At 73.0% G+C, this 229,406-nt stretch carries 191 protein-coding genes, 5 tRNA genes and 1 pseudogene (2 of these 197 cut by a window edge); 77 read left to right on the top strand and 120 right to left on the bottom strand.

Going from position 1 to position 229,406, the window contains the following annotated elements; translation table 11 throughout:
- A protein-coding gene (locus ACZ5NJ_RS06055) for a class F sortase (protein ID WP_468763871.1) crosses the window boundary here: on the top strand, positions 1-76 show its end. The gene continues 554 nt to the left of window position 1, outside the view; only the last 76 of its 630 coding nucleotides appear in the window; its start codon lies off the left edge, out of view; the stop codon is at positions 74-76.
- A gap of 43 nt (positions 77-119) precedes the next feature.
- Complete coding sequence (locus ACZ5NJ_RS06060) at positions 120-719, top strand: GNAT family N-acetyltransferase (RefSeq protein ID WP_468763256.1); 600 nt, start codon at positions 120-122, stop codon at positions 717-719.
- Positions 720-786: 67 nt separating this feature from the next.
- On the opposite strand, the gene ACZ5NJ_RS06065 is transcribed toward ACZ5NJ_RS06060, so the two are convergent.
- Positions 787-1,563: a sulfite exporter TauE/SafE family protein gene (locus ACZ5NJ_RS06065; protein WP_468763258.1), complete on the bottom strand. Its 777-nt coding sequence runs from the start codon at positions 1,561-1,563 to the stop codon at positions 787-789.
- Between the two features lie 195 nt (positions 1,564-1,758).
- Here ACZ5NJ_RS06065 and ACZ5NJ_RS06070 point away from each other — a divergent pair, with 195 nt between their 5' ends.
- The 3 genes from ACZ5NJ_RS06070 to nirD are packed head-to-tail and all read left to right on the top strand — an operon-like array spanning position 1,759 to position 5,871.
- Positions 1,759-3,015, top strand: coding sequence for an NAD(P)/FAD-dependent oxidoreductase (locus ACZ5NJ_RS06070; RefSeq protein WP_468763261.1), 1,257 nt, complete (start codon positions 1,759-1,761; stop codon positions 3,013-3,015).
- Between the two features lies 1 nt (position 3,016).
- On the top strand, positions 3,017-5,542 hold the full coding sequence (nirB, locus tag ACZ5NJ_RS06075) for a nitrite reductase large subunit NirB (protein WP_468763263.1): 2,526 nt from the start codon (positions 3,017-3,019) through the stop codon (positions 5,540-5,542).
- Complete coding sequence (gene nirD, locus ACZ5NJ_RS06080) at positions 5,539-5,871, top strand: nitrite reductase small subunit NirD (RefSeq protein WP_468763265.1); 333 nt, start codon at positions 5,539-5,541, stop codon at positions 5,869-5,871. Before nirB ends, nirD begins: the two co-directional genes overlap by 4 nt.
- Before the next feature lie 8 nt (positions 5,872-5,879).
- Here the strand turns inward: nirD and ACZ5NJ_RS06085 are convergent, their stop codons facing one another.
- The 4 genes from ACZ5NJ_RS06085 to dusB form a co-directional block, all read right to left on the bottom strand.
- On the bottom strand, positions 5,880-6,287 hold the full coding sequence (locus ACZ5NJ_RS06085; protein ID WP_468763267.1) for a VOC family protein: 408 nt from the start codon (positions 6,285-6,287) through the stop codon (positions 5,880-5,882).
- Positions 6,288-6,443: 156 nt separating this feature from the next.
- A complete protein-coding gene (locus ACZ5NJ_RS06090) occupies positions 6,444-7,469 on the bottom strand; it encodes an ArsR/SmtB family transcription factor (protein ID WP_468763270.1) in 1,026 nt (341 codons plus the stop codon).
- 412 nt (positions 7,470-7,881) lie between these two features.
- Positions 7,882-10,590 (bottom strand): pyruvate, phosphate dikinase, encoded by a 2,709-nt coding sequence (gene ppdK, locus ACZ5NJ_RS06095; protein WP_468763272.1) that lies wholly within the window; start codon positions 10,588-10,590, stop codon positions 7,882-7,884.
- Positions 10,591-10,956: 366 nt separating this feature from the next.
- Positions 10,957-12,099: a tRNA dihydrouridine synthase DusB gene (gene dusB, locus ACZ5NJ_RS06100; RefSeq protein ID WP_468763275.1), complete on the bottom strand. Its 1,143-nt coding sequence runs from the start codon at positions 12,097-12,099 to the stop codon at positions 10,957-10,959.
- Between the two features lie 51 nt (positions 12,100-12,150).
- Here dusB and ACZ5NJ_RS06105 point away from each other — a divergent pair, with 51 nt between their 5' ends.
- The 4 genes from ACZ5NJ_RS06105 to ACZ5NJ_RS06120 all read left to right on the top strand — a co-directional run bounded on the left by ACZ5NJ_RS06105 (position 12,151) and on the right by ACZ5NJ_RS06120 (position 16,357).
- Positions 12,151-13,698: an MFS transporter gene (locus ACZ5NJ_RS06105; RefSeq protein WP_468763277.1), complete on the top strand. Its 1,548-nt coding sequence runs from the start codon at positions 12,151-12,153 to the stop codon at positions 13,696-13,698.
- Between the two features lie 104 nt (positions 13,699-13,802).
- On the top strand, positions 13,803-14,876 hold the full coding sequence (locus tag ACZ5NJ_RS06110) for an aldo/keto reductase (protein WP_468763280.1): 1,074 nt from the start codon (positions 13,803-13,805) through the stop codon (positions 14,874-14,876).
- A 21-nt stretch (positions 14,877-14,897) separates the two neighbouring features.
- Positions 14,898-15,491 carry a TetR/AcrR family transcriptional regulator gene (locus tag ACZ5NJ_RS06115; protein WP_468763282.1) on the top strand — a complete coding sequence of 198 codons (594 nt, stop codon included), beginning with the start codon at positions 14,898-14,900 and terminating at the stop codon, positions 15,489-15,491.
- Positions 15,492-15,637: 146 nt separating this feature from the next.
- A complete protein-coding gene (locus tag ACZ5NJ_RS06120) occupies positions 15,638-16,357 on the top strand; it encodes a VC0807 family protein (RefSeq protein ID WP_468763284.1) in 720 nt (239 codons plus the stop codon).
- Between the two features lie 75 nt (positions 16,358-16,432).
- On the opposite strand, the gene ACZ5NJ_RS06125 is transcribed toward ACZ5NJ_RS06120, so the two are convergent.
- Positions 16,433-17,815 carry a glycine--tRNA ligase gene (locus ACZ5NJ_RS06125; RefSeq protein ID WP_468763286.1) on the bottom strand — a complete coding sequence of 461 codons (1,383 nt, stop codon included), beginning with the start codon at positions 17,813-17,815 and terminating at the stop codon, positions 16,433-16,435.
- 155 nt (positions 17,816-17,970) lie between these two features.
- On the opposite strand from ACZ5NJ_RS06125, the gene ACZ5NJ_RS06130 reads away from it, so the two are divergent.
- From ACZ5NJ_RS06130 to ACZ5NJ_RS06145, 4 genes are read left to right on the top strand one after another with little or no spacing between them, the layout of a single operon-like run.
- The gene (locus ACZ5NJ_RS06130) at positions 17,971-18,942 is read left to right on the top strand and encodes a metal ABC transporter substrate-binding protein (RefSeq protein ID WP_468763288.1); all 972 of its coding nucleotides are present in this window, start codon (positions 17,971-17,973) and stop codon (positions 18,940-18,942) included.
- A gap of 26 nt (positions 18,943-18,968) precedes the next feature.
- On the top strand, positions 18,969-19,763 hold the full coding sequence (locus tag ACZ5NJ_RS06135) for a metal ABC transporter ATP-binding protein (protein ID WP_468763290.1): 795 nt from the start codon (positions 18,969-18,971) through the stop codon (positions 19,761-19,763).
- Entirely contained in the window at positions 19,763-20,632 is an 870-nt protein-coding gene (locus ACZ5NJ_RS06140) for a metal ABC transporter permease (RefSeq protein WP_468763292.1), read from the top strand. Before ACZ5NJ_RS06135 ends, ACZ5NJ_RS06140 begins: the two co-directional genes overlap by 1 nt.
- A gap of 48 nt (positions 20,633-20,680) precedes the next feature.
- A complete protein-coding gene (locus tag ACZ5NJ_RS06145) occupies positions 20,681-21,109 on the top strand; it encodes a Fur family transcriptional regulator (protein WP_468763294.1) in 429 nt (142 codons plus the stop codon).
- Positions 21,110-21,167: 58 nt separating this feature from the next.
- On the opposite strand, the gene ACZ5NJ_RS06150 is transcribed toward ACZ5NJ_RS06145, so the two are convergent.
- The 6 genes from ACZ5NJ_RS06150 to leuA all read right to left on the bottom strand — a co-directional run bounded on the left by ACZ5NJ_RS06150 (position 21,168) and on the right by leuA (position 28,237).
- Entirely contained in the window at positions 21,168-21,692 is a 525-nt protein-coding gene (locus ACZ5NJ_RS06150; protein WP_468763297.1) for a YcxB family protein, read from the bottom strand.
- Positions 21,693-21,715: 23 nt separating this feature from the next.
- Positions 21,716-22,537, bottom strand: coding sequence for an isoprenyl transferase (locus tag ACZ5NJ_RS06155; protein WP_468763299.1), 822 nt, complete (start codon positions 22,535-22,537; stop codon positions 21,716-21,718).
- 23 nt (positions 22,538-22,560) lie between these two features.
- Complete coding sequence (gene recO, locus ACZ5NJ_RS06160; protein WP_468763302.1) at positions 22,561-23,307, bottom strand: DNA repair protein RecO; 747 nt, start codon at positions 23,305-23,307, stop codon at positions 22,561-22,563.
- Positions 23,308-23,412: 105 nt separating this feature from the next.
- The gene (locus ACZ5NJ_RS06165) at positions 23,413-25,005 is read right to left on the bottom strand and encodes a nucleobase:cation symporter-2 family protein (protein WP_468763304.1); all 1,593 of its coding nucleotides are present in this window, start codon (positions 25,003-25,005) and stop codon (positions 23,413-23,415) included.
- Between the two features lie 560 nt (positions 25,006-25,565).
- Positions 25,566-26,261 (bottom strand): tellurite resistance TerB family protein, encoded by a 696-nt coding sequence (locus ACZ5NJ_RS06170; RefSeq protein WP_468763306.1) that lies wholly within the window; start codon positions 26,259-26,261, stop codon positions 25,566-25,568.
- 212 nt (positions 26,262-26,473) lie between these two features.
- On the bottom strand, positions 26,474-28,237 hold the full coding sequence (gene leuA, locus ACZ5NJ_RS06175; RefSeq protein ID WP_468763309.1) for a 2-isopropylmalate synthase: 1,764 nt from the start codon (positions 28,235-28,237) through the stop codon (positions 26,474-26,476).
- A 365-nt stretch (positions 28,238-28,602) separates the two neighbouring features.
- Here leuA and ACZ5NJ_RS06180 point away from each other — a divergent pair, with 365 nt between their 5' ends.
- From ACZ5NJ_RS06180 to ACZ5NJ_RS06195, 4 genes are all read left to right on the top strand, one after another.
- Positions 28,603-29,682: a M4 family metallopeptidase gene (locus ACZ5NJ_RS06180; protein ID WP_468763311.1), complete on the top strand. Its 1,080-nt coding sequence runs from the start codon at positions 28,603-28,605 to the stop codon at positions 29,680-29,682.
- Positions 29,683-29,692: 10 nt separating this feature from the next.
- Positions 29,693-29,965, top strand: a complete 273-nt coding sequence (locus tag ACZ5NJ_RS06185) for a protealysin inhibitor emfourin (RefSeq protein ID WP_468763313.1) — start codon at positions 29,693-29,695, stop codon at positions 29,963-29,965.
- A 91-nt stretch (positions 29,966-30,056) separates the two neighbouring features.
- A complete protein-coding gene (locus tag ACZ5NJ_RS06190) occupies positions 30,057-30,866 on the top strand; it encodes a GNAT family N-acetyltransferase (RefSeq protein WP_468763315.1) in 810 nt (269 codons plus the stop codon).
- 110 nt (positions 30,867-30,976) lie between these two features.
- On the top strand, positions 30,977-31,645 hold the full coding sequence (locus ACZ5NJ_RS06195) for an SAM-dependent methyltransferase (protein WP_468763318.1): 669 nt from the start codon (positions 30,977-30,979) through the stop codon (positions 31,643-31,645).
- A gap of 18 nt (positions 31,646-31,663) precedes the next feature.
- Here ACZ5NJ_RS06195 and era read toward each other — a convergent pair whose 3' ends face one another.
- From era to ACZ5NJ_RS06210, 3 genes are all read right to left on the bottom strand, one after another.
- Positions 31,664-32,614: a GTPase Era gene (gene era, locus ACZ5NJ_RS06200; RefSeq protein WP_385529032.1), complete on the bottom strand. Its 951-nt coding sequence runs from the start codon at positions 32,612-32,614 to the stop codon at positions 31,664-31,666.
- 112 nt (positions 32,615-32,726) lie between these two features.
- Entirely contained in the window at positions 32,727-33,902 is a 1,176-nt protein-coding gene (locus ACZ5NJ_RS06205; protein WP_468763320.1) for a WxL domain-containing protein, read from the bottom strand.
- 112 nt (positions 33,903-34,014) lie between these two features.
- Positions 34,015-35,019, bottom strand: coding sequence for a GlxA family transcriptional regulator (locus tag ACZ5NJ_RS06210; RefSeq protein WP_468763322.1), 1,005 nt, complete (start codon positions 35,017-35,019; stop codon positions 34,015-34,017).
- Between the two features lie 71 nt (positions 35,020-35,090).
- Here ACZ5NJ_RS06210 and ACZ5NJ_RS06215 point away from each other — a divergent pair, with 71 nt between their 5' ends.
- Positions 35,091-36,401 carry an MFS transporter gene (locus ACZ5NJ_RS06215; RefSeq protein WP_468763325.1) on the top strand — a complete coding sequence of 437 codons (1,311 nt, stop codon included), beginning with the start codon at positions 35,091-35,093 and terminating at the stop codon, positions 36,399-36,401.
- 64 nt (positions 36,402-36,465) lie between these two features.
- On the opposite strand, the gene ACZ5NJ_RS06220 is transcribed toward ACZ5NJ_RS06215, so the two are convergent.
- From ACZ5NJ_RS06220 to hrcA, 12 genes are all read right to left on the bottom strand, one after another.
- The gene (locus ACZ5NJ_RS06220; RefSeq protein WP_079426830.1) at positions 36,466-36,831 is read right to left on the bottom strand and encodes a cytidine deaminase; all 366 of its coding nucleotides are present in this window, start codon (positions 36,829-36,831) and stop codon (positions 36,466-36,468) included.
- A gap of 187 nt (positions 36,832-37,018) precedes the next feature.
- Positions 37,019-37,372, bottom strand: coding sequence for an MmcQ/YjbR family DNA-binding protein (locus tag ACZ5NJ_RS06225; RefSeq protein ID WP_468763327.1), 354 nt, complete (start codon positions 37,370-37,372; stop codon positions 37,019-37,021).
- The gene (locus ACZ5NJ_RS06230) at positions 37,369-38,676 is read right to left on the bottom strand and encodes a hemolysin family protein (RefSeq protein WP_468763329.1); all 1,308 of its coding nucleotides are present in this window, start codon (positions 38,674-38,676) and stop codon (positions 37,369-37,371) included. Before ACZ5NJ_RS06230 ends, ACZ5NJ_RS06225 begins: the two co-directional genes overlap by 4 nt.
- Positions 38,673-39,170, bottom strand: a complete 498-nt coding sequence (gene ybeY, locus ACZ5NJ_RS06235; RefSeq protein WP_468763331.1) for an rRNA maturation RNase YbeY — start codon at positions 39,168-39,170, stop codon at positions 38,673-38,675. The genes ACZ5NJ_RS06230 and ybeY overlap by 4 nt, the downstream gene beginning before the upstream one ends.
- 13 nt (positions 39,171-39,183) lie before the next feature.
- Complete coding sequence (locus ACZ5NJ_RS06240; RefSeq protein WP_468763333.1) at positions 39,184-40,245, bottom strand: PhoH family protein; 1,062 nt, start codon at positions 40,243-40,245, stop codon at positions 39,184-39,186.
- A gap of 130 nt (positions 40,246-40,375) precedes the next feature.
- Entirely contained in the window at positions 40,376-41,470 is a 1,095-nt protein-coding gene (locus ACZ5NJ_RS06245) for a carbohydrate kinase family protein (RefSeq protein ID WP_468763335.1), read from the bottom strand.
- A gap of 164 nt (positions 41,471-41,634) precedes the next feature.
- The gene (locus ACZ5NJ_RS06250) at positions 41,635-42,537 is read right to left on the bottom strand and encodes a ribonuclease Z (RefSeq protein ID WP_468763337.1); all 903 of its coding nucleotides are present in this window, start codon (positions 42,535-42,537) and stop codon (positions 41,635-41,637) included.
- Between the two features lie 6 nt (positions 42,538-42,543).
- Positions 42,544-42,903 carry a histidine triad nucleotide-binding protein gene (locus tag ACZ5NJ_RS06255; RefSeq protein ID WP_468763339.1) on the bottom strand — a complete coding sequence of 120 codons (360 nt, stop codon included), beginning with the start codon at positions 42,901-42,903 and terminating at the stop codon, positions 42,544-42,546.
- A gap of 135 nt (positions 42,904-43,038) precedes the next feature.
- Positions 43,039-43,785, bottom strand: coding sequence for a 16S rRNA (uracil(1498)-N(3))-methyltransferase (locus ACZ5NJ_RS06260; protein ID WP_468763341.1), 747 nt, complete (start codon positions 43,783-43,785; stop codon positions 43,039-43,041).
- Entirely contained in the window at positions 43,782-44,873 is a 1,092-nt protein-coding gene (locus ACZ5NJ_RS06265; RefSeq protein ID WP_468763343.1) for a nitronate monooxygenase, read from the bottom strand. Before ACZ5NJ_RS06265 ends, ACZ5NJ_RS06260 begins: the two co-directional genes overlap by 4 nt.
- Before the next feature lie 145 nt (positions 44,874-45,018).
- Positions 45,019-46,158: a molecular chaperone DnaJ gene (gene dnaJ, locus ACZ5NJ_RS06270; protein ID WP_468763345.1), complete on the bottom strand. Its 1,140-nt coding sequence runs from the start codon at positions 46,156-46,158 to the stop codon at positions 45,019-45,021.
- Positions 46,159-47,175, bottom strand: a complete 1,017-nt coding sequence (gene hrcA / locus ACZ5NJ_RS06275; protein ID WP_468763348.1) for a heat-inducible transcriptional repressor HrcA — start codon at positions 47,173-47,175, stop codon at positions 46,159-46,161.
- Between the two features lie 147 nt (positions 47,176-47,322).
- Here hrcA and ACZ5NJ_RS06280 point away from each other — a divergent pair, with 147 nt between their 5' ends.
- Positions 47,323-48,054, top strand: a complete 732-nt coding sequence (locus tag ACZ5NJ_RS06280) for an MBL fold metallo-hydrolase (protein ID WP_468763350.1) — start codon at positions 47,323-47,325, stop codon at positions 48,052-48,054.
- A 28-nt stretch (positions 48,055-48,082) separates the two neighbouring features.
- The gene (locus ACZ5NJ_RS06285) at positions 48,083-48,892 is read left to right on the top strand and encodes a DUF3097 domain-containing protein (RefSeq protein ID WP_468763353.1); all 810 of its coding nucleotides are present in this window, start codon (positions 48,083-48,085) and stop codon (positions 48,890-48,892) included.
- On the opposite strand, the gene ACZ5NJ_RS06290 is transcribed toward ACZ5NJ_RS06285, so the two are convergent.
- From ACZ5NJ_RS06290 to lepA, 4 genes are all read right to left on the bottom strand, one after another.
- The gene (locus ACZ5NJ_RS06290) at positions 48,870-49,448 is read right to left on the bottom strand and encodes a Uma2 family endonuclease (protein WP_403351205.1); all 579 of its coding nucleotides are present in this window, start codon (positions 49,446-49,448) and stop codon (positions 48,870-48,872) included. The two genes, ACZ5NJ_RS06285 and ACZ5NJ_RS06290, sit on opposite strands and share 23 nt — an antisense overlap.
- A gap of 100 nt (positions 49,449-49,548) precedes the next feature.
- Positions 49,549-50,781, bottom strand: coding sequence for a radical SAM family heme chaperone HemW (gene hemW / locus ACZ5NJ_RS06295; RefSeq protein WP_468763356.1), 1,233 nt, complete (start codon positions 50,779-50,781; stop codon positions 49,549-49,551).
- Between the two features lie 57 nt (positions 50,782-50,838).
- Positions 50,839-52,731, bottom strand: a complete 1,893-nt coding sequence (locus ACZ5NJ_RS06300; RefSeq protein WP_468763358.1) for an AMP-dependent synthetase/ligase — start codon at positions 52,729-52,731, stop codon at positions 50,839-50,841.
- 253 nt (positions 52,732-52,984) lie between these two features.
- A complete protein-coding gene (gene lepA / locus ACZ5NJ_RS06305) occupies positions 52,985-54,850 on the bottom strand; it encodes a translation elongation factor 4 (RefSeq protein WP_468763361.1) in 1,866 nt (621 codons plus the stop codon).
- Positions 54,851-55,048: 198 nt separating this feature from the next.
- Here lepA and rpsT point away from each other — a divergent pair, with 198 nt between their 5' ends.
- On the top strand, positions 55,049-55,309 hold the full coding sequence (gene rpsT, locus ACZ5NJ_RS06310) for a 30S ribosomal protein S20 (protein WP_030030523.1): 261 nt from the start codon (positions 55,049-55,051) through the stop codon (positions 55,307-55,309).
- Positions 55,310-55,526: 217 nt separating this feature from the next.
- On the opposite strand, the gene holA is transcribed toward rpsT, so the two are convergent.
- On the bottom strand, positions 55,527-56,519 hold the full coding sequence (holA, locus tag ACZ5NJ_RS06315; RefSeq protein ID WP_468763364.1) for a DNA polymerase III subunit delta: 993 nt from the start codon (positions 56,517-56,519) through the stop codon (positions 55,527-55,529).
- Between the two features lie 61 nt (positions 56,520-56,580).
- Between holA and ACZ5NJ_RS06320 the strand changes: the two genes are divergently transcribed.
- On the top strand, positions 56,581-56,823 hold the full coding sequence (locus ACZ5NJ_RS06320) for a hypothetical protein (RefSeq protein WP_468763367.1): 243 nt from the start codon (positions 56,581-56,583) through the stop codon (positions 56,821-56,823).
- 20 nt (positions 56,824-56,843) lie between these two features.
- Here ACZ5NJ_RS06320 and ACZ5NJ_RS06325 read toward each other — a convergent pair whose 3' ends face one another.
- From ACZ5NJ_RS06325 to ACZ5NJ_RS06390, 14 genes and pseudogenes are all read right to left on the bottom strand, one after another.
- On the bottom strand, positions 56,844-57,725 hold the full coding sequence (locus ACZ5NJ_RS06325) for a YceI family protein (RefSeq protein WP_468763369.1): 882 nt from the start codon (positions 57,723-57,725) through the stop codon (positions 56,844-56,846).
- A 121-nt stretch (positions 57,726-57,846) separates the two neighbouring features.
- Positions 57,847-60,312 (bottom strand): annotated as a pseudogene (locus ACZ5NJ_RS06330) (ComEC/Rec2 family competence protein); the annotation flags it as partial.
- Positions 60,309-60,953 (bottom strand): ComEA family DNA-binding protein, encoded by a 645-nt coding sequence (locus ACZ5NJ_RS06335; protein WP_468763372.1) that lies wholly within the window; start codon positions 60,951-60,953, stop codon positions 60,309-60,311. The gene ACZ5NJ_RS06335 and the pseudogene ACZ5NJ_RS06330, both read right to left, overlap by 4 nt.
- Positions 60,954-61,517: 564 nt before the next feature.
- Positions 61,518-62,363, bottom strand: coding sequence for a DegV family protein (locus ACZ5NJ_RS06340; RefSeq protein WP_468763374.1), 846 nt, complete (start codon positions 62,361-62,363; stop codon positions 61,518-61,520).
- Positions 62,364-62,468: 105 nt separating this feature from the next.
- Positions 62,469-63,290, bottom strand: a complete 822-nt coding sequence (locus ACZ5NJ_RS06345; protein ID WP_468763376.1) for a hypothetical protein — start codon at positions 63,288-63,290, stop codon at positions 62,469-62,471.
- Between the two features lie 121 nt (positions 63,291-63,411).
- Positions 63,412-66,282 carry a leucine--tRNA ligase gene (gene leuS / locus ACZ5NJ_RS06350; protein ID WP_468763378.1) on the bottom strand — a complete coding sequence of 957 codons (2,871 nt, stop codon included), beginning with the start codon at positions 66,280-66,282 and terminating at the stop codon, positions 63,412-63,414.
- A gap of 245 nt (positions 66,283-66,527) precedes the next feature.
- Positions 66,528-66,600: transfer RNA gene (locus tag ACZ5NJ_RS06355), tRNA-Ala, on the bottom strand.
- A gap of 157 nt (positions 66,601-66,757) precedes the next feature.
- The gene (locus ACZ5NJ_RS06360) at positions 66,758-66,991 is read right to left on the bottom strand and encodes a hypothetical protein (RefSeq protein ID WP_007264019.1); all 234 of its coding nucleotides are present in this window, start codon (positions 66,989-66,991) and stop codon (positions 66,758-66,760) included.
- A gap of 143 nt (positions 66,992-67,134) precedes the next feature.
- A tRNA-Ala gene (locus ACZ5NJ_RS06365) sits at positions 67,135-67,207 on the bottom strand.
- A 112-nt stretch (positions 67,208-67,319) separates the two neighbouring features.
- Positions 67,320-67,997, bottom strand: a complete 678-nt coding sequence (locus tag ACZ5NJ_RS06370) for a histidine phosphatase family protein (RefSeq protein WP_468763872.1) — start codon at positions 67,995-67,997, stop codon at positions 67,320-67,322.
- The gene (gene rsfS / locus ACZ5NJ_RS06375; RefSeq protein WP_042815634.1) at positions 67,994-68,440 is read right to left on the bottom strand and encodes a ribosome silencing factor; all 447 of its coding nucleotides are present in this window, start codon (positions 68,438-68,440) and stop codon (positions 67,994-67,996) included. Before rsfS ends, ACZ5NJ_RS06370 begins: the two co-directional genes overlap by 4 nt.
- Positions 68,441-68,506: 66 nt before the next feature.
- Positions 68,507-70,090 carry an LCP family protein gene (locus tag ACZ5NJ_RS06380; protein ID WP_468763381.1) on the bottom strand — a complete coding sequence of 528 codons (1,584 nt, stop codon included), beginning with the start codon at positions 70,088-70,090 and terminating at the stop codon, positions 68,507-68,509.
- 26 nt (positions 70,091-70,116) lie between these two features.
- Entirely contained in the window at positions 70,117-70,734 is a 618-nt protein-coding gene (gene nadD / locus ACZ5NJ_RS06385) for a nicotinate-nucleotide adenylyltransferase (RefSeq protein ID WP_468763383.1), read from the bottom strand.
- A 59-nt stretch (positions 70,735-70,793) separates the two neighbouring features.
- Positions 70,794-70,961 carry a hypothetical protein gene (locus ACZ5NJ_RS06390; RefSeq protein WP_100863660.1) on the bottom strand — a complete coding sequence of 56 codons (168 nt, stop codon included), beginning with the start codon at positions 70,959-70,961 and terminating at the stop codon, positions 70,794-70,796.
- Between the two features lie 139 nt (positions 70,962-71,100).
- On the opposite strand from ACZ5NJ_RS06390, the gene ACZ5NJ_RS06395 reads away from it, so the two are divergent.
- Positions 71,101-72,180 (top strand): M48 family metallopeptidase, encoded by a 1,080-nt coding sequence (locus tag ACZ5NJ_RS06395; protein WP_468763385.1) that lies wholly within the window; start codon positions 71,101-71,103, stop codon positions 72,178-72,180.
- Here the strand turns inward: ACZ5NJ_RS06395 and ACZ5NJ_RS06400 are convergent.
- The 7 genes from ACZ5NJ_RS06400 to ACZ5NJ_RS06430 all read right to left on the bottom strand — a co-directional run bounded on the left by ACZ5NJ_RS06400 (position 72,164) and on the right by ACZ5NJ_RS06430 (position 78,743).
- Positions 72,164-73,420 (bottom strand): SCO2583 family membrane protein, encoded by a 1,257-nt coding sequence (locus ACZ5NJ_RS06400; protein WP_468763387.1) that lies wholly within the window; start codon positions 73,418-73,420, stop codon positions 72,164-72,166. The two genes, ACZ5NJ_RS06395 and ACZ5NJ_RS06400, sit on opposite strands and share 17 nt — an antisense overlap.
- 67 nt (positions 73,421-73,487) lie before the next feature.
- Entirely contained in the window at positions 73,488-74,021 is a 534-nt protein-coding gene (locus tag ACZ5NJ_RS06405; protein ID WP_468763388.1) for an SCO2584 family spore wall biosynthesis protein, read from the bottom strand.
- A gap of 77 nt (positions 74,022-74,098) precedes the next feature.
- Positions 74,099-75,382, bottom strand: a complete 1,284-nt coding sequence (locus ACZ5NJ_RS06410) for a glutamate-5-semialdehyde dehydrogenase (RefSeq protein ID WP_468763390.1) — start codon at positions 75,380-75,382, stop codon at positions 74,099-74,101.
- Between the two features lie 238 nt (positions 75,383-75,620).
- Positions 75,621-76,031 carry a hypothetical protein gene (locus ACZ5NJ_RS06415; protein ID WP_468763873.1) on the bottom strand — a complete coding sequence of 137 codons (411 nt, stop codon included), beginning with the start codon at positions 76,029-76,031 and terminating at the stop codon, positions 75,621-75,623.
- A gap of 81 nt (positions 76,032-76,112) precedes the next feature.
- Entirely contained in the window at positions 76,113-77,240 is a 1,128-nt protein-coding gene (gene proB / locus ACZ5NJ_RS06420; RefSeq protein WP_468763392.1) for a glutamate 5-kinase, read from the bottom strand.
- Positions 77,241-77,322: 82 nt separating this feature from the next.
- Positions 77,323-77,769 carry a GtrA family protein gene (locus ACZ5NJ_RS06425; protein WP_468763395.1) on the bottom strand — a complete coding sequence of 149 codons (447 nt, stop codon included), beginning with the start codon at positions 77,767-77,769 and terminating at the stop codon, positions 77,323-77,325.
- On the bottom strand, positions 77,766-78,743 hold the full coding sequence (locus tag ACZ5NJ_RS06430) for a glycosyltransferase family 2 protein (RefSeq protein ID WP_468763397.1): 978 nt from the start codon (positions 78,741-78,743) through the stop codon (positions 77,766-77,768). The genes ACZ5NJ_RS06425 and ACZ5NJ_RS06430 overlap by 4 nt, the downstream gene beginning before the upstream one ends.
- Before the next feature lie 159 nt (positions 78,744-78,902).
- Between ACZ5NJ_RS06430 and ACZ5NJ_RS06435 the strand changes: the two genes are divergently transcribed.
- On the top strand, positions 78,903-81,773 hold the full coding sequence (locus ACZ5NJ_RS06435) for a bifunctional glycosyltransferase/CDP-glycerol:glycerophosphate glycerophosphotransferase (protein ID WP_468763399.1): 2,871 nt from the start codon (positions 78,903-78,905) through the stop codon (positions 81,771-81,773).
- Positions 81,770-82,918 carry a glycosyltransferase gene (locus ACZ5NJ_RS06440; protein ID WP_468763401.1) on the top strand — a complete coding sequence of 383 codons (1,149 nt, stop codon included), beginning with the start codon at positions 81,770-81,772 and terminating at the stop codon, positions 82,916-82,918. The genes ACZ5NJ_RS06435 and ACZ5NJ_RS06440 overlap by 4 nt, the downstream gene beginning before the upstream one ends.
- 70 nt (positions 82,919-82,988) lie before the next feature.
- Here ACZ5NJ_RS06440 and galE read toward each other — a convergent pair whose 3' ends face one another.
- The 18 genes from galE to folC form a co-directional block, all read right to left on the bottom strand.
- Positions 82,989-84,005 (bottom strand): UDP-glucose 4-epimerase GalE, encoded by a 1,017-nt coding sequence (galE, locus tag ACZ5NJ_RS06445; protein WP_468763403.1) that lies wholly within the window; start codon positions 84,003-84,005, stop codon positions 82,989-82,991.
- Between the two features lie 17 nt (positions 84,006-84,022).
- On the bottom strand, positions 84,023-85,654 hold the full coding sequence (locus ACZ5NJ_RS06450; protein WP_468763405.1) for a glycosyltransferase family 2 protein: 1,632 nt from the start codon (positions 85,652-85,654) through the stop codon (positions 84,023-84,025).
- Between the two features lie 69 nt (positions 85,655-85,723).
- On the bottom strand, positions 85,724-87,169 hold the full coding sequence (gene obgE, locus ACZ5NJ_RS06455; RefSeq protein ID WP_468763407.1) for a GTPase ObgE: 1,446 nt from the start codon (positions 87,167-87,169) through the stop codon (positions 85,724-85,726).
- Between the two features lie 170 nt (positions 87,170-87,339).
- Positions 87,340-87,594 carry a 50S ribosomal protein L27 gene (gene rpmA / locus ACZ5NJ_RS06460; RefSeq protein ID WP_007264038.1) on the bottom strand — a complete coding sequence of 85 codons (255 nt, stop codon included), beginning with the start codon at positions 87,592-87,594 and terminating at the stop codon, positions 87,340-87,342.
- A 13-nt stretch (positions 87,595-87,607) separates the two neighbouring features.
- Positions 87,608-87,928, bottom strand: coding sequence for a 50S ribosomal protein L21 (gene rplU / locus ACZ5NJ_RS06465; RefSeq protein WP_042812502.1), 321 nt, complete (start codon positions 87,926-87,928; stop codon positions 87,608-87,610).
- 282 nt (positions 87,929-88,210) lie between these two features.
- Positions 88,211-92,275 (bottom strand): Rne/Rng family ribonuclease, encoded by a 4,065-nt coding sequence (locus ACZ5NJ_RS06470; RefSeq protein ID WP_468763410.1) that lies wholly within the window; start codon positions 92,273-92,275, stop codon positions 88,211-88,213.
- A gap of 234 nt (positions 92,276-92,509) precedes the next feature.
- Positions 92,510-93,289: a TIGR03936 family radical SAM-associated protein gene (locus ACZ5NJ_RS06475; protein ID WP_468763412.1), complete on the bottom strand. Its 780-nt coding sequence runs from the start codon at positions 93,287-93,289 to the stop codon at positions 92,510-92,512.
- Positions 93,290-93,398: 109 nt separating this feature from the next.
- Positions 93,399-94,340, bottom strand: a complete 942-nt coding sequence (locus ACZ5NJ_RS06480) for a hypothetical protein (RefSeq protein WP_468763414.1) — start codon at positions 94,338-94,340, stop codon at positions 93,399-93,401.
- A gap of 117 nt (positions 94,341-94,457) precedes the next feature.
- Positions 94,458-96,383, bottom strand: coding sequence for a TIGR03960 family B12-binding radical SAM protein (locus ACZ5NJ_RS06485; protein WP_468763416.1), 1,926 nt, complete (start codon positions 96,381-96,383; stop codon positions 94,458-94,460).
- Between the two features lie 72 nt (positions 96,384-96,455).
- The gene (locus tag ACZ5NJ_RS06490) at positions 96,456-98,051 is read right to left on the bottom strand and encodes a CYTH and CHAD domain-containing protein (RefSeq protein WP_468763418.1); all 1,596 of its coding nucleotides are present in this window, start codon (positions 98,049-98,051) and stop codon (positions 96,456-96,458) included.
- Positions 98,052-98,130: 79 nt separating this feature from the next.
- Positions 98,131-99,330: a rod shape-determining protein RodA gene (gene rodA, locus ACZ5NJ_RS06495; RefSeq protein WP_468763420.1), complete on the bottom strand. Its 1,200-nt coding sequence runs from the start codon at positions 99,328-99,330 to the stop codon at positions 98,131-98,133.
- A gap of 6 nt (positions 99,331-99,336) precedes the next feature.
- Complete coding sequence (mrdA, locus tag ACZ5NJ_RS06500; protein ID WP_468763422.1) at positions 99,337-101,511, bottom strand: penicillin-binding protein 2; 2,175 nt, start codon at positions 101,509-101,511, stop codon at positions 99,337-99,339.
- 13 nt (positions 101,512-101,524) lie between these two features.
- A complete protein-coding gene (mreD, locus tag ACZ5NJ_RS06505; protein WP_468763424.1) occupies positions 101,525-102,229 on the bottom strand; it encodes a rod shape-determining protein MreD in 705 nt (234 codons plus the stop codon).
- Positions 102,230-102,241: 12 nt separating this feature from the next.
- Positions 102,242-103,189: a rod shape-determining protein MreC gene (mreC, locus tag ACZ5NJ_RS06510; RefSeq protein ID WP_468763426.1), complete on the bottom strand. Its 948-nt coding sequence runs from the start codon at positions 103,187-103,189 to the stop codon at positions 102,242-102,244.
- A gap of 165 nt (positions 103,190-103,354) precedes the next feature.
- Positions 103,355-104,374, bottom strand: coding sequence for a rod shape-determining protein (locus ACZ5NJ_RS06515; protein ID WP_008738981.1), 1,020 nt, complete (start codon positions 104,372-104,374; stop codon positions 103,355-103,357).
- A gap of 306 nt (positions 104,375-104,680) precedes the next feature.
- Positions 104,681-105,091, bottom strand: coding sequence for a nucleoside-diphosphate kinase (gene ndk, locus ACZ5NJ_RS06520; RefSeq protein ID WP_361136923.1), 411 nt, complete (start codon positions 105,089-105,091; stop codon positions 104,681-104,683).
- A 64-nt stretch (positions 105,092-105,155) separates the two neighbouring features.
- A complete protein-coding gene (locus tag ACZ5NJ_RS06525; protein WP_468763429.1) occupies positions 105,156-105,506 on the bottom strand; it encodes a DUF4233 domain-containing protein in 351 nt (116 codons plus the stop codon).
- 6 nt (positions 105,507-105,512) lie between these two features.
- On the bottom strand, positions 105,513-107,039 hold the full coding sequence (folC, locus tag ACZ5NJ_RS06530) for a bifunctional tetrahydrofolate synthase/dihydrofolate synthase (protein WP_468763431.1): 1,527 nt from the start codon (positions 107,037-107,039) through the stop codon (positions 105,513-105,515).
- A gap of 118 nt (positions 107,040-107,157) precedes the next feature.
- Here folC and ACZ5NJ_RS06535 point away from each other — a divergent pair, with 118 nt between their 5' ends.
- Positions 107,158-108,207: a rod shape-determining protein gene (locus ACZ5NJ_RS06535; protein WP_468763433.1), complete on the top strand. Its 1,050-nt coding sequence runs from the start codon at positions 107,158-107,160 to the stop codon at positions 108,205-108,207.
- A 20-nt stretch (positions 108,208-108,227) separates the two neighbouring features.
- Here ACZ5NJ_RS06535 and ACZ5NJ_RS06540 read toward each other — a convergent pair whose 3' ends face one another.
- Together ACZ5NJ_RS06540 and ACZ5NJ_RS06545 are read right to left on the bottom strand one after the other, a co-directional pair.
- Entirely contained in the window at positions 108,228-109,376 is a 1,149-nt protein-coding gene (locus ACZ5NJ_RS06540) for a sensor histidine kinase (RefSeq protein WP_468763435.1), read from the bottom strand.
- Between the two features lie 157 nt (positions 109,377-109,533).
- On the bottom strand, positions 109,534-112,155 hold the full coding sequence (locus ACZ5NJ_RS06545; RefSeq protein ID WP_468763438.1) for a valine--tRNA ligase: 2,622 nt from the start codon (positions 112,153-112,155) through the stop codon (positions 109,534-109,536).
- 98 nt (positions 112,156-112,253) lie between these two features.
- On the opposite strand from ACZ5NJ_RS06545, the gene ACZ5NJ_RS06550 reads away from it, so the two are divergent.
- A complete protein-coding gene (locus ACZ5NJ_RS06550) occupies positions 112,254-112,880 on the top strand; it encodes a hypothetical protein (protein ID WP_468763441.1) in 627 nt (208 codons plus the stop codon).
- Positions 112,881-112,972: 92 nt separating this feature from the next.
- Positions 112,973-113,902 carry a hypothetical protein gene (locus ACZ5NJ_RS06555; protein ID WP_468763444.1) on the top strand — a complete coding sequence of 310 codons (930 nt, stop codon included), beginning with the start codon at positions 112,973-112,975 and terminating at the stop codon, positions 113,900-113,902.
- A 72-nt stretch (positions 113,903-113,974) separates the two neighbouring features.
- Here ACZ5NJ_RS06555 and clpX read toward each other — a convergent pair whose 3' ends face one another.
- The 5 genes from clpX to ACZ5NJ_RS06580 form a co-directional block, all read right to left on the bottom strand.
- The gene (gene clpX / locus ACZ5NJ_RS06560; RefSeq protein WP_395508898.1) at positions 113,975-115,261 is read right to left on the bottom strand and encodes an ATP-dependent Clp protease ATP-binding subunit ClpX; all 1,287 of its coding nucleotides are present in this window, start codon (positions 115,259-115,261) and stop codon (positions 113,975-113,977) included.
- A gap of 153 nt (positions 115,262-115,414) precedes the next feature.
- A complete protein-coding gene (locus tag ACZ5NJ_RS06565; protein WP_358892916.1) occupies positions 115,415-116,083 on the bottom strand; it encodes an ATP-dependent Clp protease proteolytic subunit in 669 nt (222 codons plus the stop codon).
- A gap of 77 nt (positions 116,084-116,160) precedes the next feature.
- Positions 116,161-116,778 carry an ATP-dependent Clp protease proteolytic subunit gene (locus ACZ5NJ_RS06570; RefSeq protein ID WP_365145081.1) on the bottom strand — a complete coding sequence of 206 codons (618 nt, stop codon included), beginning with the start codon at positions 116,776-116,778 and terminating at the stop codon, positions 116,161-116,163.
- A gap of 276 nt (positions 116,779-117,054) precedes the next feature.
- The gene (tig, locus tag ACZ5NJ_RS06575) at positions 117,055-118,440 is read right to left on the bottom strand and encodes a trigger factor (protein WP_468763449.1); all 1,386 of its coding nucleotides are present in this window, start codon (positions 118,438-118,440) and stop codon (positions 117,055-117,057) included.
- A gap of 165 nt (positions 118,441-118,605) precedes the next feature.
- A tRNA-Pro gene (locus ACZ5NJ_RS06580) sits at positions 118,606-118,682 on the bottom strand.
- 178 nt (positions 118,683-118,860) lie between these two features.
- Here ACZ5NJ_RS06580 and ACZ5NJ_RS06585 point away from each other — a divergent pair.
- Positions 118,861-118,931 (top strand) — tRNA-Gly (locus ACZ5NJ_RS06585).
- Positions 118,932-118,998: 67 nt separating this feature from the next.
- On the opposite strand, the gene ACZ5NJ_RS06590 is transcribed toward ACZ5NJ_RS06585, so the two are convergent.
- The 4 genes from ACZ5NJ_RS06590 to ACZ5NJ_RS06605 all read right to left on the bottom strand — a co-directional run bounded on the left by ACZ5NJ_RS06590 (position 118,999) and on the right by ACZ5NJ_RS06605 (position 122,515).
- Positions 118,999-119,193, bottom strand: a complete 195-nt coding sequence (locus ACZ5NJ_RS06590; RefSeq protein ID WP_079426944.1) for a hypothetical protein — start codon at positions 119,191-119,193, stop codon at positions 118,999-119,001.
- Positions 119,194-119,381: 188 nt separating this feature from the next.
- Entirely contained in the window at positions 119,382-119,843 is a 462-nt protein-coding gene (locus tag ACZ5NJ_RS06595; protein ID WP_468763452.1) for an HD domain-containing protein, read from the bottom strand.
- Positions 119,840-121,228 carry a pyridoxal phosphate-dependent decarboxylase family protein gene (locus ACZ5NJ_RS06600; protein WP_468763455.1) on the bottom strand — a complete coding sequence of 463 codons (1,389 nt, stop codon included), beginning with the start codon at positions 121,226-121,228 and terminating at the stop codon, positions 119,840-119,842. The genes ACZ5NJ_RS06595 and ACZ5NJ_RS06600 overlap by 4 nt, the downstream gene beginning before the upstream one ends.
- 141 nt (positions 121,229-121,369) lie before the next feature.
- A complete protein-coding gene (locus ACZ5NJ_RS06605; protein ID WP_468763457.1) occupies positions 121,370-122,515 on the bottom strand; it encodes a SpoIIE family protein phosphatase in 1,146 nt (381 codons plus the stop codon).
- 116 nt (positions 122,516-122,631) lie between these two features.
- Between ACZ5NJ_RS06605 and ACZ5NJ_RS06610 the strand changes: the two genes are divergently transcribed.
- Positions 122,632-123,870, top strand: coding sequence for a GNAT family N-acetyltransferase (locus ACZ5NJ_RS06610; RefSeq protein WP_468763460.1), 1,239 nt, complete (start codon positions 122,632-122,634; stop codon positions 123,868-123,870).
- Between the two features lie 21 nt (positions 123,871-123,891).
- On the opposite strand, the gene ACZ5NJ_RS06615 is transcribed toward ACZ5NJ_RS06610, so the two are convergent.
- Positions 123,892-124,698, bottom strand: a complete 807-nt coding sequence (locus ACZ5NJ_RS06615) for an Fpg/Nei family DNA glycosylase (protein ID WP_468763462.1) — start codon at positions 124,696-124,698, stop codon at positions 123,892-123,894.
- A 76-nt stretch (positions 124,699-124,774) separates the two neighbouring features.
- Entirely contained in the window at positions 124,775-125,263 is a 489-nt protein-coding gene (locus ACZ5NJ_RS06620) for a ribose-5-phosphate isomerase (RefSeq protein WP_468763465.1), read from the bottom strand.
- Between the two features lie 219 nt (positions 125,264-125,482).
- Between ACZ5NJ_RS06620 and ACZ5NJ_RS06625 the strand changes: the two genes are divergently transcribed.
- Entirely contained in the window at positions 125,483-126,946 is a 1,464-nt protein-coding gene (locus tag ACZ5NJ_RS06625) for an amino acid permease (protein ID WP_468763468.1), read from the top strand.
- 88 nt (positions 126,947-127,034) lie between these two features.
- Here ACZ5NJ_RS06625 and ACZ5NJ_RS06630 read toward each other — a convergent pair whose 3' ends face one another.
- Complete coding sequence (locus ACZ5NJ_RS06630; protein ID WP_468763470.1) at positions 127,035-127,619, bottom strand: biotin transporter BioY; 585 nt, start codon at positions 127,617-127,619, stop codon at positions 127,035-127,037.
- Between the two features lie 283 nt (positions 127,620-127,902).
- Between ACZ5NJ_RS06630 and ACZ5NJ_RS06635 the strand changes: the two genes are divergently transcribed.
- The 3 genes from ACZ5NJ_RS06635 to ACZ5NJ_RS06645 all read left to right on the top strand — a co-directional run bounded on the left by ACZ5NJ_RS06635 (position 127,903) and on the right by ACZ5NJ_RS06645 (position 131,686).
- Positions 127,903-129,300 carry an amino acid permease gene (locus tag ACZ5NJ_RS06635; RefSeq protein ID WP_468763473.1) on the top strand — a complete coding sequence of 466 codons (1,398 nt, stop codon included), beginning with the start codon at positions 127,903-127,905 and terminating at the stop codon, positions 129,298-129,300.
- A gap of 155 nt (positions 129,301-129,455) precedes the next feature.
- Complete coding sequence (locus ACZ5NJ_RS06640) at positions 129,456-130,856, top strand: amino acid permease (protein WP_468763475.1); 1,401 nt, start codon at positions 129,456-129,458, stop codon at positions 130,854-130,856.
- Between the two features lie 173 nt (positions 130,857-131,029).
- On the top strand, positions 131,030-131,686 hold the full coding sequence (locus ACZ5NJ_RS06645; protein WP_468763477.1) for a superoxide dismutase: 657 nt from the start codon (positions 131,030-131,032) through the stop codon (positions 131,684-131,686).
- 122 nt (positions 131,687-131,808) lie between these two features.
- On the opposite strand, the gene ACZ5NJ_RS06650 is transcribed toward ACZ5NJ_RS06645, so the two are convergent.
- Complete coding sequence (locus ACZ5NJ_RS06650) at positions 131,809-132,456, bottom strand: mycothiol-dependent nitroreductase Rv2466c family protein (protein WP_468763480.1); 648 nt, start codon at positions 132,454-132,456, stop codon at positions 131,809-131,811.
- A 127-nt stretch (positions 132,457-132,583) separates the two neighbouring features.
- Here ACZ5NJ_RS06650 and pepN (ACZ5NJ_RS06655) point away from each other — a divergent pair, with 127 nt between their 5' ends.
- Positions 132,584-135,130: an aminopeptidase N gene (gene pepN / locus ACZ5NJ_RS06655; protein WP_468763482.1), complete on the top strand. Its 2,547-nt coding sequence runs from the start codon at positions 132,584-132,586 to the stop codon at positions 135,128-135,130.
- A gap of 174 nt (positions 135,131-135,304) precedes the next feature.
- Positions 135,305-136,267 carry a hypothetical protein gene (locus tag ACZ5NJ_RS06660; RefSeq protein WP_468763484.1) on the top strand — a complete coding sequence of 321 codons (963 nt, stop codon included), beginning with the start codon at positions 135,305-135,307 and terminating at the stop codon, positions 136,265-136,267.
- On the opposite strand, the gene ACZ5NJ_RS06665 is transcribed toward ACZ5NJ_RS06660, so the two are convergent.
- Together ACZ5NJ_RS06665 and ACZ5NJ_RS06670 are read right to left on the bottom strand one after the other, a co-directional pair.
- Positions 136,243-137,172: a pyridoxamine 5'-phosphate oxidase family protein gene (locus ACZ5NJ_RS06665; RefSeq protein ID WP_468763487.1), complete on the bottom strand. Its 930-nt coding sequence runs from the start codon at positions 137,170-137,172 to the stop codon at positions 136,243-136,245. The genes ACZ5NJ_RS06660 and ACZ5NJ_RS06665 overlap by 25 nt on opposite strands.
- A gap of 23 nt (positions 137,173-137,195) precedes the next feature.
- Positions 137,196-137,654 carry a VOC family protein gene (locus tag ACZ5NJ_RS06670; RefSeq protein ID WP_468763489.1) on the bottom strand — a complete coding sequence of 153 codons (459 nt, stop codon included), beginning with the start codon at positions 137,652-137,654 and terminating at the stop codon, positions 137,196-137,198.
- Between the two features lie 123 nt (positions 137,655-137,777).
- Here ACZ5NJ_RS06670 and ACZ5NJ_RS06675 point away from each other — a divergent pair, with 123 nt between their 5' ends.
- Positions 137,778-138,347, top strand: a complete 570-nt coding sequence (locus tag ACZ5NJ_RS06675; RefSeq protein ID WP_468763492.1) for a CGNR zinc finger domain-containing protein — start codon at positions 137,778-137,780, stop codon at positions 138,345-138,347.
- A 273-nt stretch (positions 138,348-138,620) separates the two neighbouring features.
- Positions 138,621-141,956 (top strand): S8 family serine peptidase, encoded by a 3,336-nt coding sequence (locus tag ACZ5NJ_RS06680; RefSeq protein WP_468763494.1) that lies wholly within the window; start codon positions 138,621-138,623, stop codon positions 141,954-141,956.
- A gap of 82 nt (positions 141,957-142,038) precedes the next feature.
- On the opposite strand, the gene ACZ5NJ_RS06685 is transcribed toward ACZ5NJ_RS06680, so the two are convergent.
- Positions 142,039-143,517: a M28 family metallopeptidase gene (locus ACZ5NJ_RS06685; protein ID WP_468763496.1), complete on the bottom strand. Its 1,479-nt coding sequence runs from the start codon at positions 143,515-143,517 to the stop codon at positions 142,039-142,041.
- A 260-nt stretch (positions 143,518-143,777) separates the two neighbouring features.
- Here ACZ5NJ_RS06685 and ACZ5NJ_RS06690 point away from each other — a divergent pair, with 260 nt between their 5' ends.
- Positions 143,778-144,806 (top strand): aspartate-semialdehyde dehydrogenase, encoded by a 1,029-nt coding sequence (locus ACZ5NJ_RS06690; protein WP_468763498.1) that lies wholly within the window; start codon positions 143,778-143,780, stop codon positions 144,804-144,806.
- 162 nt (positions 144,807-144,968) lie between these two features.
- Positions 144,969-147,536, top strand: a complete 2,568-nt coding sequence (pepN, locus tag ACZ5NJ_RS06695; protein ID WP_468763501.1) for an aminopeptidase N — start codon at positions 144,969-144,971, stop codon at positions 147,534-147,536.
- A 49-nt stretch (positions 147,537-147,585) separates the two neighbouring features.
- On the opposite strand, the gene ACZ5NJ_RS06700 is transcribed toward pepN (ACZ5NJ_RS06695), so the two are convergent.
- The 4 genes from ACZ5NJ_RS06700 to ACZ5NJ_RS06715 all read right to left on the bottom strand — a co-directional run bounded on the left by ACZ5NJ_RS06700 (position 147,586) and on the right by ACZ5NJ_RS06715 (position 151,719).
- The gene (locus ACZ5NJ_RS06700) at positions 147,586-148,677 is read right to left on the bottom strand and encodes a DNA polymerase III subunit beta family protein (RefSeq protein WP_468763504.1); all 1,092 of its coding nucleotides are present in this window, start codon (positions 148,675-148,677) and stop codon (positions 147,586-147,588) included.
- A 58-nt stretch (positions 148,678-148,735) separates the two neighbouring features.
- On the bottom strand, positions 148,736-149,650 hold the full coding sequence (locus ACZ5NJ_RS06705) for a LysR family transcriptional regulator (RefSeq protein WP_468763506.1): 915 nt from the start codon (positions 149,648-149,650) through the stop codon (positions 148,736-148,738).
- A gap of 9 nt (positions 149,651-149,659) precedes the next feature.
- On the bottom strand, positions 149,660-150,601 hold the full coding sequence (locus ACZ5NJ_RS06710) for a DMT family transporter (RefSeq protein ID WP_468763509.1): 942 nt from the start codon (positions 150,599-150,601) through the stop codon (positions 149,660-149,662).
- A gap of 167 nt (positions 150,602-150,768) precedes the next feature.
- Complete coding sequence (locus ACZ5NJ_RS06715; RefSeq protein ID WP_468763511.1) at positions 150,769-151,719, bottom strand: EamA family transporter; 951 nt, start codon at positions 151,717-151,719, stop codon at positions 150,769-150,771.
- Between the two features lie 171 nt (positions 151,720-151,890).
- Here ACZ5NJ_RS06715 and ACZ5NJ_RS06720 point away from each other — a divergent pair, with 171 nt between their 5' ends.
- Positions 151,891-152,400 (top strand): MarR family winged helix-turn-helix transcriptional regulator, encoded by a 510-nt coding sequence (locus ACZ5NJ_RS06720; RefSeq protein ID WP_468763514.1) that lies wholly within the window; start codon positions 151,891-151,893, stop codon positions 152,398-152,400.
- A 155-nt stretch (positions 152,401-152,555) separates the two neighbouring features.
- On the opposite strand, the gene ACZ5NJ_RS06725 is transcribed toward ACZ5NJ_RS06720, so the two are convergent.
- Genes ACZ5NJ_RS06725 through ACZ5NJ_RS06735 form a run of 3 tightly spaced genes read right to left on the bottom strand, consistent with a single transcriptional unit; the run spans position 152,556 to position 155,064 of the window.
- Positions 152,556-152,795, bottom strand: coding sequence for a hypothetical protein (locus ACZ5NJ_RS06725; RefSeq protein WP_468763516.1), 240 nt, complete (start codon positions 152,793-152,795; stop codon positions 152,556-152,558).
- Between the two features lie 20 nt (positions 152,796-152,815).
- Entirely contained in the window at positions 152,816-154,816 is a 2,001-nt protein-coding gene (locus ACZ5NJ_RS06730) for a 4-alpha-glucanotransferase (RefSeq protein ID WP_468763518.1), read from the bottom strand.
- 17 nt (positions 154,817-154,833) lie between these two features.
- On the bottom strand, positions 154,834-155,064 hold the full coding sequence (locus tag ACZ5NJ_RS06735; protein ID WP_468763521.1) for a hypothetical protein: 231 nt from the start codon (positions 155,062-155,064) through the stop codon (positions 154,834-154,836).
- A gap of 228 nt (positions 155,065-155,292) precedes the next feature.
- On the opposite strand from ACZ5NJ_RS06735, the gene ACZ5NJ_RS06740 reads away from it, so the two are divergent.
- Positions 155,293-158,295 (top strand): beta-N-acetylglucosaminidase domain-containing protein, encoded by a 3,003-nt coding sequence (locus ACZ5NJ_RS06740; protein WP_468763523.1) that lies wholly within the window; start codon positions 155,293-155,295, stop codon positions 158,293-158,295.
- A 66-nt stretch (positions 158,296-158,361) separates the two neighbouring features.
- Here ACZ5NJ_RS06740 and ACZ5NJ_RS06745 read toward each other — a convergent pair whose 3' ends face one another.
- Entirely contained in the window at positions 158,362-158,910 is a 549-nt protein-coding gene (locus tag ACZ5NJ_RS06745; protein ID WP_468763525.1) for an HNH endonuclease, read from the bottom strand.
- Positions 158,911-159,175: 265 nt separating this feature from the next.
- On the opposite strand from ACZ5NJ_RS06745, the gene ACZ5NJ_RS06750 reads away from it, so the two are divergent.
- The 14 genes from ACZ5NJ_RS06750 to ACZ5NJ_RS06815 all read left to right on the top strand — a co-directional run bounded on the left by ACZ5NJ_RS06750 (position 159,176) and on the right by ACZ5NJ_RS06815 (position 178,030).
- Positions 159,176-160,237, top strand: coding sequence for a mechanosensitive ion channel family protein (locus tag ACZ5NJ_RS06750; protein ID WP_468763528.1), 1,062 nt, complete (start codon positions 159,176-159,178; stop codon positions 160,235-160,237).
- 119 nt (positions 160,238-160,356) lie between these two features.
- Positions 160,357-161,559, top strand: a complete 1,203-nt coding sequence (locus tag ACZ5NJ_RS06755; protein ID WP_468763530.1) for an ROK family transcriptional regulator — start codon at positions 160,357-160,359, stop codon at positions 161,557-161,559.
- Between the two features lie 83 nt (positions 161,560-161,642).
- Complete coding sequence (locus tag ACZ5NJ_RS06760) at positions 161,643-162,989, top strand: ABC transporter substrate-binding protein (protein ID WP_468763532.1); 1,347 nt, start codon at positions 161,643-161,645, stop codon at positions 162,987-162,989.
- Positions 162,990-162,993: 4 nt separating this feature from the next.
- Entirely contained in the window at positions 162,994-163,935 is a 942-nt protein-coding gene (locus tag ACZ5NJ_RS06765) for a carbohydrate ABC transporter permease (protein ID WP_468763534.1), read from the top strand.
- Positions 163,842-164,768 (top strand): carbohydrate ABC transporter permease, encoded by a 927-nt coding sequence (locus ACZ5NJ_RS06770; RefSeq protein ID WP_468763874.1) that lies wholly within the window; start codon positions 163,842-163,844, stop codon positions 164,766-164,768. The genes ACZ5NJ_RS06765 and ACZ5NJ_RS06770 overlap by 94 nt, the downstream gene beginning before the upstream one ends.
- Before the next feature lie 5 nt (positions 164,769-164,773).
- Entirely contained in the window at positions 164,774-166,039 is a 1,266-nt protein-coding gene (locus ACZ5NJ_RS06775) for a 6-phospho-beta-glucosidase (RefSeq protein ID WP_468763536.1), read from the top strand.
- Positions 166,030-167,019 (top strand): N-acetylglucosamine kinase, encoded by a 990-nt coding sequence (locus ACZ5NJ_RS06780; RefSeq protein WP_468763538.1) that lies wholly within the window; start codon positions 166,030-166,032, stop codon positions 167,017-167,019. The genes ACZ5NJ_RS06775 and ACZ5NJ_RS06780 overlap by 10 nt, the downstream gene beginning before the upstream one ends.
- Before the next feature lie 202 nt (positions 167,020-167,221).
- Complete coding sequence (locus ACZ5NJ_RS06785; RefSeq protein ID WP_468763540.1) at positions 167,222-168,607, top strand: hypothetical protein; 1,386 nt, start codon at positions 167,222-167,224, stop codon at positions 168,605-168,607.
- A gap of 44 nt (positions 168,608-168,651) precedes the next feature.
- Complete coding sequence (locus tag ACZ5NJ_RS06790) at positions 168,652-169,638, top strand: glutamate ABC transporter substrate-binding protein (protein WP_468763875.1); 987 nt, start codon at positions 168,652-168,654, stop codon at positions 169,636-169,638.
- A 68-nt stretch (positions 169,639-169,706) separates the two neighbouring features.
- Positions 169,707-170,969 carry a hypothetical protein gene (locus ACZ5NJ_RS06795; protein WP_468763876.1) on the top strand — a complete coding sequence of 421 codons (1,263 nt, stop codon included), beginning with the start codon at positions 169,707-169,709 and terminating at the stop codon, positions 170,967-170,969.
- A 5-nt stretch (positions 170,970-170,974) separates the two neighbouring features.
- Positions 170,975-173,815 carry a serine/threonine-protein kinase gene (locus ACZ5NJ_RS06800; protein ID WP_468763877.1) on the top strand — a complete coding sequence of 947 codons (2,841 nt, stop codon included), beginning with the start codon at positions 170,975-170,977 and terminating at the stop codon, positions 173,813-173,815.
- Between the two features lie 3 nt (positions 173,816-173,818).
- Complete coding sequence (locus tag ACZ5NJ_RS06805; RefSeq protein WP_468763542.1) at positions 173,819-175,552, top strand: protein phosphatase 2C domain-containing protein; 1,734 nt, start codon at positions 173,819-173,821, stop codon at positions 175,550-175,552.
- A 62-nt stretch (positions 175,553-175,614) separates the two neighbouring features.
- Positions 175,615-176,940 carry a vWA domain-containing protein gene (locus tag ACZ5NJ_RS06810; RefSeq protein ID WP_468763544.1) on the top strand — a complete coding sequence of 442 codons (1,326 nt, stop codon included), beginning with the start codon at positions 175,615-175,617 and terminating at the stop codon, positions 176,938-176,940.
- Between the two features lie 16 nt (positions 176,941-176,956).
- The gene (locus tag ACZ5NJ_RS06815; protein ID WP_468763546.1) at positions 176,957-178,030 is read left to right on the top strand and encodes an FHA domain-containing protein; all 1,074 of its coding nucleotides are present in this window, start codon (positions 176,957-176,959) and stop codon (positions 178,028-178,030) included.
- Between the two features lie 2 nt (positions 178,031-178,032).
- On the opposite strand, the gene ACZ5NJ_RS06820 is transcribed toward ACZ5NJ_RS06815, so the two are convergent.
- A complete protein-coding gene (locus ACZ5NJ_RS06820; RefSeq protein WP_468763548.1) occupies positions 178,033-179,061 on the bottom strand; it encodes a methyltransferase domain-containing protein in 1,029 nt (342 codons plus the stop codon).
- 108 nt (positions 179,062-179,169) lie between these two features.
- Here ACZ5NJ_RS06820 and ACZ5NJ_RS06825 point away from each other — a divergent pair, with 108 nt between their 5' ends.
- Positions 179,170-179,574, top strand: coding sequence for a globin (locus tag ACZ5NJ_RS06825; RefSeq protein WP_042818584.1), 405 nt, complete (start codon positions 179,170-179,172; stop codon positions 179,572-179,574).
- Positions 179,575-179,634: 60 nt separating this feature from the next.
- Here the strand turns inward: ACZ5NJ_RS06825 and ACZ5NJ_RS06830 are convergent, their stop codons facing one another.
- The 3 genes from ACZ5NJ_RS06830 to ettA are packed head-to-tail and all read right to left on the bottom strand — an operon-like array spanning position 179,635 to position 182,522.
- Positions 179,635-180,372 (bottom strand): DUF8010 domain-containing protein, encoded by a 738-nt coding sequence (locus tag ACZ5NJ_RS06830; protein ID WP_468763551.1) that lies wholly within the window; start codon positions 180,370-180,372, stop codon positions 179,635-179,637.
- Positions 180,369-180,848 carry an acyl-CoA thioesterase gene (locus ACZ5NJ_RS06835; RefSeq protein ID WP_468763553.1) on the bottom strand — a complete coding sequence of 160 codons (480 nt, stop codon included), beginning with the start codon at positions 180,846-180,848 and terminating at the stop codon, positions 180,369-180,371. The genes ACZ5NJ_RS06830 and ACZ5NJ_RS06835 overlap by 4 nt, the downstream gene beginning before the upstream one ends.
- Before the next feature lie 9 nt (positions 180,849-180,857).
- Positions 180,858-182,522: an energy-dependent translational throttle protein EttA gene (gene ettA, locus ACZ5NJ_RS06840; protein ID WP_468763555.1), complete on the bottom strand. Its 1,665-nt coding sequence runs from the start codon at positions 182,520-182,522 to the stop codon at positions 180,858-180,860.
- A gap of 204 nt (positions 182,523-182,726) precedes the next feature.
- Between ettA and ACZ5NJ_RS06845 the strand changes: the two genes are divergently transcribed.
- Entirely contained in the window at positions 182,727-183,287 is a 561-nt protein-coding gene (locus ACZ5NJ_RS06845; RefSeq protein ID WP_468763557.1) for a hypothetical protein, read from the top strand.
- A 19-nt stretch (positions 183,288-183,306) separates the two neighbouring features.
- Here the strand turns inward: ACZ5NJ_RS06845 and ACZ5NJ_RS06850 are convergent, their stop codons facing one another.
- The 5 genes from ACZ5NJ_RS06850 to ACZ5NJ_RS06870 all read right to left on the bottom strand — a co-directional run bounded on the left by ACZ5NJ_RS06850 (position 183,307) and on the right by ACZ5NJ_RS06870 (position 190,591).
- Positions 183,307-184,863: a phosphatase PAP2 family protein gene (locus ACZ5NJ_RS06850; RefSeq protein WP_468763560.1), complete on the bottom strand. Its 1,557-nt coding sequence runs from the start codon at positions 184,861-184,863 to the stop codon at positions 183,307-183,309.
- A gap of 49 nt (positions 184,864-184,912) precedes the next feature.
- A complete protein-coding gene (locus tag ACZ5NJ_RS06855; protein ID WP_468763562.1) occupies positions 184,913-186,073 on the bottom strand; it encodes a TQXA domain-containing protein in 1,161 nt (386 codons plus the stop codon).
- A 326-nt stretch (positions 186,074-186,399) separates the two neighbouring features.
- Entirely contained in the window at positions 186,400-186,807 is a 408-nt protein-coding gene (locus tag ACZ5NJ_RS06860; protein ID WP_468763564.1) for a single-stranded DNA-binding protein, read from the bottom strand.
- Between the two features lie 102 nt (positions 186,808-186,909).
- Positions 186,910-188,973, bottom strand: a complete 2,064-nt coding sequence (locus ACZ5NJ_RS06865; protein ID WP_468763566.1) for a GTPase — start codon at positions 188,971-188,973, stop codon at positions 186,910-186,912.
- A 4-nt stretch (positions 188,974-188,977) separates the two neighbouring features.
- Entirely contained in the window at positions 188,978-190,591 is a 1,614-nt protein-coding gene (locus ACZ5NJ_RS06870) for a dynamin family protein (RefSeq protein ID WP_468763878.1), read from the bottom strand.
- A 331-nt stretch (positions 190,592-190,922) separates the two neighbouring features.
- On the opposite strand from ACZ5NJ_RS06870, the gene ACZ5NJ_RS06875 reads away from it, so the two are divergent.
- A tRNA-Arg gene (locus ACZ5NJ_RS06875) sits at positions 190,923-190,995 on the top strand.
- Between the two features lie 127 nt (positions 190,996-191,122).
- Here ACZ5NJ_RS06875 and ACZ5NJ_RS06880 read toward each other — a convergent pair.
- On the bottom strand, positions 191,123-191,557 hold the full coding sequence (locus tag ACZ5NJ_RS06880; RefSeq protein ID WP_468763879.1) for a phospholipase: 435 nt from the start codon (positions 191,555-191,557) through the stop codon (positions 191,123-191,125).
- Between the two features lie 304 nt (positions 191,558-191,861).
- On the opposite strand from ACZ5NJ_RS06880, the gene ACZ5NJ_RS06885 reads away from it, so the two are divergent.
- From ACZ5NJ_RS06885 to ACZ5NJ_RS06905, 5 genes are all read left to right on the top strand, one after another.
- Entirely contained in the window at positions 191,862-192,404 is a 543-nt protein-coding gene (locus tag ACZ5NJ_RS06885) for a hypothetical protein (RefSeq protein WP_468763568.1), read from the top strand.
- A gap of 119 nt (positions 192,405-192,523) precedes the next feature.
- The gene (locus tag ACZ5NJ_RS06890) at positions 192,524-193,225 is read left to right on the top strand and encodes a 4'-phosphopantetheinyl transferase family protein (protein WP_468763570.1); all 702 of its coding nucleotides are present in this window, start codon (positions 192,524-192,526) and stop codon (positions 193,223-193,225) included.
- 98 nt (positions 193,226-193,323) lie between these two features.
- Entirely contained in the window at positions 193,324-194,973 is a 1,650-nt protein-coding gene (locus ACZ5NJ_RS06895; protein ID WP_468763573.1) for a S8 family peptidase, read from the top strand.
- Positions 194,974-195,181: 208 nt separating this feature from the next.
- Complete coding sequence (locus ACZ5NJ_RS06900; RefSeq protein WP_468763575.1) at positions 195,182-196,477, top strand: hypothetical protein; 1,296 nt, start codon at positions 195,182-195,184, stop codon at positions 196,475-196,477.
- A 224-nt stretch (positions 196,478-196,701) separates the two neighbouring features.
- Positions 196,702-197,592, top strand: a complete 891-nt coding sequence (locus ACZ5NJ_RS06905; RefSeq protein ID WP_468763577.1) for a WxL protein peptidoglycan domain-containing protein — start codon at positions 196,702-196,704, stop codon at positions 197,590-197,592.
- Between the two features lie 118 nt (positions 197,593-197,710).
- Here ACZ5NJ_RS06905 and ACZ5NJ_RS06910 read toward each other — a convergent pair whose 3' ends face one another.
- Genes ACZ5NJ_RS06910 through iolC form a run of 4 tightly spaced genes read right to left on the bottom strand, consistent with a single transcriptional unit; the run spans position 197,711 to position 202,908 of the window.
- On the bottom strand, positions 197,711-199,210 hold the full coding sequence (locus ACZ5NJ_RS06910; RefSeq protein ID WP_468763579.1) for a CoA-acylating methylmalonate-semialdehyde dehydrogenase: 1,500 nt from the start codon (positions 199,208-199,210) through the stop codon (positions 197,711-197,713).
- A 10-nt stretch (positions 199,211-199,220) separates the two neighbouring features.
- Positions 199,221-201,107 carry a 3D-(3,5/4)-trihydroxycyclohexane-1,2-dione acylhydrolase (decyclizing) gene (gene iolD, locus ACZ5NJ_RS06915; protein WP_468763581.1) on the bottom strand — a complete coding sequence of 629 codons (1,887 nt, stop codon included), beginning with the start codon at positions 201,105-201,107 and terminating at the stop codon, positions 199,221-199,223.
- Complete coding sequence (gene iolB, locus ACZ5NJ_RS06920; RefSeq protein ID WP_468763880.1) at positions 201,104-201,973, bottom strand: 5-deoxy-glucuronate isomerase; 870 nt, start codon at positions 201,971-201,973, stop codon at positions 201,104-201,106. The genes iolD and iolB overlap by 4 nt, the downstream gene beginning before the upstream one ends.
- A gap of 14 nt (positions 201,974-201,987) precedes the next feature.
- Positions 201,988-202,908, bottom strand: coding sequence for a 5-dehydro-2-deoxygluconokinase (iolC, locus tag ACZ5NJ_RS06925; RefSeq protein WP_468763881.1), 921 nt, complete (start codon positions 202,906-202,908; stop codon positions 201,988-201,990).
- Between the two features lie 129 nt (positions 202,909-203,037).
- Between iolC and ACZ5NJ_RS06930 the strand changes: the two genes are divergently transcribed.
- From ACZ5NJ_RS06930 to ACZ5NJ_RS06950, 5 genes are all read left to right on the top strand, one after another.
- On the top strand, positions 203,038-203,952 hold the full coding sequence (locus tag ACZ5NJ_RS06930; protein WP_468763583.1) for a sugar phosphate isomerase/epimerase family protein: 915 nt from the start codon (positions 203,038-203,040) through the stop codon (positions 203,950-203,952).
- A gap of 29 nt (positions 203,953-203,981) precedes the next feature.
- Positions 203,982-204,992: a Gfo/Idh/MocA family protein gene (locus ACZ5NJ_RS06935; protein WP_468763586.1), complete on the top strand. Its 1,011-nt coding sequence runs from the start codon at positions 203,982-203,984 to the stop codon at positions 204,990-204,992.
- Between the two features lie 319 nt (positions 204,993-205,311).
- Positions 205,312-205,512: a helix-turn-helix transcriptional regulator gene (locus ACZ5NJ_RS06940; protein WP_344156417.1), complete on the top strand. Its 201-nt coding sequence runs from the start codon at positions 205,312-205,314 to the stop codon at positions 205,510-205,512.
- Positions 205,513-205,648: 136 nt separating this feature from the next.
- Complete coding sequence (locus tag ACZ5NJ_RS06945) at positions 205,649-205,870, top strand: heavy-metal-associated domain-containing protein (RefSeq protein ID WP_468763589.1); 222 nt, start codon at positions 205,649-205,651, stop codon at positions 205,868-205,870.
- A 90-nt stretch (positions 205,871-205,960) separates the two neighbouring features.
- Positions 205,961-208,228, top strand: a complete 2,268-nt coding sequence (locus tag ACZ5NJ_RS06950) for a heavy metal translocating P-type ATPase (RefSeq protein WP_468763591.1) — start codon at positions 205,961-205,963, stop codon at positions 208,226-208,228.
- A gap of 358 nt (positions 208,229-208,586) precedes the next feature.
- Here the strand turns inward: ACZ5NJ_RS06950 and ACZ5NJ_RS06955 are convergent, their stop codons facing one another.
- Positions 208,587-209,876: a citrate synthase gene (locus ACZ5NJ_RS06955; RefSeq protein WP_468763593.1), complete on the bottom strand. Its 1,290-nt coding sequence runs from the start codon at positions 209,874-209,876 to the stop codon at positions 208,587-208,589.
- A 182-nt stretch (positions 209,877-210,058) separates the two neighbouring features.
- A complete protein-coding gene (gene recD2 / locus ACZ5NJ_RS06960; RefSeq protein WP_468763595.1) occupies positions 210,059-212,305 on the bottom strand; it encodes an SF1B family DNA helicase RecD2 in 2,247 nt (748 codons plus the stop codon).
- A gap of 276 nt (positions 212,306-212,581) precedes the next feature.
- Between recD2 and ACZ5NJ_RS06965 the strand changes: the two genes are divergently transcribed.
- Positions 212,582-213,091 (top strand): DUF937 domain-containing protein, encoded by a 510-nt coding sequence (locus ACZ5NJ_RS06965; RefSeq protein ID WP_468763597.1) that lies wholly within the window; start codon positions 212,582-212,584, stop codon positions 213,089-213,091.
- A 69-nt stretch (positions 213,092-213,160) separates the two neighbouring features.
- On the opposite strand, the gene ACZ5NJ_RS06970 is transcribed toward ACZ5NJ_RS06965, so the two are convergent.
- On the bottom strand, positions 213,161-214,075 hold the full coding sequence (locus tag ACZ5NJ_RS06970; RefSeq protein WP_468763599.1) for an EamA family transporter: 915 nt from the start codon (positions 214,073-214,075) through the stop codon (positions 213,161-213,163).
- A 106-nt stretch (positions 214,076-214,181) separates the two neighbouring features.
- On the opposite strand from ACZ5NJ_RS06970, the gene ACZ5NJ_RS06975 reads away from it, so the two are divergent.
- Entirely contained in the window at positions 214,182-215,141 is a 960-nt protein-coding gene (locus tag ACZ5NJ_RS06975; protein WP_468763601.1) for a LysR substrate-binding domain-containing protein, read from the top strand.
- 55 nt (positions 215,142-215,196) lie between these two features.
- Positions 215,197-216,960, top strand: a complete 1,764-nt coding sequence (locus ACZ5NJ_RS06980) for a glycoside hydrolase family 3 protein (RefSeq protein ID WP_468763882.1) — start codon at positions 215,197-215,199, stop codon at positions 216,958-216,960.
- Between the two features lie 54 nt (positions 216,961-217,014).
- On the opposite strand, the gene ACZ5NJ_RS06985 is transcribed toward ACZ5NJ_RS06980, so the two are convergent.
- A complete protein-coding gene (locus ACZ5NJ_RS06985) occupies positions 217,015-218,490 on the bottom strand; it encodes a S28 family serine protease (protein ID WP_468763604.1) in 1,476 nt (491 codons plus the stop codon).
- A gap of 87 nt (positions 218,491-218,577) precedes the next feature.
- Positions 218,578-218,988: a hypothetical protein gene (locus tag ACZ5NJ_RS06990; protein WP_468763606.1), complete on the bottom strand. Its 411-nt coding sequence runs from the start codon at positions 218,986-218,988 to the stop codon at positions 218,578-218,580.
- Positions 218,989-219,114: 126 nt separating this feature from the next.
- Here ACZ5NJ_RS06990 and ACZ5NJ_RS06995 point away from each other — a divergent pair, with 126 nt between their 5' ends.
- Entirely contained in the window at positions 219,115-219,669 is a 555-nt protein-coding gene (locus tag ACZ5NJ_RS06995; RefSeq protein ID WP_468763609.1) for an EF-hand domain-containing protein, read from the top strand.
- Positions 219,670-219,697: 28 nt separating this feature from the next.
- Here ACZ5NJ_RS06995 and ACZ5NJ_RS07000 read toward each other — a convergent pair whose 3' ends face one another.
- Positions 219,698-223,471, bottom strand: a complete 3,774-nt coding sequence (locus ACZ5NJ_RS07000; RefSeq protein ID WP_468763611.1) for an ABC transporter ATP-binding protein — start codon at positions 223,469-223,471, stop codon at positions 219,698-219,700.
- A gap of 233 nt (positions 223,472-223,704) precedes the next feature.
- On the opposite strand from ACZ5NJ_RS07000, the gene ACZ5NJ_RS07005 reads away from it, so the two are divergent.
- The gene (locus ACZ5NJ_RS07005; RefSeq protein ID WP_468763614.1) at positions 223,705-224,073 is read left to right on the top strand and encodes a type II toxin-antitoxin system RelE/ParE family toxin; all 369 of its coding nucleotides are present in this window, start codon (positions 223,705-223,707) and stop codon (positions 224,071-224,073) included.
- 14 nt (positions 224,074-224,087) lie between these two features.
- The gene (locus ACZ5NJ_RS07010; RefSeq protein WP_468763616.1) at positions 224,088-224,432 is read left to right on the top strand and encodes a helix-turn-helix domain-containing protein; all 345 of its coding nucleotides are present in this window, start codon (positions 224,088-224,090) and stop codon (positions 224,430-224,432) included.
- Between the two features lie 7 nt (positions 224,433-224,439).
- Here the strand turns inward: ACZ5NJ_RS07010 and ACZ5NJ_RS07015 are convergent, their stop codons facing one another.
- Positions 224,440-226,128 (bottom strand): thiamine pyrophosphate-binding protein, encoded by a 1,689-nt coding sequence (locus ACZ5NJ_RS07015; RefSeq protein WP_468763618.1) that lies wholly within the window; start codon positions 226,126-226,128, stop codon positions 224,440-224,442.
- A 76-nt stretch (positions 226,129-226,204) separates the two neighbouring features.
- Entirely contained in the window at positions 226,205-227,173 is a 969-nt protein-coding gene (speB, locus tag ACZ5NJ_RS07020) for an agmatinase (protein ID WP_365153775.1), read from the bottom strand.
- 122 nt (positions 227,174-227,295) lie between these two features.
- Between speB and ACZ5NJ_RS07025 the strand changes: the two genes are divergently transcribed.
- Complete coding sequence (locus tag ACZ5NJ_RS07025; protein ID WP_468763620.1) at positions 227,296-228,747, top strand: PucR family transcriptional regulator; 1,452 nt, start codon at positions 227,296-227,298, stop codon at positions 228,745-228,747.
- Here ACZ5NJ_RS07025 and ACZ5NJ_RS07030 read toward each other — a convergent pair.
- Entirely contained in the window at positions 228,707-228,997 is a 291-nt protein-coding gene (locus tag ACZ5NJ_RS07030) for a hypothetical protein (protein WP_468763622.1), read from the bottom strand. The two genes, ACZ5NJ_RS07025 and ACZ5NJ_RS07030, sit on opposite strands and share 41 nt — an antisense overlap.
- A 108-nt stretch (positions 228,998-229,105) precedes the next feature.
- Between ACZ5NJ_RS07030 and ACZ5NJ_RS07035 the strand changes: the two genes are divergently transcribed.
- On the top strand, positions 229,106-229,406 hold the 5' portion of the coding sequence (locus ACZ5NJ_RS07035; protein ID WP_468763625.1) for a helix-turn-helix domain-containing protein. It continues 494 nt past the right edge of the window; the window shows 301 of its 795 coding nt (coding positions 1-301); the start codon lies at positions 229,106-229,108; the stop codon falls past the right edge of the window.

Raw genomic sequence — 229,406 nt, forward strand, 5'->3', positions numbered from 1 at the left:
TGGCGGCGGGTTCTCCCCGCGCACGGGATACCAGGGCAACGTGGTCGTCTTCGCCCATCTCACCGGGACCTACTGACATCGGGCACCCCGCCGCCCGACCAAGATCATCGGGTTGCAGAATGACCCGTATGTCGATAACGAACACGCCCAGGCCGGCCACGCTCGACGACGCCGCCGACATCAGCCGCGGTCTGGCCCGCGCCTTCGCGGACGACCCGATGATGTGCTGGTTCTTCCCCGACGGGGCCACGCGCGAGGAGGGCATGGTCCGGTACTTCGCGACGCTCCTCACCCGGCACTACGGCCGCCACGGCGTGTGCGAGCGCACGGACCTGGCCGCTTCCTTCTGGGTGGCGCCGCAGGGCCGCGCCCTTCCCGACGACGAGACCCTCGACGAGCTCGCCACCGTGCTCGGCGACCGGGCGGGGGTGTTCCGGGAGGGCATCGCGGCGGCCGCCGAGCACACGCCCCCGGAGGACCACTGGTACCTCGCGGTACTGGGCGCCGACCCGGCCGGCCAGGGGCAGGGGCACGGCGCCGCGCTCCTGCGGTCGGGCCTGGCCCGGGCCGACGCGGCGGGCCTGCCCGTCTACCTGGAATCCTCCAAGGAGTCCAACGTGCCCTTCTACGAGCACTTCGGCTTCACCGTGCTCGGCGAGGCGCAGCTGCCCGGCGGCGGGCCGACCCTCTGGGTGATGCGCCGCGCCCCGCGGGCCTGACGCACGGCGGGCGCGCGGCCCAGGCCCCGCGCCCGCTCAGCCGCTCAGCCGCTCAGCGCTCAGCTACTCAGCCCCACTGCTCCAGGCCGAGTTTGACGACCAGCGCGCCGACCACGGTCAGCAGCACGCCCCGGACGAAGCCGCTGCCCTTCTTGAGGGCCATCCGGGCCCCGACCATGCCGCCGGCGAGGTTGAACACCGCCATCAGGGCGGCCAGCTGCCAGAACACCATCCCCTGGTAGGCGAACATCGCCAGGGCCCCGGCGTTGGTGCAGCAGTTGACGATCTTCGCGGTGGCGGAGGCGGTGACCAGGTCGAGGTGGAGCAGGGCGGTGAGGGCCAGCACCAGGAAGGTGCCGGTACCGGGCCCGATGAGGCCGTCGTAGAAGCCGATGCCGAGGCCGGCGAGGGCGATGGTGAGCAGGACCCGCTGCCGGGAGGCGGGCGCGGTGGAGGGGGCGGCGCCGAAGCCGGGCTTGAAGATCACGACGGCGGCGACCACGACGAGCACGCCCATGATCAGCGGCCGCATGGTGTCCTTGCTGATCCCGCCGGCCAGGGCGGCCCCGCCCATCGAGCCGGCGAGCGCGGCCAGCCCGATCCGTACGGCGAGCTTCACGTCCACCGGGGTCTTGCGCACGTAGGTGACGGCCGCGCCGGCCGTTCCGACGATGGCCACCGCCTTGTTGGTCCCGAGGACGGCGGCGGGCTGCGCGTGCGGGAGGCCGAGCAGCAGGGCGGGCAGGAGCAGCAGTCCGCCGCCGCCCACCACCGCGTCGATCCAGCCGGCCGCCGCGGCGGCGACGCACAGCACGATGATCATGGTCGTTGATATGTCAGGCACGGACCCGACCCTAGGGAGCGGATCCGTGCAGGTCCCACCGACCCCCGAAAAGTTGCGCGAAGCTTGAGGTTCACGCCCTGCGCGTCCCGGCCGCCGGAAGCCTCACCGGGCGTCCGCTCGGGCGCTGAGGGCGGCGTTCCGTCCGGGAAACAGGAGCGATCCGACGGGGAAACAGCCGGCCCGCACGCTCGTTCCATGACCTCGAAGCAGCGTGTGGTGGTGATCGGCGGCGGCCTGGCCGGCCTGCGGCTCGCCGCGCGGCTGGCACCGGCCGCCGCGGTGACCGTCCTCGGCGAGGAGTCCCACGCCCCCTACAACCGGGTACTGCTGGCGGAGGTGCTGGCCGGCCGGTACGCCCCCGAGGTGGCCGCGCTGCCGGCCCCCGGCCCGGAGCTGCGGCGGGGGGTGCGGGCGGTGCGGATCGACCGTGACGTCCGCCGGGTGCACTGCGACGACGGCACGGCCCCCGAGTACGACGCCCTCGTGCTGGCCACCGGCTCGAACCCGGTCCTGCCGGCGCTGCGCGGCCTGTTCCCGTCGGGCGGCGGGGAACTCCCGGAAGGGGTGCACCCGTTCCGCACCATGGACGACTGCCTCGCCCTGGACGCGGCCGTACGGCCGGGCGTGCGGGCGGTGGTGATCGGCGGCGGCCTCCTCGGCGTCTCCGCGGCGCGTGCGCTGGCCGCGCGTGGGGCGCACGTGGTCGTGGCCCAGCAGGGCGAGCGGCTGATGGAGCGCCAGCTGGACGCCGACGCCTCGGCGCTGCTGCGGGAGCACCTCGCGGGGCTGGGGGTGGAGATCCACACCGAGTGCCGCGTGCGGGGCCTGACCACGACGGACACACCGCTGCGCGCGGCTTCCTCCCCGCCCGGCCAGGGCCGCCGCGTCACGGGGGTCGAGCTCGCGGACGGCTACCGCCTGGCGGCCGATCTCGTCGTCCTCGCCTGCGGCGTGCGCCCCCGCACCGGACTCGCCCGGGCGGCCGGGCTGGAGGTCCGCAGGGGCATCGTGGTCGACGACCGCCTCCGCACCGGCGACCCCCACGTCCACGCCATCGGCGACTGCGCCGAGCACGCCGGCCGGCTCTACGGCCTGGCCGGCCCCGCCCTGGAGCAGGCCGACGCCCTCGCCGCCACCCTCTCCGGCTCCCCCACCGACTACACCGGCACCCGCGCCCTGACCCGGCTCACCCTCGGCGGCGCCGACCGCCCCCTCGACCTCGCCGCCTTCGGCGACCCCACCCCGCTCCGCGGCGACGACGTGGTCCGCCTCGCCGACGCCACCCGCCGCACCTACCGCAAGGTCGTCCTGCGCGGCGACCGGCTGGTCGGCGGGGTCCTGCTCGGCGAGCTCTCCACCGTGGGGGCCCTGGCCCGCAGCTGGGAGGGCGACGAGTCCCTGGACGCATCGCACGGCCTGTTCCACCTGCTCACCGACGACGGAGGCCACTGACATGACCGAGCCCCTGCCCGCGATCGTGCTCATCGGGCACGGCATGGTCGGCCAGCGCTACCTGGAGGCGCTCGCCGAACGCGGGGCCACCGCCACGCACCGCGTCACGGTGCTCTGCGAGGAGCCCCGGCCCGCCTACGACCGGGTGCACCTCACCTCGTACTTCTCCGGCAGCAGCCCCGAGGAACTCTCCCTGACCCCGGACGGCTTCATGGCGGAGCACGGGATCGCGCTGCACCTGGGCGACCCCGCCGAGAGCGTCGACCGGGAGGCCCGCACGGTCACCTCCCGCTCCGGGCGCGTCTTCCCGTACGACGTGCTGGTCCTGGCGACCGGCAGCCACCCCTTCGTCCCGCCCGTGCCCGGCAAGGACGCCCCCGGCTGCTTCGTCTACCGCACCATCGAGGACCTCCTCGCGATCGAGGAGTACGCCAGGACCGGCACCACCGGCGCCGTCGTCGGCGGCGGCCTGCTCGGGCTGGAGGCGGCCGGCGCCCTCCGGGGCCTCGGGCTCACCACCCGCGTCGTGGAGTTCGCGCCCCGGCTGATGCCCGTCCAGGTGGACGAGGGCGGCGGCGCGGCCCTGCTGCGCACCATCGAGTCCATGGGCCTGACCGTGCACACCGGCGTCGGCACCCAGGCGGTGCTGACCGGCGAGGACGGCTCCGTCACCGGGATGCGCCTCTCCGACGGGTCCACGGTCGACACCGACCTCGTCGTCTTCTCCGCCGGGGTCCGCCCCCGCGACCAGCTCGCCCGGGACTGCGGCCTGGCCGTCGGCGAGCGCGGGGGGATCCGCGTCGACGCCCGCTGCCGCACCTCCGACCCCCGCGTGTACGCCATCGGCGAGTGCGCGCAGGCCGTCGACGGCCGGGTCTACGGCCTGGTCGCGCCCGGCTACGAGATGGCAGAGACCGCCGCCGAGGACCTCCTGGGCCGCGAACGGGAGTTCACCGGCGCCGACCTGTCCACCAAGCTCAAGCTGCTCGGCGTGGACGTGGCCTCCTTCGGCGACGCCCACGGCACGGCCGAGGGCAGCCTGGACGTCGTCTGGTCCGACTCCCGCTCCGGGATCTACAAGAAGCTCGTCATGTCCCCCGAAGGGGTCCTGCTCGGCGGGGTCCTGGTCGGCGACGCCGACGCGTACGGGCTGCTGCGCCCGCTCACCGGCAGCGTCCCGCCGGTCGCCCCCGAGCAGCTGGTCCTGCCCGCCGGGCTGGGCCCCGCCACACAGCTGGGCCCGTCCGCCCTGCCCGACACGGCGGTGATCTGCTCCTGCCACAACGTCACCAAGAAGGCGATCACCGCCTGTTCGACCCTGCCCGAGGTCAAGAAGTGCACCAAGGCCGGGACGGGCTGCGGCGGCTGCCTCAAGGTGATCGGGCAGCTGCTGCCACCCCCCGCCGATCCGGGGCTGTGCGGCTGCTTCGCGTACACCCGGGCGGAGCTGTACGAGATCGTCCGCACCCGGCGCCTGGCCTCCTACCGGGAGCTCCTGGACGGGCACGGGCGGCCGGAGGCGCGCGGCGGAGAGGGCTGCGAGGTCTGCAAGCCCGCCGTCGGCTCGATCATCGCCTCCCTGGCCCCCGCCGTGGGCGCCAGCGGCTACGTCCTCGACGGGGAGCAGGCCGCCCTCCAGGACACCAACGACCACTTCCTGGCGAACCTCCAGCGCAACGGCTCGTACTCGGTCGTCCCGCGCATCCCGGGCGGCGAGATCACCCCGGAGAAACTGATCGTGATCGGCGAGGTGGCCCGCGACTTCGGCCTCTACACGAAGATCACCGGCGGCCAGCGCATCGACCTGTTCGGCGCGAGCGTGGACCAGCTGCCCGCGATCTGGGCCCGGCTGGTCGACGCCGGCTTCGAGTCCGGGCACGCGTACGGGAAGGCCCTGCGGACGGTGAAGTCCTGCGTGGGGCAGACCTGGTGCCGCTACGGGGTCCAGGACAGCGTGCGGATGGCCATCGACCTGGAGCTGCGCTACCGGGGGCTGCGCGCCCCCCACAAGCTGAAGTCGGCGGTGTCCGGGTGCACCCGCGAGTGCGCGGAGGCGCAGAGCAAGGACTTCGGGGTGATCGCGACGGCCCACGGCTGGAACCTCTACGTCGGCGGCAACGGCGGGGCCGTCCCGCGCCACGCCGACCTCCTCGCCCAGGACCTGTCGGACGCCGAACTGGTGCGGCTCATCGACCGGTTCCTGATGTTCTACATCCGCACCGCCGACCGGCTGGAGCGCACCTCCACCTGGCTGGAGCGGCTGGAGGGGGGCCTGGACCACCTGCGGGACGTGGTGGTGCACGACTCGCTCGGGCTGTGCGCGGAGCTGGAGTCGCTGATGGCCGAGCACGTGGCGCACTACCGCGACGAGTGGGCCGAGACCCTCCGGGACCCGGACCGGCTGAGGCGGTTCGTGTCCTTCGTGAACGCGCCCGGCACCCCCGACCCGACCGTGAGGTTCGTCCCCGAGCGCGGCCAGGTCAAGCCCGACCTGGCCGTCCTGACCCTGGGAGGTCCTGTCCGATGACCGTCGAACTGCGTTTGGCCGAAGGCTGGCTGACGGTGTGCGAGCTGTCCTCGCTCACCCCCGGACGCGGGGTGGCCGCCCTGCTCCCGGACGGGACCCAGGCCGCGGTGTTCGTCGACCGCGAGGGGCGCCCCTACGCGATCGGCAACCAGGACCCCTTCACCGGCGCGCACGTGCTGTCGCGCGGGCTGGTCGGCTGGTCGGCGGGGCGTGCGTTCGTGGCCTCGCCGCTGCTGAAGCAGCGCTTCGACCTGGAGTCGGGGCGCTGCCTGGACGACGAGGAGGTGGCGGTCCGGACGTACCCGGTGCGGACCGCCGCGACCTCGTAGGCGGACGGTCAGCCCTGGACCATGGCCGGGTCCATCCACATGATCTCCCAGGTGTGGCCGTCGAGGTCGTCGAAGGCCCGGCCGTACATGACGCCGTGGTCCTGGGCGGGTCGGGGCTCGGTGGCCCCGGCCGCCAGGGCCCCGTCGACGAGCTCGTCGACGGCGGCGCGGCTCTCGGCGCTGAGGCACAGGAGCACCTCGGAGGTGGTGCGGGCGTCCGCGATGGCCTTGTGGGTGAAGTCCTTGTAGCGCGCCTGGGTCAGGAACATCGCGACGATGGTGTCGGTGATGGGCATGGAGGCGCAGTTCTCGTCGGTGAACTGGGCGTTGAAGGAGTAGCCCAGCTTGCCCCAGAACGCCTTCGTGGCCTCCAGGTCGCTGACGGGCAGGTTGACGAAGATCATGGTGGCGGACATCCCGGTGCCTCTTCTCTCTGGCGGCGCACGTCCCGTGCGGTGCTTTCGAGGGGTAGACCGGGGGCGCCCCGAGAACTCATCGCTCCCCGCCGAAGTTTCTTCCCCGGGGCGGGCGGCGGCCCTTCCGGACCGCCGCCCCCCTGGTGAACCGATCCTTCAGGAGACCACCGCGCCGCCCTTGAGGAGGGCCGCGCCCAGCGGGGTCACCGTGTGCAGGACGGCGTTGCCGTGGCGCAGGGTGGTCACCAGGCCCGCCTCGCGCATCACGCAGGCGTGCTGGCTCGCCGAGGCCAGGGAGACCCCGGCGCGGCGGGCCAGTTCGCTGGTGGTGGCCCCGTCGCCGATGGCCCGCAGCACCACCGAGCGGGTGTGGCCCACCAGCTTGCCCAGGGTGCGCTGGCGCTGCTCCTCCGGCCGGGCGGACTCCCCGCCGGCGCCGGCGGAGGCCAGCTGGGCGGCGGCCGGGTACACCAGCACGGGCGGCAGCTCCGGGTCGTGGAGGGTCACCGCGGTGCGCCGGCAGAAGAACGACGGCTGGAGCAGCAGCCCGCGCCCCCGCAGCCGTACGTCCCGGTCCACCGGGTACTCGCACTCCAGCACCGGCGCCCGCCAGCGCAGCATCGGCGGCAGCGAGGCCAGCAGCTCGTCCGCGCCCCCGTCGAGGAGGGCACGGCCGCGTGCGGCCCGCTCGGCCTCGATCTGGGCCTGGATGTGGGTCCAGTACGGTTCCACGGCCGCGCGGTGGTAGCCGCGCAGCTCGGCCAGCAGCCGGGGCAGGTGCCTGGTGCCGCCGTCCATGAACTCCCGCAGCCGGGTCGGCGGCGGGGTCCCGAAGGCCGCGCCGAAGCCCGCGGCGGCGCCCGCGCCCACGAGGGAGAGCTCGTGGCGCAGCCGGTCCGCGGGGAGCCCGCGCAGGGCGTCGAGGCCGACGTCCCACCCGTACTGACCCTCGGAGGGGGTCAGGAAATCGGGGAAATAGCCGCGAGCCGGTATGAGGGCGCTCAGCAGCCTTGTTTCACCATTCAACCGGCTCCGGGCTTCCGTACGCCATTCGCCGAACAGCCGGGCGTCACGCCGGTCTCTTAAGCGATGAAAACTAAGAATCGTTTCCCACAACGCATCGGGACGCCCTGCCATCCGTACGCGTGCCAGGTCCACTCCAGTGAAATGGATACGCAGCACCGAACCCCCACCTGTGCAACCGCAATCCCCCCGCCCCATGAGTATGCACGCCGTCACACGTGGTCACCACGCCCTTTCGGCCACAGTTGAAACCCCTTTCGGCGGGGGCGTGACAAGCGAAATCCTGTACTCCGCCAGGCACACTCCGGCGCGACCGAAACGCTCCGTGAAGGCCGTGGGGGGCTTTGCGGGGCCTGGCGGTCGGTCGCACCGGGAAGCGCCGACGTGCCTGGCGGATAGGCGGCAGGCGGCGGACGGGTGGGGATCCGTCCGCCGCCTGGCGCCGTAATGACTTCGTTGAATATTTCGCGAAACCCGGCCGGGCGAGGCACGGGGGTCTTCCGAATAGATGGAAGCGCCCGCCCCCGGCAGTCAGGGAACCGGGGGCGGGCGCTGTCGGGGGGAGCCGGGCTCAGCGGCTGTCGGAGCCCTTGGCCTCGGCGGCGGCACGGCCGGCCTCCAGGCGCGCCACCGGGATCCGGAACGGCGAGCAGGAGACGTAGTCGAGGCCGACCTCGTGGAAGAAGTGCACCGACTCGGGGTCGCCGCCGTGCTCGCCGCAGACGCCGAGCTTGAGGTCGGGGCGGGTGGCCCGGCCCTGCTCGACCGCGTGGCGGACGAGGGAGCCGACGCCCTCCTTGTCGATGGTCTCGAAGGGCGAGACCCCGAAGATGCCCTTCTCCAGGTAGGCGGTGAAGAAGCTGGCCTCGACGTCGTCGCGGGAGAAGCCCCACACCGTCTGGGTCAGGTCGTTCGTGCCGAAGGAGAAGAACTGCGCGGCCTCGGCGATCTGGGCGGCGGTCAGCGCGGCGCGCGGCAGCTCGATCATCGTGCCGATGGTCAGCTTGAGGCTGGTGCCGGTGGCGGCCTCGACCTCGGCGATGATCGCGTCGGCCTCCTCGCGGACGATCTCCAGCTCCTGGACGGTGCCCACGAGCGGGACCATGATCTCGGCGCGCGGGTCGCCCTTGGCGTTCTTGCGCTCGGCGGCGGCCTCGGCGATGGCCCGGACCTGCATGGCGAACAGGCCGGGGATGACCAGGCCGAGGCGGACGCCGCGCAGACCCAGCATCGGGTTCTGCTCGTGCAGCTTGTGCACGGCCTGGAGCAGGCGCAGGTCGTTCTCGTTGGCGTCCTGGCGGGACTCGGCGAGGGCGACGCGCACCGACAGCTCGGTGATGTCGGGCAGGAACTCGTGCAGCGGCGGGTCCAGGAGGCGGACGGTGACGGGCAGGCCGTCCATCGCCTCGAACAGCTCGACGAAGTCCTTCTTCTGCAGCGGCAGGAGGGCACTGAGTGCCTCGTCGCGCTCCGAGTCGGTGTCCGCGAGGATCAGGCGCTCGACCATCTCGCGGCGCTCGCCGAGGAACATGTGCTCGGTGCGGCACAGGCCGATGCCCTGGGCGCCGAAGCGGCGGGCGCGCAGCGCGTCCTCGGCGTTGTCGGCGTTGGCGCGCACCCGCAGGCGGCGGACGCGGTCGGCGTAGGCCATGATCCGGTGCACGGCGCCGACCAGCTCGTCGGCGTCGTCGGCGCCGGCGTGCATGCGGCCCTCGAAGTACTCGACGACCGGGGACGGTACGACGGGTACCTCACCGAGGTAGACCTTGCCGGTGGAGCCGTCGATGGAGACGACGTCGCCCTCTTCGATGACCTGCCCGCCGACCGTCATCCGGCGGCGCTTGGTGTCGACGTCGAGGTCCTCGGCGCCGCAGACGCAGGTCTTGCCCATGCCGCGGGCGACGACGGCGGCGTGCGAGGTCTTGCCGCCGCGCGAGGTCAGGATGCCCTCGGAGGCGATCATGCCGTCCAGGTCGTCGGGGTTGGTCTCGCGGCGGATCAGGATGACCTTCTCGCCGGAACGGGACCACTTGACGGCCGTGTACGAGTCGAAGACGGCCTTGCCGACGGCCGCGCCCGGGGAGGCGGCGATGCCGCGGCCGAGCAGGGTGGTCTTGGCGCCCTCGTCGAAGCGGGGGAACATCAGCTGCGCCAGCTGGGCGCCGCTGACCCGCTGGAGGGCCTCGGCCTCGTCGATCAGGCCCTGGTCCACGAGCTGGGTGGCGATGCGGAAGGCGGCGCCGGCGGTGCGCTTGCCGACGCGGGTCTGGAGCATCCACAGCTGGCCGCGCTCGATGGTGAACTCGATGTCGCAGAGATCCTTGTAGTGGTTCTCCAGCTTCGTCATGATCGCCATGAGCTGGTCGTACGAGGCCTTGTCGATGGCCTCCAGGTCCGCGAGCGGGACGGTGTTGCGGATGCCCGCGACGACGTCCTCGCCCTGCGCGTTCTGCAGGTAGTCGCCGTAGACGCCGGCGTGGCCGCTGGCGGGGTCGCGGGTGAAGGCGACGCCGGTGCCCGAGTCGGGGCCGAGGTTGCCGAAGACCATGGAGCAGATGTTGACGGCGGTGCCCAGGTCGCCGGGGATGCGCTCCTGGCGGCGGTAGAGCTTGGCGCGGTCGGTGTTCCAGGAGTTGAAGACGGCCTCGACGGCGAGGTCGAGCTGCTCGCGGGCGTCCTGCGGGAACTCGCGGCCGGCCTCCTTCGCGACGATCTTCTTGAAGGCCTTGACCAGCTTCTTGAGGTCGGCGGCGTCGAGGTCGGTGTCGACGGCGACCTTCTTGGCGGCCTTGGCCTGGTCGAGGGCGTCCTCGAAGAGCTCGCCCTCGACGCCCAGGACGGTCTTGCCGAACATCTGGATCAGACGGCGGTAGGAGTCCCAGGCGAAGCGCTCGTTGTCCGCCTGGGCGGCGAGGCCGGCCACGGACTCGTCGGAGAGGCCGATGTTGAGGACCGTGTCCATCATGCCCGGCATGGAGAACTTGGCGCCGGAGCGCACGGAGACCAGGAGCGGGTCGTCCGACTGGCCGAGCTTCTTGCCCATCTTCGTTTCGAGGGCTTCGAGGTGCGCGCTGACCTCGTCGCGCAGCGCGGCCGGGGCCGTGCCGCTCTCCAGGTAGACCTTGCAGGCCTCGGTGGTGATGGTGAAGCCGGGAGGGACCGGGAGACCGAGGTTGGTCATCTCGGCGAGGTTCGCTCCCTTGCCGCCCAGGAGGTCCTTGAGGTCCCGGTTGCCCTCGGTGAAGTCGTAGACGAACTTCTGCTCTTTGTTTTCCGACACGGGTCTCGACTCCTCGACGACTCGGGTGGCTGCCCTGACGGCCAGGAACATACCCAGATCGAAGGCTTATCGGTACGTCCACTTGGCGGTCATGAGGCCGTAACCACCCGTGCGCCACCGTATCGAAAGTAACCGGTCGGTAATGAGAACCTCCGAACAGCGTTCACATCCCGAAGGGGGAGGTGCCGAGAACCGCTTGATCGCGCTCGGACGAGCGATCATCGATACATTTGCGTTCAACTCTTGAACGAACAAAGGGTGGCACCCAGTGCCACCCTTTGGAAGTCTTACCCGTGACGTTCGCGCTCATCTGAGCGAAACCTCTCCCATGCGTGGCGTATATCACGCACCACGCAGGGCGATTTGTCAGCCTCCGGACGTGTCCAGCTCCGCGTCCTCGCTCACACCGGCGCAGTCGTACGGATCCTTCAGCCAGCCGTCCGGCAGGACAACCCGGTTGTTTCCGGACGTCCGGCCGCGCGGGCCGTCCGCGCTCTCCGGCCATGCCTGGTCCAGGTCCAGCTCGCTCAGATGAGCATCCAGTTCGGCCAGGGAGGAGACGACGGCCAGCTTCCCGCGCATCTCGGAGCCGACGGAGAACCCCTTGAGGTACCAGGCGACGTGCTTACGGAAGTCGATCACCCCGCGCGCCTCGTCCCCGATCCACTCCCCCAGCAGCTGCGCGTGGCGCAGCATGGCGGCCTTGACCTCGCGCAGCGTGGGCTTGTGGAAGTCCTCCGGGCGGCCCTCGAAGGCGGCGACCAGGTCGTTGAAGAGCCACGGGCGGCCCAGGCAGCCGCGTCCGACGACCACGCCGTCGCAGCCGGTCTCACGGACCATGCGCAGGGCGTCCTCGGCGCACCAGATGTCGCCGTTGCCGAGCACCGGGATCTCCGGGACGTGCTCCTTGAGGCGGGCGATGGCCTCCCAGTCGGCGGTGCCGCCGTAGTGCTGGGCGGTGGTGCGGCCGTGCAGGGCGATGGCGGTGACCCCCTCCTCGACGGCGATCCGGCCGGCGTCGAGGTAGGTGAGGTGGTCGTCGTCGATGCCCTTGCGCATCTTCATGGTGACCGGGAGGTCGCCGGCGCCCGCGACGGCCTCGCGGAGGATGGCGCGCAGCAGGTGGCGCTTGTAGGGGAGGGCCGAGCCGCCGCCCTTGCGCGTGACCTTGGGGACCGGGCAGCCGAAGTTGAGGTCGATGTGGTCGGCGCGGTCCTCCTCGACGATCATGCGGACCGCCTTGCCGACCGTCACGGGGTCAACCCCGTACAGCTGAATCGACCGGGGCTTTTCGGTCTCGTCGAAGTGGATCAGCTGCATGGTCTTCTCGTTGCGCTCGACCAGGGCGCGGGTCGTGATCATCTCGCTCACGAACAGGCCCTTGCCGCCCGAGAACTCGCGGCAGAGGGTCCGGAAGGGGGCGTTGGTGATGCCGGCCATCGGCGCGAGCACCACCGGGGGCTGCACGGTGTGCGGGCCGATCGCGAGGGGGGCGGGAAGCGTGGTCATCCCCCCATTGTCCCGCAGCGCCGTTCCCTACTTATTCGTACGCTCGGCGGTATGCATCACATGAGTGGCGTGGATCACGGGAGTCGTCGGCACCGTCTGCTGGTCCTGGGGATCTGCTGCATGAGCCTGCTGATCGTCAGTCTGGACAACACCGTCCTGAACGTGGCCCTGCCCGCGATGCGACGCGAGTTCGACGCGTCGGTCTCGGGGATGCAGTGGACCATCGACGCGTACACCCTGGTCATCGCCTCGCTGCTGATACTGGCCGGGTCGACGGCGGACCGGATCGGGCGCCGGAAGGTCTTCGCCTGGGGGCTGGCGCTCTTCACGGCGGGGTCGGTGCTGTGCTCCCTGGCGCCCGGTCTGCACTGGCTGATCGTCTTCCGGATGGTCCAGGCCGTGGGCGGGGCCATGCTCAACCCCGTCGCCATGTCGATCATCACCAACACCTTCACCGACCCCAAGGAGCGCGCCCGCGCGATCGGGGTCTGGGGTGCGGTGGTCGGGATCTCGATGGCCGCCGGACCGCTGGTCGGGGGGCTGCTGGTGGACTCGGTGGGCTGGCGGTCCATCTTCTGGGTCAACCTGCCCGTCGGGCTGGCCGCCCTGGCCCTCACCCTGCGCTTCGTCCCGGAGTCCCGCTCCGAGCGCCCGCGGCGGCCGGACCCGGTGGGGCAGGTGCTGGTCGTGGCGCTGCTGGGCGGGGTGACGTACGCGATCATCGAGGCGCCGGCGCAGGGGTGGCGCTCCCCGCCGATCCTGGCGTGCGCGCTGGGCGCGGTGGCCGCGCTGGGCGGACTGCTGTTCTACGAGTCCCGGCGGACGGACCCGCTGATCGACCCGCGCTTCTTCCGCAGCGCCCCCTTCAGCGGGGCGACCGTGATCGCGGTGAGCACCTTCGCCTCGCTGTCCGGGTTCCTCTTCCTGACCACCCTCTACCTCCAGGAGGTGCGGGGGCTGAACGCCTTGGACGCGGGGCTGCACATGCTGCCGATGGCCGCGTTCGCCTTCGTCTGCGCGCCGGTCTCGGGGCGGCTGGTCGCCAACCACGGGCCGCGGCCGTCGCTGCTGGTGTCGGGGGTGGCCATGGGGGCGAGCGGGCTGCTGTTCGCGGCGTTCTCAGCGGAGTCCTCCACCCCGTTGATGTTCACCGGCTACGTGCTGTTCGGCATCGGCTTCGGCCTGGTCAACGCTCCGATCACCAATACGGCGCTGTCGGGGATGCCGCGCTCGCAGGCAGGGGTGGCGGCCGCGGTGGCCTCCACCAGCCGGCAGACCGGCGGGGCGCTGGGCGTGGCGGTGATAGGGGCGGTGCTGGCGTCCGGGACGGCGGGCGGTGCGGACTTCGCCACGGCGACCCGGCCCGCCTGGTGGATCATCACCGGCTGTGCGTTCGTGGTCCTGGTCGTGGGGGCCGTCACGACCGGGCCATGGGCGCATGCCACCGCCCTGCGGACGGCCCGGGCGCTGGAGCCGTCGCAGCCGTCCGCGCCTCCCGGTCCCCCGCCCGGTCCTTCCGCTCCGCCGCCGGGGCAGGCTCCCGGGCCGCGCATGGACGGCGGGCTGCCGCCGGCTCCCGGGCCGGCTCCGGCGGGCTGAGGCCGCCGCGGCGAGCGCCGCTCCCGAAGTGCCGCTCCGCACCACCGCCGACATGACGGCTGACAGATATTGAAATCTGTCAGCCGTCATGCCATTCTCTTCTCATGAGTACGCACGAGAACACCACCGCGCCCGCCACCTCCGCGACCCCCGCCGCCCGCCGCCTCGGCGCCACCGGCCCGGCCGTCTTCCCCCTGGGGCTGGGCTGCATGGGCATGTCCGCCCTCTACGGCGGGGCCGACCGGGCCGATTCCCTCGCCACCCTCCACGCCTTCCTGGAAGCGGCGCCCGAGGGCATGCACGCGCTCCTGGACACCGGCGACTTCTACGGCATGGGCCACAACGAGCTGCTGATCAACGAGGCCCTGCGCACCGCCCCGGCGGCGGCCCGCGAGCGGGCGCTGACCAGCGTCAAGTTCGGCGCCCTGCGGACCGTCGAGGGCGGTTTCACCGGGTACGACGGGCGGCCCGAGGCCGTGAAGAACTTCCTGGCCTACTCCCTCCAGCGGCTCGGCCGCGACCACATCGACGTCTACCGGATCGCCCGCGTCGACCCGGACGTCCCGATCGAGGAGACCGTCGGCGCCATCGCCGAGGCCGTCCAGGCGGGCCACGTCCGGCACATCGGCCTCTCGGAGGTCGGCGCGGACACCCTGCGCCGGGCCGCGGCGGTCGCCCCGATCTCGGACCTCCAGATCGAGTACTCGCTGCTCTCGCGCGGCATCGAGGACCGGATCCTGCCGACCGCCCGCGAGCTCGGCATCGGCGTCACCGCGTACGGGGTGCTGTCCCGGGGCCTGATCAGCGGGCACTTCAGCCGGGACCGCGCGCTGGCCCCCGGCGACTTCCGCGGGATGAGCCCCCGCTTCCAGGGCGACAACCTCGGCCGCAACCTCGACCTGGTCGAGGCCCTGCGCAAGGTCGCCGGCGAGAAGGGCGTGACCGTGGCACAGATCGCCATCGCCTGGGTGCTCGCCCAGGGCCCGCTGCGCGGCGCCGACATCGTGCCGCTGGTGGGCGCCCGCCGCCGGGACCGGCTGACCGAGGCCCTCGGCGCGCTGCGGGTCGAGCTGACCGAGGCCGACCTGGCCGCCGTCGAAGCGGCGGTCCCGGCCGGCGCGGCGTCCGGCGACCGGTATCCGGCGGCGCAGATGGCCCACCTCGACAGCGAGCACTGAGCTGGCGGTACGGTCGTACCCATGCCCTCCGCTGCCGCCGAACCCCTGACCCCCGAGCGCATCCTCGAAACCACCGAGGAGGTGCTGCGCCGCTTCGGCCCCACCAAGGCGACCGTGGTGGACGTGGCGCGCGCCCTGGGCGTCAGCCACGGCAGCGTCTACCGGCACTTCCCCTCGAAGGCGGCGCTGCGCGAGGCCGTCACGGACCGCTGGCTCGCCAAGAGCGTGGTCATGCTGGAGGGGATCGCCTCGGCGCCGGGCGAGCCCGCCCCCTCGAAGCTGGAGTCCTGGCTGGAGGCCCTCTTCGAGGCCAAGCGCCACAAGGCGGGGGACGACCCGGAGCTGTTCGCGACGTACACGGTGCTGCTCGGCGAGAACAGCGGGGTGGTCGACGCCCACCTGACGGAGCTGATCGACCAGCTGACCCGGATCATCGCCGAGGGTGTCGCCGCCGGCACCCTGGCCGCGCCCGACGTACCGGCCGCCGCGCGCGCCGTCTTCGACGCCACCGGCCGGTTCCATGACCCCCAGTACGTGGCGGAGTGGCTCTCGCCCACGATCACCGCGGAGTTCGAGGCCGTCGTCGGGCTCGTCGTCAGGGGCCTGCGCGCCTGAACCGCCGCGGCTGCGCCTCCCGTTGCGCGGAAGGAGACACTCCGCACGGTTTGGCGATCATTTTGAGCCGTGTCGACTTGTACATGTCAGTGACAGTTCCTTACGGTCCCCCTACCGCACTACTCAGGCACGTTCCAGGGGGAACCTTGTCCACGGCAGCAGTACAGCCCTCACCTCCCGCACGCTCCGGCGGCGCCGCCGCCATCGGTCTCGTCCTGACCATCGCGCTCAGCGTGGTCGCGCCGATCGTCACCTACAACACGCTCGTCGACGACCACGGCTGGAGCGAGGCCTCGGCCCTGCTGGTCAGTGGCGCCTGGCCGGTCCTCGACAGCGCCGTCATGGTGGCCTGGCGGCGCAAGCTGGACGAGTTCGCCATCGTCACCCTGGTGTTCCTGGCGATCACCGCCGCCGTGTCCCTCGTCGGCGCCAACTCGACCCGGGCCCTGCTGGTCAAGGACTCCGCCGTCACCGGGCTGTTCGGGCTCCTGTGCCTGGCCACGCTGCTCGCGCCGCGCCCGCTGATGTTCTACTTCGGCCGGAAGTTCGGCACGGACGGCACCCCGGCGGGCGTGGCGTACTACAACGGCCTGTGGCAGTACGAGGGCTTCCGCAACGCCCAGCGCCGCATGACCCTGGTCTGGGGCGTGGTCTACCTCATCGAGGCCGCGGTCCGGATCGCCCTGTCGTACGTCCTGGACACCTCCACCATGGTGACCATCAGCCCGTTCATGATCTACGGGACGCTCGGCGGTCTGGCCCTGTGGACGGTCCGCTTCGTCAAGCGCACCAAGGCGGAGGGCGAGAAGCGGGCCGCGGCCGCGGCGGCCGCCGCGGCCGAGCAGGCCGGCGCCTCCGCGGCCTGACCAGCGCGGAAGGGAAAAGACCGGTGGCCCGGTGCGCGATCCGCGCACCGGGCCACCGGTCTTTGGCTTCCGGACCTAGCAGCCCAGCAGACGGCTGCCGAGGTAGCCCTGGATCTGGTCCAGGGACACGCGCTCCTGCTTCATGGTGTCGCGCTCGCGCACGGTCACCGCGTTGTCGTCCAGGGTGTCGAAGTCGACGGTGACGCAGAACGGCGTACCGATCTCGTCCTGGCGGCGGTAGCGGCGGCCGATGGCGCCCGCGTCGTCGAACTCGATGTTCCAGTTCTTGCGCAGGTCGGCGGCCAGGCCCTTGGCCTTCGGCGACAGCTGCGCGTTGCGGGACAGCGGCAGGACGGCGACCTTGATCGGGGCCAGGCGCGGGTCGAAGCGCATCACGGTGCGCTTCTCCATGACGCCCTTGGCGTTCGGGGCCTCGTCCTCGATGTACGCGTCGAGCATGAAGGCGAGCATGGCGCGGTTGACGCCGGCCGCCGGCTCGATGACGTACGGGGTGTAGCGCTCGCCGGCCTCCTGGTCGAAGTACGTGAGGTCCTGGCCGGAGGCGGCGGCGTGGGCCTTGAGGTCGTAGTCCGTGCGGTTGGCGACGCCCTCCAGCTCGGAGAACTCACTGCCGCCGAAGTTGAAGCGGTACTCGATGTCGGCGGTGCGCTTCGAGTAGTGGGACAGCTTCTCCTTCGGGTGCTCGTACCAGCGCATGTTCTCCTCGCGCATGCCCAGGCCGCGGTACCAGTTCCAGCGCTCCTGCATCCAGAACTCCTGCCACTCCTCGTCCTCGCCCGGCTTGACGAAGAACTCCATCTCCATCTGCTCGAACTCGCGCGTGCGGAAGATGAAGTTGCCCGGCGTGATCTCGTTGCGGAAGGACTTGCCCATCTGCGCGATGCCGAACGGGGGCTTCTTGCGCGAGGCGGTCTGGACGTGGGCGAAGTTCGTGAAGATGCCCTGGGCGGTCTCGGGGCGCAGGTACGCCTTCGAGCCGGTGTCCTGGGTGGGGCCGAGGTGGGTCTCCAGCATGCCGGAGAACTGCTTCGGCTCGGTGAACTGGCCCTTCACACCACAGTTGGGGCAGTTGATGTCGGCGAGGCCGTTGGCGGGGACGCGGCCGTGCTTGGCCTCGTAGGCCTCTTCCAGGTGGTCGGCACGGTGACGCTTGTGACAGGAGGTGCACTCGGTCAGCGGGTCCGAGAAGGTCGCGACGTGGCCGGAGGCCACCCAGACCTCGGGGGCCAGGATGACGGAGGAGTCGAGGCCGACGATGTCCTCGCGCCCGGTGACCATCGCCTTCCACCACTGGCGCTTGATGTTCTCCTTGAGCTCGACACCCAGCGGACCGTAGTCCCAGGCAGCCCTGGAACCGCCGTAGATGTCACTGCAAGGGAAAACGAAGCCACGGCGCTTGCTCAGGCTGACGATGGTTTCGATCTTGTCGGCGGCCACGGTGCTCTCTTCATTACGAGGACGAACGGCGAAGGCTTTAGGTTACCGGCGCCCGCACCCTCCACTTCAAGTCGGTATCCCCTTCCAGCATGCCCCCGCGGGCCCCCCACCTGCCTTTTTGACAACGGTTTCCATCTTTGATGAAAATGGATGTCATGAACGTACGACGCCTCATACCCACCGCCGCGCTCGCCGGAGCCGTCGCCCTCGCGGCCACGGCCCTCACCGCCTGCTCCGGGGCCGGTGCCGCGGGCGCGGACAAGGACGGCAGACTCGGCGTGACGGCGTCGTTCTACCCCCTGCAGTTCCTCGCCGAGCGGGTCGGCGGGGACCACGTGAAGGTCACCACCCTCACCAAGCCGGGCGTCGAACCGCACGACCTGGACATCACCCCCCGGCAGACCGGACAGCTGGGCGACTCCGACGTGGTCCTGTACCTCAAGGGCCTCCAGCCCGCCGTCGACAAGGCCATAGCCCAGTCCGGCGTGAAGAACACCGTGGACGCGGCCACCCTCACGAAGCTGGAGGTGCACGGCACCTCCGGCGAGGAGGACCACGACCACGCCGCCGAGGGGGACGACCACGGCCACGACCACGGGGAGGCGGGCGAGGACCCGCACGTCTGGCTCGACCCGGTCAAGTACGCGGAGATCGCCAAGGGCTTCGGCGCCGCACTGGAGAAGGCCGACCCCGGGCACGCGGCCGACTACCGGAAGAACACCGACCGACTGGTGGCCGAACTGGCCACGCTGGACAAGGAATTCGCCGAAGGCCTGAAGAACACGGCCTCCAGGACCTTCATCACCACGCATTCCGCTTTCGGCTACCTCGCCGAGCGCTACGGCCTCGACCAGGAGGGCATCTCCGGCGTCGACCCCGAGGCCGAGCCCAGCCCGGCCCGGATGAAGGAACTCCAGGCCGTCGCGAAGAAGGACAATGTGACGACCGTGTTCTTCGAGGCCCTGGCCAGCGACAAGACGGCCAAGACCCTGGCCCGGGACACGGGCCTGCGGACCGACGTCCTCGACCCCCTGGAGGGGATCACCGACAGGTCCCAGGGCGCCGACTACTTCGAGGTCATGCGGTCCAACCTGAAGAACCTCCAGAAGGCCCTCGGAACCAAGTGATCACAGCAGCAACGGAGGCGCGAGCCATGCAGTCAACGCCCCGACCGGCGAACGACGACCAGACCGTCATATCCCTGCGCGGGGCCACGGCCTCGCTCGGCTCCCGCCCCGTGCTGCGCGGGGTCGACCTCACCGTCCGCCGGGGCGAGGTCGTCGCCCTGCTCGGCGCCAACGGCTCCGGCAAGTCCACGGCCGTGCGCGCCGTGGTCGGCCAGGTACCGCTCACCGGCGGCTCCCTGTCCCTCTTCGGCACCGACTTCAAGCGCTTCCGCCAGTGGCCGCGCATCGGCTACGTCCCCCAGCGCACCACCGCCGCCAGCGGCGTCCCGGCCACCGTCCGGGAGGTCGTCTCCTCCGGCCGCCTCGCCCGCAGCCGCTTCGGGATCCTGCGCAAGGCCGACAGGGCGGCGGTCGAGCGGGCCCTGGCCCTCGTCGACATGGACGGCCACGCCGACGCCTCGGTCAACGCCCTCTCCGGGGGTCAGCACCAGCGCGTGCTCATAGCCCGGGCGCTGGCCGTCGAACCCGAGCTGCTGATCATGGACGAGCCGATGGCCGGCGTGGACCTGGCCAACCAGGAGGTCCTCGCGAGCGCCCTGCGCCAGCAGGTCGCCGCCGGGACCACCGTCCTCCTCGTCCTGCACGAGCTGGGCCCCCTGGAGCCCCTCATCGGCCGGGCCGTCGTCCTGCGCGACGGCTGCGTCGTCCACGACGGGCCGCCGCCCGAGGCCGTCGGGCAGCACGCCCTCCCCGGCCACGACCACGTACACCCCCACGCGGCGCACGACGCCGAGCCCCTGCGGACGGGACTGCTGAGCTGATGGACATCCTGCACCAAGCCTTCATGCAGCGGGCACTGATCGCCGCCGCGCTGGTCGGCATCACCGCGCCCGCGATCGGCACGTACCTCGTCCAGCGCCGCCAGGCGGTCATGGGCGACGGCATCGGCCACGTGGCCATGACCGGCGTCGCCCTGGGCTTCCTGCTCAACACCAGCCCGGTCTGGATGGCCACCCTCGTCGCGGTCGTCGGCGCCGTCGGCATGGAGCTGATCCGCTCCCGCGGCAAGACCAGCGGGGACATCGCGCTCGCCATGCTCTTCTACGGCGGCCTGGCCGGCGGCGTGATGATCATCAACCTGGCCCCGGGCGGCTCCACCGCCAACCTGAGCAGCTACCTCTTCGGCTCGATCAGCTTCGTCTCCCCCGAGGACGTCACCGCCGTGGTGATCCTCGCCGCCTTCGTCATCGCCGTGACCATCGGGCTGCGCCGCCAGCTGTTCGCGATCAGCCAGGACGAGGAGTTCGCCCGCGTCACCGGCCTGCCGGTGCGCGCGCTGAACCTGCTGATGGCCGTCACGGCCGCCGTCACCGTCACCGTGGCCATGCGGATCGTGGGCCTGCTGCTGGTCAGCGCCATGATGGTGATCCCCGTCGCGGCCGCCCAGCGGGTCGCCCGCGGCTTCGCCGCGACCCTGTCGCTGGCCATGGGGATCGGCGTGGTGGTCTCGCTGAGCGGTACGGCCGCCACGTACTACATGGACGCGCCGTCCGGCGCCACGATCGTGCTGCTGGCCATCGCCGTCTTCGTGGCCACGACGGCCCTGTCCACGCCCGTGGCCCGGCGCCGCGCGAAGGCCGCCCGGGCCGCCGAGGAGGTCTGCACCCGGGACGACGTGAAGGTCCAGTAGGACCGGCCGCCTGGCACAATGAGGCGAGGCCGAAACGAGGAGGAACCGGTGGCGACTGCGCCTGGCGAGACGAATGCCGCGCCAGTACGAGGGCGATCCACCCGGCAGCGGGCCGCCGTGGCGGCGGCGCTGGACGAGGTGGACGAGTTCCGCAGCGCCCAGGAGCTGCACGACATGCTCAAGCACCGCGGCGACTCCGTCGGCCTGACCACCGTCTACCGCACCCTGCAGTCCCTGGCGGACGCCGGCGAGGTGGACGTGCTGCGCACCAGCGACGGCGAGTCCGTCTACCGCCGCTGCTCCACGGGCGACCACCACCACCACCTGGTCTGCCGCAAGTGCGGCAAGGCGGTCGAGGTGGAGGGCCCGGCGGTGGAGAAGTGGGCGGAGTCCATCGCGTCCGAGCACGGCTTCGTGAACGTGGCCCACACCGTCGAGATCTTCGGCACCTGCGCGGACTGCGCCGCCGCCGGCTAGTCCGAAAGGGTCGGATTCCGGTCGAACACCGGTCGGAATCCGGTCGGAATCCGACCGCTCAGAGCCGCGGCAGGTGCGCCGTCAGGAGCTCCCGCACCCGGTCGACGTCCCCGGGAGCCAGGACGGCCCGCTTCGGGAGCCAGCCCAGCCCTCCCCGGCCCGCGTCCAGGACGAACAGGTTCCGCGTCTCGCTCCAGTGCCGGTAATCCGTCCACGCCATGGCCACCGCCGGCCCGTCGGGCCGGGGCCGGCGCAGCCCCGACGCGGTGAGCGTGCAGCGGTACTCGGGGTACTCCGAGGCGCAGCGGCGCAGCCGGCGCGCCATGCCCGACCAGCTGAGGGCGAGCCCGGCGAGGCCGGCGCACACCGCCATGCCCGTGACGAGGGCCAGTGCCACCAGGTCGACCTCGACGCCGTGCCGGAGCACGATGGACGCGGGCGCCAGCAGGGGCAGCACGACCAGCCACATCAGCAGGCGCAGCCGTCCCGCCGAGGTCCTGGTGGTGTACCAGCGCAGCACTTCCGCCACGTCCCCGCGCTCCGGACGGTAGGCGAGCTCCACCGCCTGATCAGTCATGTTCATGGCGGCAGAGCCTAGCCGTCCGGTCAGCTCTCGGAGCCCTCGGGCTGGTTGGGGACCGCGCCGCCGAAGCGGCGGTCGCGCTGGGCGTACTCCAGGCAGGCGTCCCACAGGTGGATCCGGTCGAAGTCCGGCCACAGGACGTCCTGGAAGACCATCTCGGCGTAGGCGCTCTGCCAGATCAGGTAGTTGGACGTGCGCTGCTCGCCGCTGGGGCGCAGGAACAGGTCCACGTCCGGCATGTCCGGGTAGTAGAGGTACTTGGCGAGGGTCTTCTCATTGACCTTCGAGGGGTCCAGCCGGCCGGCCTTCACGTCCTCGGCGAGGGCCTGGGCGGCGTCGGCGATCTCGGCGCGGCCGCCGTAGTTCATGCAGAAGTACAGCGTCAGCCTGTCGTTGCCCTTGGTCTGCTCCTGGGCGACCTGGAGCTCCTTGGCCACGGACTTCCACAGCTTGGGCATGCGGCCCACCCAGCGCACCCGGATGCCGAGCGCGTCGAGCTGGTCGCGGGTCTTGCGGATGAAGTCCCGGTTGAAGTTCATCAGGAAGCGCACCTCGTCGGGCGAGCGCTTCCAGTTCTCCGTGGAGAAGGCGTACAGGGAGATGTTCTTGACGCCCATCTCGATCGCGCCCTGGAGCACGTCGAGGACGCGCTCCGCGCCGACCTTGTGTCCCTCGGTGCGCGGCAGGCCCCGCTCCTTGGCCCAGCGGCCGTTGCCGTCCATCACGATCGCGACGTGCTCCGGGACCAGTTCGCCCGGGATCTTCGGCGGGCGGGCGCCGGTCGGGTGCGGTTCGGGGAGCGTGTAGTCCCGTCGGGAGAGTCCCAGGAATCCGCGTACTGCCATGGCGCTTCGGTCTCCGATCTCGGTCACTTCTCTACGTAACGCAAGGAACGCAGCCCGCGTTCCAGATGCCAGTGCAGATAGGCGGAGACGAGTCCGCTCCCCTCGCGCACGTGCCGCGGCTCGGCCGCGTCGGCCGTCAGCCAGTCCCCCGTCAGCAGGGCGCTGAGCAGCCCGATGGCCTCAGCAGATGGTACGACGCTTCCGGGGACCCGGCAGTCGCCGCATATGACCCCGCCCGCGGCGACGGAGAAGTGCCGGTTGGGGCCGTGGATGCCGCACTTCGCGCAGTCCTCGAAGCTGGGCGCGTAGCCGTTGACCGCCAGGGAGCGCAGCAGGAAGGCGTCGAGGACCAGGTGCGGTTCGTGTTCGCCGCGCGCGAGCGTGCGCAGGGCGCCGACCAGCAGCAGGTACTGCTGTACGGCGGGCTCGCCCTCGTTCTCGGTGAAGCGTTCGGCGGTCTCCAGCATCGCGGTGCCGGCGGTGTAGCGAGCGTAGTCGGTGACGATGCCGTTGCCGTAGGGGGCGATGATCTCGGTCTGGGTGCACAGCGGCAGGCTGCGGCCGATCAGCTCGCTGCCCCGGGCGAAGAACTGCACGTCGGCATGGGAGAAAGGTTCCAGCCGGGCGCCGAACTTGGACTTCGTGCGCCGTACTCCGCGGGCGACGGCCCGGACGCGGCCGTGGCCGCGGGTGAGCAGCGTGATGATGCGGTCCGCCTCACCCAGCTTCTGGGTGCGCAGCACGATGCCGTCGTCGCGGAACAGACTCATGCGTCCCATTGTCCCCCGGGCACGGACAGCACCGGCCCCCGTCCGGAGCTGGTGTCCGGACGGGGGCGGCACCCCTTGGGAGGATCAGGGGGGAGGCGGAGGCGGTCAGGCGGCGGGCGCCCCCGCCTCGTCGGCCTCCTCGGCTCCGGCCTGCGCGGCGTCGGCCTTCGGGGCGTCGGCCTTCGGGGCGTCGGCCTTGGTGACGTCCGCCTTCGGAGCGTCGGCCTTCTCGGCGGACGCCGGGGCGGCGGAGGGCTGGGCGGGCACCTCGGCGTGGCCGGTCAGGGCCTCGGCCAGCGTCTCGGCGAGGGCCTCGGCCGGCGCGGCCGTCCGCGCGTCGTCCGCGGCCAGGCCGTTGAAGACCAGGTTGAGGATGATGGCGGCGCTGGCACCGAGGGTCACACCGCTGTTGAGCAGCGAGGACAGGTCCGGGCTCATGTGCTTGTCGAAGTAGGCCGGGACCGTGGCGGGGAAGAGCGCGAAGGCCAGCGAGACGCCGACGATCAGGGCGTTCTTCTCCTCCTTGAGGTCCACCTTCGCCAGGGTCTGGATACCGGCGAGGGCGACCATGCCGAACATCACGGTGGCGGCGCCGCCGAGCACGCCGGGCGGGACGGAGGCGACGATCGCGGCGGCCTTGGGGATCAGGCCGAGGACGATCATGAAGACGCCGGCGGCCACGACCACGAAGCGGCTCTTGACCTTCGTCATCCGCACCAGGCCGACGTTCTCGGCGAAGGCGACGTACGGGAAGGAGTTCAGGATGCCGCCGAGGGCGGTGGCGGCGCCGTCGGCGCGCAGGGCGCGGGCGACGGTCTCGCTGTCGACCTCCTTGCCGACGATGTCGCCGACGGCGTAGGTGTCACCGGTCGTCTCGACCATGGTGATCAGCATGACGATCAGCATGAGGAGGATCGGGAACCACTCGAACTTCGGGACGCCGAAGTGGAAGGGGGTGGTGACGCCGATCCAGTCGGACCTGCCGACGTCACCGAACTTGGCGTCGCCGAGGAGGAAGGCGGCGGCCGTGCCGCCGACCAGGCCGAGCAGGATGCCGATGCTGCGCAGGAACGGTCCGCCGAACTTCATCAGGACGAGGATGAAGAGCATGGTGCCGCCGGCGTAGGCCAGCTGCGTGGGGACGCCGCCGTCGGCCACGGTGGGGGCGCCGCCCGCGGCGTCCTTCAGGCCGACCGGGATCAGGACGATGCCGAGGACCGTGATCACCGTGCCGGTGACGACCGGCGGGAACAGCCGCATGACCGCGCGGAAGGCCTTGGCGGGCAGCCAGGCGAAGGCGAAGGTCGCGATGCCGGCGGTGATGACGGCGCCGTAGATGACCAGCAGGGCGGCCGTACCGCCGCCCGCGCCGAGGCCGATGGCGATCATCGGGGAGACCGCGGTGAAGGTCACGCCCTGGATCAGCGGCAGCCGGGCGCCGACGCGGCCGACGCCGAAGGCCTGGATGATCGAGGCGATACCGCAGGTGAAGAGGTCCGCGTTGATCAGGTAGACCAGCTGTTCAGGGCTCAGCTTCAGCGCACTGCCGACGATGATCGGAACGATCACCGCGCCGGCGTAGAAGGCGAGTACGTGCTGGAAGCCGTACAGCGCGAGCTTGGGGAGGGGGAGCACCTCGTCGACCGGGTGCGAGCTCTGCTCTCCGCTTTCGGAAAGCCGGGCGGCGACACGTGCCATCTCTGCCTTGCCCTTCAAAGGAGGTAGGTAATTGAGAGGAAGCTGGTTATCCCCTGGCCGGAGTGGGTCGCTAACCCGTTGGTCCGCCGGGGTTGTCAGTGGGAACACGCAGATCTCGTCGTGTGACCGGAATTGAACGCCTGTGGAAGTGCTCACAGATATCGGAGACTCCGACAAAGTGTCGGCCTTCCGGGGCACTCTCTCTGGAGGTTCCTCCCATGGCGGTCGCCCGCGCGCAGGAGTATGGGAACCCGGCCCACGGCGGCCCCCTTCCCCCTGCACACCTGCGAAGTTCCCGGCGCTGACACGGGATTTACGGGCTCGCATGGATTCGGCCACGCAAATCAGAGGGGCCGATTCAGGGCGTCCGGAATGCGGAACATTTGTACGGAAGCGGGAACTCCGTGCGTTCCGGAGACTCCGGGCAGCTCCCTTTCCGGCCGGTACGGCCGAATCGTTACCTCCCGGACGCCCACATGTCGGGATTCCGCCTCCCGAACGCGTCGGGGCCCGGCGGAAAAACTCCGCCGGGCCCGCTTCGGCGTGCGCGCCGTGAGCCGCTAGGGCGCGCGCACCGCGGACAGGAGGCCGTCCACCTCGTCCGAACCCATGCGCAGCGCCGCGCCCACGGTGGCGAGCACCGCGCGCTCGGCGGGGATGTAGGGCCCGTCCGCCAGGGCGATCCGCGCGCCCGTCAGCAGGATCGATTCGCGGCCGGGGCCGGCCAGGTGCGCGGCGAGGGGCTCCAGCGCCTCGTGGAGCTCGATCGACAGGGCCGCCCCGCAGCACTCGGGCCCGTCGTAGAGCCCCAGCCGGCCCTCCTCGGCGGCCAGCGCCTCCACGAGGGATTCCAGCTGCTCCTCGGTGCAGTCCTGGAAGCCGGCCGCCCGTACGGCCGACACGGCGGTCTCCAGCGCGCTGCGCGAGGCGGTCCCGCCCGCGGCGAGCACGGCCAGCGCCACGGTGTGCACGGCGTCGCGCAGCAGCGCGGAGAAGCGGGTGGTGGTGAGGTGGTCCAGCACCTCGGTGCCGAAGCGCCGGCGGCAGGCCTGGCACTCGACGACGGGTCCGGCCTGGCCGCGCGGCAGCAGCGGCAGGCCGAGCACGGTGAACCGGCGGCGCCCGGTGCGCCGGCGGTAGTTGCGGTCACCGCCGCAGCCGGGGCAGAAGAACTCCCCGTCGCCCACGGTGTTCCAGCTGGTACGGATGCCCCAGAGCGTCAGCTTCCGGCCGTCCCCACCCCGAACTGGCAGCACGTCGCACCTCCGTAACCGCCCGGCAACGACGCCGGGTTGGCGTGATGTTAGCCACATCGGTGAGTGTGCGTCAGTCGTGCGACAAGACAACATGGTCCCGGGGGCGCACTTGGCCGATCTGCGCCCCCGGAACACGGCCCTGGAACACGGCCCCGGAAGACGACGGAGCCCCGCCCCTCCGGCCGGAGGGGCGGGGCTGCGTCAGGGGTGGTTCAGCGGCCCGCGCGGTTGACGGCGGAGATGACCGCCTTCAGGGAGGCGCGGGTGGTGTTGGCGTCGATGCCGATGCCCCACAGGACCCGGCCGTCGATGGCGCACTCGATGTACGAGGCGGCCACGGCGGAGGCGCCCTCGCTCATCGTGTGCTCGGTGTAGTCCAGCAGGCGGGCGTCCACGCCGATGCCGGCCAGCGCGTCGAAGAAGGCCGAGATCGGACCGTTGCCGGTGCCGTTCAGGACCGTCTCCACGCCGTCCACGACCGCCTCGACGGTCAGCGTGTCCGTGCCGTCCTTGTCGGTGGTGGTGGAACCGGAGCGCAGCTGGATGCGTCCCCACGGGTTCTGGGGGTTGGGCAGGTACTCGTCCGAGAAGGCCTCCCAGATCGCCTTCGGCGTGACCTCGCCGCCCTCGGCGTCGGTCTTGGCCTGGATGATCCGCGAGAACTCGATCTGCATGCGGCGCGGCAGGTCCAGCTTGTGGTCGTTCTTCAGGACGTAGGCGATGCCGCCCTTGCCGGACTGGGAGTTGACCCGGATGACCGCCTCGTAGGAGCGGCCGACGTCCTTCGGGTCGATGGGCAGGTACGGGACGGCCCACTCGATCTCGTCGACGGTCTTGCCCTGGGCGGCCGCGTCGGCCTCCATGGCGTCGAAGCCCTTCTTGATGGCGTCCTGGTGGGAGCCGGAGAAGGCGGTGTAGACCAGGTCGCCCGCGTAGGGGTGGCGCGGGTGGACCTCCATCTGGTTGCAGTACTCGCTGGTGCGGCGGATCTCGTCGATCTGCGAGAAGTCGATCTGCGGGTCGATGCCCTGGGAGAACAGGTTCATGCCCAGGGTGATCAGGTCGACGTTGCCGGTGCGCTCGCCCTGCCCGAACAGACAGCCCTCGATGCGGTCGGCGCCGGCCATCAGGGCCAGCTCCGCGGCGGCCACGGCGGTGCCGCGGTCGTTGTGCGGGTGCACGGAGATGCAGATGTGCTCGCGGCGGGTCAGGTTGCGGGCCATCCACTCGAAGCGGTCCGCGTGGGTGGAGGGCGTCGAGCGCTCCACGGTGGCGGGCAGGTTCAGGATGATCTCGCGGCCCTCGCCCGGCTGCCAGACGTCGCAGACGGCCTCGCAGACCTCCAGGGCGAAGTCCAGCTCGGTGTCGGTGAAGATCTCGGGGCTGTACTGGTAGCCGAAGACGGTCTCGGGGCCCAGCAGCTTCTCCGCGTACTCCATGACCAGGCGGGTGCCGTCGACGGCGATCTGCTTGATCTGCTCCTTGGAGCCGCGGAAGACCACCCGGCGGAAGGTCGGGGCGGTCGCGTTGTACAGGTGGACCGTGGCGCGCTTGGCGCCGACCAGCGATTCGACGGTCCGCTCGATCAGGTCCTCGCGGGCCTGGGTCAGTACGGAGATGGTGACGTCGTCCGGGATCGCGCCCTCTTCGATGATCGAGCGCACGAAGGCGAAGTCGGTCTCGCCGGAGGAGGGGAAGCCGACCTCGATCTCCTTGTAGCCCATGCGCACCAGCAGGTCGAACATCTCGCGCTTGCGGGCGGGGGTCATCGGGTCGATCAGCGACTGGTTGCCGTCGCGCAGGTCGGTGGAGAGCCAGCGGGGGGCCTGGGTGACGCGGGCGTCCGGCCAGGTACGGTCCGGGATGTCCACCTGCTCGTACATGCCGTACTTGTGGATCGGCATCCCAGAGGGCTTCTGGGTGTGCGTCGCGTTGGTGATGGGCGTGGGGCGACCGACAAAAGGCTGCTGGCTCATGGCGTTGGGCTCCTCGCGTGTCCGCGGTAGTTCGCTGGGACGGCCGACGGCGGTAGTGAAAACCGCAACACCAAACTCCGCGGGGAGGGGGCCGGCCTACGACTACAGACCCTCGCCGCGGCAGCTAAGGAGAAGCAGCCCGAAACGCATGATGGGCCGAGCCTAACCGAGCCGCGCCGTGTCGCGAGGACCTGTTTCAGTATGCAAGACCGGGGCGCCCGATTTATACCCTTTGTGACTCAGGACGCCTTTCCTCCGCCAAGGTCCGGCGGATCCGTCAACACGGCGCGACGTCTTTGAGACAACCGAATGAATCATGCTCGCTGCTAGTGACACCGACATCACCCACTGCCACATTTCCGGGCATGGATGCCTTCCTTTCCCACGGACACGCCCCCCACCACCCCGTCTTCTGCACCGTGGTGCCGCCGCACCTGCTGGACAAGGCCGCCCGCTCCGCCGACTCCACCCGGGCCGACGCCGCCCAGCGCACCCTGGAGACGGACGCCCTCCTGCGCACCCGGCGCCGGATCAGCACCGTCCGCGGGATCGTCCCGGCCGACGCGGACCCCGCCGCCCCCGAGGGGCCGCGCCGCACGATCTACGACGCCCAGCACCACACGCGCCTGCCGGGGAGGAAGGTCCGCGCGGAGGGGGCCGACGCCTCGAAGGACGCCACCGTCAACCGCGCGTACGCCGGGCTCGGCGCCACGTACGAGCTCTTCCTCAAGGGGTACGGCCGCCGCTCGATCGACGGCTCCGGCCTGCCGCTGGACGCGAGCGTCCACTACGGCGAGGCCTACAACAACGCCTTCTGGGACGGGGAGCAGATGGTCTTCGGCGACGGGGACGGGGACCTGTTCCTCGACTTCACCGTGTCGGTGGACGTCATCGGCCACGAGCTGACCCACGGCGTCACCCAGTACACGGCCAACCTCGACTACCACGGCCAGTCCGGCGCCCTGAACGAGTCGATGTCGGACGTGTTCGGCTCGCTGATCAAGCAGTACTCGCTCGGGCAGACCGCCGACCAGGCGGACTGGCTGATCGGCGCCGGGCTCCTCGGCCCGAACGTCACCGGGGTCGCGCTGCGCTCGATGAAGGCGCCGGGGACGGCGTACGACGACGACGAGCTCGGCAAGGACCCGCAGCCGGCGACGATGGACGGCTACGTGACCACCTCGCGGGACAACGGGGGCGTCCACATCAACTCCGGCATCCCCAACCACGCCTTCTACATCGTGGCGACCGAGCTGGGCGGCAAGGCCTGGGAGCGGGCCGGGCAGATCTGGTACGACACCCTCACCGGCGGGCAGCTGGAGTCGCGGGCGGACTTCAAGGACTTCGCCCGGCTGTCGACGGCGGCGGCCGTCACCCGGTTCGGGGAGGGCGGCGCGGAGCACCAGGCCCTCCAGAAGGCCTGGGCGGCCGTCGGCCTGGGGTAGGAATGCGGGCATGAAGATCGAAGTGGTGCGGACGGGCGGATTCGCGGGGATCGAGCGCCGGGCCGAGGTGGACACCTCGGGCCGGCCCGACGAGCAGGAGTGGCGGGACCTGGCCGAGCTGGCCCTGCACCCCCACCCCAGGGCCGCCGAGGGGCCGGGCGGGGTCCGGGACGGGTTCGCCTACAGCATCACGGTGGACGGGCGGACGGTGTCCTGCGAGGACCCGCACCTCACGGACGCCCAGCGCGGCCTGATCACCCGGGTGCTGAAGGAAGGCGCGTAGCAGCGGCCCGCCGCCGCGGCCCCGGCCCCGGCCCCGGCCCCGGCCCACAAAGGAGATGCCCCGGGCCGGGCGGTCCTGCTTGGATGGCCGGATGACCGAGACGATCTTGAACACCCTGGAGCAGTACTACGACACCGTGCCCCGCCGGGGTGGTGCCCGGGGTGAGGATTTCGGGCCGCTGACCCTGTTCGTCCAGGAGGGGAACGGCTGGCAGTACTACGCGCGCCCCTCGCTCGGGGGCCCCGAGGCCACCGTCGCCGACGTACGAAAGGTGCTGGAGAGACAGCGGGAGCTGAAGGTGCCCGAGGCCTTCGAATGGGTGGCCGAAAACAGCCCCTCGCTCCGTGCCGCCGTGGAAGCGGCGGGGCTCCACGTCCACGCCCACCCGCTGATGGTGCTGGACGCCGGCGCCGAGCCGCTCGCCCCGCACCCGGAGGTGCGCGTACTCGGCCCCGGGGACCCGCTGCTCGCGGCCGCCGTCACCGTGACCGGGCTGGCCTTCCGCGAGCCGGGCACCGCTCCGGGGCAGGCCGGACCGGCGGAACTGGCGGCGGCCGTGGCCGACCCGTCGGTGGAGGAGCGCCGGGCGCGGGTGTCGGGGAGGCTCGCGGACGGGCGTACGGGGATGGCGGCGGCGGTCCGCGACGGGGTGGTGCTCTGCTCGGGCCAGTACAACCCGGTCGGGCAGGTCGCCGAGATCGTCGGGGTCGGTACGCTGCCCGCGGCCCGGCGGCAGGGGCTGGCCCTCGGGGTGACGTCGGCGCTGCTGGCCGATGCCCTCGGGCGCGGGGTGACGACGGTGTTCCTGTCGGCCGGTGACGAGGACGTGGCCCGGATCTACGCCCGCGCGGGCTTCCGCCGCGTCGGCACGGCCCTGATCGCGGAGCCCCCGGCGGCGTAGGCCGGAGCCGTTTTTGCGGAAACGGCAAGAACGTTTGCCCCGCTTCGGGGCGGGGGCGGAGCATCGGCGGTGTCCGTACAGGCGCTCACCGCACCCACCGAGGAGACCGCGTGCCCACCCCCTCCCCCACCCACCACGAGCACGGTCACGGCCGGCGCACCGAGGCCGCCGGCCAGGAGTTCTGGGACTCCCGCTACCGCGAGAGCGAGCGGATCTGGAGCGGCCGCCCCAATTCCGTCCTGGTCCGGGAGGTCGCGGACCTCGCCCCCGGCCGGGCCCTGGACCTCGGCTGCGGCGAGGGCGCCGACGCGGTCTGGCTGGCCGGACGGGGCTGGACGGTGACCGGCACCGACATCTCCCCCGTGGCACTGGACCGGGCGACGGGGCACGCCGCGGAGGCGGGCCTGGCCGACCGGATCGCCTTCGAACGCCACGACCTCGGGGAATCCTTCCCCGCCGGGGAGTTCGACCTCGTCGCCGCCTGCTTCCTGCACAGCCCGGGCGAGATGCCCCGCGAGCGGATCCTGCGCACGGCCGCCGCGGCCGTCGCCCCGGGCGGGGTCCTGCTGGTGGCCGGGCACGGCGGCCCGGCCCCGGGCGCCGAGAACCCGCACCCGGACCTGCACTTCCCCACCCCCGAGGAGGTGCTGGCGGCCCTGGAGCTGCCCGAGGACGGCTGGGAGGTGCTGGTCTGCGCCGAGCACGAACGGGTCGGCGCGGAAGCCGACCGGCCCGGACACGGCTACGACAACACCCTCAAAGTCCGGCGCCTGGCCTGAGCCCGGGCCCCGGCGGGATCAGAAGCCGAGCTTGCGCAGCTGCTTGGGGTCCCGCTGCCAGTCCTTGGCGACCTTCACGTGCAGGTCGAGGAAGACCGGCGTGCCGAGCAGCGCCTCGATGTGCTTGCGCGACTTCATGCCGACCTCCTTCAGGCGGGAGCCCTTGGGGCCGATGATGATGCCCTTCTGGCTGGGCCGCTCGATGTAGACGTTGGCGTGGATGTCGAGCAGCGGCCGGTCCGCCGGGCGGTTCTCCCGGGGGATCATCTCCTCCACGACGACCGCGATGGAGTGCGGGAGCTCGTCGCGGACGCCCTCCAGGGCGGCCTCGCGGATCAGCTCCGCGACCATGACCATCTCGGGCTCGTCGGTCAGGTCGCCCTCGGGGTAGAGCGGGGGGCTCTCCGGCAGCATCGGCGCGATCAGGTCGGCCAGCAGCTGGACCTGGGTGTCGCCGACCGCCGACACGGGGACGATCTCGGCCCACTCGATGCCCAGCTCGGCGCCGAGCTGCTGGATGGCGATGAGCTGCTCGGCCAGCTGCTTGGACTCGACCAGGTCGGTCTTGGTGACGATGGCGATCTTGGGGGTCTTCTTGATCCCCGCGAGCTCCTTGGCGATGAACTTGTCACCGGGGCCGAGCTTCTGGTCGGCGGGCAGGCAGAAGCCGATGACGTCGACCTCGGCCCAGGTGGTGCGCACGACGTCGTTGAGCCGCTCGCCGAGCAGGGTGCGCGGCTTGTGCAGGCCGGGGGTGTCCACCAGCACCAGCTGGGCGTCCGGGCGGTGCACGATGCCGCGGACGGTGTGGCGGGTGGTCTGGGGCCGGTTCGAGGTGATCGCGACCTTGGTGCCCACCAGCGCGTTGGTCAGGGTCGACTTGCCCGCGTTGGGGCGGCCGACGAAGCAGGCGAAGCCCGCGCGGTGCGGGGCGGTGGGCTCGGGGGAACGATCGCTCATACGGGCCATTCTCCCCGATGCCGCCCGGCCCGCCGACCAGGCCGCCGCCGCGGGGTGTGCCGCCCTCCTGCGGACCCGCCCGCCGGGAGCCCGGCGGGCGGGTCCCGCTGCGGCGGCCCGGCTACGACAGGGTCAGGGTGAGGGCCGCCCGATACGCGCCCGGCGGGGTGTACGGCGGCACCCGGAGGGCGACGGCGGCGTCGACCGTGAACCTCCCGCCCACCCCCGAGGCCAGCACCGCCCCCTCCCCGCCGACCACCCCCGCAGGGCCGGCTGCGCACCCGCCGCCGCCCCCGCAGACCGGGGTCCACGACAGCGAGGCCCCGGGGATCCGGGCGCCGCCCGCCCCCGTGAACTCCGTCAGCTTCCCCCGCAGCGTCCACCGCCCCGCCCCGGGACCGCGCGTGTCGACCACCGTCACCGTCCCGATCCGGCCGACGCCACCGCCACCGCCCGCGGCCCCGCCCGCGCCACCGCCCCCGAACCGGACCGCGCCCAGCGTGATCGCCGCCCCGGCCTGCGTCATCGTCAGCGAGCCCACCGCGTACGCCACCGGCCCCGTACCCCGCGGCGCCGACCAGGCCGCGCCCTCGTACGCGACGACCCCCGTCGTCCCCCGGTCCGCCACCACCAGCTCCGCCCCGAACGCCCCCGCCCGGTCCGCGGTGGCCGTCACGCGGTCGGCCGTCCCGGCGGCGCCCGCGCGCCCGGCGACCGTCACGGCCGCACCCGGCGTGAATCCCGTCCCGGTGACCCGGACCCGGGCGCCCGGCTCCCCGTACGGGGCGCCGAGGGCGATCCCCCGCAGGTTCATGAGGGGCAGCGGCGCCGCGGTGAGCCGCGCCGCGACCGGCGCCGACGGCCCGGCCACCCCGCAGACGGCCCCCGCCAGCGCGTAGCCGCCCGGGGTGAGGGTGATCGCGCCGGCCCCGGTGACGACGAAGCTGCCCTTCATGGCCCCGCCGGAACCGCCCGCCGCGGCGACCGCCACCTCGCCGGTCTGGGCCCCGCCCAGCAGGATCCGTCCCGTCGGGGCGGGGAGGGCGCTCTCCGGCGGGGGTGCCAGGGGGGTCCGGTCCAGCCGGTAGGTCACCGTCACGGTGTCACCGGCCCTCGGCGCCGGGTCGTCGACCTCGACACGGGCCGCCGTCGGCCCCTCGGCGGCCGGCAGGCAGCGCGTGGGGAACTCCACCCGCCCCGGGGGCGTTTCACCGTCGGCGGCGGCCGGCGTCCCGAGCGCCCCGCCCGCCACGGCCGCGAGGACCGCCATGCCCGCGGCCGCCGCCGCACGCCTCACGCGCCCGCTCCTGCGCACCGCCCGGCCCCCTCCCGCCGCCCCGACCGGAGGCCATTCACGGGCGGCGGGCGGGAGAAGTCAATGGACGCGGCCGGACGTCTCCGACGGGCCGTCAGGTCCGGCCGCCGCGCCGCCCGTCGGCCGTCTCCCGGAACGTCCGCCGGTAGGCCGTCGGGCTCACCCCCAGCGCCGCCTGGACGTGCTTGCGCAGCGACTGCGCCGTCCCGAAGCCCGCCTCCCGCGCCACCGCATCCATCGGCAGCTCCGTCCGCTCCAGCAACTCCCGCGCCCGCTCCACCCGCCGGCCGGTGATCCACTCCCCCGGGCTGACCCCCGACTCCTGGCGGAAACGGCGCGTGAAGGTCCGTACGGACACGGCCTCCTGCCGGGCCAGGTCGCTCAGCCGCAGCGGCTCGTGCAGCCGGTCCAGCACCCACGCCCGCGCGGCCGTGGTGCTGGTCCGCTGCGGCTCGGGCACGGGCCGGCCGGTGAACTGCGCCTGCCCGCCCTCCCGGTGGGGCGGCACGACGGTCCGGCGGGCCGTATCGTTCGCGACGGCCGCGCCGTGGTCGCGGCGCACGATGTGCAGGCAGAGGTCGACGCCGGCGGCGACCCCGGCGGAGGTCAGCACGTCTCCGTCGTCGGTGTAGAGCACGTCCGCGTCCACCCGTACGGCCGGGAACGTCCGCTGGAAGTGCTCGGCGTAGGCCCAGTGGGTGGTGGCCGGGCGGCCGTCCAGGTACCCGGCGGCGGCCAGGACGTAGCCGCCGGTGCAGATGGACACCATCCGGGTGCCGGGCCGGACGTGGGCGAGGGCCGCGGCCAGCTCGTCGGTCAGCCGGCCTTCGGCGTGGATCGGCCCCAGTTCGTAGGACGCGGGCACCACCACGGTGTCGGCCGTGGCCAGCAGCTCGGGGCCGTGTTCGACCTGGATCGCGAAGTCGGCGTCCGTCCGCACCGGTCCGGGGGCGAGCCCGCAGGTCAGGATTTCGTACAGGCGCCGCCCGGCGGGGTCCTTGGCCAGGCCGAAGATCCGGTGCGGGATGCCGAGTTCGAAGGGCAGCAGCCCGGCGAGCACGAGGACGACGACACGGTGCGGCCGCGGCACATCAGTCATGGCCCGATCGTATCGAAGCGTGTCGGCCAGGCCACTGTCGTGCGGGGGCCTCCCGGCCGGAAGCTGTCGGGGTGACGCAGACAGCCCCCACCTCCAGCCCTCAGGGCGCCCTCCGCGCGCCCCGCGAGCCCGGCCGCATCCACCGGGCCTGGTTCGCCGCGGCCGTCGCCTTCGTGACGATCATCGGCGCCGCCGCCTTCGCCTCCCTCCCCGGACTGCTCATCGAGCCGCTGCACCAGGAGTTCTCCTGGTCGCGCGGCACGATCGGTTTCGCGGTCTCCGTCAACCTCGCCCTCTACGGGCTCACCGCGCCCTTCGCCGCGGCGCTGATGGACCGGTTCGGCATCCGCAAGGTCGTCGCCCTCGCCCTGACCGTGATCGCGGGCGGCTCGCTGGCCACGGTGTGGATGACCGCGTCCTGGCAGCTGGTGCTGTTCTGGGGCGTGCTGGTGGGCCTGGGCAGCGGTTCGATGGCCCTGGCCTTCGCGGCGACGGTGACCAACCGCTGGTTCACCGCCCGTCGCGGGCTGGTCACGGGCGTCCTGACCGCCGCCGGTGCCTCCGGCCAGCTGATCTTCCTGCCGCTGCTGTCCTGGCTGGTGGAGCACCACGGCTGGCGTCCGGCGTCGGTGACCGTGGCGCTCGCGGCCCTGTCCGTCGTCCCCTTCGTGTGGCTGCTGCTGCGCGACCACCCGGCGGACGTGGGGCTCGCCCCGTACGGGGGCGCCTACACGGCCAAGCCCGCGCCGGTGCGGGGTGCGGCCCGACGGGCGGTGACCGTGCTCTTCCAGGCGGCCCGGACGGGACCGTTCTGGCTGCTGGCGGGCACCTTCGCGATCTGCGGAGCCTCGACGAACGGGCTGGTCCGCACGCACTTCACGCCGGCCGCCCACGACCACGGCATGCCGGTGACGGCCGCCGCCGGGCTGCTCGCGGTGATCGGCGTGTTCGATGTCCTCGGCACCATCGCCTCCGGCTGGTTCACCGACCGGTTCGAGGCGCGCCGCCTGCTGGCGGTGTACTACGCCCTGCGGGGGATCTCGCTGCTGTTCCTGCCGGTGCTGCTGGCGCCGGCCGTGCACCCGCCGATGGTGTTCTTCATCGTCTTCTACGGGCTGGACTGGGTGGCGACCGTCCCGCCGACCATCGCCCTGTGCCGGGAGCACTACGGGCAGGACAGCGCGATCGTCTTCGGCTGGGTACTGGCCTCGCACCAGGTGGGGGCGGCGGTCGTGGCCTTCCTCGGCGGGGTGGCCCGGGACGCGTTCGGCTCGTACGACCTGGTCTGGTACGCCGCCGGCGGGCTGTGCGCGCTGGCGGCGCTGATGGCGATGGTGATCCGGCGCCGTCCGGAGCGGGCCGCGGTCCCGGCCGCCGCCTGAGCCGCGGGGCCCGGCCCGGCGCGTCCGCGCCGCCCGGCCGTCACCGGGCGGCGGGGAGCGGGGTTCAGGCCCCGGCGGGGGTGGTGGACTTCAGGGTGCCGTCCGGGCCGGCGAGGAGGACCGGGGTGGCCGGGCCGCCGAGGTCGCGGACGGCCGCGCGGTCGGCCTCGGCGGGGGCGTCGGCCGCGCTGACGACGGCCGCGGCCTCCAGGGAGCGGGCGCCGCTGGCCACCGCCATGGCGACGGCCGTCTGGAGCGCGCTGAGCTTGAGGGAGTCCAGCTCGACGGTGCCGGCGACGTAGGTGCGGCCGGTCTCGTCCCGTACCGCCGCTCCCTCCGGGACCCCGTTGCGGGCCCGGGCGCTGCGCGCCAGGGTGATGATCTTGCTGTCCTCGGGGTCGATCCCCGCTCCCACGCTGCTCTCGGTCATGGGCGACAGCATAGGGAGCGCCCCGGCGGAGGCGTGCAACGACCCCGCCGGGGCGCGGTTCCCCCGTCGCGCCTCCCCCCGGGGCGCAGGACAAACCTAAACAGTCAACGAGGCCGTGCCTGCGATCCGAAGGTCCCTAACCCGTATGACCTTGGACCCTAACCTTCGGCCTGGGGGCGGCCGGAGCTCACGGCCGGTCGAGCCGCAGCCGCTGCTCCTTCGGCAGGCCCGCCACGACCAGGTCGTACGAGTCCTCCACCAGCTCCCGCACCAGCGCGTCCGGCAGTTCGCCCACGGTCACGGTGTTCCAGTGCCTCTTGTTCATGTGCCAGCCCGGCACGATCGCGGCGTGCTGCTCGCGCAGCCGCACCGCCGCCTCCGGCTCGCACTTGAGGTTGACCTTCAGCGGCTCGCCGTCCAGGGCCGAGAGCGCGAACATCTTGCCCAGCACCTTGAACACCGAGGTCTCGGGGGAGAAGGGGAACTCCTCCACCGCCGCGTTGAAGCCGAGACAGAACGAGCGCAGCTCCGCCGGGGTCATGACGCCTCCTCACCCTCGCCGGCCCGCGGGGCCACGGGCTCCACCAGTACCGTGACGATCTTGTTCCGGCGGCCCGCCGGGGATTCGGCCGTCAGCCGCAGCGGACGCCCGTCCGGCAGGTCCACCACCGCCGAGGCCCCGGCGATGGGCACCCGGCCCAGGGCCTTCGCCAGCAGCCCGCCGACCGTCTCCACGTCCTCGTCGTCGAAGGCCAGGGCCCCGAACAGCTCGCCGAGGTCGGTGATGTCCAGGCGCGCGGTGACGCGGTAGCGGTCGTCCCCGAGCTCCTCGACGGGCGGGGTCTCCCGGTCGTACTCGTCGGTGATCTCACCGACGATCTCCTCCAGGATGTCCTCGATGGTGACGATGCCGGCCGTGCCGCCGTACTCGTCGATGACGACGGCGACGTGGTTGCGCACCGACTGCATCTCGCGCAGCAGGTCGCCGGCGTTCTTGGTGTCGGGCACGAAGACCGCCGGCCGCATCACGGTCGAGACCAGATCGCTCTCGGCCTCGCGGTTGATGTGCGTGCGCCGGACGAGGTCCTTGAGGTAGACGATGCCGACGATGTCGTCCTCGTTCTCCCCGGTGACGGGGATCCGGGAGAAGCCGGAGCGCAGGGCGAGGGTGGTCGCCTGGCGGATCGTCTTGTAGCGCTCGATGCAGACCAGGTCCGTGCGCGGCACCATCACCTCGCGGACGAGGGTGTCGCCGAGCTCGAAGACCGAGTGCACCATCCGGCGCTCCTCGTCCTCGATCAGCGACTCCGCCTCCGCGAGGTCCACCATCGCGCGCAGTTCGGCCTCGGAGGCGAAGGGCCCCTTGCGGAAGCCCTTGCCCGGGGTGAGGGCGTTGCCGATGAGGATCAGCAGCTGCGGGACCGGCCCCATGATCCGCGCCAGCGGGACGAGGACGTACGCCGCCGCCGTCGCGGTGTTCAGGGGGTGCTGGCGGCCGATCGTACGGGGGGACACGCCCACCGCGACGAACGAGACCAGCACCATCACGGCGATGGCGACCAGCAGCGCGGTCCAGTTCTCCCCGAACGCGTCGAGGCAGACGTACGTGACGAACACGCCCGCCGCCATCTCGCAGGTGACGCGCACCAGGAGGGCCACGTTGACGTAGCGGGTCGGGTCGCCGGCGACCTGGGCCAGCTTGGCGCTGCCGCGCCGGCCCTCCCGTACGGCCTGGTCGGCGCGGAAGCTGGAGACACGGGCGATCCCGGACTCGGCGCAGGCCGCGAACCAGGCCACCACCGTCAGCAGGACCGCCCCGGTGATCAGCTGGTAGGCGCCGGTCACGAGACGGTCGGGGCCGGGGAGGGACCGGTCAGCCCGCGCTCACCGCGCCAGCCGTCGACGATGGCCGCCTGGAGGCCGAACATCTCGGCCTTCTCGTCCGGCTCCTCGTGGTCGTACCCGAGCAGGTGCAGCACCCCGTGGACGGTCAGGAGCTGGAGCTCCTCGTCCATGGAGTGCTGCGTGGGGGCGTCCTGGCCCTGCTTCTTCGCCACCTCGGGGCACAGGACGATGTCGCCGAGGAGCCCCTGCGGGGGCTCCTCGTCGTCCTTCGACGGCGGCCGGAGCTCGTCCATCGGGAAGGACATGACGTCGGTGGGTCCGGGCAGGTCCATCCACTGGATGTGGAGCTGCTCCATCGCCGCCTCGTCGACGACGATGACGGAGAGCTCGGAGAGCGGGTGGATCCGCATCCGGGTGAGCGCGTAGCGGGCAACGTCGAGGATCGCCTGCTCGTCGACTTCGGTTCCGGACTCGTTGTTGACGTCGATCGACATGGTGCGCTGGGTTCTACTTCCGCTGGTTGCCGTTCCGGGCGGGTCCGGTCTCCCGGGCCGCCTGGCTGTCGTCGTACTTCTCGTACGCGTCGACGATACGGCCGATCAGCTTGTGCCGGACGACATCCTCGGAGGTGAGCCGCGAGAAGTGGATGTCGGGCACCCCGTCGAGGATCTCCTGGACCTGGCGAAGACCGCTCTTGGCGCCGCCCGGAAGGTCGATCTGGGTGATGTCACCCGTGACGACGATCTTCGAGTCGAAGCCGAGCCGGGTCAGGAACATCTTCATCTGCTCGGCGGTCGTGTTCTGCGCCTCGTCGAGGACGACGAAGGCGTCGTTCAGCGTCCGGCCGCGCATGTAGGCCAGCGGGGCCACCTCGATGGTGCCGGCGGCCATCAGGCGGGGGATGGAGTCGGGGTCGATCATGTCGTGCAGGGCGTCGTAGAGCGGGCGCAGGTAGGGGTCGATCTTGTCGAAGAGCGTGCCCGGCAGGAAGCCGAGCCGCTCCCCCGCCTCGACGGCGGGCCGGGTCAGGATGATCCGGCTGACCTGCTTGGACTGCAGGGCCTGCACGGCCTTGGCCATGGCGAGGTAGGTCTTGCCGGTACCGGCGGGGCCGATGCCGAAGACGATCGTGTTCTTGTCGATCGCGTCGACGTAGCGCTTCTGGTTGAGGGTCTTGGGGCGGATGGTGCGGCCGCGGCTGGAGAGGATGTTCTGGGTGAGCACCTCGGCCGGGGTCTCCAGCGGGCGCCCCTCGGCGTCTCTGCCATTGGCCTTGAGCATGGCGATCGAACGTTCCACTGCGTCCTCCGTCATCGGCTGCCCGGTGCGGAGCACCAGCATCATCTCGTCGAACACGCGCTGGATGAGGGCGACTTCCGCCGCTTCCCCGACCGCGCTGACCTGGTTGCCCCGCACGTGGATGTCGGCCCTCGGGAAGGCCTTCTCGATCACGCGCAGCAGCGCGTCGCCCGAGCCGAGGACGGTCACCATCGGGTGCGTCGCCGGAACGGTGAAGTGGGCTCGCGCCTGGCCCGGTACGGGGCTGTGGGCTGTGGGTGTCTGAGTCATGGGCCGGCACTGTGGCCTGCGCATACCTCCCGCTGAGGGGCCGTGCCGATCGACGGCCTCCGGAGTACCAAGGGTACGTCCACCCCGTGCCGTTCCCGAGGGGTTTTCCGGCCCGGGGGCGGCAGGGCGTCTAGGGAGTGCGGAAGCCGATGGTGGGGACGGCGCGGCGGCGGTAGCAGGGGACGGCGCCGGGCGGGACGAGGGCGTCAAGGAAGGCGTAGCGGCCCCGCAGCTCCTCGGGGGCGGTGCGCCACCAGTGGGCCACCTCGGACCAGCCCGGGGCGGAGAGGGAGCCGCCGAACTCCTGCACCGAGAGGGCGGCGGTCAGGCCGGCGAAGGCCAGCCGGTCCGCCAGCGGCCAGCCCGCGAGGCTGCCGGTGACGAACCCGGCCACGTACACGTCCCCGGCGCCGGTGGGGTCCAGGGCCTCCACGGCGATCGCGGGGACCTCGGCCGTCTCCCCGGTCCGGGAGTCCACGGCGTACGAGCCCTCGGAGCCCATGGTCACGACCGCGACCGGCACCTTCTCGGCCAGCGCCCGGGCCGCGGCGCGGGGGCAGTCGGTGCGGGTGTAGCGCATGGCCTCGCCGGCGTTGGGCAGGAAGGCCTCGCAGTGCTCCAGGTCGATCAGGGAGCCGAGGTCCCAGCGGCCGGTGTCGTCCCAGCCGACGTCGGCGAAGACCCGTGAGCCGCGGCGGGCCGCCTCGCCGATCCAGTCCTCGCGGCGGTCGGCGGCCAGGGAGGCCACGGCGGCGCGGGTGCGGGGCGGACACCAGGGGAAGGGGCCGGGGCCGGCCGGGGGCGGGGCCTCGTGGCCGTGGGAGACCATCGTGCGCTCGCCCTCGTAGGCCATGGAGACGGTGACGGGGCTGTGCCAGCCGGGGACGGTGCGCGACATGGCCAGGTCGATGCCCTCGCCCTGCTCCAGGGCGTCCCAGCAGTACTCGCCGTAGTGGTCGTCGCCGAAGGCGGCGGCGAGGGAGGTGCGCAGGCCGAGGCGGGCCAGGGCGGTGGCCATGTTGGCGACGCCGCCGGGGCTGGAGCCCATGCCGCGCGCCCAGGACTCCGTGCCGCGGACGGGGGCGGAGTCGAGGCCGGTGAAGATGATGTCGAGGAAGACCGTGCCGGTCAGGAAGACGTCGCAGCCCGGCTCTTGGGGGTCGCGCAGCGGGCCCAGGGGGTCGAGGGTTCCGGGGCGGCTGGTGCGGCTGTCCCGACTGGTCACGGTGTACTCCCCGTTGAGGTGTCGTTTCTGCGTTCGGCTGGAGGGCTGCCAGGCTTGCCCGCAGGCCCCGAAGCCAAACCCAGTGTGACGCACCTCACCCGAGCCGGGCTCTCCCGCGCCCCCCGCCCCCCTGGTCCCATCCCGGACCGCACCGCACCGCCGGGTCAGCGCTTGGGCAGGGCCACCCGGGCCAGGTCGGCCGCGATGGTCAGCTCCCCTTCGAACCCGGCCCCGCGGGCCTCCCGTTCGAACTCCGAGGGATCGGAGTACCGCTGCGAGAAGTGCGTCAGCACCAGGTGCCGGACCCCGGCCTCCCGCGCCACGCCCGCCGCCTGCCCGGCGGTGAGGTGGCCGTGGTCCTCCGCGAGCGCCCGGTCCGCGTCGAGGAACGTGGACTCGATGACCAGCATGTCGCACCCCTGCGCCAGTTCGGTCACCCCCGCGCACAGCCGGGTGTCCATGACGAAGGCGAACCGCTGCCCCGCCCGGTGCTCGCTGACCTCCTCGAGGGTGACCTCGCCGAGCCGCCCCTCGCGCTGGATCCGCCCGACGTCCGGGCCCTTGATCCCGTACCGCGCGAGCAGCTCCGGCCGCATCCGGCGTCCGTCCGGCTCGGTCAGGCGGTAGCCGAAGGACTCCACCGGGTGCGAGAGGCGGCGCGCCTCCAGGACGTACGCGGGGCCGTGCGCGAGCACCCCGTCGTCCGCCACCGGCTCCTCCCGCAGCCGCACCGTCTCCCGGTAGGCGGTCGCGTACCGCAGCCGGTCGAAGAACTTCTGCCCGGAGGCCGGGTAGTGCGCGGTGACGGGGTGCGGGACCTGGTCGAGGTTGATCCGCTGGATCACCCCGGCCAGGCCCAGGCTGTGGTCACCGTGGAAGTGGGTGACACAGATCCGGTTGATGTCGTGCGCCGCGACCCCGGCCCGCAGCATCTGGCGCTGCGTGCCCTCGCCCGGGTCGAAGAGGATGCCCTCGCCGTCCCAGCGCAGCAGGTAGCCGTTGTGGTTGCGGTGCCGGGTGGGTACCTGGCTGGCGGTGCCGAGGACCACGAACTCGCGTACGGACACCGGCCGCTACCCGGGGGGCCACTGGAGGCCGCGGCCGCCCAGCACGTGCAGGTGGGCGTGGAAGACCGTCTGGCCCGCCCCGGCGCCGGTGTTGAACACGACCCGGTAGCCGTGCTCGGCGATCTTCTCGTCGGCGGCGATCTCCCCGGCCTCACGCAGTATGTCGGCGAGCACGCCCGGCTCGGCGGCGGCGAGGGAGGCGGCGTCGGGGTAGTGCACCTTCGGGATGACGAGCACGTGGGTCGGCGCCTGCGGGTTGATGTCCCGGAAGGCCAGTGTGGTCTCGGACTCCCGGACCACGGTCGCAGGGATCTTGCCCTCGACGATCTTGCAGAACAGGCAGTCCGCCTGCGGTTCCCCGGCCATGGCCGCGCCTCCCGTGATGGTGATCGGTCGGGGCATGCTACCGGCCCGGCCCCCGCCGCGCCCCGCCGCCCGAGCGGGGTTCGACCCCGGCCCCCCGGCGGAGGGGCGGCGCACGGCGGCCGCCCCGGCCGGGCACTACCCCCAGCGCCCCGTGCGCGCCAGCAGGACGGCGGTGGCCGCCGTGCCCGCCGTCGAGGTGCGCAGGACGCTGTGGCCCAGGCGGTACGGGCGGGCGCCCGCCTCCGCGAAGGCGGCCAGCTCCTCCGGGGACACCCCGCCCTCGGGGCCCACCACCACGACCACCGAGCCCGACTCCGGCAGCGCGGCCGTAGCCAGCGGCTCCGAGGCCGCCTCGCGGTCCTCGTGCAGCACCATCGCCAGGTCGGCGCCGGCCAGCAGCGCGGCCACCTGCTTCGTGGACAGCGCCTCGCCCACCTCCGGGAACCGCACCCGGCGTGACTGCTTGCCCGACTCGCGGGCGGTCGCCCGCCACTTGGCCAGGGACTTGGCCCCGCGCTCGCCACGCCACTGGGTGATGCACCGCGAGGCCTGCCAGGGCACGATGGCGTCGACGCCGGTCTCCGTCATCGTCTCCACGGCGACCTCGCCCCGGTCGCCCTTGGGCAGCGCCTGCACCACCGTGATCCGCACGGCCGGCTCCGGCTCCTCCTCGATCGCGTTCAGGTCCATGACCACCAGGCGGTCCTTGCCCTCGGCCGCCTTGACCACGCCCTCCGTCCAGCGGCCGCGCCCGTCGGTGAGGACCACGTCCTCACCGGGGCTCAGCCGCTTCACGGACACCGCGTGCCGCCCCTCCGGGCCCTCCAGCACGAACTCCGGCCCCGTGGGGACCTTTTCGACCACGAACACGGGGGCCGTCATGACGCTCTCCTCATCTGCAACACCTTCAACGCACTCTGCGCCTCGGCCAGTTCGGCCGCCAGCACCTCCACCAGCTCCCCCGCGGGCAGCGCCCGGGCCAGCCGGTGCCCCTGCCCCGCCCACAGCGCCATGCCCTGCGGGTCCCCGGCCGCGGCGGCCGCCTTGCGCAGCCCCGAGGTCATGTGGTGGACCTGGGGGTAGGCGGCCGGGGCGTAGGGGCCGTGCTCGCGCATGAAGCGGTTCACCAGGCCCCGTGCGGGCCGGCCCGAGAAGGCCCGGGTGAGCTCGGTGTGCGGGAACATCGGGTCGGTCAGGGCCTTCTTGTGCAGCGGGTGGGCGCCCGACTCCCGGCAGGCCAGGAAGGCCGTGCCGAGCTGCGCGGACTCCGCGCCCGCCGCGAGCAGGGCGGCGATCTGCGCGCCGCGCATCACCCCGCCCGCCGCGATGATCGGCAGGGCCACGGCCTCCCGTACCTGTGTGACCAGGGCGAGCAGGCCGACGCCGGCCGTGCCGTCGGTCTGCGGGTCGTCGCGGTGGGTGCCCTGGTGGCCGCCGGCCTCGACGCCCTGGACGCAGACGGCGTCGGCGCCGGCCGCCTGGGCGGCGCGGGCCTCGTCGGCCGAGGTCACGGTGACGATCGTGTACGTGCCGGCGGCCCGCAGCCGCGCGAGGGCGGCGGGGTCGGGACAGCCGAAGGTGAAGGAGACGACCCGTACCGGGTCCTCCAGCAGGATGGCGAGCTTGGCGTCGTAGCCGTCGTCGCTGGTGCCGATGATGTCCTCCTCGGCGAGGGAGACCTCGTACCAGCTCGCCTCGCCCGCCAGCTGCCCGCGGTAGGCCTCGACGGCGGCCGGGTCGACGTAGCCGGTCTGCGGCAGGAGGAGGTTCACGCCGAAGGGCCGCCGGGTGAGCCCGCGCGTCTGCTTGATCTCCTGGTACATGCCGTCGGCGGTCTTGTAGCCGCCGGCCAGGAAGCCGAGCCCGCCCGCTTCGCACACGGCGGCGACGAGGGGCGGGCCGGAGACGCCGCCCGCCATGGGAGCCTGCACGATCGGGTACGGGTGGAGACCGTTCGGTGCGGAGGACATGGACTGCATCGTGCCATGTCCGGGTCACCGCGCCGAATCATGGCATTCGCCTGGCATAGTCCGCTTTCCGGGCGGCCCGGCAACGGCGAGAGCCCGGTACGGGGTCTCCGTACCGGGCTCTCGCGGGGTGCCGTCCGCCGGGCGGTCAGCGGCCGTTGAACGCGTCCTTCAGGCGGCTGAACAGACCCTGCTGGCCGGGCGCGAACTGGCCCATGGGCCGCTCCTCGCCGCGCAGCTTGGCGAGCTGGCGCAGCAGCTCCTCCTGCTGGGCGTCCAGCTTGGCGGGGGTGGTGACCTCGACGTGGACGATCAGGTCGCCGCGGCCGCCGCCGCGCAGGTGGGTGACGCCGCGGCCGTGCAGCGGGATCGCCTGGCCGGACTGGGTGCCGGGCCGGATGTCGATCTCCTCCATGCCGTCCAGCGTCTCCAGCGGGCACTTGGTGCCGAGGGCCGCGGCCGTCATGGGGATGGTGACCGTGCAGTGCAGGTCGTCCCCGCGCCGCTGGAACGTCGGGTGCGGCAGCTCGTGGATCTCCACGTACAGGTCGCCGGCGGGGCCGCCGCCGGGGCCGACCTCGCCCTCGCCCGCGAGCTGGATCCGGGTGCCGTTCTCGACGCCGGCCGGGATCTTGACCGTCAGGCTGCGGCGGGAACGGACCCGGCCGTCGCCCGCGCACTCGGGGCACGGGGTCGGGACCACGGTGCCGAAGCCCTGGCACTGCGGGCAGGGCCGCGAGGTCATGACCTGGCCCAGGAAGGACCGCGTGACCTGCGAGACCTCACCGCGACCGCGGCACATGTCACAGGTCTGCGCCGAGGTGCCGGGGGCGGCGCCCTCGCCGGAGCAGGTGCCGCAGACGACGGCGGTGTCGACCTGGATGTCCTTGGTCGTGCCGAAGGCGGCCTCGTCCAGCTCCAGGTCGAGGCGGATCATGGCGTCCTGGCCGCGGCGGGTCCGCGAGCGCGGGCCGCGCTGCGAGGCCTGGCCGAAGAAGGCGTCCATGATGTCGGAGAAGTTGCCGAAGCCGCCCGCACCGAAGCCGCCCGCGCCACCGCCGCCGCCCGAGGAGGACAGCGGGTCGCCGCCGAGGTCGTAGACCTGCTTCTTCTGCGGGTCGGAGAGGACCTCGTAGGCCGCGTTGATCTCCTTGAAGCGCTCCTGCGTCTTCGGGTCCGGGTTCACGTCCGGGTGGAGTTCACGCGCGAGGCGGCGGAAGGCCTTCTTGATCTCGTCCTGCGATGCGTCGCGGCGCACGCCGAGAACGGCGTAGTAGTCCGTGGCCACTTACGACTCCGCCAGGATCTGTCCGACGTAACGTGCCACTGCGCGTACCGCTCCCATCGTTCCGGGGTAGTCCATGCGGGTCGGTCCGACCACGCCGAGTTTGGCGACTGCTTCGCCGCCCGAACCGTAGCCGACGGAGACGACCGACGTGGAGTTGAGTCCCTCGTAGGCGTTCTCGTGGCCGATGCGTACGGCCATCCCCGACTCCCCGGCCTCGCCCAGCAGCTTGAGGAGCACCACGTGCTCCTCCAGCGCTTCGAGCACCGGCCTGATCGTCAAGGGAAAGTCATGTCCGAAGCGAGTGAGGTTGGCGGTGCCGCCGATCATCAGCCGCTCCTCCGCCTCCTCCGCCAGGGTTTCGAGGAGGGTCGCGAGCACCGCCTTGACGGTGGCCCGGTCGTCGACCTCGAACGACTCCGGCAGGTCCTGCACCAGGTTCGGGACGTCGGTGAAACGACGGCCGACGACCCGGCTGTTGAGCCGTGCCCGCAGGTCGGCGAGGGAGTTCTCGCCGAAGGGGGTCTGGGTGTCGACCATGCGCTGCTCGACCCGTCCGGTGTCGGTGATCAGCACGAGCATCAGCCGGGCCGGGGCCAGCGACAGCAGCTCGACGTGCCGGACGGTGGAGCGGGTCAGCGACGGGTACTGGACGACGGCGACCTGGCGGGTGAGCTGCGCGAGCAGCCGTACCGTGCGCCCGACGACGTCGTCGAGGTCGACCGCCCCGTCGAGGAAGTTCTGGATGGCCCGGCGCTCGGGTGTCGACAGCGGCTTGACGCCGGCCAGCCGGTCGACGAAGAGGCGGTAGCCCTTGTCCGTGGGGATGCGGCCGGCGCTCGTGTGGGGCTGGGCGATGTAGCCCTCCTCCTCCAGCACCGCCATGTCGTTGCGCACGGTGGCCGGTGAGACGCCCAGCTTGTGCCGCTCGGTGAGGGCCTTGGAGCCGACGGGCTCCTCCGTCCCGACGTAGTCCTGGACGATGGCGCGCAGCACTTCCAGTCTGCGTTCACTGAGCATCGCGCACACCTCCGGATGCGGGTCGGTCGTCGGGCGGTCTGGGCCGGGCTGGCACTCTGACTGTTCGAGTGCCAGGGATCCCCCGGTCAGTGTACGGCCGGGTAGTACGCCGGGGGCAAGGGCGGCCCGCCAGGGTAGCGTCGCGGCATGGACGTACGGTGGGAAGAGGCGGGCTGGGAACGGGTGGCCGCGCGGGTGGGCCGGCGACGGCTGCCGGTGTGGGACTGCACGGTGGGACTGGTGGTGGGGGACGACTCGGTGCTCCTGATCGACCCCGGGTCGAGTGTGCGGGAGGGGGCCGCGATCCGAGCCGAGGCGGAGCGGCTGACCGGCCGGCACGTGACCCATATCGCATTCACGCACGGACATTTCGACCACGTGCTGGGCGCTCCCGCCTTCGCCGGCGCCCGGTCCTACGGCGCGGTCGGCCTGGACCGGCTCATGGCGACCCCACGGGGCCGGGAGGAGCTGCGGGCGAGCGCGGTGGCCCAGGGGCTGGCCGAGGACGAGGCGGCCGAGGCGAGCGACCTGCTGCCGGCGCCCGGGCACCTGGTCTCGGGCGAGTGGACGCTGGAGCTCGGCGGGGTCCAGGTCCTGCTGGCGAACGTGGGGCCGGGGCACTCCCAGCACGACCTGGCGGTCTTCGTCCCGGGCGAGCGGGAGACGGTGTTCTGCGGGGACCTCGTCGAGGAGTCCGGGGAGCCCCAGGCGGGCTCGGACGCGGTGCCGGGCCAGTGGCCGGCGGCGCTGGACCGGCTGCTGTCGCTGGGCGGGGAGGACGCGCTGTACGTGCCGGGTCACGGTGCGGTGGTGGACGCGGACTTCGTGCGTGCGCAACGCGCCACACTGGCGGACCGGTTCGGCGTGTCGCGGGCGTGAGCGCGGCCGCGCTCCTAGTGTCGGCCGGATGCGCGAGTACTCCCCCGACCTGACCCCGCAGTGGAAGCGCCCCAAAGCCGTGCCCGAGGTGCCGGCGGACCCCGATCTGGTGGTCGAGGTGGCGGGCACGGACTTCTGCGGCGCGGTGGTGGCGTGCGAGGCGGGCACGGTGACCCTGGAGGACCGGTTCGGCAAGCGGCGGGTGTTCCCGCTGGAGCCGAGCGGCTTCCTGCTGGACGGCGCGGTGGTGACCCTGACCCGCCCGTCACGGGCTCCCGCCGCGCCGTCCCGTACGGCCTCGGGCTCGATCGCCGTCCCGGGGGCACGGGCGCGGGTGGCGCGGGCCGGGCGGATCTACGTGGAGGGGCGGCACGACGCCGAGCTGGTCGAGCGGGTGTGGGGCGACGACCTGCGGATCGAGGGCGTGGTGGTGGAGTACCTGGAGGGGGTCGACGACCTCGCGGCGGTGGTGGCGGAGTTCGCCCCGGGCCCGGACGCGCGTCTCGGGGTGCTGGTGGACCACCTGGTGCCGGGTTCGAAGGAGTCCCGGATCGCGGCTTCGGTGACCGGGCCGGACGTGCTGGTGGTGGGCCACCCGTACGTGGACGTCTGGCAGGCGGTGAAGCCGTCGGCCCTGGGCATCCGGGCCTGGCCGGAGGTCCCGCGCGGCCAGGACTGGAAGACGGGCGTCTGCCGGGCGCTGGGCTGGCCGGAGAACACGGGGGCCGCCTGGCAGCACATCCTGTCCCGCGTGACGTCTTACAGGGACCTGGAGCCGACGCTGCTGGGGCGGGTGGAGGAGCTGATCGACTTCGTCACGGGTAGCGGTGAGGCCTGACGCCCTGGAACGTGCCGAAGTCACTGGTGTCCAGCTCGATACCGAGCGGCTCCAGCAGCACCGACTCGCCGAACTTCCACAGCCGTTGCGACCGGTAGTCGGCATCGTCTCCCTTGCCGACCGGGCTAGTCAGCAGGACACACTGCCCGACGATGGGGTCGACGATCAGGTAGGCGGGTACCCGGCCGGCGGCGTAGATCGAGCGCTTGGTCACATAGTCCCTGTCGACGCTGGTCTTGGAGACGACCTCCACCACCAGCGTGATCAGCTGCGACGGCAGGAGACGTCCCGATCCCGGGTTCGCCTGACGATCCAGGACCACCAGGTCGGGAACGGGCTCGCTCGCCTCGTCGACGATGTCGACGTCCTGGGTCTGGAGCCGTACCCACCGCTTGCGCGGGATCTGGTCCTGCACGTCCTCCACGATCAGGTTGTGCACCAGATCGGGACCGGCCATCATCACGATTTCCCCCCGGAGGAGCTCGGCCTTAACGCCCTCGGGGGGCTCGAACCCCGCGAAGAATTTGGCCATCCCGTACTCGTCCACAGCGGTCATCTCCGTGGTCCTCCACATCCGCCGCGTACTGTCGACGGCAGCCTAGGAACAGCCTAGGCAGCACAGGTCCGGTTACGCGGGGATTCACCCGGGCGGGGGATCAGTCCACCAGGTCCCGCACCACCGCGTCCGCCAGCAGCCGCCCTCGCAGGGTCAGGACCGCGCGACCCGCCTCGTACGGGGCCGCCTCCAGCAGGCCGTCCGCCAGGGCGCGGCGGGAGGCCGCCAGGCCCGCCGGGGCCAGCAGGGACAGCGGGACGCCGTCGACCAGGCGGAGCTCCAGCAGGATCCGCTCCACTCGCCGGTCCTCCTCCGAGAGGAGCTCGCGCCCCGCGCCCGGGGAGCGGCCCTCCGCCAGGGCGGCCGCGTAGGCGCCGGGGTGCTTGACGTTCCACCAGCGGACCCCGCCCACGTGCGAGTGGGCTCCGGGGCCGGCGCCCCACCAGTCGGCCCCGCGCCAGTACAGCTCGTTGTGCAGGCAGCGGCCGGCCTCGGAGGTGGCCCAGTTGGACACCTCGTACCAGGAGTAGCCGGCCCGCTCCATGACCTCGTCGGCGATCAGGTACCGGTCGGCGTGGACGTCCTCGTCGGTCATCGGGACCTCGCCGCGGCGGATCCGGCGGGCCAGCTGGGTGCCCTCCTCGACGATGAGGGCGTACGCGCTGATGTGGTCGGGGCCGGCGCCGAGGGCGGCGTCCAGGGAGGCCCGCCAGTCCTCGTCGGTCTCGCCGGGGGTGCCGTAGATCAGGTCGAGGTTGACGTGCTCGAAGCCCGCCGCGCGCGCCTCGGCGACGCAGGCCTCGGGGCGGCCGGGGGTGTGGGTGCGGTCGAGGACCTTGAGGACGTGCTGCTTCGCGCTCTGCATGCCGAAGGAGATCCGGTTGAACCCGCCCGCGCGCAGCTCGGCCAGGTACTCCGGGTTCACGGACTCCGGGTTGGCCTCGGTGGTGACCTCGGCGTCCTCGGCCAGGCCGAACTCGTCGCGGATCGCCGCGAGCATGCGGACGAGGTCGCGGGCGGGCAGCAGCGTGGGCGTGCCGCCGCCGACGAAGACGGTCCGCACCGCGCGCGGGTCGTCGCCGAGCACCTTGCGGGCGAGGCGGACCTCGTCGATCAGGGTGTCGGCGTAGTTCTCGCGGGAGGCGAGGACGCCGCCGGTGCCGCGCAGCTCGGTGGCGGTGTAGGTGTTGAAGTCGCAGTACCCACAGCGGGTGGCGCAGTACGGGACGTGCAGGTAGAACCCGAGCGGCCGCTCTCCGGCGCCGGCGAGGGCGTGCGACGGCAGCGAGCCGTCTTCGGGCATGGGGTCACCGTCGGGCAGTGCGGAAGGCATGCGCCCATTGTCCCGCACCGCCCCATGGTCGTTTACGCCCTCGGCCCCGGGGCGGGGTCAGGCCTCGCGGGACCCGGCGTACATCTCCTCGATGAGGTGCTTGAACTCGCGCTCGACGACGGGGCGCTTCAGCTTGAGGCTGGGCGTGAGGTCGCCGTGCTCGACGTCCAGGTCGCGCGGCAGGATCCGGAACTTCTTGATCGTCTGCCAGCGCTGGAGGTTCTCGTTGAGGGTCTGTACGTAGGTCTCGATCAGGCGGGCGGTCTCGGGCGCGGCCACGACCTCGCCGTACGTCTTGCCCTCCAGGCCGTTCTCGGCGGCCCAGCCGAGGATGGCGGGCTCGTCGAGGGCGACCAGGGCGCTGCAGAAGTTGCGGTCGGCGCCGTGGACGACGATGGCGGAGACGTACGGGCAGATCGCCTTGAACTGGCCCTCGATCTCGGCCGGGGCGACGTACTTGCCGCCCGAGGTCTTGATCAGGTCCTTCTTGCGGTCGGTGATGCGCAGGTAGCCGTCCGGGGAGAGCTCGCCGATGTCGCCGGTGTGCAGCCAGCCGTCGCTCTCCAGGACCTCGTCGGTCTTGTCGGGCTGACGGTGGTAGCCCTGCATGATGCCGGGGCCGCGCAGCAGTACCTCGCCGTCGTCGGCGATGCGGACCTCGGTGCCGGGCAGCGGCTTGCCGACGGTGCCGGTGCGGTACGCCTCGCCGGGGTTGACGAAGGAGGCGGCGCTGGACTCGGTCAGGCCGTAGCCCTCCAGGATGTGGATGCCGGCGCCGGAGAAGAAGTAGCCGATCTCCGGGGCGAGGGCGGAGGCGCCGGAGACGGCGGCGCGGAGCTTGCCGCCGAAGGCCTCGCGGAGCTTGGAGTAGACGAGCGCGTCGGCGACCTTGTGCTTGGTCGAGAGGCCGAAGGGGGCGGTGGCCCGGCCGGTGCGGCGGTAGTTGTCCTGGGTCACCTTGGCGTACTCGCGGGCGACGCCGACCGCCCACTGGAAGATCTTGTACTTGGCTCCGCCGCCGGCCCGGGCCTTGGCGGCCACGCCGTTGTAGACCTTCTCGAAGATGCGGGGGACGGCCGCCATGTAGGTCGGCTGGACGACCGGCAGGTTCTCGATGATCTTGTCGATGCGGCCGTCGACGGCGGTGACGTGCCCGACCTCGATCTGGCCGGAGGTGAGGACCTTGCCGAAGACGTGGGCGAGCGGCAGCCAGAGGTACTGGACGTCATCGCTGTTGATCATGCCGGTGGCGACGGTGGCCTTCGCCATGTACGACCAGTTGTCGTGCGGGAGGCGGACCCCCTTGGGGCGGCCGGTGGTGCCCGAGGTGTAGATGAGGGTGGCGAGCTGGTCGGCGGTGATGGCCGCGATCCGGTCCTTGACCGCCGCCGGGTGCTGGTCCAGGTACTCCTTGCCGCGCGCCTCCAGGTCGGCCAGGGAGAGCACCCAGCCCTCCGGGTCGCCCTCGGCGGCCACCGCGTCGGCGGCGTCCATGACGACCACGTGGCGCAGGTCGGGGAGGTCGGCGCGGCGCTCGCGGGCCTTGGCCAGCTGCTTGCCGTCCTCGGCGATGAGCACCCGGCTCTCGGAGTCCGAGAGGATGAAGGCGGACTCGTCCGCGTTGGTGCTGGGGTAGATCGTGGTGACGGCGCCGCCGGCGCACATCACGCCCAGGTCGGCGAGGATCCACTCGACGCGGGTGTTGGAGGCGAGGGCGACGCGCTCCTCGGGGTGCAGGCCGAGGGTGATCAGGCCGGCGGCGATGGAGAACACCCGGTCGGCCGCCTGCCCCCAGCTGAGCGACTTCCAGTCGTCGGGGCCTCCCTCGGGGCGGGCCGAGGGGACGGGGTAGCGGTAGGCCTCCCCGTTCGGTGTGGCGGCGACGCGGTCAAGGAAGAGGGCCGCCACGGTGGGCGGGCGGTTCTCGATCAAGGTCTGTGTGTCGCTCACGACATCCTCCGGACCGGGTCCACGCGGCCAGGGCGTGGGCGTGGGGCGCTTGGGCTGGCGGGGTGCAGCCGCCGGGTACGCGGCTGGCGTGTTTCATTACCGGTCGGTTAACTGGCCGGTAACCATCGAGCTTCGATCAGGGTAGAGGCCGCCCGCCCGGTGCGTAAGGGCCCCCGAGCGGCCGCTTCATAACGAAAAGGGCCCGCATGCGGGTGCATGGGGGCCCTTTCCGCGCGTCATGGAACGGCCGCGGCTACTTCTTCTTGCCGCCGGACTCGTCGCTGGAGAGGACGGCGATGAAGGCCTCCTGCGGGACCTCCACGGAGCCGACCATCTTCATGCGCTTCTTGCCTTCCTTCTGCTTCTCCAGCAGCTTCCGCTTACGGGAGATGTCACCGCCGTAGCACTTGGCGAGGACGTCCTTGCGGATGGCGCGGATGGTCTCGCGGGCGATGACGCGGGAGCCGACGGCCGCCTGGATCGGCACCTCGAAGGCCTGCCGCGGGATGAGCTCGCGGAGCTTGGCGACCAGGCGCACGCCGTAGGCGTAGGCGGCGTCCTTGTGGCAGACGGCGGAGAAGGCGTCGACCTTGTCGCCGTGCAGCAGGATGTCCACCTTGACCAGGCTGGAGGCCTGCTCGCCGGTGGGCTCGTAGTCGAGGGAGGCGTAACCGCGCGTCTTGGACTTCAGCTGGTCGAAGAAGTCGAACACGATCTCCGCGAGGGGGAGCGTGTAGCGGATCTCGACGCGGTCCTCGGAGAGGTAGTCCATGCCGAGCAGGGTGCCGCGGCGGGTCTGGCAGAGCTCCATGATCGCGCCGATGAACTCGGTGGGCGCGAGGACGGTGGCCCGGACGACCGGCTCGAAGACGTCCTTGATCTTGCCTTCGGGGAACTCGCTCGGGTTGGTGACGGTGACTTCCTTGCCGTCCTCCAGCACCACCCGGTAGACCACGTTGGGCGCGGTGGCGATCAGGTCGAGGCCGAACTCGCGCTCCAGGCGCTCGCGGACCACGTCCAGGTGGAGCAGGCCGAGGAAGCCGACGCGGAAGCCGAAGCCGAGCGCCGCGGAGGTCTCCGGCTCGTAGACGAGCGCGGCGTCGTTGAGCTGGAGCTTGTCCAGGGCCTCGCGCAGCTCCGGGTAGTCCGAGCCGTCGAGCGGGTACAGGCCCGAGAAGACCATCGGCTTCGGGTCCTTGTAGCCGCCGAGGGACTCGGTGGCACCGCCCGTCATCTGCGTGATGGTGTCGCCGACCTTGGACTGGCGGACGTCCTTCACACCGGTGATCAGGTAGCCCACCTCGCCGACGGAGAGGCCGTCGGCCGGCAGCATCTCGGGCGAGTTGGTGCCGATCTCCAGCAGCTCGTGCGTCGCGTTCGTGGACATCATGCGGATGCGCTCGCGCTTGTTGAGCGTGCCGTCCACGACACGGACGTACGTGACCACGCCACGGTACGAGTCGTAGACCGAGTCGAAGATCATCGCGCGGGCGGGGGCGTCCTTGACGCCGACCGGGGCCGGGACGGTCTCGACGACGCGGTTGAGCAGGGCGTCGACGCCGAGGCCGGTCTTCGCCGAGACGCGCAGGACGTCGGCGGGGTCGCAGCCGACCAGGTTCGCCAGCTCCTCGGCGAACTTCTCCGGCTGGGCGGCCGGCAGGTCGATCTTGTTCAGGACCGGGACGATCGCGAGGTCGTTCTCCATCGCCAGGTACAGGTTGGCGAGGGTCTGGGCCTCGATGCCCTGGGCGGCGTCCACCAGGAGGATCGTGCCCTCGCACGCGGCGAGGGAGCGCGAGACCTCATAGGTGAAGTCGACGTGGCCGGGGGTGTCGATCATGTTCAGGATGTGCGTGGTCCCGGTCCCCGCGCCCTCGGTGGGGGCCCAGGGCAGGCGGACCGCCTGCGACTTGATCGTGATGCCGCGCTCACGCTCGATGTCCATGCGGTCGAGGTACTGGGCGCGCATCTGCCGCTGGTCGACGACCCCGGTGAGCTGGAGCATCCGGTCGGCGAGGGTCGACTTGCCGTGGTCGATGTGCGCGATGATGCAGAAATTGCGGATCAGCGCCGGGTCGGTACGGCTCGGCTCGGGCACGTGGCTGGGGATGGCGGGCACGCAGTGTCCTGATTCTCGGGTCGCTGTCGGATCTGCTGTCGAACGGTACGCAGGGTCCCATGGTCCCATGGACCGGGCGATGCGCTCGGTTTGGGCCGGTCGGAGCGCGCCTGGTAGCCTGGGTGGCTGTGTCTCGCATGCCCTCTCAGCAGGCTTGGCACATCCGGAAAAATACTCTGAACCTGAAAAGGCTCTTTCGTGGCGAACATCAAGTCCCAGATCAAGCGGAACAAGACCAACGAGAAGGCCCGCCTTCGCAACAAGTCGGTCAAGTCCGAGCTGCGCACCTTCATCCGCAAGGCCAACGAGGCCATCCTCGCCGGCGACGCGGAGAAGGCCACCGCTGCGGCCCGCCTGGCTTCCAAGAAGCTGGACAAGGCCGTCTCGAAGGGTGTCATCCACAAGAACGCCGCCGCCAACAAGAAGTCGGCGCTGGCCTCCAAGGTTGCCGCCATCTGAGGTTCCGCACTCGATGTGAACGCCGGGAAGGACCAAGCGGGCCCTCTCTTCCGCTCCTGACCGGCACCCAGCGCCGCACGCGGCCTGCGTTCGCCACGCGGGTGCGGCGCACACAGCAGTGACCGAAGGCCCCGGCCTCCGCCCTTCCCCAGGGCGGCGACCGGGGCCTTCGCGTGTGCGCGGCCGGGGCCGGGGCGGGACGGGACGCCGCGAGGCCTCAGCGGCGCTGCGGCCGTGCGGCCCGCGCCACGGCCACCACGGCCTTCTCCAGGGCGTACTCGGGGTCGTCCCCGCCGCCCTTGACCCCCGCGTCGGCCAGCGCGACGGCGCGCAGCGCCTCCGAGACGCCGTCCGCCGACCAGCCGCGCATCTGCTGCCGGACCCGGTCGATCTTCCACGGCGGCATGCCGAGGTCCCGGGCGAGGTCGCCGGGGCGGGCGCCGCGCGGGGCGGAGGCCAGCTTCCCGATGGCCCGGACGGCCTGCGCCAGCGCGCTGGTGATCAGCACCGGCGCGACCCCGGTCGCCAGGGACCAGCGCAGGGCCTCCAGGGCCTCCGCCGCCCGCCCCTCGACCGCCCGGTCGGCGACGGTGAAGCTGGAGGCCTCGGCCCGGCCGGTGTAGTAGCGCCCGACCACGGCCTCGTCGATGGTGCCCTCGACGTCCGCGCAGAGCTGCGCCGCCGCGCTCGCCAGCTCCCGCAGGTCGGCACCGATCGCGTCGACCAGGTTCTGGCAGGCCTCGGGGGTGGCGGAGCGGCCCAGCGCCCGGAACTCGCCGCGTACGAACGAGAGCCGGTCCGCGGCCTTCGTCATCTTCGGGCAGGCGACCTCCCGGGCACCGGCCTTGCGGGCGGCGTCCAGCACGGCCTTGCCCTTGACCCCGCCCGCGTGGAGGAGGACGAGGGCGATCTCCTCGTACGGGTCGGCGAGGTAGGCCTTGACCTCCTTCACCGTGTCCGCGCCCAGGTCCTGCGCGTTCCGCACGATCAGGACCTTGCGCTCGGAGAAGAGCGACGGGCTGGTCAGCTCGGCCAGGGTGCCGGGCTGGAGCTGGTCGGAGGTGAGGTCCCGCACGTCCGTGTCGGCGTCGGCCGCGCGGGCGGCCTTCACGACGTCCCGGACGACGCGGTCGAGCAGCAGGTCCTCCTGCCCCACCGCGAGGGTGATGTGGGCGAGGGGATCGTCGGTGGGGTTCTTCCTGGTGGCCATCGGCTCCAGCATCCCACGCCGCACCGACAGCGCCCCGTCCCCGGTGCCCGAGAATGGTCCGGTGAACCTGCGACATGTACTGGTCCTGCCCGACCGCGACGCCGCCGAGGAGGTGGCCCAGGAGGCCGTCGACCGCTTCGGTCTCCCCGAGGAGCCGCAGCTGGTGCGCGACGCCCTGGCCGGCGAGGACGACGCCGAGGACGCCCAGTGGCTGGTGGTCGTCGAGGACCCGCGGCAGCGGCTCGACGCCGCCCTGCTGGACGAGCTCGCCGCCGCCTACGAGGGCTGGCTCGAAGCCCCCTGAGCCGGCCGGCGGCGACGCCCTCAGGCCTTGTGGACGATCTGCACGTCCAGCGCCACGTCCACGCTCGAACCGATCGCCGCGATCCCCTGCGCCAGTATCGACTGCCAGTTCAGGGTGAAGTCCTCGCGGTGCAGCTCCGCCGTCGCCCGGCAGGCGGCGCGCGGCTCGCCCTCCAGCCCCGTGCCGACGCCCAGGTACTGGGTGTCCAGGGTGACGGAACGGCTGACCCCGTGGAGGGTCAGGGCTCCGGCGACCGCCCAGCGGCTGCCGCTGCGGTGGATGAACCGCTCGCTGTAGAACTCCACCGTCGGGTACCGGGCGGCGTCCAGGAAGTCCGCCGACCGCAGGTGGTCGTCCCGCATCCGCAGCCCCGTGTCGATGCTCGCCGCGTCGAGGATCACGTGCATGGAGGAGTCCTCCATCCGCTCCGCGATCCGCACCGCTCCGGCGAAGGTGGTGAACCTGCCGTGGATCCGGGCGAAGCCGATGTGCTTCGCGGTGAAGCCGATCGACGAGTGCGTCGGGTCCAGCTCCCAGTGGCCCGGCTGCGGGAGCACCGGGGGCTCCACCGAGTCCAGGATGATCTCCGCGGTGCCGGGCTGCGCCGGGTCGCCGACGAGCGTCGCCCCGTGGAACTGCGCGTAGCCCTCGGCGCTGACCGCCAGCCGGTACTCCCCCTCCGGCACGGCCGCCGTGAATCCCCCGTACGGATCCGTCTCCCCGCTGACGACCCGTCGGCCGATCGGGTCGGTCACCTCGAACTTGGCCTGGCGGATGGGCTGGTGGACCGTGTCGAGGACGCGGCAGCTCAACAGGCGGGCCGTGGGCGGCAATGCCAATGTGGCGGACGTCTGCGAACTGCCGCTTCCGGCCGTATCCGTCCCCCGTCGGCGACCGAACATCGCTGATGCACCCCCGTGCTGTGTGTACTTGGTCGGTTCTGGCGAAGAGGCATTCGATCATGCTGTCGGGTTGGGGGCAAACAGAGCGGTCGCGCCCGGTATGACCGCGCCTTTTCGGACGCCGTCCGGCGGGCACCGCACGGAGCCCCCGGCCGCTGCCGCAGACGGCCACGGAGCCGTCCCTGTCGGTGCGCAGCACAGCCGCCCCAAGGGCTTCGAGCCGTGCGAGGGTGCTCCGCGCCGGGTGCCCGTACCGGTTGCCGGCCCCGACCGGGACGAGCGCGAGGCGTGGCCGGATCCGGTCTACGAGGCCGGGATCCTGGTGCGCCGAACCGTGGTGGGCGACCTTGAGCACGTCCACCCGCCCCAATTCCGGATGCTCCCTCAGCAGGGCTTGCTGGGACGGCGGTTCGAGGTCCCCGAGGAGCAGGAACGTCAGCCCCGGGGCGTGCGCCAGCAGGGCCACGCTCGCGTCGTTGGGCCCCTGCGGCGGCGGCGCGGACGCCGACGGCCACAGCACCTGCCACTCCAGACCCCCGGCCCGCCGCGGCTCCCCCGCGACCGCCGGCACCACGGGCACCCCGGCCCCGGCCGCCGTCCGCCGGACCCGCGCCGCCTGCGCGGGCGGGTCCGCCACCGAGGTGGTTTCGATCACACCCACCGAGCGGCCCCGCAGCACCCCCGACAGCCCGCCCACGTGGTCGGCGTGGAAGTGCGTCAGCAGGAGCAGCGGGACGCGTGTCACACCGAGGGCGCGCAGACAGCGGTCCACCGGGTCCGGCTCCGGTCCGGCGTCGACCACGACGGCCGTCCCCTCCCCGGCGGCGAGGACGGCGGCGTCCCCCTGGCCCACGGCGCACTGGACGTAACTCCAGCCGGGCGGCGGCCAGCCGGTGAGGGTACGGGTCAGCGGGGGCGGCCGTACCACCGCGACCAGCAGCACCACCACCACGGCGGCCCGCACCCCGCGCCGCCGCCCGAACCGGACTCCGAGCCCCACGAGCGCCACGGTGACCACCGCCAGCAGCGCCCCGCCTCCCGGCCCGCCCGGCCACGCCAGCCCCGCCCCCGGCAGCCCCGCCCCGGCCCGCGCGACGGCGGCGATCCACCCGGCCGGCACCCCCGCGCACCGGGCCAGCAGCTCCGCGAGCGGCATGGACAGCGGGGCGGTGGCGAGCGCGGCGAATCCGAGCACCGTGGCCGGCCCCGCCGCGAGCTCCGCCAGGAGGTTGCACGGCACCGCGACCAGGCTCACCCGGCCCGACAGCACGACCACCACCGGGGCGCACACGGCCTGCGCCGCGGCCGCCGCCGCCAGGGCCTCCGCGAGCCGCGGCGGCAGCCCGCGCGCCCGCAGCGCCCCCGCCCAGCGCGGCCCCAGGGTGAGCAGCGCCCCGGTGGCCAGCACCGAGAGCAGGAACCCGTACGCCCGGGCCAGCCAGGGGTCGTACAGCACGAGCAGCAGCACCGCCGCGGCCAGCGCCGGGAGCAGGGACCTGCGCCGCCCCGTGGCCAGGGCCAGCAGGGTCACCGCCCCGCAGGCGGCGGCCCGCAGCACGCTCGGATCGGGCCGGCACACCAGGACGAAGCCCAGCGTCAGGGCCGCCCCGCACAGGGCCGTGAACCGCAGCGACAGCCCCAGCCGGGGTGCCAGCCCGCCCCGCTCCACGTACTGGGCCCGCCCCGGGGGCCCGATGAGCAGGTACAGCACCACGGTCAGGTTGGATCCGGAGACGGCCAGCAGGTGCAGCAGATCGGTGGCTTCGAACGCGTCGTGCAGCTCGGGCGGCACCCGGGAGGTGTCCCCGACCACCAGCCCGGGCAACAGCGCCCGGGCGTCCCCCGGAAGCCCTTCGGAGGCCTCCCTCAGCCCGGCCCGCAGCCGCCCCGCGACCCGCTGCGCCCGGTCCGGGCCGCCCGTCACCCGCGGCGGGACGTCCCCGGCGGGCCGGACGAGCGCCACGGCCCGCTCCCCCTCCCGCACGGGCGACAGCCGGGCCACCACCTCCACCCGGGCCGAGGGCTCCAGCCGGGCCCACTGCGGATGCCCGGCCAGCACCCGGACCGGGGTCCGCACCCGGGTCCGCGCACCGTCGGGGCGGGTCACCCCGGTCACCACCGCGTCCAGCACCACCACGGGCGGCCCGCTCCCGCTCCGGGCGGCCCGCGGATCGGAACCCACGGTGAGCTCGGCGCGCACCCGGGCGTGCTCCCCGGCCAGCCGGGCCACGGGTCCCGCCCGCGCCTCGGCCCGCTCCAGCCCGGCCACCCCCGCCCCGGCGGCCGCGCACAGCAGGGCGGCCGCCGCGGCCGTGGCGACCTGCCACACCGGCCTCGTCCCGCGCGAGCCCGCCACCAGCAGCGCCCCGGCCGCGACCACCGCGACCACCGCGCCGACGGCACACCATCCCGCGGACACCCCGAGCCCCACGGCAGCCGCCCCCCAGGCAGCCAGCGCGGGCCCCACCAGCCGCAGATCGAGCGGCCCGTCCCCACCGCCCGCCACCCCGGCCTCCTCCGGCCCGGCACCCTCCGGCCCGGCACCGTTCGGCCCGGCCCCCGCGTCCGGCACTCCGGCGGCGCTCACAGCCGCACCAGCCTGCGCAGCTCGGCGAACCTGCGCTCGCCGATGCCGTCGACCTGCCGGAGGTCCTCCACCGCCCGGAACCCGCCCCGGGCCGCGCGGAACTCCACGATGTGCCGGGCCAGCACCGGGCCCACCCCCGGCAGGCCGTCCAACTGCTCGACGGTCGCACTGGTCAGGCTGAGCGGGCCCGGCACCGGACCGCCCCCGGAACCCCCGCCGCCCGGGGCCGGCGGCGCCGTGACCCCCACCAGCACCTGCTCGCCGTCCACCAGGACCCGGGCCAGGTTGAGCCCGGTGGTGTCCGTGCCCGGCCGCACTCCCCCGGCGGCGGCCAGCGCGTCCTCCACCCGCGAACCGCCGGGCAGCCGCCGCACACCGGGATCGCGGACCTTGCCGGCCACGTCCACCACGACGCGGCCGCCCGGACCCGCCGGGCCCCCTCCCGGAACCGGGGGCGGGGTCGGGGTCGGCGGCGGCGCGGGGGCGAGCACCGCGGGCGCCGTCACCGGCCGCGGCCGGGCCGCCACGTACTGCTGGGCGGCGAACCCCACCGCCACGGCCAGCACCACCCCCACGGCGGCCACCGCCCGCGGCTCCACCCCGCACCGGGCCTGCACCCACACCGGCAGCCGCTCCCGCACGGCCAACCACCGCCCCGGCACATCCGTCCCGGCCGAAGGAACCGACCCGGCTTGCACCCCGCCCCCCTCCCCCGGCACCGGAGGCGACTGTGACACCGGAGGCGGCTCGGGCACCGAAGGTGGCTCGGGCCCCAGAGGCGATGGCGACACCGGAGGCGGCCCGGGCACCGCCGGAGGACCCGGCCGCCCGGGCGGGGCGGCCCCCGCCATCAGCAGCTCCGCCCTGCGCCGCACCGCGGCGGGATCGGGGCCCGGCTGCGACCGGGCGCGGCGGCGTTCACGGAGCCGCCCGTCGGACGGCCGCGCCCTCCCGGGCCCGCTGCCCGCGCCACGGCCACCGCCACCGCCACCGCCACCGGCGGTCTCGAACGATCCCGTCCCGAAGCCGTCGAGGCGTCCGGAAGGGCTTCCCGAAGAGCGCGAAACACGCGTGCGAAGAGTCATGCCACGACGCTAGGGCCGGCCCCCGGCCCCCCGCTCGGAACCCTCAATTCCGGTGGATGACCGCCCCGTTGTGGAAAACCGGGCCACCCGTCCGGGTGTACCGCCCCCGCCGGTCCGGGGTCAGCGCGGCGAGACCACCGCCGCGAGCAGCCCCGGCCCGGTGTGCGCGCCGATCACCGCGCCGACCTCGCTCACGTGCAGCTCGACCAGACCGGGAATCCGCTCCCCCAGCCGCTGCGCGAGCTTCTCGGCCCGCTCCGGCGCCGCCAGGTGGTGGACGGCCACGTCGACGCTGCGCGTCCCCGCCCGCTCGACGGCGAGCTCCTCCAGCCGTGCGATGGCCTTGGACGCCGTCCGCACCTTCTCCAGCATCTCGATCCGCCCGCCGTCCAGCGTGAGCAGCGGCTTGACCGCGAGCGCCGATCCGAGGAGGGCCTGCGCCGCCCCGATCCGGCCGCCGCGCCGGAGGTAGTCGAGGGTGTCCACGTAGAAGTACGCCGACATCTCCGCGGCCCGCTTCTCGGCGGCGGCCACGACCTCGTCGGCCGATCCCCCGGCCTCGGCCGTCTCGGCGGCGGCGAGGGCGCAGAAGCCGAGGGCCATCGCGACCATGCCGGTGTCCACGACCCGCACCGGGACCGGGGCCGTCTTCGCCGCGACCACGGCGGCGTCGTAGGTGCCGGAGAACTCGGCGGAGAGGTGCAGGCTCACGATGCCGGTCGCACCGGCGTCCGCCGCCGCCCGGTAGGCCTGGACGAACTGTTCCGGACCGGGGCGGGAGGTGGTGACGGAGCGGCGCTTCTGCAGGGCCGCGGCCAGGCTGCGGGCCGAGATCTCGGTGCCCTCCTCCAGGGCCTCGTCCCCCAGGACGACGGTCAGGGGAACGGCGGTGATCCCATGCCGCGCCATCGCCGGCGGGGGCAGATAGGCCGTGGAATCGGTGACGATCGCGACATGGCGGGACATGAGCCGGAGGTTACCGCCCGGGGAGGCGATCCGGCAGCCCGGACCACGTCCGTCACCCTCGCCTCCGCGGCCTCCCCGGCCCCGGCCCCGCTCCGGGCGCCGCGATCAGGAAGCGGCTTCCGGCCGGGGAGCCTTCTGCCAGGGGTGCCTCACGGCCGGCGCCGACGGATCCAGGGCGGCCCGCTGCCGCCCCTCCGCCCGCCCCTGCCGCCCGTTCCGCCCCTGCGCCGACGCACCGGCACCCGGCCCGGAAGCCGACGCACGCGACGCCGCCGCACCGGCATCCGGAGCGCCCGCACCCGGCACGCCCGCACCCGGAGCGCCCGGCCCCGCGTCCCACGCCGCCGCGGCGGCCGTCAGGTCGTCGACCGACTCCCGGGACCAGTCGCGCAGGGCGCTCGACTCCACCTCGATCTGCGCCGACAGCGCCTGCAGGTCCTCGTCGGCGAACTGGCGGGCCCGGTCACGGGCCGCCCACCGCAGCGAGTCGGCCGACTCCGTGATCTTCGCGGTGCGCTCCCGCAGCTCGGGCAGGCGCTCCGCGATCCGCTTGCGGTCTGGCTCCTGCTCCAGCCGCTTGAGCTCGTCGTCCAGCTCGTGCCCGTGCCGGCTCAGCCGCTCGAAGAGGGCGATGGACTCCTTCAGCGAGGCGTCCGCCTGGACGCCCTGGTAGAGGGCCGCCTGCGTGGCGCGCATCGACGACCGCAGGTCCAGCCGCAGCTGTGCCAGTGCCGCCGGGACCCCGACCTGACCGAGGCTCCTGGCCTTGAGGGTGGTGTCCTCGACCGTCCGGCGGGCCTGCGTAAGCGTCCGGTCCACGCCCCGTTTGGCCGCGCCGACCGCCTTGACGGTGGCCCAGGCGCCCAGCCCCAGGAAGGCGAACAGCACCACCAGGGCAAAGATGATCAGCAACGCGCCTACCTCCATGAGGTTCCCTTCCCCGGCCGGTTCCATCCCCTCCACCGTAAACGCCACGGGCAGGCCGGGGGTTCCCATCGAACCCCCAACCTGCCCGTACGGGATCACCCGGAGAACGCGTCCCCGGGCGTCAGATGACGATGTTCACCAGCTTCGGCGCGCGCACGATCACCTTGCGGATCTCGGCGCCGCCCAGCGCGGCCACGACGGCCTCGTCGGTGACCGCCAGCTGCTCCAGGTCGGCGTCCGAGACGGTCGGCGGCACCTCCAGGCGGGCCTTGACCTTGCCCTTGACCTGGACCACGCAGGTGACGGTCTCGTCCACCACGTACGCCGGGTCCGCGACGGGGAAGTCCTGGTGGACCACCGAGTCGGTGTGGCCCAGGCGGTGCCACAGCTCCTCCGCGATGTGCGGGGCCAGCGGGGCGATCAGCAGCACCAGGCGCTCGGCCACGGACCGCTCCAGCGGGCGGCCCGCCTTCGTCAGGGTGTTGTTCAGCTCGGTGATCTTGGCGATGGCGGTGTTGAACCGCAGGCCCGCCATGTCCGAGCCGGCCCCGTCGATGGCCTTGTGCAGGGCGCGCAGGGTGTCCTCGGCGGGCTCGGCGTCGACCACCGTGACCGCGCCGGTCTCCTCGTCCACCACGTTGCGCCACAGGCGCTGGAGCAGCCGGTACTGGCCGACGACGGCGCGGGTGTCCCACGGACGGGAGACGTCCAGCGGGCCCATCGCCATCTCGTACAGGCGCAGCGTGTCGGCGCCGTACTCCTCGCAGATCTCGTCCGGGGTGACGGCGTTCTTCAGGGACTTGCCCATCTTGCCCAGCTCGCGCTTGACCGGCTCGCCCTGGAAGAAGAACTTCCCGTCGCGCTCCTCGACCTCGGTGGCGGCGACCGGGAAGCCGCGCTCGTCGCGGTAGACGTAGGCCTGGATCATGCCCTGGTTGAACAGCTTGTGGAACGGCTCGACCGAGGACACGTGGCCCAGGTCGAACAGCACCTTGGACCAGAAGCGCGCGTACAGCAGGTGGAGCACCGCGTGCTCGGCGCCGCCGACGTACAGGTCGACGCCGCCGTGCGGGGCGCTCTCGCGCGGGCCCATCCAGTACTGCTCGATCTCCGGGTCGACCAGCGCGTCCGCGTTGTGCGGGTCCAGGTAGCGCAGCTCGTACCAGCAGGAGCCGGCCCAGTTGGGCATGGTGTTGGTCTCGCGGCGGTAGGAGCGCACGCCGCGCCCGTCGCCGAGGTCCAGCTCCACGTTGACCCAGTCGGCCTTGCGGGAGAGGGGGGTCTCGGGCTTGGAGCCGGCGTCGTCGGGCTCGAAGGTGCGCGGCGAGTAGTCCTCGACCTCGGGCAGCTCCAGCGGCAGCATCGACTCGGGCAGCGGGTGGGCGACGCCGTCCTCGTCGTAGACGATCGGGAAGGGCTCGCCCCAGTAGCGCTGGCGGCTGAACAGCCAGTCGCGCAGGCGGAAGTTGACGGTGCCCTCGCCGATGCCCCGCTCGGTCAGCCACTCGGTGATGGCGGCCTTGGCCTCCACCACGCCCAGACCGTCCAGGGAGATGCCCTCGCCGGTCGAGTTGACCAGCGTGGCGTCGTAGGAGACGAACGCGTCCTGCCACTCGGCGGTGTCGGTGCCGCGGCCGTCCGTCGGCTCGACCACGCAGCGGATCGGCAGCTCGAAGGCGCGGGCGAACTCGAAGTCGCGGCTGTCGTGCGCCGGGACCGCCATGATCGCGCCGGTGCCGTAGCCCATCAGCACGTAGTCGGCGATGAAGACGGGGACCTTCGCGCCGCTGACCGGGTTGACGGCGTACTCGCCGGTGAAGACGCCGGTCTTCTCCTTGGCGTCGGCCTGCCGCTCGACGTCGGACTTGGCGCCGGCCTGCTTGCGGTACGCGGCGACGGCCTCGGCCGGGGTGGCGTGTCCGCCGGTCCACGCCTCGTGCGTGCCCTCGGGCCAGGCGGCGGGGATGAACTTCTCGACCAGCGGGTGCTCGGGGGCCAGGACCATGTAGGTGGCGCCGAACAGGGTGTCGGGGCGGGTGGTGAAGACCGTGATGGCCTCGTCGCCCAGGGCGAAGTCGACGCGCGCGCCCTCGCTGCGGCCGATCCAGTTGCGCTGCTGGAGCTTGATGGCCTCGGGCCAGTCCAGCGCGTCCAGGTCGTCCAGCAGCCGGTCGGCGTACGCGGTGATGCGCATGTTCCACTGGCTCAGGCGGGACTTGAAGACGGGGAAGTTGCCGCGCTCGGAGCGGCCGTCGGCGGTGACCTCCTCGTTGGCCAGTACGGTGCCCAGCCCGGGGCACCAGTTGACGGGCGCGTCGGAGGCGTAGGCCAGGCGGTACTGGTTCAGGACGTCCGCGCGCTCGCCGGCGGTCAGCTCCGCCCAGGCACGGCCGCCGGGGACCTCACGGGAGCCGTTCTCGAAGGCGGCGACCAGCTCGGCGATCGGCCGGGCCTTGTTCGCGTCGGTGTCGTAGTACGCGTTGTAGATCTGCAGGAAGATCCACTGGGTCCACTTGTAGTACTCGGGGTCGATCGTCGCGAACGACCGGCGCTTGTCGTGGCCCAGGCCCAGCCGGCGCAGCTGGGCCTTCATGTTCTCGATGTTCGCCTCGGTGGACACGCGCGGGTGCGTGCCGGTCTGCACGGCGTACTGCTCGGCCGGCAGGCCGAAGGCGTCGAAGCCCAGGGTGTGCAGGACGTTGTGGCCGGACATCCGCTGGTGGCGGGCGTAGACGTCGGTGGCGATGTACCCGAGCGGGTGGCCGACGTGCAGGCCGGCGCCGGAGGGGTACGGGAACATGTCCATGATGAACTTCTTGGGCCGGGCGACGACCGCCGGGTCGCCGGCCAGGTCACCGCCGGGGTTGGGCGCCTCGTAGGTGCCCTCCGCGTCCCATACGTCCTGCCAGCGTGCCTCGATGTCGGCGGCCATGGCAGCCGTGTAACGGTGCCCCTCGGCCGCCTCGGGGGCCGGGGTGTTCGTCTCGCTCATGATTCCTGAAGCTCCATCGATCGTCTCTGCCGTCTCTGCCTGCCCAAACGAAAAAACCCCTCGCACAGGAGGGGACGCCGCGCCGATGCCGACCTTCTCGGGTCGGTGCTGCTCAGCGCGGCTCGGTAAGCAGAAGGCGTACGGCACGCATGGCGTCAGGGTACCGCAGGGGCCCGTGCGGCCGCTCTGCCGTTCCGCACAACGAGAAGAGGGCCACCCGATCCGGGTGACCCTCTTCCACACTGTGGAGCTAAGGAGAATTGAACTCCTGACCTCCTGCATGCCATGCAGGCGCTCTACCAACTGAGCTATAGCCCCTTGTTTCTCTCTGCCGCCGGGCCCCTTCTCGGTTTCCCTTGCCGGTTCCCCCTGGCGACATCGAGAACATTACACGGTGATGGCCCGAGACCAAAAATCGGTTTCCGCAGGGCCCGTTATGTCCGATTTACCCATGCGTGGGCCCTGTGTGATCCGGTCATGCCCGGGCGAACTGGTAGAAGCGTTTGAGCGTGCAGTGCTCGTCCAGGAGCCGGCCGTAGATCGGCTCGCCCTCCAGCTCCCGGTACGTCTCGATGGGGTCGCCTTTTATGATCAGCGCCCGCGCGCATTCCTCGCACCAGTACTGGTAGTCGGGATTGACCGGCTCCATGTCCCGAACGATCGGCGTGCCGTTGTTGCACCAGTCGCACCGCCGCCGGTGTGCACCCATCCGTCAGCGACTCCCTCCCGCGTCGGACCGTCGTGTCCCCCTCCGGCCGTCCGATTCTGCCACGCCGGTCCCGGTGGGGTCAGCAAGCACAGGGAGGACAAACGCAAGGATCCCGCCCCCTGTTGGGGACGGGATCCTGATTGTGGAGCTAAGGAGAATTGAACTCCTGACCTCCTGCATGCCATGCAGGCGCTCTACCAACTGAGCTATAGCCCCGCTCTCCGCGGCGTTCCCCCCGTTTCCGGTGTTCTTCGCTGCGAACAAGAAGAACTCTAGCCTGTGACCAGCCGGAAAGTGAAATCCGGGTCGGAGCGGCCCGCGGAGGGGCTCAGTCGTCGTCGCCGAGCACCGGCTCCGGCAGGGTGCCGGCGTTGTGCTCCAGCAGCCGCCAGCCCCGCGCGCCCTCGCCGAGGACGGACCAGCAGCAGTTGGAGAGCCCGCCCAGGCTCTCCCAGTCGCGCGCCTCCAGCCGCAGCAGGCGGCCGATGGTCGTACGGATCGTGCCGCCGTGGCTGACGACGACGAGCGTGCCGCCCGGGGGCAGCAGGCCGGCGTGGTCGAGCACCACCGGGGCGGCCCGGTCGGCGACCTCGGTCTCCAGCTCTCCCCCGCCGCGCCGGACGGGCTCGCCGCGCTTCCACGCCGCGTACTGCTCGCCGTACTTCTCGACGATCTCCTCGTGCGTCAGGCCCTGCCACTCACCGGCGTACGTCTCGCGCAGCGCCTCGGTGTGCGCCACGGGCAGACGCGTGACGGCGGCCAGCTCGGCCGCCGTGGCCGCGGCCCGCTTCAGGTCGGAGGCCACGATGGCGTCCGGCTTCAGCGAGGCGAGCAGCCGGGCGGCGCGGCGCGCCTGCGCCAGCCCCGTCTCGGTCAGCTCGATGTCCGTGGAGCCCTGGAATCGGCGCTCCAGGTTCCAGGAGGTCTGGCCGTGCCGCCAGAGGACGATCTTCCTGCCTTTACCGGCGGAGCCGCCGGGCCTCCCGGTGCTGGTGGCCGCGCTCAGAACAGATCACCGTCCAGGTCGTCGTCGCCCTGCGCCTCGCGCAGCTTGGCGTGCTCCTCGGCCTTGCCGATGGTGAGCTTGGCGTCCTCGGGGAGCTCGATCTCGGGGCAGTCCTTCCACAGGCGCTCCAGCGCGTAGAAGACGCGCTCCTCGCTGTGCTGGACGTGGACCACGATGTCGACGTAGTCGAGCAGGATCCAGCGGGCGTCGCGGTCGCCTTCGCGGCGCACCGGCTTGGCGCCGAGCTCCTTGAGCAGCCGCTCCTCGATCTCGTCCACGATCGACTTGACCTGGCGGTCGTTGGGCGCGGAGGCGAGCAGGAAGGCGTCGGTGATCGACAGCACGTCGCTGACGTCGTACGCGATGATGTCGTGCGCGAGCCGGTCGGCCGCAGCCTGGGCGGCGGCGGTGATGAGCTCGATGGAGCGGTCCGTGGCGGTCACTGGCCATGCTTTCGGGTTGGCGGGCAGATCCCTACAAGGGTCTCATGTACTGCCGACACCGCCCGGTCAGGACGGCTTGTAGTCCTTGCCCAGGGTCACCACGACGTCCGCGTTCACCACGCTCTCCGCCTTCTTCACGGCCGTCTCCGGCAGCCCCAGCGTCTTGGCGACGTCGACCGCCCGGGCCCGCTGTCCGTCGTCCTGGTACGTGATCGACGTGGTCGGGGCCGCCCGGTCGGCCTTGCCGCCGTCCACGAACGAGTAGCCGCCGTTGAGCAGCGCCGCCTTGGCCGCCACCTGCGCCTTCTCGTCCCCGGTGGCGTCCTTGAGGCCCACGCGCGGGGCCGCTCCGGGCTGGGCCGCCGTGACGGTGCCGCCGAGGAGTTCCTTGACCACCTTCTTCGAGGCGTCGTCGGTCAGCCTCCCGTCGGGCTTCACCGCGAGCACCTCGGTGCGGTACGCGGCCGTCTTGGCGTGCTCCCCGATCCGCGAGAGGAGGCCGCCGAGGTTCTGCGCGTCGAGCCCCGGGTCCAGGATCTGGCCCATGCTCTCGACGGTCGTGGCGGCGGCCTTCGGGTCGGAGGGGATCTTGCGCAGGACGGCGTACAGGACCCGCCCCGTGCGCTCCAGCTGCCTGGCCTCCGGTTCGCCCTGGGCCCGGTGGGTGGCGTAGGCGACGGCCATGGCGCCGGTCAGGCTCTGCTTCGGGCCCTGTCCGACGGCCGGGGTCTTGGCCTGCTCGTCGGCGGGGACGGCCGTGTCGGTGTCGACCTCGATGCCGCCGACCAGCTCGACCAGGCGCTCCAGGAAGGGGGTGTCCAGGCGCCAGGTCCCGCCGATGCGGGTGCCGAGGGCGGTGTCCAGGGCCTCGCGGGTGCCGATGCCGCCGTCCTCGACGGACTTGCCGAGGGTGGTGGCGGTGCCGTCCTCCTTGGTGACGGCGAGGGTGCCGGGCAGCAGGACGGTCGCTCCCTGCCGCGCGGTGACGTTGTCCACGAGGAGGGCGGTGGAGCTGCCGCCCCGCTTGGTGTTGCGCAGGTGGACGACGATCATGTCGCGCTTCTGGGCGCCGGCGGCCGTCGCGGCGCCCTGCTTGCGGCCGGGTCCGTCGAGGAACGGCAGCTTGCCCGCGTACCAGAGGTAGCCGAGGCCGCCTACGACGAGGAGGGCGAGGACGACGATCAGCGCGACGACCCGGTGGCGGCCGCGGCGGCGGGCCTCCTCGCGGCGCTCGGTGCGGCTCTCGGTGAAGGCGAGCCAGTCGATGACGTCCTCGGAGTCCTCGTCCGGCTGGTCGAGGAAGGCGAACTGCTCGGTGCGGTAGCCGGCGGCGGGGCCCCCGGGGGCGGGGGCCGGGTCCGCCGGTTCCGCCCGGCGCGGCTCGGGGACGGCGGCCGCCGGGGCGTACCCCTGTGCCTGCTGCTCGTACCCGTACTGCTGTCCGGGGGGCTGCTGTGCGTACGACTGCCCGTACGGGGGCTCGTGCCTCTGGACGTGCTGCTGCTCGTACTGCCGCTCGTACGGGGGCGGGGCGGGCTGGAGGGGCTGCTGCGCGGGCACCTGGCCGTACAGCGGCCGACCGTACGGGTCGTAGCCGATGAGCTGCTGCTGGGCGGCGTACGGGTCGTACGGATCCTGTGGGTCGTTCACCGCGGGCCTCTCGTCGTTCCGGAAGCTCAGGCTCCCCGGTACAGCTCACGCTTGTCGATGTAGCGCACGACACCGTCCGGGACCAGGTACCAGACGGGGTCGCCCTCGGCGACGCGGGCGCGGCAGTCCGTGGAGGAGATCGCCAGCGCGGGCACCTCGACGAGCGAGACGCCGCCCTCGGGCAGGCCGTCGTCGGTCAGGACGTGGCCCGGCCGGGTCACGCCGATGAAGTGGGCGAGGGAGAAGAGCTCGTCGGCGTTGCGCCAGGTGAGGATCTGCGCGAGGGCGTCGGCGCCGGTGATGAAGAAGAGGTCGGCGTCCTCGTTGAGGGCGCTCAGGTCCCGCAGGGTGTCGATCGTGTACGTCGGGCCGCCGCGGTCGATGTCGATGCGGCTCACCGAGAACTGCGGGTTCGAGGCGGTCGCGATGACCGTCATCAGGTAGCGGTCCTCGGCGGGCGACACGGCCCGCTGGGACTTCTGCCACGGTTCGCCCGTGGGGACGAACACCACCTCGTCGAGGTGGAAAAGGGCGGCCACCTCACTGGCGGCCACCAGGTGTCCGTGGTGGATCGGGTCGAACGTCCCGCCCATCACGCCGAGCCGGCGCTTGGCCGGGCCCGTAGGCACTTCCTGCTCTCCCATGAGCGCAGAGCCTACTGGCCCGGTGCCGCGCGCGCGGAGGCCCGGTCCGAACGAGTGGTTCAGCGGTCGCGGTTCAGTCGCGTGGTCACCCAGAGCAGCAGCAGCAGGACGAAGAGCGCACCGCCACCGGTCAGGTAGGGGCTCAGGCTCTCGTGGTTGCCGCCGTGCTGCTCGGCGCCCTCCGAAGCGAGGAGGACGAGGTTGTTGGCGGTGGTGGAGAGGCTCATCAGGCAGGTACCTATCGAGTCGGGGAGCGAGCGGAGACTTCCCTCACATCGTATGCGGGGGCCCGGGGCACGCTCACGCCGACTCAGGCGTTGAGAGGATGGACGCAGTGCAGCAGAGGCCGATCCAGGGGGAAGCGCCATGACGGACATCGGATTCGAGAAGACGCCGGCGCGCGACCGCCGGCGGTTCCCGGGCATCTCCTCGCGGGCCTACGAGCATCCGGCCGACCGCTCGGCACTGGTCGCCCTGCGCAAGCTGGCCGGCTTCGACACGGTCTTCAAGGCCCTCAGCGGGCTGCTCCCGGAGCGGAGCCTGCGACTGCTGTTCCTGTCGGACTCGGTGCGCGTGGGCGAGACCCAGTTCGCCCATCTGTACGAGATGCTGCGGGACGCCTGCTCCATCCTGGACCTGGAGAAGGTCCCCCAGATGTACGTGCAGCAGGACCCGAAGCCGAACGCCATGTGCATCGGGCTGGACGAGCCGATCATCGTGGTGACGACCGGGCTGGTGGAGCTGCTCGACGCGGAGGAGATGCGGGCGGTCGTGGGCCACGAGGTGGGCCACGCGCTGTCCGGGCACTCCGTGTACCGCACGGTGCTGCTGTTCCTGACGAACCTGGCGCTGAAGGTGGCGTGGATCCCGCTGGGCAATGTGGCGGTCATGGCGATCGTCACCGCGCTGCGGGAGTGGTTCCGCAAGTCGGAGCTGTCGGCGGACCGGGCCGGGCTGCTGGTGGGGCAGGACGTGAACGCCTCGATGCGCGGGCTGATGAAGATCGCGGGCGGCAACCACCTGCACGAGATGAACGTCGACGCCTTCCTGGCCCAGGCCGACGAGTACGAGGCGGGCGGGGACCTGCGCGACTCGGTCCTGAAGATCCTCAACATGCTGCCGCGCACGCACCCCTTCACCACGGTGCGGGCCGCCGAGCTGCGCCGGTGGGCGCAGAGCCGGGACTACCAGCGGATCATGGACGGGCACTACCCGCGGCGGGAGGAGGACAAGGACACCTCGGTGGCCGACTCCTTCCGCGAGTCCGCCTCGCACTACGCGGACTCGGTGCGCACGAGCAGGGATCCCCTGATGAAGCTGGTCGGGGACATAGCCGGGGGCGCGGGCGACCTGGGCGGGAGGCTGCGCGACCGGTTCACCGGGACGGCCGGCGGCGGGACCGCACCGGCGGGCGGCAAGGACGACGGCGCTACCGGCCAGGGCTGACGGAGGCCGGCGGGGGCGGTGCCTGCGGCCGGGCGACGGGTGTCCCGGCCGCCTCGTCCGCACGGGACGGCTCCGAGGACTGGCCGGGCTGGGAGGGCGCGGCGGACGAGGGCTGCCCGGAGGCGGGCGCGGCCGGGTCCATGACCCCGCACAGTCCGGCGGTGCGCCGGGGGTGGCCGTTGGCGTAGGGGTCGCTCACCGGCGGGCCGACCGTGGTGGGGCCGGCCCCGGCCAGCAGCGGGCGGAAGCCTCCGGCCGGGTCGGCGGCGCAGTCCTGGGGTCCGGCCATCACGTAGGAGGAGGTCAGCTCCGCCCGGCGGGTGGTGAGGTCCTCGTGGTCGAAGCGCAGCCGCAGCTCGCGCCGGACGGTGAAGAGGGAGGCCGTGTCGGGTCCGGCCGGCGGGCCGACCGCTCCCCGGACGGCGTACACGAAGGTGTGGTCGGTGGTGACGACCAGTTCCTCCGGGCTGGTCTCCTCGAAGGTGAGGACGCCGCCGACCCGGACGCGGGAGTCGGCGAGGGCGGCGGTCTGCGGGTCGAAGCGGACCAGCCAGCCCGTTGCGGCGTGCCGGCCGTCCCCGGCGGGCGAGGCCATGCTCTCGTCGAACTGGGCCAGCTGTCCGGGGTCCAGCAGTACGCGCACGGGCCGGGAGGCGGCGCCGGAGAGCACGTCGGGGTCGAGGGAGGACTGCACCAGGTAGTCCTTGGCGATGGACAGGGCGGCGAGGACCTGGCTCTCGGTGAAGTGGTGGGTGCGGCGTACGGCCGGCAGGGTGATCCCGGCCGCCCCGGTCCGGTAGTCGGCCGCCGGGCTCTGGGCGTAGAGGTCGGCCGGTTTGCCGCCGGGTACGGCGGAGGACGGCGCCAGGGGCACGACGGTGCTGCCGAGCGGCTCGGCGTTGCCGCCGGCCGGGGGCACGTAGGGGTTGCGCAGGCCCAGGTAGACGGCGACGGCGAAGGCCGTGGCGATGAGCAGGACCAGCAGCATGCCCTGACGGGCGCCGCGACCGGGGCTGCCGGTGCCGCGGCCCGCGGAGCCGCCGCCGGACCAGAGGGAGCGGCTGCGGACGGCGCGGGCGTGTTCGCCCATGCGTTCCTGGGCGGAGAACTCCTGGAGGCGGGCGGCGCGGACGAAGTCCTCGTCGAACACCACCGACCGGTACTCGTCCGGGCGCAGTTCGTCGTCGCCCCCGCCGAATCCCTCGGGGGTGCCGTTGGGCGGATCTCCTGGTACGGCCATCGCTTCTCCCGCCGTCCCCGCTTCAGAGAAGCCCCCGGCCCTGGAACGGGCGAGTGGGGTCGTACCTTCAGGGTTGGCGGCCGACGGGGTACGTAAACGCGCCGACGCCGGTGACTTCCCCGAGCGGGGTACTGGCGGGAGCGGGTGCGGGGTCCGCTTCTCCGGCGGCGCTGCGGTAGACGGCACTGAAGGCCAGCGCCACCATCCCGAGCCCCATGACGACGGCGAGTACCCAGGCGACGGGTCTCAGCCAGCCGGCCCGGCCGCGGTAGGGGCGCAGGCTGCCGCCGTAGGCCCCGTACGGTCCCTCGGCGCAGCCGTAGGCACCGGCTTCCCAGGCGGGGTCGTCGTAGGGGTACCCGTCCGGGTGGCCGTGGTCGTCCTCGCCCGCCCAGCCGCCGGCGACGCGGGCGGCCTCGGCCTCGGCGCGTGCCAGGTCGGCGGCGCGCTGGCGCTCGGCCGCGCTCGGTTCATGGATTTCGGCGCTCCGGACGAAGGCCTCGTCGAACACCACGGAGGCGAAGTACTGATCCGCGCCTCCGCGGTCGTCGTCGGGCTCCCCGTCGTCCGGGAACGGCTTGCCCCCCACGTCGTCCGGCACGGGAACAGCGTAGACCTGGGGGGCCGCTTTGGGCAGGGTGAAAGCCGGAATCCGGCCACGCCGGGTTCGGGTGACGGTTACCGGATGTGACCGTCGCCGGTGACGATGTACTTGGTGGAGGTGAGCTCGGGCAGCCCCATCGGGCCCCGGGCGTGCAGCTTCTGGGTGGAGATGCCGATCTCGGCACCGAACCCGAACTGGCCACCGTCGGTGAACCGGGTGGAGGCGTTCACGGCGACGGTGGTCGAGTCGACCAGCTGGGTGAAGCGGCGCGCCGCGGCCTGCGAGGTGGTGACGATCGCCTCGGTGTGGCCGGAGGTCCAGCGGCGGATGTGGGCGACGGCGTCGTCGAGGGAGTCCACGACTCCGGCGGCGATGTCGTACGACAGGTACTCGGCGGCCCAGTCCTCGTCGGTGGCGGGCAGGGCGGTGACCTTGCTCTGCTCGGCGGCGGCCAGGACCCGGGCGTCGCCGTGGACGGTCACGCCGGCGTCGGCGAGCGCGTCGAGGGCGCGGGGCAGGAAGGCGTCGGCGATGTCGCGGTGGACGAGGAGGGTCTCGGCGGCGTTGCAGACGGAGGGCCGCTGGGCCTTGGAGTTGACGAGGATATCCACGGCCATGTCGAGGTCGGCCTGGGCGTCGACGTAGACGTGGCAGTTGCCGGTACCGGTCTCGATGACCGGGACGGTGGACTCCTCGACGACGGTCTTGATGAGGGAGGCACCGCCGCGCGGGATGAGCACGTCGACGAGGCCGCGGGCGCGCATCAGCTCGCGGACGGAGTCGCGGGACTCGCCGGGGACGAGCTGGATCGCGTCCGCGGGCAGGCCGGCGCTCACGATCGCGTCGCGCAGGATGGCGACGAGGGCGGTGTTGGAGGCGTAGGCGGAGGAACTGCCGCGCAGGAGGACGGCGTTGCCGGACTTCAGGCAGAGGGCGGCGGCGTCGACGGTGACGTTGGGGCGGGCCTCGTAGATGATGCCGACGACGCCGAGGGGGACGCGGATCTGCCGGAGGTCGATGCCGTTGGGGAGGGTGGAGCCGCGGACGACCTCGCCGACGGGGTCGGGGAGGGCCGCGACGTCGCGCACGTCGGAGGCGATGGCGGCGACGCGTTCCGGGGTGAGGGTGAGCCGGTCGACGACGGTCTCGCTGGTGCCGGCGGCGCGGGCCTTCTCGATGTCCCGGGCGTTGGCCGCGACGATCTCGTCGGTACGGGCCGTCAGCGCGTCCGCGATGGCCAGGAGGGCCGTGTCCTTGGCGGACCGCGGGAGTGGGGCGATGGCCGCGGCGGCCGTGCGGGCCGCTGCCGCGGTGGCGAGAACGGGGGAGGTCGCGGGGGCGTCGTCGAGCGAGGTCATGCGGCCCAGGGTAATCCCCGGGGCCCCGGCCCCCCGCCCGAGTTCCACCCCGCGAGACGCCCTTGCCCTGGCCGGGCGGGGGGGCGGGCCGGTCGGCTGGGGCCGGTGGCCGGGTTGCCCGCTGCGCGGAGCCGCTCTCCCCGCCCCGCCCTTCCGCCGTTCCCTGGGGCTCCGCCCCGGACCCCGCGCCTCAAACGCCGGCGGGGCTGTGGACAGCCCCGCCGCACGAGCGGCGCGTCTAGTAGGGGTGCACGCCCACCGGGTGGGCCGGGGGCGGGCCGTAGCCCTCCGCGACGCGTTGGTGGTACGTCGTGCGGTCGATGACCTCCAGCCCGACGATCTCCCACGGCGGCAGCTGCGCCGTCGACCGGTGCTCGCCCCACAGGCGCAGGGCGACGGCCGCCGCGTCGTGGAGGTCGCGGGCCTCCTCCCAGTACCGGATCTCCGCGTGGTCGTCGGCGTACCGGCTGGTCAGAAGGAAGGGGTGGTCGTGCGCGAGCTGCTCCAGCCCGCGTCGCACCTCCGGCAGCGGCGTCGGCCTGCCCGAGACGCTCAGCGTCACGTGCCAGAGGCGGGACACCGGGCCCTGTTCCTCCCCGCCGGCGCCGCCGTCCCCGGTACCGACGCTGGTCAGCGCTCGTCTCACCAGCCGCCTCCTGTCTGCGCTACGCGTGTCCGCCCCTCACAGTTGACCAGTCCCCGGCCCGCCGCGCGGTGGTTTTCCCGAACCTCAGCCCTGCAGCAGGACCAGATCGTCCCGGTGCACGACCTCCCGCTCGTACGCGGGTCCGAGCTCCCGCGCAAGCTCGCGGGTGGAGCGGCCGAGGAGCTGCGGGAGCTCCTTGGCGTCGAAGTTGACCAGGCCCCGGGCCACCGCGACCCCCTCGGCGGAGCGCAGCTCGACGGGGTCGCCGGCGACGAAGTCGCCCTCGACGGCCGCGATGCCCGCCGGCAGCAGGGAGCTGCCGCGCTGGGTGACGGCACGGACGGCGCCGTCGTCGAGGACGAGGTGGCCCTGCGGGGTGGAGGCGTGCTGGAGCCACAGCAGCCGGTCGGCCGAGCGGCGGCCGGTGGGGTGGAAGAGGGTGCCGGTCTCACGGCCGGCCAGGGCGTCGGCCGCCCGGCTCGCGGAGGTGAGGACGACGGGGACGCCCGCGGCCGCCGCGATCCGGGCGGCCTCGACCTTGGTGACCATGCCGCCGGTGCCGACGCCCGCCTTGCCGGCGCTGCCGATGGAGACGTGGGCGATGTCCTCGGGCCCGCGCACCTCCTCGATACGCGTGGTGCCGGGCAGGGAGGGGTCCCCGTCGTAGAGGCCGTCGACGTCGGAGAGGAGGACGAGGAGGTCGGCGCGGACCAGGTGGGCGACGAGGGCGGCCAGCCGGTCGTTGTCGCCGAAGCGGATCTCGTCGGTGGCGACGGTGTCGTTCTCGTTGACCACCGGCAGCGCGCCCATGGCCAGGAGCTGGTCCAGGGTGTTGAAGGCGTTGCGGTAGTGGGCGCGCCGGCTGGTGTCGTCGGTGGTGAGCAGCACCTGGCCGACGCGGACGCCGTAGCGGGCGAAGGAGGCGGTGTAGCGGGCGACGAGCAGGCCCTGTCCGACGCTGGCGGCGGCCTGCTGGCGGGCCAGGTCCTTGGGCCGGCGGGCCAGGCCGAGGGGGGAGAGCCCGGCGGCGATGGCGCCGGAGGAGACCAGGACGATCTCCTTCTCGCCGCCGTCGCGGGCCTTGGCCAGCACGTCGACCAGCGCGTCCACGCGGTCGGCGTCGAGTCCGCCCGCCGCGGTGGTGAGGGAGGAGGAGCCGACCTTGACCACGATCCTGCGGGCATCCACGACACCCTGCCTAGCCGCTGACACGTCTTTCCCCTCGCACACGCACGAAACCGACCAACGAACTGGCTCAATCTACGGGGTCCCGTGCGGGCCCCGCCCGCCGGTTTCAGCCCCTGGACGCGGAACCCGCCGCGGCCCGTTCCGGTTCGGGGGCCGGGTCCGGGCCCGTCCCCGGGATGAGGATCTTGCGCGAGAGGACGAAGGTGAACGGGATGGCGAGGACGGCGGCGACCAGCGGGGCGATCCGGGTGTCCATGCCGGCCCAGCTCACCAGGGCGTAGAGGCCGGCGGACTGGATCACGTAGTTGGTGACGTTCGTCAGCGGGAAGAGCAGGAACTTCTTCCAGGTGGGGCGGGTGCGGTAGGTGAAATAGGTGTTCATGAAGAACGAGCCGACCATCGCCAGCAGGAAGGCCAGGGTGTACGCGGCGAAGTACGGCATCCACGGGTGCAGGCACAGGTAGATGATGAAGAAGGTGCCGGTGTTGACCCCGCCCACCAGGGCGAAACGGAAGATCTGCCCGAGCTGCTCGCGGCGGGAGTGTGTGTTCATCGGCTGCTGCGCTCCGCGACGACCGGTTCCGAGGGCGCGGCGGCCACGGGCGCGCCGTGGGCCTCCTTGACCAGGAAGTGCGGGCGGCGCTTGGTCTCGTAGTAGATGCGGCCGATGTACTCACCGATCAGGCCCAACATGATCATCTGCATGCCGCCGATGCCCGCGATCATCGCGATGATCGTGACGTAGCCGGGGGCGTCGATGCCGTTGGTGATGGCCATCACGGTGATCCACAGCGCGTACAGGCCGGTCAGCGCGACGAGCGAGACCCCGAGCCAGATACCGATGCGCAGCGGCCGGTTGTTGAAGGAGATCAGTCCGTCCATGCCGTAGTTCAGCAGGGAGGCGAACTTCCACTTCGTCTCGCCCGCTTCGCGCTGGGCGTTCTGGTAGTCGAAGTGAACGGTGTCGAAGCCGATCCAGGAGAAGAGCCCCTTGGAGAAGCGGTTGTACTCGGGAAGCGCGAGCAGGGCGTCCACGGCGGGCCGGGACAGCAGCCGGAAGTCTCCGACGCCGTCGGTGAGCTCGACGTCGACCCAGCGGTTGACTCCCCGGTAGTAGAGGCGGCTGAGGGCGGAGCGGAGCTTCTTGTCCCCTTCGCGGGTGCGCCGGGCGATGACCTGGTCGTGGCCCTGGCGGTAGTGCTCCAGCATGGTGGCGATGAGCTCCGGCGGGTGCTGGAGGTCCGCGTCCATGATCACGACGGCGTCGCCGGTGGCCTCGCGCAGGCCGGCGAGCATGCCCGCCTCCTTGCCGAAGTTCCTGCTGAAGGAGACGTAGCGGGTCTGGTCCCGGTGCTCGGCGGCGATCTTCCGGAGCTTGCCGAGGGTCCCGTCGCGGCTGCCGTCGTCGACGTAGCAGACCTCGTACTCGACGGGCAGGGCGTCCAGAACCTTGCGGATCTCCTCGTCGAAGCGGTCGATGACCGCTTCTTCGTTGTAACAGGGGACGACTACCGACAGCTTGGTCATGGGCACTTCCTGCTGGGGTCCGAACGGGTGATTGTCGGCGACCGGACCCGCGACTCACCTCTTCCTTAGAAGTATGCACGGCGGAGGTCGCCCTGCCCGAGTCGCGTGCGGCACACGGTAGCTTTGACGGGATAAGCGGAATGGAACGAAGGGATCGAGGTGCACGTGCCTGACGTCTCCGTGGTCGTCATCGTCTACAACGACGCAGAGCGTCTGCAGACAGCCGTCCGGTCGGTTTTGGACCAGACCCTGCGCGGGGTGGAAGTCGTGATCGTCGACGACTGCAGCAAGGACCGGTCCTACGAGGTCGCCCAGGAGCTCGAAGCGGCGCATCCGGGCCGGGTCCGCGCCTTCCGGCTGCCCGAGAACAGCGGCGGCTGCGGCGCGCCGCGCAACCACGGCATCAAGCAGGCCACCGGCACCTACGTCATGTTCCTGGACAGCGACGACGTCCTGGAGCGCAACGCCTGCCGCAACATGCTGGCCGCCGCCGAGCGCACCGGCTCCGACCTGGTCTCGGGCATGTGCGTGCGCGTGCACCTCGACAACCGCTGGGGCAAGACCACCGAGTGGTACCCGTGGATCTACGCACGGACCCGCACCCTGGAGTCGATCACCGAGTACCCGGACCTGCTGGTCTACGACACCCTCTCCACGAACAAGTGCTACCGGCGCTCGTTCCTGCTGGAGCAGGGCCTGGAGTTCCCGGTCGGCATCCACTACGAGGACCTGCTGTTCTCGGCCCAGGCGTACGTCGCGGCCCGCCGCATCACGCTGATCCCCAACCACGTCTACTACTGGAACGTGGTCGAGAAGGCCGCCGCCAAGTCGATCAGCAACCGGCGCCACGAGATCGCGAACTTCGCCCACCGGATGGAGATCCACCGCCGGGTCGACGAACTGCTGGCCACCAAGGGCCACACGGCCATCAAGACCGCCAAGGACGCCAAGTTCCTCAAGCACGACCTGGTGCTCCACCTGCGCGACCTGCCGCTGCTGGGCGACGCCTACCGCCAGGAGTTCGCCCGGCTCGCCAACGGCTACCTGGCGGGCATCGACCCGGCCGCGTACGAGAACGTCACCCACCTCCAGGCCATCTGCGCCTACCTGCTCGGCAAGGAGGACTGGAAGAACCTCCTGGCCGCCGCCGACGCGATGACCAACAAGGGCCGCCTGTCCTCCCCGCTGGCCGAGCGCGACGGGCGGGTCTACTGGTGCGCCGAGCACCTCGACGACGCCGAGGGCCGCCGCATACTGGACGTCACCGGCCAGGGCTTCCACACCACGCCGCTGTCCTCGCTGATCCTGGGCAACCGCCTGACCTCGTACGCGGACGACGGGCGCGGCAAGGTCACCCTCTCCGGCGCGGTCGTGAACCCCCTGGGCCGGATCGCGGAGGACGCCGAGCTGTCGGCCTCCCTGGAGTTCCGGGCCCGGCGGCAGATCGGCGTGCGCTCCTTCAGCTTCCCCGTGGCAACCGTGCGCCACGCCGGTGACACGATCGAGTGGTCCACGACCGCCGACGTCGGCGGCACGGTCCGCCCCCTCGGCATCATCGACGCCGTCTGGGACGTACGCCTGAAGCTGACCGCGGGCGGGGACCGGGTCACCACCCGCGTCTCGGTCGGCGGGGTGGACCTGGAGTCCGCCGCCCGGCTGCGGGTGCGCCCGCGGCTGACCCGGCTGGTCTCCGACCGCTTCGAGCCGGAGATGACCAGGAAGGGCAACCTCTCCTACGTCCTGACCGCCGAGGGCGCCGCCGCCGTCCGCACCCAGTCGCTGATCAGCAGCGCGATGCACGGCAAGGCCGCCGGGGTGGTCAAGCGCGGCCTGCGCCGCGCCCTGAAGGCCCGCCGCAACATCGGCTCGGGCGAGCAGAAGGTGAAGGTCTACCACGAGGTCTTCTCGAAGCTGCCCGTCAAGAAGGGCACGGTCGTCTTCGAGAGCCACATGGGCAAGCAGTACAGCGACAGCCCGAAGGCCATCTACGAGGAGCTGGTCCGCCGGGGCGCCCCCTTCGAGGCGATCTGGTCCTACGCGGGCGCCAAGCCCACCGGCTTCCCCAAGGAGGCCACCCTCGTCAAGCGCTGGAGCTGGCAGTACCTGCGGGCACTGGCCCAGGCCGAGTACTGGGTGGACAACCAGGGCTTCCCGCTGGCCCTGTCCAAGCGCCCGGGGACCACGTACATCCAGACCTGGCACGGCTCCGCCCTCAAGCGGATGGGCTTCCACGAGCCCCGCACCAAGGCGCAGGGCAAGCCGGCCCAGGACCGGTTCCAGGCGGCCGTCGACCGCTTCGACCACTTCCTGGTCCGCTCCGAGCACGACGTCCGCACCCTCGCCAAGGGCTTCCGGCTCCGTGACGAGGTGCTGCTGCGCACCGGCTACCCGCGCAACGACGCCCTGGTCGAGGCGCACGCGGCCGAGGTGGACAGCGGGGAGCGGGTGCGCGGCCCGCTCGCCGCCGAGCTGGGCATCGACCCGGACAAGCGGGTGCTGCTGTACGCGCCGACGTTCCGGGCCAACGCCGACGGCGCTGTGGAGGGCTTCGAGTTCCCCTTCGACGTGGAGGAGTTCGCCGACCGGCTCGGCGACCGCGTCACGCTGCTGGTGCGCACCCACTACCTCAACAGCGTCTCGCTGCCGCCGTCGGTCGCGGGCCGGGTGATCGACGTCTCCCGGCACCACGACATCACCCCGCTGCTGGCGCTCGCCGACGGGCTGATCACCGACTACTCGTCCGTGATGTTCGACTACGCGGTGCTGGACCGGCCGATGCTCTTCTTCGCGTACGACTACGAGAAGTACGCGACGGACATCCGCGGCACCTACTTCGACCTGCTGGACAAGGCCCCCGGCCCGGTGGTGGCGACGGCGGACGAGCTGATGCAGGCCGTCGCCGCCTTCGACGAGGCCGACGCCAAGTACGCCGAGGCCCGCCGCCGCTTCCTCGCCGAGTTCGGCGAGTACGACCGCGGGGACGCCGCCCGCCAGATCGTCGAGAAGTTCTTCACCAGGAGCGCCAAGTGAGCCGGGACATCTTCATCGTCTCCAACAGCGTGGACGAGCTCGGCGGTGTGACCACCTGGTCCCACCAGATGGCCCGGCTCTTCACCGACCGCGGCCACCGCGTGCACATCGTCGGCATCGCCCCGGTCGCCGAGGAGATCCGGCAGAAGCTGCCCGCCGGCCTCCCGTACGAGATGACCACCCTGTACGAGACCCACCCGCCGAAGGCCCGCCGGCTGCACGGCGTCAAGGGCCGCCTCAACGCCCCCGAGCGGCGCCGCCAGGCGGCCCGGCGGGCGGGGATGCGCGCCGCGGCGGAGCAGCTGAGCGGGCTGTTCCGGGCGGCCGGCCCGGGCGCCGTCGTGATCGTCACCCAGGTGTGGGCGATGGAGTGGGTGGCCCTCGCCGACACCAAGGGGCTCTCCGTCGTCGGCATGAGCCACGAGTCCTTCGAGGCCAGCCAGAAGTCCACCCGGGGCGACCGGGTCCGGCGCTGGTACCGGGACGTCGACCGGCTGCTGGTCCTCACCCCCGAGGACGCCGACCTGTGGATCCGGTCCGGCATGGAGAACGTCGACAGCATGCCGAACCCGCTGCCGTTCATGCCGGACTCCCCGGCCCCGCGCACCGCGAAGGTCGTCGCCAGCGTCGGCCGGCTCGCCTTCGAGAAGGGCGTGGACCTGCTGCTCGACGCCTGGGCGGACGCCGTCCCGCGCCACCCCGACTGGAAGCTGCGGATCTACGGGGCGGGCGTGGAGGAGGCCCGCCTGCGGGCGCACTGCACCTCGCTCGGGCTGGACGACTCCGTGGAGTGGAGGGGCAGCACCGACGACGTCCTGGGCGCGCTGAGCGGGGCCTCGGTCTTCGCCCAGGCCTCCCGGGCCGAGGGCTTCCCGATCACCCTGCTGGAGGCGATGGCGGCCGGCCTGCCCCCGGTCGCGTTCGACTGCGCGCCGGGCGTACGGGAGATCGTGCGGCACGGCGAGGACGGGCTGCTGGCCCGCCTCGGCAACACGATGGAGCTGGCCGGGCACCTCGACGCCCTGATGTCGGACCCCGCCACCCGCGACCGGCTCGGCGACGAGGCCTTCCGCAGCGTGCGCCGCTACTCCAGCGCGGAGATCACCGACCGCTGGGAGAAGCTGTTCGCCTTCCTGGAGCGCTGACCCCTCCCGCACGGCGGAAAGCCGCCCGCCCCGGACCTGTCCGGGGCGGGCGGCTTCGTCCCGGGGGGCGTCAGACGGTGTGGGCGTCCTTGTGGCCGTCGTGCTGCGGGGACCGGCGGTTGGCCTCCCAGCCCGCCCAGGCCGAGCTGATCATCTCGCGGACGTCGTGGCGGGCCTTCCAGCCCAGCTCCGCCGCGATCCGGTCGGCCGAGGCCACGACCTTCGCCGGGTCGCCGGGCCGGCGCGGGGTGACGACCGGCGCGTAGGCGTGCCCGGTGCCCTCGTTGAGCAGCTCGACCATCTCCTTGACGGAGACGCCCTCGCCGCGCCCGATGTTGACCGTGAGGTCCTTGTACTCCCCCGCCGCGCCCCACTCGGCGAGCCTGCGCGCGGCCACCACGTGGGCATCCGCCAGGTCCTCGACGTGGATGTAGTCGCGGATGCAGGTGCCGTCCGGGGTCGGGTAGTCGTCGCCGAAGATCCGGGCGCCCTCACCGGCGTCGTAGCGCTCGAAGACCATCGGGACCAGGTTGAAGACGCCGGTGTCCGCGAGCTCCGGGGCGGCAGCGCCCGCCACGTTGAAGTAGCGCAGACAGGCGGTGGAGATGCCGTGGGCCTTGCCGGCGGCCCGGACCAGCCACTCGCCGGCCAGCTTGGTCTCGCCGTACGGGCTCAGCGGCTTGCAGGGGGTCTCCTCGGTCACCGAGTCCACGTCGGGCATCCCGTACACGGAGGCGGAGGAGGAGAAGAGGAAGTTGCGGATGCCGGCGTGGGCCACCGCCCCGAGGAGGACCTGGAGGCCCTCCACGTTCTCGTGGTAGTAGTACAGCGGCTTCTCGACGGACTCGCCGACCTGCTTCTTGCCCGCCAGGTGCACCACGCCGGTGATCTTGTGCTCGGCGATGGCCTCGTCGAGGGCGAGGCGGTCCAGCACCGAGGCGGTCACCAGCGGCACGCCCTCGGGCACCCGGTCCTCCCGGCCGGTGGAGAGGTCGTCGAAGACCACCACCTTCTGCCCCGCGAGCAGCATCGCGCGGACGACGTGCGCGCCGATGTATCCGGCGCCACCGGTGATCAGAAACGTCATGCGTATTCTCCCGAGCTCTAGCGTGACCTGCGCGCGCGGGCGCGGTCGAGGCGGTTGCGTACGAAGGTCAGCGCGCCCCCGGCGCCGGGGGCGAGGCGCAGCGCGAGCGCGCCGGAGGCCGTGCGGTAGGGCTGCGCCAGCAGAACACCGTACCGGCTGCTGGGCAGGGCCCGGCGGCGGAGCAGTCCGCCGAGGGGGCGCAGCGAGGTGACCGGGGAGCTCCCGTCGGCGCAGTCCACCCCCGCCCGGACGTCCCAGGCCTGCATGCCGCGCAGCCCCCGGCGGCGGCCCTCGGCGGCCAGGGCCGCGAGCCGGAACGGGACCTCGGCGGTCCAGCCGTCCCCGTCGGCGGCGGGCCGCAGCTCCACCGGGCGCACCAGGACGGGGCCGCCGCCGGCGCGGGGCAGGAAGCTCAGCCGCACCGTCCGCGGGTCCGCCTGCGCGAGCCGCCCGTACAGGTCGCGCACCCGGAGCCGGACGGCCCCGCCCCCGGCGGGCTCCGCGTCGACGGTCAGGGGCAGGTCGGCGGCGGGCAGGGCGTCGAGCCCGTCCAGCGGGACCGGCAGCTCCTCGCTCCACACCGCTTCCCCGTCGGGGCCGCAGGCGTACGGGGGCAGCAGCCGGGCGGGCTCGGCGGCCAGGCCCGTCATCAGCCGCTCGACGTCGGCGGGCGGGGTCTCGGCGGCCAGCAGCACCCGGGCGGTCCAGCGGGCGCGGGCGGGGGCCGCGTCCAGGTCGGCGGCGTCGAAGCCGGCCAGGTAGTCGCGGGTCAGGGTCCACCAGGCGGCCCGGTAGCCGGGGTCACCGCCGAGTTCGCGCAGGTACATGCGCAGGTCGTAGTCGAGGAACTTCACCTGGCAGGCGTGCCCCAGCTCCGGGGAGGCGGCGGCGAGGGTGCGGGAGGCCGTGCGGTGGGCCTCCACGCGCGAGCTCCAGTTGCCGATGTCCTTGCGGTCCAGGGAGATGGACACCTGGGCGGCGCGCCGGCGCACGTGCCACACGTAGACGAGGTCGCCGACGACGGCGATGCGGGGGGCGGCGGCCAGGACGCGGGAGGTGAAGACGAAGTCCTCGTAGACGAACCGGCCGTCGGGGAAGCGGATCTTGTGCTCCTCCAGGAAGGAGCGGTCGTACAGCTTGTTGACGCAGAGGGTGTCACGGACCAGCTCGGGCCGGTCGGCGGGCCGCTCCACGACCTCGCCCGGCGTGTAGAGGCCGGGCATCCACGGCACGTCGCGGCCCTCGGGCAGCTCGCGCCGGACGCACGCGCCGACCGTGACGGGGGCGCGGTGCTCCCGCGCCGCCCGCACCAGGGCCGAGGCCGCTCCCGGCGGGAGGACGTCGTCGCTGTCGAGGAAGAGGACGTACGGGGAGGTCGCGGCGGCGATCCCGTCGTTGCGCGGGGTGCCGCAGCCGCCGCTGTTCTGCGTGCGGTGGACGACCTTCAGCCGCGGGTGGGCGGCCGCCAGCTCGTCCAGGACCCGGGCGGTCGCGTCCGAGGAGGCGTCGTCGACGGCGATGACCTCGGCGACCACCGGGCCCTGGGCGAGGGCCGAGGAGACGGCCTCGCCCACGAGCCCGGCGTCGTTGTACGCGATCACGACCACGGACACCGAGGGGGTGTCACTGCTGGAATTGCTGCTGCTCACCCGCAGGATCCTAGGCGAACGGCGTAAAGCGGGCTTCAAGCCCGCCGCACACCGCCCGCCCCGAGCCCACTAGAAGGGACGGAACTCGTCGTACTCCTGCTGGGCGGCGTCGCCGCGCTTGGCTTCCTTCTCCTTGCGGCGCTGGGTGGCCGGACGCGGAGCCTCCATGCGGTGGTCCTCACCGCGGCGGCCCAGCATCTCGGCGCCGGCCATCATGGTCGGCTCCCAGTCGAAGACGACCGCGTTGTCCTCGGCGCCGATGGCCACGCCGTCGCCGGCCTTGGCACCGGCCTTCCTCAGCGCGTCCTCGACACCGAGGCGGTTGAGCCGGTCGGCGAGGTAGCCGACGGCCTCGTCGTTGTTGAAGTCGGTCTGGCGGACCCAGCGCTCCGGCTTCTCGCCGCGCACGCGGTACACGTCCTCGACCTCGTCGTAGGTGACGGTGAAGCCGGCGTCGTCCACGGCCTTCGGGCGGATGACGATACGGGTCGCCTCCTGCTTCGGCGTGCGGGCGCGGGCCTTGGCGACGACCTCGGCGAGGAAGTAGGAGAGCTCCTTCAGGCCGGTGCGGGCTACCGCGGAGACCTCGAAGACCTTGTAGCCGCGGGCCTCCAGGTCCGGGCGGACCATCTCGGCGAGCTCCTGGCCGTCGGGGATGTCGACCTTGTTCAGCACGACGAGGCGGGGGCGCTTCTCCAGGCCGCCGCCGTAGAGCTTGAGCTCCTCCTCGATGAGGTCGAGGTCGCCGACCGGGTCGCGGTCCGACTCCAGGGTGGCGGTGTCCAGGACGTGCGCGAGGACCGAGCAGCGCTCGACGTGGCGCAGGAACTCCAGGCCGAGGCCCTTGCCCTGGCTGGCGCCCGGGATCAGGCCGGGGACGTCGGCGATCGTGTAGACGGTCGAGCCGGCGGTGACCACGCCCAGGTTGGGGACGAGGGTGGTGAAGGGGTAGTCCGCGATCTTCGGCTTGGCGGCGGAGAGCACCGAGATCAGCGAGGACTTGCCGGCGCTGGGGAAGCCGACGAGCGCCACGTCGGCGACGGTCTTCAGCTCCAGGACGATGTCACCCGTGGTGCCGGGGACGCCGAGCAGCGCGAAGCCGGGGGCCTTGCGGCGGGCGGAGGACAGCGCGGCGTTGCCGAGGCCGCCTCGGCCGCCCTCGGCGGCCACGTACGTGGTGCCCTGGCCGACGAGGTCGGCGAGGACGTTGCCCTCCTTGTCGAGGACGACGGTGCCGTCCGGCACGGGCAGGATCAGGTCCTGGCCGTCCTTGCCGGAGCGGTTGCCGCCCTCGCCGGGCTTGCCGTTGGTGGCCTTGCGGTGCGGGCTGTGGTGGTAGTCCAGCAGGGTGGTGATCGCCTGCTCCACCACCAGGATGACGTCGCCGCCACGGCCGCCGTTGCCGCCGTCGGGCCCGCCCAGGGGCTTGAACTTCTCCCGGTGAACGGAGGCGCAGCCGTGGCCTCCGTTACCCGCGGCGACGTGCAGCTCGACGCGGTCCACGAAGGTGGTCATGGGTGTTCCTCCAGATACTTACGGGAATGTCCCGGACAGGCCTTGCTGCCCATTTAACGTGTCTATGTGACAACGCGCCGAGGGCGGACCTCTCTTCCCGGCAGGAGCCGGGAAGAGTTGAGATCCGCCCTCGGGGTGTTACGAACGCTTGTGATTCAGCAGGAGCTGGATCAGGCGGCCGGAACGATGTTGACGACCTTGCGGCCACGGTGCGTACCGAACTGCACCGCACCCGGCAGCAGCGCGAACAGCGTGTCGTCGCCACCGCGACCGACGCCCGCACCCGGGTGGAAGTGGGTGCCGCGCTGGCGGACGAGGATCTCGCCGGCGGAAACGACCTGACCGCCGAAGCGCTTCACGCCGAGCCGCTGAGCGTTGGAATCGCGCCCGTTCCGGGTGGACGATGCGCCCTTCTTGTGTGCCATGTCTCAGTCCCTCTTACTTCGCAGCCGCGGGGATACCGGTGACCTTGATCGCCGTGTACTGCTGACGGTGACCCTGGCGACGGCGGTAGCCGGTCTTGTTCTTGTAGCGCAGGATGTCGATCTTGGCGCCCTTGTGGTGGTCCACGACCTCGGCCTGGACCTTGATGCCGGCCAGGACCCACGGGTCGCTGGTCACGGCGTCGCCGTCGACAACGAGCAGGGTCGAGAGCTCGACCGTGTCGCCAACCTTGGCAGTGGAAATCTTGTCAACCTCAACGATGTCGCCGACAGCAACCTTGTGCTGGCGACCACCGCTGCGCACGATGGCGTACACGCGGATCTCTCTCTCACTCGGGGCGGATACTCCTGAAGCCAGCCGCTCACGCGGGCCGGGGCCCACGGTGATCCGGAATGGACGAGCGGCCTCTCCCGTGTCCCGTCCGCTTGCGCGGAGGATGCGGGAGGAAGGTGCTCAGGAGCGCGGCGCGCGCTGCACGGTAAACGTCCAGGACACGCCGACGGTCTAGGTTACGGGGCCGGTCCGAGAGGGTCAAACCGGGCCCCGCGCGCCCGTGGGGCCCCACCTCTCGGCGGGGCCCCACGGACAGGGCTTCGATCAGGCCTCGGCCGGAGCCGAGACGGACGGCGGGGTCTGCTGCTCCGCCGCCGCGGTCTTCTTCGTCGCCCGCTTCGCGGCGGTCTTCTTGACCGTCGTCGTCTTCTTCGCGGCGGTCTTCTTCGCGGCCGCGGCCTTCTTGGCCGGGGCCTTCTTCGCCGTGGCCGCCTTCTTGGCCGGAGCCTTGCGGGCGGTCTTCTTGGCCGGCGCCGGGGCCTCGGCCTCGGCGTCCGCCTCGACGACGGGCTCGGCGTCGGCCGTGGCCTCGGCCTCGGCCGGAGCGGCCAGCTCGGCCGCGGGGGCCTCGACGACCACGATGGCGGCCTCCGCCGCACCGGCCGGTGCGGTGGCCTTGCGGACGGCGCGGCGGCGCGGACGCACCGGGGCGGCCTCCACGACGGGCTCCGCCTCGACCACGGGCTCCGCGACGGCCTCCACGGCCGGCTCCGGCTCCACGACGGGCTCGGCGACGGCCTCCACGACCGGCTCCGGCTCCACGACCGGCTCGGGCTCCGCCTCGACCACGGCTTCCGCGACCGGCTCGGGAGCCGGAGCGGTGGCCTTGCGGGTCGCCCGGCGACGGGTACGGCCCTTCGGCGCGGCCTCCTCGGCCACCGGGGCGGCCTCGACCGGAGCGGCCTCGACCGTCTCCGCGGCCTCGACGGCCTCGGCGACGACCTCGCCGGCCGGCTCCAGCACCGTGTCGGCGGGCTCGGTGACCGGCTCGTCCGAGACGACCGGGGTCACCGGCGCCGGGGCGGCCTGCCGCTCCGCACCGCGCGGGGCACCCGCCGGGGCGGTCGCCTTGCGGGTGGCACGGCGGCGGTTGCGGCGCCCGCTGATACCGGCCGCGGCCTCGGCCTCGGCGGGGCTGCTGTACAGCTCCTCGCCGGCGACGAACGCCGGCTCCGGCAGGGCGCGCGGCGCGGCGGCCTCGGCGGCCACCTCCGCCTCGGTCTCGGTCTCGAACACCTCGGCCTCGGCCGACTCGGCCGTCTCCAGCTCGTGCTCGTGCTCCAGGGCGCGGCCGCCGCGGCGCTTGGCGCGCTTGCCGTTGCCGCCACCGCCGGGCGCGGCCGGGGTGTCCATGTGGACGATGACGCCGCGGCCGTTGCAGTGGACGCAGGTCTCGGAGAAGGACTCCAGCAGGCCCTGGCCCACCCGCTTGCGGGTCATCTGGACCAGGCCCAGCGAGGTGACCTCGGCCACCTGGTGCTTCGTGCGGTCGCGGCCCAGGCACTCCAGCATGCGCCGCAGCACCAGGTCGCGGTTGGACTCCAGGACCATGTCGATGAAGTCGATGACGACGATGCCGCCCAGGTCGCGCAGCCGCAGCTGGCGCACGATCTCCTCGGCCGCCTCCAGGTTGTTCCGGGTGACGGTCTCCTCCAGGTTGCCGCCCTGGCCCGTGAACTTGCCGGTGTTGACGTCGATGACGATCATCGCCTCGGTCTTGTCGATCACGAGGGAGCCGCCCGAGGGCAGCCACACCTTGCGGTCGAGCGCCTTGGCGAGCTGCTCGTCGATCCGGTACGTCGCGAAGACGTCGACCTCGGAGGTCCAGCGGGACAGCCGGTCGGCCAGGTCCGGGGCGACGTGGGACACGTAGCCGTGGATGGTCTCCCACGCCTGGTCACCGCTGATGATGACCTTGGAGAAGTCCTCGTTGAAGATGTCGCGCACGACGCGGACGGTCATGTCCGGCTCGCCGTACAGCAGGCTCGGCGACGAGGTCGTGATCTGCTTCGACTTCTTCTGGATGTCCTCCCACTGCGCCTGCAGGCGCTCGACGTCGCGGCGCAGCTCGTCCTCGCTCGCGCCCTCGGCGGCGGTGCGCACGATGACGCCCGCGTCCTCGGGGACGATCTTCTTGAGGATGGTCTTCAGGCGCGCGCGCTCGGTGTCGGGCAGCTTGCGGCTGATGCCGGTCATCGAGCCCTCGGGCACGTAGACCAGGTAGCGGCCGGGCAGCGAGACCTGGCTGGTCAGGCGGGCGCCCTTGTGGCCGATCGGGTCCTTGGTGACCTGCACCAGGACCGACTGGCCGGACTTGAGGGCGGACTCGATGCGGCGCGGCCCGTTGGCCATGCCGAGCGCCTCGAAGTTGACCTCGCCGGCGTACAGGACGGCGTTGCGGCCCTTGCCGATGTCGATGAAGGCGGCCTCCATCGACGGCAGCACGTTCTGGACCTTGCCCAGGTAGACGTTGCCGACGTACGAGGTGGCCTCTTCCTTGTTGACGTAGTGCTCGACGAGCACGTTGTCCTCGAGGACGCCGATCTGGGTGCGGTCGCCGTTCTGGCGGACGACCATCACGCGCTCGACGGCCTCGCGGCGGGCCAGGAACTCGGCCTCGGTGATGATCGGCACGCGGCGGCGGCCCTGCTCGCGGCCCTCGCGGCGGCGCTGCTTCTTCGCCTCCAGGCGGGTAGAGCCCTTGATGGACTGGACCTCGTCGGACGGCTCGGCCTTCTCGCGCGCCGGGCGCGGCTCGCGGACCTTGACGACGGTGCGGACACCGTCCTCCTCGCCCGCCTCGACCTCGGCGGAGTCACCGCTGCGGCGGCGGCGACGGCGGCGACGGCGGCTGGAGGAGGAGCCGAGGGCCTCGTCGGCCTCGTCGTCCTCGTCCTGTCCGTCCTCCGCGTCGGCGGCCTCGGCCTCGGCTTCGGCCTCCTCCTCGGCACCCTCGTCGAGGTCGGCGGCCTCACCGCGGCGGCGGCGACGGCCACCCCGGCGACGGCGGCGCGAGGGGCGCTCGTCCGACTCGTCGGCCTCGTCCTCGTCGAGCTCGGCCTCCGGCTCCTCCTCGGCGTACTCGGCCTCGGCCACGACCTCGGCCAGGGTCACGGGCTCGGCGGCGGCGCCGCGACGGCGGCGGCGACGGCCGGCCGGCTGGGCGGCGGCGGGGGCCTGGACCTCGGCGACGGCCTCGGTCTCTTCCTCCTCGGCCTCCTCGTCCGCCTCGACGGCGGCGGCAGCGGCCGCGGCGGCCAGGGCGGCGGTCTCCGGGGTCTGGAACATCGGCTCGGCGAAGACCGGGGCCTGGAAGACGGGCACCGCGGGACGGGCGGCCCGGCGGGCGGCGCGGTTGGGGGCGGCGGGCGCCTCCGGCTCGGCGGCGGCCTCGGGCTGCGCGGGGGCGGCGGCCGGGGCGGCGGCCCGGGTGGCACGGCGGCGGCCGCGCTTCGGGGCGTCGACGGCGTCGGCGACGGTGACGGCGCGGGTGGCGGCCTTGGGGGCCTCGGCCACGGCGGGCGTCTCCTCGACGGTCTCCTCGGCGGCGGCCGGGGCGGCCTCGGCGGCGGCCGGGGCGGTGACGGCGCGGGTGGCACGGCGGCGGGTGCGCGGAGCCGGAGCGGCCGGAGCCTCCTCCTCCACGGCCGGAGCGGCCGGAGCGGCCGGGGCGGCCGGAGCCGCGGGGGCCTCCACGACGGCCTCGGCCGGCTCGGCGGCGGCGGCCGCCGGAGCGGCGACGGCGCGGGTGGCACGGCGACGGCCGCGCGGAGCGGCAGCGGTCGGAGCCTCCTCCTCGGCCACGGCCGGCGCGGCGGGCGCCTCGACGACCGCCGGGGCGCCCTCGGTGGCCGGGGCGGCGACGGCACGGGTGGCACGGCGACGGGCGCGCGGAGCGGCAGCGGGCGCCTCCTCCTCGGCGGCGGCCGGGGCAGCCTCCGCGACGGCGGCGGCCTCCGCGGTTGCGGCCGCGGGGGCGGAGGCGCGGGTGGCGCGGCGACGGGTGCGGGGGGCGGGAGCGGCCGGGGCCTCCTCCTCGGCGGCCGGAGCGGCCGGGGTCTCCACGACGACCTCGACGGGCTCGGCGGCGGCCGGGGCGGCCACGGCGCGGACCGCACGGCGGCGGGTGCGCGGAGCCGGAGCGGCCGGAGCCTCCTCGGCCACGGCGGGCTCGGGGGCGGGGGCGCTCTCGGCGGGGGCCTCGGCGGCGGCGCCGCCGGGCGGACCGGCCGGCCGGGAAGCCGCGCGGCGACGCCTGCGCGGGGGCAGGCTGTCGCTGGGGCTGCCGGAGTCGGCGGCGGGGGTGTTCTCGTTTTCGTTGTCGAGCATGCGGGCGGTTCTCCCGTCACGCTCCCGGGCGCCGCGGCTGACATCCGGTCCGGCACGGCTCCGCGCGATGTACGCGGAGCCGGCCTCCGGGGCGCGTTCGCCACACGGGAGCTGTAGTCCATGGCCGCCGGTTCCGTACGTCTTGTCCGTACGGCCTGGCGGAAGTCTTCAGGTCAGTGCGCTGCCCGACCCAGGTGGCTCCCGAGTGCCAGGGCGGCGCGACGACGACGATCCCTACGCGGCGGGACCTTCCGGCGCCTTCGCGTCGGCGTTCACGGCGGCCGTGGGTGGGGCGGCCGTGTCGGCCTCGCGGTCGGGCGCGAGCGGGTCGGTCACCGTGCCGGACTCCTCGTCGAAGAGCCCCTGCGCCAGCCTGGTCACCGCAGCGGGGACCGGCGGCGCCAGGTCGGCCACAGCGTGAAGACCGGACAGGACGTCGTCGGGTCGCACGGCAGGTGTCAGATGCCGAACAACCAGCCGCAGTATCGCACAGGCATGGTCCAGCGGCCTATCAACCTGGGCCGGAAGGGCTTCGAGGCTGACGACCGCGCCCCGCGTGTCGAAGGTCCGCACGCCGTTCTTGGTGCGGCGCTGGACCTCCACCGTCTCGGCGGCGAGGAACGTCTCGACCGCGCGCTGGGCCTCGGCGGGCTCGACGCCCTCCAGGCGCAGCTCCCAGATGGAGGCGGTCAGCCGGTCGGCGAGCCCGGAGGTGCGGGCCTCGACGGCGTCGACGATGTCCAGGCCGAGCGGCATCGACTCGTCGAGCAGCTTGCGCAGCGTCTCCGGGTCGCGGGGCGCGGCGAGGGCGATCTCCAGGTACTCGGCCTCGCTGCCGGTTCCGGTCGGCGCGGCGTTCGCGTACGAGACCCGGGGGTGCGGGGTGAAGCCGGCCGAGTACGCCATGGGCACCTCGGCGCGGCGCAGGGCGCGCTCGAAGGCGCGCTGGAAGTCTCGGTGGCTGGTGAACCGGAGGCGGCCACGCTTGGTGTAGCGCAGTCGGATGCGCTGCACCACCGGTGCGGGAGGCGGGCCTTCGGGCTGTCGCTTGCCCAGTGGTTCTTCTCCTTGTGCGGGGCGTCGCGGCTCGCGCGCCGCCCTGAGTTCCGTCGACCCGTCCGGTTCACCCCCGCCGGTCGGGCAGGGAGATCTCGGCAGCGGGTGCCGCGTCGGCGGCTGTCGTACTACCCAGAGTACGCGCCCGTGACCTCGCCGGTTCCCCCGCGGGCCCACCGAAGAGCACCCGCCGCACCTCGGCCCGTGCCTCGCGCACCGCCGCGCGGGAGGTGTGCCACACCTGGCGCAGCGCGTGCCCGACGGGGGTGAGCAGCTGACGGCCGACCCAGGCGAGCGGGCGGGCGACGCAGCCGCGCCACACCCACCGCACCCCGCGCCCGAGGGCCCGGGTGATCCGGCCGGCGAGGTGCCAGGCGGGCGCGAGGACGTCGCGCACGAGGAAGACGAGGGGCGGAGCCAGCACGTGCACGGCCACCCAGGCGGCCCCCCGCCCGACCGGGACGGCGGCGTACCGCCACAGCCCCACCCAGGGCCAGACGAACACGAGCAGGCAGGCCCCGCGCACCAGCCACCGCACACCGTGCCCCAGCGGCGTCAGCACCCGCCGGTACAGCCAGGCCAGCGGCGGCGCGAGGACGTCCCGCAGCACCCATCCGAAGGCGGCCGCGACGGGCGCGAGCACGTACCGTCCGAAGCCGAGCACGGCCCAGGCGACGCCCATCCCCAGGGGCCGCAGCCCGTACCGGTACACCGCTTCCCCGACGGGGGCGAGGACGTACCGCCACAGCCCCACCCAGGGCCAGTAGCAGAGCGCCAGCGCGAGCGGTTTCAGCAGATACCGCCACAGCCGTACGAGCCCCCACCCGAGGCCGTTCCCCAGCGGAGCGAGCACATGCCGCCCGAGCCCCCGCGCACAGGCCGCGGCCAGGTCCCACACCATGCGCACGGGCAGCACCACCAGTACGGCCACGACCTTCACCGGCACCCTGACGACCCCGGCCAGACACCCGTCCCCGCCCTGCACAGCCTGCGCCTTCTCGATTTCCATGCCGCTAAGGACACCAGAACCGGCCACCCCGTTGCGCCGGCCCCCGGGGTTCACGGCCGCGCACGCGAAGGCGCCCCCCGCCGGATTCCGGTGGGGGGCGCCTCGCGCGCGGTCAGCTCACTTCACCACGGACAGCGGCAGCAGCTTCTTGCCCGTGGGGCCGATCTGGATGTGGGTGTCCATCTGGGGGCAGACGCCGCAGTCGAAGCAGGGGGTCCAGCGGCAGTCCTCGACCTCGGTTTCGTCGAGGGCGTCCTGCCAGTCCTCCCACAGCCAGTCCTTGTCCAGGCCGGAGTCGAGGTGGTCCCAGGGGAGGACTTCCTCGTACGTGCGTTCGCGGGTGGTGTACCAGGCCACGTCGACACCGTGGGCGGGGAGGGCCTTCTCGGCGGCCCGCATCCAGCGGTCGTACGAGAAGTGCTCGCGCCAGCCGTCGAAGCGGCCGCCGTCCTCGTAGACGGCGCGGATGACGTCGCCGATACGGCGGTCGCCGCGGGAGAGGAGGCCCTCGACGATGCCGGGCTTGCCGTCGTGGTAGCGGAAGCCGATGGAGCGGCCGTACTTCTTGTCGCCGCGGATCTTGTCGCGGAGCTTGGTCAGGCGGGCGTCGGTCTCCTCGGCGGAGAGCTGCGGGGCCCACTGGAACGGGGTGTGCGGCTTCGGGACGAATCCGCCGATCGACACCGTGCAGCGGATGTCGTTCTGGCCCGAGACCTCGCGGCCCTTGGCGATGACGTTGATCGCCATGTCGGCGATCTGGAGGACGTCCTCGTCGGTCTCCGTCGGCAGGCCGCACATGAAGTACAGCTTCACCTGGCGCCAGCCGTTGCCGTAGGCGGTGGCGACGGTGCGGATCAGGTCCTCTTCCGAGACCATCTTGTTGATGACCTTGCGCATGCGCTCGGAGCCGCCCTCGGGGGCGAAGGTCAGGCCGGAGCGGCGGCCGTTGCGGGTCAGCTCGTTGGCCAGGTCCACGTTGAACGCGTCCACGCGGGTCGAGGGCAGCGAGAGGCCGATCTTGTCGTCCGTGTAGCGGTCCGCGAGGCCCTTGGCGATGTCCGCGATCTCGGTGTGGTCCGCGGAGGAGAGGGAGAGCAGGCCGACCTCTTCGAAGCCGGTGGCCTTCAGGCCCTTCTCCACCATCTCGCCGATGCCGGTGATGCTTCGCTCCCGCACGGGGCGCGTGATCATGCCGGCCTGGCAGAAACGGCAGCCGCGGGTGCAGCCGCGGAAGATCTCGACGGACATCCGCTCGTGGACGGTCTCGGCGAGCGGGACGAGGGGCTGCTTGGGGTAGGGCCACTCGTCGAGGTCCATGACGGTGTGCTTGGAGACGCGCCACGGAACGCCGGAGCGGTTCGGGACGACACGGCCGATGCGGCCGTCCTCCAGGTACTCCACGTCGTAGAAGCCCGGGACGTAGATGTTTCCGGTCTTCGCGAGGCGCAGGAGGACCTCCTCGCGGCCGCCCGGACGGCCTTCGGCCTTCCAGGTGCGGATGATCTCCGTCATGTCGAGGACGGCCTGCTCGCCGTCGCCGATGACGGCCGCGTCGATGAACTCCGCGATCGGCTCGGGGTTGAAGGCCGCGTGGCCGCCCGCGAGGACGATGGGGTGGTCGACCGTACGGTTCCTGGACTCCAGCGGGATGCCCGCGAGGTCGAGCGCCGTGAGCATGTTGGTGTAGCCCAGCTCCGTGGAGAAGGACAGGCCGAACACGTCGAAGGCGGAGACCGGGCGGTGGCTGTCGACCGTGAACTGCGGCACCTGGTGCTCGCGCATCAGGGCTTCGAGGTCCGGCCACACCGAGTAGGTGCGCTCGGCCAGGACGCCCTCGCGCTCGTTCAGTACCTCGTAGAGGATCATGACGCCCTGGTTGGGCAGGCCCACCTCGTACGCGTCGGGGTACATGAGCGCCCAGCGGACGTCACACGCGTCCCAGTCCTTGACGGTGGAGTTCAGTTCACCGCCGACGTACTGGATGGGCTTCTGCACATGCGGGAGCAGAGCTTCGAGCTGTGGGAAGACCGACTCGGACATCACGCGACTTTCGTGAAGCGGGCAGGGGGCGACTCTCAAGCGTACCTTGAGGCCCGGCCCCCCTTCTCCACGTGATCATTTGGGGACGGCCCGGGACCTGCGGCGCCGGGCCTTGTCCCAGATGGCCGGAAGCCTGCGCTCCAGGCGGGCGGACCGGCCTTCTTCGCGGCCGTGGAGCAGGCCCCAGGTGTACGCGGACTCCCCCGCGTCGACGGCCTGGGCCCCGAGGCCGAGCAGGGCCTCGCGGGCCACGACCCCGTCGCGGTGCTCGCCGAGCAGGCTCTGCACCGACTTGGCGGCCTTGGCCAGCCTGCGGGCGGGTTTGCCGAGGGCGGGGGCGGCGGCCTCGGCGGCGTAGCGGACGCGTTTGGCGGCCTTGCGGGCTTCGTGGAGGGCGCGGTCGCGGTCCTCGCCGGGGTCGAGGACGAGGGCGGCGGCGACCCGGTCGGCGAGCCGGTCCCAGTCGCGCAGGGCGGCCTTGCGCAGGGGCCCGGTGGCGGGGCGGGCGGCGGCGGGGCGCAGGGGCGGTGCGGCGAGGAGGGCGTCGACGGAGTCGAGGAGGGCCAGGTAGCGGTCGGTGTCGAGGGCGGCGACGGCGCGGCGGCGGGTGCGGGAGCGGCGGTGGGTGTTCCAGGCGCGGAGCCGGTCGCGGACGGGGCCGATGCGCAGGGCGGACGGGAGTTCCGCGAGGCGGGTGCGGAGCCGTTCGAGGAGCACCTCGCGGTCGCGGTCGGCGCCGAGTTCGGCGGCGAGCCAGCGCAGTTCGGCGCGCAGGGGGTCGGTGGCGGCGCGGTCGAGGACCTTGCGGTGGGTGGCGAGGGCGCTGCGCATGCGGCGGATGGCGACGCGCATCCGGTGGACGGAGTCGGGCAGGTCCCGGCGGACGGCGGGGTCCTCGGCGACGAGGGTGTCGCGCTGCTCGCGCAGGTACGCCAGGACGTGCGCGCCGGCGGTGTCGTCGGCGGGGCCGTGGGCGGGGCGGGCGGGCGGTGGGGCGCCGGTGGCGGCGAGGGCGCGGGCGAGTTTCGAGGGGGCGTCGCTGGGGTGGAGGCCGGCTTCGGCGAAGCGTGCCTCGACGGCGTCGAGGAGGGCGGGGTCGCCGGCGTCGGCGAGTTCCACCTCGATCTCGGTCCAGGCGGTGGCGGCGGCGCCGCGTTCGGCGCGGACGGCGTCGGTGCACAGCTGTGCGAGGAGGGTGCCGCGGGGGTCGAGGAGGTCGTGGGTGTGGCGTTCGGAGGACAGCCGGACCCGGGGTTCGAGGCGGGCGCCGCGGGTCCGGGAGCGGACGAGGGCGGCGAGGGCGGGAGGGAGGGTGTCGGAGAGGGGGGCGCGGACCTCGTCGCGGACGCCGGGGGCGACGGGGAGTTTGAGGTGCCAGCCGGCGTCCTCGCCGCCGGTGCGGCGGCGCAGGGTGATGCCGTCGGCGGCGAGGGCACCGGCGGGGGTGTCGTAGTAGACGGCGTCGAGGCGGGCGGTGCCGCGGTCGCGGACGGTGGCGATCGAGGCGGTGCCGGTGAGGTCGGGCACCCGGGGCCGGCCGGGCCCGGCCTTCTTCCGGTCCTGCTTCCCGTCCCGCTTCGCCCGCTTCCCGTGGCCCCGGGGTTGGCCGTCGTCCCCCGGGCCGGCGGTGAACTCGAATTTCCGCTCGATCTCGCGCTGGGTGTCCGCCATGGATCGAATCTAGTCCCGATCCGGGGCGTTGGCAGGGCGCTGCGCGCGGGGGCGGGAAGCCTCCGGCGCACCGCCCTGTTCAGGCCGACATCGGCCGCTGCACCCTTATCGACTGGAGCAGCCCGACCGCCACCCAGACGGCGAACATGGAGGAGCCTCCGTAGGAGACGAACGGCAGGGGGAGTCCGGCGACGGGCATGATGCCGAGGGTCATGCCGATGTTCTCGAAGGCCTGGAAGGCGAACCAGGCGATGATGCCGGCGCACACGATGGTCCCGTAGAGCTCGGTGGTCTCGCGGGCGATCACGCAGGCGCGCCACAGGATGACGCCGAGCAGGACGAGGATGAGTCCGGCCCCGACGAAGCCGAGTTCCTCGCCGGCGACGGTGAAGACGAAGTCGGTCTGCTGTTCGGGGACGAACTGGCCGGTGGTCTGGGAGCCCTTGAAGAGGCCGGAGCCGAGGAGGCCGCCGGAGCCGATGGCGATGCGCGCCTGGTTGGTGTTGTAGCCGACGCCGGCGGGGTCGAGGTCGGGGTTGGCGAAGGCGGCGAAGCGGTTGATCTGGTACTCGTCGAGGACGCCGAGCTGCCAGATCAGGATCGCTCCGGCGGCGCCGGAGGCGAGCAGGCCGACGACCCAGCGGTTGGAGGCGCCGGAGGCGAGCAGGACGCCGAGGACGATGATGACCATGACCATGACGGAGCCGAGGTCGGGCATCAGCATGACGATGCCCATGGGGGCGGCGGCCAGGCACAGGGCCTTGACCACCGTGCGGTGGTCGGGGTGTTCGAGGTCGCCGGCGTCGACGCGGGCGGCGAGCAGCATGGCCATGCCCAGGATGATGGTGATCTTGACGAATTCGCCGGGCTGGAGCGAGAAGCCGCCGCCGATGACGATCCAGGCGTGGGCGCCGTTGATGGTCGAGCCGAGCGGGGTGAGCACGGCGAGGACGAGCACCAGGGAGAGCCCGTAGAGGATGGGCACGGCTCCGCGCAGGGTGCGGTGGCCGAGCCAGATCGTGCCGATCATCAGCACGAGGCCGATGCCGGTGTTCATGGCGTGCCGGGTCAGGAAGTAGTACGGGTCGCCCTGGTTGAGGGTGGTGCGGTTGCGGGTGGCGGACCACACCAGCAGGGCGCCGAGGAGGGACAGGGCGAGCGCGGACAGCAGTATCGGCCAGTCGAGCCGGCGCAGGACGGAGTCCCGTGCGGTCAGTTTGGCGACGGCCCCACGCTCGGGCGCGTACCGGGAGACGGAGAACTTGTTGGCGGTCGGCATCGGGCCTCAGTCCTGCTTGTGCACGGGCGGGGCCGGCGGCCCGGCGAGGGCGGGCGGGACGTCCTCGGGGGACGGCGGCACGTACGGCCGGATCTCGGGGGCGTCGATGGAGCCGTCCGGCTGGATGGCGGGCAGCGCGGCTTCGGGCTTGGGCAGCAGGGCCTTGGAGAGGTCCTGCTTGCCGGTCATGTCGAGGCCGTAGAGGGCGTTGTAGATGTTGCGCACGGCGGGGCCGGAGGCGCCGGAGCCGGTGCCGCCCTGGGAGATGGTCATGATGATGGTGTAGTCGTCGGTGAAGGTGGCGAACCAGGAGGTCGTCTGCTTGCCGTAGACCTCGGCGGTGCCGGTCTTGGCGTGCATGGGGATCTGCTTCTGGGGCCAGCCGCCGAAGCGCCAGGCGGCGGTGCCGCGGGTGGCGACGCCCTCCAGTGCTTCGCTTATCTGCTGCCGGGTCTTCTCGTCCATGGGCAGCTTGCCGTGGGCCTGCGGCTTGATCTCCTCGACCTTCTTGCCGTCGGCGCTGATCACGGCCTTGCCGATGGTCGGGTTCCACAGGGTGCCGCCGTTGGAGATGGCGGCGTAGATGGTGGCCATCTGGATCGGGGTGACGAGGGTGTCGCCCTGGCCGATGGAGTAGTTGACGGCGTCACCGGCGCGCATGAGGTTGCCTTCGAGGCAGTTCTCGTAGGAGAGCAGCTCGACGTAGGTGCCGCCCTTCTTGCCGGTCTTGCACCACTGGTCCTTGTTGGCCTCCCAGAACCGCTGCTTCCAGGCGCGGTCGGGGACGCGGCCCTTCTCCTCGCCGGGGAGGTCGACGTGGGTCTCGGCGCCGAGGCCGAACTGGTGGGCGGTCTTGTAGAAGATCTCCGCCGGGTTCTTGACCGGGTGGAGTCCGCCGTCCTTGAGCCACTGCTGGTGGCCGAGGGCGTAGAAGACGGTGTCGCAGGAGACTTCGAGGGCCTGGCCGAGGGTGATGTTGCCGTGGCCCTGGGACTCGAAGTTCTTGAAGACCTGGCCGCCGATGGAGTAGGAGCTGGGGCAGGGGTAGCTGCCGTCGAAGGGGTATCCGGCGTTGACGGCGGCGGTGGTGGGGATGACCTTGAAGATGGAGCCGGGGGCGGCCTGGCCCTGGATCGCCCGGTTCATCAGCGGGACGTTGGACTCCTTGGCGGTGAGCTTGGCGTAGTCCTTGCCGGAGATCCCGCCGACCCAGACGTTGGGGTCGTAGGTGGGGTTGGAGGCCATGGCGACGACCCGGCCGGTCTTGGATTCGAGGACGACGACGGCTCCGGCGTCGGCCTTGTAGGGGACGCCGGTGTTGCGGTCGATCTGCTTGCGGGCCTCGACCATGGCGGCGTTGAGCTCGTACTCGGCGACGCCCTGGACGCGGGCGTCGATGCTGGTGACGAGGTTGGCGCCGGGGATCGCCGGGTCGTTCTCGGCCTCGCCGATGACGCGGCCGAGGTTGTCGACCTCGTAGCGGGTGACGCCGGACTTGCCGCGCAGCTGCTTGTCGTAGGTGCGCTCCAGGCCGAAGCGGCCGACCTGGTCGGAGCGCAGGAACGGCGAGTTGGTCTTCTTGGCCTTGACGATCTCGTCGTCGGTGACCGGGGAGAGGTAGCCGAGGACCTGGCCGGTGTTGGATCCGCCGGGGGCCGGGTAGCGGCGTACGGCGGTGGGTTCGGCGGTGATGCCGGGGAAGTCCTCGGGGCGTTCGCGGATCTGAAGGGCCTGCTGGGTGGTGGCCTCCAGGGTGACCGGGATCGGCTGGTAGGGCGATCCGTTCCAGCAGGGCTGGGGGGTCTTGGAGTCGCAGAGGCGGACCTTGTCCATGACGTCCTGCGGCTTCATGTCCAGTACCCCGGCGAGGCGGGTCAGGACACCTTTGCCCTTGTCCTTTATCTTCATCAGCTCGGTGCGGCTGGCGGAGACGACGAGGCGGGTCTCGTTGTCGGCGAGCGGGATGCCGCGGGCGTCGAGGATGGAGCCGCGGACGGCCGGCTGGACGACCTGCTGGACGTGGTTGTTCTTGGCCTCGTCGGAGTACTCCGCGCCGTTGCGGATCTGGAGGTACCACAGCCGCCCGAAGAGGGTGAGCAGCAGCGAGAAGACGAGTACCTGGAGGATGACGAGCCGGATCTGCACCCGGGGGGTGCGGCCGGTCTCCGGAATGTTGGTCACTGGTGCTCCCCCGTCACAGCTTCCTGACGCTCTTCACGCCCTTGACACCTTTGACGCCCTTTATGCGGCCGGCCCGGTTGGCGCGGCCGCGCGCGGTCATCATCCGCAGACCGCCGCGCTGGCTGCCGATGCGCAGCCCGGTGCCGCCGGCGAGCCAGCCGGAGGCGACGTCCTTGCCCTGCGGGGGTCCGCCGTTGGCCTCGACGGCCATCGGGTCGTTCTCGGCGCGGCGGGCCAGGGCCATGATGAACGGCACGGTGAACGGCGCGAGCAGCAGGTCGTAGAGGGTCGCGGTGAACAGCAGCCCGACCAGGCCCACGTGGCGGGCGGCGGTGTCGCCGACGAGGGCGCCGACGCCCGCGTACAGGAGCGTGGAGCCGATCGCGGCGACGACGACGGTCAGCATCGGCCCCCAGGCGGAGCGGAAGCGGCCGTTGTCGGGGCGGACGAGGCCCACGAGGTAGCCGATCAGGCACAGGACGAGGGCGTAGCGTCCGGCGGCGTGGTCGGCGGGCGGGGCGAGGTCGGTGAGCAGACCGGCGGCGAAGCCGATGAGGGCCCCGCTGACGTGCCCGTAGACCAGGGCGAGGGCGACGACGGTCAGCAGGACGAGGTCGGGCACGGCTCCGGGCAGCTGGAGCCGGCCCAGGACGGTGACCTGGAGGACGAGGGCGACGGAGACGAGCGAGCCCGCGAGCAGGATCCGGTTGATGCGCATGGCGGTCAGCTCCTACTCGTCGGCCGGCTTGCCGGAGACGCTGGCGGAGGGCGACGGGGCGACCGTGACGGTGACCGTCGGGGTGGGCTTGGGCGCCTCGGGCTTGGGCGGCAGGACGGCGTCGCGGGGGTCCTCGCGCGGGGGCATGACGACGACGCCGACGATGTCCAGGCGGGAGAAGCCGACGAAGGGGCGGACCCACACGGTGCGGGTCAGGTCGCCGCGCGAAGGGTCCACCTTGACGACCTCGCCGATCGGGACCCCGGGGACGAAGGGCTTGTTGGCGCGGGAGCCGAAGGTGACGAGCCGGTCGCCGGGGTTGATCTTGGCGCGGCCGTTGAGCATCTGGACGGAGAGGGCGCGGTCGCCCTGTCCGGTGGCGAAGCCGAGTTCGCCGGACTTCTCCAGCCGGGTGCCGACGGTGAAGCCGGGGTCGTTGGCGAGGACGACGGTGGCGGTGTCGGGGCCGACGGTGGCGACGCGGCCGACGAGTCCGTCCCCGTTGAGGACGGTCATGTCGCGTTCGATGCCGTCCTTGCTGCCGGCGTCGATGGTGACGGTCCAGGAGAAGCCCTGGGCCGCTCCTATCCCGATGACCTCGGCGCCCTTGATGCCGTACTGTCCGGCGCCGGCCCGCTTGAGCATCTCGTCGAGCTCGCGGATGCGGCTGCGGGTCCGGTCGTCACTGCCCAGCTTGATCTTCAGCGCGGTGTTCTCGCGCTCCAGGGCGGTGATCCGGTTGTGGCGCTCGTCGGAGTCGCGTACGGCCCCTATGGCGTTGGCGACCGGGTCCACGGCGGTCGCGACGCCCTTCTCGACGGGGCCGAAGACGGCCGCGGCGGCCCGCCGGGCGCCGTCGACCGGCGAAGCCTCTCCCGCTCTGATGTCCACCGTGATCAGCGCGAACGCGATGGCGATCAGAAGTACCAGGAGCAGCCGGCTCTCTCGTGTGTCCCTCACGTGCGGCGGCCGTGCCTTCCTCGTAGAAACTCGTGCGGCGGAACCGTTCCGGCGGGGCCGGGGCGGCACCGGACTGTGCCTGTATATCAACGATCCGCCGCACGGGCGCGGCAGCACCCGTACGGCGGATCCTTGTGTTCCGCATGCCCCGTTACGGGGGTTTGATCACCGCCGGGGCTGGGCGTCCAGGACCTGCTGGAGGGCCTCGAACTCCTCGACGCACTTGCCGGAGCCGAGGGCCACCGAGTCGAGGGGGTCCTCGGCGATGTGGATCGGCATGCCCGTCTCGCGGCGCAGCCGCTCGTCGAGCCCGCGCAGCAGGGCGCCGCCGCCGGTGAGGACGATGCCGCGGTCCATGATGTCGCCGGAGAGCTCCGGCGGGCACTTGTCGAGGGTCGTCTTGACGGCGTCGACGATGGCGTTGACGGGCTCCTCGATGGCCTTGCGGACCTCGGCCGCGGAGATGACCACGGTCTTGGGCAGGCCCGAGACCAGGTCGCGGCCGCGGATCTCGGTGTGCTCGTCCTTGTCGAGGTCGTACGCCGACCCGATGGTGATCTTGATCTGTTCGGCGGTGCGCTCGCCGAGGAGCAGCGAGTACTCCTTCTTGATGTGCTGGATGATCGCGTTGTCCAGCTCGTCACCGGCCACCCGGATGGACTGCGCCGTGACGATTCCGCCGAGGGAGATGACGGCGACCTCGGTGGTGCCGCCGCCGATGTCCACGACCATGTTGCCGGTGGCCTCGTGGACGGGCAGGCCCGAGCCGATGGCGGCGGCCATGGGCTCTTCGATGATGTGCACCTGGCGGGCGCCGGCCTGCGTGGACGCCTCGATGACGGCGCGGCGCTCCACTCCGGTGATGCCGGAGGGCACGCAGACCACCACGCGCGGGCGCGCCAGGTAGCGACGCTTGTGGATCTTGAGGATGAAGTACCGGAGCATCCGCTCGGTGATCTCGAAGTCGGCGATCACGCCGTCCTTGAGGGGGCGTACGGCGACGATGTTGCCGGGCGTGCGCCCGATCATCTTCTTCGCCTCGGAGCCGACCGCCAGGATGCCACCGGTGTTCGTGTTGATGGCGACCACGGACGGCTCGTTCAGGACGATTCCCCGGCCCCTCACGTACACCAGCGTGTTGGCGGTCCCGAGGTCGATCGCCATGTCACGGCCGATGAACGACATGTTGTTCCCCTTGTTCCCCATGAGGAGCGTCTGGCCTTCCAGTTGATAGCGACTGCTGTCAGGTCGGCGAGGTGGGTGTGTGGGTGGAGGCCCCATCGTAGTGCCGCACGTACGGACATCGCGCGACGGGACTCCGGCGATCGCGCCGGAACGGATACCCGCCCCCTTAGTGGTGACGTCGTGTCCTGTCCATGCGTTCCCGAACGCCGCCCGCGATACCGAAGGGCGACCGAAATTACTTCGGTCGCCCCAGGTCATGAGCGCTATTTGGCTGATGTCGCGTCAGGAAGGAATGTTCGCGGCCGCTCAGAGAGCGGGGAAGAACAGCTTCAGCTCGCGCTCCGCGGACTCCTCGGAATCCGAGGCGTGGATCAGGTTCTCCCGGGTGATGGACCCGAAGTCGCCCCGGATGGAGCCGGGCGCCGCGGCGATCGGGTCGGTGGGTCCGGCCAGCTGGCGGACACCCTCGATCACGCGTTCCCCTTCGACCACGAGGACGACGACCGGGCCGCTCGCCATGAAGCCCATGAGGGGCTCGTAGAAGGGCTTGCCCTTGTGCTCGCCGTAGTGGGTCTCCAGGGTCTCCTGGTCCAGCGTGCGCAGCTCCAGCGCCGGAATGGTCCAGCCGGCCTTCCGCTCGATCCGGCCGATGATCTCGCCGATCAGGCCACGGCGGACGGCGTCCGGCTTGAGGATGACGAGCGTGCGCTGGGTCATGTTCCAACTCCTTGCGGCATACGGGTGCGGTAGGGCGAATCTACAGGGCCGGTACGGTGACCCGTCACGCAGCGTCAGCCTCGGCCTGACGGGCGGCCCAGCTCGCCTTGATCGCGTCGATCCGCCGGCCGTAGTGCACCGAGCACCACCACAGGCCCGCGAAGACCGCGCCGAGGAAGAACATCGTCGGGACCACGAAACCGCTCGCGATCAGCCCGATCTGCAGCGCCCAGCCGAGCTCCACCGCGCCCCGGCGCGAGAGCATCCCGCACAGCAGCACCGACAGCAGCATCGTCACGCCGCAGACCGTCCACACCGCGGCCTGGGTCAGGTCCGGGTTCTTCATGGCCACCAGGCCCGCGAAGCCGACGACGAAGAATTCACCGATCAGCGTGCTCGCGCAGAGCGTGCGCATCGATCCTCAGCCCCTCTTGAACAGCAGGCGCGCCTCGCCCACCGTGATCACGGAACCGGTCACGAGGACCCCGGCCCCTCCGTATTCGGCCTCTTCCTCCGCCAGTGTGACGGCCGCCTCCAGGGCGTCGTCCAGCCGCGGCTCGACCTGCACCCGGTCGGGGCCGAAGACCTCGACCGCGATCGCGGCCAGCTCGTCCGCGCCCATGGCCCGGTGGCTGGTGTTCTCGGTGACGACCACTTCCGCGAAGATCGGCTCGAAGGCCTCGAAGACGCCCCTGACGTCCTTGCCCTCGCTCGCGGCGACCACGCCGATCAGCCGGCTGAAGCCGAACGCCTCGGTCACGGCCTCCGCGGTGACCTGCGCGCCGGCCGGGTTGTGCGCGGCGTCCAGGATCACCGTCGGGCTGCGGCGCACGACCTCCATGCGGCCCGGCGAGGTCACCGAGGCGAAGGCCTGCCGCACGGTGTCCACGTCCAGCTCGCGCGCCTGCTGCCCGCCGACGCCGAAGAAGGCCTCGACGGCGGCCAGCGCGACCGCCGCGTTGTGGGCCATGTGGGCGCCGTACAGCGGCAGGAAGATGCCGTCGTACTCGCCGCCCATCCCGCGCAGGGTCAGCATCTGGCCGCCGACCGCCACCTCGCGGGAGACGACGCCGAACTCCATGCCCTCGCGGGCCACGGTCGCGTCGACCTCGACGGCCCGCTTCAGCAGCACCTGCGCCGCGTCCACCGGCTGCTGCGCCAGGATCACGGTGGCGTCCTGCTTGATGACGCCGCCCTTCTCCCCGGCGATCTCGCCGGGCGTGGAGCCCAGCCGGTCGGTGTGGTCCAGGCTGATCGGGGTGATCACCGCGACCGAGGCGTCGATCACGTTGGTGGCGTCCCAGGTGCCGCCCATGCCGACCTCGACGACCGCGACATCGACCGGCGCGTCCGCGAAGGCCGCGTACGCCATGCCGGTGAGGACCTCGAAGAAGGACAGCCGGAAGTCCTCGGCGGCGTCGACCATCTCCACGTACGGCTTGATGTCGTGGTAGGTCTCGATGAACCGCTCGGCGCTGATCGGCGCCCCGTCCAGGCTGATCCGCTCCGTGACGGACTGGACGTGCGGGCTGGTGTAGCGGCCGGTGCGCAGCTCGAAGGCGTTCAGCAGGGCCTCGATCATGCGGGCCGTGCTGGTCTTGCCGTTCGTACCGGTGACGTGGATGGTCGGGTAGGCGCGCTGGGGCTGGCCCAGGACGTCCATCAGCGCCTCGATGCGGCTGACGGACGGGTCCAGCTTGGTCTCGCCCCAGCGGGTGGAGAGCTCCTGCTCCACCTCCAGCAGCGCCTTGGCCACCTCGGGGTCCTCGGGGCGGGCGGGCACCGGGTCGCCCGAGGGCGGGCCGGCCTGGGCGCGCAGGGTGCGGCTCCCGGCCTCGATCACCGCCAGGTCGGGGTCTCGGTCGGCTTCTTCCGCCACTATCTGGTCGAACTCGTCGAACGTGCCGTCGCGGTCGCGGTCCTGGCCCTCGGGCTGCTGCTCACTCACAGCCCCCAGTCTACGGACGCGGGCCCCGGGGACTTTCGGCCCGGGCGTTTCGGGACCTTCGGCGGCGAAAGCGACCGGATCGTTATGCAAGCCTTGCGGACGGGAGATTGGGGAACAAATGCCGCAGGCCAGTACCGACAAGACCGCCTCCAGCCGTGACATAGGCATCGACCTGGGGACCGCGAACACCCTCGTCTACGCCCGCGGACACGGGATCGTCCTCAATGAGCCGTCCGTGGTCGCGGTCAAGGCGGGCACGACCACCGCCCTCGCCGTCGGCACGGAGGCCAAGGAGACCATCGGCCGCACCCCGGGCTCCATCACCGCGATCCGGCCCCTCAGAGACGGGGTGATCTGCGACTACGAGGCCGCCGAGGAGATGATCCGGCACTTCGTCCGCAAGGCGGTCCCCGGCCGGCGGCCGCGCACCCGGATGGTGATCTGCGTGCCGTCCGGCGTCACCCCGGTGGAACGGCGGGCCATCGTCCACGCCTCCACCCGGGCCGGCGCCCGGTCCGTCCACCTGATCGAGGAGCCGATGGCGGCGGCGATCGGCGCCGGGCTGCCGGTGGCCGAGGCGCGCGGCTCGATGGTCGTGGACATCGGCGGCGGCACCTCCGAGGTGGCCGTCATCTCCCTCGGCGGGATCGTCACCTCGCAGTCCCTGCGGATCGGCGGGGACCGGCTGGACGCCGCGATCACGGACCACGTGCGCAAGGAGCACTCCCTGCTCATCGGCGAACGCACGGCCGAGGACGTCAAGGTGGCCATCGGCTCGGCCTGGCCGGTGCCCGAACGGCCGGAGCTGGAGACCCGCACCTTCACCGTGCGCGGCCGGGAGAAGGTCAGCGGCATGCCCAGGACCCTGGAGCTGACCGCGGCCGACGTACGGGCCGCCCTGGACGAGCCGGTCGAGGCGATCATCGCCGCCGTCCGCGCCACCCTGGAGGAGTGCCCGCCCGAGCTGTCCGGGGACGTCATGGAGCACGGCATCGTCCTCACCGGCGGCGGCGCGCTGCTGCCCGGCCTGGACCTGCGCGTGGCCTCCGCCACGGGCATCCCGGTGTTCGTCGCCGACGCGCCCCTGGACTGCGTGGCCCTCGGGTCGGGGCGCTGCGTGGAGGACCTGGACACCCTGGGCGCGCTGCTGTCCCCCGCGAAGGCCTGACGGGCTGCTCCCGGAGGGGGTCAGCCGCGCGGGAGGGTGGCGACGACCTCGTACGCGTCCTCGCCGCGCCGCGCCGTCAGCGTGCCGCCGAGGCTGCGGACGCGTTCGGCCATGCTCGCCGTGCCCGAGCCCGCCGACACCGGCGCCCGGCCCGGGGTGCGGGCGGGGAGCCCGTTGCGGACGGCGATCCTCAGGTGGGGGCCGTCCACGCGGATCGACACCTCGATGGTCTCCCCCCGCGCGTGCTTGGCGGCGTTCGTCAGGCACTCCTGCACCACCCGGTAGACCGCCGCCTGCCGCAGCGGCGACAGCGCGTGCGCCTGCGGGTCCATCACCAGCCGGACGGGCGAGCCGGCCCGCCCGCTCTCCTCGGCCAGCGCCGCCAGCCCCTCCACGCCCGGGGTGGCGGCCCGTTCCCCGCGCTGGACGATGATCTCGTTCAGCACCAGGTGGGCCCGGCGGGCCGTGTCGGACAGCTCCTCGAAGTCCTTCGCGTACGGGGTCTCGCGCGCCCGCATCGACAGCACCTCGGAACGCACCGTCAGCAGGGTCAGCTCCCGGCCGACGAAGTCGTGGACGTCGCGGGCGACGGACGTGCGCTCCTGCTGGACGGCGGTCAGCACCGCCGCCTCGGCCCGTCGGGCCTCCAGCTCGCGCACCAGGTCGTGCCGGTAGGCGGCGATGCCGACGGCGGAGGCGAGCACCCCGATGGGCACGACCAGGCTGAGGAAGGAGCTGAGGGTCGCCGCCTTGGGCTCGGGCCAGCCCGGCAGGAAGAAGACGCCGAGCGCGAAGGCCACGTAGCCGGTGGTGGCGAGGACCGCGGCCCGCCGGCCCCGGTGGCGGCCGACGGAGTACAGGGCGAACTGGATCAGCGTCAGCTCGTGCAGCCAGCCGATGAACAGCAGGGCGGTGACGTACGGCACCCACGGCATCCGGCGCCGCACCAGCAGGGTCGTACAGCCGGCCGTCAGCACCAGGGCCGCCTGCCAGCCGTTGAGGGAGTTGTCGGCGGCGGCCAGGCCCGGCAGGTCCAGCGCCATCAGGCCCAGGCAGCTCAGGGCCGCGAGGGCGTCCTGCGCCCGGGGCGAGGCGCCCCAGCCCTCGGCGAGCCGGCGCCCGGAGGCCACGGCCCGGTGCACTACCGGGACGGAGGGCTTCAGGTGCATGCCCCCATCATGCGTGGTCCGTGCCCGGGATCGGCTCGACCATGTGGACATATCACGTGATAAACGGCACTCCGATGGGGCCGTACGTCCCCGCCCCGGACGTGCGAAGGGCCCCCGCCGACGGCGGGGGCCCTTCACGTCGTTGCGTTGCCGGCCGCTAGGCGGCGGGCAGGGCGTCCAGCTGGGCCTGGATCCGGGCGATGTCCGCCTCGGCCTTGGCCAGCCGGCCCTTGATCTTGTCCACGACGTTGTCGGGGGCCTTGGCCAGGAAGGCCTCGTTCCCGAGCTTCGCCTCGGCCTGCTGCTTCTCCTTCTCGGCGGCGCCGAGGTCCTTGGAGAGGCGCTTGCGCTCGGCGGCCACGTCGATGGTGCCGGACAGGTCGAGGGCGACCGTGGCGCCGGCGACCGGCAGGGTGGCGGTGGCGCTGAAGCCCTCGCCCTCCGGCTGGAGGCGCAGCAGCTGGCGGATGGCACCCTCGTGCGCGGCGAGCGGCGTACCGGCCAGGTCCAGGCGGGCCGGGACCTTCTGGCCCGGCTGCAGGCCCTGGTCGGCGCGGAACCGGCGGACCTCGGTGACGACGGCCTGGAGGTTCTCGATCTCCGCCTCGGCGGCCTCGTCGCGGAAGCCACTGTCCTTGGGCCAGTCGGCGACCACGAGGGACTCACCGCCGGTGAGGGTGGTCCACAGCGTCTCGGTGACGAACGGGACGACCGGGTGCAGCAGGCGCAGCATGGTGTCCAGGACCTCGCCGAGGACCCGGCCGGAGACCTGTGCGCCCTCGCCGCCCGCGAAGAAGGTCGTCTTCGACAGCTCGACGTACCAGTCGAAGACCTCGTCCCACGCGAAGTGGTACAGGGCCTCGCTCAGCTTCGAGAACTGGAAGTCCTCGTAGTACGCGTCCACCTGCGCGACGGTCTTGTTCAGGCGCGACAGGATCCAGCGGTCGGTCGCCGACATCTTCTCGACCGGCGGCAGCTCGCCCTCGATCGTCGCGCCGTTCATCAGCGCGAAGCGCGTGGCGTTCCAGATCTTGTTGGCGAAGTTGCGGGAGGCCTGGACCCAGTCCTCGCCGATCGGGACGTCGGTGCCCGGGTTGGCGCCCTTGGCCAGGGTGAAGCGGACGGCGTCGGAGCCGTACTTGTCCATCCAGTCCAGCGGGTCGACGACGTTGCCGAAGGACTTCGACATCTTCTTGCCGCGCTCGTCGCGGACCAGGCCGGTCAGGGCGATGGTCTTGAACGGGACCTCGCCGTCCATGGCGTACAGACCGAACATCATCATCCGGGCGACCCAGAAGAAGATGATGTCGTGGCCGGTCAGCAGGACGTCGGTGGAGTAGAACTTGGCCAGATCCGGGGTCTTCTCCGGCCAGCCCAGGGTGGAGAACGGCCACAGACCGGAGGAGAACCAGGTGTCCAGGACGTCGGTGTCCTGGGTCCAGCCCTCGCCCGTCGGCGGCTGCTCGTCGGGACCGACGCAGACGACCTCCCCGTCCGGGCCGTACCAGACGGGGATGCGGTGGCCCCACCACAGCTGGCGCGAGATGCACCAGTCGTTGAGGTTGTCGACCCAGTCGAAGTAGCGCCGCTCCATCTCCTGCGGGTGGATCTTGACCCGGCCGTCGCGGACCGCGTCACCGGCGTTCTTGGCGAGGGTCTCGACCTTGACCCACCACTGGAGGGACAGGCGGGGCTCGATGGTCGTGCTGCAGCGCGAGCAGTGCCCGACGGAGTGCAGGTACGGACGCTTCTCGGCGACGATGCGGCCCTGCTCGCGCAGGGCGCCGACGACCGCGGACCGGGCCTCGAACCGGTCCAGGCCGAGGAAGGGGCCGTGGACGGTGATGACACCGTGCTCGTCCATGATCGTCATGTTGGGCAGGTTGTGGCGCTGCCCGATGGCGAAGTCGTTCGGGTCGTGGGCGGGCGTCACCTTGACGCAGCCGGTGCCGAACTCGGGGTCGACGTGCGCGTCCGCGACGACCGGGATCGAACGGTCGGTGAGCGGCAGCTTGATGAGCTTGCCGATCAGGTGCCGGTAGCGCTCGTCGTCCGGGTGGACGGCGATGGCCGTGTCACCGAGCATCGTCTCGGCACGGGTGGTGGCGACGACCAGGGTGTCCTCGCCCTCGCCGTAGCGGATGGAGACCAGCTCGCCCGCGTCCTCCTGGTACTCCACCTCGATGTCGGAGATGGCCGTGAGGCAGCGGGGGCACCAGTTGATGATGCGCTCGGCGCGGTAGATCAGCTCGTCGTCGTAGAGCTTCTTGAAGATGGTCTGGACGGCCTTGGACAGGCCCTCGTCCATGGTGAAGCGCTCGCGCGACCAGTCGACGCCGTCGCCGAGGCGGCGCATCTGGCCGAGGATCTTGCCGCCGTACTCTTCCTTCCACTGCCAGACCCGGTCGACGAACTCCTCGCGGCCCAGGTCGTGGCGGGACTTGCCCTCCTCGGCGAGCTGCTGCTCGACCTTGTTCTGGGTGGCGATGCCGGCGTGGTCCATGCCGGGCAGCCACAGCGCCTCGAAGCCCTGCATCCGCTTGCGGCGGGTCAGGGCGTCCATGAGGGTGTGCTGGAAGGCGTGGCCCAGGTGGAGGGAGCCGGTGACGTTCGGCGGCGGGATGACGATGGTGTACGCGGGCTTCTCGCTCGCGGCGTCGGCCGTGAAGTAGCCACGCTCTACCCAGCGCTCGTAGAGCTTCCCCTCTACCTCGGCCGGCGCGTACTGGGTCGGCAGTTCGGAGTTGGGGGCACTGGGTGTCTGCGTGTTCTCGGTCACGGGGCACAGGATACGGCGGGCCCCGCCCGCGTCACGAATCCATTCCACCGCGGGCGCTCCCGTTGACCTCCGCCGGTCGCGGCGCTTCTCATGCGCTCATGAACGACACCGTCCAGCCGCCCTTCCCCTACCGGCCCGTCCCCCCGGCCCCGCGCAGCCGCCGGCTCGTCCTGCGCACGGTGGTGACCGTGCTGGCCATCGGCGCCGGGGTGTTCCTCGGGAAGCTGGGCATGAGCGCGCTGCTCGGCGGCCCGGACGACGCCGGCCGCTACCGGCTGGTCCCGCCGGCCGCCTTCCAGGAGCTGGCGCTCCAGGACTCGGGGCCGCGGGTGGACGCGATCAGGCGGGGCCAGGGCGCGGCCAAGCCGGGCACCACACCGGTGGCCGTGGTGTACGCCGACGGCTCCGGCGGCGCGCAGCTGGTGGTCAGCGGGGCGGCGGGCGCCTTCACGGACGAGGACCCCGGGCACGTGCTCACCACCGGCCTCCACGAGATGGGCGTCGAGGGCGCCGTCACCCAGGACTCGGGCACCCCGGCGGGCGGCGCGATGCGCTGCGGGACGCTGACGACCGGGGCGGGGCCGCTCACGCTGTGCATGTGGGCGGACCACAGCTCCCTGGTGACGGTCACCGTCCCGGTGGAGAACAAGCAGCTCACACTCGACGCACTGGCCGCGCGGACGCGCGCGCTGCGGGCGGCGATGGAAGTACCGGCCGGGTCGTAGTTCGGTAACGGCCCGGACCCCGATGCCCCGGTCGCACAGGCCTTCCGCCAGGATGTGTGAAACGGATAAGGAACCTCACAGGGGGACTCGGGATGAGTTACAACCAGCCAGGGCCGTACGGCCAGCAGCCGCAGCAGCCGGGCCCCTACGGGCAGCAGCCGCCGAGCCCGTACGGCCAGCAGCCCCAGCAGCCGGGCTACGGCTACCCCCAGCAGGCCCCGCCCCCGCCCCCGCAGGCCTTCCCCCAGCAGGGCGGCTACCCGCCCCCGCCCCCGCCGCAGCCCGCGTACGGCTACCAGCAGCAGCCCCCGCAGCAGCCCTACATGCCCCCGCCGGCTCCCCCGAAGAAGTCGAAGGCGGGCCCGGTCATCGCGGTGATCGCGGTGGTGGCCGTCATCGGCGGCGCGGGCTGGTGGTTCCTGGGCGGCGGCAAGGGCGGCTCCGTCTCGGACGCGACGAAGGGCTACAAGCTGGTGGCCCCGGAGTCCGTCGGTGAGTTCCAGAAGGATCCGAAGTACACGGCGAAGGAGCTCAGCCCGCAGGAGAAGCAGCAGATCGAGGCGGCGGGCATCAAGAACCCCACCCAGGTGGGCATGGACTACGTGTCCGGCGACCAGAAGAACCCGCTTACGCTCAAGGCCATCACCTTCAACGGTATCTACGGTGACATCGCCGACCCCGAGAAGACCGTCGACGGACAGTTCGCCTCAGCCAAGTTGAAGCTCTCCAAGGACGGCAAGTCGGACGTCCAGCTCATCGGCAGCCCGAAGACTATGACCCCCGCCGGGTTCAAGGGCGCCGTCATGAAGTGCCAGGAGGTCAAGGCCACCTCGAAGGACCCCTCAACCAAGGGGCCCAAGGAGGCAACGGTCCCGCTCTGCATCTGGGCCGACTACAGCACCGCAGCCACGGTCGTCTCCACCGACGTGGCCTCCTTCCTCACCGGCAAGCCGGGCTACACCCTGGAGCAGGACGCGGACTTCGCCGCGAAGCTCTACAACACCGCCCGCGTGAAGAAGTAACCGCGCGCCGCGCAAACGGAAGGGGCGCCCCGGATGTCCGGGGCGCCCCTTCCGCGTGCAACGGTCAGGCCGCTACGCCGACTTCTCGTGCGGGCCCTGGTCCTTCGGGATGATGCGGGGGACCAGGGTGGGGTTGACGTTCGAGCGGACGACGTCCGCCGTGATGACCACGCGGGCCACGTCCTTGCGGGACGGGACCTCGTACATCACCGACATCAGGACCTCCTCCATGATGGCGCGCAGGCCGCGCGCGCCCGTCTGGCGGAGGATGGCCTGGTCCGCGATGGCCTCCAGGGCCTCGCGCTCGAAGTCCAGTTCCACGCCGTCGAGTTCGAACAGCCGCTGGTACTGCTTGACCAGCGCGTTGCGCGGCTCGACCAGGATCTGGAGGAGCGCCTCGCGGTCCAGGTTGTGGACCGAGGTGATCACCGGGAGACGGCCGATGAACTCGGGGATCATCCCGAACTTCACCAGGTCCTCCGGCATGACCTCCTGGAACTGGTCGCTCGCCTCGATCTCCCGCTTCGAGCGGATCGTCGCCCCGAAGCCGATGCCCTTGGCGCCCGCGCGCGACTCGATGATCTTCTCCAGGCCGGCGAAGGCGCCGCCCACGATGAAGAGCACGTTCGTCGTGTCGATCTGGATGAACTCCTGGTGCGGGTGCTTGCGGCCGCCCTGCGGCGGGACCGACGCCGTCGTGCCCTCCAGGATCTTCAGGAGGGCCTGCTGCACGCCCTCGCCGGAGACGTCGCGCGTGATCGACGGGTTCTCGCTCTTGCGGGCGACCTTGTCGATCTCGTCGATGTAGATGATCCCGGTCTCGGCCTTCTTGACGTCGTAGTCGGCCGCCTGGATCAGCTTGAGGAGGATGTTCTCCACGTCCTCGCCCACGTAGCCGGCCTCCGTCAGAGCGGTGGCGTCGGCGATGGCGAACGGGACGTTCAGCATGCGGGCCAGCGTCTGGGCCAGCAGGGTCTTGCCCGAGCCCGTGGGGCCCAGCAGCAGGATGTTGGACTTCGCGAGCTCGATCGCGTCGTCACGGCCCTGCGCGCCGCCGTTCTCGCCGGCCTGGACGCGCTTGTAGTGGTTGTAGACCGCCACCGAGAGGGCCTTCTTCGCCGGCTCCTGGCCGACGACGTAGCTCTCCAGGAACTCGTAGATCTCACGGGGCTTGGGGAGTTCCTCCCACCGGACCTCGGAGGTCTCCGCGAGTTCCTCTTCGATGATCTCGTTGCAGAGGTCGATGCACTCGTCGCAGATGTACACACCGGGTCCTGCGATGAGCTTCTTCACCTGCTTCTGGCTCTTCCCGCAGAACGAGCACTTGAGCAGGTCGCCGCCGTCACCGATGCGTGCCACGAGGTGCTTCCCCTTCGCCTGGGAGACGCCTGGTTCAGCGCTCCTGGTGCCTCATATCCGACGGTACCTTGCCGGGGGCCCCGTACGGGGCCCCCTTGACGCGGTTCACATCGCGGAATCCCGCGCTGCGTCCGCGCCTACTGGCGGCAAGGATCAGACCGCGTTCATCTTGCGGGTCGAGACGATCTGGTCGATCAGCCCGTAGGCCAGCGCGTCTTCGGCCGTGAGGATCTTGTCGCGCTCGATGTCGTCGCGGATCTTCTCGATCGGCGTGGTCGAGTGCTTGGCCAGCATGCTCTCCAGCTGGTCGCGCATGCGCAGGATCTCGTTGGCCGCGATCTCCAGGTCGGAGAGCTGCTCGCGGCCCGTGCCGCCGGACGGCTGGTGGATCAGCACGCGGGCGTTCGGGAGGGCCATGCGCTTGCCCGGGGTACCGGCGGCGAGCAGCACCGCGGCGGCGGAGGCCGCCTGGCCCATGCAGACCGTCTGGATGTCGGGCTTCACGAACTGCATCGTGTCGTAGATGGCCGTCAACGCCGTGAAGGAGCCGCCCGGGCTGTTGATGTAGATCGAGATGTCGCGGTCCGGGTCCATCGACTCCAGGCACAGCAGCTGCGCCATGACGTCGTTGGCGGAGGCGTCGTCGATCTGCACGCCGAGGAAGATCACGCGCTCCTCGAAGAGCTTCGCGTACGGGTCGTACTCGCGCACGCCCTGCGAGGTGCGCTCCACGAAGCGCGGCACGACGTAGCGGTTGTCCACCTGCGGGCCGGAGTAGAGGCCGCTCGCGGAGAAGTTGTTCTGCATCTGGGTGTTCACCATCCTGGTGGCGTTCTGCGGGCTGGGGTTGCCTGGAGCGGCCTGCGGGCGTACGGGGCCGTACGCCGGGCCCGGGACGGTCAGGCCCCGGTGCCGCCGCCGCCCGGAGCGAGGGACGCGGCCGCGATGATGTCGTCGATCAGGCCGTACTCCTTGGCCTCCTCGGCGGTGAACCAGCGGTCGCGGTCGCCGTCGCGGATGATCGCCTCGACGGTCTGGCCCGAGTGGTGGGCGGTGATCTCGGCCATGCGCTGCTTGGTGCGCAGCAGGTACTGGGCCTGGATCTTGATGTCCGAAGCGGTGCCGCCGATGCCGGCGGAGCCCTGGTGCATCAGGATGTCGGTGTTCGGGAGCGCGAAACGCTTGCCCGGGGTGCCGCCGGTCAGCAGGAACTGACCCATGGAGGCGGCCATGCCCATGCCGATGGTGACGACGTCGTTCGGGATGAACTGCATGGTGTCGTAGATCGCCATGCCGGCCGTCACGGAGCCGCCGGGGCTGTTGATGTACAGGTAGATGTCCTTCTCCGGGTCCGCGGCCAGGAGGAGGAGCTGCGCCGTGATCTTGTTGGCGATCTCGTCGTCGACCTGCTGGCCGAGGAAGATGATGCGCTCGCCGAGCAGCCGGTTGTAGACATGGTCGCCGAGGCCGCCACCGATGGACGGCTCACCCGCGGCGTAAGGCTTCAGATTCGTCACGTATCCACCTGCTCGTCTCCGACGGCCACATGCCGTCTCAGCGTCTCGTTCTGGGGCGCGGACCGGCCGGTGGTGCGATGCCCCGCCGGCTCCGGGTAGTCCCGTGCCCTCGTATTCATGGACCCTAACGCGCAGGTCGGACAACGCCATCCCGCTTCCCGAACTGTTCGCTCGGAGCGCAAGGTCCCGAGGGCTTTCCGAGGGGGCGCGGAAGGGCCCGTACGCGGCTGCGTACGGGCCCTCCTGTGCACTGCTCAGCGGGCTTCGCCCGGGGTGTTACTCGGCCGCGTCGCCCTTGGCCTCGTCGTCACCCTCGACAGCGGCCTCGGCGGCCGTCTCGGCCTCGTCCTCGTCGTCGGAGAGGTCGACGACCTCACCCTTGGTGTCGACGACCTTGGCGGCCTCGACGACGACCGCGAGGGCCTTGCCGCGGGCGACCTCGCCGACCAGCATCGGGACCTGGCCGCCCTCGACGACGGCCTGGGCGAACTGGTCGGGGGACATGCCGGAGGACTGCGCGCGGCGCATGAGGTGCTCGGTGAGCTCCTCCTGGTTGACGCCCAGCTTCTCCTTGTTGACCAGGGCGTCCAGCAGGAACTGGGTCTTGATGCCCTTGACGGCCTGCTCGCGGGTCTCGGCGTCGAACTCCTCGACCGTCTTGCCCTGGATCTCCAGGAACTTCTCCAGGTTCAGGCCCATCTGGCCGAGCTGGTGGTGCTCCAGGTTGTGCTTGCGGGTGTTGACCTCGTCCTCGAGGAGCTTCTCGGGGACGGGGATCTCGGCGAGCTCCAGGAACTTCTCCAGCACGCGCTCCTGGGCCTGGGTGGCCTGGTCGTACTGCTTCATGTTCTCAAGGCGCTTGCGGCTGTCGGCCTTCAGCTCGTCGAGGGTGTCGAACTCGCTCGCCATCTGGGCGAACTCGTCGTCCAGCTCCGGCAGCTCGCGGGCGGAGACCTTGGTGACCTTGACGGTGACCTCGGCGTCCTTGCCCTCGGCGGAACCGCCCTTGAGCTGCGAGGTGAAGGTGGCCTCGCCGCCGGCCTCCAGGCCCTTGACGGCCTCGTCGATGCCGTCGAGGAGCTCGCCCGAGCCGATGGTGTAGGAGACGTCGGTGGCGACGCCGTCCGCGAGGACCTCGCCGTCGACCTTGGCCTCCAGGTCGATGGTGACGACGTCACCCTCGGCGGCCGCGCGCTCGACGTCCTTGGTGGACGCGAAGCGGCCGCGCAGCTGCTCGACCGACTTCTCGACGTCCTCGTCCGAGACCTCGACCGCGTCGACCTCGACCTCGATGCCGGAGTAGTCCGGGATCTCGATCTCGGGGCGGACGTCGACCTCGGCGGTGAAGGCCAGCAGCTCGCCGTCCTTCAGCTCGGTGATGTCGACCTCGGGCTGGCCCAGCGGGTTCAGGTCGGCCTCGTTGACCGCCTCGGTGTAGAACTTCGGGAGGGCGTCGTTGACGGCCTCCTCCAGCACCGCACCGCGGCCGAAGCGCTGGTCGATGACCCGGTTCGGGATCTTGCCCTTGCGGAAGCCCTTCACCGTGACCTGCTGGTTGATCTTCTTGTACGCCGCGTCGAGGCTGTCCTTGAGCTCCTCGAAGGGCACCTCGACAGTGAGCCGAACCCGAGTCGGGTTCAGGGTCTCCACGGCGCTCTTCACGGTTCGGTCTCCTTGTGGCTGACTGCTGGGGGTTCTGCCGGATCGCTGCGATTCAGCGGCCTCGGCGGATTCGGCCCGGTACATCAGACACACGGGCACGCAGCTTGCATAGTAACCGCAAGCGGCAATCAGCCCACAACGCGATCTTCGTGGGGACACTGCTGGTGGTCGGGGTGGCCGGATTCGAACCGACGACCTTCCGCTCCCAAAGCGGACGCGCTACCAAGCTGCGCCACACCCCGTCGGTGCGACACGTAGGGTACATGCCCGAAGACGCTCCGGCGCCCCCGGTTTCCCCGCCGGGCGCACGCGCGCGGGGGGCGGGAAGGGACGCGGCGCTCGAAAGCGGTGTGCACTCCCCCCGCGCGACCCGCTAGGATGCTGTCCGTGCCGCGGTCCCACGGACCTGTGGCGCGCGGTGCGGGTGTAGCTCAATGGTAGAGCCCTAGTCTTCCAAACTAGCTACGCGGGTTCGATTCCCGTCACCCGCTCTCAACGGCTCAGGGCCGGGTCGAGGAACCTCCTCGGCCCGGCCCTGACGCGTTGTCCGGGGACCCCTCAGAGCTTGATGCCGGCGATGGTGTCCGCGAGGGAGTTCAGGAAGCGGTTGACGTCCGGGGCGATGGAACTGGACGCGAGGAAGAAGCCGAAGAGGACGGCGACGATCGCCGGGCCCGCCTTCATGTGCTTGCCGCGGATCAGGATCACCAGAATGATCGCCAACAGAACCACCACTGACAGCGAAATGGCCACTTCTGATCACACCTTCGGTCGTCCCCTGGCCGGCCCGGGGGTCACGCCCGTGCACACCCCCACATGGACCATCCTCCCACCAACCGGGCCCTCCTATCCGCCCCGTGACGAAACGACCACACACCTTTCCCGCCAAGCGGACGCGAACCGGGCACATTTCGGGCGTGAGGGGAGCGCCGGGCGGGAGGTCAGGGGGCGGTGATGCCGAGGAGGGAGCGGACGCGGGCGTATTTGGCGGTCAGCCGGTCGCGGGTGGCCGCGTCCAGTACGGACAGGCGTACGGGGTCCGCGTTGTGCGCGAGGTCGGCCTCCTTGACGAGGACGGCGCCGGGGGTGGCGAGGATGCGGGCCGTGTACTCCTCGACCGGTTCCCCGGGGCGCTTCGTGAGCGCCAGGACCATGTCCTTGACCTCCTGGGGGAGGGCCGCGGCCGCGAGCTCCTCGCCGCTGAGCGCGTCGTCCTCGACGGAGTCGTGCAGCCAGGCGGCGGCCTGCTGGCCGGGGCTGCCGCCGCGCAGGCGGACGCCCTCGGCCACGGCGGCGAGGTGCTCGGCGTAGGGGCGGCCGGCCTTGTCGGTCTGGCCCGCGTGCGCGGAGCGGGCCAGGGCCTCGACCTCGGCGAGGGTGAGGAAGCTGCTCCGGTCGGTCATGCGATCTCCTTCGCTGCCCTGCGGAGGGCTTCGGCGACCCGGCGTACGTCGGCGTGCGTCGTACGCCAGTTGGAGAACGCGGCGCGCAGGGCGGGGGTTCCCCCGAGGACGGTGGGGGTCACGAAGACCTCGTCGGCGACGGCCTCGCGGAGGGCGGCGAGCCGTTCGGGGGTGGGGGCGTCGGCGAGCGTGAAGCAGACGACGTTGAGGCGTACGGGGGCGAGCAGGCGCAGGGCCGGGTCCGCCTCCAGGAGCTCGCCGAGGGCGCGGGCGCAGGCGGTGTCGCGTTCGACGATCTCGCGGTGGCCCTCGCGGCCGTAGGCGCGCAGGGTGAACCAGGCGGCCAGGGCGCGCAGCCGGTGGGAGTTCTCGGGGGTGAGGTGGACCAGGTCGGGGTCGGCGCCCAGGGGGCCGAGGTAGGCGGCGGAGTTGGCGAAGACGCGGGTCTGGAGGTCGCGGCGGAGGGTGAACTGGACGGCGCTGTCATAGGGGACGTTGAGCCATTTGTGGAGGTCGACGCAGACGGAGTCGGAGGCGTCGAGGCCCGCGGTGAGGTGGGCGTGCTCCGGGGAGAGGGCGGCGAAGGCGCCGAAGGCGGCGTCGGTGTGCAGCCAGAAGTCGTGGCGGTCCTTGAGCGCGGCGACGGCCCGGAGGTCGTCGAAGTCGACCGTGTTGACGGTGCCGGCGTTGGCGACGACGACGGCCGGGCCGGGGGTGTCGGCGAGGGCCCGGTCCAGGGCGGCGGGGTCGACGGCCTCGCGGCCGGGCAGGGTGGGCACCGGCACGAGGGCGGCGCGGCCGAGGCCGAGGACGGAGAGGGCCTTGGCGATGGAGGAGTGCGGGGCGCCGGACAGGACGCGGACGGGGCCGAGCGCGGCGACGCCGTCGCGGGCCGGGGAGACGCCGAGGCGCTCGCCGAGCCATTCGCGGGCGAGGGCGAGGCCGACGGTGTTGGAGAGGGTGGCGCCGCTGACGAAGGTGCCGGTGTGGGCGGGGGTCAGGCCGAAGAGCTCGCGCAGCCAGCCGACGGTCTCGCGTTCGAGGTGCTGGCCGGCGCCGTCGAGGGCGGAGTTGGAGTTCTGGTCGTGGACGGCGGTCAGCCAGTCCCCGGCGAGGGCGGCGGGGGTGGCGCCGCCGGTGACGAAGCCGAGGTAGCGGGGGCCGGCGGAGGCGGAGAGGCGGGGCTCCCAGCGGGCCCGGAACTCGGCGAGCGCGGCCGTCGCGCCGGTGGCGTGGGCGGGGAGGGGGCGGGGCTCGGGCGGCCCGTCCTGCGGGGGCACGACGGGCCGCTCCCCCAGCCGGGCGAGGGCCTCGGCTGCGGCGTCGCGGGTGGCGTCGAGGAGCGCGGGAAGGCGGGCGAGGTCGGCGGCGAGGGTGGCGTCCATGGGCGGACGGTAACCCTGGCGGAGGCTCCGGGAACGTGCCAATCCCGCCCGGGTGGCCCGGTCCGTCCGGCCTGGGGACGGGTGCCGCAGCGCAGCGGAGCCGGTGGGGCGCCCCGGCGCCGAGCGGCGCGAGCGGCGCGTTCAGAAGGCGGCGCGGCGGATCAGGAGGAGGGCCCGGTCGTCGTTGACGTCCTTCGCGACCTTTTCGATCAGGTGCCAGGCCGCGCCCTCCCAGCCCGCCGCGACGTACCGGTCCGCCTCCCCCGTCAGCCGGTCGATGCCCTCGCTGATCTCGCGGTCGGCGGTCTCGACCAGGCCGTCGGTGAAGAGCATCAGGACGTCGCCGGGCCGCAGGTTGCCCCGGGCCGGTTCGAACTCCGCGCCGTCGTAGACGCCGAGGAGCGGGCCCTCGCCGGACTTCTCCTGCCAGCGTCCGGTGCCGGCGGACAGCTGGAGGGCGGGGAGGTGGCCGGCGGAGAGGAGTTCGTAGTCGCCGGTCTCCAGGTCCAGGACCAGGTGGATGGAGGTGGCGAAGCCCTCGTCCCAGTCCTGGCGGAGCAGGTAGCCGTTGGCGGCGGGGAGGAAGTCCTGGGGCGGGAGGGCGCCGAGGAGCCCGCCGAAGGCGCCGGAGAGGAGGAGGGCCCGGGAGCCGGCCTCCATGCCCTTGCCGGAGACGTCGGTGAGGACGACCTCCAGCGTGCGTCCGCCGTTGGTGCGGGCGGCGACGACGAAGTCCCCGGAGAAGGACTGGCCGCCGGCCGGCCGCAGGGCCATCTCGCGGTGCCAGGCCGGCGGCAGGGCGGGCAGTTTGCTCTGCACCCGGATGCGTTCGCGGAGGTCGAAGAGCATCGTGCCGCCGCGCCGCCACGGCACGCCGACGCGGCTGCGGAACTGGGCGATGATCAGGCCGAAGAAGCCGCAGGCGGCGACGACGAGGACGGTTCCGGGGGTGACCCGGGCCGGCCCCTCGGTGTACGGGCCGAGGGCCAGGGCCTCGACGATCAGGGCGGTGGCGGAGGCGGCGTAGAGGCCGAGCAGGCTGGCGGGCCGCAGCAGCAGGCCGCCGGCCACGATGGGCAGGACGAGCGCCGACGGGGAGAACCACACGGGCAGCAGCAGCGTGCCGCAGGCGATGGCGGGCACGGTCAGCAGCAGGCCCCCGAAGGCCAGCCAGTCGGAGGCGTCCCCGCGGAAGTAGTCGACGGCGGACTTGCGCAGGGCTGTGCGGGCCCGGTGCGACAGCATGCGCGCCCGGGCCATGAGCGTCTCCACGCGTGCTCCGGCCATCGTTCGGGACCCTATCCATCATGGCCGGGCGCGCGCAGGGGTACCCCCGTTCCACGGGGGCGCGAGGGCCCGAAAAGGGTTCGACCGGGCCGTTCGGCCCTGGTAGGGATGGCCCTATGGCTCTTGATACGCGCGTATTGCAGGCTGATGAGTGGGATGTCTGGTACGACCATCTGGAACTGGCGTTCGGCGGCGTGCCCGAGTCCCCGGAGGAGCGGACGCTCTACCGGTCCCTGACGGAGCCCGACCGTTCGCTCGGCGTCTGGGACGGCGGGACCTGTGTCGGTTCGGCCGGGTCCTTCGGCTTCCGGCTGTCGGTGCCGGGCGGGGCGGTCGTCCCGGCGGCGGGAGTGACCATGGTCGGGGTGGCCCCGACCCACCGCAGGCGGGGCGTGCTGACCTCGATGATGCGGCGCCAGCTGGACGACGTCCGCGCGGGGGGCGAGCCGGTCGCCGTGCTGACGGCCTCGGAGCCGGAGATCTACGGGCGATTCGGCTACGGCACGGCCGCGTACGACCTGTCGGTGGACATCGACACCACGCGCGTACGGCTGCACGTGCCGCCGGGGACGGACGCGGTGCGGCTGCGGCTCGTGGATCCGCTGAAGGCGCTGGACGACTGCGAGCGGGTGTACGGGACGCTGGTCGCGGGCCGGCCGGGGATGCCGGCCCGGCAGCCGGGGTGGGAGCGGCTGGCGCTGCTGGACCCGGAGTCGCGGCGGGAGGGGGCGTCGCCGCTGAAGTGCGTGGTGGCGGAGGACGCGGCCGGCGGGGTCGTCGGGTACGCGCGGTACCGGGTGCGGCCGGACTGGGAGCCGGCCGGGGCGGACGGCAAGGTGCTGGTCGGCGCGGTGGACGCGGTCGACCCGGCGGCGTACGCGGCGCTGTGGCGGTACCTGTTCGAGATCGACCTGACCTGGCACGTACGGGCGTCCCGGCGGCCGGTGGACGATCCGCTGCTGCACCTGGTCGGCGACGTCCGGCGGATCCGCGCGTGGCAGCGGGACGCGCTGCACCTGCGGGTGGTGGACCTGCCGGGCGCGCTGGAGGCGCGGGGGTACGGGGCGGCGGTGGACGTGGTGCTGGAGGTGGAGGACGCGTTCTGTCCGTGGAACGCGGGGCGGTGGCGGCTGACGGCCGCCGGGGACGGGGGCGGGGTGCGGTGCGTCCGCACGGAGGACGCCGCCGAGCTGGCGCTGTCCGCGCGGGAGCTGGGGTCGGCGTACCTGGGCGGGGTGACGCTGGCGTCCCTCGCGGCGGCCGGCCGTGTTCGGGAGCTGCGGCCGGGGGCCCTGCGGGAGGCCTCGCGGGCCTTCGCGGGGGATGTCGCCCCGTGGCTCCCGCACAACTTCTAGCCTGGATCGCTCCCCCGGTGGTCAGCGGGTCTGGCAGGTGGGGCACCAGAAGAGGTTGCGGGTGGCGAGGTCGGCCGTGCGGATGCCGGTGCCGCAGATGTGGCACGGGAGCGTCGCGCGGCGGTAGACGTAGACCTCGCCGCCGTGGTCGTCGACCCGGGGCGGGCGGCCCATGGCCTCCGGGAGGTGTTCGTCGCGGACCGTGTCGATGCGGTTGCGGCGGACGCCCTCGCGCATCAGTTCCACCAGGTCGGCCCAGATCGCGTCCCACTCGGCGCGGGTGAGGTCCCGGCCCTGGCGGTAGGGGTCGATGCCGTGCCGGAAGAGGACCTCGGCGCGGTAGACGTTGCCGACGCCCGCGATGACCTTCTGGTCCATCAGGAGGGCGGCGACGGTGGTGCGGCTGCGGGAGACGCGGGCCCAGGCGCGGCCGGGGTCGTCGCCCGGGCGCAGCGGGTCGGGGCCCAGGCGGTCGTGTATCGCCTTCTTCTCGGCCTCGGTGAGCAGGGCGCAGGCCGTGGGGCCGCGGAGGTCCGCGTAGTGGTCGTCGTTCAGCAGGCGCAGCCGCACGGTGTCGGTGGCCGGCGGGGCCGGGGCGGGGCCGAAGCCGAGCTTGCCGAAGAGGCCGAGGTGGATGTGGATCCAGGCGTCGCCGAGTTCCAGGAAGAGGTGCTTGCCGTGGGCCTCCGCGCTCTCCAGCTCGCGGCCGTCGAGCAGGGCCGCGCTCTCCGCGAAGCGTCCCTGGGGGCTGCTGAGCCGGACCGGGCGGGCGGCGAAGCGCTCGGTGTGGTCCTGGGCGAGGCGGTGGATCGTATGGCCCTCGGGCACGGTTCCCTGCTCCTGTGTCACATGCGGAAGCGGCGTGCCGCCGGACGGCCGGCGTCCGGCGGCACGGCGTGGCGGCCTACTGGTCCTGCGGGTGGTGGGCCGGGATCGGGGGGAGCTCGCCGGTCTGCTCGTAGGCCGAGAGCATGTCGATGCGGCGGGTGTGGCGCTCCTCGTCGGAGTACGGGGTCGCGAGGAAGGCCTCGACGAAGGCGGTGGCCTCGTCCTGGGTGTGCATGCGGCCGCCGACGGAGATGACGTTGGCGTTGTTGTGCTCGCGGCCGAGCTTCGCGGTCTCCACGCTCCAGGCGAGGATGGCGCGGACGCCCTTGACCTTGTTGGCGGCGATCTGCTCGCCGTTGCCGGAGCCGCCGATCACGATGCCGAGGCTGTCGGCGTCCGCGGCGGTCTTCTCCGCGGCGCGCAGGCAGAACGGCGGGTAGTCGTCCACCGCGTCGTAGATGTGGGGCCCGCAGTCGACGGGCTCGTGGCCGTTGTTCTTGAGCCAGTCCACGAGGTGGTTCTTGAGCTCAAAACCGGCATGGTCGGAACCGAGATACACGCGCATGGGTCGAGTGTGGCATGCGGGACCTCGGAGGAGGGCGGAGGGGTGTCGCATAAATCACTTCTAAACCTCAAGTAAACCCAAAGAACGCAGACAGGAGGGGTCGGGACCTTGGTCACGGGATGGGGGCCTCGGGTAACCATCGGAAGAAGGTCTTCCGTACTGGCCGGAAATCGGGTTTGAATGCCGGAACTCTCCACCCGAGAACCAAAGGATTCGTCCATGAGCACGACGACGACCCTTCAGAAGGCAGGCGGCCCCGGCGAACCCGGTTCCACCCAGCCCTCCGACGGTCTCAAGGCCGGTCTCAAGAACCGCCACCTCTCCATGATCGCCATCGGCGGTGTCATCGGCGCCGGCCTGTTCGTCGGCTCCGGCGGCGGTATCGCCAAGGCCGGCCCCGCCATCCTGATCTCGTACCTGCTCGTCGGGGCGATGGTCGTCTTCGTGATGCGGATGCTCGGCGAGATGGCCGCCGCCAGCCCGAACTCGGGCTCGTTCTCCGCGTACGCCGACCGGGCGCTCGGCCGCTGGGCCGGCTTCTCCATCGGCTGGCTGTACTGGTTCTTCTGGGTCGTCGTGCTCGCCGTCGAGGCGACCGCCGGCGCGAAGATCCTCGAAGGTTGGGTCCCGGCCGTCCCGCAGTGGGCCTGGGCCCTGATCGTGATGGTCGTCCTGACCGCCACCAACCTGGGCTCCGTCGCCTCCTACGGCGAGTTCGAGTTCTGGTTCGCGGGCATCAAGGTCGTCGCCATCGGCGCCTTCGTGATCGTCGGCATGCTCGCCGTCTTCGGCGTCCTGCCGGGCTCCGACAACCCGGGCGCGGGCTTCGCCCACCTCACCGACGCCGGCGGCTTCATGCCGGGCGGCTGGGGCTCGGTCCTCACCGGTGTGCTGATGGTCGTCTTCTCCTTCATGGGCAGCGAGATCGTCACCCTGGCGGCCGGCGAGTCCGAGGACCCGCGCCGCGCGGTCACCAAGGCCACCAACTCGGTGATCTGGCGCATCGGCGTCTTCTACCTGGGCTCGATCTTCGTCGTCCTCACCCTGCTGCCGTGGAACGACAAGTCGATCGTCGAGAAGGGCTCGTACGTCGCCGCCCTGGACTCGATAGGCATCGCGCACGCCGGCCAGATCATGAACGTGATCGTCCTGACGGCCGTGCTGTCCTGCCTGAACTCGGGCCTCTACACCGCTTCCCGCATGGCGTTCTCGCTGGGCGAGCGCGGTGACGCGCCCAAGGCCTTCGCCAAGACCAGCAAGAACGGCGTGCCGACGGTCGCCATCCTGGGCTCGGTGGTCTTCGGCTTCATCGCCGTCTACTTCAACTACACGTCCCCGGACACGGTGTTCAACTTCCTGCTGAACTCCTCGGGTGCCATCGCGCTCTTCGTGTGGCTGGTCATCTGCCTGACCCAGCTGCGGATGCGCGGGATCCTGATGCGCGAGGCGCCGGAGAAGGTCACCGTGAAGATGTGGCTCTTCCCGTACCTGACGTGGGCCACCGCCGCGATGATCACCTTCGTCCTCGGCTACATGGTCTACGACAAGGACAACCGCGAGACGGTGCTGTACTCCCTGCTCGTCGCGGCCGTCGTGATCGGGATCGGCGTGGTGCGCAACGCGCGCCGCAAGGGCGAGCTCGCGGCCGAGGCCGTGGCCGACACCGTGGCCGACGCGGTCTGACCGGACCCCTCGCAGACGTCGGCAGCCCCGGACCGCCCGCTCGCGGTCCGGGGCTGCCGCGCAGGCGCCGGCGGAAAGTCCGTACGGGTCAGCCGCGGCGGCCGGCCAGCTTCCAGGCGGCCGGCAGGGCGCCCATGGCCAGCGCGGCCTTGAGGGCGTCGCCGATCAGGAACGGGGTCAGGCCCGCGGCGACGGCCGCGGAGAGGGACATCCCGGTGGCGGCCATCAGGTACGGCACGCCCACCGCGTAGATCACGGCGGAGCCGAGCACCATCGTGCCCGCCGTGAACAGCACCGAGCGGTCGGCGCCGCGCCGCGCGAGGGCGCCGACGACGGTGGCGGCCAGCAGCATGCCGAGGACGTAGCCGAAGGAGGCGCCGCCGGCGCCGGAGGTGCCGCCCGCGAACCAGGGCAGGCCGGCCGCGCCCAGGGCGGCGTACAGGCCGAGGGCGAGGAAGCCGCGGCGGGCGCCGAAGGCGGTGCCCACGAGCAGGGCGGCGAAGGTCTGGCCGGTGACCGGGACGGGAGAGCCGGGAACGGGTACGGAGACCTGGGCGGCCAGACCGGTGAGCGCGGCTCCGCCGACGACGAGTGCGAGGTCGCGGACGCGGCTCGCGGGCAGCAGGTCGGCCAGGACGGCGCCGGGGCGGAAGGAGACGGAAGCAGTGCTCATGAGGGGGCTCCGCGGGGTGGTGGTGGACGGGACACCGTGACGCTAGTGCGCCCCGCCGCGCCGCCCCACCGCCGGCCGGGACAAAGGCATACTGTCCGGTTTGGTGGGGACCACACAAAGCCCACGCCCTACACCCGAGTTGGAGTGATCCCCGTCACGGGGAACATCCGGCGACACATCCTTTTTGCTCCCACGGGCGCCCTCCAGTGAGACTGTAGGGTCCCGCCAATCCCTTGCGCAGCCCCCAGCGCCGCTTGGCCGACCGAGAGTACGAGCACTCCTCATGCGCGACCCATTGCCCGAACCGTCCGTCACCGAGGGCGGTCTGCCCCCGGAACCCTTGAGCCACAGCCTCAAGCAGCGCCACCTGACCATGCTGGGCCTCGGCGGCGTGATCGGCGCCGGGCTCTTCGTCGGCTCCGGCGCCGGCATCGGCATCGCCGGCCCCGCGATCATCTGCTCGTACCTGCTCGCGGGCGCGCTCGCGATGCTGGTGATGCGGGCCCTCGGCGAGATGTCGGCGGCGATGCCCGCCTCCGGCTCCTTCTCGGTCTACGCGGAGAAGGCCCTGGGGCGCTGGGCGGGCTTCTCGGCGGGCTGGCTGTACTGGTTCCTCCTGGTCGTGGTGCTCGCCGTGGAGGCGACCGGCGCCGCGAAGATCGCGCACGGCTGGCTGCCGTCGGTCGACCAGTGGGTGTGGGTGCTGCTGTTCATGGTCGTCTTCACCCTCACCAACCTGGCCGCCGTGCGGAACTTCGGCGAGTTCGAGTTCTGGTTCGCCGCGCTGAAGGTCGGCGCGATCGTGCTGTTCCTGATCCTGGGCACGCTGGCGGTCTTCGGCCTGCTGCCGGACACCGAGCCGGTGGGCCTGGCCAACCTGAGCGGGCAGGGCGGCTTCTTCCCCAAGGGGATGGGCGGGGTGGTCGCCGGCATGCTCGCGGTCGTCTTCGCCTTCGGCGGCCTGGAGGTCGTCACCATCGCGGCCGCCGAGTCCGACGACCCGGCCCGGTCGGTGTCCCGCGCGGTGCGCAGCGCGGTGTGGCGCATCCTCTTCTTCTACGTCGGCTCGATGCTGGTCATCGTGACCCTGCTGCCGTGGGACTCGCTCAAGCCCGGCGAGAGCCCGTACGTGGCGGTGCTCGACTCGATCGGGATCCCGGCGGCCGGTCAGATCATGAACATCGTGGTGTTCGTGGCACTGCTGTCGGCGCTGAACGCGAACCTGTACGGCTCCTCGCGCATGGTCTTCTCGCTGGCCGAGCGGGGTGAGGCGCCGAAGGCGCTGCTGAAGGTCTCGGGCGGCGGGGTGCCGCGCCGGGCGGTGCTGGCGTCGGTGGTGTTCGGGTTCGTGTCGGTGGTGCTGAACCTGCTGTGGCCGGACACGGTGTTCCTCTACATGCTCAACGCGGTGGGCGCGGTGCTGCTGTTCGTGTGGGCGCTGATCGCGGTCTCGCAGCTGCGGCTGCGGCCCCGGCTGGAGCGGGAGATGCCGGAGCGTCTGACGCTGCCGATGTGGGCGTTCCCGTACCTGACGTGGGCGGCGCTGCTGGGGATGGCGGCGGTGCTGGTGCTGATGCTGTTCGACGACTCGGCGCGGCCGCAGCTGCTGTGGTCCACGGGTGCGGCGGCCGTGGTGCTGCTCGTGGCCGGGTACCGGGAGGTCCGGGCGCGCCGGGGCTGAGCCCCCGTCACCTGCGGAAGGACGCCGGAGCGGCCCGGGACCTCGGTCCCGGGCCGCTTGCGTGCCGTGCGCGGACGCGGTCACGCCGCGTGAGCCGAGTGTCCGGATGCTGAACAGCGAACGTCCGATAAACGGACGGTCGGCAGACTGGGCCCATGAGTCAGAGCACCATCACGCCTCCCGAACTGCGGCCGTCCGCGCCCGGATCCCCCCTCGGCAACGGCCTCAAGCAACGCCACCTCTCGATGATCGCCCTCGGCGGGGTCATCGGCGCCGGCCTCTTCGTCGGCTCGGGCGCCGGCATCGCGGCCGCGGGACCCTCGATCGTGCTCGCGTACGCGGTGTCCGGCCTGCTGGTGCTGTTCGTGATGCGGATGCTCGGCGAGATGTCGGCGGCCAATCCGGCGTCGGGCTCCTTCTCGGTGCACGCCGAGCGGGCGATCGGCCCCTGGGCCGGGTTCACGGCGGGCTGGATGTTCTGGACCCTGCTGTGCGTGGGCGTGGCCATCGAGGCCATCGGCGCGGCGCACATCGTGACGGGCTGGTTCCCGGGCACCCCGTCGTGGCTGTGGGTGCTGGTGTTCATGGCGCTGTTCTGCGGCAGCAACCTGGGCGCGGTGCGCAACTTCGGCGAGTTCGAGTTCTGGTTCGCCGCCCTGAAGATCGGCGCCATCGCGCTCTTCCTGGGCCTGGGCGTGCTCGCCGTGCTGGGCCTGCTGCCCGGGACCTCCTCCCCCGGCGCCGCCAACCTGGCGCACGACGGCGGGTTCCTGCCCCACGGGGTCGACGGGCTGCTCGTCGGCGTCCTGGCCTCGGTCGTCGCGTACGGCGGCCTGGAGACGGTGACCATCGCGGCGGCGGAGTCGGACGACCCGGTGCGGGGCGTGGCCAAGGCCGTGCGCACCACCATGTGGCGGATCGCGATCGTCTACGTCGGCTCGATGCTGGTGATCGTCACCCTGCTGCCCTGGAACGACCCGGCGGTCACCGAGGAGGGCCCGTACGCCGCGACCCTGGACCACCTGGGCATCCCGGCGGCCGGCCAGATCATGAACGTCGTCATCCTGGTCGCCCTGCTGTCCGCGATGAACGCCAACATCTACGGCTCCTCGCGCATGGCCCACTCGCTGGTCTCCCGGGGCCAGGGCCCCAGGGCGCTGGGCAAGGTCTCGGGCGGCGTCCCGCGCCGGGCGGTGCTCGCCTCCTGCGGGTTCGGGTTCCTCACCGTCCTGCTGTCGTACTGGTACCCGGACACCCTGTTCGCCTGGCTGCTGAACATGGTCGGCGGGGTCATCCTCATCGTCTGGGGCTTCATCGCGGTCTCGCAGGCCGTGCTGCGCCGGCGGATGGAGCGGGAGGCCCCCGAGAAGCTGACCGTGCGGATGTGGGGCTTCCCGTACCTGACGTGGGTGGCGCTGGCCGGGGTCGCCGGGGTGCTGGTGCTGATGGCCGTGGGCGAGGACACCCGTACGCAGGTGCTGTTCACCGGCGGGCTCGCGGTGGCCCTGGCGGCGACCGGGTACGCGGTGCAGCGCCGGGCGGCGGGCCGGACCTGACGGACCGGCGGCTCCCCCGTCCCCCTTCGAGGCGGATCCCGTGTGCGGCACGGGGTCCGCCTCTCTTCGTACCCGGGCGACCCTTGCGCGTGGCGTGGAATAGATACTGCTAGCGTGCAGTTGCGCATTAATTGCAATTAGCGATTGGCACGCCGAGGGGACCGGATACACGCATGGCCATCTACACGCTTCCTGAGCTTCCTTACGACTACGCGGCGCTCGAACCGGTGATCAACCCGCAGATCATCGAGCTGCACCACGACAAGCACCACGCCGCCTACGTCACGGGCGCCAACAACACGCTGGAGCAGCTGGCGGAGGCGCGCGAGAAGGAGAACTGGGGCGCGCTGAACGGGCTGGAGAAGAACCTGGCGTTCCACCTCTCCGGCCACATCCTGCACAGCATCTACTGGCACAACATGGCCAGCCCGAAGACCGGTGAGGGCGGCGGCGAGCCGACCGCGGCCGACGGGGTGGGCGACCTCGCCGACGCGATCACCGAGTCCTTCGGCTCCTTCGAGAAGTTCAAGAAGCAGCTGACCTTCGCGTCCTCGGCCACCCAGGGCTCCGGCTGGGGCGTGCTCGCGTACGAGCCCGTCAGCGGCCGCCTGGTCGTCGAGCAGGTCTACGACCACCAGGGCAACGTGGGCGTGGCCAGCACGCCGATCCTGGTCTTCGACGCCTGGGAGCACGCCTTCTACCTGCAGTACAAGAACCAGAAGGTGGACTTCATCGAGGCCATGTGGAACGTCGTCAACTGGCAGGACGTGGCCCGCCGCTACGCCGACGCCAAGGCGAACACCCCGCTGCTGATCCCCGTCAAGGGCTGAGCGGCACCCCGCAGGCCGCCCGCCTCGTGATCGTCTTCTCAGCCTTCGCGTGCGGGCGTGGTGAGCGGAAGACCCCCGTGAGGACGTGACTCACGGGGGTCTCCTGTGTGCGGGGCCGCGGACTACTCGAAGGACGGGCCCTTGGTGCGGGTGCGCTTGATCTCGTAGAAGCCCGGGGTGGAGGCGACCAGCAGGGTGCCGTCCCACAGGCGGGCGGCGGCCTCGCCGCGCGGGGCCGGGGTGACGACGGGACCGAAGAAGGCGACCTCCTCGCCGTCGGCGCCGGGCACGGAGATCACCGGGGTGCCGACCTCCTGGCCGACGCGGTCGATGCCGTCGTTGTGGGAGTCGCGCAGTACCTGGTCGTACTCGTCGGAGTCGGCGTAGGCGAGCAGCTCGGCCGGCAGGCCGACCTCCTCCAGGGCGTCGGCGATGACCTCGCGGGTCGCACCGCGGTCCTCGTTGTGGATCTTCGTGCCGAGGGCCGTGTACAGCTTGCCGGTGACCTCCTCGCCGAACTTCTGCTGGGCGGCGATCACCACGCGTACCGGGGCCCAGCCCTTGGGGCCGAGGATCTCGCGGTAGCGCTCGGGCAGCTCTTCGAGCTTGTTCTCGTTGAGAACGGCCAGGCTCATCACGTGCCAGCGGACCTCGACGTCACGGACCTTCTCGACCTCCAGCATCCAACGGGAGGTCATCCAGGCCCAGGGGCAGATCGGGTCGAACCAGAAGTCGACCGGGGTCTTCTCGCGCACCTGGGTGTCGGTCATGTCTCTCCTCGGGTCACATCGGGCGTCTCTGGGGCGTGTTCCTTCTGGCCAACCGGGCCGGAACCGCACGCATTCCCTCCGTGGGAGGATTCGACCGAAGAAGCGATCACGCACGAAGGAGTGCCACGTGCCCGGTGAGAATCTGTCCCGCGACGAAGCCCGTGCGCGGGCCGAGCTGCTGTCCGTCGACGGGTACGAGGTGGTCCTCGACCTGAGGTCCGCGGTGGACGAGGCCGAACCGGCCGAGGGCCCCCGGACGTTCCGCTCGGTGACGACCGTGCGCTTCCGCGCCGCGGAGCCGGGCGCTTCCTCGTTCGCGGATCTGATCGCCCCCTCGGTGAACGCCGTCACCCTCAACGGGCGCGCCCTGGACCCGGCGGCCGTCTTCGACGGGACGCGGATCGCCCTGGACGGCCTGGCCGCCGAGAACGTCCTGGTCGTCGACGCGAACTGCGCCTACAGCCGGACCGGCGAGGGCATGCACCGCTTCGTCGACCCGGAGGACGGCGAGGTCTACCTCTACACCCAGTACGAGCCGGCGGACGCCCGGCGGGTGTACGCGAACTTCGAGCAGCCCGACCTGAAGGCGCCCTACCGCTTCGAGGTGGCCGCCCCCGAGGGCTGGACGGTCTGGAGCAACGGCGCGGAGGAGTCCCGCGAGGGCGGCGTGTGGCGCTTCGCCGAGACCGCGCCGATCTCCACGTACATCACCTGCGTGGTGGCGGGCCCCTACCACTACGTCACGGACACCTACACGCGCGGGGACCTGACGATCCCGCTGGGCGCGATGTGCCGCAAGGGGCTGGCGAAGCACTTCGACGCGGACGACGTCTTCCTCGTCACCAAGCAGGGCTTCGACCTCTTCCACGAGATCTTCGACTACCCCTACCCCTTCGGGAAGTACGACCAGGCCTTCGTGCCCGAGTACAACCTGGGCGCCATGGAGAACCCGGGCATGGTGACCTTCCGCGAGGAGTACATCTTCCGCGGCAAGGTGACGCAGGCCTCCTACGAGCGGCGCGCGAACGTCATCCTGCACGAGATGGCGCACATGTGGTTCGGCGACCTGGTCACCATGAAGTGGTGGGACGACCTGTGGCTGAAGGAGTCCTTCGCCGACTTCATGGGCTCCTTCGGGCTGGTCGAGGCCACCCGCTTCGACCAGGCCTGGGTCACCTTCGCCAACAACCGCAAGGCGTGGGCCTACCGGGCCGACCAGCTGCCGTCCACCCACCCGATCACGGCCGACATCCGTGACCTGGAGGACGCCAAGCTGAACTTCGACGGGATCACCTACGCCAAGGGCGCGGCCGTCCTCAAGCAGCTCGTCGCGTACGTGGGCCGGGACGCCTTCCTGGACGGCGCGCGGCGCTACTTCAAGGCGCACGCGTACGGCAACACCACCCTGGACGACCTGCTGTCGGTGCTCGGCGAGGTCTCCGGGCGGGACATGGCCGAGTGGTCGCGGGCCTGGCTCCAGACGGCCGGCGTCAACGCGCTGACCCCGCAGGTCACCACCGACGCGGCCGGCCGGCTGACCGAGCTGGCCGTGGTCCAGGAGGGCGACGAGCTGCGCCCCCACCGGGTCGCGGTGGGCCTGTACCGGCTGGAGGCCGACGGGTCGCTGGTGCGCTACGCGCGGGCGGAGGCCGACGTGGCGGGCGTGCGCACGGTGGTCGGGGAGCTGGCCGGGCTGGAACGGCCCGACCTGGTCCTGGTCAACGACGAGGACCTCACGTACTGCAAGATCCGCTTCGACGAGGCCTCGCTGGCCACGCTCCGCGGCCACCTGGGCGACCTCACGGACCCGCTGGCCCGCGCGCTGTGCTGGTCGGCGCTGTGGAACCTGACGCGGGACGCGCTGATGCCGGCCCGGGACTTCCTGTCGCTGGTGCTGGCCCACGCGGGCCGCGAGAGCGACGTCGGCGTGCTCCAGCAGCTGCACGCCCAGGCGCTGAGCGCGGTCACCCACTACGCGGCGCCCGGCTGGCGCGAGCAGGGCGGCCGGGAGCTCGCGGCGGGCGCGCTGCACGAGCTGCGGCTGGCCGAGCCGGGCTCCGAGCACCAGCTGACCTGGGCCCGGTTCTTCGCGGCGAGCGCGGCCAGCGAGGGCGACTTCCAGCTGCTGCTGGGGCTGCTGGAGGGTTCGGCGCGGATCGACGGGCTGGAGGTGGACCAGGAGCTGCGCTGGGACTTCCTGCTGCCGCTGGCCGCGCACGGCGTGGTCGACGAGGCCGTGCTCGCGGCCGAGCTGGTCCGCGACGACACCGCCTCGGGCAAGCGGCACCAGGTGCGGTGCCTGGCCGCGCGGCCGTCGGCGGCGGTCAAGGACCAGGCGTGGGCGGTGGTGGTCGAGTCGGACGCGCTGTCGAACGCGCTGGTCGAGGCGACCATCGGCGGCATGCAGCAGCCCTCGCAGCGGGAGCTGCTCGCCCCGTACGCCGGGCGGTACTTCGAGGTGATCGAGCGGATCTGGGCGGAGCGTTCGATCCAGATCGGCATCGACGTGGTGAAGGGGCTGTACCCGGTGCTCCAGGACTCGCAGGCCACGCTGGACGCGACGGACGCCTGGCTGGCGGCCCGTCCGGACGCGGCCCCCGCGCTGCGCCGCCTGGTGGTGGAGTCCCGGGACGACCTGGCCCGGGCCCTGCGCGCCCAGTCCCACGACGCGTAACCCCCAGGGGTCCGCTCCGCCCCGTCCGGCACCGCCGGGCGGGGCGGTTCGCGTGGGGGCGGCGATGGGCTATCGGCAGTCGAACGTCCGTACTTTAGCCCCGTCTTGTCCGGATTTGTCGACGAGCGTGTAACAGGCGTTAGCAAGGCCATGGCCTGAGGGAATCACCCTGTCATGAACCAGAACGCACCGCTCCCCCTCGCCCACCTCACCGCCAGCCGCCCCCGCGTGCTCACCCTCGCCCAGCTGCGCGAGCACGGCGTCAGCGCCGCCGAGGCCGCCGGCCGGCCGTGGCAGCAGGTGCTGCCCGGGGTGTTCCTGCTGCACTCCGGTCCGGCGACGAGCGAGGAGCGCCTGCACGCCGCCCTCCTGTACGCGGGCAAGCGCGGCAACGACGAGGCCATGATCACCGGGCTGGCCGCCCTCGCGCTCTACCGGTTCTCCGCCACCCCCGCCCTGCTCTCCCTCCCGCACATCGACGTCCTCGTCCCCCACACCCGCCGGCTGCGCTCCACCGGCGACGTGCGCGTCGTGCGCGCCCACACCCCGCCGCGGCCGCTGGAGATCACCGGGGTGCCCGTGGCCCCGGTGGCCCGGGCCGTCGCCGACGCCGTCGCCCAGCTCGACGACGCCGACGCGGTGCGCCGCATCCTCAGCGAGGCCGTCCGCGCAGGACACTGCGAACCGGCCGCCGTCGTACGGGAGCTGACGGTGGCCCGGCTGCTGAACCGGCCGCACGTGATCGACGCCGTCGAGTCCCTGCTCGCCGAGGGCCGGGCCATCGCGGAGGACCGGCTGTACCAGCTGGTACGGGGCTACGAGCTCCCCGAGCCGGTCTGGAACGTGGACCTGCGGCTGCCCGGCGGCCCGCACCTGGGCGGGGTGGACGCGTACTGGCCCGAGCAGGCCGTGGCCGTCGAGATCGACACCCGGGCCCCGCGCCAGGGGGAGGACGAGGACTTCGCCGAGGCCGTCCGCAAGCGGGAGACCCTGGAGCGGCTCGGCGTGACCGTCCTCTACCTGACCCCGCGCAAGCTGCGCGACTGGCCCGAGCAGCAGGCCGCGGTGGTCCGGACCGCCCTGACGGCGTCCTACGACCGCGAGCCCGCCGCCTACCTGGTCGTCCTGCCCCGGTGAGGGCCGCCCGGGAGGGCCGGGTTGGCCGGGTTGGCCGGGTTGGCCGGGGAGTACTCCGGGGCGCTCCAGCGCAGCCGCCCCGGATGCAGGCTCTCCACCACCGCCTCCACCCGGAACCGGACGCTTCGGCTCCCGTCGGCCCCGTACCCGGTCCGGGCCCGCCCGCTCAGCTGGAGCAGCCCGCCGCCCTCCCAGTCGGGGAAGAGCAGCCCGGCCCGCTCGTCGAGGGCGAGGTTGCCCAGCGTCAGGAACATCGCGTTGCCCGGATAGTCCGGCCAGCTCAGCTCGGTGGGCGAGAGCACCTCCACGAAGCCCGGCATCCCGCCCCGGTGGCTCGCGTCGGCCCCGCCCGCGTCCGCCGTGGTGGCGATGAAGAAGGTGTCGGCCGCGCGGACGGCCCGCTCCTGGTCCGGGGTGAGCGCCGCGGAGCGCCGTACGGTTCCGGGCCCCTCGGCCACCCGCTCCAGCGGCTGCCGCTTCTGCAGGTACTTCGGGCAGTTGGAGAAGACCTCCTCGGCCGTCACCGCGAAGCCCCCGGCCGTCACCGCGAGGGTCCCGTTGAGCCGCATCCGGCGCCGGGTGCGCGGGTCGAGGGCGATCGTGCCGATCCGCGTCCCGTCGGAGGCCAGCGCCCCGGCGAGGGGATCCCCGTCCGGCAGGCCGCCGCGGACCGCCATCCGGTCCGGTCCGGTGGCCCGGACGAAGCCCGGCGGGCCGGTGAGCAGCGAGGCCCACAGCCGTCCCGCGCCGTCGGCGGCGCCGACGACGAGGTGGGGCTGGAGGGTGAGGAAGGCGGCCGCCACGTCCCGGATGCCCGGGCCGATGGAGCGGCCGACGTGCTCGGCGAGCTCGCGGACGCCGACCCGTTCCTGCACGGCCAGCGAGCCCTGGTGGTACCGGTCCATGACGACCCTCACTTCCCGACTCTTTAGAAGAAACCGCAGGTGGGAGCCGACTCAGAGGGGGCGGGTGCGCCCTCCGCGCCGGTCGGCACGGAGATCTCCAGCCGGGTGCCGTCCGGGTCGTGGAAGAAGATCCCGCCGGAGGCCGCGCCCTCGCGGTGGGCGACGACGCCCTCGTAGGCGAAGTCCACGCCCAGGCCGCGCAGCCGGTCCTCGTACGCCCGGACCTCCTCGATGGCCCCGGCGGAGAAGGCCAGGTGGTGCAGTCCGGCCGCCCGCGGCGCGTACCGGCCCTCCGCCTGCTGCCAGAGGGTGAGGACGAGCGCCCCGTCCCGGCCCAGGAAGGCGAAGCGGCGGCCGTCCTCCTTGCCCTCGCCGAGCAGGTCGAAGCCCAGGGCGTCCCGGTAGAAGGCGAGCGAGCGCTCCAGGTCGGTGACGTTGAGGCCCACGTGCCCGGTGCGGAGCGTGCCGGTGGTGGTGGTCATGAGGGTTCCTTCCCCGAGGACATCCGGTGTTCTAACCTGCTAAAGCAAGATTAGGAGTTAGAGATCCTCACGTCAACCGGTCACGTACCCTTGAGGGGTTAGCGGCACGAGGAGGAGGCGGACATGACGGCAGTACCGACGGCGGACCCCCGTCCGCTCACCGGGGAGCCGCTCGCCCTCGACCTGGTGAACACGCGCTGGAGGCCGGAGGGCGTGCCCACCGACCTCTTCGCCGGGGCCTTCGGCCTGAGCCGGCTGGAGGGGCTGGCCCTCTGGCTGCGGAGCACGGGACTGGACGACCGCTTCCGCGCCGACAAGTCGACCCTGGTCCACCTGCTGACCGCGCGCGAGGCCCTCGCCCGCGCCGTCGCGGACCCGGCGGACGCCGGCGCCCGCGAGCTGATCGACGCCGTGCTGGAGCACGGCCGCATCCGGGCCACCCTCACCGACGAGGGCCCGGGCGAACGGGCCGAGTTCGACGACCCTTCCTGGGGACCCGCCTGGACCGCGGCCCGCGACTACCTGGAACTGCTGCGGTCGGCGCCCGACCGGATCCGCAAGTGCGCCTCGGAGACGTGCATCCTGCACTTCCACGACACCTCGCGCAACGGCACCCGACGCTGGTGCTCGATGGCTGTCTGCGGCAACCGCGCCAAGGCCTCGCGCCACTACGCGCGCACGCGCGAGCGCTGAACGCGCGGAATCTGTCACACCCGGGGTGAGAACAGACCCCGACACACCCCCGTTACAAGGCCGGTAAGTCGATAAATCCACTCACCGGCCGAGGCGCGTCGCCCCGGCTTGCCCCGGCATGTCCCTCCTGGCGGAAACTCCGCCCTGGCGGGTGTCCGCCATGTCAGGTCTCGGTCAATGACATCCCTCCCCAAACAGCTGTCACTTGCGCAAAGCTGACCGGTCATCCGGCACCGAAATCCGGACCGTATCGATCTCTAGCCAGGGATGCTGATGACCCTCGAATCCCCCAGCTCCACCGGGGCCATACCCGGCGCCCGGCGCGCGGCCCGCGTCGCCGCGGCCGCGGGCCTGGTGGCCGCGCTCTGCGCCACCGGCGCCGTACCCGTCTTCGCGGCGACCGGCGACACCGACCCGCGGACGGCGGCGCCGACCAAGTCGGCCGACCAGAAGCTCGGTTCGGCCGACGCCGAACTGCTCCAGGAGGCCAAGGCCAAGGGTGACGCCACCGTCACCGTCATGGTCGCGACCGCGCCGGGCCAGACCAAGCAGGTCTCCGACCAGCTGCACGCCGTCCAGGGCGCTTCGGTGGGCCAGACGTACGACAAGCTGGGCTACGTCCGCGCCACCCTCCCGACCGACAAGGCGGAGGCGGCGCTGAAGGCGGCCGCCAAGCTGGAGTCGGTGCACGGCATGGACCTCAAGCAGGAGATCCAGCTGCCGGACCCGCGCCCGGACTCGGGCAAGGACGGTTCGGGCAGGAAGACCGCCGCCGAGACCTACCCCGGTCCGGACAAGAACACCCCGGCGAAGAACCCGTACAACCCGTCCTTCGAGACCGGCGCGGTGGACTTCGTCCAGAAGAACCCGCAGGCCGACGGCCGCGGCGTCACCATCGGCATCCTGGACTCGGGCGTCGACATCGCCCACCCGGCGCTCCAGAAGACCACCACCGGCGAGCGCAAGATCGTCGACTGGGTCACGGCGACCGACCCGATCCTGGACAACGACGCCACCTGGCGCCCCCAGGTCACCCCGGTCACCTCCGCCGGCGGCACCTTCTCCGCGGGCGGCCAGAGCTGGAAGGCCCCCGAGGGCACCTTCCAGTGGAGCCGCTTCAGCGAGTCGATCACCGCCACCGGTGACATGAAGGGCGACGTCAACCGGGACGGCGACACCACCGACAAGTTCGGCATGCTGTACGACCCGGTGGCCGGCACCGTCCGCGTGGACACCGACCAGGACGGCGACTTCACCAACAACGAGCCGATGAAGCCGTACAAGGACGGCTACCAGATCGGCTACTTCGGCACGGACAACCCGGCCACGGACGTCGCCGAGCGGATCCCCTTCGTGATCCAGATCCGCAAGGACGTCCCGATGGACCCGTTCGGCGGGGACTGGGTCGGCAAGAAGGCCGACTTCGTCAACATCGGCATCATCGAGTCCGAGCACGGCACGCACGTCGCGGGCATCACCGCCGCCAACAGCCTCTTCGGCGGCAAGATGAACGGCGAGGCGCCCGGCGCGAAGATCGTCTCCTCGCGCGCCTGCTCCTGGTCCGGCGGCTGCACCAACATCGCGCTGACCGAGGGCATGATCGACCTCGTCGTCAACCGCGGCGTCGACATCGTCAACATGTCGATCGGTGGTCTCCCGGCGCTGAACGACGGCAACAACGCCCGTTCCGAGCTGTACAAGAACCTCATCGACACCTACGGCGTCCAGCTCGTCATCTCGGCGGGCAACGAGGGCCCCGGCGTCAACACCATCGGCGACCCCGGCCTCGCCGACAAGGTCATCTCGGTGGGTGCCGCGGTCTCCAAGGAGACCTGGGCCGCCAACTACGGCTCCGGCGTGACCAAGAAGTACAACATGTTCCCCTTCTCCTCGCGCGGTCCGCGTGAGGACGGCGGGTTCACGCCGACCATCACCGCCCCCGGCGCGGCCATCAACACCACCCAGACCTGGCTGCCCGGCAGCCCGGTCAAGGAGGCGGGCTACTCCCTGCCGGCCGGCTACTCGATGCTCCAGGGCACCTCGATGTCCTCGCCGCAGGCGGCGGGCGCCGGCGCCCTGCTGATCTCGGCCGCCAAGCAGGCGAAGATCGCCCTGCCCCCGGCCAACCTCCGCGTGGCGCTGACCAGCACCGCGAAGAAGATCGACGACGTCCCGGCGCACGCCCAGGGCGCGGGCCTGATCGACGTCAACAAGGCGTGGGAGTCCATCCAGCGCGGCGCCAAGGCCAACGAGTTCACGGTCAAGGCCCCGGTCGACACCGCGCTCGACCAGTTCCTGAAGACCCCGGGCTTCGGCACCGGCCTCTACGACCGCGAGGGCGGCCTGAAGGTCGGCCAGAAGAAGGTCTACGACGTCGTCGTCACCCGCACCACCGGCCCGAAGTACGGCACCCGCCACAACCTGAGCTGGCGCAACAACGACGGCACCTTCAAGGTCGTCGGCGGTGGCGGCTACGACTACGTCACGCTGCCGCTGAACAAGCCGGTCACCATCAAGGTCGAGGCCAACGTCAAGTCGGCCGGCGTCCACAGCGGCATCCTGCAGCTCGACGACCCGACCACCGAGGGCATCGACAAGCAGATCCTGGCCACGGTCGTCGCCTCCACCCCGCTGGCGCAGCCGTCGTTCTCGCTCTCGGACACCTCCTCCGTGCAGCGCAACAGCCACAAGTCGTACTTCGTGACGGTCCCGCAGGGCGCCAAGACCCTCGAGGTCGCCCTCGGCGGGCTCGCGGCGGACAGCCAGACGCGCTTCATCTCGATCCACCCGTACGGCACAGGCGTCGAGGACAGCGCGACCACGCAGTGCTACCCGAACTACAACAACCCGGCCAACAAGTGCCGCCCCGACCTGCGTTCCTACGACAACCCGCAGGCGGGCGTCTGGGAGATCGAGGTCGAGTCGCGCCGTACGTCGCCGCTGCTGGACAACCCGTTCAAGCTGGACGTCTCCGTCCTCGGCGCGGGCTTCGACCCGGCGGTCAAGGTCCTCCCCGAGGTCAAGCAGGGCACCCCGGCCCCGGTCCAGTGGACCGTCAAGAACACCGGCGCGGCCATCTCCGGCGGCAAGCTCCAGGGCGGCCCGCTCGGTTCCGCGAAGGTCGACAAGCCGACCATCGCCGCCGGCGAGACCAAGACCACCGACGTCACCATCGGTGAGGGCGTCTCCCGTCTGGACATCGGCATCAACCACACCTCCGACGCCGCCGCCGACCTCGACCTGGAGGTCTACAAGGACGGCGTGAAGGTCGCCTCCTCGGCCGACGGCGACTCCGACGAGTCCGTGAGCCTCGACAAGCCCGCCGCCGGTACCTACACCGTCAAGGTGATCGGCTACGCGGTCCCGTCCGGCTCCACCACGTACGACTACCGCGACGTCTACTTCTCGTCCGCCCTGGGCACCGTCCAGGTCGACGAGGCCGCCGCGGTCACCCTCGCCAACGGCGCCTCCGCGCAGGTCTCGGCGAACGTCCTGGTCTCCGGCGCGGCCCCCGAGGGCCGTCAGTTCTTCGGCCAGGTCCAGCTGCTCAACGGCCGCGGCACCGCCGCCGGCACCGGCAGCGTGCAGATCGACAAGGTCACCCCGTAAGGGCGTGAACTGAAGGCATGACGAAGGGGCGGGCGCTCGACGAGCACCCGCCCCTTCCGCATGCCCCCCTCGGGCCGCTACGTCACTTCCCGAGCGAGCTCAGGTCCTGGGCGTAGGTGCCCACCGCGTACGCGATCACGTCCAGGTTGGTGTCGAACGCCTTGAGGTCCAGGTTCTTCAGGGTGTCCCCCGCCCCGTGGTAGTTCGGGTCGTACGGGGCCCCGGCGGTGCCGCCGTAGCGCTTGGCCTGCTCGGCGGTCTTGACGCCCTCGGCGCCGGTGAAGGTGCCGCCCGCCGGGATGCCGTTCTCGATGAACGGGCCGTAGTCGGAACGGCCGTCGAAGTCGCTGCCCTCGTGCGGCTTGCCCTTCCGGTCCAGGAAGCCGTTGATCAGCGACTCGATCTGCGCCGAGCCGGCCGGGCCGGCGCCCGCGCCCGTCTTGTCGGAGTCGTCGCCGTCGTAGACGAACTGCACCGGGTTCGGCGAGGCGATCATGTCGAAGTTCAGGTAGAGGGCGATGTCCTTCTTCTGCTGCGCGGACAGCTGCCCCACGTAGTGCTCGGAGCCCAGCAGGCCCAGCTCCTCCGCCGACCACCAGGCGAAGCGCACCTTGTTGGCCGGGCCCTTGCCCTTCTTGTTGGCGCCCTCGTCGGCAAGCTTGAGGGCCACTTCGAGAAGGCCGGCCGAGCCGGAGCCGTTGTCGTTGATGCCCGGGCCCTCGGGGACGGAGTCCAGGTGCGCGCCCACCGTGACGACGCGGTCGGCGCGGCCGCCCCTGGTCTCGGCGATCACGTTGCGCGTGGTCTTCTTCACGTGCTCCTGGTCCAGGTCCAGGCGCACCTTCACCTCGCCCTTCGCGGCGGCCGCGGCCAGCGCCTCGCCGTCGGCCAGGGTGATGCCCGCGCTGGGGATGATCCCCTCGGAGGGGGAGGAGAACCCGCCGCGGACCGCGGTGGTGCCGCTGTGGTTGTAGACGATCACGCCCACCGCGCCCGCCGCGGCGGCGGCCCGCTGCTTCTCCACGAAGGTGCACGCGCCCCGCTTGACCAGGGCGATCTTCCCGGTGAAGGTGCCGGAGGCGTAGTCGTCGGCGGTGCAGCCCGGGGTCTCGTCGACCCGGGCGAGGGCCAGCGGGGCGGTCAGCCCGCCGGCCGGGGTGGACTTGGTGAAGGTGAAGGCGGCGGTGGCCAGCTCGCGCGGCTGGTCGCCGAGGACGGTGGTCCGTTCCGTCTTCGTGTGCGCCTGGTAGATGTCGAAGTCCTGGTACGAGACCGCGTAGCCGGCCTTCTCCAGGGTGTCGTGGACGTAGGCGGCGGAGGCGGCGTGGCCCGGCGTGCCCGCGGCGCGGTTGCCGCCGTTGGCGTCGGCGATCTGCTGGAACTTCGCCAGGTGGCGGTAGGCCCCGCGCGCGGTGACCTCCTCGACGAGCTCCTTGGCGAGCCGGCCCTCGCGCGGGTGGGCGGCGGCGGCCGGGCCGGCGGTCAGCAGGACGGGCGCGGCGACGGTGACGGCCGCGAGGGCGGCGAGGGCGGGTATCGAGCGGCGGCGGATGGTCCGCATGGTGGTCTTCCCCCCGGGTGGCGGTTTCGGATTCTGGTGGGCCGCGTCCGGATAACGATCACGGCTGAACGGACGCTAACCGGCTTCGACCAGGCAAATCGGACCTTCGGCGGCCCTGAAACACGCCCGCCATGGACTCGTCACCGGGGTTCACGGGTCCGACACTGTCCGCACCTCGGACAATGGATTGGACAAGCCTCGTGGGGTCGAACGCATGATGGCCTCACGCGCGCCCGCGTCCACGTATCGAAGGAGTCACCGTGAGGGTCGGAATCGTCGGAGCCACCGGACAGGTCGGCGGAGTCATGCGCGGCATCCTCGCCGAGCGGAAGTTCCCGGTCGACGAGCTGCGGCTCTTCGCCTCGGCCCGTTCCGCCGGCTCGACCCTGGAGTGGCAGGGCCGCGAGATCACCATCGAGGACGCCTCCACCGCCGACTACTCCGGCCTGGACATCGTGCTCTTCTCCGCGGGCGGCGCGACCTCCAAGGCCCTGGCCGAGAAGGTCGCCTCCCAGGGCGCCGTCGTGATCGACAACTCCTCCGCCTGGCGTGGCCACCCCGAGGTCCCCCTCGTGGTCTCCGAGGTCAACCCGCACGCGATCAAGAACCGCCCCAAGGGCATCATCGCGAACCCGAACTGCACCACGATGGCCGCGATGCCGGTCCTGCGCCCCCTCCACGACGAGGCCGGCCTGACCGCGCTGATCGCCACCACCTACCAGGCCGTCTCCGGCTCCGGCCTGGCGGGCGTGGCCGAGCTCAAGGGCCAGGCCTGCGCGGTCTCCGAGGCCGCCGACCAGCTGACCTTCGACGGCGGCGCGGTGGAGTTCCCCGAGCCGGCGGTCTACAAGCGCCCGATCGCGTACAACGTGGTCCCGCTCGCGGGCAACCTGGTCGACGACGGCTCCTTCGAGACCGACGAGGAGCAGAAGCTCCGCAACGAGTCCCGCAAGATCCTGGAGATCCCCGGCCTCAAGGTCTCCGGCACCTGCGTGCGCGTGCCCGTCTTCTCGGGCCACTCCCTCCAGGTCAACGCCCGCTTCGAGCGCCCGATCAGCGTCGAGCGCGCCTACGAGCTGCTGAAGGACGCCCCGGGCGTCGAGCTGTCCGAGATCCCGACCCCCCTCCAGGCCGCCGGCCGCGACGCCTCGTACGTGGGCCGCATCCGGGTGGACGAGACGGTCGACAACGGCCTCGCGCTGTTCCTCTCCAACGACAACCTCCGCAAGGGCGCCGCGCTGAACGCGGTGCAGATCGCGGAGCTCGTGGCCGAGGAGCTGCGCGGCTGACGCCCGCGGCGCAGACGGGGGCGGCGACGGTGACGGTGACGGCGCCGCCCCTTCGCATGGGGAGGGGGAAACGTCCTGTTCGCCTCTGGATTACTCCTGCCCGGGGGCGGGCCCTCCATGGAAGGATGACCGGGCAACGTCACCATCAAAGGAGATGAACGCGTGCCTGGCACGAATCTCACCCGTGAAGAGGCTCAGCAGCGGGCGAAGCTGCTCACCGTCGACTCGTACGAGATCGAACTCGATCTCAGCGGCGCGCAGGAGGGCGGTACCTTCCGGTCCGCGACCACCGTGCGCTTCCAGTCGGCCGAGGCGGGGGCCGGCACCTTCATCGACCTGGTCGCGCCGGCCGTGCACGAGGTCGTACTGAACGGCAAGGCCCTGGACGTGGCCGCCGTCTTCCGCGACTCGCGGATCGCCCTGGACCACCTGGCCGCCGGGGCCAACGAGCTCCTCGTCGTCGCGGACTGCGCCTACACCAACACCGGCGAGGGCCTGCACCGCTTCGTCGACCCGGTCGACCAGCAGGCGTACCTGTACACCCAGTTCGAGGTGCCGGACGCGAGGCGGGTCTTCGCCAGCTTCGAGCAGCCCGACCTGAAGGCGACATTCCGGTTCACCGTGACGGCCCCCGAGGGCTGGACGGTCATCTCGAACTCCCCGACGCCGGAGCCCAAGGACCGGGTGTGGGCCTTCGAGCCGACCCCGCGGATCTCCTCGTACATCACCGCCCTGATCGTGGGCCCGTACCACGCGGTGCACAGCTCGTACGAGGGCAAGGACGGCCAGGTCGTCCCGCTCGGCATCTACTGCCGCCCCTCGCTCGCCGAGTTCCTCGACGCGGACGCGATCTTCGACGTCACCCGGCAGGGCTTCGACTGGTTCCAGGAGAAGTTCGCGTACGACTACCCGTTCGCGAAGTACGACCAGCTCTTCGTGCCCGAGTTCAACGCGGGCGCGATGGAGAACGCGGGCGCGGTCACCATCCGCGACCAGTACGTCTTCCGGTCGAAGGTGACGGACGCGTCGTACGAGGTGCGCGCGGAGACCATCCTGCACGAGCTCGCCCACATGTGGTTCGGCGACCTCGTCACCATGGAGTGGTGGAACGACCTGTGGCTGAACGAGTCGTTCGCCACGTACACCTCGATCGCCTGCCAGGCCTACGCCGAGGGCTCGAAGTGGCCCCACGCCTGGACCACGTTCGCGAACTCCATGAAGACCTGGGCCTACCGGCAGGACCAGCTGCCGTCCACCCACCCGATCATGGCCGACATCCGCGACCTCGACGACGTCCTGGTCAACTTCGACGGCATCACGTACGCCAAGGGCGCCTCGGTGCTCAAGCAGCTCGTCGCGTACGTCGGCATGGACGCCTTCTTCAAGGGCGTGCAGGCGTACTTCAAGGCGCACGCGTTCGGCAACACGCGCCTGTCGGACCTGCTGGGCGCCCTGGAGGAGACCTCGGGCCGCGACCTGGCCGCCTGGTCGAAGGCGTGGCTGGAGACGGCCGGCATCAACGTGCTGCGCCCGCGGATCGAGACGGACGCCGACGGGGTCGTCACCTCCTTCGCGGTCCGCCAGGAGGCCCCGGCCCTGCCGGCGGGCGCCAAGGGCGAGCCGGTGCTCCGCCCGCACCGCATCGCGGTGGGCCTGTACGACCTGGACGGCGGCAGGCTGGTCCGCACGGACCGGATCGAGCTGGACATCGACGGCGAGCTGACGGACGTGCCGGAGCTGGTCGGGCGGGCCCGTCCGGCGGTGGTCCTGCTCAACGACGACGACCTGTCGTACGCCAAGGTCCGTCTGGACGAGGTCTCGCTGGCCAACGTCACCGCGCACCTGGGCGACTTCACCGAGTCGCTGCCGCGGGCGCTGTGCTGGGCGTCGGCGTGGGACATGACCCGCGACGGCGAGCTGGCGACGCGCGACTACCTGGCGCTGGTGCTGTCGGGCATCGCCAAGGAGTCGGACATCGGCGTCGTCCAGTCGCTGCACCGCCAGGTGAAGCTGGCCATCGACGTGTACGCCGACCCGGCGTGGCGCGAGCAGGGCCTGGCGGCCTGGACGGAGGCCACGCTGGAGCACATGCGCGCGGCCGAGCCGGGCAGCGACCACCAGCTGGCGTGGGCCCGCGCGTTCGCGGCGACGGCGCGTACGGAAGGGCAGCTGGACCTGCTGGCCGGCCTGCTGGCCGGTACGGAGACCATCGAGGGCCTGGTCGTGGACACCGAGCTGCGCTGGGCGTTCCTGGAGCGCCTGGCCGCCACGGGCCGCGCCGACGAGCCGGAGATCGCGGCGGAGCTGGAGCGGGACGCGACGGCGGCCGGTGAGCGGCACGCCGAGACGGCGCGGGCCGCGCGTCCGACGGCGGAGGCCAAGGCGGCGGCCTGGGCCGCGGTGGTGGAGTCCGGCGACCTGCCGAACGCGGTGCAGGAGGCCGTGATCGTCGGCTTCGTGCAGAGCGACCAGCGCGAGCTGCTCGCGCCGTACACGCAGAAGTACTTCGCGGTGGTCAAGGACGTCTGGGACGGCCGCAGCCACGAGATCGCCCAGCAGATCGCGGTGGGGCTCTACCCCTCGCTCCAGGTCTCGCAGGCGACCCTGGACGCGACGGACGCGTGGCTGGCGTCGGCCGAGCCGAACGCGGCCCTGCGCCGTCTGGTCTCGGAGTCCCGGTCGGGCATCGAGCGCGCCCTGAAGGCCCAGGCCGCGGACGCCGCGGCCTGATCCCCGGCGCCCCGCCCTCCCCCGGGGGGCGGGGCACCGGGCCGCCGGTTCAGTCGTCCAGGCGGACCGGCATCAGCAGCGAGAAGGCCGTCTCGTCCCCGGGGCGGCGGACGGCCAGCGGGGCCGTCGGCGCCCCGAGTTCCAGGAGCAGCCGGTCCGCGGCGCCCGCGGCGAGGGCCTCCAGCAGGTAGGCCCGGTTGACGGCGACCCGGTCCGGGTCGGCGTCCCCGTCGCCCTCCTCGCAGAGGACCGCCTCCTCGCCGGCCACCGTGAGCAGGCTGAGGTCGCAGGCGTTGCCGTCGCGGCCCTCGCCCGCCACGACGGGTCCGTTCTCCAGGGCCGCGCGGAAGGCCGGCACGTCGACGAGGGCGCGGCGGCCCGCGGGCAGCCGGACCAGGCGCCGGTAGTCGGGGTAGTCGTGGTCCGGGCAGGTGCCGGCGGTCTGGCGGTCCCCGGCCTCCAGGGACACCCGGTCGCCGTCCACGGTGAGCAGCGCGGTGGCGCAGTCGCCGAGCAGCGCCCGCATCGCGTCGGCGAGCGGCGACGGCACCACGACCTGGGTGCGGGGCCCCTCGTGTCCGTCGGCGGCGACCCGGGCGACCGCGATGCGGTAGCGGTCGGTGGCCACCAGGTGCAGGCTCTGCCCGTCGAGGTCGAAGAGGACGCCGCCGAGGGCGGGCAGTTCCGGGTCGGCGGCGGCCGCGAAGCGGACCGAGTCGAAGGCGGCGGCCAGTGCGGCGGCCGGTACGGACACCCGGGCGTGCGCGGTGCTGAGCGGGGCCATGGGGTTCTCCTTGCGTTCGAAGAGGGAGCGGACCGTGGAGAACTCGCTGCGCGCCTCGGCCAGGCCGTGTTCGAGCCGGCGCAGATGGGCCTGGAGCAGCTGCCGTACGACCCCGGTGTCCGGGCCGGGCCAGCCGGCCAGGACGAGCCGGATGTCCGCCAGCGGCATGCCCGCCCGGCGCAGCCGCGCCAGCAGGCGGGCCTCGTCCACCTGCTCGGGGCCGTACCAGCGGTAGCCGCTGACCGGGTCCACCCGGGCCGGGACGAGCACGCCGGCCCGGTCGTAGAACCGCAGGGCGCTCACCCCGAGGCCGCTGTCCCGGGCCGTCTCGCCGATACTGCGCATCGTGTTCTCCACGCCCGTCACTGTGGTCCCTGCACCAGGTCGAGGGTCAACTTCCGTCCGGCCGCCGCGCTCACCGCGCGTCCGACGGGCCCGGTCCGGCGGCCCGGCGGAGGGCGTCGAGGACGCGGGCGACGGCGGGGGCCACGTCGCCGCCGCGGCGCGTGGCGGCGATGACGTGGCGGGTCGGGCGGTCGTGCGGGAGCGGGCGGACGGTGACGCCGGTGGCGCGGCCGGCCGCCATGCGGGGGATCAGCGCGACGCCCATGCCCGCTTCCACGAGGGCGAGGATCGCGGTCCAGCCGGCGGCCGAGTGGGCCTGTTCCGGTACGAAGCCGGCCGCCTCGCACGCGGTCCGGGTGATCTCCGACCAGGGGCCCGAGCCCCCGTAGATCCAGGGTTCCGAGGAGAGGTCCGCCAGGCGCAGGGCGGGCGCGGCGGCCAGCCGGTGGTCCGGCGGCAGCGCCACGTCCAGGGGGTCGGCCAGCAGCGGGATCCGGGTGAAGCGCGGGTCCCGGGCCGTGGGGGCGTGCGCGGCCAGCGACACGGCGAGGTCGACGGCCCCCTCGGCCAGCAGTTCGCAGGACTCCGCCGCCTCGGCCTCCCGTACGCGGACCTCCACACCGGGGTGGGTCCGCCGGAGCGCGGCCACGGCGGGCACGACGAGGGCGGGGACCGCGGTGGAGAAGGCGCCGACCCGGACCTCCCCGGTCTCGCCGGCCCGGTACCCGGCGAGCTCGGCCCCGGCGCGTTCCAGCTGGGCGAACACCGCCTCGGTGTGCCGCAGGACGAGGTGGGCCGCGTCGGTGAGGCGCACGCCCCGGCCCTGGGCCTCCAGCAGCGCCACGCCCAGCTGGCGGGCGAGGTTGGTCAGTTGCTGCGAAACGGCCGAGGGCGTCATGTGCAGCGCCTCGGCCGTGGCGGTCACGGTGCCCCGGTCGGCCAGGGTCCGCAGGATCCGCAGCTTCTTGATGTCCCAGTCGGTCACGGGGTGAAACTACCGGCGGGCCGCACTGCCCAGGGCGACCCCGCCCAGGATCAGGGCCGTGCACAGCAGCTGGGCCGGGCCGGTGCGCTCGCCCAGCAGGAGCAGGCCGAGGCCGGCGACGCAGACGGGCTGGAGGTAGTAGACGACGCCCGCGCGGGCCGCGCCGATCAGGGAGACGGCCCGGTTCCAGGCGAAGAAGGCGACGGCGGAGGAGAAGACCCCGACGTAGAGGAGCGGGCCGACCGTGCCGGCGGTCGCCTCGAAGCCGCCCTGGACGGTGAGGGAGACCGCGTACGCGGGGGCCAGCATCAGGGCGCCGAGCACGAAGGTGGTGATCAGGAAGGCCAGTCCGCCGATCTCGGCGGGCTTGCGCTTGAGGAGTGCGCTGTAGGTGGCGAAGGAGAAGGCGGCGGCGAACATCCACAGGTCGCCGGCGCCGAAGTCGAAGCTCAGGGAGCCGTCGCCGACCAGCAGCAGCACGCCGAAGGCCGCGAGCAGCATCCCGGCCACGCGCCGGGCGCCGAGCCGCTCTCCGCCGAGGCGGGCGTAGAGGGCCATGACGACCGGCGAGGCCGCCATGATCGTGCCCATGTTGGAGGCGGAGGTGGTCAGCCCGGCCTGGTGGACGAGGGTGTTGTAGAGGGTGACGCCGAAGAGGGTGGCGAGGCTGATGTAGCCGAGGTGGCGGCGGATCAGGGCGCGCTGCTGCCAGGCCTGGCGGGCGGCGAAGGGGGCGACCGCGACGGCGGCGATGATCCAGCGCCAGAAGACGGCCTGGACCGGCGGGACGGTCCCGGCCATGCCGCGGGTGGCGACGAAGCTGCCGGACCAGACGACCGTCGCCAGCAGGGCGAGGAGGACGCCGAGGCCGAGGGCCCCCTTCGTCCCCGTGCCGGTCGTGGGCTGCCGGTCCTGCTGTGAGATGGTCCGGGCGCGGTCCGTGACGGCCACTTCTGGTGTCCCCCTCCGGGTTTCGTCGGTTGTGGTGCGCTTACCGTCGCATCCCGGGACCATCCAGGTCCATCGAAAGATTTTGACAGGTCGGTTAAGTGAAAACGAAAGGTCCCCGGGAGGTCGGATACCGACCTCCCGGGGACCGGGGGAAGAGTGCCGGGGCCTCAGGCGAGCTTCACCTTGGGGGCCTCGACCGCCGGGGCCTGCGCCGCGGCCTGCTCCGGCCCGGCCGCCTCCGCCGCGGCCTCCGCCTTGGGAGCCCGGCCGGGGAGCTGGCCGTACACGGTGGCGCCGAAGGCGATCGCCATGCCGAGCACCTGCACGGAGGTCAGCGACTGGTCGAGCGCGGCCCAGCCGATGACGGCGGCGGTCAGCGGGGAGAGCGGGCCGAGCAGGGTGACCGAGGTGGCGGAGAGCTTGCCGATGCCGCGGAACCAGAGGAAGTAGGCGGCACCGGTGTTGATCAGCATCATGTAGCCGTACCCGAGGAAGGCCTTGCCGTCGAGCGCCGGCGGGGCGCCCTCGACCAGGGCGGCGATCGGGATGATGACCAGTCCGCCGGCGGTGAGCTGCCAGCCGGTCACGGCCAGCGGCCCGACGCCCTCGGGGCGCCCCCAGAGCTTGGTCATCACGGTGCCGGCGCCCATGGAGGCCGAGGAGACGATGCCGGCGATGACGCCGACGAGGTCGAGCTGTGCCTGGGAGGTCAGCACCACCATGCTCACGCCGAGGGCGGCGACGATCGCGGCGAGGACGTTGCGCAGCCGGGCCCGCTCGCCGAGCAGCAGGGCGGCCAGTCCGACGACGAAGAGCGGGCCGGCGGAGCCCAGGACGGCGGCGACCCCGCCGGGGAGGCGGTAGGCGGCGAGGAAGAGGAGCGGGAAGAAGGCGCCGATGTTGAGCGTGCCGAGGACCGCCGACTTCCACCACCAGGCGCCCTTGGGGAGCGTCCGGGAGAGGGCGACCAGCAGGAGACCGGCGGGCAGGGCCCGCATCGCGCCGGTGAAGAGCGGCCGGTCCGGCGGCAGCATCTCACTGGCGACGAAGTAGGTCGAGCCCCAGGAGACGGGGGCGAGTGCGGTCAGAACGATGGTGGTGACTCGGTTCACGGTCACTCACTCCTCGGGCAGGTGGCGGGTACGGCGGGTGGGGACGTTGGCCGCGACCCACCCGGGGGCCCGTCCCGGCCTCCCCGGGTAGGTCGCTGGTAAGTAGCTTAGCACTAAGCTACTTTTTAGCAAGCGACTTTCTTGTGAGTGAGTAAGCGGAACCGGATACTGGTGGGTATGACCGCACTGCAGAAGGACACCGCCAAGGACGCCGTCGACGCGATCACCGACCAGTGGTACGCGGTGCGTCCCGACCTCGACACCACGCCCATGGCCGTCTTCGGCCGGATCTACCGGATCTCGAAGGCCATGGGAGACGCGGTGGAGCGCGCGTACAACCGCCATGGAGTGTCGCGCGGGGAGTTCGACGTGATCGCCACGCTGAGGCGATCCGGAACCCCGTACACGCTCTCGCCGCGCCAGCTGTCGGCCACCCTGATGCTGACGACGGGCGGTATGACCGGGCGCCTGGACAAGCTGGAGAAGGCCGGGCTGCTGACCCGCAGCCCCGACCCGAACGACCGGCGCGGGCTCCAGGTGACCCTGACCGACCGTGGACTGGCCCTGGTGGACGAGGCGGTCGCCGACGGCATCGAGGTGAACCGGGCCGGCCTCGCCGACTTCAGCCCCGAGGAGGTCGAGGTGCTCGGCGGCCTGCTGCGCAAGCTCCTCGCCGACATGCCCTGAGGCCGGCGCGCCCGGGGCCCGGGGACGCCCCGCGCCCGGGCGCCCGTACCCGGGTACGCCAAGGCGCCGGAGGTCGCTGCGGGACCGGCTCGTGCCGGCTCCGCGGACCTCCGGCGCCCGGAAGTGCTGGAGTGCTGGGACCGCCCGGGGGCGGGTCAGCCCTGGTTCTGCTGCTTGCGCGACTTGTCGCCGACCATCACGAGACCCGCGATGACCAGGAAGATCACGATCGGCGCGGCCACGTAGAGGCCGAGGGTCTCGCCGATGCTCAGCCCCTTGCCCGGGTCGTCGCCGTCGTCGCGGGTGAGCGCCAGGGCGGGAGACGTCATCAGCAGCATCATCAGCGCGGTTCCGGCCGAGACGGCGCCGGCGCGCAGAGCGTTCTTCTTGTCCACGGTGCAAACGTAGCGAACACCTAAAGCGGGCGCGCGCCCGGGGGTGCCGTACGGGTCTGCGCGCCCTCCCGCACCGCGCTCAGCAGGGCGTTCGCCCGGGGCGAGGCCGTCAGCGCCTCCAGCGTCAGCGGCCGGCCCGCCGCGTCGGCCACCGGCAGCCGCCAGTTGGGGTACTGGTCCCAGGTGCCCGGCAGGTTCTGCGGCCGCCGGTCCCCCACCGCGTCCGGCAGCCACACGCCGACCAGCCGGGCGGGGGTGCGCAGCAGGAAGGCGTACAGGGCCCGTACGGCGCCCTCCTCGTCCTTGGCCTCCAGCCCCAGCCCGTCCAGCAACCGCAGCCACTGCGCGGTGTCGGCGGCGTCCTCGGCCCGCTCCTGCTCCACCGGGCGGGTCAGCAGGCCCAGCCGGTCGCGGAGTTCGACGTGCGCGCCGGCCAGCTTGGCGGCGGTCGGCGGCAGGTCGTGGGTGGTCGCGGTGGCCAGGCAGTCGGCCCGCCAGGCCCCGGGCGCCAGGGGCTGCCCGTCCCCGGACCAGTCCCGCTCGAACCAGAGCACGGAGGTCCCGAGGATCCCGCGCCGGGCCAGCGCCTCCCGGACCCGGGGCTCGACCGTCCCCAGGTCCTCGCCGACCACCACCGCGCCCGCCCGGTGGGCCTCCAGGACCAGGACGGCGAGCATGGCCTCGCCGTCGTAGGAGACGTACGTGCCCTCGGCGGGCGGGGTCCCCTCGGGGATCCACCAGAGCCGGAACAGGCCCATGACGTGGTCCACGCGCACCGCGCCCGCGTACCGGAACACCCCGCGCAGCAGGGCCCGGAAGGGGGCGTACGCGGCGGCCTCCAGCGCGTCGGGCCGCCAGGGCGGCAGCCCCCAGTCCTGGCCGCGCGCGTTGAAGGCGTCCGGCGGTGCGCCGACGGACACGTGCCGGGCGTGGAAGGGGCCCGTGAGGGCGTCCGAGCCGTCGGGGTGCACGCCGACGGCCAGGTCGTGGACGATGCCCACCTCCATCCCCGCCTCGCGGGCGGCCCGCTGGGCGGCGGTCAGCTGGGTGTCCGTCAGCCAGACCAGCCAGGCGTGGAAGTCGGCCCGCTCCCCGGGGTCCTCGCCGGCGGCGGCCGCGCACCAGGCGGCGTGCGCGGCCAGCCCCTCGCCCTGGGCGGCGCGGAACGCCCGGTAGGCGGCCTCCCGGGCGGGGGCGCGCGGGACGGAGTACAGCAGGTCCAGGGCGGCCCGCTTCAGGGCCCACACGGCGTCCCGGTCGATCAGGGCGCCCTTCTCCAGCACCTCGCGGCGCAGCTCCCCGCCCCGCCCGGCCAGTTCGGCCAGGGCCGCGCGGTCCGGGCAGGCCTCCCACTCGGGGAGGTCCTCGACGCACAGGTACACCGGGTCGGGGAAGCGCCGGGTGGCGGGCCGGTAGGGGGAGGGGTCGGTCGGGGCGCCGGGGACGGCCGCGTGCAGCGGGTTGACCTGGATGAACCCGGCGCCATGGGTGTGTGCGGCCCAGCGGGCCAGTGCGGCGAGGTCGCCGAGGTCGCCCATGCCCCAGGACCGCTCGGAGAGCAGGGAGTACAGCTGGACGAGCAGCCCGTGGGCCCGCTCGGGCGCCGCCGGGGCCCGGTCCGGGGCCACGATCAGGGTGGCCCCGGCGGTGCGGCCGTCGGGGGTCTCGGCGGTCAGCCGGTGCACCCCGAGGGGCGGCTGCGGGTCCCACGCCGCCTCCCCGGCCCCGTCCTCCAGGGTCAGCCGCAGCCGGGTCCCGGCCGGCAGCGCGGTCAGCGCCTCGGGGACGGGCTCGCCGCGCCACTGGACCACGGTCGGCGGGAGCAGCCGCCCGGCCGCCTCCTGTTCGGCGGAGTCGGCCATCTGCCGTACGTCCTCGGGGGTGTCCACGGGAATCCCGGTCAGGCCGAGCACGGAGCGGACCGTGGCCGGGGGCACCCGGACGGTGACGTCCTCGGCGGGCTGGTAGGAGGTGGCGACGCCGTGGTGGGCCGCGAGCCGGGCGAGGTCGTCCATCTGCATCCTTGGGGCTGGGAGGGCTAGGAGATCGCCTCGCTCGTGAGCGGGGCCTCGTGCACGAGCGGGGTCTCGCTGGTCAGCGGGGCGTACGCCGAGCCGGGCAGCGGGGTTTCACTGGTCAGCGGCGCGTCCGCGCACCCTGACAACGCCGGTGCCCCGGCCGGGGGCACGTCCGCGGGACCCGACCGGGCGGGCAGGTGGGCGAGCGGGGCGCGGCCACGGGCGGCGGGCGGCGCGGTGCGGGTCTTCATGGGGGCTCCCTCGTACGTGCTTCGGGCCGGTGCTCCGGACCCGGCCGGTCCGGCGGACCCGCCCATGCAACACCTGCGCCGGACACCGCAGCCATACCCAGTCCGGGGCACCGCATTCCCGGCCGATCTTGGTCAGATCGCCCGCCGTGGATTGACACTTCAGCCGCACGGGTGGTGGGCTCGGGCTCATTCGTACGGGCGGGGGACGACTCGGGACGGGGAGGCTCCGTGCAGCTCAGGGGCAGGAAGCGGAGCACCGCCGCGGCGGTCGCCGTCATAGGTTCGCTGCTGGGCGGGGCCGCGGCCTCGGTCCCCGAGGGCATGCTGGCCGCCACGCCCGGGTCCCCGGCCGTGCCGCGCCCCGACAGCGGGTCCGCCGCCGTGGCCTCCGGCGGCCCGGGACCGCTCCTCGACCCGGCGTACGACGTTCCGCGAGCCCCTTCCGAGGGTCCGGCGGTGTGGCCCCGGCCGCAGTCGGCGTCGGCCGACCCGGCCCGGGAGGTGCCGGTGGCGGCGGAGGCGGTGCTGGTGGCGCCGGCCGACGTGGACCCGTACGCCGTGGGCGTCGTGCGCGCCGCCCTGCGCGCGGCCGGCGTACGGACCCTGCACGACCGGCCGCCGGGGGCGGTGCTGCCCGAAGGGGCCCTCGTCGTACGGCTCCAGGGGCCCGACGCGGAGGCGGCGCTGCGGACGCTCGGCGCGGCCCCCGCGGGCGACCTGCCCGAGGGCGGCTACCGGCTGGCGGTGGGCAAGGCCGCGGGCCGGGACACGGTCGCGCTGGCCGGAGTGGGCGCGGACGGGCTGTTCCACGCCGCGCAGACGCTGCGTCAGCTGCTGGCGGCCGGGGGCGGGAAGGTGCCCGGGATGCTGGTGCGGGATTGGCCCATCGCACCGGTGCGCGGGGTCACCGAGGGGTTCTACGGGCAGCCGTGGACCCGGGAGCAGCGGCTCGCGCAGCTGGACTTCCTGGCCCGCACCAAGCAGAACCGGCTGCTGCTGGCGCCCGGTGACGACCCGTACCGGACGACGGCCTGGCGCGAGGAGTACCCGGAGGCGGCCCGCGAGGACTTCCGCGCGCTGGCGGAACGGGCCCGGGCCGACCACGTGACGCTGGGCTGGGCGGTGTCCCCGGGCCAGTCGATGTGCCTGGCCTCGGCGGAGAACCGGGCGGCGCTGCTGCACAAGGTGGACGCCATGTGGGACCTGGGCTTCCGGGCGTTCCAGCTGCAGTTCCAGGACGTCAGCTACGCCGAGTGGGGCTGCCGCGCCGACCGGGTGCGGTACGGGACGGGGCCCGTCGCGGCGGCGAAGGCGCACGCGGAGGTCGCGGGCGAGCTCGCGGCGCACCTGGCCGAGCGGCATCCGGGGGCGGCCCCGCTGTCGCTGCTGCCGACCGAGTACTTCCAGGAGGGCGCCACCGCCTACCGGACGGCCCTGGCCGGGGCCCTGGACCCGCGGGTGGAGGTGGCCTGGACGGGCGTGGGGGTGGTGCCGCGCACCATCACCGGCAAGGAGCTGGCCGGGGCGCGCTCCGCCCTCGGGCACCCGCTGGTGACGATGGACAACTACCCGGTCAACGACTGGGACCCGGACCGCATCTTCCTCGGCCCGTACGCCGGGCGCGAGCCGGCGGTGGCGGGCGGTTCGGCGGCGGTGCTGGCCAACGCGATGCCGCAGGGCACCCTGTCGCGGATCCCGCTGTTCACGGCCGCCGACTACGCCTGGAACCCGAGCGGGTACCGGCCCGGCGAGTCCTGGGCGGCGGCGGTGCGCGACCTGTCGGGCCCCGACCAGCGGACCCGCGCGGCGCTGGCCGCGCTGGCCGGGAACACGGCCTCCTCCGGGCTGAAGCTGGAGGAGTCGGCCTACCTCAAGCCGCTGGTGGAGGAGTTCTGGCGGGCCCGCGCGGCCGGGGACAAGGCCGCGGGCGACAGGCTCCGGGCGGCGTTCACGGTGCTGCGGGAGGCCCCGGCGCGGCTGCCCGGCCTCTCCGGGGAGGCGGGGCCGTGGCTGGAGCGGCTCTCGCGGTACGGGGCGGCGGGCGAACTGGCGGTGGACCTGCTGCGCGCGGAGGCCCGGGGGGACGGGGCGGCCGCCTGGCAGGCCTCGCGGGACCTGGCGGCGGCGCGGAGCGGGCTGGCGGAGCGGGACGGGGCCCGGGTGGACGCCTCGGTGCTGGACCCGTTCCTGGCGAAGGCGGCGGCGGAGTCGGACGCCTGGACCGGCGCGGCCCGGCCGGCCGGGACCGTGCGGCGCGATCCCGGCGCGTGGACGGTGTGGCTGGAGGAGCCGCGGCCGCTGGCGGCGGTCACGGCGATGACCGACCCGCTGGCGCCCGGATCGCGGGGCGCGGCGGTGGAGGTCCACGTGCCCGGCGAGGGCTGGCGCCGTATCGGGGAGGCGGCGGCGTCCGGGTGGACGCAGGCCGACGCGGGCGGCGTCCGGGCGGACGCCGTGCGGCTGTCGTGGGCCGGTGAGGAACCGGTGGTCCACCAGGTGGTGCCGTGGTTCGCGGACGATCCGCAGGCGGGGTTCGAACTGCCGGACGGGGGCCGGGTGGACGTGGAGGCCGGCGGGGCCGCGCGGACGGTGGCGGCGCAGCTGTCGGCGGTCCGCCCCGGCGAGGTCCGGGGCTCCCTCACCCTGTCGGGGCCCCCGCCGGCGGGCATCGAGGTCCGCCTCCCGGGCGAGGTCACGCTGCCGCGCGGGGGCCGGCTCTCCCTGCCGGTGGAGATCCGCGTCCCGGCGTCCACCCCGCCGGGCACGTACGCGATCCCCCTCGCCTTCGACGGCCAGGTGCGCACGCTCACCGTCCGGGCGGTCCCGCGCACCGGCGGCCCGGACCTGCTGCGGACGGCGAAGGTCACCTCCTCGGGGGACGAGTCGGCGCGCTTCCCCGCGTCGGCGGCGGTGGACGGCTCGGAGGCGACCCGGTGGTCCTCGAAGCCGGTGGACGGGGCGTGGTGGCAGGCGGAGCTGGCCGCCCCGGCCCGGATCGGGCTGCTGACCCTGCACTGGCAGGAGGCGTACGCGTCGGCGTTCCGGGTGGAGACCTCCTCGGACGGGGTCACCTGGCGCCCGGCCGCGTCGGTCTCCTCCCGCGGCGGCACGGACACCGTCCGCCTGGATCCCGCCCCGGACACCCGGTTCCTCCGCGTCACGTGCGACCGGCGCGCCACGCGCTACGGGTGCAGCCTGTGGTCCGCGACGGCGTTCGCGGTGGCGCCGTAAGGCCGGCCGCCGGGTTGCCGCAGCGCGGGGTGCCGTCACCGGCCCGCCCCGCGCGGCGGCGGCCCCTCAGGACGCGGCGGCGGTGGCCGGTACGCCGATGCGCTCCAGGGCGTCCTCCGCCCCGTACGGCTGGAGGTACGGCATCCACCGCGGATCCCGGTGCCCGGTGCCGATGATCCGCCAGGCCAGCCCCGAGGGCGGAGCCGGCTGGTGCCTCAGCCGCCACCCCAGTTCCAGCAGGTGGCGGTCGGCCTTGACGTGGTTGCAGCGCCGGCACGCGGCGACCACGTTGTCCCAGACGTGCTGGCCCCCCCGGCTGCGCGGGATGACGTGGTCCACGCTCGTCGCGACGGCCCCGCAGTACATGCAGCGGCCGCCGTCGCGGGCGAACAGCGCGCGGCGGGTGAGTGGAACGGGCCCCCGGTAGGGGACCCGCACGAAGCGCTTGAGCCGGACCACGCTGGGCGCGGGGACGGCCTGTGTCGCGCTGTGCAGGAAGGCGCCGGATTCCTCCAGGGAGATGGCCTTGTTCTCCAGGACGAGGACGAGCGCGCGGCGGAGCGGTACGACGCCGAGGGGCTCGTACGACGCGTTGAGGACCAGGACGTGCGGCACGGACTGCCTCCTTGTACGCCGGCGGCGCGTGGCTCGCGCCGGGACGATCTGTTCTCCAGTCTCCCCTTACGGCTGGTCGAAACGCCACCACGCGCCGGTAACGGGCCCGAGGTGTTTTCAACCACACTCCCTTCATCCCCAGGTGAGGGCGGTCTCTCCCTCGAACACGGCAACGAGGTCGGTCCCGTGCCCGGTTAGTGTGGAAGGCCTGCCCGTACACCCCGTTCCGTTTCCGCGGGCAGGACGCCATGCCTGGAGGTTCCCCGTGCCCTCGCCCGCCACCCTGCTCCCGTTGGCAGCGACCGCCACCGACGACGCAGCCGAGAGCGTGACCAACGCCGCGAGCTTCATCGAGGAGAACTGGGCCACCTGGCTGAGCATCGGCCTGCGCATCCTGCTGATCATCGTGATCGCGGCCGCGCTCCGCTCGGTGGTCCGAAAGGCGCTGACCAAGCTGATAAGCCGGATGAACACCAGCGCGGAGGCCGTGGAGGGCACCGCGCTCGGCGGGCTGCTGGTCAATGCCGAGCGGCGGCGCCAGCGTTCCGAGGCGATCGGCTCGGTGCTGCGTTCCGTGGCCTCGTTCCTGATCCTGGGGACGGCCGCGCTGATGGTGCTGGCGGCGCTGAAGATCGATCTGGCCCCGCTGCTGGCGAGTGCCGGTGTGGCCGGTGTGGCGATCGGTTTCGGTGCCCGCAACCTGGTGACGGACTTCCTGTCCGGCGTGTTCATGATCATGGAGGACCAGTACGGCGTCGGCGACAAGATCGACGCGGGCGTGGCCTCCGGCGAGGTGATCGAGGTCGGTCTGCGCGTGACCAAGCTGCGCGGCGACAGCGGTGAGATCTGGTACGTCCGCAACGGTGAGATCAAGCGCATCGGCAACCTCAGCCAGGGATGGGCGACCGCGGGCGTGGCCGTGCAGGTGAAGCCGACCGAGAACCTGGCGCGGCTGCGCGAGACCCTCCAGGAGGTGGCCGACGCCTTCGCCAAGGAGTCCCCGTGGGACGAGCGGCTGTGGGGTCCGGTGGAGGTGCTGGGCCTGGACGAGGTGCTGCTGGCCTCGATGACCGTGAAGGTGTCCGCGAAGACGATGCCGGGCCAGCAGTTCGCCGTGGAGCGCGAGCTGCGCTGGCGGATCAAGGAGGCCTTCGACGCCGCCGGCATCCGGATCATCGGCGGACTGGAGGCCGCCGGCGAGGAGGAGGCCCCGGCCGACCCGTCGGCCTCGGTCGCCGCGCCGTCGGTCCTGGCCAACCCCGCCTCTGCGCAGTCGCTGGCCACGACCCCGATCCCGCCGCCGGTCACGCCCCCGGTCACCAAGTGACCCCACGGTCCCCGAGCCTCCGCCCCGCCGGTCTTCCGGCGGGGCGGTTTCATTGACAGGGCTCGGCAGACAATAGGAAACTTACCTAACAGTTCGCTTCGGTGAGGGAGAGCCTCGTCATGCCCGCCGCCACGCCCGGAACGCCCAGCCTGCTGCGCGCCATGAACGACCGCGCCGCCCTGGAGCTGCTGCTGACGCACGGCCCCCTGTCCCGGACCCGCATCGGTCAGCTCACCGGCCTCTCCAAGCCCACCTCCTCCCAGCTGCTGGCCCGCCTGGAGGCCGCCGGGCTGGTCGTGGCCACCGGGACGGACGGGGGCCGGCCCGGCCCGAACGCCCAGCTCTACGCGCTCAACGCCCGCGCCGCCCACGTCGGCGGCCTCGACGTCACCCCCGACCGGGTGCTCGCCGCCGTCGCCGACCTCACCGGAGCCGTCGCCGGCCGCTTCGAGCTGCCCTACACCGAGGGCGCCGACGCCGTCGGCCAGGTCACCGGCGCCCTCGCCGGAGCCGTCGCGGACGCCGGCCTCGGCCCGGAGGACCTGCGCCGCGTGGTCATCGCCACCCCCGGCGCCTTCGACCCCCGCTCGGGCCGGCTGCGCTACGCCAGCCACCTCCCCGGCTGGCACTCCCCCACCCTCCTCGACGAACTGGCGGCGGCCCTGCCCGTGCCCGTGGAGTACGAGAACGACGTCAACCTCGCCGCCGTCGCCGAACAGCGCCTCGGCGCGGCGCGCGGCCACGAGGACTTCGTCCTGCTGTGGAACGAGGAGGGCCTCGGCGCCGCCCTGGTGCTCGGCGGCCGGCTGCACCGGGGCTGGACCGGCGGCGCGGGCGAGGTCGGCTTCCTCCCCGTACCCGGGCACCCCCTGGTCCGCCAGGTCGCCCGGGCCAACACCGGCGGCTACCAGGAGCTGGCCGGCGTCCAGGCGCTGCCCGCGCTCGCCGCGGAGGCGGGCGTCGACACCTCCGGGCTCCCCCTCGACGCCCAGGTGCCCGCCGCCGTCGCCCTGCTGCGGCGGGCCGCCGCCGAGCCCGAGGGGGCGCACCTGGGCTTCCTCCGCTCGTACGCCACCGCCCTCGCGACCGGTCTGGCCTCGCTGGTCGCCGTACTGGACCCGGAGATCGTGGTCCTGGCCGGGGACGCCATCGCCGCCGGCGGCGACCCGCTGCGCGCCCTGCTGGAGGCCGAGCTCGCCGAGCTGGCCCCTTCCCGTCCCCGGCTGGTCTCCGGCCAGGTCCGCGAACGGCCCGTGCTGCGCGGCGCCCTGGAGAGCGCCCTGGCCGCCACCCGGGAGGAAGTCTTCGACACCTCCCGCTAGCCCCCGCACCACCCGCCCCACCCCGCACCCCCTGCTCGGCATACCCCCCTCGGAAGTTCCTCCCGCAGAGAGCGAGCCCCGCCATGCCCACAGCCGGACGACGCCCCGCCCCCACGGCCACCGCCCTGGCCGCACTGGCCGCACTGGCCCTCCTCGCCACCGCCTGCACCGGCCAGGGCGCCGCCACCGCCTCCGACGACCCGAAGGCGGACACCACCCTCACCTTCTGGCACGGCTGGTCCGCGCCCGGCGAGGTCAAGGCGATCGGGGAGAACATCGCCCGCTTCGAGAAGGCGCACCCGAACATCAAGGTCAAGGTCACCGGCAACATGACCGACGACAAGATCAACCAGGCGCTGCGCGCCGGCGGCGACAAGGCCCCCGACGTGGTCTCCTCCTTCAGCACCGACAGCGTCGGCACGTTCTGCCACTCCGGCGCCTTCGCCGACCTGAACCCCTTCCTGAAGAAGTCCGGGGTCGACAAGACGAAGGTCTTCCCGGCGACCCTGCTGGAGTACACGCAGTTCGACGGCGACCAGTGCACGCTCCCACTGCTGAGCGACGCCTACGGGCTCGTCTACAACAAGACCGCCTTCGCCGCCGCCGGCATCACCGAACCGCCCCGCACCTGGAGCCGGTTCGCCGAGGACGCCCGGAAGCTGACCAAGCCGCGCGGGGACTCGTACGAACAGCTCGGCGTGATGCCCACCTTCCACAGCTACGAGACCGCCCCCATGCGCCTGGCCGCCCAGTGGAGCCCCACCTACTTCGCCGCCGACGGCAGTTCCAACCTGGCGAAGGACCCGGCGTTCGCGAAGATGCTGACCGCCCAGAAGGACCTGGTGGACCAGCTCGGCGGCTACGAGCGGCTGGAACGCTTCCGGGCCGGCTTCGGCGACGAGTGGAGCGCCGAACACCCCTTCCACAAGGGGCTGGTCGCCATGCAGGTCGACGGCGAGTGGCGGGCGGCGATGGCCAAGGAGGCCGGGGTCGGATTCGAGATCGGCACCGCCCCGCTGCCCGTCCCGGACGACCAGGCCGACGACTACGGCAAGGGCTACCTCTCCGGCACCGTGATGGGCATATCGGCGGCGAGCCGCAAGCAGAACGCCGCCTGGGAACTCGTGCGGTACATGACCACCGACACCGAGGCGGTGGTCTCCTTCGCCAACGCCATCCACAACGTCCCCTCGACGCTGGCCGCCCTCGCCTCCCCGCGGCTGGAGGTGACCCCGGAGTTCAAGACCTTCCTCGACATCGCCCGGCACCCGAAGTCCAGCACCACCCCGGCCCGCGCGGACGGCGGCACCTACCAGCTGACCTTCCAGAACTTCGCGTACCGCACCGAGAAGGGCGACGTGCCCGACCTCCGGGCGGGCCTGGCCGCCACCGCCCGGCAGATCGACACCGACATCGCCAAGGCCGAGTAGTCCGATGGCCCCGCCCACCCTCCTGGCCAAGCGCCGCCGCTCCGCCCTGCGGACCGCCGCGTTCCTGTCGCCCTGGCTGATCGGCTCCGCCGTCTTCTTCGCCTACCCGCTGCTGTCCACCGCCTACTTCTCCTTCACCCGCTACGACGGCTTCCGGCCGCCCGCCTTCAACGGCACGGCGAACTGGAGCTACGTGTTCACCGACTACCCGCTCTTCTGGCCGGCCCTGCGCAACACCCTGTGGCTGGTCGTCGTCATGGTGACCTGCCGGGTGGTCTTCGGCCTCGGCGCCGGCCTGCTCGTCACCAGGGTCAAGACCGGGGCCGGACTCTTCCGCACCCTGTTCTACCTGCCCTGCCTGGCCCCGCCGGTGGCCGCGACCCTCGCCTTCGTCTTCCTCCTCAACCCCGGCACCGGCCCCGTGAACACCCTCCTCGACGCGGTGGGGCTGCCCGCGCCCGGCTGGTTCACCGACGCCGGCTGGTCCAAGCCCGCGCTCACGGCACTCGCCGTCTGGGGGGTCGGCGACCTGGTGGTGATCTTCATGGCCGCGCTCCTCGACGTACCGAAGGAGCAGTACGAGGCCGCCGAGCTGGACGGGGCCGGCGCCTGGGCCCGCTTCCGGCACATCACCCTGCCGAACATCTCCCCGATCATCCTGTTCGCCGTGGTCACCGGGGTCATCCAGGCCATGCAGTACTACACGCAGCCGCTCGTCGCCGGGAAGGCCGCCGCCGGGGTGATCGGCGGCTCCGGCCAGCAGTTCGAGCCCGGCTACCCCGACCGGTCCACCCTGACCCTGCCCCAGCTGGTCTACAACCTCGGCTTCCAGCGGTTCGACTACGGCGCCGCCTGCGTGCTCGCCCTCGTCCTGTTCGCCCTGTCCATGGCCTTCACCGCGCTGCTGATGCGCCGCCGCGGCGGACTGACGGGAGCGGAGCGGTGAGCGCCCGCCGCCGCGCCGTCCTGCACTGGATCGGCGTGCACGCCCTGGCCGTGGCCGCCGCCCTGTTCTTCGTCCTCCCGTTCGTCTTCCTCCTCCTCACCTCCCTGATGGGCGACCGGCAGGCCCTCACCCGCGACCTGTGGCCGCGCACCTGGGAATGGGGCAACTACGCCACGGTCTGGCACACCCCCGGATTCCTCACCTGGTGGCGCAACACCCTCCTCTACGCGGGGCTGGGCACCCTCCTCACCGTGGTGTCCTCGGTGCCCGTCGCCTACGCCCTCGCCAAGTTCCGCTTCCGCGGCCGGCGGCTCGCCCTGCTGCTCGTGATCGCCGTGATGATGCTGCCGCCGCAGGTGGTGGTCGTCCCCATGTACCTCTTCTGGGCGAGGGAGCTCGGCCTGTCCGGCACCCTGTGGCCGCTGATCGTCCCGATGGCCTTCGGCGACGCCTTCTCCGTCTTCCTGCTGCGCCAGTTCCTGCTGACCATCCCCGACGAGTACCTCGACGCGGCCCGCGTCGACGGCTGCGGCGAGCTGCGCACCCTGCTGAAGGTGGTCCTGCCGATGGCGAAGCCGGGCCTCGCGGCCGTCGCCCTGTTCCAGTTCTTCGCCGCGTGGAACGACTACTTCGGCCCGCAGATCTACGCCTCCGACAACCCCGCCGCCTGGACCCTCAGCTACGGACTGGAGTCCTTCAAGGGCGCGCACCACACCAACTGGAACCTCACCATGGCGGCGACCGTACTCGTCATGGCACCCGTGATCCTGCTCTTCTTCCTCGCCCAGAAGGCGTTCGTCGAGGGAGTCACCCTGACCGGCGTGAAAGGCTGAAAGCGATGAAACTCGCAGTGGTGGGCGGCGGTTCCACCTACACCCCCGAACTCGTCGACGGGTTCGCGCGGCTGCGCGACACCCTGCCCGTCGGCGAACTCGTGCTGATCGACCCCGCCGCCGAGCGGCTGGAGCTCGTCGGCGGCCTGGCCCGGCGGATCTTCGCCCGGCAGGGGCACCCCGGCCGGATCACCACCACCGCCGACCTGGACGCGGGCGTCGCCGGCGCGGACGCGGTCCTGCTCCAGCTGCGGGTCGGCGGTCAGGCGGCCCGGCTCCAGGACGAGACCTGGCCGCTGGAGTGCGGCTGCGTCGGCCAGGAGACCACCGGCGCGGGCGGACTGGCGAAGGCCCTGCGCACCGTCCCGGTGGTGCTGGACATCGCCGAACGGGTCCGGCGGGCCGCCCCCGAGGCGTGGATCATCGACTTCACCAACCCCGTCGGGATCGTCACCCGGGCCCTGCTCCAGGCCGGGCACAAGGCGGTCGGGCTGTGCAACGTCGCCATCGGCCTCCAGCGGAAGTTCGCCGCGCTGCTGGAGGTGACGCCCGCCGAGGTCCACCTCGACCACGTCGGCCTCAATCACCTGACCTGGGAGTTCGGCGTCCGGCTCGGCGGGCCCGGGGGCGCGGACGTGCTGCCCCGGCTGCTGGCGGAGCACGGGGAGGCGATCGCCGCCGACCTCCGGCTGCCGCGCGCGGTGCTGGACCGGCTCGGCGTCGTCCCCTCGTACTACCTGCGCTACTTCTACTCCCACGACGAGGTGGTCCGGGAGCTCGGCGAGAAGCCCTCGCGGGCCGCCGAGGTCGCCGCCATGGAACGCGAACTCCTCGCCCTGTACGCCGACCCCGCGCTCGACGAGAAGCCCGCGCTGCTGGCCCGGCGGGGCGGGGCCTTCTACTCGGAGGCGGCCGTGGACCTCGCCGCCGCCCTGCTGGGCGGGGGCGGCCCGGCCGTGCAGGTCGTCAACACCCGCAACGACGGCACCCTGCCCTTCCTCCCCGACGACGCCGTCGTCGAGGTCCAGTCGTTCGTCGACGCCTCCGGCCCGGCGCCGCTGGCCGTACCCCGGCCCGACCCCCTGTACACCGGGCTCCTCTCGCACGTCACCGCGTACGAGGACCTCGCGCTGGACGCCGCGCTGCGCGGCGGGCGCGAGCGGGTCGCCCGGGCCCTGCTCGCGCACCCGCTGGTCGGGCAGTTCGACCTGGCGGAGCGGCTGACGGACCGGCTGCTCGCCCACAACAAGGAGCACCTGCCATGGGCGTGAGCCGCCCCTCCCCCGCCGCGGTGCTCGCGCTGGACGCGGGGAACAGCAAGACGGACGCGGTCCTGGTCGGCGCCGACGGCGGCGTCCTGGGCACCGGCCGCGCCGGGGGGTTCCAGCCGCCCCGGACGGGGGTCGCCGCGGCCGTGGACGTCCTCGGGGAGGCCGCCGCCCGGGCCGCCGCGGCCGCCGGGCTGGCCGGGCCGCCGTACGCGGTGCGGATCTCGGCCTGCCTGGCCAACGCCGACCTGCCGGTGGAGGAGCGGCAGCTGGCCGACGCGATCGCCGCGCGCGGCTGGGCGCAGGCCGTCGAGGTGCGCAACGACACCTTCGCGGTCCTGCGGGCCGGGGTGGACCGGCCGCGCGGGGTCGCCGTGGTGTGCGGGGCGGGCATCAACTGCGTGGGGATGCTGCCCGACGGGCGCACCGCCCGCTTCCCCGCGCTGGGCCGGATCTCCGGGGACTGGGGCGGCGGGGGCGGCCTGGCGGAGGAGGCCGTGTGGTGGGCGGCGCGGGCCGAGGACGGGCGCGGCGGGCCCACCGGGCTGGCCCGGGCGCTGCCGGCCCACTTCGGGCTGGCGTCGATGGCCGGGCTGATCGAGGCCGTGCACCTGGGCGGGATCCCGCGGGGGCGGCTGCACGAGCTGGTGCCGGTGCTGTTCGCGGTGGCCGCGGGGGGCGATCCGGTGGCCTCGGCGATCGTGGAGCGGCAGGCCGAGGAGGTGGTGGCGCTGGTGACGGTGGCCCTGGACCGGCTGGGCCTGCTGGAGGAGGAGGTCCCCGTCCTGCTGGGCGGCGGCGTCCTCGCGGCCCGGCACCCGCAGCTCGACGCCCGGATCGGGGACCTGCTGTCCGCCCGCGCGCCCCACGCCCGGCCCGCGGTGGTGACGGCCCCGCCGGTCCTGGGCGCGGCCCTGCTCGGCCTGGACGCGGCGGCCGCCCCTGCGGGGGCGCACGCCAGGCTCCGTGCCCATTTCGAGTGAACCCGCGCCGGGGGCGCGGGCGCGGGGAACCGCGGGGGCGGGTCCGGCGTATTCACGGTGAAGGGGTGGCGGGGGAGGCCGGGGGGAGGGTGATCGGGGCGGTCCGGGGAGGGGATCGTCCAAGATCGGGCACCGGGTGCTGTGGTCCGGCGCCGGTGCGGCCATACTGCTGCGGAGCAGAGGGACCGAGGGGGAGGTCAGGGTGGCCATCACGACACGCCCGTCCGCGCCCGGGGGCGGTGCCTCCGGGGCACCCGCCGGGCCGGCCGGGCGGGGTACGGCCTGGGCCGAGGGCGTGGAGCGGCTGCGCGCGGCGGCGACGACCGAGCCGGGCCGGCTGCGGATCATCGGCGCGGTGCTGGCGGCACTGGTGCTGCTGTTCGGCGCGGTGGCGGTGTGGGAGGTCTCGGGCCGGGTCACCGCCGCGCAGGACGTGGTGGGCCGCAGTCAGCCGCTGAGCGCGGACGCGGCGAGCATCTACCGTTCCCTGGCGGACGCCGACACGGCCTCCTCCAGCGGGTTCCTCGCCGGTGCGCAGGAGCCCCGCGAGGTCCGCCAGCGCTACGAGAAGGACATGGCGAACGCCTCTCGGCTGCTGGTGAACGCCGCCGCGAACACGGGGGCGGGCGGGGAGTCCCGCAAGGAGATAGCGCTGCTCGGCGAGCAGCTGCCGCGCTACACCGGCCTGATCGAGCAGGCCCGCGCCAACAACCGGCAGGGCCTGCCGCTGGGCGGCGCGTACCTGCGCTACGCCAACGAGCAGATGAGCACGGTGCTGCTCCCGGCCGCCCAGCGGCTGTACGAGGCGGAGACCGGGCGGCTGTACACGGACTACGACGAGGCCCGGGGCTGGCCGCTCGGGGCGACGGGGGCCGGGGTGGTGGCGCTCGCCGCCCTGGGGTGGGCGCAGCGGCGCAACTACCTGCTCACCCACCGGGTGTTCAACCACGGTCTGCTGGCGGCGACGGCGGCGACGGCCGTGGTGCTGCTGTGGCTGACGGTGGGGCAGACGGTGGCCCGGTCCGGGCTGGGCGAGGCGCGGGCGGACGGGCAGGAGTCGCTGAAGGTGCTCAACGACGCCCGGATCGCCTCCCTCCAGGCGCGGGCGAACGAGAACCTGACGCTGATCGCGCGGGGCGCCGTACTGGCCGAGGACAAGAAGTCCGACAAGTACGACGTGGACTACACGAAGAACATGAAGCAGCTCGACGCGGGGCTGGCGCGGGCGCTGCGGCTGGCCGACGACGCGAGCGGCCGGGACCCGGTGGCGAAGGCGGCCGCGGGCGTGGCGCAGTGGAAGCAGCGGCACGCGGCGGCCCGGGAGACGGACGTGCGGGGCGACTACGAGCTCGCTCTGCCCCAGGTGATCGGGGGCAAGGGGCACGAGGACAGCAGCGGGGCCTCGTTCGACACGGTGGACGCCTCCCTGGAGCAGGCCGTGGCCCATGAGCAGAAGCAGTTCACCCTGGCGGCCCGGGGCGGGCTCGGCGCGCTGACCGGTCTGGTGACGGGCTCGGCGGTGCTGGCGGCCGTCGGCGCGGGTGCGGCCCTCCTCGGCATCGGCCGCAGGCTTTCGGAGTACAGGTGAGTGCGGTGCGGATACGGCGGACACAGGCGGAGCGGCCCGGCCGGATGGGGCGGGCCGCGCGGCGGCTGCGCGGCTGGGGCGGGGTGAGCGCGATGGCGGCCGCCTGCGCGATGACGGCCGCGGCCGTGCTGCTGCCGCTGGCGCAGTCCTCGCCGGGCACGGGGCACCACCCGGGGGTGGTGCGGGAGCCCGCGTCGATGGCGGCGGCGCCCTTCACCCTCGCCGACACCTGCCAGGACCCGGAGGCCAGCCTGCGGCCGTCCGCGCTGGACGGGCCGACGATCGAGCGGATCCGCAAGGCGGGCAAGCTCGTCGCGGGCGTGGACCAGAACAGCTTCAAGTGGGGCTACCGCAATCCGGACGGTCACCTCGACGGCTTCGACATCGACCTGGTCAAGGCCATAGCCAAGGACATCCTGGGCAGCGAGGAGGCGGTCATCTACCGGGCCATCCCCACCAGCCAGCGGATCCCCGCGCTCCAGGAGGGCCGGGTCGACATCGTCGTGCGGACCATGACGATCAACTGCAAGCGGCTGGAGGACGTGGCCTTCTCCACCGCCTACTTCGAGGCGGGACAGCAGGTCCTGGTGCCCAAGGGCTCCCCCATCACCGGGTACGACGCCTCGTTGAAGGGCCGCCGGATCTGCACGGCCGCCGGGTCCACGGCGGAGACCGCCCTGAAGTCCCAGGGGTACGGGTCGGTGCCGGTGTCGGTGCCCAACCAGCTGGACTGTCTGGTGCGCCTTCAGCTCGGCGAGGTGGACGGGATCATCACCGACAACGCGCTGGCCGCCGGCCAGGCGGCGCAGGACCCGTCGGTGCAGCTCGTCGGCGCGCCGTTCACCCGGGAGTTCTACGGTGTGGCGATGAACAAGGACGCCTCGGACCTCGTGCGCCGGGTGAACAAGGTGCTGGAGAACTACCGGGCGGGCGGCGAGCAGAGCCCGTGGGCGACCTCGTACCGCAAGCACTTCGAGGACGTCCTGCCGAAGGCCGCGGTGCCGCCCGCGCCCAAGTACCGGGAGGGCTGAGGCCGGTGGTGGGGGTACCGCCCGCTCGCGGGGCAGGATCGGAGCCGTACGTGAGCCAGACGGGGCTGATGGACCGGGACGACGTCGACCGTGCGCTGGCACGGCTCGGCGCGGAGCACGAGGCCGTGGAGACCTCGCTGCTGGCGTTGCAGGACCATGCCGGCCGGCGGCTGCTGGAGGGTGCGGCGCTGAGCGGGGTGACGAAGGAGCACTGGGCCGTCGCCGACGCGGCCATGACCCGGCTGTGGACGTACTTCGACGCCTACAGCGGGGCGCTGGCCGCCGCCCGGGAGATCCGCGAGCGGCGCCGCTGGCCGAGCCGGGAGGACCTGGCGGAGCTGACGGAGCGGCTGCGCGGGCCGGGCGTGACCATCGCCGGGGCCGGGGTGGAGGGTGCCGCGCTGGCGGAGCGGTTCTCGCTGGCCGAGCTGGTGGCCCGGATGAACGAGCTGTACGCGGCCTCGCTGGACGTGGTCGTCGCCGCCGACGCCGTGTGGTCGGCGCTGCCCGCGCGGATCGACCTGCTCGCCGCCGAGCTGCACCGGACGCGTTCGCTGGCGTACTCGGTGGGGGTGCGGCCGGGCGAGCACCCGTCGGGGGACGACCTGGAGGAGATCACGGCCGAGCTGGCGCAGTTGCGGGAGACGGTGATCGCCGATCCGCTGGCCTTCTGGGTGCAGGCGGCCGGGAGTGCGGCGCCGGGCGGCGGCCGTCCCGACACCGCCCGCTACGACCGGGCGGCCCGCGCGCTGGACGAGGTACGCCGGGAGGTCGAGGCGGTGCTGACCGTCCGACAGGACGCGGAGGCCCGGCTGATCGCCCTGCGGGACGTGCTGTCGCGGGCCGACCGGACCCTGGCGGAGGCGCGGGTGGCGCGCGGAGAGGTGCTGGCGAAGATCGCGGCGTCGGAGGTCCCGGCGGTGAGCGGTCCGCCGACGGCCCTGCAGGAACAGCTGGCGGCGGCGGCCGAGTACCGGCGGCAGTCGCAGTGGCACCGGCTGTCCCCGCTGCTGGACGCGCTGGAGGACCGGGCCGACGAGGAACTGCGGCGGGCCCGCGAATCGTTGACGGCGGTGACGGCCCCCCTGGCCGTACGGGCCGAGCTGCGCGGGCGGCTCGACGCGTACAAGGCGAAGGTGGCCCGGCACGGCATGGCGGAGGACCCGCTGCTGATCGAGCGTTACGACACGGCGCGGCGGATGCTGTGGAGCGCCCCGTGCGACCTGCGGGTGGCGGAGGGGGCGGTCCTGCGCTACCAGCAGGCGGCGGCCGAGGCGCTGGCCCCGCCGCGGGACCACCGGCCCGAGGGTCCGGGGGAGGAGGAGGCGTGAGCCTGATCGGAACGCCCTGCCTGCGCGCCGGCTGCCCGGGCGCGTACGAGGACATGGGCGGCGGCGAGGTGTACTGCGACACCTGCGGGCTGGCGCCGGTGGGTGCGGTCGCGGCGGGTGCCGAGGAGCTGGTGTCGCCGCCGACGGGGATGACGAGCGCCGCCCGGCACGGGGACTCCCGGGGGTCGGCGGGCTCGCGCGGCTCCGGCCGTTCCTCGGCGTCGGCGCGTTCGGCGTCCTCCCGGTCCTCCTCCTCGCGCCGCTCGGTGTCGGGCCGGCTGTCGCGGTCCCTGGCGGGCTCGGGGTCCAGCAGGTCGGTGTCGGTGCGCAGTTCGGGTGCGGCGGCCGGGTCCTCGGGGCGCAGTCGGCTGGGCGCAGGGCTGGTCAGCGTGCCGGAGGTGCCGCGTCCGGATCCCTCGACGGCGGTGCTGGAGAACCCGGAGGTGCCGGAGCGCAAGCGGTTCTGCTCGCGTGCGGACTGCGGGGCCCCGGTGGGCCGGGCGCGCGGGGACCGGCCGGGGCGGACCGAGGGGTTCTGCACCAAGTGCGGGCACCCGTACTCCTTCGTGCCGAAGCTGCGCGCCGGGGACGTGGTGCACGGCCAGTACGAGGTGGCGGGCTGCCTGGCGCACGGCGGGCTGGGCTGGGTGTACCTGGCGGTGGACCGGGCGGTCTCGGACCGGTGGGTGGTGCTGAAGGGCCTGCTGGACACCGGGGACCAGGACGCCATGGAGGCGGCGATCTCCGAGCGGCGCTTCCTGGCGGAGATCGAGCACTCCAACATCGTGCGCATCTACAACTTCGTGGAGCACCTGGACCAGCGGACGGGTTCGCTGGACGGGTACATCGTCATGGAGTACGTGGGCGGCAAGTCGCTGAAGGAGATCGCGAACGAGCGGCGCCGGCCGGACGGGCGGCGTGACCCGCTGCCGGTGGAGCAGGCGTGCGCGTACGGCATCGAGGCCCTGGAGGCGCTCGGGCACCTGCACAGTCGCAACCTGCTGTACTGCGACTTCAAGGTGGACAACGCGATCCAGCAGCAGGACCAGCTGAAGCTGATCGACATGGGCGCGGTGCGGCGGATGGACGACGAGGAGTCGGCCATCTACGGCACGGTGGGCTACCAGGCGCCGGAGGTCGCGGAGCTGGGGCCGTCGGTGGCCTCCGACCTGTACACGGTGGCGCGGACTCTGGCGGTGCTGACGTTCGACTTCCAGGGCTACACGAACGTGTTCGTGGACTCGCTGCCGGACCCGGAGCACATCGAGGTGTTCCACCGGTACGAGTCCTTCTACCGGCTGCTGGTGCGGGCCACCGACCCGGATCCGGGGCGGCGGTTCGCGTCCGCGCAGGAGATGGCGGACCAGCTGACGGGCGTGCTGCGGGAGGTGGTCGCGCTCCAGACGGGCCGGCCGCGGCCGCAGCTGTCGACGCTGTTCGGCCCGGAACTGCGCGTCCCGGACACCGAGCTGTACGAGGACGCCCCGGGCGCGGAGGTCTCCCGCCTGGGCTCCCGCCCGCTGCCCCGCAGGGGCTTCGCCCTGGGCCGCCGCGGGGCCGCGGCACAAGCCGCGGGGGCGACCGGGGGCGCCGCCGGGGGGACCGGAGGCGCCGGGGGCGCTGTGGAGGTGGCCGGGGGTGCGGTCGGGGCGCCCGGAGCCGTCGGGCTGCCCACGGGCGGCGTCGGGATGGCCGGGGGCGGCGTCGGGATGGCCGGGGGCGTCGTACCGGTACCGGCGGGGCCGGCGCCCGGGGCGGCCGGCACGCCGGGGGCCGGGGTTTCCGTGCTCGGGACCACCGCCACGCACGTGGGCGCCGTCGGCGTGCCCGGGCCCCGGCCGGCTCCGGCGGCACCGGTGGCACCGGCGGCACCGGCTGCCGCCGCCCCCTTCGCCCCCGCCGCGACCCCCGCGGCGGCCGGACTGGCCGCGCTCGACGCCTGCGACACCGCCCTGGCCCTGCCCGTACCGCTGGTGGACCCGGCCGACCCGAACGCCGGGTTCCTGGCGGGGCTCCTCGCCTCCGCCCCCGCCGAGCTGCTCGGCGCGCTCGGCGCGGCGGCCGCCGACTCCGTCGAACTGCGGCTGCGCGAGCTGCGCGCCCGCCTCGAACTGGGCGAACTGGCCGTGGCCGCCAGGGCGCTGGCCGAGCTGGAGGCCAAGTACCCCGACGACTGGCGGGTGGTGTGGGCGCGCGGCATCGCCTCGCTGGCCACCGGTGACGACGAGATAGCGGCCCTGTCCTTCGACGCCGTCTACGACGCCTTCCCGGGCGAGCCCGCCCCCAAGCTGGCGCTCGCGCTGTGCGCGGAGGTCCTGGGCCAGCTGGACAACGCCGCCGAGTACTACCGGCTCGTCTGGATCACCGATCCGGGCTTCGTGAGCGCGGCCTTCGGGCTGGCCCGGGTCCAACTGGCGTCCGGCGACCGGGCGGCGGCCGTCCGCACGCTGGAGTCCGTACCGGAATCCTCCATCCACTACACCGCCGCACGGGTGGCGGCGGTACGGGCACGCCTGCGCGACCGGTCCCCGCAGGAGGAGCTGCTGGCCGACCTCGGGGCGGCGTCCGACCAGGTCGAGGCGTTGCGGCGGTTCGGGCTGGACCCGGAACGCCAGGAGCGGCTGGCGACGGAGGTTCTGGGCTCGGCCCTGGACTGGGTACTGTCGGGTAGCCGGGGTGCCGACCCCGGCCGGAGCTCGTTGCTCGGCAGTCAACTGGACGAGCGGGGGCTGCGCTTCGGCCTGGAGCGCTCCTACCGCGTCCTCGCCCGGCTGGCACAGCGGGGCGAGGAGAGGATCGAACTGGTGGAGCGGGCCAACCGTTTCCGTCCCCGGACGTGGGTGTGAGTGATGTCGATGCATCGGCTGTCGGGCTGCCCCAGCTGCGCGGAGCCCCTGGAAGAGGGTGACCGTTTCTGCGGGGTGTGCGGGTACGCCCTCTCCGCCCCGCCCCCTCCCCCGGACCACGCCCCGACCCTGCCCGACCCGGCGCGCGCGGTCGGGGCCGGCGCCGGGCACCCCGCCGCCGCGGGCGTACGGGCCGCGGGCTACGGATACCCCGGCGGGGCGGGGCAGGAGGCCGGATCCGCCGCGGGTGCGGCCGGCGTGCTCCCCGGCCCGGCCCCGTACGAGCCCGACCCGGGCTCCTACGGCCCGGGTCCCGCGGGGGACCCCGACCCCACTCCCGGCTTCGGCAGCCCGACCGGATCCGCGTACGCGGTCCCGGCCCCGGCCCCGGCGGGCGGCGGCTACGGTGCGCCCGCGCGGCAGGGCGGCCAGGGCTTCGGCTCGGCCGTCGGGGTACCGGCCCCCGGCTGGGAAGGCACCCCGGTCCCCCCGGGCTCCACGAGCCCGGCCTGGCCAGGGGCCGCGCCCGACGGCCACCCCGCCGCAGCCGCACCCGAACCCCACCACGGCTCCGCCCCGAAGGCCGACCCGCACGAGGCCCCGTACGGCACCCCCGGCGGGGAACGGCCCGAAGCCCCGTACGGCACCGCCCCGCAGGCCCACCCGCACGAGGCCCCGTACACCGCCGCCGGGCCGGAGGCGCAAGCGGACCCGTACGGCACCGCCCCGCTCGCGGATCCGCCGGGCGGCGGGGGCGGGCGGACCTGTGTGGCCTGCCGGGCCGGTTCCGTGGACACCGACGGGTACTGCGAGCACTGCGGCCACGCGCAGCCGCGCGAGCGGGACCACCTGGAGGAGGAGCTCTGCAGCGTCGCCGCCGTCAGTGACCGGGGGCTGCGCCACCACCGCAACGAGGACTCCTTCGCGGTGGCGGCCACGGCCCTGCCCGACGGCTCGGCCGCCACCGTCGCCATCGTCTGCGACGGGGTCTCCTCCGCCAGTCGCCCCGACGACGCCTCGGCGGCGGCCGCCGGCGCCGCGAGCGAGGCGCTGCTCGACGCGCTGCCCCGCGGCGCGCACCCGGCGGAGGCCATGCACGAGGCGATCCTCGCGGCCGGCGCCGCGGTGAGCGCCCTCGCCCCGCAGCCCCCCGGCGCCCAGAACGCCCCCGCCTGCACCCTGGTCGGCGCGGTGGTCAGCGGCGGCGTGCTGACCGTCGGGTGGGTCGGCGACAGCCGCGTCTACTGGGTCCCCGACGACCGCGCCACCCTGCCCCGCCGGCTCACCGAGGACGACTCCTGGGCAGCCCAGATGGTGGCGGCCGGCCTGATGGGCGAGGCCGAGGCCTACGCCGACGCGCGGGCGCACGCCATCACCGGCTGGCTCGGGGCCGACGCGTACGACCTCGATCCGCACACCGCCAGCTTCAGACCGGACCACCCCGGTGTGGTCGTCGTCTGCACCGACGGCCTGTGGAACTACGCCGAATCCGCGACGGACATGGCCCGGATCCTGCCGCCGGACGCCGCCGAACGGCCCCTGCACTGCGCCCAGGTGCTGGTCGGGCACGCCCTCGACGGGGGCGGGCACGACAACATCACCGTCGCCGTCGTCCCGTTCACGGCCGCGCCGCCGGAACCGGGACCCCAAGCGGAACCGCAAGCGGAACCCCGAGCGGAGGCCGAAGGGGAGCAGGAGGCGGCGGCCGCGGCCGAGCGGCCGCACCCCCCGGCCTGAGCCGGGCCGCGGCCCGCCCGCCCCGGTACGCCCGTCCCGACAGCCCCCGAGGAGTCATCCCGATGGCGAACTTCGCCAAGCCGCGCGCCCCGCGCTTCGACATGGAGGTGTACCAGAACGAGTTCCTCCCCCAGGGCGGGCGGGACGTGCACGCCATCGTGACGGTGACCTCCACCGGCGGTGCCACCGCCACCGCCGCGCGGGCGCTCGGCCAGGACGCGGCGGTCGTGATCATGGTCGACTGCTCCGGGTCGATGGAGTACCCGCCGGAGAAGATGCGCGGCGCCCGCGAGGCCACCGCCGCCGCGATCGACACCCTCCGCGACGGCACGGCGTTCGCCGTGATCGCCGGCACCCACGAGGCCCGCGAGGTCTATCCCGGCCAGGGCCTCCTCGCCACCGCCGGCCCGGACACCCGCGCCCGGGCCAAGGAGGCCCTGCGCGGCCTCAGCGCGGGCGGCGGCACCGCCATCGGCACCTGGCTGCGGCTGGCCGACGGCCTGCTGCGCCGGTCCACGGCCGCGATCCGGCACGGCATCCTGCTCACCGACGGCCGCAACGAGCACGAGGACCCGGCCGTGCTGCGCGCCACTCTCGACGCCTGCGCCGGCCGCTTCACCTGCGACGCCCGCGGCGTGGGAACCGACTGGGAGGTCAAGGAGGTGACGGGGATCGCCGGAGCCCTGCTCGGCTCCGCCGACATCGTCGCCGATCCCGCCCACCTCGCCGAGGACTTCACCCTCATGATGGAGAAGGTCATGGGCAAGGAGGTCGCGGACGTCGCGCTGCGCCTGTGGACCCCGGTCGGGGCGGAGGTCCGGTACGTCAAGCAGGTCTCGCCGTCCGTCCAGGACCTCACCGGCCGCCGTACCGAGGCCGGCCCCCGTGCCGGGGACTACCCGACGGGCTCCTGGGGCGACGAGGCCCGCGACTACCACGTGTGCGTACGGGTGCCGGACGCCTCCGTGGGCCAGGAGATGCTGGCCGCCCGCGCCTCGCTCGTGCTGCCGGGGCCGGCCGGCGAGCCGCGGCCGCCGCTGGCCCAGGGGCTGGTCAGGGCGGTGTGGACGAACGACCTCGCCGCCTCGACCGCGATCAGCCCGCAGGTGGCGCACTACACGGGGCAGGCGGAGCTCGCGCAGGCTATCCAGCAGGGCCTGGAAGCCCGCAAAATGGGCGACGTCGACGGCGCCACGGCCAAGCTCGGCCGTGCCGTGCAGTTGGCGAGCGCCTCCGGGAACGCCGACACCGCCAGACTGCTCGCCAAGGTGGTGGATGTGGTGGACGCGGCGGCGGGTACTGTGCGCCTGAAAGCCAAGGTCGCCGATGCCGACGAGATGACCCTTGAAACGCGTTCGACCCAGACCGTCCGAGTGAAGAAGACCTGAGAAGAAGCCTGCCGCGATGACGCAGGGAGAAGGGGGAAGCGCCGCGATGCCGACCTGCCCGAACGGGCACCAGTCCGCCGCCGACGACTGGTGCGAGGTCTGCGGCCACCGTATGGCTGCCCCGACGAGTCCCCCCGCGGCGCCCTCCTACGGCTACGGCTACCCTCCCACCACCGGTGAGCCGACCGCCCAGGCGGAGCTGTGCCCGCAGTGCCGGACCCCGCGCGAGGCCATGGCCCCGTTCTGCGAGGAGTGCCGGTACAACTTCCTGACGCGGACGGCGAATCCGTACACCCCGCCGCCGATCTCACCGCCGGCGCCACCGTCCCCGCCGTCCCCGGCCGTACCGGACGCGGGTCCGGCCGGTCCGGGCGCGCAGCCCCCGGGCGGGCCGGCCGGCGGCGGGACCCCGCCGCCCCCTCCGCCGCTGCCGCCGCAGCCGGTGTACTCCCAGGACCACTTCGAGTACCAGGGCTCCCGGCCCTCCCGGGTCAACCGCCCGGCCGAGCCGCTCCAGGCCGAGGACGACTGGCTGCTGCCCCCGCCCGCCGCGCCGGAGCCGCCCGCTCCGGCGGCCCCGCCGGTGGCCCTGGCCCCGCCGCCCCCGCCCCCGGCTCCGGCGCCCGTCCAGCCGCTCCACCAGCCGGAGCACCCGGCGGCGCCCGTCCCGGAGCAGCACGACGGCGGCTCCTGGACCGCGACCATCGGCCCCGACCGCTCGTACTTCATGGCGATGATGCGGCGCAGCGGCCCCGAGGCGGCCGGGCTCAACCTGCCCGCCTACTCCCCCGAGCTGCACCTTCCGCTGTCCGGCGGCCAGATCACCATCGGCCGCCGCCGCGCCTCCACGGGCGAGTCCCCGGACATCGACCTGTCGGTGCCTCCGGAGGACCCGGGCGTCTCGCACAGCCACGCGGTGCTCGTCCAGCAGCCCGACCTCAGCTGGGCGGTGGTGGACCAGAACTCCACCAACGGCACCACCGTCAACATGGGCGAGGAGCCGATCCAGCCCTACGTCCCGGTGCCCCTCGCCGACGGCGACCGGGTCCACCTGGGCGCCTGGACCACCATCACCATCCGGCGCGGCTGAGGCTAGGCCGTCTCCCCCAGGGGCCACACGTAGGGCCCCTGGGGATCGTCGAGCCAGGCCCACTGCCCCTCGGCGGTGACGGTGACCCCGAACCGCTCGCGCGCCGGCCGGCCCTCGCCGCGCCACAGGTCCAGCGCCTCCCGGGGGCGCAGGACGCCCGCGGTGAGGATCAGCAGGAACTGCAGGCGCTCGTTGTCCACCAGTTCGTACGGGACCCCGTGCAGCGGGCCGCCCATCCCGGGCGGCGGCGGTCCCGCCGTGGCCCCCCGCAGCGGGACGAAGTAGGCGGAGGTGTGCAGGAATCGGCCCTCCGCGAAGTCGGCGTCGCGGACCGTGAGAGCGATCAGCCCGGTGGACAGCGGGGCCAGGATCCGTGCGCCCGGACGGCACTGGCCGAGCCAGGCGTGCGGGATCAGCGGCAGGGTGCAGGTCACCAGGATCCGATCGAAGGGGGCGCGGGAAGGGCAGCCGCGCGCCCCGTCCCCGGTGACGACGGCGGGCCGGTACCCGAGCAGCCGCAGGTGGGCCCGGGCCGACTCGGTGATCTCCTCGTCCAGGTCCACCGTGGTGACGTGCTCCTCGCCGAGCCGGTGGCAGAGCAGGGCCGCGTTGTAGCCGGTGCCGGCGCCGATCTCCAGGACGTCGTCCCCGTCGCGGACGTCGAGGGCGTCCAGCATCCTCGCCATCAGGGAGGGCTGGCTGCTGGAGGAGAGCAGTTCGCCGTCGCGCAGCCGGGTCGCGAGCGGGGCGTCGGTGTAGACCCCGCGCAGCCAGCGGGCCCGGCGCTCGGGGTCGGGGTCCTCGGCCCACAGCCGTTCGTGGCCGGCGCCGCGGCCGGTCCAGAAGTAGGGCACGAAGACGTGCCGGGGGACGGCGGTGAAGGCGGCCCGCCAGGCCGGGTCCTCCAGCACCCCGGCGGCGGTGAGCTCCCGTACCTGGGCCGCGTGCGCGATCTCCCGCAGATCGCGCTCCGGCTCCCCCGGTTCCCGCGGGGTGTGTGCCGCGTGTGCGCCCTTGCCGCCCGTGCCCATGTCTCCACTGTGCGGCGGGCGGGCGCCGCGTGCGAGCCCTCCCGGACCCCGCCGGAGAGGGGACCTAGGACCGGGGTCCTCCGTCCGGGTGTCTGAGACGATGGTCGGGTGAATGACGATCCGCAGAGCAACGTCCAGGAGACGACCTTCTTCGAGCAGGTGGGCGGAGAGGCGACGTTCCGCCGTCTGGTCCACCGCTTCTACCAGGGTGTCGCGGAAGACCCGCTGCTGCGTCCGATGTACCCGGAGGGGGACCTCGGGCCCGCCGAGGAGCGGTTCGCGCTGTTCCTGATGCAGTACTGGGGCGGCCCGGGCACGTACAGCGAGAACCGCGGGCACCCGCGCCTGCGCATGCGGCACGCCCCGTTCCAGGTGGACTCGGCCGCGCACGACGCGTGGCTGAAGCACATGCGGGAGGCCCTGGACGAGCTGGGCCTGGCACCGGAGCACGAGGCGCAGCTGTGGCGGTACCTGACCTACGCCGCCGCCTCGATGATCAACACGGCGGGCTAGCGGGCGGCCTGGCGGGCTTGCGTCCCCGCGGCCCGGGCGGGGCCGCGGGGTCGGGGAAGCCTAGAGCGGCCGTACCTGGAGGGCGCCGAGGCCGCCGCCCGGTCCGGGCAGGCGGGTCGCGACGGACCCGTACGGGGTGCTGAGCCGCAGCCAGCCGCCGGAGGCGAACAGCGCCACGGGGGCGGGGACGCCGCCCGGCGCGCCGGGCGCTCGGCCGGACGCGGGGGCCGGCACGGTGGCGCGTACGGGCCGCAGGAAGCCCAGGGACTGCGCGGCGTGCACGGCGCGCAGCGGGAGCTGGGTGTCGCCGAGCGTCCGCGACCAGATCTCGCGGCCGATGCGGTCGCGCTCGGAGCGGGTGCGGTGCTGCGGGGGCAGGGCCTCGTCCCGGGCCCGGAACTCGGCGACGGCCGCGGCCAGGACCGCCCGTACGGCGTCGGGCCGGGGCAGTCCGGGCACGGGCCGCCAGCCGCCCTGGGGCGGCAGGACGCCCGTCCAGGGCGGGCCGGTGACGGCGCCCGGAACCCGGGCCCCGGCGCCGGTCTCGTCCACCGACTCCAGCAGCTCGCCCGCGGACACGGTCACGTCCAGCGGCGTCGCGAGGGGTGCGGCGAGCCGCACCGCGCGGACGGCGAGGACCTCGAAGGACGGCGGCCGTCCGAAGACGGCGAGCGCGCCGCCGCCCGCCCGCCCCTGGAGGCGGACCGCGGCGGCACGGTCGTAGTGCACCAGCCGGCCCAGGAAGGCGGCGAGGTCCGCCGCCTCCCCGGAGTCGGCGAAGTGCAGCTGCTCGGTCATGCCGCGAGGCGCCCTTCCGTGCCCTTGGGGCGGCCGGCGGCACGGCCCGCGGGCTCCTCCAGGTACTCCTGGAGGAAGACCCGCTCCTCGTCGGTGATGCGGCGCGGCCGCCCCTCGGCGAGGTTGTAGGGCACGACGACCGTCTCGGCCCGGACGTAGACCGTCTCGGGCGCGTCCTCGGTCGCCTCGTCCTTGACCTCGTAGCGGATGGTCAGGGACGCGGCGCCTATCCGGGTGACCCAGGACTCGATGAGCACCGGCTCGTGCCGGTGCACGAGGGGCAGCTTGTAGTCGATCTCGTGGCGGGCCACGACGGAGCCGCCCGTGAAGGACTCGCTGCCCTCACCGGGCGCCAGGCGGAACATGAAGTCGATGCGCGCCTCCTCCAGGTAGCGGAGGAAGACGACGTTGTTGACGTGCCCGAAGGCATCCATGTCCGCCCAGCGCAGCGGGCACCGGTAGTGGTGTCTGGCCATGTGCGCGACCTAGCCCCGGGTGAGCTTCTTGTAGGTGGCGCGGTGCGGACGGGTGGCGTCCGGGCCGAGCCGCTCGACCTTGTTCTTCTCGTAGGACTCGAAGTTGCCCTCGAACCAGAACCACTTCGAGTCGCCCTCGTACGCGAGGATGTGCGTGGCGACCCGGTCCAGGAACCAGCGGTCGTGGGAGACGACCACGGCCGCACCGGGGAACTCCAGCAGCGCGTTCTCCAGGGAGCCCAGGGTCTCGACGTCGAGGTCGTTGGTGGGCTCGTCGAGGAGCAGCAGGTTGCCGCCCTGCTTGAGGGTGAGCGCGAGGTTCAGGCGGTTGCGCTCACCGCCGGAGAGGACACCGGCCGGCTTCTGCTGGTCCGGGCCCTTGAAGCCGAAGGCGCTGACGTAGGCGCGGGACGGCATCTCGACGTTGCCGACGTTGATGTAGTCCAGCTCGTCCGACACGACCGCCCAGAGGGTCTTCTTGGGGTCGATGTTGGCGCGGCCCTGGTCGACGTACGAGATCTTGACGGTCTCGCCGACCTTGATCTCGCCGGAGTCCGGGGTCTCCAGGCCCTGGATCATCTTGAAGAGCGTGGTCTTGCCGGCGCCGTTGGGACCGATGATGCCGACGATGCCGTTGCGGGGCAGGGTGAAGGACAGGTCGTCGATGAGGACCTTGTCACCGAACGCCTTGCTGAGGTTGTTGACCTCGACGACGATCGAGCCCAGGCGGGGGCCCGGCGGGATCTGGATCTCCTCGAAGTCCAGCTTCCGCATCTTGTCGGCCTCGGCCGCCATCTCCTCGTAGCGGGCGAGACGGGCCTTGGACTTGGCCTGGCGGCCCTTGGCGTTGGAGCGGACCCACTCCAGCTCTTCCTTGAGGCGCTTGGCGCGCTTCTCGTCCTTCTTGCCCTCGACCTTGAGGCGCTCGGCCTTCTTCTCCAGGTAGGTGGAGTAGTTGCCCTCGTAGGGGTGGGCGCGGCCGCGGTCCAGTTCGAGGATCCACTCGGCGACGTTGTCGAGGAAGTAACGGTCGTGGGTGACGGCCACGACGGCGCCCTTGTACTGGGCCAGGTGCTGCTCCAGCCAGTTCACGGACTCGGCGTCGAGGTGGTTGGTGGGCTCGTCGAGGAGCAGCAGGTCGGGGGCCTCCAGCAGCAGCTTGCAGAGGGCCACGCGGCGCTTCTCACCACCGGAGAGGTTGGTGACGGGCCAGTCGCCGGGCGGGCAGCCCAGGGCGTCCATGGCCTGCTCCAGCTGGGCGTCGAGGTCCCACGCGTTGGCGTGGTCCAGGTCGTCCTGGAGCTTGCCCATCTCCTCCATCAGCTCGTCGGTGTAGTTCGTCGCCATTTCCTCGGCGATCGCGTTGAACCGGTTGAGCTTCTGCTTGATCGGGCCGACGCCGTCCTCGACGTTCTCCAGGACCGTCTTGGACTCGTCGAGCTTGGGCTCCTGCATGAGGATGCCGACGGAGTAGCCGGGCGACAGGAAGGCGTCACCGTTGGACGGCTGCTCGATGCCCGCCATGATCTTCAGGACGGTGGACTTACCGGCGCCGTTCGGGCCGACCACGCCGATCTTGGCCCCCGGCAGGAAGTTCAGGAAGACGTCGTCGAGGATCACCTTGTCGCCGTGCGCCTTGCGCGTCTTGCGCATGGTGTAGATGAACTCAGCCAAGAGAAACCGTCCGGCAGATCGATGGTGGGCAGATACACCCCATACTGCCGTACGTCCATCCCCTGGGGAAAACGTGAATGGTCAGGGCCCTGATCTGCACCTCCGTGCGGCCGGATGAGGGAAACCCCCGGCGCGGGGCGCGAGCGGGCGGCAGGATGGCGTCCGGTCCCGGTCCGGACCCGCACACCGCGCAGGAGGCAGGCCGTGGAAAGCACCGTGATCGCGCTCGCCGGCACGACGATCGCCGTGGCGGGGACGCTCCTGGCGCCCGTCCTGTCGCAGCGTCTGCTGGCGCGGGCGCAGTCGGACCAGTTCGAGCGGCAGGAGCGCGCGGCCGACGCCCAGTGGGCGCGTGAGCAGCGGGTCGCCGAGTGGGACAAGCGGCGCGAGTGCTACGTGGCGGCCAACTCCGGCTACCGCAGGTACCGGGTGGAGCTGATGAACCACCTGTGGCGGGTCCACAAGGGGGAGGCCGGTCCGGAGACGCGGGCGGCGCTGGAGGATGCGCGGCACGCCATGCACGCCTCCTTCGCCGAGGCCCAGATGGCGGCCTCCGACGCCGTCCTGGACGAGCTGGACGCCATGGCACAGACCCTGGCCCACGCCTACGACCGGGTGATGCGGCTGGAGGAGGGCGACCCCGCGGCGGACGGGGCGTTCGAGGAGATACGGCGGATGCTGGTGCGGGCCAACGACCAGTGGGTGGGGATGCGCGGGGCGATGCGGGCCGACCTGGGGGTGGAGCCCGGGCCGGCCCGTCCGTGACCTCGGCGCGCCCGCGGGCTCAGTGGGGGCGGTAGACGGGGAGGGCGTCGGGGAGGGTGTCGAGGACGAGGGCGGGCGGCGCCTGGGCGTACTCGCCGTCGTAGGCGAGGGGGGTGCCGGGCGGGATGTCCTCGATGTGCAGGCGGCGCAGGCGGATGGCCACGTGCGCGGGTGAGCGGGTCAGCGGGCCGGCGAGGGCGGCGGCGAGGAGGCGGGGGCCGGGGCGGCCGCCGCCGTGGACGAGCCGGAGGTCGAGCAGGCCCTCGCCGAGGCCCTCCCGGCGGCGGGGGGTGGGGCCGGAGCCCTGGTAGGTGCCGTTGCCGGCGAAGAGCAGCCAGGCGCTGCGGGGCCGCCCGGCCAGCGTCAGCCGGACGGGCCGCTCGGCACGCAGCACCCGCCAGGCCGCCAGGAGCGCGGCGGGCCCGCCGCCGATCCGCGGGGCCCAGCGCAGCCGGTGCCGCAGCAGCTCGGGGTAGACCCCGAAGCTGAAGGTGTTCAGGAAGTAGCCGCCCCCCTCACCGGCCGGGGCGCCCGGTCCGGCCGCCCCGGACGACGCGGGCCGCCCGCCGGGGGGCCGGGCGTGCGAGGACCCCGGGGCGGTCGGGGTGAAGCGGCCCACCGCCACGCGGACCGCCTCGCCCGCGGCCACCGCCCGGCAGGTGTCCTCGGGGCCGGTGAGGCCGAGGTCGAGGGCGAAGTGGTTCAAGGTGCCCCCGGGGAACACCGCGAGCGGGACGCCGGCCCGCAGCGCGGCGGTCGCGGCGGCGTTGACCGTGCCGTCGCCCCCGCAGACCCCCAGCACCTGGGACCGGGCCGCGGCGGCCGCCAGCTCCGCCGCCAGCTCCTCGCCGCCGCACTCCACGATCTCCGCCCGGGGCAGCCGGTCCTTCAGGGCGGTGAGCACCGCCCCGCCGGCCGTGCCCGCGCCGGTGTTCACGACCACGGTCAGCCCGTCCCCGTCCGGCAGCGCGGGCACCCCGGCCGCCGGCCGCTCGTCGCCCGGGACGGCCCGCGCCCGCTGCACGCCGCGCGCGAGCTCGCGTACGGCGAAGCCCGCCGCCACCCCGAGCAGCGCGCCCGCCGCCACGTCGGACGGGTAGTGCACACCGGTGTAGACGCGGGAGAACGCCACCGACGCGGCCAGCGGCGCCACCGCGGCTCCCCACACCGGCGACTCCAGCGCCAGCCCCGTCGCGAAGGCGAAGGCCGAGGCGGAGTGCCCGGACGGGAAGGACGTGGTCCACGGCGGCACGGCGGGCCGACGGACCAGGGGCACGCCTTCCAGCAGCGGCCGCGGCCTGCGCACGGACCACTTGCCGACGGTGTTGACGGTCGCGGAGGCCAGCGCGAGCGAGGCGGCGGCCCGCAGCGCGGCCTTGCGGGTCCGCGGCGCGCCGAGGGCCGTGAGGCCCGCCGCGATCCCGCCCCACAGCACTCCGTGGTTCGCGGCCCGTCCGAGCGCCGGCAGCGCCCGCTCGGCCGCGGGCCAGTGCCGTCGCGCGACGGCGTCGAACAGCCGCCGGTCCCACAGCGCGGCGGTACCCCGCCAGGTCAGTTGCTGATCACGATCTGCCATTTCCCGCGCTTACCCGGGGTGTGGCGCGGTGAAGCCCCCCTCCCCTCGTTCAGCCCTCCGTCTCCCCCTCCTCTCCTTCCAGCGGCCGCTTGCGCAGCAGCAGGACCACCATGCCGCCCAGCACCACCAGTCCCACCGCCAGCGAGGCGATCACCGGGGTGGCGGCGGAGCTGCCGCTGACGGCCAGCCGCTCCTCGTCCGGTGACGGGGCCTGCGGCGGCCCGGCGTCGTCGGCCGGTGCCACCTCGGCGCTGCCGGCGAGCGTGCCCACCTTCCCCTCGGCGGCGGCCGGCTGCGGCCAGACCGCCGTGGCGGTGGCGGCGGTCGCGGACTCGCTGGAGCCGGCCACGACCTGCGCCTCGGCCGGGATCCCACTGGCGAAGACCCGCCCGACCGGCACCTTCGTGGAGCCCTGCACGGTGAACGAGGCCGTCCCGTCGGGCGTGCCCGCGGGCACCTCGAAGTACAGCCGGCTGCCGTTGGCCGCGACGGTGACCGGCTGCCCGTCGGCATCGACCACCCGCACGCCCATGGCCACGGCCGCCGCGCCGGGGGTGACGGTGACGCTCTGGGCCGCCGTGCGGACGGTGACCGGGCCGAGCCGGGTCCCGGTGGGCCCCGTCACCGGGCCGGACACCCGGCCGGGGTCCAGCCCCAGCGAGGCCGGCGGCTCCGGCAGCCGGCCCGCCTCCCGCTGGAGGTAGTCGGCCAGCTTCTCGGCCGCCTGGTCGGCGGCCTCGACCTGCGCCCCGTCCGCCAGCCGCCAGATCGCCACCTGGGTGCCGGCCGCCGCGCTCTCCGCCGTCAGCGCCCCGGCTCCGGCCGCCTTGGCCAGCCCGGCCAGGTCGTTGTGCTGGGGGTAGGAGTGCTCCAGCACCCAGCGGATCCGGCCGCCCGCCTCGCTGTTGCCCGCGACGGGGCTGCCGCCCCAGCCGCTCTCGGTGTAACGGGCCTGCGGCTGGGCGTTGCCCGCGACGCCGACCCCGTACGTCTGGAGCATGCCGCCGCCGTCGACCCGCATCTCGTACAGCCCGGCCGGAATCTGCCGGACCGAGCCGTCCCGGGCGTGCAGGACCGCCCGGCCGTAGGTCTTCAGGCCGTCGAGCACGGCGCTCGCGCCACCGGCCGTCGAGCCGGCCGCAGCCGGGTCGGAGTCGGCCGCGGCCCGGGCGCCCGGGGCGGCGGTGAGGGCCGCGGCCAGCAGGGCCACCGCCAGCGGCCGCCGCGCGGAGCCCCGTGCGCCGCCTCCCGTGCCGGAACCGGCAACAGGACCGGAACCGGCAACGGGACCGGTACCGGGACCGGATGCGGGGACAGGGCCCACAGCACCGGCCGGAGCAGCGGGCACGCCCGGAAGCGGAACCGGCGGCGGGGCCACCGCGGAGGCCGCCGGGGCGGCGGCCGGTCCGCCCGTGGACGCGGCGCGGGACTCGAAGGACGCGCAGGACGCGGGAACAGCAGTCGACACAGTCTTCCCCTCCGGGCCAAAGACCCAGGTGCCCGTGGATACCGGGGAATCCTAGCCTCATCGAACACTCAGACCACCGCCGCCTTCTGAGGGCCCATCAGCGGGGTGTCCGTCTTGACCACCCGGCGGAAGGCCGCAGTTCCACGGTTCAGGTCGTGTCCGACGGCGATCGCGTCGATGTCGGCCGAAAACCATCGGACCCCTTCGCCGTCGGGCGGCCCCTCCCGGACCCGCAGCCGCCCGTGCACCACGAGGGGTTCCCCCACCGAGACCGAACTGGCCAGGTTCACCGCCAGCACCCGGCGCGCCCAGACCGTGTAGAAGCTGGTGGTGCCGTCGGTCCAGGCCTCGCTCCGCCGGTCGAAGTACCGCGGGGTCACCGCGAAACGGAACCTCGCCGACGGGCCGGTCACCGTCTCCTTGAAGTCGATCTGCGTCGCCACGTGCCCCACCAGCGTCACCAGGGTGTCGTTCATCCCGGCCGCCCTCCCTCGCATCGCGTACGGCTCGCGCGGACCCTCCGCACGAGGTACGACCATGCTGGCCCGGCCCTGCGACCCGCCGCTCCGGCCTGTGGACTACTGGCGCGTTGTGGACAACTTCGTCCCCCCTGTGGAGACGGTCGCGTACTGCTCGCGGACCTCCCGGTACCGCAGCAGCTCAGCAGCCACCGGCTCCAGCACCCGGGCCCGCCCGCAGCCGGCCGCGGCCTGCCGCAGCCGGCGCTCGGCGTCCTGTCCGTACCGGCGGGCGGGGCCCCGCGCGGCGATCGAGCAGGCCCACTCCACCAGCGGCCCGCCGACGATGCCCGCCACCATGAACAGCACGGGCGGCAGCAGCTTCGGCTCCAGGACCCCCGCGATCTGTCCGACCAGCCACAGCCCGCCGAAGACCTGCACCAGCGTCATCGCGGCCTGCGCCAGCACCGCCGCCGGCCACCAGGCGGGCCGGGGCGGCTTCGTGCCGGGGGCCGGAACGGCCGGGCCGAGGGTCACCGCGAGCTCGTCCAGCGCCTCCGGCAGCCGGGCGGCCCCGCGCACCGCGGTCTCCCGTACGGCCTGCGCCCAGGGTTCGGGCAGCCCGACGGCCGCCTCGTCCGCTACGGTCCGCACGGCCTGCTCCACCCGCTGCCGTGCGGTCACCTCCTCCTCGACCGGCATGGGGGCGGCCGCGGTGGAGCGGCCGATCACCGCCAGGGCGGACAGGCCGGCCAGCGAGCGGGGCGCGCGCCGGCCCTCGTACCAGCGCCACAGCCGCAGCCAGGGTGTCCCGCAGGCCTTGCCGGCGTTGCGCCGCCAGGCCCGCTCGGCGGCGAGGCCGGCCGCGTGGGCCCCGACGGCCTCGGCGAGGCGGTCCTCGAACTCGGCGCGCGCCGCCTCGCCGATCTCCGGCCCGGAGGGGCGGTTGTGTCCGTCGGCGACGTACAGCGGGCGCAGCCGGGCGGCGGCCCGGTCGACGTCGGCGGCGATCCGCCGGGTCGCGGCGCCCTTCTCCTGGGTGAACTGTCCGAGGAGCTCGCGCAGTTCCGCGACCCCTTCACCCGTCAGGGCGGACAGGCCGAGGACGGTCGCGCCGGGCTCGCCGTGCTCGCCGAGCGCGATGCCGTCCTCGTCCAGGAGCCGGCGCAGGTCGTCCAGGACGAGGTCGGCGGCCTCGCCGGGCAGCCGGTCCACCTGGTTCAGGACGACGAAGGTCACCTCCGCGTGCCCGGCCAGCGGCCGCAGGTACCGCTCGTGGAGGACGGCGTCCGCGTACTTCTCCGGGTCGACGACCCAGACGACTGCGTCGACCAGCGCCAGCACCCGGTCGACGTGCTCGCGGTGCACGCCGAGCGCGGAGTCGAGGTCGGGCAGGTCGACGAGGACCATGCCGCGCAGCGCCTCGGCTTCGGAGGTCTCGCGGGGCCGGCGCCGCAGCCGTCCGGGGATCTCCAGCCGGTCCAGCAGGCCCGCGGCCCCGTCCGACCAGCTGCAGGCGATCGGCGCGGCGGTAGTCGGCCGGCGCAGGCCGGTTTCGGAGATCTGCACTCCGGCGAGTGAGTTGAAGAGCGTGGACTTGCCGCTTCCGGTGGCGCCGGCGACGGCGACGACCGTGTGCTGGGTGGACAGGCCCCGGCGTGCGGCCGCCTCGTCGAGGACCCGGCCGGCCTCGGCGAGGGTCTTGCCGTCGAGGCGGGTGCGGGAGAGCCCGACGAGCTGGCGGAGCGCGTCGAGGCGGGTGCGCAGGGCCTGGGCCTCGGGGCTGAGCGGGGGCGAGGGGGACTTGCCGCCGTCGCTGCCGGCGCCGGAGACGGCGCGGACGAGGGCCTCGTCGCCCGCGTCCGCCTCCTCGTCGGGCTCCTCGGCCGGGGGCTCGTCGTCGGCGCCGCGTGAACGGGTCCAGCCGAAACCGCCCTTTCGGGTGGTCCGGTGGCGTGAGCGGGCGATGAACCCGTCGTCCCAGCGCTCGGCGGCCCGTTCGGCGGCAGGTTCACCGGTACGGCCGCGGACGCGCGCGCCGTCGCCGGGCGGATCGCCGGCGTGGTCGCGGTCGCCCGTACGGGCACGGTCGCCCGCACGGTCACGGTCGCCCACACGGTCGAGGCCGCCGGCGTGGTCGCGGTCCCCGGCCTGGTCGCGGTCGCGGTCGGTCAAGGCGGTCACCCCCTCACCTCTCCTTCTGCAGTACGGACAGCGCCGCGATCAGCTCGGCCTGTGGTTCCGGGGTCACTTCGAGGGCCTGGAGCGGGGCGAGCCGGCGGTCCCGTTCGGCGCGCAGGATCTGGTCGAGGTGGTCGCTGACCACTTCCCCGCCCCGGTCGCGCAGGCGCAGGGCGGCCTGTACGCCGATCCGCTCGGCGAGCTTCTCCCCGGCCGGGCGGGCCCGTTTGCCGCCGAGGAGGGCGGCGACGAGGAGGGCGGCGATGCCGTCGGGGTCGGGCGCGGGCTGCCTGTCGAGCTTGGCGACCTCCTCCTCGGCGAGTTCCTCCAGCACGCGCCGCCAGCGCCGTACGGCCATGCCGATACGTTCCGCCGCCTCCCGGTCGGGCCCGGGCGGCGACAGCGCGCCGGCGGCCGGCTCGCGGCGCCAGGCCCCGGCGATGCGCTCGTCGGCGGCGGCGACGGCGCACTGGAGCAGCGCGGCGAGGGATTCCGCGAGGGAGTCGAGGAGTTCGTCGGCGCTGGTGTCGAGGGGGTAGCCGCGCCAGCGGGTGAGGGCGTCCCCGGCGAGCACGGCGCCGCTGTCGAGGCGTGCCTGCACCCGTTTGCCCTCCCTCTTGTACGCGTCCTCGACGGCCGAGGTCAGCCGGACGGCGGCGGCGTGCTGGGCGGCCACGGCGGAGGCCAGCTCCGGCATGCGGCGCCCGAGCGAGTCGAGCGCGCCGAGCGCGGTACGGCTGACGGCGTACTGCCGGGCGGCCGGGTCCTGGACGTGGTGGGTGAGCCAGGCGAGCAGCGGTGCGACGGCGCTGGCCGGCAGCAGTCCGCCGCCGCCGGCCGACTCGGGCAGCTCGGGCACCGTGAACCGGGGCACGTCGCCCAGTCCGGCGCGGGTGAGCAGGGCCCCGTACTGGCGCGAGACCTCGGCGAGCACCTGGTGCGGGACCCGGTCGAGGACGGTGATCAGGGTGGCGTTGTACTGCTTGGCGGTGCGCAGCAGGTGCCAGGGGATGGCGTCGGCGTAGCGCGAGGCGGTGGTGACCATGACCCAGACGTCGGCGGCGCAGATCAGCTGGGCGGCGAGGGTCCGGTTCTCGACCACGAGGGAGTCGATGTCCGGGGCGTCGAGGAGGACCAGGCCGCGCGGGAGGGTGGAGACGGTCTCGATCCGCAGCTCGCGGGTCGTGGGGCCGCGGTGCGCTCCGGGCGGGCGGCCCCTGCGGGAGGGAGGGAGCAGGTCGTCCTCCTCCGGGGGCGCCCAGACGCGCATGAGGTCGGGGAGGATCCGCATCCCGGCGAACCAGTGGTGGTCGTCCGGATGGCAGACGAGCACCGGCGTGCGGGTGGTGGGGCGCAGCACTCCGGCTTCGCTGACCTGGCGGCCGACGAGGGAGTTCACGAGGGTGGACTTACCGGCTCCGGTGGACCCGCCGACGACGGCGAGCATCGGCGCCTCGGGCGCCTTGAGCCGGGGTACGAGGTAGTCGTCGAGCTGCGCCAGCAGCTCGGCTCTGGTCTGACGGGCGCGCGGGGCGCCGGGCAGGGGCAGCGGCAGACGCACGGACGCGACCCGGTCGCGCAGGGCGGACAGGGCATCGAGCAGCTGAGGCCGAACATCCAAGGTCACCACATGCGAAGAATGCCCAATTTGGGACCATTTTTGAAGCTTATACGCCCTCTGCGCGCCGACCGCGACTCCAGTGGGACATCATGGACACCGCGGACGAGTGGGACGCAGGCATAACGAGTGCACAACACCCAGGCCGCCGCGGCGCAAAAGCGGTGCGAGAATCGCACCTGCCTGCGATTATCGGGACCGCTTCACCGAACCTCCACAACGTGGCACGCGAGCGAAGCAACCGGGACAAGGCAACCGGAGCCCTATCCTTGACCCGGCACGGACCACAGTCCCACCCCCACCAAGGGGCTCCAGGCCACCACGGTCACCACCGGCCCCCGTAGCTCAGCGGATAGAGCAGGCGCCTTCTAAGCGCTTGGCCGCAGGTTCGAGTCCTGCCGGGGGCACTTCTTCTCCTCCTCCCCGGGGAGGCGCGCACGGTCGCGCCTTGGGGATGGTCTCCTCATTGGCGCGAAATCACCCGTACGGACCCTTGCAGGCGCAAAAGGCCCGTCCCCCGGACGGGCGGCGAATTCAGGGGGCCGGGGCCGCCGGGGTGGGTTGTGTGGCGGTGCCGAAGGTTTTGACCGCCTGGTAGTAGGTCCAGGCTGTGCCGTCGCATGAGGTTTTCCGGGCGCCCGTGTAGTGGGCGCAGACGCGTTTGAGGTCCGCGTGGAACGCGTCGTCCAGTCGGGGCTTGTTGGCCTGGAAGGTGCCCGGCGCCCGGTAGTTGCGGTAGCCGAAGTCGTGGCGGGCGCACGCCTCGGCGAAGGGGAAGCCGAAGGGGTTGTCGGGGGAGGACGTGCAGTAGTCCGTCGACCAGTCGAAGCCGTACGCCGTCCAGTCCGTCCGGTGGGCGCGGGCGGTGAGCCAGGCCCGCTGGCTGGCCTCCGCGGTCTGCGTCCAGCGGCCGAGTACCTGAGGCTTGTCCGCTGGGACGGCCGACGCGGGGGCGGCGAGGACGAGCAGCGCGGCGACGGCCGAGGCGAGGAGGGGGGCGGGGCGAGGAGGGGGGCGGGGCGGCGGCGCATGGCGTTCCTGGGGGCGGGGCGGCGGACGGGCGGCCGCTCCGGGGGTGAGGGCCGCCGCCGCACCGGGAGTTGAGCGGACTGCCCCTATAACGCGCGCCGGGCGCGGGCGTTTCTGTCCGCTCGGCGGGTTGACGGCCGCCCGCACCACCCTCAGGTATGACTCGGTATGCGACTTCCGGCAGAGCCGAAGTTCGTACCGGGGAGGGACGCGTGGACGGCCGCGGCCGCGAACACTTGGGGGTATGAACCGCCGTCCGCTCGTCATCGCCGCCGCCATCGTGGGAGCCCTCGCCACCGCGGCCTTCGCGCTGCCCAACCTCCCGCCGAACCCCGTCACCAACGCCCTCAACGAGCGGTTCTTCAAGGAGAAGGGCCGGCACTACGCCACCGCCACCGCCGCCGAGAAGCGCACGCGGGGCGACCGGGCCCTCGCGCTGCCCAGCTGGATGCCGCGGGACGCGACGGACATACGCATACAGGCTCGCGCCGACGGCAAGGCCCGGCTCATCCGGTTCACCCTCGGCAAGACGCCCCTGGACGGGCCGCAGTGCGCCGCGGAGGCCCCGAGGAAGGCCGGCGGCCCCCGGCTGGGCGCCCGCTGGTGGCCGCGCGACACCCGGAGTGAGGAGCGGCCCGAGTGCCGGGACCGCTACCAGTACCAGGTGGCGGTGCGCGGGCGGAAGGTCTACGCCTGGACCGACGGGACGCCCTCCCCTGGAGCGCGAATACCGGAGGGCACCGCGGCCGTCCCGCAGCCCGGGGCCGTTCCGGCCGTCCGCCGCTGACGGGTCCGTACCGGGCGAGGTGGGCGGCAGGCGGTCCAGGGTGGCGTGCCCGAGGACGTCCACGGTGGACCAACCACGTGGCCGGCCGGGACGTCAACTGCCCGCACTACTCTCGTGAGGTGATCGAAGAACTGAACCGACTCGACGGTGCGGCGCCCCTGCCCGGGGAGATCCCGGCGGGCTCGGGCACGGCGGTGTGGGCGCTGGACACCACGCGCGAGGTGGTCGGCGGCCACGCGGTCGCGGGGGCCGCGGCGCTGCTGGACGCCGAGGAGCGCGGGCGGGCGGACCGGCTGCTGCGCCCCGCCGACCGGCGCACCTACCTGGCCTCGCACCTGGGGCTGCGGGTGCTGCTCGGCGGATACCTGGGGGTGGCTCCCGGGGAGGTCCGGTTCGTCCGCGAGGACTGCCCGAACTGCGGGGGGCCGCACGGCCGGCCCGCGGTGGCCGGGGGCGGGGTGCACTTCTCCCTGTCCCACAGCGGGGACCTGGCGTACCTGGCCTTCGCGGGCGTGCCGGTCGGCGTGGATGTGGAGGGCCTGCCGAGCGCGGCTGCGGTGGCCGACGTCCTGAGCGCCCTGCACCCTGCGGAGACGGCCGAGGTGACCGCTTTGCCGGAGGACGGGCGGCGGGCGGCGCTGGCCCGGGTGTGGGCCCGCAAGGAGGCCTGCCTCAAGGCGACCGGCGCGGGCCTCGCCGAAGGCCTGGCCGAGCCGTACGTGGGCTCCGCGCCGGCCCCCGCGGTGGTGCCGGGCTGGAGCCTGCGCGACCTGCCGGCCCCGCCCGGTTACGCCGCCGCGCTGGCCCTGCGCACGTTCTGACGCCCGGGGCGGCCGACGCGCCCGCCGGGGCGGCGTGTCGTGCCGCCGGTTGGCGCACCCTCCGCGCGCCTCCGTCCGGCCGGGCCGAGCATCGCCGCATGACCGTGATGACCGCGCTCCTCCCGGCCGCCGCCCTGCTGGCGGCGGCCACCGTCCTGCCCCCGCACCCCGCCGCGAACGCCGACGACGCCGGTGTGCCCACCGCCTCCTACGTCGTCGTCCTCAAGGATGCCGTCACCCGCGCGCCGGCCCGCGCCCTGGCCTCCGAGGCGGCGAAGGCCGGCGACCGGGTGGACGCGGTCTACGACACCGCCCTCGACGGATTCGCCGTGACCACCACCGCGGCCCGCGCCGCCGTGCTCGCCGCCGACCCCCGCGTGGCCTCCGTCGAACCGGACACGGTCTACCGGATCTCCGACCCCGCCGCCGCCCCCGTGGAGCGCCCCGCCCCCGAACCCCCGGCACCCGAGCCGACCACCGCCGAACAGCCCGCGCCCCCGCAGTCCGACCCGAAGCCGCCCACCGCCGACCAACCTGCCACCGCGCAACCCACGCCCGCCCCGGCCACCCCGGAACAGCCCGCGCCCCCGCAGCCCGCCGCGAGGCCGACCCCCGCCGAACAGCCCGCCTCCCCACAACCCGCGCCCGCCCCGGCCACCCCGGACACGCAGCCCGCACCCGAGCCGCCCACCACCGACCAGCCCGCGCCCGTGCCCGCCGTGCCCGTGCAGCCCGCCCCCACGCAGCCCGCACCCCTGCCCGTCGCCCCCGTGCAGCCCACCCCCACGCAGCCAGCGGCCTCCGCCCCCGCGCCGGCCGCCCCCACGCAGCCCGCGCCCCGGCCGTCCGCCCCCGTGCAGGCGCGGCCGGAGGGGGCCGGAGGGGCGGGTGGGAGCCAGGTGCGGGCGCCCTGGCACCTCGACCGGCTCGACCAGCGCGCGCTGCCGCTCGACGGCTCGTACACGTACCCCGCCACCGGCGCGGGCGTCACGGTCTACGTCGTCGACACCGGGATCAACACCCTCCACCAGGAGTTCGGCGGCCGCGCCCGCACCGGCTTCAACGCCCTCTGGATGGAGGGCTCCGCCGACTGCAACGGCCACGGCACGCACGTCGCGGGAACCGTCGGCGGGGCGACGTACGGGGTCGCCAAGGGGGTCTCCCTCGTCGGGGTGAAGGTGGCCGACTGCCGGGGCGACGCGCGGCTCTCGCACATCCTGCGCGGCCTCGACTGGATGGTGAAGGACGCCACCCGCGGCGGCCTGCCCCTGCGCCCCGCCGTCGCCAACATGAGCCTGGGCGGCACCCGCAGCCACTCCATGGACGCGGCGGTCATCCGCGCCGCCGCCTACGGGATCACCGTCACCGTCGCCGCCGGCAACGAGGGCCGTGACGCCTGCACGGGCTCCCCCGCCAACGTCCCGCAGGCCCTCACGGTCGCCGCCACCGACGCCGCCGACCACCACCCCTCCTTCTCCGACCACGGCCCCTGCGTGGACCTCTCGGCGCCGGGCGTGGCCGTCGTCTCCGCCTGGAAGGGCACGGCGACCGCGCTCGCCCGGGCCACCGGTACCTCCATGGCCGCCCCGCACGTCGCGGGCGCCGCCGCGCTGCTCCTGGCGGGCGGCACGGTGCACACCCCCGAGCAGGTGCGCGCGGCCCTGCTCCGTGACGCCGCCCCGGGCCTGATCACGGGCCTGCCCGCCGGCACCCCGAACCTGCTCCTCCAGGTCCCGGCCGGGGCCTGAACCCCCGACCGGTTCACCGACCAGTCGGTATCCGATGTCCCATCAGACCGGGTCTGATGGGACATCAATGTCTGTGCGCTTCACACCCGGGCAATCCATTGACTTCTCGACACCGCGACGCGTCAATGACGGCCATCCGCACCGGCTCGGCCTCCCCCACACAGCGGGTGGGGGGAGGGGTTCGTCATGACGAAGGAGTCGCGACCCAGTGAGTACGAGAACGCTCAAACGAAGAGTGCTGGCCGGGGCGGGCGCCCTGTCCCTGGCCCTGACGGGCGGCGTCGTGGCCCTGACCGGGCCGGCGCAGGCCGCGACGAAGACCACTTCCGTCCCCGTGAAGTGCGTCGCCCCCGCGCCGCAGCCGGGCGCCAACGGCAACCAGGACTACACGATCACGGTGCCGGACACCGCCAAGGCGGGTGAGACCGTGCCGATCACCATCGATCCGGGCGAGACGCCGGTCATCCCGATGTTCACGATCGACACGGTCAACACCATCAAGGCGAAGCTGCTCGTCGGAGGGGTGGCCCAGACGGTCACCAGCCCGGCCGTCCCCAGCCACCAGGAAGCCAACAAGAAGTCCGACCCGCCCGCCTTCTCCGGCACGATCAAGATCCCGGACGGCAGCGAGGGCACCACCGTCCAGATCACCATCGACCAGGTGGTCACGGACGCCGACCTGGGCGGCACGGTCTACACCACCACCTGTACCCCGGACCCGCGGCCCAGCGCCTCCGTCGGCTCCGTCGCCGTCGAGGCCCTCCCCAAGGACCCGGTCACCACCAGGCTGACGCCCAACAGCGGCAAGGCGGGCACCGCCGTCGTCGCCACCGGCGCCAACTTCCCGGCCGGACCGGTCATCTGTTCCGCCCTCCTCGCGGGCGCGGCCACCGGTGACACCGGCACCGGTACGGCGGACGCCTCCGGCGCCGCCACCTGCAACATCACCGTCACGAAGAAGGCCGACGCCATCAGGATCGACGGCTCGGTCCCGCCCGCCAAGCCCTTCGTGTTCGTCGAGGAGCAGGCGGGCGTGAAGAACCCGGTGGACGTCGAGGTGCTGCCCGGACCGCTGGCCCTCGGCCCCAAGGACGGCCAGCCCGCCGTCAGCTTCGGCTCGGTGACCATCAACGGCAAGGCCCAGTCGGTGTTCGGCGCGTTCAACGCCGCCACCGTCCAGGACTTCCGCGGCGGCACCCTCGGCTGGGACGTGACGGCGACCCGTACGCCGTTCCTGAACCAGACGACGGGCCACTCCCTGGCCAAGGCGCAGCTCGGCATCCAGCCGTCCTGCACCGTGACCAACCCGGACAGCCCGAGCACCTGCACCGCGGGCGCGCCGGGCGCGATCACGGAGACCCCGATGAAGGTCGCCTCGCAGGCGGCCGGCGGTGACGAGCTGACCGGCGGCGAGTTCGCCGTGGGCGGCGCTGCGATGCTCCAGCTGCCGCCGTTCATGTTCGCCGACACCTACCAGTCGGTCGTCACCTTCTCGATCGCCTGACCGGCCGGCCCGGACGGACCCCGGTGGTGGGGCGCCCCGGCGCCGCGCCACCCCCCCACCTCCCCCCCCCCCCCCGGAGAAGAACACCCACGCGCCTGCGCACGACCGTCCTGCGCACCCTCCTGCTCACCCTGTGCGCACTGCTGCCGCTCCCCGCCGTTCCCGCCGCGGCCGCGGACAACGGCACCTGGGGCGTGTTCCCGACGCCGCCGGCCGGGGCGGCGATGACCGACCGGGCGTACTTCTTCCACCAGGGCGCCGCCGGGGCCTCGATCGGCGACAGCGTGACGATCCTGAACTCCTCCGACAAGGAGCTGACCTTCCGGATCTTCGCCACCGACGCCGTGAACACCCCCTCGGGCGGGGCCTTCGCCCTGCTGCCCGCCGAAACCCGGCCCAAGGACGTCGGGGCGTGGATCGCGCTGCCGCCCGAGGCGGCGGGCACGGTCACCGTCCCGCCCAAGGGCCGCAAGGACGTCCCGTTCACCGTCAAGGTGCCCCAGGACGCGTCCCCGGGCGACCACGTGGGCGGGATCGTCGCGCTGAACACGGCCGTCGAGGGGATCACGAAGGAGGGCAAGGTCCAGGTCGGGGTCCGGCGCCAGGTGGGCGCGCGGCTGTACCTGAGGGTGCCCGGGCCGCTGACCCCGGCCCTGAGCGTGGAGGACGTCACGGTCCACCGTGGTGCCCCGCTGCTGCCCTGGACGAAGGAGGCCCGCGCCACCCTCACCTACACCCTGGCCAACCGGGGCAACGTGGTGGTCGACCCGAAGGTGGCCGTGTCCGCGCGGGGCCTGTTCGGGCGCCGGCTGCTGGACCGGCCGGCCCGCGCACCCCAGCCGGCCCTGCTGCCCGGCCAGCGGATCGTCCTGACCGAACCCTGGCCGGACTCCCCCCAGTTGGACCGGGTGACCGTCAAGGTCACCGCGAGCGCCACCGCCTACCCGGACGTGCGCTCCGAGGCCGGAACCGGGTTCCTGGCCGTGCCCTGGCCGGCGGCGGGCGCGCTGCTCCTGACGGCCGGGGCCGGCATCGCCGTCCTGGTGCTGCGCCGGCGCCGCCGGGCGGCCCTCCCCGAGCCGGAGCCCGCCCCGGACCTGGCGGGGGCGCGCTGAGCGCGGATGGCGGGAAGAACGGCGGGAAGGACAGCGGAAGAACGGCGGAAAGGACGGCAGGAACCCCCGGCCGGTGAGGGTTGGCCGGGGGTTCCTGCTGATCGGAGGGGCGGAGGCGTCAGTGGTTGCGGGGGAAGCCGAGGTCGACGCCCGCGTGGTCCTCGGACGGGTCGGGCCAGCGGGTGGTGACGACCTTGCCGCGCGTGTAGAAGTGGACGCCGTCGTTCCCGTAGATGTGGTGGTCGCCGAAGAGCGAGTCCTTCCAGCCGCCGAAGGAGTGGTAGCCCACCGGCACCGGGATCGGCACGTTGACGCCGACCATGCCCGCCTGGACCTCCAGCTGGAAGCGGCGGGCCGCGCCGCCGTCCCGCGTGAAGATGGCGGTGCCGTTGCCGAACGGCGAGGCGTTGATGAGGGCCACGCCCTCCTCGTAGGTCTCGGCGCGCAGCACGCACAGCACCGGGCCGAAGATCTCGTCGCGGTAGGCGTCGGAGTCGGTCTTGACGTGGTCGAGGAGGGACAGGCCGATCCAGTGGCCGTTCTCGTGGCCGTCGACCGTGTAGCCGGTGCCGTCGAGGACGACCTCCGCGCCCTGGTCGGCGGCGCCCTTGACGTAGGAGGCGACCTTGTCGCGGTGGGCGGCGGTGATCAGCGGGCCCATCTCGGACGCCGGGTCGTTGCCGGGGCCGATCTTGATCTTCTCGGCGCGCTCGCGGATCTTCTCGACGAGCGCGTCGCCGATGGCGCCGACGGCGACGACCGCCGAGATGGCCATGCAGCGCTCGCCCGCCGAACCGTAGGCGGCGGAGACGGCCGCGTCGGCGGCGGCGTCGAGGTCGGCGTCCGGCAGCACCAGCATGTGGTTCTTGGCCCCGCCCAGCGCCTGGACGCGCTTGCCGTTGGCGGAGGCGGTGGTGTGGATGTGACGGGCGATCGGCGTGGAGCCGACGAAGGAGACGGCGGAGACGTCGGGGTGCGAGAGCAGGGCGTCGACGGCGACCTTGTCACCGTGGACGACGTTCAGGACGCCCGCCGGGAGACCGGCCTCGGTGGCCAGCTCGGCCAGCTTGTTGGCGGCTGACGGGTCCTTCTCGCTCGGCTTGAGGATGAAGGTGTTGCCGCAGGCGACGGCCAGCGGGAACATCCACATCGGCACCATCGCCGGGAAGTTGAACGGGGTGATGCCCGCGACCACGCCGAGCGGCTGGCGGATGGCGGCCACGTCCACCCGGTTGGAGACGGACGTGGACAGCTCGCCCTTGAGCTGCGTGGTGATCCCGCAGGCCAGCTCGACGATCTCCAGGCCGCGCGCGACCTCGCCCAGCGCGTCGGAGTGCACCTTGCCGTGCTCGGCGGTGATCAGCTCGGCGATCGCGTCGCGGTTGGCGTCCAGCAGGGCGCGGTAGGCGAACAGCACCTTGGTGCGGGAGGCCAGCGAGGACTGGCCCCAGGACAGGAAGGCCTCCTTGGCGACCTGCACCGCGGCGTCGACCTCCGCGGCGGAGGCCAGGGCGACCTGGGTGGTGACCTCGCCGGTGGCCGGGTCGGTGACCGGGCCGTAGTTGCCCGACGCGCCCTCGACGGTCTTGCCACCGATCCAGTGGTTGACGGTCTTCATGCTTGCTCCTTCACAGATGGCGACGTCGCTGCGCGGCTTGCCGGTCGTACTCTTCGCGGGCCTGGGCCGCCGACGCACGGGTCGCGGTCTCGGCCACGGGAACATCCCACCACGCCTGTGCCGGGGGTGGGCCCGACACAGTGTCGGGTGTTCGGGTCTGTGCGTAGACACATGTGGGACGGTCGGACCCGCGCGCCTCGGCCAGGGCTTTTCGCAGGTCACCGATGGTGCGGGTGCGGATGACGGCCATGCCGAGGGAGGCGGCGTTGGCCGCGAGGTCCACCGGAAGGGGGTCGCCCGTGTACGCGCCGCCGGGCCCCCGGAAGCGGTACGCCGTGCCGAAGCCCTCGCCGCCGACCGCGTCCGAGAGGCCGCCGATGGAGGCGTAGCCGTGGTTGTCGAGGATGACCACCTTGAGCGGGACGCACTCCTGGACGGCGGTGACCAGCTCGGTCGGGTTCATCAGGTACGAGCCGTCCCCGACGAGCGCCCACACCGGCCGGTCGGGCGCCGCCATGGCCGCGCCGAGGGCGCCGGGGATCTCGTAGCCCATGCAGGAGTACCCGTACTCGACGTGGTACTGGTACGCGGACCGGGCCCGCCAGAGCCGGTGGAGGTCGCCGGGGAGGGAGCCGGCCGCGTTGACGATCACGTCGGTGTCGTCGACGACGGCGTCCAGGGCGCCGAGCACCTGCGCCTGGGTGGGGACGGCGTCCTCGTCGGGTGCGTGGAAGGCCTGGTCGACCAGGGCCTCCCAGGAGGCCTTCGCCTGCCGGTACGTCCGCTCGTACGCGGGGTCCACGCGGTGGCCCGCCAGCTCCGCGCGCAGGGCGTCCAGGCCCTCGCGGGCGTCCGCGACCAGCGGGAGCGCGGCCTGCTTGTGGGCGTCGTACGGGTCCGGGTTGAGGCCGAGGAAGCGGACGCCCGGGTCCTGGAAGAGGGTCGAGGAGGCGGTGGTGAAGTCGGTCAGCCGGGTCCCGGCCGCGATGACCAGGTCGGCGGCGCGGGCCAGGTCGTCGGCGGTGGCGGTGCCGGTGTGCCCGACGGCGCCGACCTCGGCGGGGTGGTCGTGGCGCAGGGCGCCCTTGCCGGCCTGGGTGGCGGCGACGGGGATGCCGGTGGCCTCAGCGAAGGCCCGCAGCGCCTCCTCCGCCCCGCTGTGCCGGATGCCGCCGCCGGCGATCAGCAGGGGCCGGCGGGCCGCCCGTACCGCCTCGGCGGCGGCCCGCAGCTCCTGGGCGTCGGGCCGGGGGCGGCGCACCGTCCACACCCGTTCCGCGAAGAGCTCCTCGGGCCAGTCGTAGGCCTCCGCCTGCACGTCCTGCGGCAGCGCGAGGGTGACGGCGCCGGTCTGCACCGGGTCGGTGAGCACCCGCATCGCCTGGAGGGCGGCGGGGACCAGGGCCTCGGGGCGGGTGATCCGGTCGAAGTAGCGGGAGACGGGCCGCAGCGTGTCGTTGACGGAGACGTCGCCCGCGTAGGGGACCTCCAGCTGCTGGAGCACCGGGTCGGCGGGCCGGGTGGCGAAGGTGTCCCCGGGCAGCAGGAGGACGGGGATCCGGTTGACGGTGGCGAGGGCGGCCCCGGTGACGAGGTTGGTCGCGCCGGGCCCGATGGAGGTGGTCACGGCGTGCGCGGAGAGCCGTCCGCGCTGGCGGGCGTAGCCGACGGCGGCGTGCACCATGGCCTGTTCGTTGCGGCCCTGGAGGAAGGGCATGGCGGCGGGGCCGCTCTCCAGCAGGGCCTGCCCGACGCCGGCGACGTTGCCGTGCCCGAAGATCCCCCAGGTGGCGGCGATCAGCCGCTGCCGGCGGCCGTCGCGCTCGGTGTACTGGCGGGCCAGGAACCGTACGAGCGCCTGGGCGGTGGTCAGCCGGACGGTGCGCTGCGCGGTCACGGGGTCTCCTCGGGTCGGGCGGCGGGCCGGGGCTGCCCGCCCCGGTCCAGCGGCAGTCTGGGGTCGACCTCCTGCTCCGCCCAGGTCCCGCGGATCCAGGCGTGGTCGGGATGGTCGCGGATCAGCCACTGCCGCTCGGGGTCCGGGCCGGCCATCACGTTCAGGTAGTACATGTCGTGGCCGGGCGTCGCGATGGACGGGCCGTGCCAGCCGTCGGGGATGAGGACGACGTCACCCGAGCGGACCTCGGCGAGCACGTCGGTCTTCCCGGCGGGTGAGGGCGTCACGCGCTGGTAGCCGACGCCGGGGGTGTCGCCGTGCGGGGCGATCTCGTAGAAGTAGATCTCCTCCAGGCGGGATTCCTCGCCCGGGTGGTGCTCGTCGTGCTTGTGGGGCGGGTACGAGGACCAGTTGCCGCCCGGGGTGAGCACCTCGACGGCGATGAGCCGGTCGCAGACGAAGGTGTCGGCGGCGGCGAAGTTGCGTACCTGGCGGGAGCAGTGGGCGGCGCCGCGGAGCTCGACGGGTACCTGTGCGGCGGGGCCGTACCGGGGCGGGAGGCGGCGCTCGCACCGCGCCCCGAGGAGCGCGAACCGGCCGCCGCCGGCGGAGGTCAGCCGGGCTCGGGCCTCCCGGGGCAGGTACGCGAAGTCGGTCGGCCCGTCGAACACCGAGTCCCGCCCCCGCAGTCGGAAACTCCCTGCGGGGCTCTCCCCCACCCCGCCCCTGCCCGAAACCGGGAGCTCCGTCCAGCGGACCTCGCAGCCTCCGCTCAGCGGGAGGACGATCCACTCCGCCCCACCGCACTCGTGCGCGTACACCTCCCCCGGCGCGAGGTCGAGGACGCGCAGCCTCGTCCACTCCATCGTGTGCGACACGCTCACCGGCACGACTCCAGAACCTCCTCCACCTCATGCGCGAACGGCATCGCCGTGGAACAGGCCAGCCGGGACGCCACGATCGCCCCGGCCGCGTTCGCGTACCGCAGGACCCGCTCCAGTTCCCATCCCGCCAGCAGCCCGTGGCACAGGGCCCCGCCGAACGCGTCGCCCGCGCCGAGCCCGTTGACCACCGTCACGGGCACCGGCGGTACCTCCACCGCCGTGCCGTCCCGGTGGACGGCCAGCACCCCCTCCGGGCCCCGTTTGACCACCGCCAGCTCCACCCCGGCCGCGAGCAGCGCCCGCGCGGCCGCGTACGGCTCGCCCTCGCCGGTGGCGACCTCGCACTCCTCCGCGTTCCCGACGGCCACCGTCGCCAGCGCGAGCGCCCGCTCGTACCAGGGCCGCGGCGGTCCGTCGTCCCACAGCGTCGGCCTCCAGTCGAGGTCGAAGACGGTCGTCCCGGACTTCGAGCGGGCCTCCAGCGCGGTCAGGGTCGCGGCGCGGCTCGGCTCGGCGCTCAGTCCCGTGCCGGTCATCCAGAACACCCGCGCGTCCCGCACCGCCTCCCGGTCGATCTCGTCCGGCTCGATCTCCAGGTCGGGCGCCTTCGGGAGCCGGTAGAAGTACAGCGGGAAGCGGTCCGGCGGGAAGACCTCGCAGAAGGTGATCGGCGTCGGGTAGCGCGCCACCTCCCCCACCCAGCGGTCGTCGACCCCGAACCCCCGCAGCTCACCGCGCAGATACGCCCCGAAGGGGTCCGCGCCGGTCCGGCTGATCATGGCCGTGCGCCGTCCGAGCCGGGCGGCCGCGACGGCGACGTTGGCCGGCGAGCCGCCGAGGAACTTCCCGAAGGTGTCGGCCTCCGCGAGCGGTACGCCGGTCTTCAGCGGGTAGAGATCCACCCCGATCCGCCCCATCGTGATGAGGTCGTACGCGGGCCCGTCCGCGGCCCCTCCCCCTGCGTCCCCCGTGCTCACGCCGGGCACTCCTCCCTCTCGCACTCGTCCTCCCTTTCCCCTCGGACCTCGCACCCTAAGGTGGCCGTCATGACCTCCTCCCCGCCCGCGTTGACCCGTATCCGCGTCGGTTCGGCTCCGGACTCCTGGGGTGTCTGGTTCCCGGAGGACCCGCTCCAGGTCCCCTGGGACCGGTTCCTCGACGAGGTGGCCGACGCCGGGTACGAGTGGATCGAGCTCGGCCCCTACGGCTACCTGCCCACCGATCCGGCCCGGCTCGCCGACGAGACCGCGAAGCGGGGCCTGCGGGTGTCCGCCGGCACCGTCTTCACCGGACTCCATCACGGCCCCGCCGTCTGGGAGCAGACCTGGGCGCACGTGTCGCGGATCGCCGCGCTCACCCGGGACATGGGCGCGGAGCACCTCGTGGTGATCCCGTCGTTCTGGCGCGACGACAAGACGGGCGGGATGCTGGAGGATCCGGTCCTCACTCCCGCGCAATGGCGTGAACTGACCTCCCAGACCGAGCGGCTGGGCCGTGAGGTGCGCGAGCGGTACGGGCTGCGGATCGTCGTCCACCCGCACGCGGACACCCATGTGGACACCCCCGGGAACGTGGCCCGGTTCCTGGACGCGACCGACCCGGAGCTGGTGTCCCTGTGCCTGGACACCGGGCACTACGCGTACTGCGGCGGGGACAGCGTCGAGGCGATCGAGGCCTTCGGCGAGCGGATCGGCTACCTGCACCTCAAGCAGGTGGACCCGCGGATCCTCGCCGAAGTGGTGGCGGACGGGGTGCCGTTCGGGCCGGCCGTGGGGCGCGGGGTGATGTGCGAGCCGCCGTCGGGGGTGCCGGCGCTGGAGCCGGTGCTGGCGGCGGCACAGCGGCTCGGGGTGGAGCTGTTCGCGATCGTGGAGCAGGACATGTACCCGTGCCCGCCGGACCGTCCGCTGCCGGTCGCCCGGCGCACCCGCGCCTACCTGCGCTCCTGCGGCGCCCGCTGACCCCGGCAGATCCTGGAGGAAGAGGAACGATGAACACGCTCGGCATCGCCGTCATCGGCACCGGGAAGATGGGCGCCGATCACGTCCGGCGCATCGGCGGCACGGTCGGGGGGGCGCGGGTGGTGGCCGTCGCCGATCCGGACGCGGAGCGGGTCAAGGCGGTCGCGGCGGGGGTGGAGGGTGCGGCGGCGTTCACGGACGCGGCGGCGGCGATAGCGGCCCCCGGGGTGGACGCCGTACTGATCGCCTCGCCTGGGCCCGCCCATGAGGAAGCGATTCTGCACGCCCTGGAGCGGGAGTTGCCGGTGCTCTGCGAGAAGCCGCTGACCCCGGATCCGGAGGGGGCGCTGCGGGTGCTGGAGGCGGAGCGGCGCCTCGGACGGCGGCTGGTGCAGGTGGGGTTCATGCGGCGGTTCGACGCCGAGTACGAGCGGCTCAAGGAGCTGCTGGACGCGGGCGGGATCGGCCGGCCGCTGTTCCTTCACTGCCGGCACCGCAACGCCTCCTCGCCGTCCTTCTTCACCAGCGACATGCTGATCGGCGATTCCGTGGTGCACGAGGTGGACGCGGCCCGGTGGCTGCTGGGCCAGGAGGTCACGGCTGCGACCGTGCTGTCGCCGAGGCCGTCCTCGGCGGCGCCGGAGGGCCTGCGCGACCCGCGGCTGGTGCTGTTGGAGACCTCGGGCGGGGCGATCGTGGACGTGGAGATCTTCGTCAACTGCGGGTTCGGCTACCAGGTGCGGTGCGAGGCGGTCGGGGAATCCGGCAGCGCCCGTATCGGCGACGGGCACGCGATGGTCGTGGAGTCGGGCGGCCGGTGGGGCGGGGAGATCCCCCAGGACTTCACGACCCGGTTCGCGGACGCCTACGACCGGCAGGTGCGGCGGTGGGTGGCGGCGGCCGGACGGGGCAGGGTGGACGGCCCGGACGCCTGGGACGGGTACGCGGCCGCCGCCGTCTCGGAGGCGGGGCTCGCGGCCGCGCGCAGCGGCGTACGGACCGAGGTGCGGCTGGTGGAACGCCCGGAGCTCTACCGCTGAGCCGGAGCGCTGCCGCTGGGCCGGGGCGCTGCCGCTGAGCCGGAGCTCTGCCGCTGGGCCGGAGCTCTGCCCGCTGAGCGCCCTCCCCCCACCCGGAGTCACCGGGCGGCTCCTGTGCCGCGTCCGTCACAGGAGTCGCGCCCGTGTCACACATATCCGGATTACGCGGGTTTTCGGTCACAGGCGGTCCACAGCCCCTCCCCCGCCTTCACCGGGCGTCGTTCTCCGGGCACAAAGCGAGTGATCGTCAGTGTCCGCGCACCGGCTCCCCCGACGGCCTCCCGGCCGGCCCCGGGCGTGGACGAGGAGGTGTCGTCCGATGAGCGACCGTCAGCTGTGGTCCTACAAGGAGATCGCCGCCCACATCCGGGTACAGCCGGACACCGTGCGCTCCTACCGCAAGCACGGACTGCTTCCCGCCCCCGACCACGTGGAGGGGGGCAAGCCCTACTGGTACGCCGACACCATCCGCACCTGGGTGGCCCGCCGCCCGGGCAACCGGGGCCGGCGCGAGGAGTGACCGCCTCCGGAGGGACCCGGCCGCCGGACACGCCCGCCCCGTCCGGCACACACTGGAAGGGTGCCGGATGACGACTTGATACCCCCTAGGGGTATAGTCTCTGGTAGAGAGAGACACCCCCTGATAGGAGAACGACATGACCGCCGTGACGGAAACCGTGTACAAGGTCACCGGAATGACCTGCGGGCACTGCGAGGGTGCCGTGACCGCCGAGCTGACCGCCCTGCCGGGCGTCACCTCCGTCAAGGCCGTCGCCGCCACCGGTGAGGTCACCGTGGTGTCCGCCGCTCCGCTCGCCGAGGACGACGTGCGCGCCGCCGTCGACGAGGCCGGTTACGAGCTCGCCGGCCGGGTCTGAGCCCCCCCTTCCTTCCGCAGTACCCCGCCGGGCCGTACCCGCCAGCCCCCGACTGGACCGTGCGGCCCGGCCCTTCCCCCGGAGCGGGACATGAGCAGCAGCACAGTGCACGAGGGGCCCATAGCCGAGGTCGAGCTGACCATCGGCGGAATGACCTGCGCCTCCTGCGCGGCCCGCATCGAGAAGAAGCTGAACCGGATGGACGGGGTCAGCGCCACGGTGAACTACGCCACCGAGAAGGCGCGCGTCTCCTACGGCGACGGCGTGCGGGTGGCCGACCTGATCGAGACGGTGGTCCGCACCGGCTACACCGCCGAGGAGCCTCCGCCGCCCGAGCCCGAGCGCGAGGAGTCCGGGCCCCGGCCGCGGGACGGCTCCGACCCGGCGCTCGCCGCGCTGCGGCAGCGGCTGCTGGTGTCGGCCGCGCTGGCCCTGCCCGTCGTCCTGCTGTCGATGGTCCCCGTCCTCCAGTTCGACAACTGGCAGTGGCTCTGCCTGACCCTGGCCTCCCCCGTCGTGGTCTGGGGCGCCCTCCCGTTCCACCGGGCCGCCTGGACCAACCTCCGGCACGGCGCCGCGACCATGGACACCCTGGTCTCGGTGGGCACGCTCGCCGCCTACGCCTGGTCCCTGTGGGCCCTGTTCTTCGGGCACGCGGGGATGACCGGCATGCGGCACGGCTTCGAGCTCACCGTCCGGCGGGCCGACGGCTCCTCCGCCCTCTACCTGGAGGTGGCGGCGGGCGTCGTCACCTTCATCCTGCTCGGCCGCTACCTGGAGGCCCGCTCCAAGCGGAAGGCCGGCGCCGCCCTGAGGGCCCTGCTGGAACTGGGCGCCAAGGACGTGGCCGTGCTGCGGGGCGGCAGGGAGGTGCGGATCCCGGTGGCCTCCCTCGCGGCGGGCGACCGGTTCGTCGTCCGGCCCGGCGAGAAGATCGCCACCGACGGCAGGGTCGTCGAGGGCAGCTCCGCCGTGGACGCCTCGATGCTGACCGGCGAGTCCGTGCCGGTCGAGGTGACCGTCGGGGACGCCGTCGCCGGTGCCACCGTCAACGCCTCCGGCCGGCTCGTCGTGGAGGCCACCCGGGTCGGGGCCGACACCCAGCTCGCCCGGATGGCCAAGGCGGTCGAGGAGGCGCAGAACGGCAAGGCCGAGGTGCAGCGGCTCGCCGACCGGATCTCCGGCGTCTTCGTGCCCGTCGTGCTGCTGCTCGCGCTCGGCACCTGGGTCGTCTGGCTGCTGCTCACCGACGACGCCACGGCCGCGTTCACCGCCGCCGTGGCCGTCCTGATCATCGCCTGCCCCTGCGCGCTGGGCCTGGCCACCCCGACCGCCCTGATGGTCGGCACCGGCCGGGGCGCCCAGCTGGGCATCCTGATCAAGGGGCCGGAGGTGCTGGAGTCGACCCGCGCCGTGGACACCGTCGTCCTGGACAAGACCGGGACCGTGACCACGGGCCGGATGGCCCTGTCCGGGGTGCACCCCGCCGACGGGGTGGACGAGAAGGAGCTGCTGCGGCTCGCCGGGGCCCTGGAGCACGCCTCCGAGCACCCGATCGCCCGGGCCGTCGCCGCCGGAGCCGCCGAGGCCGCCGAGGCCGCGGGCGGGCTGCCGGTCCCCGAGTCCTTCGAGAACCTCGCGGGGCTGGGCGTCAGCGGCGTGGTCGAGGGCCGCACCGTCCTGGTGGGGCGCGAACGGATGCTGGCCGAGCGGGGCATCACCCCGCCCGGCTCCCTCGCCGGGGCCCGGGCGGCCGCCGAGGCCGCCGGCAGCACGGCGGTGCTGGTCGCCTGGGACGGCGAGGCCCGCGGGCTGCTGACCGTCGCCGACGCCGTGAAGCCGACCAGCGCCGAGGCCGTGGCCCGGCTGCGGGCGCTCGGCCTCACCCCGGTCCTGCTGACCGGGGACAACCGGGCGGTGGCCGAGACGGTGGCCCGCGAGGTGGGGATCGACGAGGTGATCGCCGAGGTGCTCCCGCAGGACAAGGTGGACGTGGTCCGCCGGCTCCAGGCCGAGGGCCGCACCGTCGCCATGGTGGGCGACGGGGTCAACGACGCGGCCGCCCTCGCCCGGGCCGACCTCGGCCTGGCCATGGGCACCGGCACCGACGCCGCCATCGAGGCCGGCGACCTGACCCTCGTACGGGGCGACCTGCGGGTGGCGGCCGACGCGATCCGGCTCTCGCGCCGGACCCTGGCCGTCATCAAGGGAAACCTGTTCTGGGCCTTCGGCTACAACGTGGCGGCCCTGCCGCTGGCGGCCGCGGGCCTGCTCAACCCGATGATCGCGGGGGCCGCGATGGCCTTCTCCTCGGTCTTCGTGGTGACGAACAGCCTGCGGCTGCGCTCGTTCCGCTAGCGGGGGCTCCTCCCCGGAGCCTCCACAACTCCTTCACTGGAGACGCAGATCACAGTGATGGCAGCGTAACCATCCGGGGTCGTCCCGGGTCTAATGGGGCGATGCCAGAAACATCTTGGGGGATGTTTCACGGAGGTCTTGGGGGACGTCCGCGGCATCCGCCGGCCGGGACGCGTGCCCTCGGGAAGCTTTGAGCGGCCCTCCCGACCCGAACGGGTCCCGGCACACACCGACGCCCCGGCGCGCGGATCCCGTGGGGGGAATCCGCTGCCGGGGAAAGAGGAGCGCCCCGCCCGTCGACCCGTGGGGGGATCGACGGCGGGGCGCTTCTCGCGTACTGGGCCCTGGGGGCTCGGGTTCAGCGGGCCTCGACCGGGACGAAGTCGCGCAGGACCTCGCCGGTGTAGATCTGGCGCGGGCGGCCGATGCGGGAGCCGGGCTCCTTGATCATCTCGTGCCACTGGGCGATCCAGCCGGGCAGGCGGCCGAGCGCGAACAGCACGGTGAACATCTCGGTCGGGAAGCCCATGGCCCGGTAGATGAGACCGGTGTAGAAGTCCACGTTCGGGTAGAGGTTGCGCGAGACGAAGTACTCGTCGGCGAGCGCGTGCTCCTCCAGCTTGAGCGCGATGTCCAGCAGCTCGTCGCTCTTGCCGAGCGCCGAGAGGACATCGTGCGCCGCAGCCTTGATGATCTTCGCCCGGGGGTCGAAGCTCTTGTAGACGCGGTGCCCGAAGCCCATCAGGCGGACGCCGTCCTCCTTGTTCTTCACCTTGCGGATGAAGGCGTCGACGTCGCCGCCGTCCTTCTTGATGCCTTCGAGCATCTCCAGGACGGACTGGTTGGCGCCACCGTGCAGCGGGCCCCACAGGGCCGAGATGCCGGCGGAGATCGAGGCGAACATGTTCGCCTGCGAGGAGCCCACCAGGCGCACGGTGGAGGTCGAGCAGTTCTGCTCGTGGTCCGCGTGCAGGATCAGCAGCTTGTCGAGCGCGGAGACCACGACCGGGTCGAGCTCGTACTCCTGGGCCGGCACGGAGAAGGTCATGCGCAGGAAGTTCTCGACGTAACCGAGGTCGTTACGCGGGTAGACCACGGGGTGGCCGACCGACTTCTTGTACGCGTAGGCCGCGATCGTCGGGAGCTTGGCCAGCAGGCGGATCGTCGAGAGGTTGCGCTGCTTCTCGTCGAAGGGGTTGTGGCTGTCCTGGTAGAAGGTGGACAGCGCGCTGACGACCGAGGACAGCATGGCCATCGGGTGGGCGTCGCGCGGGAAGCCGTCGTAGAACCGCTTGACGTCCTCGTGCAGCAGCGTGTGCTGGGTGATGTCGTTGCGGAACGCCGCGAGCTGGTCGACCGTCGGCAGCTCGCCGTTGATCAGAAGGTAGGCGACCTCGATGAAGGTCGAGCGCTCCGCCAGCTGCTCGATCGGGTAACCGCGGTAGCGCAGGATGCCCTGCTCACCGTCGAGGTAGGTAATCGCGGACTTGTAGGCGGCGGTGTTGCCGTAGCCGCTGTCCAGAGTGACGAGCCCGGTCTGGGCCCTCAGCTTCGCGATGTCGAAGCCCTGGTCACCGACGGTGCTCTCGATCACCGGGTAGGTGTATTCGCCGTCCGCGTACCGGAGTACTACAGAGTTGTCGCTCACGTCATCCCTCACCGACGTAGTGCCTCTTCTTCGAGGTGCCCTGACTGCCTCTACCTTCCCCCATTTGGCGCAGGAGAGTGCACTCGGGGTCGGCCTTTGGTCTTTTTGACGGCACTGAGTGCCGTCAACCTGCTCATCCTGCCCTGCCCGCGGGGCCCGTGGGAACCCAAATGATCGATCATCTAGGTGATGTTTCCCACCGGTATCCGTCCGGCGAGCCTGGCGGCGACCGCCGTGAACCTCCTGCCTGCGGAAACCGTACGGACCGCCTGCCCCAGGGCCTTGCGTGACCCGACGAGGACGACGAGTTTCTTCGCCCTGGTCACCGCCGTGTAGAGCAAGTTCCGCTGGAGCATCATCCAAGCGCCGGTCGTGACCGGGATCACGACCGCCGGATACTCACTCCCCTGGGAGCGGTGGATGGTGACCGCGTAGGCGTGCGCCAGCTCGTCCAGCTCGGCGAACTCGTACCCCACCTCCTCGTCCTCCTCCGTACGGACCGTCAAGCGCTGCTCGTCCGGGTCGAGAGCGGTCACCACGCCGACGGTGCCGTTGAAGACACCATTGGCACCTTTCTCATAGTTGTTCCTGATTTGGGTGACTTTGTCACCCACCCGGAAGACCCGCCCGCCGAACCGCTTCTCGGGCAGGTCCGGCCTGGCCGGGGTGATGGCCTGCTGGAGCAGCCCGTTCAGGTGGCCCGCGCCGGCCGGTCCGCGGTGCATCGGCGCCAGCACCTGGATGTCTCGCCGCGGGTCGAGCCCGAATCTGGCGGGGATCCGGCGGGCCGCGACGTCCACCGCGAGGACGCCGGCCGCCTCGGTGTCCTCCTCGGGGAAGAGGAAGAAGTCCGGCAGCCCGTCGGTGATGGGCGCCACCCCGGTGTTGATGCGGTGGGCGTTGGTGACCACGCCGGACTGCTGGGCCTGCCGGAAGATCCGGGTCAGCCGGACGGCGGGCACCGGACCGCCCTCGGCGAGCAGGTCCCGCAGCACTTCGCCCGCGCCGACCGACGGGAGCTGGTCCACGTCCCCCACCAGCAGCAGGTGCGCCCCCGGGGCCACCGCCTTGACCAGCTTGTTGGCGAGCAGCAGGTCCAGCATCGAGGCCTCGTCGACCACGACCAGGTCGGCGTCGAGCGGGCGGTCCCGGTCGTACGCGGCGTCCCCGCCGGGTTTGAGCTCCAGCAGCCGGTGCACGGTGGAGGCCTCGGCCCCGGTGAGCTCGGACAGCCGCTTCGCCGCCCGGCCGGTGGGGGCGGCGAGCACCACCTTGGCCTTCTTGGCCCGGGCGAGCTCCACGATCGAGCGCACGGTGAACGACTTGCCGCAGCCCGGGCCGCCGGTGAGGACGGCGACCCGGCGGGTCAGCGCCAGGCGGACCGCGTCCCGCTGCTCGGGGGCGAGCGAGGCCCCCGTCCGCCCGGCGAGCCAGCCCAGGGCCTTCTCCCAGTCCACGTCCCGGAAGCCGGGCATCCGGTCCTCCTCGGCGTTCAGCAGCCGCCGGACCTGGCCCGCGAGCGACAGCTCGGCCCGGTGGAACGGGACGAGGTAGACGGCGGTGAGCGGGTCCGGGCCGCCCTGCGGGTCGGGCACGGACTCCCGTACGACCCCCTCCGGGTCGGCGGCGAGCTCGGCCAGGCATTCGATGACCAGCCCGGTGTCCACCTGGAGCAGCTTCACCCCGTCGGAGATGAGCCGCTCCTGGGGGAGGAAGCAGTGGCCCTGGTCGGCGGACTGCGACAGCGCGTACTGGAGCCCGGCCTTGACCCGCTCGGGGCTGTCGTGCGGGATGCCGACGGCCTGGGCGATCCGGTCGGCGGTGAGGAACCCGATGCCCCAGACGTCGGCGGCGAGCCGGTACGGCTGGTTCCTCACCACCGAGATGGAGGCGTCCCCGTACTTCTTGTAGATGCGGACGGCGATGGAGGTGGAGACGCCGACGCCCTGGAGGAAGACCATGACCTCCTTGATGGCCTTCTGCTCCTCCCAGGCGGCGCCGATCAGCTTCGTCCGCTTGGGGCCGAGGCCCGGTACCTCGATCAGCCGCTTCGGCTCGCCCTCGATCACGTCGAGGGTGTCGAGGCCGAAGTGCTCCACGATCCGGTCGGCGATCCTCGGCCCGATGCCCTTGATCAGGCCGGAGCCCAGGTAGCGCCGGATGCCCTGGATGGTGGCGGGCAGGACCGTCGAGTAGTTCTCGACGGTGAACTGGCGTCCGTACTGGGGGTGCGAGCCCCAGCGGCCCTCCATGCGCAGGGACTCGCCGGGCTGCGCGCCGAGCAGGGAGCCCACGACGGTCAGCAGGTCCCCGGACCCGCGGCCCGTGTCGACCCGGGCGACCGTGTAGCCGCTCTCCTCGTTGGCGTAGGTGATGCGCTCCAGCACCCCCTCGACCACCGCGAGTTGCACCACCCCGTTGTTTGCCATGGCACGAAGCTACCGCCCCGCGCCGACAGCGGGCCGGGCCTGTGGACAAACGAAAGGGGGTCCGGCCTCGCGGCCGGACCCCCTCACGGTTACCCCTCCCTCGTCGGACTTCCCGATCCCCCCGGATCCCCACCCGGAAGTCCCGACGCACAGTACGACCCACGCCCGGCCCGGAGGGTTGCATGCGGAATCACAGCTTTACCTTTCCATTACCGAACGTGGTCCGGAGGTCGCTCTGAGATGCCGATAAATCCCCGCACACGTAGCGTTCCAGGCATGAGTGAATCTTCCTTCCAGGACGACGTGATCCACGAACTCGGCGACGACGGGCTCCAGGAGATCGCCGGTGTGCTCGGCACCGACACCGACGGCGCCCGCGAGACCGTCGCGCACACCGTCGGAGCGATGACCGGCGGCCTCCAGGAGAAGGCCGAGGGCGGGGACGACGAGGTCCGCCAGGCCTTCGCCGAGGTGGCCCAGCCGCCCCTCCAGGGTGTGGCCACCCTCGGCGGCGGCCTCGGCGGGCTGCTCGGCGGCGGGATGATGGCCGGGGTGCTGAGCAAGGTGAGCAAGCCGGTCGCCGAAGCGGTGTCGAAGAAGACGGGCCTCCCCGCCGCGAGCGTCTCCCGGGCCATCGAGTTGCTGATCCCGGTCGTGCTGACCGTCTTCGCCAAGCGCGCCGCCGGCAAGGGCGCGCCCACCGCGGGCGCCCCGGGCGCGGCCCCCGCGGAGGGCGGCGGCCTCGGCGACCTGCTGGGCCGGATCCTCGGCGGCGACAGGAAGTAGGCGGCGGGAAGCAGGCGGCAGGAAGCAGGCGTCAGGAAGCAGCAGCGGCGGCAGCGGCGGCGGCCCGTCCTAGCGGGCCGCCCCCACCGCGCCGGCGGGGGCGCCCGCGGCGGCCGCGCCCCGCCTCCCGCCCGCCGGGGCCAGCGAGGTCAGACCGACCCCGCCGACCAGCAGCACCGCCGCCAGCCAGCGCGGCCCCGAGACCGGTTCCCCGAGCACCAGCGCGGCCGAGGACATCCCGAACACCGGCACCAGCAGCGAGAACGGCGCCACGGCCGAGGCCGGGTAGCGGCGCAGCAGGTAGCCCCACGCGCCGAAGCCGAACACCGTGGACACCCAGGCGACGTAGCCGATGACGGCCACCCCGGACCAGTCCAGGGCGCGCAGCGCGGCCAGGTCCCGCTCGGGGCCCTCCAGCAGCAGCGACAGCCCCAGCAGCGGCACCACCGGGACGGTGCACACCCAGACCATGAAGTTCAGCGCGTCGGGCGGGGCCGCCTTGCGGGTGAGCACGTTGGACACGCCCCAGCACGCGGCGGCCGCCACGACCAGGGTGAACCCGGCCGCCGGGCCCGACAGGCCGGTGTCGGCGGCCGCGACCGCGATCCCCGCCAGTGCCACCACCATGCCCAGCACCCGCACCCGCCCGGGCCGCTCGCGCAGCACGACGGCGGCGAGGACGGCGGTGAACACGGCCTGGATCTGGAGCACCAGCGAGGACAGCCCGGCCGGCATCCCGGCGGCCATGCCCGTGAACAGCAGCCCGAACTTGGCGATGCCGAGCGCCACCCCGACCCCCAGGATCCACTTCCAGGCGACCTTGGGCCGCCCCACGAGGAACACGGCGGGCAGCGCGGCGACCAGGAAGCGCAGCGCGGACAGCAGCAGCGGCGGGAAGTGGCCGAGCCCGATCTGGATGACGACGAAGTTGAACCCCCAGACGGCGGCGACGAGGACGGCGAGAGCGGTGTGTACGGGACGCATGCCCCGAGCATCGGCCGCCCCCACCATGTAGCACCAGCGCGCATGTCTTCCGGGATGGATGAAGCGTTCCTTACGAGAGCCCGCCCCGGCCCCCTACGATGGCGGGATGCTCGACCTGCCCCGGCTGCGCGCCCTGCACGCCGTCTCCGTCCACGGCTCCGTGGCTGCCGCGGCCGCCGCCCTCGGCTACACCCCCTCCGCCGTCTCGCAACAGATCGGCAAACTGGAGCGGGAGACCCGCACGACCCTGCTGGAGCGGCGCGGGCGCGGGGTCGCCCTCACCGAGGAGGCCCGCCACCTGGCCGAGACCGCGCGGGAGTTGCTGGCGATCGTCGAGCGGGCCGAGACCACCCTGGAGGAGCGGCGCGGCCGGCCCGGCGGGCTGCTGACGGTGGCCGCGTTCGCCTCGGCCGCGCGCGGTCTGCTGCCTGGTGTCCTGGCCGATCTGGCCGCCCGCCATCCGGCGCTGGACGTACGCCTCACAGAGGTGGACCCGCACCTGTCGGTGGACCTGGTGGCCCGGGGCGTCACGGACCTGGCGGTGGCCCACGACTGGGACATCGCCCCGCTGCCCGCCCCCGAGGGCGTGGAGCACGCGCTGATCGGGGACGACCGGTGCGACCTGGTGGTCCCGGCCGGGCACCCCTTCACCGCCCGGGCCGTGGTCCGCCGCGCGGACCTCGGGGGGCAGCGGTGGGTGTGCCAGCCGCCGGGCCGGGTCTGCCACGACTGGCTGGTGCGGACCCTGCGCACGGCCGGGTTCGAGCCCGACGTGGCGCACATGGCCGAGGAGAACCACACCATCGTCGCCCTGGTCGCGGCCGGGCTCGGGATCGCGGTCGTGCCCCGGCTGGGCACCGGCCCGCTGCCGCCCGGCGCGGTGGCCGTCCCGCTGGAGCCGGTGCCGGTGCGCCGGCTGTACGCCCTGTGGCGGACGGGCGCCGCCCGCCGGCCGGCGATCACCGAGACCGTCCGCACCCTCCAGGAGCACTGGCCGGCCGTGGCGGGCCTGCTTCCGGGGGACGCCGCGGGTGTCCCGGGGACGCGGGGCGCGGACCGGGAGTAGGGTCCCGGGAGTGCCGTACCACGCCTCCCGCCGGGCCCTGCTCGCCGCCGCGGCCATGGCCGCCGCCTCGGCCGCGGGCGCCGCCGCGTCCGCCACGGGTTCCCACCGCACCCCCGACGACCCCCGCTCCCCCGCGGGCCCCCCGGGCCGCCGCACGGACCCGGAGGGACTGCGGGCCCTGGTGGCCTCGATGGAGCTGCCCGCGCTGGTGGGGCAGCTGTTCGTGTCGCGGGCGTACGGGCATTCGGCGACCGACCCCGACCCGGCCGACGCGGAGCTGAACCGGGCCCAGTTCGGCGTGCGCACCGCCGCCGAGCTGGTGGCCCGTTACCACCTGGGCGGGATCGTCTACTTCGCCTGGGCGCACAACACCCGCTCCCCGCGGCAGATCGCCGCCCTGTCCAACGGCCTCCAGCGGGCCGCGGCCGGCTCCGGCGCCGGGATCCCGCTGCTGCTCTCCGTCGACCAGGAGCACGGGGCCGTCGCCCGGATCGGCCGCCCCGCGACGCTGCTGCCCGGGGCGATGGCGCTCGGCGCGGGCGGCTCGTCCGCCGACGCCCGCCGGGCGGCCCGGGTCGGGGGGGCCGAGCTGGCCGCCCTCGGGATCCGGCAGGACTACGCCCCGGTGGCCGACGTGAACGTGAACCCGGCCAACCCGGTGATCGGGGTGCGCTCCTTCGGCTCCGATCCGGACGCGGTGGCGGAGCTGGTGGCCGCCCAGGTGCGCGGCTACCAGGGGGCGGGCGTGGCGGCGACGGCGAAGCACTTCCCGGGGCACGGGGACACCGAGACCGACAGCCACGTCGGCCTGCCGGTGATGCGGCACAGCCGCGCGCGGTGGGAGGAGCTGGACGAGCCCCCGTTCCGGGCGGCCGTGGAGGCGGGCGCGGACGTGGTGATGACGGCGCACATCGTCTTCCCCGCGCTCGATCCCTCGGGGGACCCGGCGACCCTCTCCCACCCGATCGTGACCGGCATCCTGCGCGAACGCCTGGGCTTCCGGGGGGTGGTGGTGACCGACGCCCTCGACATGGCCGGGGTCCGGCAGAAGTACGGGGACGACCGGGTGCCGGTACTGGCCCTCAAGGCGGGCTGCGACCAGCTGCTGAACGCCCCCGACCTGGGGCTGGCGTACCGCAGCGTGCTGGCGGCGGTGGAGTCGGGCGAACTCACCCGGGAGCGGGTCGAGGAGTCGGTGCTGCGGATCCTGCGGGTCAAGGCCCGCCGGGGCCTGTTCGAGGACCCGTACGCCGACGAGGCGCGGGTGGACGCGGTGGTGGGCACCCGGGAGCACCTGGCGGCGGCCGACGCGGTCGCGGCCGGGACGACCACCCTGCTGGCCAACCCCCGCGGGCTGCTGCCCCTGGACGCGTCGGCGGGGCCCCGGCTGCTGGTGACGGGCGCCGACCCGGCCTCCCCCACCGGGACGACGGGACCCCCGACGGCGGTCCTGGCGCGGGAGCTGACGGCCCTGGGCTGCCGGGCGCAGGCCCTGCCCCCGGAGCGGGCGGTGGCGGCCGCGCCGGGGAACGCGGCGGTGCTGGTGTGCACGTACAACGTCCCGGAGGGGGAGAGTCCGCAGCGGACGCTGGTGGCGGACCTGGTGGCGACGGGCGTCCCGGTGGTGCTGGTGGCGGTCCGCAACCCGTACGACCCGGCCCGGCTGCCGCGGTGCGCGGCCGAGCTGGCCACGTACACCTGGACGGACGTGGAACTGCGGGCCGCGGCCCGGGTGGTGACGGGGGCGGAACGGCCGTCGGGCCGTCTGCCGGTCCCGGTGCCGGGCCGCTACCCGCTGGGCCACGGGCTGGAGTACTGAAGCACTCCGGCCCGCGGCCCGGCGGCGACCGCCACGCCGTCAGGCGGGCACCCGCTACGGCCGCAGGGAGTCGCGGCGCAGGTCGGTCCGGTCGAGCTGCGGGTCCGGGGCGGCGAGCGGGGCCGCCGTCTGCGGGGCGGCCTTCTGCGCCCCGAACACGGTCGCGGCGGGGGCCACGCCGGCCCACTGCTGGATCCGGGCGGTGGCCAGGGCCTTCTCGCCGTCCTGGAGCTTGGAGACGTTGGCTCCGTGGTTGGCGCCGGGCGCGATCATCACGTAGCTGTCGGTGGCCCCGTAGCCGACGTGGAAGGGCTCGGCGCCCCACGGGTCGTTCTGCCCGTACACGAACAGCATCTGGTGGGCGTTGTTCCTCACCCAGTTGTCCACGTCCGCCATGGCTCCCGGCCGGAAGGTCATGGGGATGTCGCGCGGGACGAAGTTGCGCGGCGGCTGGTAGCCGTAGCGGCTCAGGCCCTTCAGCCAGGGCTGCTTGATGTCCGGCGAGCCGAGCTGGGTGCCCGCCTGGTAGTAGTACGGCGTGTACGTCTCCAGGCCCTGGTCGGCGTAGGCCGAGAAGCCGGAGATGGTGTCGACGCTGTCCCAGATCTGCTGGTCGGTCGCGGTCTTGGCGTCGGGGACGGTCCCGCAGTCGGAGAGCAGGCTGTACTGCCAGAAGGCCCAGGTGTAGTCGAGGACGACGGCCTCGAAGGCCTTGTCCATGCTGCCGACCGTGTTGAAGGTCCAGCCGTTGGCGGCGGCGGCCTCCTTGTACTTGGCCTCCAGCGGTTCGCGCCGGATCAGGGCCTCGCGCTGGACGGCGGCCAGCTTGTCGCGGCACTCCTTGGTGCCGACCTTGGTGAAGAACCGGTCGTAGGCCGAGTCCTCGTTGTTGACGACGTCGTTGGGCGCGACGTAGGCGACGACGCCGTCCATGTCGCGCGGGTAGAAGCGCTCGAAGTACGTCGCCGTCATCCCGCCCTTGCTGGCGCCAGTGGCGAGCCAGTTCTTGGTGTAGATCTTCTTCAGGGCGGTGAAGATGCGGTGCTGGTCGCTGGCCGCCTGCCAGATGTCCAGCTTCGACCAGTCCGCCGGGTCGGGGCGGGACGGGTTGAAGAATCGATACTCCATGGACACCTGGTTGCCGTCGACTATGGTCGTCGGCTCGGCGCGGCGCGGGTTGGTGTTGACGTTGTAGCCGGAGGTGTAGAACACCGTCGGCCGGGACTCGTCCTTGTGCAGCAGGGTGATGCGCTGCTTGAAGGTCCCCTTCGACGGCTGCCGGTGGTCGATCGGCTGCTCGTAGTTCAGCACGAAGAACCGGTAACCGGGGTACGGCTTCTCCTCGATCAGGCTCATGCCGGGGATGGCGAGGATCCGGTCCCTGATGTCCGCGGTGGTGCCCTGCCCGGCGGTGGTCGGCGCGGTGGCGGCCGGCTCTGCGGCGGTGGCCGCCTGAGCCGTCAGGCCGACCGGGCCGAAGGTGCCGATCAGCACCGTGAGCGGCAGCAGCCGGCCAAGCGTCTTGCGCATGCACTTCTCCCCATTCGGTCCACTGGTGGTCGCCGTGAACCTAGCGGGGTCAACACGCCCGTGAACAGTAGTGGTTGGGCCGCTGCGTCAGCACAGGATCCAGCCGGATTCCACCGATCCGGCCGCGACGCTCCCCCTTACATACACACATCGGTTGATCGCGCCCACGGTGACGGGGCCCGCGTACCGGGTGAATTGCCCCGCATCGCCCACGGGGACCCCGCCGCGCGGCTGCACGCTCACCGCGAGGTGGCGGCGCTCGCCGGGGTGCAGGGCCACGTTCACCGCGCAGACCTGCGTCCGGCTCTTGTACACGCGCACCTCGGCGCCCGGCAGCGGCAGCGTCCGCACCAGCTCGCCCGGACAGCCGCCGGTGGCCGCGGCCGCCTGCGGCGCCGCCGCGAGCACCCCGCCGACGGCCAGCCAGAGCGCCGCCCCGAACACCCCGAGGGACACGCCCCGCCCGCGCGCCGTCCGCGCCTTCCACCCCTGAGACACCCTGACCCCCCGATCGGTCGTACGTCACGCGTACTGACGTACGTACGACGCGCCGGACCCCCGGAAGGTTGCACTACCCTGGGCGATCGACCGCATGCCCGGAGTAATCATGAAAGGCGTCCGCCCATGACCACCGACCTGCTCGACCGGAAGCTGGAGCGCGCGTTCGCGCACCTGGACGCGGACGACAACGGCGTGATCGACGAGAAGGACATGATCGCGCTCGGCTCCCGGCTGCTGACCGCGCTGGCCGAGCCCGCCGACTCCCCCAAGGCGGCCGAGGTCTTCCGCGGGCTCACCGACTTCTGGGTGGACCTCTTCAACGAGCTGGGCGTGGGCCAGGACCAGAAGCTGACGCCCGCCCAGTACCGGGACGGGATGACCCGCCTCTACAAGGACGGCGGCCCGGCGTACGAGAAGTCCTTCCGGCCGATGATGAAGGCGATGCTCACGGTCGTCGACACCAACGGGGACGGGCACATCAGCCCCGAGGAGTTCCACAAGGCGCAGCTGGCCTTCGACACCAGGCTGGAGCCGGCCGACGCGGACGCCCTCTTCGCGCGGATCGACAAGAACCACGACGGGTACCTGTCGCTGGACGAGCTCCTCGACGCGGTGCGCGAGTACTACACCGGCGAGGACGAGGACGCCCCGGGCAACCTGCTCTTCGGCGAGCTCTGACACCCGGGGCGTACTCCTGAGGGCTCCGCTACGCGGCGGCGGCCGGCTCGTCCTCGCCGACGAAGGTCCGCCAGAGCACGGCGTAGCGGCCGCCCCGGGCCAGCAGTTCGGCGTGGCTGCCGTCCTCGACGACCCGGCCGCGCTCCATGACCACCACCCGGTCGGCCCGGGCGGCGGTGGTCAGCCGGTGCGCCACCACCAGGGTGGTGCGCTTGCCCGCGAGCCGGTCGGTGGCCTGGTTGACCTGGGCCTCGGTGGCCAGGTCCAGGGCGGCGGTGGCCTCGTCGAGCAGCAGGACGTCCGGGTCGACGAGCTCGGCGCGGGCCAGTGCGATCAGCTGCCGCTGGCCCGCGGAGAGGTTGCGGCCGCGCTCGGAGACGGTGTGCAGGTAGCCGCCGTCGAGGGTGGCGATCATGTCGTGGGCGCCGACCGCGCGGGCGGCCGCCTCCACCTCGGCGTCGCTCGCGCCCGGCCGCCCGTAGGCGATGGCGTCGCGGACCGTCCCCGGGAAGAGGTACGACTCCTGGGGGACGACCCCGAGCCGGTGGCGGTAGGCCGTCAGGTCCAGCTCGCGCAGGTCGGTGCCGTCGGCGGTGACCCGGCCGGAGGTCGGGTCGTAGAACCGGGCGACCATCTTGACCAGCGTGGACTTCCCGGCGCCGGTCTCGCCGACGAAGGCGACGGTCTGCCCGGCCGGTATCCGCAGGCTGATGCCGCCCAGCGCCTCGCCCTCCTCGCCGCGCTCCTCCGCGGTGGCGTACGCGAAGCGCACGTCCTCGAAGGCGATCTCGCCGCGCAGGGCGGCGACCTCGCGTGGCACCGCCGGGGGCGGGGTGGTGGTGGGCTCGCGCAGCAGGTCCTGGATGCGGCCGAGGGAGACGGTGGCCTGCTGGTAGCCGTCGAAGACCTGGGAGAGCTGCTGGACCGGGGCGAAGAACAGGTCGATGTAGAGCAGGTACGCCACCAGGGCGCCTGTGGTGAGGGTGGCCGCCTCCACCCGGCCCGCGCCGACGATCAGCACGGCCGCCGCCGCGCCGGAGGACAGCAGCTGGACGAAGGGGAAGTAGACGGATATCAGCCACTGGCCGCGCACCCGCGCCCGGCGGTAGGAGTCGCTGCGCTCGGCGAAGCGGGCGGCGCCGGTGTGCTGGCGGCGGAAGGCCTGGACCAGGCGCAGTCCGGCGACGGACTCCTGGAGGTCGGCGTTGACCAGGCTGACCCGGTCGCGGGCGAGCTCGTACGCGGCGACCGACTTGCGGCGGAAGACGAACGTGCCGAGGACCAGGACGGGGAGGGTGGCGAAGACGATCAGCGCGAGTTCGAGGTCGAGGACGAGCAGGGCGATCAGGATGCCGAAGAAGGTCAGGACCGAGACGACGGCGGTGACCAGTCCGGTCTGCAGGAAGCTGGAGAGGGAGTCCACGTCGGTGGTCATCCGGGTCATGATCTTGCCGGTGAGCTCGCGCTCGTAGTAGTCCAGGCCGAGGCGCTGGAGCTGGGCGAAGATCTTGACGCGCAGGGCGTAGAGCACGCGCTCGCCGGTGCGCCCGGTCATCCGGGTCTCGGCGAACTGGGCGGCCCACTGGGCGGTCACGACGGCCAGGGCGAGGACCGCGGCGGCCCACACCGCCCCGAGGGCGGCCTTCTCGACGCCCTGGTCGATGCCGTGCCGGATGAGCACCGGCAGCAGCAGACCGGCGCCGGCGTCGAGGGCGACGAGGCCGAGGCTGATGGCGAGGGGGGCCCAGAAGCCGTGCAGCAGCCGGCGCAGGCCGTAGCTCTCCTCGGCGGCCGCGGCGCGCTCCTCGTCCACCTCGGGCCGGTCGTCGGCCGGCGGGAGGGCGGCGACCTGGGCGAGCAGCTCGGGGGTGGCGCCCGGCGCGGGCTCCTCGGCCTTGTCCCGGCGCCGCCACAGCTCGGGGGTCACCCCGTCGGCGACGCGCCGCTTGGCGCTCACCGGCTCGGAGTCGATCTCGGCCTCCAGCTCGATGTCCCGTTCCAGGTCCCGCTCGACGTCCCGTTCGAACTCGGTCATGGAGGGCGCGTCGGGGGTGCGCGGGGAGCCCGCGCCGAGGGCCTCGGGGTCGGTCAGCAGCCGGCGGTAGAGGGCCGAGCGGCGCTCCAGCTCCTCGTGCGTGCCGAGGTCGGCGAGCCGGCCGCCGTCGAGTACGGCGATCCGGTCGGCGAGGGCGAGGGTGGAGCGGCGGTGGGCGATCAGGAGGGTGGTGCGGCCGGCCATGACGGCGCGCAGCGCCTCGTGGATCTCGTGCTCGACGCGGGCGTCGACGGCGGAGGTGGCGTCGTCGAGGAGGAGGAGCCGGGGGTCGGTGAGGAGGGCGCGGGCGAGCGCGATGCGCTGGCGCTGGCCGCCGGAGAGGGTCAGGCCCTGTTCGCCGACCTTGGTGTCGTAGCCGGCGGGCAGGGCTTGAATGAACGATTCCGCTTGGGCCGCGCGGGCGGCCGCGCGGATCTCCTCGTCGGTGGCCTCGGGGCGCCCGTAGGCGAGGTTGGCCCGGATGGTGTCGGAGAAGAGGAAGGAGTCCTCGGGGACCAGGCCGATGGCGGCCCGCAGGGAGTCGTACGTCAGCTCGCGCACGTCGTGGCCGCCGACGCGGACGGTGCCGTGGTCGGCGTCGTAGAAGCGCGGCAGGAGGAGGGAGATGGTGGACTTGCCGGAGCCGGACGCCCCGACGACGGCGACGGTCTCCCCCTCGGCGAGCCGGAGCGAGAACCCGTCCAGGACGGGCCGCTCGGGGTCGTAGCCGAAGCGGACGTCCTCGAACTCGACGGTGGCGGGGGCGTCGGCGGGCAGCTCCCGCGTCCCCTCCCGGATCACCGGCTCGGTGTCGATCAGCTCGAAGACCCGCTCGACGCCGGCCCGGGCCTGCTGGCCGACGGTGAGCACCATGGCCAGCATGCGGACGGGGCCGACGAGCTGGGCGAGGTAGGTGGAGAAGGCGACGAAGGTGCCGAGGGTGATGTGCCCCCGGGTCGCCAGCCAGCCGCCGAGGGCCAGCATGGCGACCTGGCCGAGCGCGGGGACGGCCTGGAGGGCGGGGGTGTAGCGGGAGTTCATCCGGACGGCGCGCATCCGGCCGCCGAAGAGCCGGCGCCCGGCCTCGCGGAGCTTGCCGGTCTCCTGCTCCTCCTGCCCGAAGCCCTTGACTACGCGGACGCCGGTGACGGCCCCGTCGACGACGGTGGCGACGGCGGCGGCCTGGCTCTGGGCGTACCAGGTGGCGGGGAAGAGCTTCTTGCGGCTGCGTTTGGCGATGAACCACAGGGCGGGGGCCATCAGCAGCGCGACGACCGTCAGCAGGGGCGACAGCCAGACCATGACGGCCAGGGATATCCCGAAGAGCAGGAAGTTGCCGATGGTCATGGGCAGCATGAAGAGCAGGCCCTGGATCAGCTGGAGGTCGCTGGTGGCCCGCCCGACGACCTGCCCGGTCGACAGCTCGTCCTGGCGCCGGCCGTCGAGGCGGGCGATGGTGTCGTACATGTCGGTGCGCAGGTCGTGCTGCACGTCGAGGGCGAGGCGGCCGCCGTAGTACCGGCGTATGTAGGTGAGCACGTAGACCAGCAGGGCGGCGCCGACGAGCAGGCCCGCCCAGGGGCCCATCTCCTTGGTCCCGTCGCCGATGACGTCGTCGATGATGACGCGGGTGACGAGCGGTACGAGCGCCATGACGGCCATGCCGGCCAGTGAGGACCCCAGCGCGAGCAGCACGTTGAGCCTGTACCGCCAGGTGTAGGCGGCCAGCCGCCTGCCCCAGCCCTGTTTCTCCCCAGCCGCCGTCACGTGGGTGCCTCCCCGTAGGTCCTGTCCTGCCGAGACCCCCAACGCTCCGACCGGCGGATTTCATCCCGCCGCAACAATTCGAACATCCGCGTACGGCGCCTCCGGCGCACGCCGGGAGCGGCCGGACGGGTCAGGTCCGGAGGCAGGGCCAGTGGGAGCGCACCTCACTCGTTCGGGCGGCTTCACGCGCCGCGTCCACCGCCATACACTGGAATGTCTATACGTTCAGCTATATGGAAGACCTTTTCACGGTCGAGATCGAGCCGGAGGTCCGGCTGTGGCTCATGAACCTGTCGGACGCCGACTACCTGGTGGCGGAGCACGCCGTAGGACTTCTCGTCGACGCGCCGACCACACTCGGGGAGCCGTACACACGACATCTGAGAGGCGGCGTCCGCGAGCTGCGGTTCATGCTCGGCCACAACCGCGAGGCGGTGCGCCTCTCGTACCGCCTCGCTCCTGGCCGGAGGATCGTGCTTCTGACCGTCTTCAGGAAGACGAAGCAGCGCGAAGTCGCAGAAGTGGATCGGGCCGTGCGTGCCGGCCGGGTGTGCGAGTCCTCCCATGGACCGGCGGTCGACGTGTATACCCATGACGTCTAGAAGGGAGAATCACCATGGTCAGCCACGCTCAGTGGAAGCTCTCGCGGGACCGGAAGGTGGCACAGGGCCTGGCCGAGTCCGCAGAGACCACACGGCAGCGGGAGGAGATCCGGCTCGCCTTCGAGCTCGGACAGGCGGTGTACGACCGTCGTACCGAGCTCAGGATCTCGCAGACAGAGCTCGCGCGCCGGGCAGGGATGACACAGCCCCAGGTGTCGAAGCTGGAGCTGGGAGGGACCGTACCAACGGTGCCTCTGCTGGCACGGCTCGCTCGGGCCATGGAGTCCGAGCTGACCCTCAAGTTGGTCGGGGAGACGTCCCACGTGGTCTTCGCCGCCCGACATCACGAGGCTGCCTAGCCCATGCCTAGCCCAGGTGGGTCGGGGCGAACATCCTGAGGGTGGCCGGGAGGACGAGGACCGAGGGGCCGGGGGTGGTGAGGGACATGGCGAGGTCCTCGCGGAGGGTGGCCGGGGTGGTGGTGGACGCGGGGACGCCGAAGGACTCGGCGAGGGCGACGAAGTCGGGGCGGGTGAGTTCGGTGGCGGTGGTGCGGCCGTCGAAGGCGTCGGTCATGTACTCGCGCAGGATGCCGTAGCCGCCGTCGTCCACGATCAGCCAGGTGACGTCGAGGTCGTACTGCCGCGCGGTGGCGAGGTCCGAGACGGAGTACATCGCGCCGCCGTCGCCGGAGACCGCGAGGACGGGGGTGCCCGGCTCGGCGACGGCCGCGCCGATGGCCGCGGGGAAGGCGTAGCCGAGGCCGCCGGCGCCCTGGGCCGAGTGCATGGTGTTGGGGTGCTTCGGGTCGAAGGCGGACCAGGCCCAGTAGGACAGGATCGTCATGTCCCAGAAGGACGGGGAGCGGGCCGGCAGGGCGGACCTGATCGAGGTCAGGAGCTCCTGTTCCAGGGTGAGGTCCTGGGCGGCGAGCCGGGCCGCGACGGCGTCGAGGACCGCGCGGACCCGGGCGGGGGCGTCGGCGTCCTCGCGGGGCTCGACCGTCTCCAGCAGGGCCTGGAGGGCCAGTCGGGCGTCGGCGTGGATGCCCAGCGCCGGGTGGTTGGACTCCAGCTTGCCGAGGTCGGCCTCGATCTGGACGACCCGGCCCGTGGGGAAGAACGTGTGGTAGTTGGAGCTGAGTTCCCCCAGGCCCGAGCCGACGACGAGCAGGACGTCGGCGTCCTCCAGGAAGTCCGTCATGTGGCGGTCCTCCAGCCAGGACTGGAGGGAGAGCGGGTGCGTCCAGGGGAAGGCGCCCTTGCCGCCGAAGGTGGTGACGACGGGGGCGTTCAGGCGTTCGGCGAGCTGCCTGAGCTTGCCGGCGGCGTCCGCGCGGACGACCCCGCCGCCCGCGATGATCACGGGGCGGGAGGCCCGGGACAGCCAGTGCGCCGCCAGTGCGGTCAGCTCCGGGCGCGGGGCGAGTTCGTGCGGGCTCGCGTCCATGCCCGTGACCTGCGGGATCACCGTCTCGGCGCGGAGCACGTCCTCGGGGATCTCCACCCAGACGGGGCCGTGCGGGGCGGTCAGGGCCGACTCCCAGGCCTCCGCCACGACGGAGGGGATCTGGGAGGGGGTGCGAGCGATGTGGACCGACTTCACCACGTCACGGAAGGACGCGGACTGCTCGCGCAACTCGTGCAGGTGTCCGCGCCGGCCTCCGCCCAGGCCCGGGGACGGGACCTGGGAGGAGAGGGCGAGCACGGGCGCGGAGGCGGCGGCCGCCTCCGCGAGGGCCGGCAGGGACATGAGCGCCCCGGGGCCGGTGGAGAGCAGCAGCGGGACCGCCTCGCCCGTGAGGCGGCCGTAGGCGTCGGCGGCGAAGCCCGCGTTGTTCTCCGTCCGCAGGCCGATCAGGCGCAGGTCGGAACGGCCGACGGCGTCGAAGAGGGCGAGCGCGTGCTGCCCCGGCAGACCGAAGACGGTCGTCGCGCCGAGGCCGCGCAGCGTCTCCACCACCAGGTCCCCGCCCGTGCGGCCCGGCGGCGGGGCCAGGGCGGCCGCCGTCTGGGCGTCGGTGGGGCGGAGAACCAGGTCGTGGTCGTGCGTCACGTGCTTGCGTGCCCTTCGTGCCGTCGCGCTGCCTTGGCGCTGGGGTGCCGGGCCGCCGTGTTCGCCCCGCCGGGTGTTACTTCGCCTTCGAGGCGGCGATCTGGCGGCTCATGATCGTGGTGAGCTCGTACGCGGTGTGCGAGGCCGCGACCGAGGTGATCTCGGCGTGATCGTACGCCGGGGCGACCTCGACCACGTCGGCGGAAACGAGGTTGCAGGACGACAGGCCGCGGATGATCTCCAGCAGCTCGCGGGAGGTCATGCCGCCCGCCTCCGGCGTGCCGGTGCCGGGCGCGTGCGCCGGGTCCAGGACGTCGATGTCGATGGAGATGTACAGCGGGCGGTCGCCGATGCGCTGGCGCAGCTGGTCGGCGATCTCGTCGGCGCCGCGGCGGTAGACGTCCGCCGAGGTCACGATGCCGAAGCCCATCTTGGCGTCGTCGTCGAGGTCCTGCTTGCCGTACAGCGGGCCGCGGGTACCGACGTGGGAGAGGGCCTCGGTGTCGAGGATGCCCTCCTCGACGGCACGGCGGAACGGGGTGCCGTGGGTGTACTCGGCGCCGAAGTAGGTGTCCCAGGTGTCCAGGTGGGCGTCGAAGTGCAGCAGGGCGACCGGGCCGTGCTTCTTCGCGACCGAGCGCAGGAGGGGGAGGGCGATGGTGTGGTCGCCGCCGAGGGTCATCAGGCGGGAGCCGTTGCCGAGGAGCTCGTCGGCGGCGGCCTCGACCGTCTCGACGGCCTCGTTGATGTTGAAGGGGTTCACCGCGATGTCACCGGCGTCCGCGACCTGCGCGAGGGCGAACGGGGAGGCGTCCTGCGCCGGGTTGTACGGGCGCAGCAGGCGCGAGGCCTCGCGGATGGCGTTGCCGCCGAAGCGGGCGCCGGGGCGGTAGGAGACACCGGAGTCGAAGGGCACACCGACGACGGCGACGTCGGCGGAGCCGACCTCGTCCAGGCGGGGCAGGCGGGCGAAGGTCGCCGGACCGGCGTAGCGCGGGATCCGGGAGGAGTCGACGGGGCCGCGCGGGCTCTGCTCGGTGCTCATGGGGGGGGTGCCCTTCTGGTGGTCCTGCGGGTGCGGTCTTTCGAGCGTAAGGGGGCGAGGAGGGGGCGCGAAGTGTACGTTTCATCCATTGAGTCGGTTTGATGTGTACGGAGTATCCATCCATGGCCGTGGAAACCCCTCCCACCGCGCCGGTCGCCCTCGCGGCCCTGCTCGCCGACCGCGAACTGGGGCTGCGCCGGCTGGCGGGCCCCGCCGAGGGGGAGGTGCACGGGGTGCACGCCTCCGAGATGCCCGATCCGTCGCCGTACCTGCTGGGCGGGGAGCTGCTGCTGACGGCGGGGTCCGGGCTGGCGGGGGCGGACGCCGGGGCGTACGTGGCGCGGCTGGTGCGGGCCGGGGCGGCCGGGCTCGGGTTCGGTGTGACCCCGGTGCACGAGACGGTGCCGCCGGATCTGGCGGAGGCGTGCGCGGCGTACGGGCTGCCGCTGGTGGAGGTCCCGCCGGGGACCCCCTTCACGGCGGTCGCCCGCACGGTGTGGCGGCTGATGGCGGAGGCCCGCACCCGTGAGCTCCGCCGCGTCACCGAAGCGCAGCAGTCCCTGGCGGCGGCCGCCGCCCGCCCGGACCCGGTCCCGGCGGTGCTGTCCCGCCTGGCGGCGACCCTGGGCGGCTGGGCGGCCCTGGGGGGCCCGGGGTCCGGCCCTGCGGGCGTCGCCCCCTCGGGCGCCGGGTTCCGCCCGGCCGGGGCCACCGCCGGGGCGGAGCCCGGGGAGGACGTGCGGGCGGCGCTGGACGCGCTGGCGCTGCGGGTGGCCCCGGGGAGCGCGGCCACCGCCACCGACGGCCTGGGCGGCACCCATCTGGCCGCCTACGCGGTGGGCGGCGGGCGGGTGCTGGCCCTGGCCACCCCCGGGCGGGCCCCCGGCGACCACACCATCGCCTCGGTCGGCGCCGTCCTGCTGACCCTGCTCACCGCGAGCGGCCCGGCCGGCGCGGAGGCGGCCGCGCTGACCCGTCTCCTGCTGGACGGCGACCCGGACGCCGCCCTCGCCCCGGGCCCCTGGTACGCCGTCCACGCCCGGGGCGGCGGGGACCCGCAGGCCCTGGCGGCGGCGCTGGGCACCGTACTGCTGGACCCGCACGGGGACGGCGCGCGCCTCCTCACCGACCGGGAGCCCGGCCCGCAGCCGGGGTGGCGGCTCGGGGTCAGCGCCCCGGCCGCGCCGGGCGGGCTGCGCACGGCGGGCGCGGAGGCCCGCCGGGCCCTGGAACGCGCCGAGGCGGCCCGGACCCCGCTGGCCCGGCCCACCGACCCGGGCTTCGCGGGCCTGGTCGGCGAAGCGGAAGCCCGCGCCCACGCCGAGGCGCTGCTCCTGCCCCTCTCCCCCGCGCTGCGGGAGACCCTGCGGGCCTGGCTGGCCCACCACGGCAGCTGGGACCGTACGGCCGCCGCGCTGGGGGTGCACCGCAACACGGTCCGCCAGCGGATCGCCCGCTGCGCGGCCCTGCTGGGCGACGCCGACCTGGACGACGCGGACACCCGCATGGAGTTGTGGTTCGCCCTGCGGTGGCTCAGTCCGGCACCGGACTCGCCATCCGGGCCCCTCGGCTGACGGCGATCCGGTGCACGTCCCGCAGCGACTCGGCCATGCGGTGGCCCAGGTACCGCAGCTGGGCGCCGGTGGCGTCGTAGTCGCGGAGCATGTCGTCGGCGTGGCCGAGGAGTTCGACGGCCATGCCGAGCTGGACGCGCTCCATGTCGTCCGCGACGCGGGAGAGGTAGCCCTGCCCGTCGGTGACGAGGTAGCAGGGCTGCCCGTCCCCGGTGACCCACGGCAGCAGCCGCCCTTGATCGTGCGCCATTCCCGATCCCTTCCGTCGTGTGGCGATCCGGTCACAGAGTGAGACGGCCGGGAGTAGGCTCGCCAGGGCACACCGCGTGACTTCGACCCCGTCACAGGGGAGTTGACCATGAGCAACATCTACGGGGACTGGCTGAAGGCCCAGCGGAAGGCGGCGGGCCTGACGCAGCAACAGCTGGCGGACGACGCCCTGATGACCCGGTCCCACATCGCCCACATCGAGGCGGGCCGCCGGATCCCGTCCCAGGAGGACGCGGTACGGCTGGACCGGGCGCTGGGGACGGGGGACGTGCTGAGGAGTTTTCTGCCGCAGGACGACGAGACCATCGCGGACTACTTCGAGCCCGCCAGACAGTTGGAGCAGCAGGCCTCGCAGATCTACGAGTTCGCCCTGTCCTTCGTACCGGGCA

It is taken from the genome of Streptomyces sp. NPDC032091, assembly GCF_055580265.1.

Bases quoted from the DNA above. Each gene is read 5' to 3' on its own strand.
- hrcA (WP_468763348.1), bottom strand. From the start codon at position 47,175: ATGCTCAGTGAACGCAGACTGGAAGTGCTGCGCGCCATCGTCCAGGAC.
- ACZ5NJ_RS06905 (WP_468763577.1), top strand. From the start codon at position 196,702: ATGACCGACCGGGCGTACTTCTTCCACCAGGGCGCCGCCGGGGCCTCG.
- ACZ5NJ_RS06895 (WP_468763573.1), top strand. From the start codon at position 193,324: ATGACCGTGATGACCGCGCTCCTCCCGGCCGCCGCCCTGCTGGCGGCG.
- ACZ5NJ_RS06860 (WP_468763564.1), bottom strand. From the start codon at position 186,807: ATGAACGACACCCTGGTGACGCTGGTGGGGCACGTGGCGACGCAGATC.
- ACZ5NJ_RS06565 (WP_358892916.1), bottom strand. From the start codon at position 116,083: ATGGTGAACACCCAGATGCAGAACAACTTCTCCGCGAGCGGCCTCTAC.
- ACZ5NJ_RS06760 (WP_468763532.1), top strand. From the start codon at position 161,643: ATGCCCACAGCCGGACGACGCCCCGCCCCCACGGCCACCGCCCTGGCC.
- nirD (WP_468763265.1), top strand. From the start codon at position 5,539: ATGACCGTCGAACTGCGTTTGGCCGAAGGCTGGCTGACGGTGTGCGAG.
- ACZ5NJ_RS06965 (WP_468763597.1), top strand. From the start codon at position 212,582: ATGAGTGAATCTTCCTTCCAGGACGACGTGATCCACGAACTCGGCGAC.
- ACZ5NJ_RS06935 (WP_468763586.1), top strand. From the start codon at position 203,982: ATGAACACGCTCGGCATCGCCGTCATCGGCACCGGGAAGATGGGCGCC.
- ACZ5NJ_RS06340 (WP_468763374.1), bottom strand. From the start codon at position 62,363: ATGTCCCGCCATGTCGCGATCGTCACCGATTCCACGGCCTATCTGCCC.
- ACZ5NJ_RS06480 (WP_468763414.1), bottom strand. From the start codon at position 94,340: ATGGAAATCGAGAAGGCGCAGGCTGTGCAGGGCGGGGACGGGTGTCTG.
- recD2 (WP_468763595.1), bottom strand. From the start codon at position 212,305: ATGGCAAACAACGGGGTGGTGCAACTCGCGGTGGTCGAGGGGGTGCTG.
- ACZ5NJ_RS06410 (WP_468763390.1), bottom strand. From the start codon at position 75,382: ATGACCTCGCTCGACGACGCCCCCGCGACCTCCCCCGTTCTCGCCACC.
- ACZ5NJ_RS06765 (WP_468763534.1), top strand. From the start codon at position 162,994: ATGGCCCCGCCCACCCTCCTGGCCAAGCGCCGCCGCTCCGCCCTGCGG.
- ACZ5NJ_RS06130 (WP_468763288.1), top strand. From the start codon at position 17,971: ATGAACGTACGACGCCTCATACCCACCGCCGCGCTCGCCGGAGCCGTC.
- ACZ5NJ_RS06290 (WP_403351205.1), bottom strand. From the start codon at position 49,448: ATGACCGCTGTGGACGAGTACGGGATGGCCAAATTCTTCGCGGGGTTC.
- ACZ5NJ_RS06085 (WP_468763267.1), bottom strand. From the start codon at position 6,287: ATGTCCGCCACCATGATCTTCGTCAACCTGCCCGTCAGCGACCTGGAG.
- ACZ5NJ_RS06515 (WP_008738981.1), bottom strand. From the start codon at position 104,374: ATGTCGTTCATCGGCCGTGACATGGCGATCGACCTCGGGACCGCCAAC.
- ACZ5NJ_RS06110 (WP_468763280.1), top strand. From the start codon at position 13,803: ATGAGTACGCACGAGAACACCACCGCGCCCGCCACCTCCGCGACCCCC.
- ACZ5NJ_RS06975 (WP_468763601.1), top strand. From the start codon at position 214,182: ATGCTCGACCTGCCCCGGCTGCGCGCCCTGCACGCCGTCTCCGTCCAC.
- ACZ5NJ_RS06135 (WP_468763290.1), top strand. From the start codon at position 18,969: ATGCAGTCAACGCCCCGACCGGCGAACGACGACCAGACCGTCATATCC.
- ACZ5NJ_RS06610 (WP_468763460.1), top strand. From the start codon at position 122,632: ATGGCTCTTGATACGCGCGTATTGCAGGCTGATGAGTGGGATGTCTGG.
- leuS (WP_468763378.1), bottom strand. From the start codon at position 66,282: ATGAGCGAGACGAACACCCCGGCCCCCGAGGCGGCCGAGGGGCACCGT.
- ACZ5NJ_RS07030 (WP_468763622.1), bottom strand. From the start codon at position 228,997: ATGGCGCACGATCAAGGGCGGCTGCTGCCGTGGGTCACCGGGGACGGG.
- ACZ5NJ_RS06930 (WP_468763583.1), top strand. From the start codon at position 203,038: ATGACCTCCTCCCCGCCCGCGTTGACCCGTATCCGCGTCGGTTCGGCT.
- ACZ5NJ_RS06815 (WP_468763546.1), top strand. From the start codon at position 176,957: ATGACGCAGGGAGAAGGGGGAAGCGCCGCGATGCCGACCTGCCCGAAC.
- ACZ5NJ_RS06665 (WP_468763487.1), bottom strand. From the start codon at position 137,172: ATGGACCGGTACCACCAGGGCTCGCTGGCCGTGCAGGAACGGGTCGGC.
- ACZ5NJ_RS06060 (WP_468763256.1), top strand. From the start codon at position 120: ATGACCCGTATGTCGATAACGAACACGCCCAGGCCGGCCACGCTCGAC.
- ACZ5NJ_RS06680 (WP_468763494.1), top strand. From the start codon at position 138,621: ATGACCCTCGAATCCCCCAGCTCCACCGGGGCCATACCCGGCGCCCGG.
- ACZ5NJ_RS06600 (WP_468763455.1), bottom strand. From the start codon at position 121,228: ATGGACGCCACCCTCGCCGCCGACCTCGCCCGCCTTCCCGCGCTCCTC.
- era (WP_385529032.1), bottom strand. From the start codon at position 32,614: ATGGCCCGTATGAGCGATCGTTCCCCCGAGCCCACCGCCCCGCACCGC.
- ACZ5NJ_RS06950 (WP_468763591.1), top strand. From the start codon at position 205,961: ATGAGCAGCAGCACAGTGCACGAGGGGCCCATAGCCGAGGTCGAGCTG.
- ACZ5NJ_RS06255 (WP_468763339.1), bottom strand. From the start codon at position 42,903: ATGGCCGGGGAACCGCAGGCGGACTGCCTGTTCTGCAAGATCGTCGAG.
- ACZ5NJ_RS06490 (WP_468763418.1), bottom strand. From the start codon at position 98,051: ATGGCGGACACCCAGCGCGAGATCGAGCGGAAATTCGAGTTCACCGCC.
- ACZ5NJ_RS06755 (WP_468763530.1), top strand. From the start codon at position 160,357: ATGCCCGCCGCCACGCCCGGAACGCCCAGCCTGCTGCGCGCCATGAAC.
- ACZ5NJ_RS06115 (WP_468763282.1), top strand. From the start codon at position 14,898: ATGCCCTCCGCTGCCGCCGAACCCCTGACCCCCGAGCGCATCCTCGAA.
- ACZ5NJ_RS06260 (WP_468763341.1), bottom strand. From the start codon at position 43,785: ATGACGGCCCCCGTGTTCGTGGTCGAAAAGGTCCCCACGGGGCCGGAG.
- ACZ5NJ_RS06685 (WP_468763496.1), bottom strand. From the start codon at position 143,517: ATGCGGACCATCCGCCGCCGCTCGATACCCGCCCTCGCCGCCCTCGCG.
- nirB (WP_468763263.1), top strand. From the start codon at position 3,017: ATGACCGAGCCCCTGCCCGCGATCGTGCTCATCGGGCACGGCATGGTC.
- nadD (WP_468763383.1), bottom strand. From the start codon at position 70,734: ATGGGAGAGCAGGAAGTGCCTACGGGCCCGGCCAAGCGCCGGCTCGGC.
- dusB (WP_468763275.1), bottom strand. From the start codon at position 12,099: ATGACCACGCTTCCCGCCCCCCTCGCGATCGGCCCGCACACCGTGCAG.
- ACZ5NJ_RS06285 (WP_468763353.1), top strand. From the start codon at position 48,083: ATGCGCGAGTACTCCCCCGACCTGACCCCGCAGTGGAAGCGCCCCAAA.
- ACZ5NJ_RS06140 (WP_468763292.1), top strand. From the start codon at position 19,763: ATGGACATCCTGCACCAAGCCTTCATGCAGCGGGCACTGATCGCCGCC.
- ACZ5NJ_RS06470 (WP_468763410.1), bottom strand. From the start codon at position 92,275: ATGCTCGACAACGAAAACGAGAACACCCCCGCCGCCGACTCCGGCAGC.
- ACZ5NJ_RS06850 (WP_468763560.1), bottom strand. From the start codon at position 184,863: ATGGCAGATCGTGATCAGCAACTGACCTGGCGGGGTACCGCCGCGCTG.
- ACZ5NJ_RS06240 (WP_468763333.1), bottom strand. From the start codon at position 40,245: ATGACTCAGACACCCACAGCCCACAGCCCCGTACCGGGCCAGGCGCGA.
- ACZ5NJ_RS06625 (WP_468763468.1), top strand. From the start codon at position 125,483: ATGAGCACGACGACGACCCTTCAGAAGGCAGGCGGCCCCGGCGAACCC.
- obgE (WP_468763407.1), bottom strand. From the start codon at position 87,169: ATGACCACCTTCGTGGACCGCGTCGAGCTGCACGTCGCCGCGGGTAAC.
- ACZ5NJ_RS06325 (WP_468763369.1), bottom strand. From the start codon at position 57,725: ATGTTCGGTCGCCGACGGGGGACGGATACGGCCGGAAGCGGCAGTTCG.
- recO (WP_468763302.1), bottom strand. From the start codon at position 23,307: ATGAGTCTGTTCCGCGACGACGGCATCGTGCTGCGCACCCAGAAGCTG.
- ACZ5NJ_RS06720 (WP_468763514.1), top strand. From the start codon at position 151,891: ATGACCGCACTGCAGAAGGACACCGCCAAGGACGCCGTCGACGCGATC.
- ACZ5NJ_RS06635 (WP_468763473.1), top strand. From the start codon at position 127,903: ATGCGCGACCCATTGCCCGAACCGTCCGTCACCGAGGGCGGTCTGCCC.
- ACZ5NJ_RS06345 (WP_468763376.1), bottom strand. From the start codon at position 63,290: ATGGAGGTAGGCGCGTTGCTGATCATCTTTGCCCTGGTGGTGCTGTTC.
- iolB (WP_468763880.1), bottom strand. From the start codon at position 201,973: ATGGAGTGGACGAGGCTGCGCGTCCTCGACCTCGCGCCGGGGGAGGTG.
- ACZ5NJ_RS06400 (WP_468763387.1), bottom strand. From the start codon at position 73,420: ATGGCCGTACCAGGAGATCCGCCCAACGGCACCCCCGAGGGATTCGGC.
- ACZ5NJ_RS06280 (WP_468763350.1), top strand. From the start codon at position 47,323: ATGGACGTACGGTGGGAAGAGGCGGGCTGGGAACGGGTGGCCGCGCGG.
- ACZ5NJ_RS07010 (WP_468763616.1), top strand. From the start codon at position 224,088: ATGGTCAGCCACGCTCAGTGGAAGCTCTCGCGGGACCGGAAGGTGGCA.
- ACZ5NJ_RS06980 (WP_468763882.1), top strand. From the start codon at position 215,197: ATGGCCGCCGCCTCGGCCGCGGGCGCCGCCGCGTCCGCCACGGGTTCC.
- ACZ5NJ_RS06970 (WP_468763599.1), bottom strand. From the start codon at position 214,075: ATGCGTCCCGTACACACCGCTCTCGCCGTCCTCGTCGCCGCCGTCTGG.
- ACZ5NJ_RS06945 (WP_468763589.1), top strand. From the start codon at position 205,649: ATGACCGCCGTGACGGAAACCGTGTACAAGGTCACCGGAATGACCTGC.
- ACZ5NJ_RS06795 (WP_468763876.1), top strand. From the start codon at position 169,707: ATGGACCGGGACGACGTCGACCGTGCGCTGGCACGGCTCGGCGCGGAG.
- speB (WP_365153775.1), bottom strand. From the start codon at position 227,173: ATGAGCACCGAGCAGAGCCCGCGCGGCCCCGTCGACTCCTCCCGGATC.
- ACZ5NJ_RS06660 (WP_468763484.1), top strand. From the start codon at position 135,305: ATGAACCAGAACGCACCGCTCCCCCTCGCCCACCTCACCGCCAGCCGC.
- ACZ5NJ_RS06790 (WP_468763875.1), top strand. From the start codon at position 168,652: ATGGGGCGGGCCGCGCGGCGGCTGCGCGGCTGGGGCGGGGTGAGCGCG.
- ndk (WP_361136923.1), bottom strand. From the start codon at position 105,091: ATGACCCAGCGCACGCTCGTCATCCTCAAGCCGGACGCCGTCCGCCGT.
- ACZ5NJ_RS06185 (WP_468763313.1), top strand. From the start codon at position 29,693: ATGAAGATCGAAGTGGTGCGGACGGGCGGATTCGCGGGGATCGAGCGC.
- ACZ5NJ_RS06730 (WP_468763518.1), bottom strand. From the start codon at position 154,816: ATGCAGATGGACGACCTCGCCCGGCTCGCGGCCCACCACGGCGTCGCC.
- ACZ5NJ_RS06525 (WP_468763429.1), bottom strand. From the start codon at position 105,506: ATGCGCACGCTCTGCGCGAGCACGCTGATCGGTGAATTCTTCGTCGTC.
- ACZ5NJ_RS06835 (WP_468763553.1), bottom strand. From the start codon at position 180,848: ATGGCCAGACACCACTACCGGTGCCCGCTGCGCTGGGCGGACATGGAT.
- ACZ5NJ_RS06650 (WP_468763480.1), bottom strand. From the start codon at position 132,456: ATGACCGACACCCAGGTGCGCGAGAAGACCCCGGTCGACTTCTGGTTC.
- ACZ5NJ_RS06210 (WP_468763322.1), bottom strand. From the start codon at position 35,019: ATGACTGATGTGCCGCGGCCGCACCGTGTCGTCGTCCTCGTGCTCGCC.
- ACZ5NJ_RS06940 (WP_344156417.1), top strand. From the start codon at position 205,312: ATGAGCGACCGTCAGCTGTGGTCCTACAAGGAGATCGCCGCCCACATC.
- ACZ5NJ_RS06535 (WP_468763433.1), top strand. From the start codon at position 107,158: ATGCCGCAGGCCAGTACCGACAAGACCGCCTCCAGCCGTGACATAGGC.
- rpmA (WP_007264038.1), bottom strand. From the start codon at position 87,594: ATGGCACACAAGAAGGGCGCATCGTCCACCCGGAACGGGCGCGATTCC.
- ACZ5NJ_RS06165 (WP_468763304.1), bottom strand. From the start codon at position 25,005: ATGGCACGTGTCGCCGCCCGGCTTTCCGAAAGCGGAGAGCAGAGCTCG.
- ACZ5NJ_RS06360 (WP_007264019.1), bottom strand. From the start codon at position 66,991: ATGGGTGCACACCGGCGGCGGTGCGACTGGTGCAACAACGGCACGCCG.
- ACZ5NJ_RS06640 (WP_468763475.1), top strand. From the start codon at position 129,456: ATGAGTCAGAGCACCATCACGCCTCCCGAACTGCGGCCGTCCGCGCCC.
- ACZ5NJ_RS06780 (WP_468763538.1), top strand. From the start codon at position 166,030: ATGGGCGTGAGCCGCCCCTCCCCCGCCGCGGTGCTCGCGCTGGACGCG.
- ACZ5NJ_RS06540 (WP_468763435.1), bottom strand. From the start codon at position 109,376: ATGCACCTGAAGCCCTCCGTCCCGGTAGTGCACCGGGCCGTGGCCTCC.
- iolC (WP_468763881.1), bottom strand. From the start codon at position 202,908: ATGGGGCGGATCGGGGTGGATCTCTACCCGCTGAAGACCGGCGTACCG.
- ACZ5NJ_RS06830 (WP_468763551.1), bottom strand. From the start codon at position 180,372: ATGACCGAGCAGCTGCACTTCGCCGACTCCGGGGAGGCGGCGGACCTC.
- ACZ5NJ_RS06820 (WP_468763548.1), bottom strand. From the start codon at position 179,061: ATGGGCACGGGCGGCAAGGGCGCACACGCGGCACACACCCCGCGGGAA.
- ACZ5NJ_RS06645 (WP_468763477.1), top strand. From the start codon at position 131,030: ATGGCCATCTACACGCTTCCTGAGCTTCCTTACGACTACGCGGCGCTC.
- ybeY (WP_468763331.1), bottom strand. From the start codon at position 39,170: ATGTCGATCGACGTCAACAACGAGTCCGGAACCGAAGTCGACGAGCAG.
- ACZ5NJ_RS06225 (WP_468763327.1), bottom strand. From the start codon at position 37,372: ATGACCCCGGCGGAGCTGCGCTCGTTCTGTCTCGGCTTCAACGCGGCG.
- ACZ5NJ_RS06265 (WP_468763343.1), bottom strand. From the start codon at position 44,873: ATGTCCTCCGCACCGAACGGTCTCCACCCGTACCCGATCGTGCAGGCT.
- ACZ5NJ_RS06390 (WP_100863660.1), bottom strand. From the start codon at position 70,961: ATGAGCCTCTCCACCACCGCCAACAACCTCGTCCTCCTCGCTTCGGAG.
- mreD (WP_468763424.1), bottom strand. From the start codon at position 102,229: ATGCGCATCAACCGGATCCTGCTCGCGGGCTCGCTCGTCTCCGTCGCC.
- ACZ5NJ_RS07005 (WP_468763614.1), top strand. From the start codon at position 223,705: ATGGAAGACCTTTTCACGGTCGAGATCGAGCCGGAGGTCCGGCTGTGG.
- ACZ5NJ_RS06150 (WP_468763297.1), bottom strand. From the start codon at position 21,692: ATGAACATGACTGATCAGGCGGTGGAGCTCGCCTACCGTCCGGAGCGC.
- hemW (WP_468763356.1), bottom strand. From the start codon at position 50,781: ATGCCTTCCGCACTGCCCGACGGTGACCCCATGCCCGAAGACGGCTCG.
- holA (WP_468763364.1), bottom strand. From the start codon at position 56,519: ATGGCCACCAGGAAGAACCCCACCGACGATCCCCTCGCCCACATCACC.
- ACZ5NJ_RS06735 (WP_468763521.1), bottom strand. From the start codon at position 155,064: ATGAAGACCCGCACCGCGCCGCCCGCCGCCCGTGGCCGCGCCCCGCTC.
- ACZ5NJ_RS06910 (WP_468763579.1), bottom strand. From the start codon at position 199,210: ATGAAGACCGTCAACCACTGGATCGGTGGCAAGACCGTCGAGGGCGCG.
- ACZ5NJ_RS06605 (WP_468763457.1), bottom strand. From the start codon at position 122,515: ATGGCCGGAGCACGCGTGGAGACGCTCATGGCCCGGGCGCGCATGCTG.
- ACZ5NJ_RS06550 (WP_468763441.1), top strand. From the start codon at position 112,254: ATGAACGACACCGTCCAGCCGCCCTTCCCCTACCGGCCCGTCCCCCCG.
- ACZ5NJ_RS06805 (WP_468763542.1), top strand. From the start codon at position 173,819: ATGTCGATGCATCGGCTGTCGGGCTGCCCCAGCTGCGCGGAGCCCCTG.
- ACZ5NJ_RS06810 (WP_468763544.1), top strand. From the start codon at position 175,615: ATGGCGAACTTCGCCAAGCCGCGCGCCCCGCGCTTCGACATGGAGGTG.
- ACZ5NJ_RS06425 (WP_468763395.1), bottom strand. From the start codon at position 77,769: ATGAACACACACTCCCGCCGCGAGCAGCTCGGGCAGATCTTCCGTTTC.
- ACZ5NJ_RS06105 (WP_468763277.1), top strand. From the start codon at position 12,151: ATGCATCACATGAGTGGCGTGGATCACGGGAGTCGTCGGCACCGTCTG.
- ACZ5NJ_RS07025 (WP_468763620.1), top strand. From the start codon at position 227,296: ATGGCCGTGGAAACCCCTCCCACCGCGCCGGTCGCCCTCGCGGCCCTG.
- ACZ5NJ_RS06620 (WP_468763465.1), bottom strand. From the start codon at position 125,263: ATGCGCGTGTATCTCGGTTCCGACCATGCCGGTTTTGAGCTCAAGAAC.
- ACZ5NJ_RS06155 (WP_468763299.1), bottom strand. From the start codon at position 22,537: ATGGCAGTACGCGGATTCCTGGGACTCTCCCGACGGGACTACACGCTC.
- ACZ5NJ_RS06630 (WP_468763470.1), bottom strand. From the start codon at position 127,619: ATGAGCACTGCTTCCGTCTCCTTCCGCCCCGGCGCCGTCCTGGCCGAC.
- ACZ5NJ_RS06070 (WP_468763261.1), top strand. From the start codon at position 1,759: ATGACCTCGAAGCAGCGTGTGGTGGTGATCGGCGGCGGCCTGGCCGGC.
- ACZ5NJ_RS06180 (WP_468763311.1), top strand. From the start codon at position 28,603: ATGGATGCCTTCCTTTCCCACGGACACGCCCCCCACCACCCCGTCTTC.
- ACZ5NJ_RS06595 (WP_468763452.1), bottom strand. From the start codon at position 119,843: ATGACCGACCGGAGCAGCTTCCTCACCCTCGCCGAGGTCGAGGCCCTG.
- ACZ5NJ_RS06220 (WP_079426830.1), bottom strand. From the start codon at position 36,831: ATGACCGAGAGCAGCGTGGGAGCGGGGATCGACCCCGAGGACAGCAAG.
- ACZ5NJ_RS06885 (WP_468763568.1), top strand. From the start codon at position 191,862: ATGAACCGCCGTCCGCTCGTCATCGCCGCCGCCATCGTGGGAGCCCTC.
- ACZ5NJ_RS06190 (WP_468763315.1), top strand. From the start codon at position 30,057: ATGACCGAGACGATCTTGAACACCCTGGAGCAGTACTACGACACCGTG.
- ACZ5NJ_RS06985 (WP_468763604.1), bottom strand. From the start codon at position 218,490: ATGCGCAAGACGCTTGGCCGGCTGCTGCCGCTCACGGTGCTGATCGGC.
- ACZ5NJ_RS06775 (WP_468763536.1), top strand. From the start codon at position 164,774: ATGAAACTCGCAGTGGTGGGCGGCGGTTCCACCTACACCCCCGAACTC.
- galE (WP_468763403.1), bottom strand. From the start codon at position 84,005: ATGACGTTTCTGATCACCGGTGGCGCCGGATACATCGGCGCGCACGTC.
- ACZ5NJ_RS06555 (WP_468763444.1), top strand. From the start codon at position 112,973: ATGAGTTACAACCAGCCAGGGCCGTACGGCCAGCAGCCGCAGCAGCCG.
- ACZ5NJ_RS06430 (WP_468763397.1), bottom strand. From the start codon at position 78,743: ATGACCAAGCTGTCGGTAGTCGTCCCCTGTTACAACGAAGAAGCGGTC.
- leuA (WP_468763309.1), bottom strand. From the start codon at position 28,237: ATGAGCCAGCAGCCTTTTGTCGGTCGCCCCACGCCCATCACCAACGCG.
- rodA (WP_468763420.1), bottom strand. From the start codon at position 99,330: ATGCCGACCGCCAACAAGTTCTCCGTCTCCCGGTACGCGCCCGAGCGT.
- ACZ5NJ_RS06675 (WP_468763492.1), top strand. From the start codon at position 137,778: ATGACGGCAGTACCGACGGCGGACCCCCGTCCGCTCACCGGGGAGCCG.
- ACZ5NJ_RS06395 (WP_468763385.1), top strand. From the start codon at position 71,101: ATGACGGACATCGGATTCGAGAAGACGCCGGCGCGCGACCGCCGGCGG.
- ACZ5NJ_RS06670 (WP_468763489.1), bottom strand. From the start codon at position 137,654: ATGACCACCACCACCGGCACGCTCCGCACCGGGCACGTGGGCCTCAAC.
- ACZ5NJ_RS06995 (WP_468763609.1), top strand. From the start codon at position 219,115: ATGACCACCGACCTGCTCGACCGGAAGCTGGAGCGCGCGTTCGCGCAC.